General features: G+C 63.3%; 165 protein-coding genes and 1 pseudogene (1 of these 166 only partly in view). 88 read left to right on the top strand and 78 right to left on the bottom strand.

Features of this window, described 5'->3' with window-relative positions; all coding sequences use genetic code 11:
- The 3 genes in view from phnC to CH291_RS04735 are tightly spaced (at most 41 nt apart) and all read right to left on the bottom strand, a layout consistent with a single transcriptional unit that may run on beyond the window.
- A protein-coding gene (phnC, locus tag CH291_RS04725) for a phosphonate ABC transporter ATP-binding protein (RefSeq protein ID WP_179272164.1) crosses the window boundary here: on the bottom strand, positions 1–526 show its 5' portion. The gene continues 281 nt to the left of window position 1, outside the view; 526 of the gene's 807 nt are visible here — the first part of the coding sequence; the start codon lies at positions 524–526; its stop codon lies off the left edge, out of view.
- Positions 526–1,494 carry a phosphate/phosphite/phosphonate ABC transporter substrate-binding protein gene (locus CH291_RS04730; RefSeq protein WP_094638269.1) on the bottom strand — a complete coding sequence of 323 codons (969 nt, stop codon included), beginning with the start codon at positions 1,492–1,494 and terminating at the stop codon, positions 526–528. Before CH291_RS04730 ends, phnC begins: the two co-directional genes overlap by 1 nt.
- Before the next feature lie 41 nt (positions 1,495–1,535).
- Positions 1,536–2,234, bottom strand: a complete 699-nt coding sequence (locus CH291_RS04735; protein WP_179276440.1) for a phosphonatase-like hydrolase — start codon at positions 2,232–2,234, stop codon at positions 1,536–1,538.
- Between the two features lie 108 nt (positions 2,235–2,342).
- Here CH291_RS04735 and CH291_RS04740 point away from each other — a divergent pair, with 108 nt between their 5' ends.
- Together CH291_RS04740 and CH291_RS04745 are read left to right on the top strand one after the other, a co-directional pair.
- On the top strand, positions 2,343–3,056 hold the full coding sequence (locus tag CH291_RS04740; protein ID WP_068056090.1) for a GntR family transcriptional regulator: 714 nt from the start codon (positions 2,343–2,345) through the stop codon (positions 3,054–3,056).
- A gap of 1 nt (position 3,057) precedes the next feature.
- Positions 3,058–4,179, top strand: coding sequence for a TIGR03364 family FAD-dependent oxidoreductase (locus tag CH291_RS04745; RefSeq protein ID WP_094686844.1), 1,122 nt, complete (start codon positions 3,058–3,060; stop codon positions 4,177–4,179).
- A 30-nt stretch (positions 4,180–4,209) separates the two neighbouring features.
- Here the strand turns inward: CH291_RS04745 and CH291_RS04750 are convergent, their stop codons facing one another.
- The 4 genes from CH291_RS04750 to CH291_RS04765 form a co-directional block, all read right to left on the bottom strand.
- Positions 4,210–5,433, bottom strand: coding sequence for a Dyp-type peroxidase (locus CH291_RS04750; RefSeq protein WP_094686845.1), 1,224 nt, complete (start codon positions 5,431–5,433; stop codon positions 4,210–4,212).
- Positions 5,426–5,974: a copper chaperone PCu(A)C gene (locus CH291_RS04755; RefSeq protein WP_094686846.1), complete on the bottom strand. Its 549-nt coding sequence runs from the start codon at positions 5,972–5,974 to the stop codon at positions 5,426–5,428. The genes CH291_RS04750 and CH291_RS04755 overlap by 8 nt, the downstream gene beginning before the upstream one ends.
- A complete protein-coding gene (locus CH291_RS04760) occupies positions 5,971–7,443 on the bottom strand; it encodes a PepSY-associated TM helix domain-containing protein (RefSeq protein WP_094686847.1) in 1,473 nt (490 codons plus the stop codon). The genes CH291_RS04755 and CH291_RS04760 overlap by 4 nt, the downstream gene beginning before the upstream one ends.
- 181 nt (positions 7,444–7,624) lie before the next feature.
- A complete protein-coding gene (locus CH291_RS04765) occupies positions 7,625–8,155 on the bottom strand; it encodes a hypothetical protein (RefSeq protein WP_082898847.1) in 531 nt (176 codons plus the stop codon).
- A gap of 162 nt (positions 8,156–8,317) precedes the next feature.
- Here CH291_RS04765 and CH291_RS04770 point away from each other — a divergent pair, with 162 nt between their 5' ends.
- Together CH291_RS04770 and CH291_RS04775 are read left to right on the top strand one after the other, a co-directional pair.
- Positions 8,318–8,566: a hypothetical protein gene (locus CH291_RS04770; RefSeq protein WP_094686848.1), complete on the top strand. Its 249-nt coding sequence runs from the start codon at positions 8,318–8,320 to the stop codon at positions 8,564–8,566.
- 71 nt (positions 8,567–8,637) lie between these two features.
- Positions 8,638–9,381: a SagB family peptide dehydrogenase gene (locus CH291_RS04775; RefSeq protein ID WP_094686849.1), complete on the top strand. Its 744-nt coding sequence runs from the start codon at positions 8,638–8,640 to the stop codon at positions 9,379–9,381.
- On the opposite strand, the gene CH291_RS04780 is transcribed toward CH291_RS04775, so the two are convergent.
- From CH291_RS04780 to CH291_RS04800, 6 genes are all read right to left on the bottom strand, one after another.
- Positions 9,331–10,641, bottom strand: a complete 1,311-nt coding sequence (locus CH291_RS04780; protein WP_306437674.1) for an MFS transporter — start codon at positions 10,639–10,641, stop codon at positions 9,331–9,333. The two genes, CH291_RS04775 and CH291_RS04780, sit on opposite strands and share 51 nt — an antisense overlap.
- Entirely contained in the window at positions 10,554–11,912 is a 1,359-nt protein-coding gene (locus tag CH291_RS04785; RefSeq protein ID WP_094670481.1) for a YcaO-like family protein, read from the bottom strand. Before CH291_RS04785 ends, CH291_RS04780 begins: the two co-directional genes overlap by 88 nt.
- Positions 11,909–13,240 (bottom strand): CocE/NonD family hydrolase, encoded by a 1,332-nt coding sequence (locus CH291_RS04790; RefSeq protein ID WP_068056070.1) that lies wholly within the window; start codon positions 13,238–13,240, stop codon positions 11,909–11,911. The genes CH291_RS04785 and CH291_RS04790 overlap by 4 nt, the downstream gene beginning before the upstream one ends.
- The gene (locus CH291_RS04795; RefSeq protein WP_141215261.1) at positions 13,237–13,941 is read right to left on the bottom strand and encodes a hypothetical protein; all 705 of its coding nucleotides are present in this window, start codon (positions 13,939–13,941) and stop codon (positions 13,237–13,239) included. Before CH291_RS04795 ends, CH291_RS04790 begins: the two co-directional genes overlap by 4 nt.
- A 24-nt stretch (positions 13,942–13,965) precedes the next feature.
- Positions 13,966–14,079, bottom strand: a complete 114-nt coding sequence (gene amiA / locus CH291_RS27110) for a streptamidine family RiPP (RefSeq protein ID WP_254924168.1) — start codon at positions 14,077–14,079, stop codon at positions 13,966–13,968.
- A 108-nt stretch (positions 14,080–14,187) separates the two neighbouring features.
- A complete protein-coding gene (locus CH291_RS04800) occupies positions 14,188–15,117 on the bottom strand; it encodes an ABC transporter substrate-binding protein (protein WP_176460310.1) in 930 nt (309 codons plus the stop codon).
- Positions 15,118–15,148: 31 nt separating this feature from the next.
- Between CH291_RS04800 and CH291_RS04805 the strand changes: the two genes are divergently transcribed.
- From CH291_RS04805 to CH291_RS04815, 3 genes are read left to right on the top strand one after another with little or no spacing between them, the layout of a single operon-like run.
- The gene (locus tag CH291_RS04805) at positions 15,149–16,138 is read left to right on the top strand and encodes a FecCD family ABC transporter permease (protein WP_179272169.1); all 990 of its coding nucleotides are present in this window, start codon (positions 15,149–15,151) and stop codon (positions 16,136–16,138) included.
- A gap of 26 nt (positions 16,139–16,164) precedes the next feature.
- Positions 16,165–17,112, top strand: coding sequence for a FecCD family ABC transporter permease (locus tag CH291_RS04810; RefSeq protein ID WP_179272170.1), 948 nt, complete (start codon positions 16,165–16,167; stop codon positions 17,110–17,112).
- Positions 17,109–17,900 carry an ABC transporter ATP-binding protein gene (locus CH291_RS04815; protein WP_068056055.1) on the top strand — a complete coding sequence of 264 codons (792 nt, stop codon included), beginning with the start codon at positions 17,109–17,111 and terminating at the stop codon, positions 17,898–17,900. Before CH291_RS04810 ends, CH291_RS04815 begins: the two co-directional genes overlap by 4 nt.
- Positions 17,901–17,909: 9 nt before the next feature.
- Here the strand turns inward: CH291_RS04815 and CH291_RS04820 are convergent, their stop codons facing one another.
- Complete coding sequence (locus CH291_RS04820; RefSeq protein ID WP_068056052.1) at positions 17,910–18,485, bottom strand: TetR/AcrR family transcriptional regulator; 576 nt, start codon at positions 18,483–18,485, stop codon at positions 17,910–17,912.
- Positions 18,486–18,564: 79 nt separating this feature from the next.
- On the opposite strand from CH291_RS04820, the gene CH291_RS04825 reads away from it, so the two are divergent.
- Positions 18,565–19,182, top strand: coding sequence for an NAD(P)H-dependent oxidoreductase (locus CH291_RS04825; protein ID WP_094670485.1), 618 nt, complete (start codon positions 18,565–18,567; stop codon positions 19,180–19,182).
- Positions 19,183–19,298: 116 nt separating this feature from the next.
- On the opposite strand, the gene CH291_RS04830 is transcribed toward CH291_RS04825, so the two are convergent.
- A complete protein-coding gene (locus CH291_RS04830) occupies positions 19,299–19,718 on the bottom strand; it encodes a nitroreductase/quinone reductase family protein (RefSeq protein WP_068056047.1) in 420 nt (139 codons plus the stop codon).
- A 180-nt stretch (positions 19,719–19,898) separates the two neighbouring features.
- Here CH291_RS04830 and CH291_RS04835 point away from each other — a divergent pair, with 180 nt between their 5' ends.
- From CH291_RS04835 to CH291_RS04850, 4 genes are all read left to right on the top strand, one after another.
- Entirely contained in the window at positions 19,899–20,945 is a 1,047-nt protein-coding gene (locus CH291_RS04835) for an ABC transporter substrate-binding protein (RefSeq protein WP_094670486.1), read from the top strand.
- A gap of 65 nt (positions 20,946–21,010) precedes the next feature.
- On the top strand, positions 21,011–22,009 hold the full coding sequence (locus CH291_RS04840; RefSeq protein WP_373455107.1) for a FecCD family ABC transporter permease: 999 nt from the start codon (positions 21,011–21,013) through the stop codon (positions 22,007–22,009).
- A complete protein-coding gene (locus CH291_RS04845; RefSeq protein WP_094669621.1) occupies positions 22,006–22,809 on the top strand; it encodes an ABC transporter ATP-binding protein in 804 nt (267 codons plus the stop codon). The genes CH291_RS04840 and CH291_RS04845 overlap by 4 nt, the downstream gene beginning before the upstream one ends.
- 60 nt (positions 22,810–22,869) lie before the next feature.
- Positions 22,870–24,378 (top strand): protein adenylyltransferase SelO, encoded by a 1,509-nt coding sequence (locus tag CH291_RS04850; RefSeq protein WP_094669622.1) that lies wholly within the window; start codon positions 22,870–22,872, stop codon positions 24,376–24,378.
- Between the two features lie 20 nt (positions 24,379–24,398).
- Here the strand turns inward: CH291_RS04850 and CH291_RS04855 are convergent, their stop codons facing one another.
- From CH291_RS04855 to CH291_RS04885, 7 genes are all read right to left on the bottom strand, one after another.
- A complete protein-coding gene (locus CH291_RS04855; RefSeq protein WP_068056035.1) occupies positions 24,399–24,797 on the bottom strand; it encodes a VOC family protein in 399 nt (132 codons plus the stop codon).
- Between the two features lie 95 nt (positions 24,798–24,892).
- Positions 24,893–26,107 (bottom strand): acyl-CoA dehydrogenase family protein, encoded by a 1,215-nt coding sequence (locus tag CH291_RS04860; RefSeq protein WP_094638213.1) that lies wholly within the window; start codon positions 26,105–26,107, stop codon positions 24,893–24,895.
- 170 nt (positions 26,108–26,277) lie between these two features.
- Positions 26,278–26,907: an isochorismatase family protein gene (locus CH291_RS04865; protein WP_094686850.1), complete on the bottom strand. Its 630-nt coding sequence runs from the start codon at positions 26,905–26,907 to the stop codon at positions 26,278–26,280.
- Complete coding sequence (locus tag CH291_RS04870; protein WP_094669624.1) at positions 26,904–28,793, bottom strand: hydantoinase B/oxoprolinase family protein; 1,890 nt, start codon at positions 28,791–28,793, stop codon at positions 26,904–26,906. Before CH291_RS04870 ends, CH291_RS04865 begins: the two co-directional genes overlap by 4 nt.
- Positions 28,793–30,889: a hydantoinase/oxoprolinase family protein gene (locus tag CH291_RS04875; RefSeq protein ID WP_094686851.1), complete on the bottom strand. Its 2,097-nt coding sequence runs from the start codon at positions 30,887–30,889 to the stop codon at positions 28,793–28,795. Before CH291_RS04875 ends, CH291_RS04870 begins: the two co-directional genes overlap by 1 nt.
- Before the next feature lie 51 nt (positions 30,890–30,940).
- Positions 30,941–32,146, bottom strand: a complete 1,206-nt coding sequence (locus CH291_RS04880; protein WP_094669626.1) for a CaiB/BaiF CoA transferase family protein — start codon at positions 32,144–32,146, stop codon at positions 30,941–30,943.
- The gene (locus CH291_RS04885) at positions 32,143–32,808 is read right to left on the bottom strand and encodes a GntR family transcriptional regulator (RefSeq protein WP_068056015.1); all 666 of its coding nucleotides are present in this window, start codon (positions 32,806–32,808) and stop codon (positions 32,143–32,145) included. The genes CH291_RS04880 and CH291_RS04885 overlap by 4 nt, the downstream gene beginning before the upstream one ends.
- Positions 32,809–32,945: 137 nt before the next feature.
- On the opposite strand from CH291_RS04885, the gene CH291_RS04890 reads away from it, so the two are divergent.
- Entirely contained in the window at positions 32,946–33,842 is an 897-nt protein-coding gene (locus tag CH291_RS04890) for a hydroxymethylglutaryl-CoA lyase (protein ID WP_094669627.1), read from the top strand.
- 108 nt (positions 33,843–33,950) lie between these two features.
- Here the strand turns inward: CH291_RS04890 and CH291_RS04895 are convergent, their stop codons facing one another.
- Positions 33,951–34,811 carry a class I SAM-dependent methyltransferase gene (locus CH291_RS04895; RefSeq protein ID WP_094669628.1) on the bottom strand — a complete coding sequence of 287 codons (861 nt, stop codon included), beginning with the start codon at positions 34,809–34,811 and terminating at the stop codon, positions 33,951–33,953.
- Positions 34,812–34,874: 63 nt separating this feature from the next.
- Between CH291_RS04895 and CH291_RS04900 the strand changes: the two genes are divergently transcribed.
- The 3 genes from CH291_RS04900 to CH291_RS04910 are packed head-to-tail and all read left to right on the top strand — an operon-like array spanning position 34,875 to position 37,967.
- Positions 34,875–35,687: a class I SAM-dependent methyltransferase gene (locus CH291_RS04900; RefSeq protein ID WP_179276442.1), complete on the top strand. Its 813-nt coding sequence runs from the start codon at positions 34,875–34,877 to the stop codon at positions 35,685–35,687.
- Positions 35,678–36,661, top strand: a complete 984-nt coding sequence (locus CH291_RS04905; RefSeq protein WP_094686852.1) for a phytanoyl-CoA dioxygenase family protein — start codon at positions 35,678–35,680, stop codon at positions 36,659–36,661. The genes CH291_RS04900 and CH291_RS04905 overlap by 10 nt, the downstream gene beginning before the upstream one ends.
- A 37-nt stretch (positions 36,662–36,698) precedes the next feature.
- On the top strand, positions 36,699–37,967 hold the full coding sequence (locus CH291_RS04910) for an esterase/lipase family protein (RefSeq protein WP_143545876.1): 1,269 nt from the start codon (positions 36,699–36,701) through the stop codon (positions 37,965–37,967).
- A 9-nt stretch (positions 37,968–37,976) separates the two neighbouring features.
- On the opposite strand, the gene cynS is transcribed toward CH291_RS04910, so the two are convergent.
- Positions 37,977–38,426: a cyanase gene (cynS, locus tag CH291_RS04915; RefSeq protein ID WP_094638222.1), complete on the bottom strand. Its 450-nt coding sequence runs from the start codon at positions 38,424–38,426 to the stop codon at positions 37,977–37,979.
- A 170-nt stretch (positions 38,427–38,596) separates the two neighbouring features.
- Between cynS and CH291_RS04920 the strand changes: the two genes are divergently transcribed.
- The gene (locus CH291_RS04920; RefSeq protein WP_094686854.1) at positions 38,597–39,511 is read left to right on the top strand and encodes an aldo/keto reductase; all 915 of its coding nucleotides are present in this window, start codon (positions 38,597–38,599) and stop codon (positions 39,509–39,511) included.
- 50 nt (positions 39,512–39,561) lie between these two features.
- On the opposite strand, the gene CH291_RS04925 is transcribed toward CH291_RS04920, so the two are convergent.
- On the bottom strand, positions 39,562–40,251 hold the full coding sequence (locus CH291_RS04925) for an SDR family NAD(P)-dependent oxidoreductase (RefSeq protein WP_068055981.1): 690 nt from the start codon (positions 40,249–40,251) through the stop codon (positions 39,562–39,564).
- Between the two features lie 143 nt (positions 40,252–40,394).
- On the opposite strand from CH291_RS04925, the gene CH291_RS04930 reads away from it, so the two are divergent.
- The 9 genes from CH291_RS04930 to CH291_RS04970 all read left to right on the top strand — a co-directional run bounded on the left by CH291_RS04930 (position 40,395) and on the right by CH291_RS04970 (position 51,373).
- Positions 40,395–41,294: a LysR family transcriptional regulator gene (locus CH291_RS04930; protein ID WP_068055978.1), complete on the top strand. Its 900-nt coding sequence runs from the start codon at positions 40,395–40,397 to the stop codon at positions 41,292–41,294.
- A gap of 165 nt (positions 41,295–41,459) precedes the next feature.
- Positions 41,460–42,827 carry an MFS transporter gene (locus CH291_RS04935; RefSeq protein WP_094686855.1) on the top strand — a complete coding sequence of 456 codons (1,368 nt, stop codon included), beginning with the start codon at positions 41,460–41,462 and terminating at the stop codon, positions 42,825–42,827.
- 52 nt (positions 42,828–42,879) lie between these two features.
- Positions 42,880–43,749, top strand: coding sequence for a shikimate dehydrogenase (locus CH291_RS04940; protein ID WP_094686856.1), 870 nt, complete (start codon positions 42,880–42,882; stop codon positions 43,747–43,749).
- Complete coding sequence (locus CH291_RS04945) at positions 43,746–45,719, top strand: oxidoreductase (RefSeq protein ID WP_094686857.1); 1,974 nt, start codon at positions 43,746–43,748, stop codon at positions 45,717–45,719. The genes CH291_RS04940 and CH291_RS04945 overlap by 4 nt, the downstream gene beginning before the upstream one ends.
- Complete coding sequence (locus tag CH291_RS04950; protein WP_094686858.1) at positions 45,716–46,549, top strand: aldo/keto reductase; 834 nt, start codon at positions 45,716–45,718, stop codon at positions 46,547–46,549. Before CH291_RS04945 ends, CH291_RS04950 begins: the two co-directional genes overlap by 4 nt.
- Positions 46,549–47,634 carry a Gfo/Idh/MocA family protein gene (locus CH291_RS04955; protein ID WP_094686859.1) on the top strand — a complete coding sequence of 362 codons (1,086 nt, stop codon included), beginning with the start codon at positions 46,549–46,551 and terminating at the stop codon, positions 47,632–47,634. Before CH291_RS04950 ends, CH291_RS04955 begins: the two co-directional genes overlap by 1 nt.
- Before the next feature lies 1 nt (position 47,635).
- A complete protein-coding gene (locus tag CH291_RS04960) occupies positions 47,636–49,354 on the top strand; it encodes an FAD-dependent oxidoreductase (RefSeq protein ID WP_068055959.1) in 1,719 nt (572 codons plus the stop codon).
- On the top strand, positions 49,351–50,160 hold the full coding sequence (locus CH291_RS04965; RefSeq protein WP_068055956.1) for a sugar phosphate isomerase/epimerase family protein: 810 nt from the start codon (positions 49,351–49,353) through the stop codon (positions 50,158–50,160). The genes CH291_RS04960 and CH291_RS04965 overlap by 4 nt, the downstream gene beginning before the upstream one ends.
- 232 nt (positions 50,161–50,392) lie before the next feature.
- A complete protein-coding gene (locus CH291_RS04970; RefSeq protein WP_094686860.1) occupies positions 50,393–51,373 on the top strand; it encodes a DUF368 domain-containing protein in 981 nt (326 codons plus the stop codon).
- 505 nt (positions 51,374–51,878) lie between these two features.
- Here CH291_RS04970 and CH291_RS26670 read toward each other — a convergent pair.
- Complete coding sequence (locus CH291_RS26670) at positions 51,879–52,040, bottom strand: hypothetical protein (RefSeq protein ID WP_155290900.1); 162 nt, start codon at positions 52,038–52,040, stop codon at positions 51,879–51,881.
- Positions 52,041–52,178: 138 nt separating this feature from the next.
- Here CH291_RS26670 and CH291_RS04975 point away from each other — a divergent pair, with 138 nt between their 5' ends.
- The 3 genes from CH291_RS04975 to CH291_RS26505 all read left to right on the top strand — a co-directional run bounded on the left by CH291_RS04975 (position 52,179) and on the right by CH291_RS26505 (position 58,035).
- A complete protein-coding gene (locus CH291_RS04975; RefSeq protein WP_143545877.1) occupies positions 52,179–53,690 on the top strand; it encodes a DUF4209 domain-containing protein in 1,512 nt (503 codons plus the stop codon).
- Between the two features lie 318 nt (positions 53,691–54,008).
- Entirely contained in the window at positions 54,009–57,563 is a 3,555-nt protein-coding gene (locus tag CH291_RS04980; RefSeq protein ID WP_080735658.1) for a DEAD/DEAH box helicase, read from the top strand.
- A 178-nt stretch (positions 57,564–57,741) separates the two neighbouring features.
- A complete protein-coding gene (locus CH291_RS26505; protein ID WP_143537844.1) occupies positions 57,742–58,035 on the top strand; it encodes a hypothetical protein in 294 nt (97 codons plus the stop codon).
- 421 nt (positions 58,036–58,456) lie between these two features.
- Here the strand turns inward: CH291_RS26505 and CH291_RS04985 are convergent, their stop codons facing one another.
- The 3 genes from CH291_RS04985 to CH291_RS04995 all read right to left on the bottom strand — a co-directional run bounded on the left by CH291_RS04985 (position 58,457) and on the right by CH291_RS04995 (position 59,996).
- Entirely contained in the window at positions 58,457–58,642 is a 186-nt protein-coding gene (locus CH291_RS04985) for a hypothetical protein (protein ID WP_032391834.1), read from the bottom strand.
- Positions 58,643–58,770: 128 nt separating this feature from the next.
- A complete protein-coding gene (locus CH291_RS04990) occupies positions 58,771–59,232 on the bottom strand; it encodes a type IV toxin-antitoxin system AbiEi family antitoxin (protein WP_143537843.1) in 462 nt (153 codons plus the stop codon).
- Positions 59,166–59,996 carry an IclR family transcriptional regulator domain-containing protein gene (locus CH291_RS04995; RefSeq protein ID WP_032391833.1) on the bottom strand — a complete coding sequence of 277 codons (831 nt, stop codon included), beginning with the start codon at positions 59,994–59,996 and terminating at the stop codon, positions 59,166–59,168. The genes CH291_RS04990 and CH291_RS04995 overlap by 67 nt, the downstream gene beginning before the upstream one ends.
- Positions 59,997–60,364: 368 nt before the next feature.
- Here CH291_RS04995 and CH291_RS05000 point away from each other — a divergent pair, with 368 nt between their 5' ends.
- The 11 genes from CH291_RS05000 to CH291_RS05050 all read left to right on the top strand — a co-directional run bounded on the left by CH291_RS05000 (position 60,365) and on the right by CH291_RS05050 (position 71,788).
- Entirely contained in the window at positions 60,365–61,987 is a 1,623-nt protein-coding gene (locus tag CH291_RS05000; protein WP_032391832.1) for a bifunctional 3-(3-hydroxy-phenyl)propionate/3-hydroxycinnamic acid hydroxylase, read from the top strand.
- A gap of 1 nt (position 61,988) precedes the next feature.
- Complete coding sequence (locus tag CH291_RS05005) at positions 61,989–63,119, top strand: alpha/beta hydrolase family protein (protein ID WP_052053432.1); 1,131 nt, start codon at positions 61,989–61,991, stop codon at positions 63,117–63,119.
- Positions 63,116–64,483 carry an amidohydrolase family protein gene (locus tag CH291_RS05010; protein WP_032391831.1) on the top strand — a complete coding sequence of 456 codons (1,368 nt, stop codon included), beginning with the start codon at positions 63,116–63,118 and terminating at the stop codon, positions 64,481–64,483. The genes CH291_RS05005 and CH291_RS05010 overlap by 4 nt, the downstream gene beginning before the upstream one ends.
- A gap of 49 nt (positions 64,484–64,532) precedes the next feature.
- Positions 64,533–65,735, top strand: coding sequence for a CaiB/BaiF CoA transferase family protein (locus CH291_RS05015; protein WP_032391830.1), 1,203 nt, complete (start codon positions 64,533–64,535; stop codon positions 65,733–65,735).
- Positions 65,732–66,568 (top strand): citryl-CoA lyase, encoded by an 837-nt coding sequence (locus tag CH291_RS05020; protein ID WP_032391829.1) that lies wholly within the window; start codon positions 65,732–65,734, stop codon positions 66,566–66,568. The genes CH291_RS05015 and CH291_RS05020 overlap by 4 nt, the downstream gene beginning before the upstream one ends.
- 48 nt (positions 66,569–66,616) lie before the next feature.
- A complete protein-coding gene (locus tag CH291_RS05025; RefSeq protein ID WP_032391828.1) occupies positions 66,617–67,477 on the top strand; it encodes an extradiol ring-cleavage dioxygenase in 861 nt (286 codons plus the stop codon).
- A complete protein-coding gene (locus CH291_RS05030; RefSeq protein ID WP_032391827.1) occupies positions 67,474–67,839 on the top strand; it encodes a hypothetical protein in 366 nt (121 codons plus the stop codon). Before CH291_RS05025 ends, CH291_RS05030 begins: the two co-directional genes overlap by 4 nt.
- Positions 67,840–67,963: 124 nt before the next feature.
- The gene (leuD, locus tag CH291_RS05035; RefSeq protein ID WP_032391826.1) at positions 67,964–68,554 is read left to right on the top strand and encodes a 3-isopropylmalate dehydratase small subunit; all 591 of its coding nucleotides are present in this window, start codon (positions 67,964–67,966) and stop codon (positions 68,552–68,554) included.
- A 19-nt stretch (positions 68,555–68,573) separates the two neighbouring features.
- Positions 68,574–69,767, top strand: coding sequence for a hypothetical protein (locus CH291_RS05040; protein ID WP_143537842.1), 1,194 nt, complete (start codon positions 68,574–68,576; stop codon positions 69,765–69,767).
- A 389-nt stretch (positions 69,768–70,156) separates the two neighbouring features.
- On the top strand, positions 70,157–70,354 hold the full coding sequence (locus CH291_RS05045) for a hypothetical protein (protein WP_032391825.1): 198 nt from the start codon (positions 70,157–70,159) through the stop codon (positions 70,352–70,354).
- Positions 70,355–70,465: 111 nt separating this feature from the next.
- Positions 70,466–71,788, top strand: a complete 1,323-nt coding sequence (locus tag CH291_RS05050; RefSeq protein WP_032391824.1) for a hypothetical protein — start codon at positions 70,466–70,468, stop codon at positions 71,786–71,788.
- A gap of 454 nt (positions 71,789–72,242) precedes the next feature.
- Here the strand turns inward: CH291_RS05050 and CH291_RS05055 are convergent, their stop codons facing one another.
- From CH291_RS05055 to CH291_RS05065, 3 genes are read right to left on the bottom strand one after another with little or no spacing between them, the layout of a single operon-like run.
- Positions 72,243–74,075 carry a hypothetical protein gene (locus CH291_RS05055; protein WP_032391823.1) on the bottom strand — a complete coding sequence of 611 codons (1,833 nt, stop codon included), beginning with the start codon at positions 74,073–74,075 and terminating at the stop codon, positions 72,243–72,245.
- Between the two features lies 1 nt (position 74,076).
- The gene (locus tag CH291_RS05060) at positions 74,077–74,550 is read right to left on the bottom strand and encodes an ABC-three component system middle component 2 (protein WP_032391931.1); all 474 of its coding nucleotides are present in this window, start codon (positions 74,548–74,550) and stop codon (positions 74,077–74,079) included.
- Positions 74,547–75,638 (bottom strand): ABC-three component system protein, encoded by a 1,092-nt coding sequence (locus tag CH291_RS05065; protein ID WP_052053429.1) that lies wholly within the window; start codon positions 75,636–75,638, stop codon positions 74,547–74,549. The genes CH291_RS05060 and CH291_RS05065 overlap by 4 nt, the downstream gene beginning before the upstream one ends.
- A gap of 785 nt (positions 75,639–76,423) precedes the next feature.
- On the opposite strand from CH291_RS05065, the pseudogene CH291_RS05070 reads away from it, so the two are divergent.
- Positions 76,424–77,115 (top strand): annotated as a pseudogene (locus tag CH291_RS05070) (Crp/Fnr family transcriptional regulator).
- Positions 77,116–77,252: 137 nt separating this feature from the next.
- Here the strand turns inward: CH291_RS05070 and CH291_RS05075 are convergent.
- The 5 genes from CH291_RS05075 to CH291_RS05095 all read right to left on the bottom strand — a co-directional run bounded on the left by CH291_RS05075 (position 77,253) and on the right by CH291_RS05095 (position 82,287).
- Positions 77,253–78,203, bottom strand: a complete 951-nt coding sequence (locus CH291_RS05075) for an aldo/keto reductase (protein ID WP_032391822.1) — start codon at positions 78,201–78,203, stop codon at positions 77,253–77,255.
- 17 nt (positions 78,204–78,220) lie between these two features.
- A complete protein-coding gene (locus tag CH291_RS05080; RefSeq protein WP_032391821.1) occupies positions 78,221–78,793 on the bottom strand; it encodes a winged helix-turn-helix transcriptional regulator in 573 nt (190 codons plus the stop codon).
- 3 nt (positions 78,794–78,796) lie between these two features.
- Positions 78,797–79,300: a PaaI family thioesterase gene (locus CH291_RS05085; RefSeq protein WP_032391820.1), complete on the bottom strand. Its 504-nt coding sequence runs from the start codon at positions 79,298–79,300 to the stop codon at positions 78,797–78,799.
- Between the two features lie 468 nt (positions 79,301–79,768).
- Positions 79,769–81,445: a CocE/NonD family hydrolase gene (locus CH291_RS05090; protein WP_032391929.1), complete on the bottom strand. Its 1,677-nt coding sequence runs from the start codon at positions 81,443–81,445 to the stop codon at positions 79,769–79,771.
- A 221-nt stretch (positions 81,446–81,666) separates the two neighbouring features.
- Positions 81,667–82,287 carry a TetR/AcrR family transcriptional regulator gene (locus tag CH291_RS05095; RefSeq protein ID WP_032391819.1) on the bottom strand — a complete coding sequence of 207 codons (621 nt, stop codon included), beginning with the start codon at positions 82,285–82,287 and terminating at the stop codon, positions 81,667–81,669.
- A gap of 122 nt (positions 82,288–82,409) precedes the next feature.
- Here CH291_RS05095 and CH291_RS05100 point away from each other — a divergent pair, with 122 nt between their 5' ends.
- Genes CH291_RS05100 through CH291_RS05110 form a run of 3 tightly spaced genes read left to right on the top strand, consistent with a single transcriptional unit; the run spans position 82,410 to position 85,581 of the window.
- A complete protein-coding gene (locus CH291_RS05100) occupies positions 82,410–84,020 on the top strand; it encodes an AMP-binding protein (RefSeq protein WP_032391818.1) in 1,611 nt (536 codons plus the stop codon).
- Positions 84,017–84,826 (top strand): enoyl-CoA hydratase/isomerase family protein, encoded by an 810-nt coding sequence (locus CH291_RS05105; protein ID WP_230598280.1) that lies wholly within the window; start codon positions 84,017–84,019, stop codon positions 84,824–84,826. The genes CH291_RS05100 and CH291_RS05105 overlap by 4 nt, the downstream gene beginning before the upstream one ends.
- Positions 84,823–85,581, top strand: coding sequence for an SDR family oxidoreductase (locus tag CH291_RS05110; protein WP_032391817.1), 759 nt, complete (start codon positions 84,823–84,825; stop codon positions 85,579–85,581). The genes CH291_RS05105 and CH291_RS05110 overlap by 4 nt, the downstream gene beginning before the upstream one ends.
- A 293-nt stretch (positions 85,582–85,874) precedes the next feature.
- Here the strand turns inward: CH291_RS05110 and CH291_RS05115 are convergent, their stop codons facing one another.
- Entirely contained in the window at positions 85,875–86,306 is a 432-nt protein-coding gene (locus CH291_RS05115; protein WP_230598277.1) for a MerR family DNA-binding transcriptional regulator, read from the bottom strand.
- Here CH291_RS05115 and CH291_RS05120 point away from each other — a divergent pair.
- From CH291_RS05120 to CH291_RS05150, 7 genes are all read left to right on the top strand, one after another.
- Complete coding sequence (locus CH291_RS05120; protein WP_371828543.1) at positions 86,293–87,117, top strand: NADPH-dependent F420 reductase; 825 nt, start codon at positions 86,293–86,295, stop codon at positions 87,115–87,117. The two genes, CH291_RS05115 and CH291_RS05120, sit on opposite strands and share 14 nt — an antisense overlap.
- A gap of 85 nt (positions 87,118–87,202) precedes the next feature.
- Entirely contained in the window at positions 87,203–88,816 is a 1,614-nt protein-coding gene (locus CH291_RS05125) for a DHA2 family efflux MFS transporter permease subunit (protein WP_080735656.1), read from the top strand.
- Complete coding sequence (locus CH291_RS05130; RefSeq protein ID WP_032391815.1) at positions 88,813–90,153, top strand: NtaA/DmoA family FMN-dependent monooxygenase; 1,341 nt, start codon at positions 88,813–88,815, stop codon at positions 90,151–90,153. Before CH291_RS05125 ends, CH291_RS05130 begins: the two co-directional genes overlap by 4 nt.
- Positions 90,116–91,021, top strand: coding sequence for an NADPH-dependent F420 reductase (locus CH291_RS05135; protein ID WP_256979040.1), 906 nt, complete (start codon positions 90,116–90,118; stop codon positions 91,019–91,021). The genes CH291_RS05130 and CH291_RS05135 overlap by 38 nt, the downstream gene beginning before the upstream one ends.
- A 35-nt stretch (positions 91,022–91,056) precedes the next feature.
- Positions 91,057–91,956, top strand: a complete 900-nt coding sequence (locus CH291_RS05140; protein WP_032391813.1) for a TIGR03620 family F420-dependent LLM class oxidoreductase — start codon at positions 91,057–91,059, stop codon at positions 91,954–91,956.
- Positions 91,956–92,816 (top strand): LLM class F420-dependent oxidoreductase, encoded by an 861-nt coding sequence (locus CH291_RS05145; RefSeq protein ID WP_032391812.1) that lies wholly within the window; start codon positions 91,956–91,958, stop codon positions 92,814–92,816. Before CH291_RS05140 ends, CH291_RS05145 begins: the two co-directional genes overlap by 1 nt.
- Positions 92,817–92,842: 26 nt before the next feature.
- Entirely contained in the window at positions 92,843–93,781 is a 939-nt protein-coding gene (locus tag CH291_RS05150) for an NmrA family NAD(P)-binding protein (RefSeq protein ID WP_052053426.1), read from the top strand.
- Positions 93,782–93,932: 151 nt separating this feature from the next.
- Here the strand turns inward: CH291_RS05150 and CH291_RS05155 are convergent, their stop codons facing one another.
- The gene (locus tag CH291_RS05155; RefSeq protein ID WP_032391811.1) at positions 93,933–94,880 is read right to left on the bottom strand and encodes a LysR family transcriptional regulator; all 948 of its coding nucleotides are present in this window, start codon (positions 94,878–94,880) and stop codon (positions 93,933–93,935) included.
- Positions 94,881–94,964: 84 nt separating this feature from the next.
- Between CH291_RS05155 and CH291_RS05160 the strand changes: the two genes are divergently transcribed.
- From CH291_RS05160 to CH291_RS05170, 3 genes are read left to right on the top strand one after another with little or no spacing between them, the layout of a single operon-like run.
- Positions 94,965–96,158 (top strand): thiolase family protein, encoded by a 1,194-nt coding sequence (locus CH291_RS05160; RefSeq protein ID WP_094613506.1) that lies wholly within the window; start codon positions 94,965–94,967, stop codon positions 96,156–96,158.
- Complete coding sequence (locus CH291_RS05165) at positions 96,158–96,814, top strand: 3-oxoacid CoA-transferase subunit A (RefSeq protein ID WP_032391809.1); 657 nt, start codon at positions 96,158–96,160, stop codon at positions 96,812–96,814. The genes CH291_RS05160 and CH291_RS05165 overlap by 1 nt, the downstream gene beginning before the upstream one ends.
- Entirely contained in the window at positions 96,811–97,452 is a 642-nt protein-coding gene (locus tag CH291_RS05170) for a 3-oxoacid CoA-transferase subunit B (protein ID WP_032391808.1), read from the top strand. The genes CH291_RS05165 and CH291_RS05170 overlap by 4 nt, the downstream gene beginning before the upstream one ends.
- A 110-nt stretch (positions 97,453–97,562) precedes the next feature.
- On the opposite strand, the gene CH291_RS05175 is transcribed toward CH291_RS05170, so the two are convergent.
- The 10 genes from CH291_RS05175 to CH291_RS05220 form a co-directional block, all read right to left on the bottom strand.
- Complete coding sequence (locus CH291_RS05175) at positions 97,563–98,357, bottom strand: SDR family NAD(P)-dependent oxidoreductase (protein WP_032391807.1); 795 nt, start codon at positions 98,355–98,357, stop codon at positions 97,563–97,565.
- A 50-nt stretch (positions 98,358–98,407) separates the two neighbouring features.
- Complete coding sequence (locus tag CH291_RS05180) at positions 98,408–99,484, bottom strand: zinc-dependent alcohol dehydrogenase (protein ID WP_052053425.1); 1,077 nt, start codon at positions 99,482–99,484, stop codon at positions 98,408–98,410.
- Complete coding sequence (locus tag CH291_RS05185) at positions 99,481–100,551, bottom strand: maleylacetate reductase (protein ID WP_032391806.1); 1,071 nt, start codon at positions 100,549–100,551, stop codon at positions 99,481–99,483. Before CH291_RS05185 ends, CH291_RS05180 begins: the two co-directional genes overlap by 4 nt.
- A complete protein-coding gene (locus CH291_RS05190) occupies positions 100,551–101,426 on the bottom strand; it encodes a dioxygenase family protein (RefSeq protein ID WP_032391805.1) in 876 nt (291 codons plus the stop codon). Before CH291_RS05190 ends, CH291_RS05185 begins: the two co-directional genes overlap by 1 nt.
- Positions 101,423–101,821, bottom strand: coding sequence for a nuclear transport factor 2 family protein (locus CH291_RS05195; protein WP_032391804.1), 399 nt, complete (start codon positions 101,819–101,821; stop codon positions 101,423–101,425). Before CH291_RS05195 ends, CH291_RS05190 begins: the two co-directional genes overlap by 4 nt.
- 69 nt (positions 101,822–101,890) lie before the next feature.
- Entirely contained in the window at positions 101,891–102,673 is a 783-nt protein-coding gene (locus CH291_RS05200) for an SDR family NAD(P)-dependent oxidoreductase (protein ID WP_032391803.1), read from the bottom strand.
- Between the two features lie 13 nt (positions 102,674–102,686).
- Positions 102,687–103,688, bottom strand: a complete 1,002-nt coding sequence (locus CH291_RS05205) for a sugar ABC transporter substrate-binding protein (RefSeq protein ID WP_052053424.1) — start codon at positions 103,686–103,688, stop codon at positions 102,687–102,689.
- Positions 103,675–104,667: an ABC transporter permease gene (locus CH291_RS05210; protein ID WP_032391802.1), complete on the bottom strand. Its 993-nt coding sequence runs from the start codon at positions 104,665–104,667 to the stop codon at positions 103,675–103,677. Before CH291_RS05210 ends, CH291_RS05205 begins: the two co-directional genes overlap by 14 nt.
- A 5-nt stretch (positions 104,668–104,672) precedes the next feature.
- Positions 104,673–105,683 (bottom strand): ABC transporter permease, encoded by a 1,011-nt coding sequence (locus tag CH291_RS05215; RefSeq protein ID WP_080735653.1) that lies wholly within the window; start codon positions 105,681–105,683, stop codon positions 104,673–104,675.
- Positions 105,680–107,176, bottom strand: a complete 1,497-nt coding sequence (locus CH291_RS05220; protein ID WP_032391921.1) for a sugar ABC transporter ATP-binding protein — start codon at positions 107,174–107,176, stop codon at positions 105,680–105,682. The genes CH291_RS05215 and CH291_RS05220 overlap by 4 nt, the downstream gene beginning before the upstream one ends.
- A gap of 239 nt (positions 107,177–107,415) precedes the next feature.
- On the opposite strand from CH291_RS05220, the gene CH291_RS05225 reads away from it, so the two are divergent.
- Complete coding sequence (locus tag CH291_RS05225) at positions 107,416–108,435, top strand: LacI family DNA-binding transcriptional regulator (RefSeq protein WP_032391801.1); 1,020 nt, start codon at positions 107,416–107,418, stop codon at positions 108,433–108,435.
- A gap of 359 nt (positions 108,436–108,794) precedes the next feature.
- On the opposite strand, the gene CH291_RS05230 is transcribed toward CH291_RS05225, so the two are convergent.
- From CH291_RS05230 to CH291_RS05250, 5 genes are all read right to left on the bottom strand, one after another.
- Positions 108,795–109,520: an SDR family NAD(P)-dependent oxidoreductase gene (locus tag CH291_RS05230; RefSeq protein ID WP_032391920.1), complete on the bottom strand. Its 726-nt coding sequence runs from the start codon at positions 109,518–109,520 to the stop codon at positions 108,795–108,797.
- A 32-nt stretch (positions 109,521–109,552) separates the two neighbouring features.
- Complete coding sequence (locus tag CH291_RS05235) at positions 109,553–110,602, bottom strand: ABC transporter permease (protein WP_218828293.1); 1,050 nt, start codon at positions 110,600–110,602, stop codon at positions 109,553–109,555.
- Positions 110,602–112,161: a sugar ABC transporter ATP-binding protein gene (locus CH291_RS05240; RefSeq protein ID WP_052053421.1), complete on the bottom strand. Its 1,560-nt coding sequence runs from the start codon at positions 112,159–112,161 to the stop codon at positions 110,602–110,604. Before CH291_RS05240 ends, CH291_RS05235 begins: the two co-directional genes overlap by 1 nt.
- The gene (locus CH291_RS05245; protein WP_052053420.1) at positions 112,158–113,207 is read right to left on the bottom strand and encodes a sugar ABC transporter substrate-binding protein; all 1,050 of its coding nucleotides are present in this window, start codon (positions 113,205–113,207) and stop codon (positions 112,158–112,160) included. Before CH291_RS05245 ends, CH291_RS05240 begins: the two co-directional genes overlap by 4 nt.
- Positions 113,208–113,489: 282 nt before the next feature.
- Positions 113,490–114,176, bottom strand: coding sequence for a helix-turn-helix domain-containing protein (locus CH291_RS05250; protein WP_230598271.1), 687 nt, complete (start codon positions 114,174–114,176; stop codon positions 113,490–113,492).
- A 309-nt stretch (positions 114,177–114,485) separates the two neighbouring features.
- Here CH291_RS05250 and CH291_RS05255 point away from each other — a divergent pair, with 309 nt between their 5' ends.
- Both CH291_RS05255 and CH291_RS05260 read left to right on the top strand, forming a co-directional pair.
- Positions 114,486–115,334, top strand: coding sequence for a sugar phosphate isomerase/epimerase family protein (locus tag CH291_RS05255; RefSeq protein ID WP_032391800.1), 849 nt, complete (start codon positions 114,486–114,488; stop codon positions 115,332–115,334).
- A gap of 230 nt (positions 115,335–115,564) precedes the next feature.
- Positions 115,565–115,945, top strand: coding sequence for a nuclear transport factor 2 family protein (locus tag CH291_RS05260; RefSeq protein ID WP_032391799.1), 381 nt, complete (start codon positions 115,565–115,567; stop codon positions 115,943–115,945).
- A gap of 255 nt (positions 115,946–116,200) precedes the next feature.
- Here CH291_RS05260 and CH291_RS05265 read toward each other — a convergent pair whose 3' ends face one another.
- Complete coding sequence (locus tag CH291_RS05265) at positions 116,201–116,386, bottom strand: hypothetical protein (RefSeq protein WP_080735648.1); 186 nt, start codon at positions 116,384–116,386, stop codon at positions 116,201–116,203.
- A gap of 117 nt (positions 116,387–116,503) precedes the next feature.
- On the bottom strand, positions 116,504–117,652 hold the full coding sequence (locus tag CH291_RS05270) for a 2-methylaconitate cis-trans isomerase PrpF family protein (RefSeq protein ID WP_032391798.1): 1,149 nt from the start codon (positions 117,650–117,652) through the stop codon (positions 116,504–116,506).
- 352 nt (positions 117,653–118,004) lie between these two features.
- On the opposite strand from CH291_RS05270, the gene CH291_RS05275 reads away from it, so the two are divergent.
- The 4 genes from CH291_RS05275 (at position 118,005) to CH291_RS05290 (ending at position 121,624) form a co-directional block, all read left to right on the top strand.
- Positions 118,005–119,501, top strand: a complete 1,497-nt coding sequence (locus tag CH291_RS05275) for a GntP family permease (protein WP_032391797.1) — start codon at positions 118,005–118,007, stop codon at positions 119,499–119,501.
- 35 nt (positions 119,502–119,536) lie between these two features.
- Positions 119,537–119,932 (top strand): universal stress protein, encoded by a 396-nt coding sequence (locus tag CH291_RS05280; protein ID WP_032391796.1) that lies wholly within the window; start codon positions 119,537–119,539, stop codon positions 119,930–119,932.
- Between the two features lie 36 nt (positions 119,933–119,968).
- Positions 119,969–120,481, top strand: a complete 513-nt coding sequence (gene rraA / locus CH291_RS05285) for a ribonuclease E activity regulator RraA (protein ID WP_032391795.1) — start codon at positions 119,969–119,971, stop codon at positions 120,479–120,481.
- A gap of 66 nt (positions 120,482–120,547) precedes the next feature.
- The gene (locus CH291_RS05290; protein WP_032391794.1) at positions 120,548–121,624 is read left to right on the top strand and encodes an isocitrate/isopropylmalate dehydrogenase family protein; all 1,077 of its coding nucleotides are present in this window, start codon (positions 120,548–120,550) and stop codon (positions 121,622–121,624) included.
- A gap of 30 nt (positions 121,625–121,654) precedes the next feature.
- On the opposite strand, the gene CH291_RS05295 is transcribed toward CH291_RS05290, so the two are convergent.
- The 4 genes from CH291_RS05295 to CH291_RS05310 all read right to left on the bottom strand — a co-directional run bounded on the left by CH291_RS05295 (position 121,655) and on the right by CH291_RS05310 (position 126,895).
- Positions 121,655–122,533, bottom strand: a complete 879-nt coding sequence (locus tag CH291_RS05295) for a GntR family transcriptional regulator (protein WP_230598268.1) — start codon at positions 122,531–122,533, stop codon at positions 121,655–121,657.
- A 727-nt stretch (positions 122,534–123,260) separates the two neighbouring features.
- Positions 123,261–124,790: a class I adenylate-forming enzyme family protein gene (locus tag CH291_RS05300; RefSeq protein ID WP_032391792.1), complete on the bottom strand. Its 1,530-nt coding sequence runs from the start codon at positions 124,788–124,790 to the stop codon at positions 123,261–123,263.
- A 351-nt stretch (positions 124,791–125,141) separates the two neighbouring features.
- The gene (locus tag CH291_RS05305; protein WP_032391791.1) at positions 125,142–125,726 is read right to left on the bottom strand and encodes a response regulator transcription factor; all 585 of its coding nucleotides are present in this window, start codon (positions 125,724–125,726) and stop codon (positions 125,142–125,144) included.
- Positions 125,723–126,895, bottom strand: a complete 1,173-nt coding sequence (locus tag CH291_RS05310; RefSeq protein WP_094686861.1) for a GAF domain-containing sensor histidine kinase — start codon at positions 126,893–126,895, stop codon at positions 125,723–125,725. The genes CH291_RS05305 and CH291_RS05310 overlap by 4 nt, the downstream gene beginning before the upstream one ends.
- 204 nt (positions 126,896–127,099) lie before the next feature.
- Here CH291_RS05310 and CH291_RS05315 point away from each other — a divergent pair, with 204 nt between their 5' ends.
- Positions 127,100–128,257, top strand: coding sequence for a serine hydrolase domain-containing protein (locus CH291_RS05315; protein ID WP_094613505.1), 1,158 nt, complete (start codon positions 127,100–127,102; stop codon positions 128,255–128,257).
- 168 nt (positions 128,258–128,425) lie between these two features.
- Here CH291_RS05315 and CH291_RS05320 read toward each other — a convergent pair whose 3' ends face one another.
- The 4 genes from CH291_RS05320 to CH291_RS05330 are packed head-to-tail and all read right to left on the bottom strand — an operon-like array spanning position 128,426 to position 130,933.
- Positions 128,426–129,343, bottom strand: coding sequence for an alpha/beta fold hydrolase (locus CH291_RS05320; protein WP_230598265.1), 918 nt, complete (start codon positions 129,341–129,343; stop codon positions 128,426–128,428).
- Positions 129,340–130,023 carry a catechol 1,2-dioxygenase gene (locus tag CH291_RS05325; protein ID WP_230598263.1) on the bottom strand — a complete coding sequence of 228 codons (684 nt, stop codon included), beginning with the start codon at positions 130,021–130,023 and terminating at the stop codon, positions 129,340–129,342. The genes CH291_RS05320 and CH291_RS05325 overlap by 4 nt, the downstream gene beginning before the upstream one ends.
- A gap of 7 nt (positions 130,024–130,030) precedes the next feature.
- Positions 130,031–130,297, bottom strand: a complete 267-nt coding sequence (locus tag CH291_RS27115) for a hypothetical protein (RefSeq protein ID WP_230598261.1) — start codon at positions 130,295–130,297, stop codon at positions 130,031–130,033.
- Between the two features lie 3 nt (positions 130,298–130,300).
- A complete protein-coding gene (locus tag CH291_RS05330) occupies positions 130,301–130,933 on the bottom strand; it encodes a hypothetical protein (protein ID WP_230598260.1) in 633 nt (210 codons plus the stop codon).
- A gap of 169 nt (positions 130,934–131,102) precedes the next feature.
- Here CH291_RS05330 and CH291_RS05335 point away from each other — a divergent pair, with 169 nt between their 5' ends.
- Positions 131,103–131,996 (top strand): MFS transporter, encoded by an 894-nt coding sequence (locus tag CH291_RS05335; RefSeq protein WP_256979051.1) that lies wholly within the window; start codon positions 131,103–131,105, stop codon positions 131,994–131,996.
- A gap of 1 nt (position 131,997) precedes the next feature.
- Entirely contained in the window at positions 131,998–132,816 is an 819-nt protein-coding gene (locus CH291_RS05340) for an alpha/beta fold hydrolase (RefSeq protein WP_032391788.1), read from the top strand.
- Positions 132,817–132,877: 61 nt separating this feature from the next.
- Here CH291_RS05340 and CH291_RS05345 read toward each other — a convergent pair whose 3' ends face one another.
- From CH291_RS05345 to CH291_RS05355, 3 genes are all read right to left on the bottom strand, one after another.
- Positions 132,878–133,849 carry a zinc-dependent alcohol dehydrogenase family protein gene (locus CH291_RS05345; protein ID WP_052053417.1) on the bottom strand — a complete coding sequence of 324 codons (972 nt, stop codon included), beginning with the start codon at positions 133,847–133,849 and terminating at the stop codon, positions 132,878–132,880.
- Positions 133,850–133,923: 74 nt separating this feature from the next.
- Positions 133,924–134,349: a nitroreductase family deazaflavin-dependent oxidoreductase gene (locus CH291_RS05350; protein WP_032391787.1), complete on the bottom strand. Its 426-nt coding sequence runs from the start codon at positions 134,347–134,349 to the stop codon at positions 133,924–133,926.
- 117 nt (positions 134,350–134,466) lie between these two features.
- Entirely contained in the window at positions 134,467–134,868 is a 402-nt protein-coding gene (locus tag CH291_RS05355; protein WP_032391913.1) for a hypothetical protein, read from the bottom strand.
- A gap of 214 nt (positions 134,869–135,082) precedes the next feature.
- Between CH291_RS05355 and CH291_RS05360 the strand changes: the two genes are divergently transcribed.
- Entirely contained in the window at positions 135,083–135,436 is a 354-nt protein-coding gene (locus CH291_RS05360) for a winged helix-turn-helix transcriptional regulator (RefSeq protein WP_032391912.1), read from the top strand.
- A 31-nt stretch (positions 135,437–135,467) separates the two neighbouring features.
- Here CH291_RS05360 and CH291_RS05365 read toward each other — a convergent pair whose 3' ends face one another.
- Positions 135,468–136,718 (bottom strand): PucR family transcriptional regulator, encoded by a 1,251-nt coding sequence (locus CH291_RS05365; protein ID WP_032391786.1) that lies wholly within the window; start codon positions 136,716–136,718, stop codon positions 135,468–135,470.
- A 235-nt stretch (positions 136,719–136,953) separates the two neighbouring features.
- Here CH291_RS05365 and CH291_RS05370 point away from each other — a divergent pair, with 235 nt between their 5' ends.
- The 4 genes from CH291_RS05370 to CH291_RS05385 are packed head-to-tail and all read left to right on the top strand — an operon-like array spanning position 136,954 to position 141,638.
- A complete protein-coding gene (locus CH291_RS05370; protein WP_080735645.1) occupies positions 136,954–137,913 on the top strand; it encodes an alpha/beta hydrolase in 960 nt (319 codons plus the stop codon).
- Positions 137,910–138,806, top strand: coding sequence for an SDR family NAD(P)-dependent oxidoreductase (locus tag CH291_RS05375; protein WP_032391785.1), 897 nt, complete (start codon positions 137,910–137,912; stop codon positions 138,804–138,806). Before CH291_RS05370 ends, CH291_RS05375 begins: the two co-directional genes overlap by 4 nt.
- Positions 138,803–140,035, top strand: coding sequence for an acyl-CoA dehydrogenase family protein (locus tag CH291_RS05380; protein ID WP_032391784.1), 1,233 nt, complete (start codon positions 138,803–138,805; stop codon positions 140,033–140,035). The genes CH291_RS05375 and CH291_RS05380 overlap by 4 nt, the downstream gene beginning before the upstream one ends.
- 40 nt (positions 140,036–140,075) lie before the next feature.
- Complete coding sequence (locus CH291_RS05385) at positions 140,076–141,638, top strand: long-chain-fatty-acid--CoA ligase (protein ID WP_032391783.1); 1,563 nt, start codon at positions 140,076–140,078, stop codon at positions 141,636–141,638.
- Positions 141,639–141,693: 55 nt separating this feature from the next.
- On the opposite strand, the gene CH291_RS05390 is transcribed toward CH291_RS05385, so the two are convergent.
- Positions 141,694–143,109 (bottom strand): phytoene desaturase family protein, encoded by a 1,416-nt coding sequence (locus CH291_RS05390; protein ID WP_032391782.1) that lies wholly within the window; start codon positions 143,107–143,109, stop codon positions 141,694–141,696.
- A complete protein-coding gene (locus CH291_RS05395) occupies positions 143,106–144,962 on the bottom strand; it encodes a DUF3556 domain-containing protein (RefSeq protein ID WP_052053415.1) in 1,857 nt (618 codons plus the stop codon). The genes CH291_RS05390 and CH291_RS05395 overlap by 4 nt, the downstream gene beginning before the upstream one ends.
- An 816-nt stretch (positions 144,963–145,778) precedes the next feature.
- Between CH291_RS05395 and CH291_RS05400 the strand changes: the two genes are divergently transcribed.
- Positions 145,779–147,068: a PucR family transcriptional regulator gene (locus CH291_RS05400; RefSeq protein ID WP_094613502.1), complete on the top strand. Its 1,290-nt coding sequence runs from the start codon at positions 145,779–145,781 to the stop codon at positions 147,066–147,068.
- Positions 147,069–147,114: 46 nt separating this feature from the next.
- Here the strand turns inward: CH291_RS05400 and CH291_RS05405 are convergent, their stop codons facing one another.
- The gene (locus CH291_RS05405; RefSeq protein WP_032391780.1) at positions 147,115–148,572 is read right to left on the bottom strand and encodes a class I adenylate-forming enzyme family protein; all 1,458 of its coding nucleotides are present in this window, start codon (positions 148,570–148,572) and stop codon (positions 147,115–147,117) included.
- A 158-nt stretch (positions 148,573–148,730) separates the two neighbouring features.
- Here CH291_RS05405 and CH291_RS05410 point away from each other — a divergent pair, with 158 nt between their 5' ends.
- The 3 genes from CH291_RS05410 to CH291_RS05415 all read left to right on the top strand — a co-directional run bounded on the left by CH291_RS05410 (position 148,731) and on the right by CH291_RS05415 (position 150,315).
- On the top strand, positions 148,731–149,681 hold the full coding sequence (locus tag CH291_RS05410; protein ID WP_256980736.1) for an enoyl-CoA hydratase/isomerase family protein: 951 nt from the start codon (positions 148,731–148,733) through the stop codon (positions 149,679–149,681).
- 128 nt (positions 149,682–149,809) lie between these two features.
- Positions 149,810–149,953 carry a hypothetical protein gene (locus CH291_RS26675; protein WP_155291239.1) on the top strand — a complete coding sequence of 48 codons (144 nt, stop codon included), beginning with the start codon at positions 149,810–149,812 and terminating at the stop codon, positions 149,951–149,953.
- Between the two features lie 50 nt (positions 149,954–150,003).
- The gene (locus tag CH291_RS05415) at positions 150,004–150,315 is read left to right on the top strand and encodes an IclR family transcriptional regulator C-terminal domain-containing protein (RefSeq protein ID WP_230598255.1); all 312 of its coding nucleotides are present in this window, start codon (positions 150,004–150,006) and stop codon (positions 150,313–150,315) included.
- A 145-nt stretch (positions 150,316–150,460) separates the two neighbouring features.
- Here CH291_RS05415 and CH291_RS05420 read toward each other — a convergent pair whose 3' ends face one another.
- Entirely contained in the window at positions 150,461–152,050 is a 1,590-nt protein-coding gene (locus CH291_RS05420; protein WP_052053413.1) for an MFS transporter, read from the bottom strand.
- An 86-nt stretch (positions 152,051–152,136) separates the two neighbouring features.
- Between CH291_RS05420 and CH291_RS27360 the strand changes: the two genes are divergently transcribed.
- Positions 152,137–152,610: a winged helix-turn-helix transcriptional regulator gene (locus CH291_RS27360; protein WP_080735643.1), complete on the top strand. Its 474-nt coding sequence runs from the start codon at positions 152,137–152,139 to the stop codon at positions 152,608–152,610.
- Positions 152,611–152,790: 180 nt separating this feature from the next.
- Here CH291_RS27360 and CH291_RS05430 read toward each other — a convergent pair whose 3' ends face one another.
- Positions 152,791–153,084, bottom strand: coding sequence for a hypothetical protein (locus tag CH291_RS05430; protein ID WP_094613501.1), 294 nt, complete (start codon positions 153,082–153,084; stop codon positions 152,791–152,793).
- A gap of 305 nt (positions 153,085–153,389) precedes the next feature.
- Between CH291_RS05430 and CH291_RS05435 the strand changes: the two genes are divergently transcribed.
- Both CH291_RS05435 and CH291_RS05440 read left to right on the top strand, forming a co-directional pair.
- The gene (locus CH291_RS05435; RefSeq protein ID WP_256980737.1) at positions 153,390–153,815 is read left to right on the top strand and encodes a PaaI family thioesterase; all 426 of its coding nucleotides are present in this window, start codon (positions 153,390–153,392) and stop codon (positions 153,813–153,815) included.
- Positions 153,816–153,818: 3 nt separating this feature from the next.
- Complete coding sequence (locus CH291_RS05440; protein ID WP_080735642.1) at positions 153,819–154,370, top strand: winged helix-turn-helix transcriptional regulator; 552 nt, start codon at positions 153,819–153,821, stop codon at positions 154,368–154,370.
- A 147-nt stretch (positions 154,371–154,517) separates the two neighbouring features.
- On the opposite strand, the gene CH291_RS05445 is transcribed toward CH291_RS05440, so the two are convergent.
- From CH291_RS05445 to CH291_RS05455, 3 genes are all read right to left on the bottom strand, one after another.
- Positions 154,518–155,324, bottom strand: coding sequence for an SDR family NAD(P)-dependent oxidoreductase (locus CH291_RS05445; protein ID WP_032391777.1), 807 nt, complete (start codon positions 155,322–155,324; stop codon positions 154,518–154,520).
- A 22-nt stretch (positions 155,325–155,346) separates the two neighbouring features.
- Entirely contained in the window at positions 155,347–155,790 is a 444-nt protein-coding gene (locus tag CH291_RS05450) for an RrF2 family transcriptional regulator (protein WP_032391776.1), read from the bottom strand.
- 481 nt (positions 155,791–156,271) lie between these two features.
- Entirely contained in the window at positions 156,272–157,222 is a 951-nt protein-coding gene (locus CH291_RS05455) for an aldo/keto reductase (protein WP_032391775.1), read from the bottom strand.
- 882 nt (positions 157,223–158,104) lie between these two features.
- Here CH291_RS05455 and CH291_RS05460 point away from each other — a divergent pair.
- Together CH291_RS05460 and CH291_RS05465 are read left to right on the top strand one after the other, a co-directional pair.
- Complete coding sequence (locus tag CH291_RS05460; RefSeq protein ID WP_032391774.1) at positions 158,105–159,211, top strand: GGDEF domain-containing protein; 1,107 nt, start codon at positions 158,105–158,107, stop codon at positions 159,209–159,211.
- A 293-nt stretch (positions 159,212–159,504) separates the two neighbouring features.
- Entirely contained in the window at positions 159,505–160,104 is a 600-nt protein-coding gene (locus CH291_RS05465; RefSeq protein ID WP_256979050.1) for a PrsW family intramembrane metalloprotease, read from the top strand.
- Between the two features lie 701 nt (positions 160,105–160,805).
- Here CH291_RS05465 and CH291_RS05470 read toward each other — a convergent pair.
- Positions 160,806–161,048 (bottom strand): hypothetical protein, encoded by a 243-nt coding sequence (locus CH291_RS05470; RefSeq protein ID WP_094613500.1) that lies wholly within the window; start codon positions 161,046–161,048, stop codon positions 160,806–160,808.
- Positions 161,049–161,053: 5 nt separating this feature from the next.
- Positions 161,054–161,299, bottom strand: coding sequence for a hypothetical protein (locus CH291_RS05475; protein ID WP_032391772.1), 246 nt, complete (start codon positions 161,297–161,299; stop codon positions 161,054–161,056).
- Between the two features lie 610 nt (positions 161,300–161,909).
- Between CH291_RS05475 and CH291_RS05480 the strand changes: the two genes are divergently transcribed.
- From CH291_RS05480 to CH291_RS27365, 10 genes are all read left to right on the top strand, one after another.
- A complete protein-coding gene (locus CH291_RS05480) occupies positions 161,910–162,281 on the top strand; it encodes an ArsR/SmtB family transcription factor (protein WP_032391771.1) in 372 nt (123 codons plus the stop codon).
- 39 nt (positions 162,282–162,320) lie between these two features.
- On the top strand, positions 162,321–163,730 hold the full coding sequence (locus tag CH291_RS05485) for an ABC transporter substrate-binding protein (RefSeq protein WP_032391770.1): 1,410 nt from the start codon (positions 162,321–162,323) through the stop codon (positions 163,728–163,730).
- Positions 163,731–164,053: 323 nt separating this feature from the next.
- Positions 164,054–165,607, top strand: a complete 1,554-nt coding sequence (locus CH291_RS05490) for an amidase (RefSeq protein ID WP_032391769.1) — start codon at positions 164,054–164,056, stop codon at positions 165,605–165,607.
- An 85-nt stretch (positions 165,608–165,692) separates the two neighbouring features.
- Positions 165,693–166,400 carry a nitrile hydratase subunit beta gene (gene nthB / locus CH291_RS05495; RefSeq protein ID WP_032391768.1) on the top strand — a complete coding sequence of 236 codons (708 nt, stop codon included), beginning with the start codon at positions 165,693–165,695 and terminating at the stop codon, positions 166,398–166,400.
- Positions 166,397–166,999 (top strand): nitrile hydratase subunit alpha, encoded by a 603-nt coding sequence (gene nthA / locus CH291_RS05500; protein WP_032391767.1) that lies wholly within the window; start codon positions 166,397–166,399, stop codon positions 166,997–166,999. Before nthB ends, nthA begins: the two co-directional genes overlap by 4 nt.
- Positions 166,996–167,424: a nitrile hydratase accessory protein gene (locus tag CH291_RS05505; RefSeq protein WP_032391766.1), complete on the top strand. Its 429-nt coding sequence runs from the start codon at positions 166,996–166,998 to the stop codon at positions 167,422–167,424. The genes nthA and CH291_RS05505 overlap by 4 nt, the downstream gene beginning before the upstream one ends.
- Before the next feature lie 304 nt (positions 167,425–167,728).
- Entirely contained in the window at positions 167,729–167,938 is a 210-nt protein-coding gene (locus CH291_RS05510) for a CbtB domain-containing protein (RefSeq protein WP_373454946.1), read from the top strand.
- The gene (locus tag CH291_RS05515) at positions 167,929–168,723 is read left to right on the top strand and encodes a CbtA family protein (RefSeq protein WP_032391764.1); all 795 of its coding nucleotides are present in this window, start codon (positions 167,929–167,931) and stop codon (positions 168,721–168,723) included. The genes CH291_RS05510 and CH291_RS05515 overlap by 10 nt, the downstream gene beginning before the upstream one ends.
- Positions 168,724–168,755: 32 nt before the next feature.
- Entirely contained in the window at positions 168,756–169,238 is a 483-nt protein-coding gene (locus CH291_RS05520; protein WP_094686862.1) for a group I truncated hemoglobin, read from the top strand.
- Positions 169,239–169,409: 171 nt separating this feature from the next.
- A complete protein-coding gene (locus tag CH291_RS27365) occupies positions 169,410–169,595 on the top strand; it encodes a ferredoxin (RefSeq protein WP_143537853.1) in 186 nt (61 codons plus the stop codon).
- The last annotated feature ends 426 nt before the right edge of the window (positions 169,596–170,021 follow it).

The raw sequence follows: 170,021 nt of genomic DNA on the forward strand, positions 1-170,021 counted from the left end.
TCCGCGGACGCTGCATCAGGGTGCGTGCGATCGCCACCCGTTGCTGTTGCCCGCCCGACAGCGTGTCGGCCCGCCGCTGCGCGAAGTCCGCCAACCCGACTCGGTCGAGACAAGCCCGGGCTTCCTCCCGCATCGCTTTCGGATAGGTGAAGGCTCCGTAGCGCGGGAAGGACAGGCGACCGATGCCGCCCACGAGTACGTTCTCGAGACAGCTCAACCGACCGACGAGATTGAAATGCTGGAAGATGAAACCGACATCGCGGCGCAGTTCGCGCACTCGGCGACGGTTCGCCAGATCGACGCGAGTGTCGAGGGCGGTGACGCTACCGGAGGTGACGGGCTGCAACCCGTTGATGCACCGCAGCAGCGTGGACTTCCCGGAGCCGGAAAGCCCGAGCAGTACCAACATCTCACTGTTGTGCACGTCGAGATTCACGTCCCTGAGCGCGGTGGTGGGTCCGAATGTCTTGGTGACATTGCGAACGCTGACCACGACATCGCCCCGGTCCATCGGTGCGGACATCATCAGCCCTGGCACTTCTCGGAGCCGGTGACCTCGCATACGTGGCGGACGCCGTCGTAATCGCTGTCCTGCGCCGGCACGACGCCCCAGGCGTCCTCGTCGGTGATGCGGCATTCCTCGGCGCAGATGCCGTCCGCGACGAAGGCATCGGAGTTCATGCCCTCGCTGAAGACGTCCTCGAGCTTCGCGATGGCGTCGGCACCGAGATCGTTGTTGGCAGCGAAGAGCGAACCGGCGATCATCTCGGACTTCCACACTGTCTTCAGCTCGCCGGGTGCCAGCTCGCCGTTGTCGATCATCGTTCGGTCGACCATGGTGTCGAACGCGAAACCGGCATCGCAATCACCGGCTTTGACGGCCAAGGCCGAGGCGTCGTGTCCACCCGCGTAGATCGGGGTCATTGCACTCGAGATGTCGGCCTCCGCACCGGAAGCGATGACATCGTCCTCGATGAGTCCCGCTGTCGGATAGAGGAATCCGGAGGTCGAGCTGGGGTCGACGAAACAGACCTTCTTGCCGGCGTAATCGGCGAGCCCGTCGACCGAGGCATTGTCCGAACGGGCGATTCCGTAGGACTGGTAGCCGGGCGGAGTTCCCTCGTCCTGAACGACGGCACCCAGCGGCGTCATGTCTGCCCCGTTGATTCCGGCGACCACGTAGGCGAACGGGCCGAAGAAGGCGAGGTCGACATTGCCCGCGATCAGGCCCTCGACCACACCCGCGTAGTCCGAGGCCTGGATGAACTCGACGGTTGCTCCGGTCTCGTTCTCGAGGCGCTCGATGACCGGGTCGTAGCTGGCCTTCAGGTCGGTCGAGTTCTCGGCGGGAATGGCAGCGAGCGTGATGGTTTCGGGGAATCCTTGCTCGGTGGTGGCTCCATCGGAAGAACTGGAGCAACCGGCTGCAACGAGTGCGGCAGCCGAGAGCACGGCCGCGGCGGTCACAGCGCGACGGTGAGAGGTGGCGATCATGGCGGGGTGTCCGTTCGGTGAGGTTCGGGCGAGGATGGTGTTCACGGCAGAACGATGGGGGGAAGGTCGGCGACGCTGTCGAGTACGTGCGTGGCACCGGCCTCGCGTAGTCGGTCGACGGAGTGAGCTCCGGTGAGCACCCCGACCAGCAGAGATGCGCCGGCCCGGCGACCGGACAGGATGTCGCTCGAAGTGTCGCCGACAACAGCGACCGCAGCGATGTCACTGACCTCGGCGAACAGCGCGGCGGTGAGCACGAGATCCGGATGCGGCCGGCCACGACCGGCCTCACCGGGTGCGAGGAACGCGTCGGGCAGATCCTGCCAACCGAGCGTGTCGATGATGCGCTCCTGTGTCGGTGCCGAGAAACCCGTGGTCAGCACGACGCTGATCCCGGACTCGCGGAGCTTCGTGATGGCCTGCGCCGCACCGGGAACGGGCGCGATACCGTCGTCGATGCGGGCGTCGTAGGCCGACTCGAAGGCGCGGTTGGCGGCCTGGGCACGGTCCTCGGTTCCGAACAGCGCACGGAACACCTCGATCTTGGACTGACCCATCGTGTCCAGGACGTAGCGCCGGGCGTCGTCGCGTTCGGGTCCCTCGGATGCGAGTCCGACGGCGGTGGCCGCGACGTCGAACGCGTCCAACACGAGTCCGTCGTCGGTGACGGTGGTTCCTGCCATGTCGAGGACGACGAGTTCGATGTCGGTACTGGTGTTCGGGGCAGTGGAGTTCGGCATGAGTGAGAGACTGCCGTTTGGTATAGACCATTGCATGGAACTCGAGTGAACGACTCGTGAACGTCACACAACAGTTAGGTCTAGACCAATTGGTGCTATGGTCGGCTCATGGTTGTGGACAGCGAACCCCGCGTGCTCAAGCACCAGATCGTGCGTAGAAGTCTCGACGACATGCTCGACGGCATGACGGCAGGCGACGCATTTCCGTCCGAGCGCGATCTCGCCGATCGATACGACGTCTCACGCGAGACCTTGCGTCAAGCCATTCGAGAACTGTTGGTGGCCGGTCGAATCGAACGCCGCGGACGAGCGACCGTCGTTGCCGAACCCAAGGTGGTATTGCCGTTGGCCATCGGGTCCTACACCGAGGCAGCGCGCGAGAAGGGCATGAGTGCCACCCGAATTCTGGTCGGCTGGGACACGTTCCGAGCTGACGACGCCCTCGCGGATCTACTCGGAATCGAGACCGGTTCGGAGGTGGTCCAACTCGAGCGCGTCTTCACCACCGGGGACGTCCGAGTGGGTCTCGAGACGACTCGCATCCCCGCACACCGTATTCCGGGGCTGCAGGACAGTTTCGATCACCGAACGTCGTTGTATGCCGAATTGCGAACGCGCGGAGTCGTCTTCGGACGAGTGGTCGACACCATCGAAACCGTCCTTCCCGACGCCCGAGAAGCTGCGCTCCTCACCGTCGACACCCGCACACCGATGTTTCTGCTCGGCCGCGTCTCCTACGACACGGACGGGGTTCCCATCGAACACCGACGGTCGCTCTACCGCGGAGACCGGATGACCTTCACCGCCGTCATGGATGCCTGATATGACCAAAAAATACGACGTCGTTGTCGTCGGTGCCGGGATCGTCGGTCTCGCTCACGCCTATCACGCTCACCGACGCGGCCTGACGGTAGCAGTGGTCGATCATGCCGATCGGGTGGCAGGTGCATCGGTGCAGAACTTCGGACACGCCTGCATCACAGCGCAATCCGGTACTGCACTCGACTACGCTCGGGCCGGCCGCAGCCACTGGCTCGACCTCGCCCGTACGGCAGGTTTCTGGGCTGTCGAGTCCGGTACGCACTGCGTTGCCCGGCACGAGGACGAGTACGCAGTGCTCGAGCAGTTCGCCGAACTGCGGGGCAAGGAGCAGGTACGACTACTGGGCCGCACCGAGGTACTGGACCGACTCCCCATTGCCGACACCGACGTGGTGGGCGGCATGTATCTGCCGCTGGACGTCCAAGTGGACCCACGCGCCGCCGCCCCGGCCATCGCACGTTGGCTCGACAGCTCCGGGGTCGACTTCTTCTGGCGCACCGCCGCAACGTCGTTCGCCCCCGGCGTAGTCCACACCTCGCGCGGGGAACTGCGGGCCGGCACCACCTTCGTCACCGTCAACCACGACATCGATCGACTGTTTCCCGAGTACGCCGAACGCGACGCACTGGTGCGATGTCGGTTGCACATGCTGCGCGCCACGCTCCCCCTCGACTCACCGCTACCCACACCGCTGTTCACCGGTTGGTCGCTCCTCAGGTACTCGGGTTTCGAGAACCTGCCCGCCGTTGCCGACGTCGCTGCCCGCCTGCAGGCCGAGTATCCCGGCTACGTCGGGCTCGATCTGCACCAGATGTACACCCCACAACCGGACGGATCGATCCTGCTCGGCGACACTCACGTTCGTGAGATCACCGCGTCGCCGTTCCAGAGCGAGGAAGGATTCCAGGTGCTGCTCACCGAGGCCCGGTCGCTCTTCGGAGTAGACCGCATCGACGTCACCGAGCGATGGCAGGGAATCTACTGTTCGGCACCGGGTTCGGAGTTCCTGCTGGAGGAACCGGTGGACCGCGTGCACATCGCCACCGTTACCACCGGGATAGGCATGACGACCAGCATGGGCCTGGCGCTGGCCAACGTGGACAGAGCTCTGGCACCGGCCTGAGTGCACCTCGTGAAAACCCAGGTGCCACGGTTACCCGAACAGACTCTGCCCCAGGTAGCCGTCGTCGACCACTCCCGGAAGTATCGCGAACACCGCAGAACCGATCGGGGTGGTCCATTCGTTCAACGCATCGAATTCGTCGAGTCGTTGCTGAATCGGCAGGAACTGGGTGAGCACATCGCGCTGATAGCTCGCGAACAGTAAGCCGGTGTTCGACAGCGATCCGGCAGCCGGTGGGTCGTCGTAGTTGTAGGCCCGCCGGAAGATTCGCTCGCCGTCGTGAACATGCCGTGCCCTCGCGATGTGCGAGGACGGTGGGATGACCGGAATTCCGAATCGATCGGTTGCGTCGAAATCGGCCTCGTCGAACTCGGCGGTTCCGGTCAACGGGGCACCGGTGTCGAGGGTTCGCCCCACCGACAGTTCCCGGCCGGGTCGATCCAACTCGTCCCAGGTGTCCATCTCGATCCGGATGCGCCGCAACACCATCGACGTTCCGTGTTTCATCCAGGGCTGATCGCTCCCGTCGTCCCAGACCAGACCGTCGAAGTCGGTACTTCCGGCCTCCGGATTGACGGTGCCGTCGACCTGTCCCATCAGATTTCGCATCGTGGTGCCCGATTCCTCGGTACCACGCGAACGCCGGAATCCGCGCTGTGTCCAGGCGATCGTCACCAACGAGCGCACGTTCTTGGTCAGTACCCGCACAGCGTGCGCAACGGTGACGGGATCGTCCGAGCACACCTGCAGCAACAGATCACCGCCGGTGAATCCCGGTTCCAGGCGGTCGATTCCGAACGCAGGAAGCGGTGCCAGCCACGACGGCCGCCGATCCGGCAGACCGGTCGCATCGAACACACCCGGACCGAGCCCGACGGTCACCGTCAGGCGGGCGGGCTCGAGCGCCAGTTCGGCTTCGGTATCGGCCAGTGCGGGTGCACCGGACGTCAACCGTCCGATGTCCTCCGTCCAGACCTTCAGGATCCCGATCAGCTCGTCACGTCCGACGCGCTCATGCATGTTCAACCCGACGAACATCGAGTGTGCCTGCGGCGGAACAGTATCGACACCGGCTTGATGGACGCCGCGCCACGGCACGGTCTCACTGCCGGTGGCCGTCTGCTCGGCTCGATTGCCGACGATCCCGTAACCGGTCGCGGCTCCCACGCCCGCGACGCCGAGCGCGGCGACGCCTCCACCGAGGAGACGCCGCCGGCTCAGCGAGCGTGGTGACCGGTTCTCGTTGTCAGCCACCGTGTGCCGGCGCGGGGGTCGCCGACCCGTCCATGTCCATGGTGCCGGGCTCGTAATTCTCCTGGGCCCCGGAGAAGTCACGGACCTGCGCGGTGAACGTCGTGCTCGACGCGTCCTCGAACTCGAGGGTGAATTCCGCGTCGGCTCCGGGGGTCAACGGCGACGTGACGTCCATCAGCATCAGGTGATCGTCGCCCGCGGCGAGCACGTGCGTACCGCCCGCCGGGATGACGAAGCCTCCCTCCTTCGGCCGCATCACCATCGCCCCGTCCGCCCCGGTTGCCATCTCGTGCAATTCGATTCGGCTCGACGCCGGAGACGATGCACCGACCACGTGCACATCGGAGTCGCCGGTGTTCTGCAGTTCGGCGAATGCCGCCGTCATACCGGAGTCGGCCGCTTTGACCCATTGCTCGCGTACGACGACGGAATCGGACTCCTTCGCCGCGGCGGCGGGCTGGTTGCTGGAGCATCCGGTGAGTACGAGTCCGGTGACCGACAGTGCGGCCAACAGTGTGGAGGTGCGACGGGTGAGATTCATGCCAGTTCGCTTTCGTGTGGGGAAGTAGTGGAGTTGGAAGCTCTGGTCCGTGCTCGACGGATCGATCCGACGACCACGTCGACGGCGAGGAAGGCCACCAGGCTCAGCCCGAGGAGTGGGACGAACCAGCCGACAGCGACAGCGACGACCACCAATGCGGCGACGGACATCGGTGAGATGCGGCGAATGCCGCCGCGCAGAGGCGGCCGCCCTGCTGTGAGGCCGCTTGCCTTGGTGGGGCGGCGTTTCCACCACATCATGTAGCCCCTGACGATGACCGATGCCAGTGCGACGGCGAGCGCAAGCAGTGCAAGCTGATTGGCGACCCCGAACAACGTGCCCATGTGCAGCTGAATACCCCAGGCCGACAGCTTGGCCGCGAGGGGCCAATCGGAGAAGAACACGGTGTCGATCACTGTGCCGGCGGCACCGTCGATCGAGATGGAGTCGTTCGACATCACCCAGGGCTGACGGGTTTCGGCGACGACGAACGCCGTGTCGGCCGATTGTGGAATGGACGCTTCCACGGCACCGCCTATTCCGTTGGCTCGGGCGATCCCCAGCACCGAGTCGATGCGTTCGACGTTGTCCTCCGTCGTCGATGCGTCGGCCGGCATGTCCATCGAATGACCGCCGTGACCAGAATGATCGGTCGTCGCCGCGTCGGAGGATCCGATGGTCTTGGTGACGGCGGGGGTGGTCCAGCTCAGTGCCGACCGCAGCTCGGTGACGTTCTCCCCGGCGTAGGTGGACCATGTCAATCCGGTGGCGGACAGGAAGATCAGACCGACGGCGATCCAGATACCGGCCACGCCATGCCAGTTCAAGGACCTGTTGCGGCCCTTCGACTTTCGATCGAAGGTCAACAGCCTGGCCTTGTCGCGATTGCGTCGATACCGCTCGAACCACAGGTACAGGCCGCCGAGCGCGATCACCCACAACCACGAGGCGGCGAGTTCACTGTAGAGGCGACCTGGCTCCCCCAGGTGCAGATGGCGATGGAGTTCGGAGATCCAGGTGCGCAACGGTAGGGCGCTGGAGGAGCCGTACACCGCCAGCTCACCCACGGACGTCGCGGTGGCGGGGTCGACGAAAACAGCCAGCCGCTGCGATTCGCCCAAGCTCGGGTCGGTGAACATCACCCGAGTGGTGTCGCCGGCCTCGGCGGCAGGGCGAACGGCGGCGACGGTGAGGTCGGGTCGTTCGGCCTGCGCTACCCGAATCTGCTGGGCGACGGGGACGGCCGGGCCGGTCGTGTCCACGTGGACGTAGTCGCGATACACGAGTTGTTCGATGGTGGGAGCCACAGCGTAGAGGCCGCCGCTGATGGTGGCGATCAGGATGAACGGTGCCACCAGGATGCCTGCGTAGAAGTGCAGACGCATGATCAGCGGCCGCCAGCTTCGGGGGCGATCGGGAGGGGTGGGAGGCGATGGATCGGCAAGGCGTTCCAATTCCGGTGTGGACATGAGGACTCGTTTCGTGAAGGCATGTGTGGGCGCGCGCAGTGGTGCGCGAGAAGGCATCGCTCAGACGATCGGGCGTGCTCGAGGCAGCGCGGATCGCGCGATGTGAGGGCTCGTCGAACAGACAGCGACAGCTCGATACCCGACGCCTACGTACAGGGCGGGTGGGAGTGACGAGCTGCGGTCAGGTCCGAAGCGCAGGCGGTCCGCGGTTTCCGCAGCCCGACAGGTCGAGCAGACGAGGCGTTCCCGGGAGTCGGTAGACCGGAAGTTCTGGGGCGATGCGGGACTCGTCGACGACGAGAGCCGCCAACAGAGGCAGGGCCTCACGTAGCGAGGTCACTGCGCGCCGGATGCCGTGCTCCGCTCCGCGGATGGCCAGAGCGCCGACCAGGATGGCAACCACATGGGCCGCGAACATCTGCTGGGTGAGCATCGAACCGTGATGGTGACCGTCGACGGCGGTGAGCAACAGGTGTCCGACCGACTGCGCGGCAGTCAGGATCATCAGCAGCTGTGCGCGGGGTGCCGCCGGTGTCGGTGCCGCGGCGGTCGCGTAGCCGATCGCAGCGGAGACGACGGCCAACAGCACGATGGCCGCGTCGGATGGAGGCATTCCCCCACCGAACGTGTGCGCTGCGACGGTGACCAGCGCCGACAGTCCGCCCACGGACGCACCGCGCAGGAGCGCGAATCCATCCGTTGGCGCAGACATGGACGGGAGCTTACTACCGACTACACCGAGTAGTAGTCCAGGTACCGGAACGACGCCTCCGAACCCCACAAGCCGGTCCGACGGTCTTTTTCCGGTTGGTTATCCTGATCATCGGTACTCGAACCATCAACGGTCGAGCCGCGAGATCGAGAGTGGACTCACATGGCAGAGAATTCGGACGCGGCCCAGGCTCGGGTGTTCGCCGACATGCTGACCGCCGAGATCGCAGCCGCGTCGAGTCGCGTCGAAGAGTCCGAGCAACTGGCGCGCAAGGCCTTGCGGGTAGGCGATTCCCGCAGCCATGTGTGGCACAGCGACGAAGCGCAGACCCAGAAGCAGGCGCTCTACGAGCTGTATCGCCAGCTCGATGCGTTGCGCAACCGGTTTCCCGCCGTCCACTCCGGCTCGTAGAACGTCCCGTCGATCGAACTACAAAATTTCTTATCGACACTGATTACCATGTTGACTTAGAGTTGGAGTCCATGGCGGAAAATTCGCTCGATTCCACGGTCGCGCGCGTCCAGGACGTGCACCGACTCCTCGTCGATCGCGGCACCGGCGCGAACTTTCCGGCCGTGCCCGCAGCAGACGGAACTTTTGTTCTGCCGTCGCCACCGCCTCTCCCACCGATGCGCCTCGACACAGCACTGCGCGCTCGACGGTCGCACTACCGATTCGCAGATCTGGACGCACTGCAGCTCTCGACTCTCCTCCGGTCCGCAGCGGGGCCCGGCCGGACCTCCGCGCGGACGGACGGCACGACGCACACATACCGGATGAATCCGACTGCCGGCGGTCTCGACTCGATCGACCTGCACCTCGTGGCCCTCCGGGGCCCAGCCGAGATCGACTCGGGGACCTACCTGTTCGATCCACACAGACACGTTCTGAACAGAACCGGTACGGGACCGTCCGTCGATGCGCTCGAATCATGTCTCGTACAGCCACAATTCGCGCGCCGGGCACCGTTCGTCGCCGTACTCGTCGGACGCCTCGACCGAACCCTGATCAAATACACCGAACGCCACTATCGCACCCTCCACATCGACGCCGGCATCGCCGCGCAGAATCTCTACTTGGTTTCGACCGCACTCGGATTGGCCTGCTGCGCCATCTCAGGCTTCTACGACGACGAGATCTCGCACTTGCTGCGTCTGTGCCCACTGTCCGTTCCGCTACTGGCTTTCGCGCTCGGCGGACTCGGCGAGGACTGCAAGCAACGGTAACCGCGGCACCCCGAGCCACAGGGCTGCCGTCCCCGCAAGAGCGAGCGCGCCCGCTCCGAGGACGACGGCCGCGGTCACGCCGAACGTACCGGCGACGGCCCCGCCTGCCGCAGCGCCGAAAGGAGTCCCACCCATCGCGATCATCCGCGCCGTGGTGTTCACCCGGGCCTGCAGGTGGTCGGGCGTGACGGACTGACGAACCACGATGCCGTTGACGACGATCATGGTGTTGGCGGCCTGATAGACGATCAGGAGCAGCAGAGAAACGGCGAGTACTCCCGTGATGGACCACGCCAGCATCGACAGGAAGGCCACCACCACGCCGAGACAGGTGATCATGCCGGTGCCCACCACCCGCTGGATGCGCGCACTGACCAGGCTGATCAGAAATGCCCCGACAGCCGTTGCTGCATAGAGTGATCCGATTCGCGCATCCTCGGCGGCCAGACCGAGCTGACGGACGCCCACGACCACCATCAGTCCCACGACCACACCGTTGGCGACACTCACCCCGACGCCGACCGCAGTCAGGGCACGCACCACACGATGATGCCGAATGAATGCCAACCCCTCGCCGATCGAAGTGCCGAGACCGGAACCGACCGAAAACGGCGCGGCCCGCACGGGTAGCGCGATCGTCGAGGTGACCACTGTCGCGACGAGAAAACACAGAGCATCGATCGCGATGGCACCCGGCGGACCCAGCGTCGTCGCAGTGATGCCACCGAGCAACGGGCCTACGATCCCGATGACCGTGCCGACGCTGACGAGCGTGCCTGTCGCGTCGGCGATCCGATGGCGGCCCACCAAAGCCGGTACGACGCCGAAGGACGCGGCATCGAAGAACACGAAAAGTGTGGAGACGGCGAACGCGACGATCATCAGATGTGCAACCGTCACCGACGCAATCAGGTGAGCCACCGGAATACTGGCCAGAGCGAGAGCACTGCCGAGTTGAGTTGCGAGCAGGACTACGCGACGGTCGTACCTGTCGGCGAGCGCACCTGCGATCAGTCCGAACATCAGGTACGGCAACGACTCCACCGCAAAGGCGACACCGGAGAGCAGCGGCGAGCCGCTCAACTGGTAGACGAGCATCGGCACGGCAACCGTGGACATCGCGTTGCCGATCCACGCGACCGCACGCGCCAGGACGAAACGGCGAAAGCCGGTCACAGACTCGGGGGCGCAGCGAGCAGCAGCGTGTTCGGATCGGTCGGGTCGCAATCGGGTGCGTACCGTCGAGCGATGTCGCGCCACCGAGGTAACCCGAAATAGGGAAATGCGGCTGGGGCGTTGGGAATCAAGCCGGAGGCACAGACCCGGGCCACCCGCAGTGGCGTCGACGCCACGTCCGAGGTGGTGATATCGCAGACGACCACCTCGTGGCCCGCTACCGCGAGTGCGCTCCGCATACCGTCGGCGGTGCCGCGGGGAAGCTCGTCGATCGATACCGTCGCGGCCGGATTCGTGAAGCGAGGAAGATATGCGGCCTGAGTACGGGGATCGAGCCACACCTGGGCTTGTGCACCCAGGTCGCGGATGTGTTCACTGCACTCTCCGGCGGCATCGAGGTAGCTGCGATCGGCGCGGTGGTCCAGGTAGAGACCCGGCGACAGCACCCCGGCGCGCATCGATCCGAACACCCAGCCGTCTGCCTCGAGCAGTCCTCGAGTGAAGACCCAACTGTGGATCGCTTCGAGAACGGCCTTGCGTGCCGTGTCGACCGGGTCCAGCTTCGCCGAGAAGCCGCCTGCGACAATCCCGAGTTCGAGATCGTGAACAACGGCCGCCACCACCGGAACTTCGAAGTACGACGGCAGCTCGAGGAGATGACACCGCAGTCGTGAGTCGCCGAGGTCTGCCGCGAGCCCGGGCACCGATGCCGGATCTATCCCCCGCGCAGGGAGGTTCAGGTGCCACCACAGCGACAGCGAATCTCGCTCCACGAGTTCGAGCAGTCCACGTCCGGCGGCGTCGTCGAGCCCCTGTCCTGTGGCGATGCCGGCGTAGTTCAGATGGTGAAGCCACGGGTCCGTCCGGCGAGATCCACTGCGCCAGTTCAGGTACACGTACGAGGCCGGGATCGCGACACGCGCACCGTCGTCCGACACCCCGTCTACCCAGGCGACTCGAGACTCCTCGGTGAATTGCTCGAAGGGGAAGCCTGCCGAGTTCAGCTGCCACGGCGCGAAGAACTCGAATGTGTCGTTCCCCCAATGGCGGACACCCTCGGCGCGCAGTTCCGCCGGCGTTGCGTAGCGCAGAGTGTTCGGGACGTAGTTTCCGCAGTACCGTTCCACTGCTTCGCCGATCGCGGCGATACGGGCTCCTGCTGGGTCCGCGAAGGTGGTACCGAGCGACACCAGATCGCAGGGCCAGTTTCCGAGCGCACGAGTATCGGCGATCTCCGCCGTGAGCCCGACGTACCGTTCCGGCAGACCGTCCAGCCTCTGGACCGGATGCAACGCACGGATGAGTCCGGTCAACGGGTCGACCAGATCGTCTGCACTGAAACCGACCCCGCTCATACGGGCATCTCCAGCTCGATGCCTCGCACGGTGCGCTGCATCGGCACCGCTCGGATACCGTACAAGTGGTCTTCATCGGTGTGCAGATCGCGGGCATATCGGGGGAAGGCGTGGGCCGAGATCATCAGTGTCAGTTCCTCTCCCTCATGGATGTGTGTGGACAGCGGAGCGAGGTGCACGACGGAGCCGAGGGACATGCCCTCGGTGAGCTGCTCCACCTCGCCGCCGCGTCTTCGGGCGAGCAGCATCGCACCCCAGTGCCGGTCGCAGTCGCCGCCGACGACGCGCACCACGGGAGTTCCGACAAGGGTTCCTGCGCGCCACGGCACCGGACGGGTAAGGCAATCCGAGCGTGTCGTCAGGCTGCGAACATCGGTGTCGGACGTGCAGGAAGGGAAGGGCTGCAACGGATTTGCGACGAAGCTGCCACCAGTCAGCGCGACCGTCACTCGGGCGTTCGGCCAGGTCTGCAGCCGCAGCGGACCACCGGGGTGACCGTACAACTGCGCTCCGGTCCACGGGTGACCGTCGAGCACCGCACCCAGCCACTTGCTCATCCGCTCGGCGCGACCCGACGCCTGCATCGAGTGATCCCACGGTCCGAGGGCGAGTGCCGACGGGCCACCCCACGACGACCAGAGGTCTATGGTGTCCTGGCCGAACCAGTCCGCGGTCCCGCCCTGCGCCAGTAGCGGGCAGCGTTGTGCTGCAGCATGGTTCCTGCGCTCCTCATCCACCCTTTCCGACGCCAGTACGGACTGCCACGACGGTATCCGGGGGCTCGACGAGTCTCCGATGTCGGACACCGGCAGCGTCTCCAGCAGATCCGCCGACGCCGAACTCCCGCGAGAGTGGGCAGCATCGCCGTGCTCGGACCACCAGCCGAGGCGAGACTCCAGGTGGAAGGCCCGATCTCGATTTCGCGCCGTCTCCCCCATACCCAGAGCGGGCACCGCGACCGACACACCCGCCAATCCCTCGCATTCACCTGCGGCAAAGGTAGTTTCGATTGCGCAGTGCGCCCCGTAGGACGTGCCGTAGAGGAACAGGAAAGGCGCCTGCGACCACCACGGTTGTGCGGTGATCCATTCGACGCAGGCCAGGCCGTCTGCCCCTTCGCCGTGATACGGGTGGAACGACCCGGCGGAGCCGTACCGGCCGCGCACGTCCTGTACGACGGTGGTGAATCCTCGATCGGCCCAGCCCGCGGCCTCGGCGAGATGAGCTTCGCTGTTGTAAGGCGTGCGAATCGTCAGCACGCCACGCGGACTTCGCGCCGTCACGACGAAAGTACGGAGTCCCCCGACCGAGTACTCGCGTCGCGTCATCGAGGTGGTTCCGGCACAGGAAGAATCGGGTGCCGAGTCACCCGGAGCGTACGGAGGTCGATCGCCGTCACGCAATGGTCGGCCGTAGGACCGATGACCTCCGCCAGGACCTGAGCAGCCACGAACTCGGCCGCCGCGTCGGACACCGGATGAATCGGCGAGATCAATCGCCGCCCGCCGGCACGAGGACCGTAGCCGTCCTCGATTCGTTGCCTGTTCCGACGGGATGCGGCGCGCCGCATCGACACGTCGGTCAGCCGGACCCCCTCGGGCACCACGAGGTACAGATTGCCTTCACGGAAACAGGCGATCGCCCCTTCGGACCGCAGAGTGTCGACGCCGTCGTCACTCACGGTGATCGATCGAGTCGCGGCATGCCCTGTGGACATACCCACGCGTCCCAGCATCCCCACCAGCGCAGCAGCTACGGAGCCACAGCCGAGCACCGCAACCGTATCGGTGGACGAACTGGAGACGATGTGGCCTGCAGTGAGCAACGCGGACAGCGCCGTCTTCGGTTTCGCAGAGAGCTCCGCTTCGGTACCGGTCAAGGCCCCGGCCAGTTGGTCGAATTCCTCGTGGTCGAGCGCGAGTGCGAAGTGTTCGTCGTCGGCGGTGCGGAGCACGAATCCCGAATCGGATTCGTACAGTTCGGTTCTGGGTGCAAGTTCCATGGCGATGGCCGGCCGGGGTCTGCACATCGTGGTGTGCAGACCCCACCGAGATCAGTCCTCGGCTTCCTCGAAGGGGTTCTCGACCAGGGCGTTGCTGTGGCCCGCGGAGTGTGTCGCCAGGGACACCGGTGACTGGATCGAACGGAACAGCTCGTTGTCGTTCATGGTTCTCCTTCTTCGATGGGCAAATCGGTTGCGGTGCAACCGATCCATGGACTCGACATCGTCGAGGTGTCCGACCCTACGTCAATCGATAATCATTTTCAATAAGGTTCAGGAACTTTCGAGCTCGTTCGTCACCGTGGCGAGCACCAACCGCAACGAAATCGTTCCGCGCCCTGTTGCCCACACCCCGGCGTCCACCTCGATCACCCGATCGTTGCGGGCCGCCGCCACACCCGACCACAACGGATTGCTCGCCAGCCGGTCAGAGAGAGGCTCGCTGTCGGAACCTGATGAAAATGCCTGCGCGAAGACCACATCCGGATCCACCGACGCGATCTGCTCCACCGATACCGTCGCGAAGGCATCGGTTCCCGCCTGCCACGGATAGTCACTGACGTCCGTGAGAAGCGAGCCGACGGGGGTGTCGACGGAATCGACTCCGAGACTGCCCGGTTCGCCGTACATCGACAGCGTCGTGAGGCCTTTCCACTTGCCCGCGGCCGCATCGACCTCGGCGGTGAACGCCTCGGCAGCTGCGTCCGCCTGCTCCTGCCGATCCGTCAAACGGCCTATCGTGCGGAGGAATTCGACCGAATCCCGCCAGGAAGTCGGATTCACCAGGTACATCGGTGCCACTTCCTCGACGGCACCCCGCAACCCGTCCTGCACTCCCCCGAGTCCGATGACGAGGTCCGGTTCCGAGAGCGCGATGTCCTCGACGTTCTCTTCACCGAATCCGCCCGTGATCTTGCGCATGTCCACATCCGGACCGGCATAGCGGGGATCGGCCGCAAGTTCCTCTCGGTAAGCGACGGGGGTCATGCCCACCTCCTTCAACGCGTCGACACACATGAGCGTCAGGCACGCGATTCGCTCGACGGGTGCATCGAGCTCGATCACCGTTCCGCTGTCGTCGGTGACCGTGACCGCAGCTGCTGCGTCGGCGTTGCCCGCATCGGCGGTACCGCATGCCGCGAGCGCGAACACCGAGAGTGCGAGTGCGCCGAACAATCGAGAAAAGCCGGACAACTTGCGCATGGGAACTCCTTTGCAGAATGATGTATCCGCAATGATAATCATTACCGATAGACGTTGGCGTGCTGCGGGTACCTGCGCCTGCGTCGCCGTGATCGTGCTGGCTCTGTGCCTGGGCGAGCCGACTCTCGATCCGGTGCGCGCGCTCGACGCCGTGCTCGACCCGTCGAATCCCCTCCACCCGCACGTCGCGCTCGTTCGACTGCCGCGTGTGCTGTTGGGCCTGGTGAGCGGTGCAGCCCTCGGACTGGCGGGAGCGTTGATGCAGGATGTACTGCGCAACAGGATTGCCGGTCCGGAGATTCTGGGCGTGTCCTCCGGTGCGGCTGTCGCGATGACGGCAGTTGCCGTGTTTGCACTTCCGTTGCCGCTGACAGCACTTCCCTATCTGGCACTGTGCGGCGCAGCTGTCGCCGGCATTGCGGTCATCACCACCGTTGGACCGACCAGCGACCCTCACCGAGTGGTACTGCTCGGTGCTGCGGTCAGCGCTCTCGCGTCGGGACTGGTCATTGCACTGGTCGGCCTGGGCACCGAAGGGAACCTGCCCCTGCTCTTTCGGTACCTGCTCGGCAGTCTCGGCGAGCGAGGTTGGAGCCATCTCGGTGTCGCAGCACCCTGGCTTGCCGTCTTCATCCCACTCGCTCTGCTCATGCGGCATCGGGTCGCTGCCCTTGCACTCGGAGACGATGTGGCTGCGGGACTGGGCATCTCCGTGATACCGACCCGGCTGACCGCACTGGCGTGCGCCGCAGCGCTCACCGCCGCGGTGGCATCGGTGTGCGGTCCGGTTGCCTATGTCGCGTTGCTGTCCCCACATCTGGCTCGATGGGCTCTGCACACGACGAGTTCACGGCGGATATTCCTGCTCACGCCCATCATCGGCGCAGTCCTGCTCGCTACCGCCGATCTGGCGTCGCGAATCTTGCTGTATCCGATCGAGATCCCCGTGGGCATCACGACGACACTGCTCGGCGTTCCCGTATTGCTGATGGCTCTGCACAGACAAGCCGCGACACGATGAAGGCTCGGCACCTCGTAATGATCGGGATGACGTGCATCGCCGGCCTGGTGATACTTCACCTCGTCTCGGGGCGCAGCGAACTCGAAACGGCCGAGGTGATCAGAGTACTGACCGGCACGTCGGAGGTGCGGGCACACGAGATCATCGTCAGGAACTACCGTCTTCCACGAGTGCTCGTCGGATTGGTTGCCGGTGCACTCCTCGCACTGGCAGGCGTGTTGCTGCAAGCAGTCATGCGAAACCCACTGGCCGAACCGTCGACGACAGGTGTGGGATCCGGTGCGGCGCTGGGCGTTGTGGTGTCGTTTCTGGTGTTGCCCGCCTCCGGTGCCGCACCCCTGGCGTCACTGCTCGGTGCCGCATGTGCCGGACTGGCTCTGTACCTGCTGGGCCGACGCTCCCTGGCGGTCGCGGGAATCCTCATCGGCGCTGTCCTGTCCGCGGTGACATCACTGCTGCTCGTCGTCGATGCACAACCGATGGGCGTGGTTCTTCGATGGCTGATCGGCTCTCTCAATGCAAGGACAACGGACGACTGGAATCGATTGTGGCCCTGGGCAATGGTACTGATACCGGCCGGTCTGCTGTGTGCTTCGCGCGCAAATGCGCTCGTGCTGGGCGACGCGACATCCACCGGCCTCGGGATTCGCCCCCACAGGACTCGAATGTTGCTGCTCGCCATCGCGGTACTGGCCACGTCGACGGCGGTCACGGCCGCGGGTGCCGTCGCGTTCGTCGGATTGATCGCCCCCCACGCCGCACGGGCCGCCCTCGGCGGCGACCACAGGGGACTGATTCCGGTCAGCGTGATCGGTGGTGCCGTGCTGCTGTCCGCCGCAGACCTTCTCGCCTTCAGTGCCTCGATCGACATACCAGGCAACGGACCAGACGTATCGGGACTCCCGGTCGGGGCTGTGACGGCACTCGTCGGCGCTCCCTATCTCATCTGGCTGATCCGAAAGGATGCTCGATGACGGAATACGTCACCACACCGATTCTCGAGACCGTCGACCTCGGTCTCGGGTATCGCAATCGGACGGTATCCGAACACCTCGACATCGCCATCGAGAAGAGAACGGTCACCGCGCTGGTCGGCCCCAACGGATCCGGCAAGTCGACGTTGCTGATGGCTTTGGCCAGGGTGTTGGTCCCTCGCCACGGACAGGTGCGGCTGGACGGCATCCCTGTGCGTGACCGATCGTCGATCGAGACAGCCAGAAGACTTGCGATCCTGCCTCAGACCGCTGTCGCACCGCCCGGGCTACGCGTCCGCGAGCTGGTCGAGCAGGGTCGATATCCGCGGCTCGGTGCGATGTCGATGCTCAGACGGCACGACGACGAGGCCATGCACACGGCGATGCGCTCGACCGGAATCCTCCACCTCGCCGACCGCACTGTCGAATCGCTCTCCGGCGGTGAGCGTCAACGTACCTGGATCGCAATGGCTTTGGCCCAGGAAACCGAAGTGCTGCTACTGGACGAACCCACCACGTATCTCGACGTGCGTCATCAGATCGACGTGATGGAACTGGTCGTCGATCTGGTCGAGAATCGAGGGAAGACCGTGGTGATGGTGCTGCACGATCTCAATCAGGCGGCGCGGTACTGCGACCGGATCGTGGCCATGCGTGATGGTGCGATCGTCGCCGACGGGCATCCCAGCGACATCGTGACACCGACGCTGCTGGACGAGGTATTCGAGATCCGCGCCCGAGTAGTGACAGATCCGGTTGTCGGTAGACCGATGTTCATCGCCGAGTGAGCTGCGGGGTCAGTGTTTCCCCACGACGGCGATGATCAGCTCGGCCAGTTCACCTGTGGCTTCCTCGGGTGCGATTGCGCCCGATACCGCCGCGTGCGACAGCGCTTCCGCTGCACCGAAGATCGCGGTGATCGACGATGCCGAGATCCCGCCGGAGCCGCTGAACGGCTCGAGAATCGACCGGCATCGATCGGAATACGCCCGTTCGGCCGATCGCTTGACCTGTTCGAGTTCGGGCGAGCCCTCCAATGCCGCCAGTACACCCGTCAGCTCACGCCCCTGCGCCAACGCGCAGCCCACGTACGAGTTGGCGATTGCGTGTGCGCGGCCGTTCAACGAGGTGGGCGCGGCGTGGAGGGATTCCTCGAGCATGACCGTTTGCCGGTCGTCGAATTCCGTGAACAGGGCGGCCAGGAGTTCCGCACGCGAGGCGAAGTGGCTGTACACCACGGGTTTTGCGACGCCGGCGTGTTCAGCGAGTCGGCCGAGCGTCAGAGCGTCGGCTCCTTCCGCCCGCACGAGAGCCCAGGAGACATCCACCAACTGGTCGTATCGGTCGGAGCGAGACAGTCGCGTCCGGGCCATCGGGCACCTCCTTGCGCTATATACGAATAGTAACCTACTCTTGGTACATAGCCGCTTCTCCTCACCGAAGGAATCAGCCATGACCACACTTGTCGTAGTCTCCCATTCCGACCCCGACTCCCTGACCCACCACGTCGCTCGATCCGTATCGGACGCGATCCGCACCGCGGGCGACACCGTCGAGACGGCCGATCTGGCGGCCGAGAACTTCGATCCTCGATTCGAGGACGCAGACCTGAAGCTGTTCCGCGGCAACGGAACCACACCGGAGGACGTACGTGTCGAACAAGAACGAATCGATCGCGCCGATCACCTGGTTCTGGTCTTCCCGATGTACTGGTGGTCGATGCCCGCGCTACTGAAAGGGTGGATCGATCGCGTCTTCGTCAGCGGATGGGCGTACGAATACAGCCCTGGAGTCGGGTTCGACAAGAAGCTGGACCGACTCACCGTCCACCTGGTTGCCCTTGCCGGCGACGATGCCGACAGCTTCGAGCGCCACGGCGTCGATGCCGCTTTCCGTACGCAGATCGAGCGAGGCATCATCGAATACTGCGGTGCAACAGTGGGATCGACGAACTTCCTGTACGAAACCGATACCAGGAGTCGCGAGGAACTCGATGCAGAGGTCGCCGATCTCGCTTCTGCCATAGCCGGCCGGGTGGCCGACCGACAGAAGGCCCTCGCCTCCGGCTGATCAGATCTCGACGAGCTCGGAGCGCCGCGTCCCCTGGCGACGGATCCATTGCCATTTCAGGTCCATTGTCGTTCAGGCGCAACGCTTGTCGAAGTCGGAAAACTCGCCCCGGGAGATCAGGTGGGAGTGAGGCGGAAGATCGGGAATCGACGGCCCTCGGCGGTCTCGACGTATTTCGCGAATCCGGAGGAGGCGTCGAGGAACTTCTGCCAACTGTCGGCCCATTCGGCGTCGGGGACTTCCGAGGCCTCCACTGCGACGGTCCGTACTCCCCCATCGTGGGGAACCTCGATGTCGACGCGAGGATGTGCGCGCAGATTGTGAACCCAGGCGGGGTCTTTGGGTGAACCTGCGGCCGAGCCGACGATCAACCAGCTGCCTTCCTGGGAAATCGCCATCAGCGGATTCAGCCGGATCTCGCCACTCTTGGCACCGATCGAGTGCACGACGACAAGGGAATCGCCGAACCCAGCCGTGGACACGTGTCCACCGTTACTGCGGAACTCCTCGATGATCATCTCGTTGAAGTCGGCCATACCACCGATTATGTCGCGGACAGCGTCGGCGCGGACCGGTTTCTCACCGACGGCTCAGCGGCGACGATTTCCATCACCGCCAACCAAAGGTTAGCCTGTGCTCATGCGCGCCTCGGGCGCGCTGCGCCGTCGGGTGATCCCCGGCGGCTCGTTGCTGTCGGAACCCGAAGGACATCCCACGTGCTCAACGTTCGTCGCCGCGCAGGCACCCTCGCCGCCGCTGCTGCCCTGGTCGGATCGCTCGTCGCGTGCGGAGCCTCCGAGGAGGTTCCCGAAGCGGTCTCGGACACCACCGCAGGTGGGACCACCTACCCTCTGACGATCGACAACTGCGGAGAGTCGGTGACCTTCGACTCGGCACCTCAGCGGGTGGTGTCGCTGGATCAGAACTCCACCGAAATTCTCCTCTCGCTCGGCGTGCAGGACCGAATGGTCGGCACCGCGTCCTGGACCGATCCGGTCCGCGAGAACCTCGCCGACGCGAACGCCTCGGTTCCCCGACTGGCCGACAACGCCCCCACCTACGAGGTCGTGGTCGATACCGAACCCGATCTCGTCACCGCATCGTTCGGACGCCACTTCGAGCAAGGCGGCGTCGCTCAGCGGTCCCGCTTCTCCGAAACCGGTGCGGCCACGTATCTTTCACCCACCGACTGCGACGCCGGTCGCAGTGTCAACGGGGGCAACACCCGAACGACTCCGCTCACGATGGAGTCGCTGTACCAGGAGATCACCGAACTCGCGGCGATCTTCGACGTCAACGAGCGCGGTGCCGAGTTCGTCGACGAACTGAAGACCCGCATGGCCGACGCCACCGCGACCACTGCCGAATCGGATGTCTCCGTGGCATTCTGGTTCGCGGACACCAAGAGTCCGTACATCGCAGGCGGACGGGGATCGGCCGATCTACTCGCCAGAACGGTCGGTATGACGAACGTCTTCGCCGACACCGACGACGACTGGCCTGCCGTCGGCTGGGAGACCATGGTGGATCGGGATCCGACCGTCCTGGTACTGGGAGACCTGGCGCGCAACCGTTTTCCCGGTGACCTGCTCGCCGACAAGATCGCATTCCTCGAGTCCGACCCCGTCACGAGCACGATGGCCGCCGTCCGAGACAAGCGCTACATCTCCTTGCACGGTGCGGAGATGAACCCGTCGATCCGGGCCGTCGACGGTGTCGAGAAGGTGTCGGCCGGACTGCGAGACCTGGGACTGTCGTCCTGACCGCGACCATCACCCGTCGGCGCTCCGCCCAGCGATCGCAGACCTCCCGCAGCCTGTGGCGTTGGGTGTTCGCCCTGCTGGGCGGGGTCGTGCTGTGCGTGGTGTCGGTTCTCGTCGCCATCACCCTCGGGCCGGCGAACATCTCGCTGGTCAACGTGCGCGACGTGGTGCTCAACCATCTCGGCATCACCGACATCCCGGTGAAGGTATCGAAGAACGCGATCATCTGGGAGGAGCGACTCCCCCGTGCGCTCGTCGCTGCAGCAAGTGGCGTCGGACTCGGCATCTGCGGCGTCATCATGCAGTCGCTTCTGCGTAATCCCCTGGCGGACCCGTTCGTGCTCGGTGTCTCCTCGGGTGCCTCGACGGGTGCCGTCGTGGTCGGTGTCCTCGGTGTCGGCGGGGCCGCGCTCGGGCTGTCCGGTGGTGCGTTCATCGGTGCACTCGTCGCGTTCGGCCTGGTGTTGTTTCTCGCCCGAATGTCCGGCAGCGGAAACGATCGCGTGATTCTCGCCGGTGTTGCAACCACTCAATTGTTCTCGGCCCTGACGTCTTTCGTGATCTTCGCGTTCGCCGACTCGGACGAGACGCGCGGCGTGATGTTCTGGCTGCTCGGTTCGTTCGAGGGTGTGCGATGGAACGACGTCGTGCTGTGTGTGACCGTGGCCGGCATCGGCGCGGTGGTGTGTTGTTACTACGCGTACGTCCTCGACGCGTTCGCGTTCGGCAACTCGGTGGCGTCCTCGCTCGGCTTCGACGTCAAGAAGGTCCGATTGGCTCTGCTCGTCGGCACCGCCCTGATCACCGCGACATTGGTCAGCGTCGCCGGTGCGATCGGTTTCGTCGGCCTCATTCTTCCGCACGCCGCGCGACTGTTGGTAGGGCCCAACCACAGCCGCCTCGTGCCCACCACTGCCGTCATCGGCGCGATCTTCATGGTGTGGGTCGACGCCGTCTCCCGGGTCGCGTTTGCGCCGACCCCACTTCCGGTCGGCGTCGGAACGGCGTTGGTCGGCGTTCCGGCCTTCATCGCGATCATGGCTCGAAGGAGGGGAATTCGATGACACTGCACGCATCGAACGTGTCCTGGAAGCGCGGTGGCGTCCTGGTGGTCGACGGCGTGACCCTGCATCCGGGGCCCGGTCGCATGGTGGGACTGTTGGGCCCCAACGGTTCCGGTAAGTCCTCACTGCTCCACCTGATGGCCGGGGCCGCATCACCCACCGCTGGTGTCGTCGAACTCGACGGTGCGGAGCTCGGTTCGCTCAAGCGCAGACACATCGCCCGCGCGGTCGCGGTCGTCGGACAGCACGCGCACACGGACGTCGACGTGACGGTCGGAGACGTCGTGCGTCTGGGACGCATCCCGCATCGCGGGGCTTTCGGTGGAAGCGACCTGGACGACGACGCCGTGGACGATGCACTCGCGCAGACCGGACTCACCGACAAAGCGGATCGATTGTGGCGCACGCTCTCCGGTGGTGAGCAGCAGCGGGCGCACATCGCTCGCGCACTCGCCCAACAGCCCCGCGAGATGTTGCTGGACGAACCCACCAACCATCTCGATATCCATCACCAGCTCGAGCTGTTGGCCCTCGTTGCGCGCCTGCCGATCACCAGCGTCGTCGCGCTCCACGACCTGAACCTGGCGGCGATGTTCTGCGACGAGGTCCTGGTTCTCAAGGACGGCAGGGTCGTCGCAGGCGGCACACCCGCGGAGGTGCTGACCGAGGAACTGATCGCCGAGGTCTACGAGGTGCGAGCGCGAGTGTCCGGAGACGGCGACGGGCGCGTACACATCCGCTTCGATGCGGGCACCGTGCACGAGTTGTTCGAGGACAACCGCCGGGTACTCGGCACCTGAAAGGTTCGCGATGCTGTGCCCTCAGGGTTGGGTACGGAGATTCGTGGTAATCCTTCTGTCATGACCGACTCCTCGCCGCAACCGACGGTACCGACCACGGGCCTGCCCGCATTCGGGTTCGAGACGACCTTCGCCGACGAGGTTCCTGGACTGACAGTGCCGTGGCAGGGCACCCACGCGCCGGTTCCTCGGGTGCTGATTCTCGACGATGACCTCGCTCGGTCTCTCGCGCTCGACCCGACGTCGCTGCGCACGGCCGAGGCAGCCGGTGTGCTGTCCGGGTCGATTCCTCCGGCCGAATCCGCCACTGTGGCAATGGCGTACGCGGGTCATCAGTTCGGCAATTTCGTTCCCCTGCTGGGGGACGGCCGAGCACTGCTGCTCGGCGAGCTGCGCGATGATCGGGGCCATCGAGTCGATCTGCATCTCAAGGGGTCCGGCGCTACCCCGTTCTCGCGTGGGGGCGACGGGAGAGCGGTAGTGGGCGCCATGCTGCGCGAGTACCTCATCAGCGCAGCGATGCACGCGCTGCACATTCCCACCACACGTTCGCTCGCCGTCGTCACCACCGGTGAACAGGTGGTGCGAGAAGGAGGTCCGCAGCCCGGGGCAGTGCTTGCCAGGGTCGCGTCGAGCCATCTGCGGGTGGGCACCTTCGAGTTCGCGGCTCGGCGCGAGGGGCTCACGCAGCCCCTCGCCGACTACGCGATAGCCCGCCACTATCCGGAACTGCTCGAGCTGCCGGTCGAGGAGCGCTGTCTCGCCTTCTTCGAGGCTGTCGTCGAAGCCCAGGCATCGCTTGTCGCGCAGTGGATGTCGGTCGGATTCGTGCACGGTGTAATGAACACCGACAACACGACGATCTCCGGGGAGACCATCGACTACGGACCGTGCGCATTTCTCGACTCCTACGATCCGGCTACGGTGTTCAGCTCCATCGACCACGGCGGACGCTATGCCTACGGCAATCAACCCGCAGTGCTCGGGTGGAATCTGGCCAGGTTCGGCGAAACACTACTGCCCCTGGTCGATTCGACGCCCGATACCGCCATCACGGCTCTCACCGCGGTGCTGGACACGTTCGGGGAACGCTACCGCCGGCACTACTCTGCCGCGATGGCCCTCAAGCTCGGCCTGGCAGACGATGGCGCGGACGCGGCGCTCGTCGACGAACTGCATCGGTTGCTCACCGACCACCGCGCCGACTGGACCCTGACCTTCCGTGCCCTCGCCGAAAACCTGCGCGGAGACTCGTCGCCCTTCGACTCCCTCGTTCCACCGGACGCGTCCGCGGAGTGGCTCGAGCGTTGGCGGACAGCGGTTTCGGCGCGGGGACAGGACTATTCATCGATCGCCGACGGGATGGATCGCGTCAACCCCGCCTACATTCCCCGCAACCATCTGGTCGACGCCGCACTCAGGTCCGCGACCGAGGGCGATCTCGCGCCTGTCCAGCGTCTGCTCGACGTCGTCACGACACCGTTCGACCGCCGCGACGAACGGTCCGAGTACGCCCTGCCCGCGCCTGCGAACTTCAGCGCCGGATTTCGGACCTTCTGCGGGACCTGAAGATGTGACGGGCAGCGCGGTCAGGCAGGCGCAGCGAAGAATTCGAGGGCAATGTTGTCGGGATCACGGAACGAGATTCCGGAACCGTAGTGTGCGTGTTCGATACCGCTGTGCGCGATGCCGAGTCGGTCGAGCGTCGATACCCAAGACGCCAGGTCGTCCTGTGTGCAGCCGAACGCGATGTGGTCCACGCCCGTTCTCTTCTCGTCGAAGGCACCGGAGACCTGAGCGTCGCCGTGGGTGTGCAATCCGAACAGCATTCCGCCGTCGAGCGCGAACACGGTGTGGTGATAGTTGCCGGATTCTTCGTCCTCGTCGAGTACGGGGGACGCATCGAACAGTCGTGAGTACCACTCGGTGCTGGCGGCAAGATCGGATACGGTCACGGCCACGTGGGAGAGGCCGGGGAAGTGCGACATGCGCTGGTCCTTTCGTCGTCCCCGTCCACGTTAGGCACCGACGTCTGTGTGCCACCCGAGATCAGCGCAATACTGCCCGTTCGGCGGGGTTGTGTTCACGACGTCCGCTTCTGTTCGGCTCTGATCAGGCCGCCGCCGACGATCAGTCGTTGAATCTCGCTGGTCCCCTCGTACAACCGAAGCAGCCGGACATCACGGTAGATGCGCTCCACCGGCACCTCACGCATGTACCCGGCACCACCGTGAATCTGAACAGCCAGATCGGCGACCTGGCCGACCATCTCGGTGCAGAACAGCTTCACCGCAGACGGCGCGATACGGCGATCGGTCTCCTGCACCCACGCCCGCGCCGCCTCACGCACCATCGCCCGGCCCGCCATGACACCGACCTGTTGATCGGCGATCATCGCCTGCACCAACTGGAAGTTGCCGATCGGCTCCCCGCCCTGAGTGGACGACGCGGCATGAGCCACCGACTCGTCCAAGGCACGCTGCGCCTGACCGACGGCCAACGCCGCGATATGCACCCGCCCCCGCGCCAACGACGTCATAGCCGCCTTGTACCCGATATCGATCTTGGGTCGTTCCGCAGGCTCCACTCCGGCGTCGCCGTTGCCGCCCACCAACGCATCGGCCTCGACGCGCACGTCGGTGAAGTTCACGTCGGCAGTGCCCGAGCCCTGCTGCCCCATCTTCGCGTCCTTGACGCCCACCTCGATGCCGGCCGTGTCGGAAGGGACCAGAAATACTGCAATACCGTTGCCACTCTGCGGTTTCGGGTCCAATTTGGCGAAGACGACGAACATGTTCGCGATCGGCGCATTGGTGATGTAGCGCTTGCTGCCGTTGATCACCCAACCCGAGCCCTCGACCGTCGCCGTCGTCTTCAACCCCGCTGGATTCGACCCGGCCCCGTCCTCGGTCAGCGCGAAGGACGCAACGACGTCGCCGGTTGCCATGCCCGGCAACCACGTCGCCTTCTGCTCCTCGGTACCGAACCCCACGAGCACCTGCCCGGCGATCCCGTTGTTGGTGCCGAACATCGATCGCAACGACAGCGAGGTGTAACCGAGCTCCATGGCCACCTCGACGTCCTGAATCAAATTCAGGCCCACACCGCCCCACTCCTGCGGAATCGCGTAGCCGAACAGACCCATCTCCGCGGCCTGCTGTCGCAGATCGTCCGGAATCGAATCGTTGTTCATGATCTCCAGTTCACGAGGAACCACACGTGAGCGCACGAACTGCGAGATCTGCTTCAACACGTCCGCGAAGACGTCGTCCGGTACATCGGGATTCAGCGTGTCCATGGAACCACTATCCCCCCATGGGTGGATCGATTCGTCCGAACCGACGGGATTTTCCTGGCAGGACGGAACCGTCCCACCACATCGGCTCTCCCGTTTCGGATCTCAGCCTCCGATCGGCGTCGAGTATTCGAATCCGAGGAGCTGATCTTCATCTGTGGCTCGAACAGCCGTCACCCAGAAGACGACCCGAACTGGCCGATTGCCTGCGCGAGATCGATGACGTCCGCATATTTGGCCTGCAGGTCGAGCAGGTTCGACTCGTGCATGCCCGGCTCCCGATCACCACACGCATCTGCCACCACCAGAGGACGGAAACCGTGCTGCAGTGCGTCGGTCGCGCTTGCACGGATGCAGCCGCTGGTGGTCAACCCACAGATGTACAGCGTGTCCATGCCGCGGGCGGTGAGAGTGGCCGCCAGAGAGGTACCGAAGAACGCACTTGCATACTGCTTGGTCACCACGGTCTCCCCGGCGATCGGACGGGGGTCGACGGGAAATTCGCCCAGTTCCGAGCCCTCCTCGAAGACCGTCAGAGCCGGAATCTTCGTCGTGAAGAGCCCGCCGTCGGTTCCGCCGGGCTGATAGCTGACCCGGGTGAACACAACCGGAACACCGGCTGATCGTGCGACCGAAACCAGCTGTGCCGCAGCCTCTACTGCCGCTTCCACCGGGGCACGCAGGGGCGAGCCGTCCACCAGGTAGGCCGCGACGATGTCGACCACCAGAACCGCCGGGTTACGGCCGGGGCCCAGCTCACCGGCAAATCCCGACTCCCGGTACGACCCGAGCGTGTCGCTCACGCGCGCACTGCCTTACGGACGTTCACCGGCGGACGCGGGGCGGGCAATCCGGTTTCGGCCTCGCACCGCTCGAGGATCTTCTCGATCGACGGCCCCTTGTCGAACACTGCGATCTCCCCGCGCGCGGCAGACATCTCACTGCGCGCGGCCTCGGAGGCGGACGAATCGACGACACCGTCGGCATCGCAGACGATTCCGTAGCCGATGCGGGCACCCTCGGTACTGACCAGACCCCGCCGAACTTCGAGACCGACCAGTTCGGGATCCCGCTTCAGCGGGTCGCCCCAACCGCCGCCGCCCCACGTGACGAAGTGCAGCACGTCGCCTCGTCCCACCGGTACCTCGTGGATCTTGCTGGCCAACACCTCGACCTCACCCGATGCTCGGACGATCCACTTCTTCCCTCTCGCACCGGGTTTACCGCCGTTGACACCCCACGGATACGTGAGCCACCGGTCGTCGTGAATGGCGATGGTGCCCGGCTCCTCGAAGTAGTACGCCACGTCGACGCCGTTGCCGCCGCGATGAAGCCCGGCCCCGCCGGTGTCGGTGACGGTCTCCCACCGCTCGACACGCAGCGGATAGTAGGACTCGAGGTACTCGCAGGGGATGTTGACGAACGACGGCCACAGCGAGTGACCGTCCGGCCCGTCTCCCATCGGACGACCGGGGATACCTCCGAATCCGATCGAGTACAGCTGGAACCACTCCCCGTCCCGCGCGCCCCCGTCGTAGTGACCGGAGTACATGAAGTGCGGCGACGACGAGAAGCCTGCGGCGTTGAGAATCTCGGGGTTGTTCTTACCCAGCAGCCCACCGAAAAGGTCGAAGACACGGCCGATTCCGTGGTTGCGGCCGTTGAGTGCAGCCGGATAGCGCGGCTTCCAGAACGAGTCCTCTGGAATGGTCACGTCGATCAACGGATAGAAGCCGTCGTTCCACAGAATCTGCGGGTCGGCCACGGTGATGACGTAGATGCCGAAGAACATGCGTACGAGATTCTCGTTGATGAAGTAGTTGATCGGCCCGACGGCCTGCGGTGCCGCCTTGCTGAAGTCGAGGTGGATCTTCTCCCCGTGCCGGGTCAGCTCGATGGTCAGTTCGTAAGGGCCGTAACCACATCCGTCATCGCAGATGAAGTCGCTGAACTCGATGGTCTCGCCGTCGACGAACAGCATCGCGAGCAGCACCTTCATGGCCTGATAGTTCCTGTCGAGCAACGCGTCGAGCGCCGACAGATACACGTCGACGCCGAACCGGTCGCAGAGTTCGACGATGCGCCGCGACGCGGTGGTGCACGCTGCGACCAGTCCGTTCAGGTCTGCTCGGTTCCAGTCCGGCTTGCGCACCTGGTTGAGAATGATGTCCAGGGCGGTCTCGTTCAATTCGCCTGCGCTGTAGAGCTTGAAGGGCGGGATGACGACGCCCTCCTCGAAGATGGTGTGTGCATCGGTCGGCATGGACGACGGCGTCTTACCCCCGACGTCGGCCATGTGCCCGAACATCGACGACCAACCGACGACCCGTCCGCTGTGGAAGATGGGCAACACGATCAGCCAGTCGTTGGCGTGACTGATGGCAGCACCACACGCGTAAGGATCGGAGGTGAGCAGGATGTCGCCCTCGCCGACGGTGCCGGAGAAGTTGTCGAGGAAGTCGGGAACGGACAGGCCGAACTGCCCGACCACCATTTTGCCGCTCGGATCGGCGATGAGGGGAAATTCGTCGTGCTGTTCGCGGATACCCGGCGACAGTGCCGTCCTGAAGAGGACCTCGTCCATCTCGGCACGGGCGTTTCGCAGGGCGTTCTCGATGATGTCGAGCGTGATCGGGTCGACGGGAACCGTGGTGAACGGGGTCTTCGAGGTCTCGATGATGGTGGCCATCAGCTCTCCTGCAGTCGAGTGGTGCGATGGGTGTCGTCGGTGCCGACGGGGTTGATGAGAAGGCATGCACTGCGGTGGACCGTGGCCGTGTGTCCGGACAGCACCAGCGTGGTGGAGTCCATCTCCGTGATCACTGCCGGACCCGTCACGACGTTGCCTGCCAACAGTTTCGAGCGGTCGTAGATGCCTGCCTTTGCGTACTGCCCGTCCATCCAGACGTCGTTCGTGGTGATCAGCGCCGCGGATGGATCGTCGCCACCGTCCTCCAACGGCTGGAACGCCACCTCGGGGCGTGGACCACTGACCGTGACTCGGAGGTTGATGACCTCGCGTTCGTTCTTGAGCAGGAACGAGAACAGTCGCTGGTGTTCGGCGTCGAAGGCAGAGCCGAGAGTCGACAACAGCTCCCCCGAATCGAGGGCGGACGCGTCGAGGTCGACGGGAATCTCGAAACCCTGACCCTGATAGCGCAGGTCCACCTGATAGGTAGCGGTCTGCTGGTCTGCTGGCACGCCCTCGGACGAGAGCCTTTCCGACGCCGCATCGGCCAATTCGGCAAGAGCTGTGCGCAACTCGGCGTCGTCGATGTCGGAGAAGGCACGAACCATGGTGCGCGCAGCCTCGTCCCGAAGACACGTCGTGGCGTCGCCGTACGCGCAGAGGACCCCGGGCGACGGCGGGACGATCACCGGCCACGACCCGGTCAGTCGACCCAGCGCGTTGGCGTGCAGCGGCCCGGCACCGCCGAACGAGACGAGTGCGAAATCGCGAGGGTCGTAGCCCTGCTGCACACTGACCAATCGCAGTGCGCCGAACATGTTCTCGTTGACGATGTCGACAATTCCGGATGCGGCTTCCTCCGGACCGGCCAAGCCGATGGCCTCGGCGATCGTCGCCACCGCGGTGCGACTCGCGTCGGCGTCGAGATCTACCTCCCCGCCCGCCAAGGAGGCCGGGAGGTAACCGAGAACGACGTTCGCGTCGGTCACCGTCGGGTCGGTTCCGCCTTTTCCGTAGGCGGCAGGCCCGGGGTCGGCCCCGGCCGATTGCGGCCCGACCCTCAATGCTCGCGTCAACTCGGGCACGTGCGCGATGGAACCGCCACCGGCACCGACCGTTCGCACGTCCACGCTCGTCGCGCGGACGGCGAGGTCGCCGACCTTGGTCTCACGGCCGATACGTGGTTGCCCACCGAGCACGAGGGCGACGTCTGTGGACGTCCCGCCCATGTCGAAGGTGAGAAAGTCGGAGAAACCGGCTTGCTCGGCGAACCACACGGCCCCGGTAACCCCACCCGCCGGACCCGACAACAGCAACGACACCGGCGCCTCCGATGCCTTCGCCGACTGCACCAGTCCGCCGTCACTTCGTAGGATCGACAGCGGAGCCTTGATCCCCCTGTCCTGCAACGAGTTGTCGAGATTGCGTACGTAACGCGACACCTCGGGCTGAACGTAGCTGTTGGCCACGGTGGTCAGGGTCCGCTCGTACTCCCGCATCTCGGGCAGGACCTGACTGGAGATGGAGATCGGAATGCCCGGGAGCTCGTCGGCAGCCCACTCGGCGATCTTCTTCTCGTGTGCGTCGTTCGCATAGGAGTTGATGAGCGAGATCGTCAGCGCTTCGATACCGGCACCGGCGAGGCGACGCAACTGACCCCGCGCCTGGTTCTCGTCGAGCGCCGTCACCTCGGAGCCGTCCGCCGCCAGACGACCCACGACCTCGACGGTGTTCTCCAGCGCTGCAAGCGGTTCGGGCTTCGGCCAGATGATCCATCCCGCCAACCCTCCCGGTACGTACGATCTGGCGATCTGCAGGACCTGCCTGAACCCGTCCGTGGTGACGAGTCCGACGCGCGCTCCCCGGCCCTGCAGGATGGCGTTGGTCGCCACCGTGGTGCCGTGGAGCACCTGATCGATCTCCGACGGTTCGATGCCGGCCTTCGAGCACACTTTGTCGATGCCGTTCAACACCCCGACGGACTGATCGGCCGGCGTCGACGGAGTCTTGGCTCTGTAGGTGGTACCGGTCGTTTCTTCGAGAAGCAGAACGTCGGTGAAAGTTCCGCCGACGTCGACTCCGAGTCGATAGCGCATGATGATCTCCGGTGGTGTGCGGTGCGGTGAGTGAGGACGATGCGGTCGAGCTCAGATGATGCCGCGGTCGACGAGCGCAGCCCGTTCGGCCTCGGTGAGACCGAGGAGCGATCCATAGATGTCCGAGTTGTGTTCTCCCAGTTCAGGTCCTGCATGCCGGACGGCTCCGGGGCTGTCGCTGAGCTTTGGCACGACGCCCGCCATCGGGATTTCGCCGAAATCGGGATGGGCCAGGCGCACGATGGCGTCGCGGGCCGCGAAATGCGGATCGTCGAACATATCGCGAGCGGTGTAGATGCGGCCGGCGGGAACACCGGCCTCGTGGAGGATGTCGAGAACCTCGTCGGTTCCCAGATCTGCGGTCCATGCCGAGATGACGTCGTCCAGTTCGTCCATGTTCACCCCGCGTGACGCGTGGTCGACGTACCGGGGATCGGATACGAGATCGGCCCGCCCCATTGCGGTGACCAAACGGGCGTACACCGAATCCTGGTTCGCGGCAACCAGAATCATCTCGCCACCCCTCGTGGGGTAGACGTTGCTCGGCGCGATGTTCGGCAGCACCGATCCGGTGCGTTCGCGCTGGTAGCCGCCGATCTCGTATTCCGGGAGCAATGATTCCATCATCGCGAGCACGGCCTCGTAGATCGCCGAATCCACCAGTTGCCCACGCCCCGTTCGCTCCCTGTGGTGCACGGCCGTGAGGACGCCGATCGTCGCGAACACCGCGGCCAGGGAGTCGCCGAGCGAGATTCCGGCCCGAGAGGGTGGCAGATCCGGATTACCCGTCACGTATCTGATTCCGCCCATCGCCTCACCGATCGAGCCGAACCCGGCGCGGGGAGAGTAGGGCCCGTCCTGGCCGTAGCCGGTGACTCTGGCCATGATCAGGCGTGGGTCCAGTGTGCGCAGATCCTCGTACCCTAGCCCCCATCGCTCGAGAGTGCCGGGGCGAAAGTTCTCGACGACGATGTCCGACTTACCGATGATGTTGCGCGCCAACGCTTGTCCTTCTTCGGTGCGGAGGTTGCATGTCACCGACTTCTTGTTCCGCGCCACCACCGGCCACCACAGCGACTTGCCGTGGGGTTTTTCCCGACCCCATTGCCGCATCGGGTCACCCTTGCCCGGCGGCTCCAGCTTGATCACCTCGGCTCCGAAATCTGCGAGGAGTTGTCCGCAGAACGGTCCTGCCAACAACTGACCCATCTCGACTACTCGTAGGTCTGACAACGGCCCTGTTGCGGCCTCGCTCATTCGGACTCCTTGGCTTCGTCGGGCGTGAGAGATTGCAGTAGAACGTGTTTCGCTGCGCGGACGTGCGCCCGCATGACCGAGTCGGCCCAGATCTCGTCTCCGCTTCTCAACGCGGCCACCAGATCTCGATGGTGTGCGTGGCTGCGGGAGAGATCGGCAGGCGAGTAGCGGTGAAAGGTGCGCATCACGAGGGGGAGTTGGATGACCGCGCTCAACATCGTCAGCAGGCGCGTGCTGGCGGCGGCGGTACGCACGATGGCATGGAACTCGTCGTTCAACTGCGCCATCAGGTCGAGCCTCTGGCCGGCGTCTCCGGCCGCCGACGATTCCATGAGATCGCAGAGTTCGCTCAGCCGGTCGAGGTCTTTCTCCTCGATACGACGAGCAGCGCGAGCGGCAGCCATGGCCTCCAGCGTCATACGCAGGTCGTAGATCTCCTCGAGATCGTCTGCAGTCCAGGTGTACACACGGGCTCCGCGATGCGGAACCACCTCGACGAGCCCTTCCATCTCCAGCTGCCGCAGGGCCTCACGAACGGGCGTCCGACTGGTCTCGGTCAGCTCGGCGATATCGACCTCACCCAGCCTGGCACCGGGCGCGTACGTGCCCGCAATGATCCCCTCCCGGAGGTGGGAATACACACGATCCACGGCTCTGGCCACTGAAGGCCTCCGATCGAAGATGGGCTGGTTGTTCACAACTTAGGACCATCCCCACCTCCTGTCCACGAGAATCGCAAATTTTCTCCGAAAGAAACACAGGTGTTGCATACAACGAGAGCGGGGAGAAGGATCGTGGGATGACGTCTGTGCAACTTGTCGAGGTGGGCCCGCGTGATGGATTGCAGAACGAGAAGACTGCATTGTCGGTGGATCAGAAGATCGAGTTGATCGCCCGAAGCGTTGCAGCGGGAGCGAGGCGAATCGAAGCGGTCAGCTTCGTGAACCCTCGCCGGGTGCCACAGATGGCCGGGGCCGAGGAGGTGATGGCCGGGATCGAACGACGCGACGACGTCTCCTACATCGGCCTCGTGTTGAATCGCCGCGGACTCGACAGAGCGATCGACGCACGCGTGGACGAGGTCAACGTGGTGGTCGTCGCATCCGAGGAGTTCAGCCGGCGAAATCAGAATTGCTCTGTCGCAGAAGCAGTGTCGACTGCGCGCGATGTCATTCGAGACGCCGGATCCGCGGGCTTGGCCACCACCGTCACCATCGCGGCGGCGTTCGGTTGTCCGTTCAGCGGAGAAGTCGATCCTCGTTACGTGGGCGAGATTCTCGCGCAGTTCTCCGACGACCGACCGTCGGAAATCGCCTTGGCGGACACCATCGGCGTCGGCGTGCCGGCACAGGTCCGCGTCTTGGCCGATATTGCGAGTGAACGAGCACCGGGAATCCCACAGCGCTGGCACTTCCACAACACGCGGAACACGGGCTACGCCAATGCGTTGACTGCTCTCGAGACGGGTGCGCGAGCGCTGGATGCCAGTATCGGCGGCTTCGGGGGTTGCCCGTTCGCCCCCGCGGCAACGGGCAACATAGCGTCCGAGGACCTGATCTATGCACTCGATCGATCCGGAGTCGAAACCTGTGTGCACCAACAGGTTCTGGTCGATGCCGCGGCGTGGCTCGGGAGTGCACTGGGCAAAGAGGTGCCGGCCCTACTCGGACGGGCCGGAGGCTTCCCCGGCGAGTGACGCTGCCTGTCGTCGACACCCCGAGCATCGGCTCCCCAGTTCCGGATATGTGCCTCCGATCGGCGTCGGATATCCGGGTCCGGGGAGCTGATCCGCGGCGACGATCTCTCAACGACGGGTCGCGGCGAACACGTCGACCGGGTGCGGCACCCGAGGCCTGCCATCGGCACCCGGCACCGAGACCGCGTCGAGGTAGGCCCGCACGGGCCCGCGCAGCTCCGGGGTCAGCCGGGCCTGCACCGCGAAGTCCAGCACCTCGTCGATCGCGGTGGAGAGGTCGACCATCGCGTCCAGCGTGACCGAGTCGTCGAGAGCAATCCCGTTGTCCACGAACGCTTTGTCGACGTCGGCACTGAACCACTGCCGGTGGCCCTCGAGCGGAGGGGCGAGCACACCGACCAGAGCGTTGAGCGCGGCCGACGGTGCAACGGCCACCCACAGTTCGCCGCCGGGCCGCAGCAGGTCGAGCGCGCCGCGCAGGGTTGCCCCCACGTCGGCGACGTAGTACATCGAGTGCACGAACATCACGACGTCGAAAGTCTCGTCCACCGGGACGTCGTCGAACGACGCGACGTACGCGTCGGCGTCGAGCTCGTCGGCCGTCAGGGCGGCCATCTTGGCGGCGAACAACGTCGCGCTCCCGGGCCAGGGGTCGATGCCGACGTATCGCACCGGTCGGCCGGGCACCTGCTGCATCAGCCCCGCGGCGAGGCGGACGTCCAGCGAACCGTCACCGCAGCCCACCGACAGCACCGAGATCGGTCCATCCCCCACCCTGGCCAGCCGCCCGGACAGGTGCTCGGCGATGAGGCCGCGCTGGTCGGAGAGGAACTCGAAGGCGGCATGCCCGCGAGCGTAGGAGCCGGGGTCGAGACCGGCGAGGGCCGCCGCGCCACGCCGCGCCGCCCGCAACCCGTCGAGGAGCACGGCCGCGGTGTCGGTCGACGAAGTCGGAGCTATGTTGGACATTGGACCGAGTCAACCACGACGCCCCATCCGGTGCATCGAGGTCGGCTTCCTAGGAGGAATCGCGTGAGCAGCGGAGACACAGCCGATCGCAGTCTCGAGCACTGGAGCGAGGCCGGACGCAGGGGCATGGAAGCGTTCTACGCCCTGGCCACCGAGGACTATCACCAGCTCGCATTGGCAGCCAATTGGCCCGCCCTGCTCGCCGAGCACGCGCACGAGGGCTGGTCGCTCCTCGACGTGGCCTGCGGCAGCGGCAAGTTCCCCACCGCACTGCGCCGCTACACCGATCTGTCGGCGGTGCCCGAGCTGGCCTACGACCTGCTCGACCCGTCTGCGTTCTCGGTGGCCGAGGCGCGTGGTGCGCTCGGTGCTCCGTTCGTGCCTCGGGAGGACTTGGTGATGACCCTGCAGGACCTACCCGCCGATCGGACCGGGTACGACATTGTGTGGGCCACCCACGCGCTGTACGCCCTCCCGCCGGCCGAGTTGGACAGCGCGGCCGAACGGTTCGTGGCTGCGCTGGCCCCCGGCGGCCTCGGCCTGGTCGCGCAAGCCACGGCGTCCTCCCACTACCTTGCGTTCTACGACGCCTTCCGCGCCGGCGTGCGCGAAGCAACGCCGTACACGACGGCCGAGCAGGTGCGCGAAGCACTGATTCGAGCCGGCGCGGACGTGCGCGACCAGCGCGTCACGTACACCACCGGAACATCGGATCGCGCTGTCGCCGAAGGCTTTCTGCAGCGCTGCGCCTTCGACGACTCCGTGTCGCTCGACGAGCTGGAGGCGGCACCGGTGCTGGGCGACTACCTCGCCTCCTGCCGCGACAAGTCCGGTTCCTACACCTTCTCCCAAGAGGCGGCGCTGCTGTGGCTGTGAACCCGTCGACCAACGAACGCCTCCCCGAGCAGAACCGCGACGGCGGCATCGATCAGGACTGGGCCGGCAACGATCAGGACTGGTGGGACTGGTACGTCACGCTGGCCGCCAACGACACCGCACCCGCCGAATTGGTCGCCGGGCCGGGCCTACCCGACGTCGACGCGGCCACGGACGAGCAAGTCGAGCGTGAGCTTGCCGAGCCGTACGACCTCTTCCCTGCAGCGGTCGAAGCCTTCACTCGCGATGCCTTCGTACGGCTGCCCGCGGTGCTGTCGCCTGCCGTCGTTCGACGCCTCGCTGAACGCCTCGAGGAGCTACTGCGCGCCGAGCACGGCGAGAACGTTTCCGGCCGATTCACCGCGCTCGAGCAGATGTGGTTGCACGACGACCTGATGCGCGCGGTGGCGCTGTCGCCCCGGATCGGAGGGCTGGCGGCGGCGCTGTTGGGTGAACCGGCCGTGCGGCTCTACCACGACAACGCGCTGTCCAAGGAGCCCGGCTGCGGCCGCACACCGTGGCACCACGACGCGGAGCATTTCCCGCTGCAGACCACGCAGGCGGTCACCGCGTGGATGCCGATGTCGGCGATCCCCGGCCGCATGGGTCCGCTGTCGTTCGCTCGTGGCCGAGAGGTACTGAACGAGGTCGCGGACCTGGAGTTCGACAAGGTCGGCACGTCGTACGACGAGGCCGTCGCTCATCGCTTCGTCGACCGCGGCGTTGCGGTGGAGTCCGAGCCGTTCGCGGTCGGCGACGTGTCCTTCCATTCCGCGCTGTGCTTCCACACTGCGGGGCCGAACCGGACGACCCAGCCGCGCCGCGCTTTGGCCACCACCTACTTCGCCGACGGGGCTCGGGTTGTGGACTCGCCCACGCTGATCAGCGGCACCTGGCGCGAATTCTTACCCGGCGTGGAACCCGGTGGCCTCGCGGCCTCGGAACTGAACCCGGTGGTCGGTCGCCGAGACTGATCCGACAGGTTCAGTGGACATACGTACACTGGAAACGGTGGGGACGAAAACTCAGCGCACACAGGAGTTGGGCGAACTCGGCGAGCTCGCCCTTCGAGAACTGGCGTCGGCCGCAAGTGGTGTTCGCGCAGTTCACTCCGCAATCGCGCGACGAACCTTCGCTGCCGTACGGCTCGGCGTCGGTCCCGCCGTTCTACCGACACAGCTGATGCACGACGCGATCGCCGCGGGCACCTACTCGAGCATCGTGGCCGCGTGCCGCGGCGCAGCCAAGGCTGTCGGTGCCTTGACCGACGGCGACGAAGCGACGGAGGACGACCATCGCCCGTCGCCGTCGCACACTGTCCTCGGGGCCCAGACCATCGCTGTGCTGCACGGCCTGATCGGCGACGACATGGAGCAGACCGCCCGGGTCCTCGCCTATCCGATGTCGATACGCGTCGACGGACGCCCGGTGCTCCCGAAGTACCGCGCTCTGGCTGCGGCGTTCCCCGACGCTGGAGCGCACCTGGTGCTGTTCCTGCACGGGCTCGTCGAGACCGAGTCCGCGTGGCGGCTCGGTGGGCGGCCCACGTACGGGGAGCGGCTGGATTCCGAAGCCGACACCACCTCGATCTTCTTGCGTTACAACACCGGACGTCGCATCGCCGCGAACGGTGCCGAACTGTCGGACCTACTGGAAAAGCTCGTGACGGCATGGCCTGTCAGGGTGCACCGAATCACGTTGGTCGGCCATTCCATGGGAGGCCTGGTCTCGCGCAGCGCAGCTCATCATGCTGCCGAGACCGGCCGCCGGTGGGTGGACCTGTTGACGGACGTATTCACCCTGGGGACACCGCATCTGGGTGCGCCACTCGCACACGGCGTACATCTCGCCGTCGCGGCTCTGGCCCTCGCGCCCGAGACCCGGCCGTTCGCGAACCTCCTGGCGCGTCGCAGCGCCGGAATCCGCGACCTGGTCCACGGATCGATCACCGAGGCAGAGGGACATCCCAGCTACGCCGACGGATTCGACGTCGGAGCAGCCGCGGACATCTCGGTTCCGGAGGGGGTTCGGCATCATCACGCCTCCGCGGTCGTCACCGGAAACCCTCGACACCCGGTAGGGATCTTCGTCGGCGACGGCCTCGTCCGTACCGACAGCGCCGGCGGCCGGAACAAATTGCGCGACATAGGACTTCGTCCGGATGACGGTCTGGCGATCAACAGCGCGCATCACTTCACGTTGCTCAACGACGAGCGGGTGTACGGCTGGATGCGACGCGCATTGGCCGGCCCGTCTTCCGAATCGGCCACCTGGCTGTAGATTTTCGGCCTATTCGGTCCATCGATAGTCGAGGAACTTCCCGTCGAACGTCACCACGACGCGATCTCCGTCCTCGTGTGGGCGTCGCTCGATGTTCATCGTGAAGTTGATGGCACTCATGATGCCGTCGCCGAATTCCTCGGCGATCAGTTCCTTGAGCGCGGGTCCGTACACTTCCAACGCCTCGTGGAATCGGTAGACCGTGGGGTCCGAGGAGATGTCGAGTGATCCGCGATAAGGAGCGAGGGTCAGCTCGAACAACGAGCCCTCGGGCATCCCGAGCTTCTCGGCGAGCACATCGGCATGAGCAACGCTCAGAGGATGCTGTCCGTAGAGTGCCGACACCGTCCAGGCCACCGGCATGTCGATGGCTTCTGCCAAAGCGGCCCAACTCAATCCGGCACGCACACGTGCCAGTCGAATCTCACCGATCAACGGTTTACCTGCAAAGTCGGTCAACAGCTCTCTCCTTCGTAGTCGTTCTACAAGCGCACACCCGATTGGGCCTGGACTTCCAGTCTCAGCGGCATACAGCCGTCTCGCAACATCTGGCATCGACCACGTGGGCCCTGTCCGATCACGGATATGGTGGCTGTTTCCGGCACGGACACAACGAAAGTACTGACGACATGACGCAACTCGGCCTCGGCCTTGCCGCACTCGGACGTCCCGAGTACCTGACGATCGGGCACTCGAAAGCTGTGGACGGCCGATTCGATCCGGCAGCCCTGGAACAACTGTGCCACTCGGTACTCGACGCCGCGTGGGAGAGCGGAGTTCGACACTTCGACGCCGCTCGGTCCTACGGCTTGGCCGAGCGGTTCCTCGGCAGCTGGTTGTCTCGGTATCCGAATCGGCGCGAGCACCTTACGATCGGCTCGAAATGGGGCTACGCCTACGTCGCCGATTTCCAGCGGGGTGCCGAGGTGCACGAAGTGAAAGAGCACTCGGTTGCCCGCTTGGCCGAGCAGTGGCCGCAGACTCTGCGCGACCTCGGCGGTGCACCGGACCACTACCTGATCCACAGCGTCACCCCGGACAGTCCAGCCCTGAGCGACACTGCCCTGCTCGACGACCTACGTGCCATAGCCGAGGGTGGTACCCGAATCGGCATCAGCACCAGCGGACCACATCAAGCCGACGTGGTGGCTGCTGCACTGGAGATCGAGGTGTTCAGCTCGGTGCAGTCGACGTGGAACCCCCTCGAGCCGTCGGTCGGCCCGGCCCTGGCACGCGCACACGAAGCCGGCTGGTTCGTCGTCGTCAAAGAGGCGATGGCCAACGGCCGACTGGTGGCAGAAGATTCCCCACTCGCCAGGGTCGCGGATTCCGCCGGGGTCGGCCGTGACGCAGTCGCACTGGCGATTGCACTCGCGCAACCGTGGGCCGATGTCGTGCTCTCCGGCGCGGCAACTGTGACTCAACTCGAGCAGAACATCGCCGCGCTGTTGATCGACCGCGAACTGATCACAGCGAGCGATCTGAAACTTGCGGAAGACTCGGAAGGTTACTGGGACAACCGATCACGAATGCCATGGACATGACAGCTATGTAGAGCCTCCTCGCGGGATCGAACAATTGACCGCTCACAACCTCAGTAGGACGCGCGTCCACCGCTGATGTCATAGACCGCACCGGTGGAGAAGCTGAGTTCGTTAGACGCCAACCACGCAACGAGTTCGGCTATCTCCGTCGGAAGGCCCATTCGAGCCATGGGCGTCAGACTTTGCGATCGCGCGAGAATCGCTGGGTCGGTACCCGCGTTCATCGGACTCGATACTGCGGCAGGCGCAACCACGTTGGCGAGTACGCCGGTGGTGGCTATCTCCTTACCCAAAGATTTCGTCAGTGCGATCACAGCAGCCTTCGACGCGGAGTAAGCGCTTTGGAGCGGGTTCCCGTCTTTGGCTGCGATGCTGGCGAGGTTGATGATCCGTCCCCAACCGTTGTCCACCATGGCAGGAACGAACGCCTTGCACATCAAGAAGGTGCCATCGACGTTGATGCGGAACGTTCGTTGCCACTGATCCAGTTCCACATCGACGAGAGGAGCCGACGGCCCGACCACACCGGCGCTGTTGATCAGGATGTCCACCCGTCCGACCTTGCTTCGTAGCGCGTCCACGGCATATGCGTCGGATACATCGACCAGTTCGTCGCCACCGAGAATATCGGCGGTGATCACCCGAACCCCCGAGTCCGTCAATCGTTTCGCGCAGGCTGCCCCGATTCCGCTGGCACCGCCCGTGATCAGCGCAGTCGCATCGGCAGGGTAGGTAGTCATGGCGTGAGCTCCTTCGATCGAGTGGCAACACCACATTCTCTATGTAAATTCGACACATAAAATGTGATTCACTGTATTCTCAACGGACTATATGACCTGAAGCACAGTGGTCGACTTTCAGCCCTGACGACCGGAGAAGTTTCATGGAAATTCGCTGGCTCGAATCATTCGTTGCCGTTGCCGAAGAACTTCACTTCGGCCGTGCCGCACAACGACTACGGATGGCTCAATCTCCATTGAGTCAGACAATCCGCAAACTCGAAAAGGATCTCGGAACGAGCCTGTTCGACCGAAGCACACGAAGCGTGGAGCTGACTGCTGCTGGACACGCGTTTCTCCCGCACGCACACCGAGTCCTCGAGGGTATCGAAACCGCTCGGCACGCGACGCGCGCATCCGAGGGAGGCGTGTACGGAAGAATCAGGATCGGGTTCACCGGCGTTCTCAACCATCGCGCACTGCCGCCGCTCACCCGAACGCTTCGCCAGCGCCATCCAGATATCGAACTGACGCTCGTCGGGCGGATCATGACCCGTGACGCGGTGAACCAGATCGAAAGTGGAGCTCTCGACCTGGCCTTCGTCGGCCTGCCCGTGACGTCACCGTCCGTCACCACTCGACTCATCCGACGTGAACCGTTCGGCGCGGTACTGCCATCCGATCACCGGCTGGCCGGTGAGTCGAAAATCGATCTACGCGACCTGTCCGACGACGGATTCGTCACCACACCGATCTCCGCTGGATCTTCACTGCAGGAAATTGCCATGCGTGCCTGCCTGGACGCCGGCTTCAGGCCACAGATCGTTCAGGAGATCACCGACCCGTACATGATCTTGATGCTCGTCGCCGCGGGAGTAGGCGTCGCTCTGATGTCGGACGGTATTGCGGAAATTCTTCCACCGGGCACCGTGTTCGTCCCGCTCACCGGTGAGCCGGTCTACATGCCACACGCAATTGCGTGGTCCAGCGCGCCACCGAGCCCCGCCATGGCGGTCGCCCTACGTATCGCGGAGGAAATCTTGCCTACCCCATTTCAAGACTGATTCAGTCTTTATCTCAGATCTTTTTAGTGTTGGACGCGGCATAGTCGAGCGTGACACGCTCGTTTGCAGTAGCGAGTTGTGAACCACGTCATATCGACAGGCTTCCCAGCGAGCCCCGACCATCACCGTCGCCGCCACGTGCAGCGTGAGAGACAAGGAACTGTCATGGCAAGCAAATCCACTTCTGCCACCGCCCATCCGAACAGGAATGCGCGGCGTGCGGCGGCCTCAGGTTTTCTCGGAAGCGCCCTTGAGTACTACGACTTCTTCATCTACGGCTCCGCTGCCGCGCTCGTCTTCCCCGCCATCTTCTTCACCGGCGGAGGACCGACCGCCACCCTGCTGTCGATCGGCACCCTCGGCGTCGCCTACATCGCACGACCCCTCGGAGCAGTTCTGTGGGGCCACCTCGGTGATCGCTACGGCCGAAAGAACGCGTTGCTGGGCTGTCTGCTCATGATGGGCATCGCTACGGTCCTCGTCGGCTGCCTCCCTACATACGACACCATCGGAATCGCAGCACCGATCATCCTCGTCATTCTGCGACTGCTGCAGGGCCTGTCCGCCGGCGGCGAGTCACCCGGATCCTCTGCATTGACGCTCGAACACGCACCATCCCACCGTCGCGCATTCTTCACCTCGTTCACGATGAGCGGCATCATGTTCGGCATCGTCATCTCGAGCCTGGTGTTCATCCCCGTCGCAGCGCTACCCGACGAAGACCTCTACTCCTGGGGATGGCGTATACCGTTCCTGCTCAGCATCATCGTCACAGCCGTCGCGATCTGGCTGCGTCGCAGCCTCGACGAGCCCGAGGTTTTCGAGGAACTCAAGGAGCAGGACGAGACCGCAGGCGTCCCCGTCGTCGAGATGTTCCGATCCCACTGGCGCACGGTCATCCGCATCAGCCTCAGCGCCAGCTTCGCGATGATCAACACGATCGTCAATGTCTTCGCTCTCGCCTACGCGGTGAACGTCGTCGGTTTCGAGCGCACCACGATGCTGCTCGCCATCGCGTCCGCAAATTTTGTCGCCGTCCTCACCCAGCCGCTCTACGGCATCCTTGCCGACCGCATCGGACGCAAACCGGTCTTCGTCGTCGGCGTCCTCGGCGTAGGTGCCATGGTGTTCGCGTTCTTCCATGCCATCGGCACCGGCAGCGTACCAATGGTTTTCGCTGCGGGCATCGTTCTGATCGGCGTCTTCTACGCCATGCCCAACGGCATCTACCCGGCATACTTTCCCGAGCAGTTTCCCGCCAAGGTTCGCTACACCGGTATGGCGGTGAGTCTCATGCTCGGCCTTCTCGCCGCCGGCTTCACCCCCGCCATCGCTCAGTCGATCACCTCCGGCGACACCAGCAACTGGGGACCGGTCGCCTGGATGTGCATGGGCTTCGCCGCTCTGGCTGCTGTCGCGGTTCTGACCGGACCCGAAACCTTCCGCACTCCCACCGAGGAGCTCGGCGAGAAAGCCACTAAGCAGGCGCAGGCAGGAAAGCCTGCCAAGCTGCTCGCGGACAACTCCGCCTGACCCGGAATTCCTCTCGCGCAGTTTCGGATTCGACACAATCGAAGGGCTCACCGTGTCCACGAACACGCACCATCACATCGGACTGATCGGCAGCGCGATTTCGACATCGCTCTCGCCCGACCTGCACAACCGCGAGGCCTCCCGTCTCGGCCTCGATGACTACAGCTACGAACTGATCGAACTCGACATGCAGGCGGATCCGGGCCGCCCTCTGCACGAGGCGATCTCGGCCGGCTACACCGGATTCAACGTCACCCACCCGTTCAAGCAAACGATCATCGATTCGTTGGACGAGTTGTCCGACGATGCCCGGATGCTCGGTGCCGTCAACACCATCGCCGTGCGTGACGGCAAATCCATCGGATTCAACACGGACCACACAGGATTCATGTCCGCGCTGCGTACCGGACTCCCGGGAGCCGAGCTGGGCCGCGTGGCACTGATCGGAGCAGGCGGGGCCGGCTCTGCCGTCGCATTCGCTCTTGCGGCCGCAGGAGTGACGGACCTCCGTATCTGCGATGTCGACCGCAACCGTTCGCAGGAGCTGTGCGACCGTCTCTCGCAGTCCGTAACGACGGCGACGGCAACGCCGTTCACACCCGACGCGATCGAATCGGTTCTCGCCACATCGCACGGCGTTGTCAACGCCTCTCCGATCGGCATGACCGGCCATCCAGGCACCCCGTTCACGACGGCGGCTTTGCGCGCGTCCATCTGGGTGGCGGACATCGTCTACCGACCGATGCAGACCGAGCTCATCTCCGCAGCACGCGCTGCTCGATCCCCGGTCCTCGACGGCGGACGGATGCTCGTCGCCCAGGCCGCAGACACGTTCACCCTCCTGACCGGGGCGATCCCCGATCGAGACAGAATGCGTCGACATCTCACCGAACTCGTTGTTGCGCAATCGATCGCAGCATGAGAGGAACAACCGTGGGTACACTCCCCTCGTTCGCCCAGCCGCTTCGAATCGGCACACTCACCCTCCGAAACAGATTCGTCTCCGCGCCGATGGAGCGCAATTATTGCGAGATCGACGGCACCATGACCGATCGATACATCGCCTACCTCGAACGCCGAGCCGCAGGCGGAGCGGCCCTGATCTTCACCGAAGCCAGCTACGTCCGCGCCGACGGTAAAGGACGCATCCGACAGATGGGCGTCGACGTCGACGACCGGATCCCCGGGATCAGAAAGATGACCGATGCGCTCCATGCCCATGGAGCACTGGTCGGCGTCGAACTCAACCACGGCGGCCGCACTGCCCAAGGAAGTGTCAGCGGATTCACCCCCGTCGCCCCGTCACCCGTTCCCTGCGCGGTCGTCGGCGGCGAGATGCCCGAACAGCTCGACGAGGACGATATCGAGCACATCATCGAATGCTTCGGTGACGCTGCCCGTCGATGCCGGCAAGCAGGGGTCGACGTCATCTCCCTGCACGGCGGACACGGCTACTTGATTCACCAATTCCTCTCCCCTGCTTACAATCTCCGCGACGACAAATGGGCCGAGCCCACATTGTTCGTCAACCGCGTCATCGACGCCGTTCGCGCAGCAGCTCCGGACGTGGCTCTCGGAATTCGGTTCTCTGCCTTCGAGGGAATCGACAACGGCCTCGACGCAGAGACCACGCGCGCCAGAATCGACGCCATCGACACCGACCGCCTGGACTTCCTCGACGTCTCGGCAGGAAACTACGAGGCCGGCCAATGGATCATCCAGCCCGGCGAATGGAAGCGTGGACTTCTCGCTCCGTACGCGGAGCAGTACACCCGTGACTTCGACATCCCCGTCGGTGTTGCAGGACGAATCAGTAGTCCCGAGGCCGCCGATGCGGTGATCTCCTCTGGCCAAGCGGATTTCGTGAGTATGGCACGCACCCTGCACGCCGATCCCGATTTCCCGAACCGCGTCCTTGCCGGCGAGCGGTATCGCCCGTGCATAGCGTGCAATTACTGCATCGATTCCCTTGCTGCGGGACCGATCCCATGTTCGGTCAACCCATGGGTCGGCCGGGAAATGGAACAACCGAGCCTGCGTGTATCCGACGCGTTCACTGCGGCGGTCGTCGGCGGTGGCCCCGCAGGCATGGCGGTGGCGCGTGAACTCGCTCTCGCCGGCCATCACGTCGATCTGTACGACGAAAGGACGACGCTCGGAGGCGACTTCGCACTCGCATCGGGCCTGCACGAGTACCCGGAGTACCGGCAGATCGTCCAGTGGTATTTCGACGAACTGGCCGATCTGGACGTCACCACCCACCTCGGCGAGACCGTCGAGGGGCTGATGCTGGCGGAGGGAAACTTCGATACGATCGTCCTCGCCACCGGAGGGCGCGGACCCACGATAGACCTTCCGGGTTCACACACCCGCCGAGTGCGCGACGTCCGTGAGTTCCTACTCGCAGCGGAACCACCGCCGCCCTCGATCACGATCTTCGGTGCCGACCGCGAAGCTGCAGCCGTCGCCGATGAGCTGTTGCAACACGGAACGCGTGTCGTCATGGTGGGACCACAGCAGCAGATCGCCCATGACGTCGGGCGGCGCGGCAAGATCGTGCTCCTTCCGCGCCTCGCATCGGCTGCCGGTCTGACCACGTACCTGTCGTCGATCATCACCGCCGTCGACCATGACCGAGTCGAGATCCGCACCGACGGACACGCCCGCTGGGTCGACGCACCCGGCGAGTTGCTCATCTCCCACGGCATCGAGCCCCGTGCGGATCTGCTGGACATCGCGAGATCTCTCGAGCCGCGTTTCGGAGTTCACACAGTCGGTGATGCAAGCGGCGACGGTGGTTCTATCCACGCTGCACTCGTCACTGCCGCCGACGTGGCTGCCCGCATCACCGTCGACGCGGCTGCAGTCTCGAAGGAACAGGTCGGCGCATGACGCTGCCCCGCTCCCGGCCCACCACCGATATCCGCGAGGCCATCCCCGCCATCGGGCTTGGCACGTGGCCACTGACCGGTGGACCCGCCACCGATGCCGTCCTGACCGCGATCGAATCCGGATACCGGTCCATCGACACCGCAGCGGTGTACGAGAACGAGGAGGCAGTGGGAAAAGCATTGTCCGAGTCCATGGTTCACCGAGCCGAGCTGTTCGTCTGCACCAAACTCCGCGGTACCGACCACGTCTCCGGTGATGTCCGCGATGCGATCGAACGCAGTATCGACCGACTCGGCCTGGACTACCTGGATCTGTTCCTGATTCATTGGCCACTTCCCAAGCACGACAAGTACGTAGCGGCCTTCGAAGCACTGCTCGACTGCCGTGACGCCGGGCTCGTGCGATACGTGGGAGTATCCAACTTCACCGAGCAACACCTTCGGCGGACAACTGCCGCGACCGGAGAAGCACCGGCCGTCAACCAAATTCAGATGGATCCGACACTGGCACGCCGCCCGATCCGTCGGGTACACGACGAACTCGGCGTCGTGACCCAGTCGTGGAGCCCCTTGGGTCGCGGAGAGGTCGTCGCCTCCGATGTCGTTGCCGCCATCGCAACGCGCCTCGGGTGCACGCCTGCACAGGTCGCGCTGGCCTGGCACCTGCACAACGGGGTGGTTCCGATCGTGAGATCCGCGAACCCGGCCAGACAAGCAGAGAACCTGGCAGCACGCGGGATACAGCTCGCCGACGACGATATCGCCGCACTCGCTCATCTGGACCGGGGCGAATCGGCCGCACGAAATCCAGAGAAAGAGGAGCACTACTGATGGCACTGCGTATCGGCATCGTCGGTTGCGGACGGATCGCGCGTAATCACGCCCGAGCCCTGCAGCTGGTCGACAGCGTCGAGGTGGTCGGATGCTGCGACACCGATCTCGATCGCGCTCGAAAGTTTGCCGTCGACAACGGCATTGCTTTCGGAGTGCGCAGTGTCGAGGAGTTGATCGCACACGGGCTCGATGCGGTGACCGTCTGCACCCCGCATCCTGTACACGAGCAGGTCGTCCTCACCGCAGCCGCTGCGGGTCTACATGTGTTGTGCGAGAAGCCGATAGCAGTGGACCTGGCCGCGGCCGACCGAATGATCGACGCGACCGACCGCGCGGGGGTCACCTTCGGCGTACTTTTCCAGCGACGATTCTGGCCAGCTTCCCAGCGAATCAGAGCTGCCATCGACGACGGACGACTCGGAGTTCCGATGCTCGGGGAAGCCTCGGTCGTTCTGCATCGGCCCTCGGCGTACTACTCGACGGACGCATGGCGCGGGCGTTGGGACACCGACGGAGGAGGCGTACTCATGACCCAAGCGATCCACCAGATCGACATGCTGCAATGGTTCATGGGCGAGGCCGCTTCCGTCGCCGGTTTCACCCGCACCCACACTCACGGTGACCATATGGAGACCGAAGACTCCGCCTCCGCAGTCATCTCCTTCGCTTCCGGCGGGACGGCGACTGTCACTGCCACCACCGGTGCCAACCTCAACCTCGGCAACCGGGTGACCGTCGTCGGCAGTACCGGCGCCATAGCCAGCGTTCTCGAATTTCCGGAGGGCAGCGAAGGCGTGAACGAGCTGTGGACCGTTCCCGGTGAGGTATCGCTCGGCACCGTGTTCTCCGCGGATACCGAGGCAAACCTCGATGTCGACGAGGTCAACGCTGGACTCGCCGACTTTCACACTCTTCAGGTTCAGGACTTTGCCGAGGCGATCCTCACCGGGCGTCGCCCAGCAGTGACCGGACGCGACGCCCGAGCCTCACTGGCGATAGTGGCCGGAATCTACGAGTCCTCGCGGACCGGCCGCGTCGTCGACCTCACTCCTACAACGACACTCGTCTCGGAAGGATCTTGACATGACACCCACCGACAATATCTACGACGTCGTCGTCATCGGGTCCGGTGCGGGTGGACTGTCGACCGCAATCGCGGCCGCTCGAGGTGGTGCCTCGGTCCTCGTCGTCGAGAAGGCCGATGTCTGCGGAGGTGCCACCGCATGGTCCGGCGGATGGATGTGGACACCGCGCACCATGTTCGCCCACGCCGCCGGGCTCCATGAAGACCGCGAAACCCCCCGCACCTACCTCGAACACAGGCTCGGCGAGAACTTCGACGCCGCCAAAGTCGACGCCCTACTCGACGGTGCACCGGAAATGGTCGAATTCTTCGAGAAGAACACCGCGCTGCAGTTCGTCCCCGGTACACACGTCGCCGACATCCACGGCGACACCCCCGGAGCCGGCACCGGCAATCGTTCCGTGGCTCCCAAACCGGTCGACCTCCGCACGCTCGGACTCGACGTCGCGGTCCTCCTGCGGAGGCAACTCTACGAAACCTCTTTCCTCGGAATGGGAATCATGGCCGGTCCCGATCTACAGGGATTCCTGCACGGCACCAGATCGGTGTCGGCGTTTGCGCATTGCGCCCGACGCGTCACCCGACACATGTTCGATCTAGCGACGAAACGCCGAGGACAGCATCTCGTCAACGGAACTGCACTGGTCGGTCGCTTGCTCCGGTCCGCGCTCGACTCCGATGTCGATATCAGAGTTCGCACTGCAGCGACAGCTCTGATCACCGACGAGAGCGGACGCGTCGTGGGTGTTCGTCTCACCGGACCTGACGGTGCATACAGCGTGCACGCACGCAGCGGTGTCGTCCTGGCGACCGGCGGATTCACTCATGACCTCGATCGTTGTCGAGAGTTGTTCCCGCGCAGCCCGTCCGCCACCGAGCATCGCACCTTGACTCCGGGAACGACGACGGGAGACGGAATCTCGCTCGGCGAATCGGCCGGTGGACGACTGGATACGTCACTCGCCTCGCCCGTTGCCTACTGCCCGGTTTCGATCATCAAGTACCGCAACGGAAAAGAAGGCGTATTTCCACACATCCTCGACCGCGGTAAGCCGGGGGTGATCGGCGTCCTCGCAGACGGACGACGATTCGTCAACGAGGCGCTGGGTTACCACGATTACACGCTGGCGATGATGGACACGGTTCCCGACAGCGAGGAAATCTGTTCGTGGTTGATCGCAGACCGACAGTACATTCGCTACCTACCCCTCGGAATGGCCAAACCTTTCCCGATCCCCACCTGGCCGTATCTGCGGTCCGGCTACTTGCAGCGCGGGAAGACCGTGCGAGAGCTCGCCGAGAAGATCGGAGTGGACCCCGACGGTCTCGACAAGACCGTTGCCGCGTTCAACGAAGGTGCTCGCGACGGCGTCGATCCCGAATTCGGAAGGGGAACAACTGCATTCAATCGAGCATCCGGAGATGCATCGAATCCATGGCCAAATCCGTCGCTGGCCCCTCTCGAGAAGGGACCGTTCTACGCAGTGAAGGTCATACCGGGCAGCTTCGGCACGTTCTCCGGCCTGGTCACCGATGCGTTGTCACGGGTCCTCGATGCCCGCGACGAGCCGATTCCCGGCCTCTCGGCAGTGGGCGTCGATCAAGCCAGTGTGATGGGCGGGCACTACCCCTCCGGAGGAATCAACCTCGGACCCGCGATGACATTCGGCTACCTCACCGGCCGCCGCCTCGCCACACAGACAGGAACACCGTCATGACGCCACCTCTGGGTCTCGCCGCGCTCACCGTGCTCGACACTGCACCGCTCGAACAAGTGACGCTGGCCGAAAAGCACGGCTTCGACACCATCGGTATCCGACTGCTACCTGCCTCCCCTGGAACCACGGCCTACCCGCTGCACGAGAACTCAGCGGATCTCGACGAACTGGTCAGGCGCCTGACGGACTCCGCGGTCACGGTCTTCGACCTCGAAATCGTCCGGCTTGGAGAGGATTTCCGGGTTTCCGACTACGAGAAGTTCGTCGCTGCCGGTGCCCGCCTCGGAGCACACGCAGTGTTGGTCGGCGGTGATGACCACGACCGATCACGGCTCACCGACTCCTACGCACAGTTCGCGGCGCTGTGCGCCGACTACTCGATGGTGGCCAGCCTCGAATTCATGCCCTGGACAGCGGTACCCGATGCCCGCGCCGCACTCGAGGTCGTCTCGCAGGCAGACGGTCCCGGCCGAAGCATCCTCGTCGACGCCCTTCACGTGGACCGTTCGGCGACGACGCTGGCCGATCTGGCCGAGATCCCCCGGGACTGGCTGCACTATGCCCAACTCTGCGATGGACGTGTCCCGGCGCCCACAGAAACGGCCGAACTCATTCGCCACGCCCGCGAGGAGAGACTCGTCCCGGGCACCGGCGGCATCGACCTCGATGGAATCTGGGCGACGCTACCTGGCGACCTCCCCGTCAGCATCGAGCTACCCAACGAGCCACTGCGCCAGAAGCTCGGAACCGACGACTGGCTCGATTCCCTGGTGTCGGCTGCACAGGAGTTGCTCGCTCGCAGATGAGGCTCGTTGAAGGCGGATCAGCTCCCCCGTTTCGGAAACCCGACTCCGATCGGCGTCGGGTTTACAGAAGCGAGGAGCTGATCTGCTGCAGGGTGCCGCGAGCGCAACAACAGGATCGGAGAGGGGAGCCTCCTCACGGGATCGATCCGTTGACCGCTCGCTTGCAGTGGGTCGTACCCGCGCTTGTCGAGCCGGTGTCGCGTGGCGTCGAAGCGTTTGGGACGATTCGGACATGACGACGAACCGGCAGACGCCCTCCGGCCATGGTGACAAGGAGCAGGATCGACCCGGACTCGATGAAGTTGTCAGGGGGCGGCCGCCGGCGACGGAATTGGCGGCCAACGTCGTGCGCGGCGGTCTGATCGGTCTGGCGGAAACGGTTCCCGGGGTCTCGGGCGGCACGGTCGCCCTGGTCACCGGCATCTACACCAGGGCAATCGCGTCGGCGAAGCATCTGACGGACATCCCCAAGGCCGTGGTGACACGGTCCGACGTGCGCGCCGAGGTCCGTCAGGTCGATTGGTGGCTGCTCGTCACGGTCGGCGTCGGCATGCTGTTGATGGTGTTCTCGGTGGCGGGGATCATGGCGGCTTTCGTCACGGATCAGCCCGTCTACTCCAAGGCGCTGTTCATGGGCATGATCGCGATGTCGGTGGCGATCCCGTTCATGGAGGTCAATCGTGGCGCTTTCCCCACCACCCGGTCCCGACTGTCTGCCGTGGTTCTGTTCGTCGTTCTTGCTGTCGGGGTTGTCGTTCTCACGTCGTTACCCGGGGTCGAGTCGTCGAATCCGTCGTTGATTCTGGTGTTCTTCGCCGCGACCATCGCAATATGTGCGCTCGTGCTGCCAGGCGTTTCGGGGTCGTTCTTTCTGCTTGTCATCGGCCTGTATGCGCCGACGCTCACGGCCGTCGACGAGCGGAACCTGACATACCTGGCTGTGTTCGCCCTGGGCGCTCTGGTGGGGTTGGTCAGCTTCGTTCGGGTGCTCGAGTGGTTGCTGGCGAACTACCACGATCTGGCGATGGTCGCCGCTGCCGGCCTGCTGTTGGGGTCGTTGCGTGCACTGTGGCCGTGGCAGGGCGAGAACAGAGAGCTGCTGGCCGTCGGCAACGAATGGCCCGCTGCATTGGGATTGTTCGCCGTCGGAGTCGCGGTCGTCGCTGTGGTCGCCATCGCTCAGCGGCGACTGGCAGCCACGCGTATGTCCTGACCGTAACGGCAGGCGTAGCCGACCATCCACGCACCTCGTCGGAATCCGCACCGCCTGCAGGTGCCGTGAATTCCCACGAGGGGCGTATGTGTTCGCAAACCCTCCACACAGACTCAAAACTCCGACCCCAGCAGCGGGATCGGAGCAGTGGAGCCTCCTAACGGGATTGAACCGTTGACCGCTCGCTTACAAGTATGTTGCGAGACAACCAGATACGTCCGCATGGAACCATCACAGATACTCTGACCTGCGTCAATCGTCCAACCAGCACCACCCGAATCCACCGTCGTAAGTCCCGACATGTGACACGCTCGTGACACCGAAGAGCAAGGCATCAGCGACCGCACCCCGCACGCAACTACCGATGGCGATTCGTCAGCACGGCATTGCGTCGAAGATTTTGTCGGGCCCCGCCTGCACACTGTCTGTCATGGTCACAGATCCCCACCCGCCCGATCCTGGCGAGGATCGAAAAGTTAACCAGCTGAATGCTGAATCAGAGGAGTCATCCAAACCCGACGACGAGAAGCTTCATCAAGCGGCGGACGCCCTCGATAGCGTGGCGGAACACGATTCTGAGTACCGCCGATACGCCGCTGCTCGTGATGTCTTCGTCGACCACCGTATGGTCGACGATGAGAGCGATGACACCGACAGCGGCAACCACCTCACCTTGGAGCACCGCGCTGCATGGTGGTCGCTGCGGTACCAACTTGATTTCGATAGGTCGTCGGGAAGCGAACGCGTTCGATTGCTCCCCGAGTTCCGCGGACCCGACAGCACCAACCCACCCGACACCAGGTCAGTGGACTCAACCATCGTTGCCACGTGGAGAGGTCTCGCAGGACTCGTCCAGCACGCCCCGACCCGAGCACGACTTCACCACTTGCTCTTCCAGGTCGGCAGCGGGGACAGACTCAACCACGCGCGTGCCGCAATCGCCGCCTACATCGACGCGTCCGCACTAGAAGCGCGCAACTACGACGCCGTTGCGGATTGCCGGGCTGCTATCCGGCTCAGTCGGGCTATCAACGACGACACAACATTGAGTACGTCCATCGACCAGCTCTGCGTCCTCGTCGAGCGGCTCCTCGGACAGGACGATCCACCGTTCGGGTCCGTGGTCGGCGCGCTGATCACGCTCACTGGAGAAGGCAGTCCGGGAACCACTACGCGCTTGTTGGCCACAGCCGAGAAGAAGTGGCCCGACCCGACTCAACGAGACCGCATCCTCAACCTCGCCCTCGAATCCGCCACGTCACCTTCGGAGCGCGCCGAAATCTGGCGACGCCGAGTCCACACCTTCCTCGACCGGGCGGACAGCGAAACCAACAACATCATGAAAGCCACCCGCCTCCACCAGGCGGTCGAACTGGCAGAGCGCTCAAATGACCCAGCGCTTCGCAACGAAGCCACCGTCCGCCTCCAACAGGTCCGAGAGCTCGACCTGGAAATGATGCACCTCACCGCATCGTCGCGTCAGTTCCAGGAAGAGTGGGACTCGTGCGTCGACGCAGTTCTCGGCACCGACACATCGACGAGACCGACCGCCGAAGCCGGAGATGCGCCCGACGAACCCTCAGCAAACTGGTCGGAGGCGCTGTCGGCGTTCGCATCGTTCACCACAGTCACTGGACCCATCGCCACCACCGAGCGCCGCGTCCGAGAGCAATACGCCCTCGCTCCTCTGACCGCCCTATTCTCGACTCAACTGCAGACTCCAGAGGGTTTGCCACTCTGGGCCCCAACGACCGACGCGGAACGTCTCGACATGGACATGGTGAAGTGGGAAACCCAGCTCCTCGGTCATTGGGCACCAATCTTCGCCGCCGCGCTCCATGAGATCGTCCACCGCTTCGGCACGCCGCCGGCCGAGAACCTGCACCATGTGCTCAACATTGGTCCCGCGATGACCAGCGACACCTCGACTCGGTTGTGCCGCGCACTGTTTCGCTTCTGGTCGGGCGACCCGGAAGCGGCCGCGTACACCACAACCCCAGTGATCGAGTCAATGCTCCGCACTGCAGTACTTGCCGCCGACCAAGGCATATATCGACTGCAACAGGGACAGTCGCCAGGCCAATACGTCGGCCTGGGAGTCATGTTGAACCTTTTCTGCACCGAGTACGACGTCCCCGAAGACGATCGTCGGATGTTCAACGCCATATGCAATCACCCAGCCGGCTGGAATACCCGAAACCTTCTCGCACACGGCTACGTGAAAAACGTCGACTCCGGTGTCGCCGCGGTACTCATCCACATCGCCCTGCGAATCGTGGTCCTGGCCGCGAATAAAACGCAACCGACACATGAATGACGACTCCGGTCGCGATCGATCACGATCCGTGCGTGCATGCGTGCATGCGTGCGGAGACGATGCCGCGGAGCGCGGCTTAGTCGTAAAATACTACTTCGGCATTGGCTTTCATGGCGCGGGCGCTCGTACTTGCGGCCGTCCACTGTTCGCTGCGATTCCTGCGACACACCTACAAAGCTGTCACGCCCACCGGACTTGCTCACGTGCGCCAAAGTGGGTTCGTATAGGCGCAGGTGCGCGCCTGATCGCGAGCTCTAGCTTCGGGTCAAACCCGTGAAGGAAACGAGCCTGTCGGCAAGGACGGTTAACGTCTCCAGGATGGGCACATTCGCCACCCTGTACGGCAACCTCTCCAAGGACAACCACATCCGGGGCAGGCAGTTCGAACGCATCTGCAAGTGGTACCTCGAGAACGACGCGTACTACCGACAAACCGTTCGCAATGTCTGGCTCTGGGACGACTGGGAGCACAGATGGGGCAGCGACTCCGGTATCGACCTCGTGGTCGAAGACAACGAAGGAAAACTCTGGGCGGTACAGGCGAAGGCATATGCCTCAGATCGCGCCGTCACAAAGAACGACGTCGACAAGTTCCTGTCCGAGTCGTCCAGGAGGCGGTTCCACTATCGCCTCCTCATCGCAACCACTGACCGGATACACCACGTCGCGCGGAGAACTATCGAGCCCCAGGAGAAACCGGTTGGCTTGATCGGCCTTGCCGACCTCCAAACTGCCGACATCGACTGGGCGGAGTCCCCGGACCTCCTACATCCCATCCCATCACCGCAGCCGGCCCTACCGCGCGATCACCAGACCGAAGCGGTCGACAACGTCGTGGACGGCTTCCAGAACGCCGATCGTGGTCAGCTCGTCATGGCGTGCGGTACAGGAAAGACACTCACGTCTCTGTTCATCAAGCAAGAACTTCACGCGCAGCGAACATTGGTTCTGTTGCCGTCCTTGTCCCTGCTGAAGCAGACGATGGCGGTATGGAGGACGAACGCGACCGAACCGTTCGAGGCGCTACCAGTCTGCTCCGATGAAACCGTCACCCAGGACGACGCAGCCTTGACGTCCACCAGCGAACTGTGCCTCCCAGTCCAGAACGACCCCGCCGAGATCGCCGAGTTCCTTCAACGCAGTGGACCACGTGTGGTGTTTTCGACGTATCAGTCCTCGCCGCAGATCGCGAAAGCATTCACCCTCGGACAAGTCCCGCATTTCGACCTGGCCATCGCGGACGAGAGTCACCGTGTCGCGGGCGACGAATCGACCGTATTCGCAACGATTCTCGACTCGAACGCCATCGCAGCCCGCCGGCGGCTGTTCATGACGGCGACACCGCGCTACTACACCGGACGGGTGCTGACGGCGGCGCGTGGCTCGGAGATGGAAGTCGCGTCGATGGACGACGCCACGAAATTCGGGGAGGTGTTCCACCGTCTGAGTTACGGAGAAGCCATTCGACGCGGACTACTCACTGATTACCAAGTCACTGTCGTCGGGGTCGACAACTCGACATTTCGTGAGTGGGCGACCAACGGCGTTCTGGTCCGGCGAGAGGAACAGAGCACCGACGCGCGAACCCTGGCCAGCCAGATCGGACTTGCGAAAGCGATGCGAAAATACGACCTTCGCCGCGTGATCAGCTTCCACTCCCGTGTGCTCCGCGCCAGGCGATTTGCCGCCGAAATGCCCGAGATCCTCGAATGGATGCCTGAAGAGCAGCGGCCGCCGGGAGCATTGTGGACCGGGTTCGCTTCCGGTGAAATGTCTTCCGGTGAGCGACACGTCCGCCTTCAACGTCTTCGTCACCTCGATGACGACGAGCGCGGCTTGCTGACGAACGCGCGGTGTCTCGGCGAGGGTGTCGACGTCCCCACCCTCGACGGCATCGCCTTTATCGACCCGAGGGGCTCGGAGGTAGACATCGTTCAGGCCGTCGGGCGGGCAATTCGGCTGGCCGAGAACAAAACCGTCGGAACCATTGTCATTCCCGTATTCATCGACACCGCCGCAGATCCCGAAACCGCGCTCAAAGATTCATCGTTCAAGTCTGTCTGGCGTGTCGTTATTGCTCTGCGCTCTCACGACGAACAGATGGCGCAGCAGATCGACGAAATGCGCCGTGAACTCGGCCGCACAGGTGGGCGCGCACGCATTCCGGACAAGATCCACCTGGACGTGGCGCACACCGTCGGGAAGGCATTCGTCGACGCGTTCGATGTTCGTTTGATCGAGAAGACTAGTGCCCCCTGGCATTTCTGGTACGGGATGCTGGAGCAATACGCCGCAGACAAGGGCACCTCAAGAGTGGCCGTCGACTACGTCGTCGACGGATACGCACTCGGGCAATGGGCAAGCGTCCAAAGGATCGCGCTGACCAACAAGACCCTCAGCGATGACAGGCGGTCCGCGCTGGATCGACTTCCCGGGTGGGCATGGGACGTACTGGCAGATCAATGGAGTACGTGGATCCAACTCATGGAGCAGTTCGTAGCCGAACATGGTCACGCCGACGTTCCATTTCCCTACGCGGTCGGCGACTCGAACCTCCGGAGCTGGGTCGCGACTCAGCGTGGTCTGCACAAGCGTGGTCGGTTGTCAGAGGAAAGGACACGGGAACTCGAAGCGCTCGCTGGTTGGGTGTGGGATACCCGCGAGGACACCTGGGCGCGGAACTACCAAGCACTGAAGGCGTTTGCCGCACGAATGGGCCGCGCTCAGCCGTCGCCGCGGCTGGTGGAGGACGGTGTCAGACTGGGGCAGTGGGTGGCCGCGCAGCGCACCAACCGCGACGACTTATCGTCGGAGCGGGTCCGACTCCTCGAGGCACTGCCGGGATGGTCGTGGGCACCACAGGCCGAGAAGTGGGACCGCGGCTACAAATTTCTTACGGCCTTCGTCGCGCGAGAAGGCCATGCTCGCGTTCCTAACACGCACGTGGAGAACGGCTTTCGGCTCGGTAAGTGGGTCACCGTCCAACGAGGCAATCAGAGAAATCTGTCTGCGAGCGATCTAGATCGCCTACAATCGCTGCCCGGTTGGGTGTGGGATTCGCGAGCCGCGATGTGGCAGCAGAAGCTCGAACTGCTCAGGCAGTATCAACGGCGGGAGGGCCATGCGCTAGTACCGCAGGGATTCAAGGAAGACGGCGTGCAACTCGGCGGTTGGGTTCTAGCACAAAGGAATAACCGCGCCAGCATTGTTCAGGAACGTCGGGAGCACCTGGAAGCGGTTCCAGGATGGTCGTGGGACCCGTACACGGATGCTTGGGATCGTGCGTACGCCGCGCTGGTCTCTTACGCGGAACAGCACGGACACACGCGGGTCTCGCGCGGCCACATTGCCGACGGGGTCAATCTGGGCGGTTGGGTCGGAGAGCAACGGGGCAATTGGGCCAAGATGACCGAGGACCGACGCCAGCGCTTGGAGGCCGTTCCTGGCTGGAGCTGGAACACCCTCGACGACTCATGGACGCAACACCTCGAGCTGCTGCGGTCTTACGCACGAAGGGAAGGCCATACGAGCGTTCCTGTCGACTTCGTCGAGGACGGTCTGAAGATCGGTCAATGGGCCAGGCTCCGTCGACGCGAACACACAAGACTCGACTCTGACAGACAAGCTCAGTTGGAAGCCATACCCGGTTGGTTCTGGGGCACAAAAAGCGATCACATCTGGAACCAAAAATTCGAGATGCTCGAGCAATACGTAGCGCGTGAAGGTCACATCAAGCCCCCGGATGACCACGTGGAAAAGGGCGTCAAACTAGGCGCGTGGGTCCGGGAGCAGTGGCGTGGGCGGGAGAACATCAAAGCCGAGCGATCAGCCAAACTGGAGACGTTGCCGGGCTGGAGCTGGGAGACCGGTTAGAACCGCCGGAGTTTGCGGACCGGGCTCCCCTATTCAGTCCCAATGGCGACAGCACGAACTTAGCGGGCGGCCTACATCGAAACAGGTCAGTTCCAAGTCGCGCTGTCGATGCAGCCGGATGCCTGCGACAGACCCGCCACACCGGCAACCAGGGTTTCGCGACCTATACAGTGCTGGTGTGACCATCACTGCGATCGCGCCTTTCATCGTCGCTCCTGCAACGGCTTGCCTAACCTTGATCGCAGGATGGTTTGTGACGGCCCGAATCACAGATAGGTGGGACAGAATCAAGAAGCTACGCGAGTTTGATTTACAAGCCGTTAACGAGTTTCACCGTTTGTACGGTGATTTCTTCTCGACGTGGAAGTCATGGGACTCGTTGCATTCAGGGTCGCTAAGAGGCCAGAAGAACAACGATCTTGTTTGGCAATGCCAAAACCGCGCCGCGCAGATTGATGGAAACATCGAGTAATTACTGGTGAAGGTGTCCGCCGAGCGGTCTCTGACCGCCGATGAGGTCAGCGCCTTAGCTGCGACACGGCAGGCGTTTCAGCAGCTCAGGAAAGCCATAGAAAATGACCGACCATTAAATTGGTGGGCGGCAGATCTTGCCGAATACTCGGCATTTAAGAGCCTTGCAACAATCACATCTTGCATCTTGTCCGCAACTCCTCGGGGTGTCGAGTCTCCAAAATCCGTCGACGCAGCGCGAACACTGCGAACGCTGACAGACAACGACCTCGAAGAGACTTGGGTCGAAGTTGCTGTACGGGTCGCAGAGCTTGAAGAGTTCAGAACCGTTTACCGCGCGTTACACTGAAACCACAAGATCACCAAAGGGCCCTAGAGACTTTCCTCGCCGACTAGAAGTGATATTCGAGTCCTGCACCCATTCAACTCATCATCGTCATCATCATCGCTGACAGGATGATAGGGAAGCAGTTGCCGATGAATACAACCTGATCCGCGAAGTGCGCACCCAGATAGTCAAGCAGGTGAGAGATGAGATGACCCCGGTCGACCTGTGCACGCGTGACACCGAATTGCGTTGCCACCGAGGCTAGCTCGTCGAGATTCACTACTTTTGCCCCAACCGAGCCTGCAGCCGCAATACAGTCGTTGTCATCTTCTGAGCCCCAGCGATCTCCGCCAAAACGCCTCGGTCGCACTTCCGATTCAACTGCTCCACAGCGGGCCGCGCCTCACCCTAGGCGTCACCGAGCCCCGGACACATCGCCAGATCAAACACCGTCTGCTTCGCAGTAGTCACCAGCACCGCACCCAACTCGGTATCGATGCGCTCCGCATCCAGACGTGCCATGTCGCGAACGACGAACCGAATCACCGCCTCACGATCCGCCAACCGAATCGGATCGTGGCGCGTCGGGACAGCCACCACAGCAGTCGCTAACGCCCGCGGAATCGCCCCGTGCAACCGGGCCGCACTGACACCCATCACGACGGCATCATCGCGACCATAGGCAGAGACCGCGATACCAGCCGCCGCAGCTCCAAGCCAGGCATCCATCCGGGCCGGACATCGAGGCTGGCGTCGACAGACTTCGCCGAAGTTCGCTGAATCCGCAAGGAGGCCATGCAACCTCAGGGACGCGATTGTGGGTCGATCGACGTGCCGCGGGGCGCGGGTTCGATCGGGCGGTTCTGCCATGCGCTCCAGTCGGCTGATGTCTGGGCGGCAGCAGACAGAAGCTTCGGTAGGTAGGTCTCCTCGAGAGTGCCGACGCTGGTTTCTGCGGCGTGGACGGTGATGTTCATGGCTGCGCGTGCGACTCCACGGCCGTCGTGTACCGGTACCGCGATCGAGCGGACGCCCGGTGCCAGATCCTGATCGGCCAGCGCCCAACCGCGCTGCGCTGTTTCGTCGAGTATCTCGTCGATCTGCTCGGTCGTGAACACTTTCGCAGCGAGCCCTGAGCGGGTTGGCTCGGACAGGCGCTCGTGTACCGAACCCCGGTCCATCGCCGAGAGAAGGGCCCGCCCTTGGGAGGTCACCATCGCGGGAAATCGGGTTCCGATGTCGACTCGAAGCGAGATGAGCTTGGGCACCGCCACGCGGGCGACATACACGATGTCGGAGCCGTCGAGCTGAGCCATCGAAGACGATTCGCCGGTGAAGGCCACCAATTCTTCGAGGTGGGGTCTGGCCATGTCCCAGAGGTTGAGGGCACCGATGTACGCCATTCCGAGTTCGAGCACCCGCGGGGTCAGGGTGTAGCCGGCGTGGCCGGATCTGACGTAGCCGAGCTCCTCGAGCGTGAGCAGTATCCGCCGGGCTGTCGGCCGTGCCAGCTCGGCACCAGCGGCGACCTCGGTCAACGACATCACCGGCTTATCGGCCGAGAAGATCCGGAGCACGTGCAGCCCTCGGGCCAGCGCTTCGATGAAGTCCGGTCCCTGTCCGCGTTCAGCCACTGAACTGCCTCTTCTCTCATGTCGTTGGTGCAGCACCTTCAGTTGTAGCCGGTCGCCGATGAAGTTCGTCGCGCGGATGCCGATACGGCTGTGCGCTGCACAACGCTCCTACACGCGTATGACGCTTGACACATCGAATCTTGGAAGGCATTCTTGAACCTACACGAACGGACCACTGTCCGCTAGACGGACGATAAAGGCTTGAGCTGCTGAAACAAAGCGCAAGGGTCCGATCGAGTAGCTCACCGGGTTGTCCGGCCGCGAACAGCCTGCGGCCGCGCCGACGGTCGAGGCCAGACCGGAACACCGCACAGATGCACCCCGCCCCACCGGCGGCAGACAGAAGTACTCGAAAGGACCCACCAGCGATGAAGAACTACGACGTTGTAGTCATCGGTTTCGGACCCGTCGGGCAGATGCTCAGTGCCCAGCTCGGGCAGGCAGGGCATTCCGTTGCCGCGTTCGAGGCCTACGAGACCCTGTACGGCCTCTCCCGCGCCGGCCACATGGACGACGAGATCGTCCGCACGCTGCAGAAGATCGGCATCGACGAAGAATTCAAGTCCGACGCGGTGCCGTGGGACATGTACGACATGCGCACCAAGGCTTTCGACGGCGAGCTGCTGCTGCGCATGGACTGGTCGCAGGTCGGCCCCCACGGTCACCGTGGCCATTGGATCTTCTACCAGAACTACCTCGAGCTCGCGATGCACCGGGCAGTCACCGAAACCGGCAACGTCGACATCACCATGGGCACCAAGGCCGTGGGCTTCGAGCAGGACGACGACGGGGTGACCATCACCCTCGAGCACCGCAAGAGCGGCGAGCAGACTCAGGTGCGGGCGAAGTACCTCATCGCCGCGGACGGCGCTAACAGCTCCATCCGCGAGCGCCTAGGGATCAAGACCTGGGTCGGCAACTGCGACTACAACCAGCTCGTCGTCGACTGCCGCGAGAAGCACAAGCTCAACTTCGAGTTCGACAACGGTCAGTTCGCCGACCCTGAGCGGCCGGGATGTCTGTTCCAGCTCGGTGCTCACCACCACCGGTGGGAGTGGACACTGTTGCCCGGCGAGAAGCCGGAGGACTTCACCGAAGAGCGGGTATGGGAGCTGTTGAAGCCCTGGGTGGGCCCCGACGATGTCGAGATCCTGCGCCGTCCGGTCTACAACTTCCGGGAAGTGGTCGCCGAGCATTGGCAGGATGGTCGAGTGTTCCTCGCCGGAGACTCCGCCCATGTGTTGTGGCCTTTCGCCGGTGAGGGAATGTGCAACGGCATCCGCGATGCATCCTCGCTCGCGTGGAGGCTGAACCTGGTGCTGCGTGATCAGGCATCGCCGCAGATCCTCGACAGCTACACCGCCGACCGCAAGCCCATTTTCGTCGCGTGGATGAATCTCTCCCGCGAAATCGGACTGCCGTGCGTGATCACCGACCCCGAGATCGCGGCCATGCGAGATCAGGGCCTCAAAGCTGCGATGGCCGACCCGTCGCTGATTCCTCCGATGCCCGAGATCCCCGGCCCGACGTCGTTCGTGCGTCCGAACGATCCCACCGCCAGCACGGTCGGCGTGCAGGGCATGGTCGAGGTCGACGGCACGAAGGGCCTGTTCGACAATCTCGTCGGAACCGGCTGGGTTCTGCTGACCACCGACGCCGACGCTCTGACGTCACTGTCCGAGCAGCAACGTGACCTCATCGACCGCATCGGCATCATCACCGCCCATGTCGGGGCACCCGGATCTGGCGCGAAGATCGTCGACGTCGATGGCACCTACCTGCAGTGGCTGAGCGGCCTCGGTGCCACCACGGTGCTGATCCGACCGGACTTCTGGCTCTTCGGATCCGCCGAACAGGCCTCCCAGACAGGAGCACTGCTCGACTCGCTCGCCGACGGTCTCGCCGGCCGCTTCCCCACCCCCGCCCGGGTCCCCCAGCCCGACGAAGCGCAGCCCGATCGCGCCGTCGACGCGGCCACGGCAGGTGTCTGACGTGGCAGAGACCACCGACACCACACCGCCGTGGGCAGCGGAAGTCGCTGCCCGCAAGCGGGCGATGCCGTTGCAGCGACTGATCGGCAACGGCCTGGACTACGCCGACGTCACCGAGCTCTACGCACTCGCCGACTCCGGTATCCCGTGGGCCGATGCCGGCGCACAACTGGGCGAGCGCATCGCAGCCTCGGCGGCCGCATCGAAGTCCGAGGGACATCTGGTCACCGCTCGCAGTGACTACCTCCGAGCCAGTGCCTGCTACCGAGTCGGGCAGGTGCCCCTGCCCGACTCCGATCCGCACAAGAAACCGATGTATCGCAAACTCATCGAATACTACGGCGCAGCAGGCGAACTGGCCGATCCGCCGGTCGAACACGTCGAGGTCCCCTACCGCGGTGCACGGTTGTGCGGATGGCTGCTGCGGCCCGCCGGTATCGACACTCCCCCGGTGGTGATCGTCATGGGCGGGTTCGACGGATGGCGCGAGGAATACCACGTGGGCGCAACGTATCTGCTCGCCCGCGGGATCGCGGTGTTCCTCGTCGACGGACCAGGCCAGGGCGAGAGTCGGATCCTGCAGGGCCTGTATCTCGATGCCGATGTCCCCGAAGCGTTTTCGGCCCTGATCGATCATCTGCAGACCGATGACCGTCTCAGCGACAGAATCGGGATCTGGGGCAACAGCATGGGCGGCTACCTCGCAGCGCTCGTCGCGGCCAGCGACTCCCGCATCGCGGCCTGCGCGGTCAACGGCGGCACCGTCCGCCCGGCGGAAATCCTCGATCGCTACAAGCGTTTCGTGACCAAAGTGCAAGCGCTGCTGGGGATCGACGACCCCGACAAGGCCGTCGAGACGATGAACGCCTTCGTGCTCACCGACGAGACCCTCTCGGGCTTGACCTGCCCTCTGCACGTCATGCACGGCACACCCGATCAGATCTTCCTGATCGAGAACGCCCGGGCTCTCCACGACGGCGCAGCATCGTCGGACAAGACGTTCAGCGAGTTCCCCGACGGGGATCACTGCATCTACAACCACTCCCACGACAAGCACACCCGGCTCGGCGACTGGTTCGCCGACCGCCTCGGTGTCACCGACCGACTCAGTGCAGAAGGAGATCACCGATGACCACCCCCACCAGTTCAGCAATCCCCGAGGGCCGCATCCTCATTCGCGGCGCGCATCTGCTCACCCAGGACGATGCTCTCGGCGACTTCGTCGGTGACGTTCTCATCGACGGCGGCAAGATCGTCGAGGTCGGCACCGATCTCGACGCCGCCGGGGCCACCGTCATCGACGGCACCGATCGGGCCGTACTGCCCGGCTTCGTCGACACCCACCGTCACACCTGGCAAGGGGCGATCCGCCAGGTCGGCACCGGATGGGACTTCCCGAAGTACCGCCAGCATATTCAGCTCACCTGGGGCCCGGAATTCACGCCCGACGATGTCTACATCGGCAACCTCACCGGCGCACTCGGTGCGCTCGACGCCGGCATCACCACCCTGCGCGACGAGTCGCACATCCAGAACAGCACCCAGCACACCGATGCCGCCATCGCCGCACTGCGCGATTCCGGTATCCGCGGCGTCTTCGCGTTCGGTTGGCCCTCGATCGATTCCAACAAGTGGATGCTGCGCGGTGAAGCCACCCACCCCGAGGACATCCGCCGCGTCCGCTCCGACGTTCTCGCCGACGACGACGCCCTGGTCACCCTGCAGGCCATGCTCCGCGGACCGGAACTGTCCACTCTCGATGTGACCAGCAAAGACCTCGCGATGGCACGTGAGCTCGGAATCCGATCCTCGATGCACGTCGGGAACGGCCCGTGGGGTCCGGAATTCCGGGGCATCGGCTCGCTCGGCGACGCCGGCCTGCTCGCCGAGGACCTGCTGTTCATCCACTGCTGCACCAGCGACGACGACGAACTGAAGATGCTCGCCGACTCCGGCGCACACGCCTCGGTCTCCGCCGCGGTCGAGGCAGTCCTGCCCGGCCTCGGTGCCCCCGCCACCGGACGCCTGCTCGCTGCCGGTATCCGCCCCAGCCTGAGCATCGACACCGAAGCATCCGTCGCCGGAGACATGTTCAACGTCATGCGCGCGGCGTTGACGGCACAGAACGTCGGAATCAGCATCGACCCCGACACCTACGGCACACTCCCGGCGTTCACCCCGGCCGACCTGCTCGCCATGGCCACCATCGAAGGCGCACGTGCGTCGGGACTCGATCACAAGAGCGGATCGATCACCCCCGGCAAGGACGCCGACCTGATCGTGATCCGCCTCGACGACGCGAACCTGTTGCCCGCCAACGATATCGCCGCCAGCATCGTCGGAGCCGGACATCCCGGAAACATCGACACCGTCTTCGTCGCCGGCGAGGTCCGCAAATACGGCGGCAGGCTCGTCGGCTGCGACATCGCCGACATCCGTGCTCGCGCCGAAGCCTCCCGCGATCGGCTGTTCTCCTTCGACCTCGTCGAAGGCTGACCGGTGCACCCCGCACCCACTGACACTCTGCTGGAAAGGATCTGACCTCGTGGCTCCCACAGGCACCTCCCCCGCCCGACCCCTGAACGGCATCGTCGTCGCGGACCTCTCCCGCGTCCTCGCCGGGCCCTACGCGACGATGCTGCTCGCCGACATGGGTGCCGAGGTGATCAAGGTCGAAAGCCCCGGCGGCGACGACACCCGCTCGTGGATTCCGCCCGTGCGCGAGGACGGCGTCTCGACGTACTACGCCGCGATCAACCGCAACAAGAAGTCGATCGTCCTCGACTTCAAGAACGACGACGACCTCACCGTCGCCCACGCATTGACCGGTCGCGCCGACGTCGTGGTGGAGAACTTCAAGCCCGGTGGCCTGCGCCGATTCGGCCTGGACTACGACACGGTGAAAGAGCGCAACGAGGCGATCGTCTACTGCTCGATCAGCGGCTTCGGGTCCGCGGAGGGTGCATCGCTGCCCGGCTACGACCTGATCGTGCAAGCGATGTCGGGCCTGATGAGCCTGACCGGCGACCCGGACGGCCCGGCCTACCGCGCCGGCATCAGCGTCTTCGACGTCATGGCCGGACTGCACTCGACCATCGGCATCCTCGCCGCGTTGGCGCACCGGTCCGCGACCGGGGAAGGCCAGCACATCGAAACCTCGTTGCTGGCATCGGCGATGAGCGGGCTGGTCAACCAGACCTCCGCGTACGTCGCCGGCGGGGTCACTCCGCACCGGATGGGTAACGCGCACCCCAGCCTGTTCCCGTACGAACCGCTCCCCACCGCCGACAACGACCTGATCATCACCGCCGGCAACGACGCCCAGTTCCGCAAACTGGTCGGCGTGCTCGGCGTTCCCGAGCTCGCCGACGATCCCCGTTTCGCCAAGAACGAGGACCGCACCGAACGCCGGGAAGAGTTGCGGCCATTGCTGGTCGAACGCCTGCGTACCGAGTCGGCGACCCATTGGTTCGACAAGCTCAACGAGGTCGGTGTCCCGAACGGCCCGATCAACACCATCGCCCAAGGGGTGCAGTACGCCGAGAAACTCGGCCTCGAACCGGTCGTCCAGGTCGGGCCACCCGGAGCAACCGTCCCCGGGGTGCGCAACCCCATCACCTTCAGCGGCTTCGCCCCCCGCTACGACCTCGCACCGCCGACACTCGGTCAGGACAGCGACGAGGTCCGCGCCTGGCTCTCCGCGGCCACCACCACCGCGCCGCCGACCACTGGACAGGGACAACGATGAGCAACGCCGACTACACACCGCGCACGGACTTCCCGACCTCTCTGGGCACATCGTCGGCCACCGAGATCAAGCTCCTCGGCCAGGACCTGGCCGGCGACCTCATGGGCAAGGTCGGCTTCGGAGAACTCGCCTTCTGGATGGTCGCCATGCGCCGACCCACCCCCGGCGAGGTCCGCGTCTTCGAGTCCGTCCTGGTTGCACTGACCGATCACGGGTTCACCCCGACCGCCATCGCCGCCCGCGTGACCTATCTCAGCGCCCCCGACTCATTGCAGGGAGCGCTCGCGGCCGGGCTGCTCGGCGGAGGATCGCGATTCCTCGGCGTCACCGAAGACTGCGGACAGTTCCTGGCCGATGCACTGGCAGCGCACGCCGCCGGCGGTGGAACTCTGCCGGACAGCGACGAGGGTTGGGATCAGATGGCTCTCGATGCCATTGCCCGGCAACGTAAATCAGGAAAGCACGTCCCCGGCCTGGGGCACCCCAACCACAAGGGCGGCGATCCACGCACGCCGGTGCTGATTTCCATCGCCACCGAAGAGGGCCTGCGCGGACCGCACCTGCAGTTGTTCGAGGCCATCGGCCGGATGTCCGAGCGCGGCGTCGGACGACACCTGCCGCTCAACGGAGCCGGTGTGTGCGGGGCCGCGCTGGCGGACCTGGGCCTGCCGACCGAGATGCTGCGCGGTTTCGCGCTGCTCGCCCGATGCGCCGGCCTGATCGGACAACTCACCGAGGAACGACGCAACCCCATCGCCAACGACATCTACATGAACGTCGACCGCGGTGCGTACTACGTCGATCCCGCCGACACCGATTCCTCCGCAACGTAAAAGCTTCACTACAGCCCATCCGCTACCTTCACCGAGGAGACTCTTTTCATGGCGACACTGGCGGCAGTGCTCGGCACTACCCATCACCCGTTCTATTACAAAGCCACCACCGGCCCGGTGGAGGAACAGCCCCCGTTCGCGGCGGAGTGGAAGCGAAAGGTCGAGGCCTACCGCGAGACACTGACCGCGGCGAAGCCGGACATCCTGGTGATGGTCGGAGCCGACCACTTCCACCAGTTCTTCCTCGACAACTACCCGACCTTCCTCATCGGGAAAGCGCCGCGCTACGACGCCACCTTCTACAACGAAGAACGCGAATTCGGCATCCCCAAATATGTTCTGGAGGGCCACGAAGAGCTCTCCGGTTTCCTGCTCCAAGGGCTGATGGACCGCGGGTTCGACTTCTCGTTCAGCAACGAACTCAAGATCGATCACTCGATCATCTGCCCGATCATCACCACTCGCCCCGAGGCCGACCTACCGGTGGTGCCGATCTACACCAACATCTTCGCCCCGCCGCTCCCGTCGCCGAAACGGTTCTGGGATCTCGGCCGCGCGATCCGCGAGGTCATCGACGAGTACCCCTCCGATCAGCGGATCGCGGCCATCGGCAGTGGGCATCTGTCCCTCGAACTCGGCGGACCACGTCAATTCGGTGAACACGGACCCGATCCCGAATTCGACGCCAACGCCATCCGCTGGCTCTCCGAAGGCAACATCGAGGCCATCCTCGACAACGTCACCCTCGAGACCCTCGCAGGTCACGGAAACGCCACCCACGGTTTCATGGACCTGATCTTGATGATGGGCATCGCCGGACCCGAAAAGGCCGCGTACGTAGACAATTTCGATCTCTATCACACGATGGAGGCCTACTTCACCTGGTACCCGAACGGAGATCCGGCATGAGCAAGTACTACGTCGACAAGTTCCTGTTCACCGTCGACCGCGACCCCGACTACCTCGACGCCTACGCCAAGGACCCGAAAGAGTTCGTCGGCCGCTGGGAGGAGGAAATCGGGCCCAAGCTCTCCGACAGTGAACGCACCACCGTCTATGCGCTCACCGACGAAGAGCGCGAGGCTCTGATCAACCACGACTACGTGGCACTGTTCGAGATGGGCGCACACTTCTTCCTCAACCTCACGCTGTTCATCGCGATCTACGACGAAACCTGGGCACTCGAGAAGGGCCCACTGTCCTTCCAACGCGAATTCGGCGCTCAGCTCCAGCACTGGCTCGGCAAGCCGTATCCCTCGGTCGCGACCTGAGTGCAGATCTTCTACTGGCCGACCGACCGGCCGAGTAGAACAGCCGGGCCCGGGGTGACCGTACGCGCGTGCCACCCCGGTCCCGGCAACCCAACTCCGCGCAGCACCGGAGGTGCACCAACCCATGCAGGCCTTCACCACCGTCACCGGAATCGCTGCGCCCCTGCGGCGTAGCGGAGTCGACACCGACCAGATCTGCCCCTCGGAATACATGAGGCGCGTCACTCGCACCGGCTACGACGACGCACTGTTCGCCAGCTGGCGGGCCGACCCGGACTTCATTCTGAACCGTCCGCCGTTCGACACCGGACAGATTTTGGTGACCGGACCCGATTTCGGGATCGGATCCTCCCGCGAACACGCAGTATGGGCGTTGTGGGACTTCGGCTTTCGCGTCGCCGTATCATCGCGGTTCGCCGACATCTTCCGATCCAACGCCGGCGAAGCCGGCCTGCTCGCCGCCGAGGTCGCCCAACCCGACGTCGAACTGCTGTGGAAACACATCGACTCGCACCCCGGTGAGAACATGACCGTCGACCTGCACACCTGCACCATCACCGCCGGTACCCTGACCGTGCCGTTCGGCATCGATCCCACCACCCGCAGAAAGCTTCTCGACGGGCTCGACGACATCGCCTCGACGCTCCAGTACGACGCCGACATCGCCGACTTCGAGCGTCGCCGACCTTCCAGAATGCCCCGAACCACCGCATGAACATCGAGCTGGGGCCGTGGTGACCGGCGCACCCGACGTGGCCGGGTCGGGGTGGCTGCGCAACCTGGTGCCCATCGACCCGCAGACCCCCGCGCCGGCCAGTACCGCGGCCACCATCGCCGATGCCGCAGAACGCATCGGCAGCGGTCCGGTCGCGTGGGCCTGCGAGGTGGGTTCGGCGATGGCGACCACCATCGTCGAGGAGATCCCCGAGATCGGCGGCGGTACCGAACAACTCGACACACTGCGGATGGGGACCGAATCGTCAGCCATCCGCGCTCTGTTGCGGATCGCCGAGCTCGACGATGCCATGCCGGCCATCACCGACGAAGCGCTGCGCGGGGACCGTGAATTCGTCCGCCGCGGAGTCGCCCTCGACCGAGTGCTGCGCGGTGTCCGCCTCGGTCATGCAGCCCTCTCGCGCGCCTTCATGGCCGCCTGCACCCGCTACGTCGACGCTGAGCAGCGCGTGCCGCAGATGCAACGCATCTCCGAGCTGCTCTTCGACTACATCGACGAATTCTCTGGGGCCATGGCCACCGAGTACGTCGCCGAACGCGACCGATGGATGGCCAGCGCCGCGGCCACCCGCGCCGAAGCGGTGCGCGCGATCCTCGCCGGCGAACTCGACGACGCAGCCGCCGCCACCGCGGCACTGGATTACGACGTCAGCGTCGAGCACATCGCGCTGACCCTGTGGTTCGAGCCGGCGCGCCGCCGCGCCGACACGACCGACCTGCACGCTGCCGCCCACGACGCGCTCACTGCAGCCGGCGCCACGCAGCGGCTCGTGCTTCCCGTCGGTGCCGCCAACGTCTGGGCCTGGGGCGGGCGCCGCCGCTTTCCGATCACCCTCCCCCTCGTCGACCATCGACCCTCCACCCGAGACATTCGCGTAGCAGTCGGTGCCCGTGGAACCGGGTTGGCAGGCTTCCAGCGCTCTCACCACGACGCGGCCATGGCCGAACGCTCGGCCCGCATGGCGCAGCGCCCGACGCCGCTCACCTTTTACACCGAAGTAGCCGTACCGGCCATGCTGACCCAAAACATAGACGCAGCAAGCGCTTTCGTTGTCCGGGAAACATCAACGTCCCCGCACTGGGGCGGGGATTCAGCGAAATGGCGGAGGTCGGCGACTCTCCGCTGTCTGACACATAGTGCACCACCGCATCAATGGGCTCCTGCGACTCCATTGCAACGGCCAATGTTTTGAGTGACTAACGAACCCACACTAAGTTCGAGCCGCGAGGCACCCTCCGGGTAGCCCGCATCGCCACACGATGGAGCCGCAGACTGGCGAGAGGGGCGTACCGAGGTCCGATCTGCCAGGGCCTCCCTCCCTGACACTCTTGGCAGAGCCAGACCGGCCCCCGGAGTGTCGTCGGCACCCTCGGCAAACACTCGTTTAACATCCCTGGTAGCCTGAATCATCTTTTCTACGGTGGCAAGGAGCTGGCGAGTGGAAGGTCTCAAAGGTCGAGCACGTAGCATCGCTTGCAACGGACGCCCCAGCTCAGAGCGCCGACACAGCCAAACTGACGCCACGCGAAGAGAACGAGAGCGGTCCCGACCCATGCCCACAAGCGAATCGACAGCACACGCATGAGCAAGCTTGCTCGAGCCAAGACCGGCAAATTGAAGTTCATTGCCGGCGGCAAGCACAGCGACGCCCAGAAGCGGCTCATTGAGCGTGTGGCTAAGGACGGGTCGAAGGGCTCCATTGTCATCAAGACCGGCGGAGGGGGCGTGGTCTCCGAGAAAATGTCTAGACACCTCAAGCCAGCCCACACCACTCAGTAGTCGTGTATGCAGCTGCCTGAAGGCTCCCAAAACTGGGCAGATTTAGCCAGACTTGGCCGGTACTTTCTAGACCTGGTCGAGGATCCGTCTTGGGTTCAGAGACGAGTAACGGTGATCGATTTCGTGGATCTGCAGCGAGCCCGCAGATCCGTCTCGATGACTATTTCAGGTCCGGAGCTTCTCCGCCGGGCACGCAAGCACCAAATCTCGATCGCAAACGGAATTTTCATCCCCCTGGAACTGATGCCAAAAGGACTCTTGGTCGACTTCAGTATCCGAGATGGGAACGGAGCCGCGATTCCGCTCGTAACGAGCTCGCGCGACTCTGTTGCTGCACAGGCACTCATTCTTGCATGCGCGGAGAAGAGCGGTATTGATCCGATGGAGTTCTCCAGTACTGCTATTGACAAAGTGTATAACATTGCACATTCGTTCCCCACCGACGACATCGTGCAAGCAGTCAGTAGTGGAATTAATAATGATAGCCTGAAGAAGCTCTGGGGAATCCAGACAGGACAGTCGAGCAGTGCCCTCCAGGTCGAGACGTGGGACCGAGCGTTCGGTGATCCAAAATTCCGACAGTTTATGGCGACCTTTACCTTACAATTCATGCCTATCGTCTTTGTTACTTCCGGTTCACTAGATACGGATTTTATACTAAAAACAAGTATCACTGACAGCGAGCCCGTACTGGGGCAGAGATCGATCAAGGAAAGACTTGCCATTGATGGTGTATTGATTCAATACACCGCAACTAATAGCGGACTAGCCCAGCGAGAACATATTCGACTGAATGCCCCTGAGGGCACATTTGCGACCGAACCAATTGTCACACAAGGGCTATCGGGTACAGAGGAAGCGTCGGGCACTCTTCGCCCGTCGAACTCCATACATCAGATGACCACTCGCTCTGCCGCGACACTGTACCTCAATTCTGAATCCTCTGACGTTTATAATCTTTACCTAGAGCTAAGGCCGACCACGCGCTCATTTCTAATACCATCTTTCATCTCCGTCGCTTCAGCCATGCTCATCCTCACTCTCGGAGTAATCCTGCATGCATCGGACGGCCGACTCAACAATATTGCTACCGCTACATCGGGTTCAACTGTGGCGTTGCTTCTAATTATACCTTCTTTGGTCTCAGCTTATTTCGCGCAGCCAGGGGAACATGAGGTGCGCGCCAGCTTGCTGGCCGTTCCTAGATTCGTCGTCGGCATGTCCGCCTTCTTCACCACGATGGCAACAGTGCCGATTTTCGTCAATATGAGCGGTCGTGTAATCGCCCTTACATGGCTTACAGCCTCGATTGTATGCGTCTTGACTCTGATCTATTTGATTGTCGTCAGACACAATATCAATAAAGCTATTCGAGAGGTCGACCTCATTTCTGGCCTTACCGTAGAGTCGCAGACTTTTGAGCTCGAAGACTGACCCCTGCAATCCAGACACCTTATCGCGTTACCTACCAAAAGTCGCACATTAGGGGACTATGTTGAATGCGGGCGAAATAGGGTGGCACTCACCGATGCCCACCGGAACCCATCAAGCAGATTCGACTGGCGTCCCTCGCCGACCTCATAGAGCAATGCGATCTAATGGCGTGGCCAAACAGAAGTGGTGGCGTCTGAGCACCGTTGACACACCGCGGCACTACTGAGCCATGATCGAAAGATCGCTTGCCGACGACTGTCGCGAACTCCCCCTCACTCCCTGTTTTTAATCAAGCGAGCAGCCATAAACTCAACACAACAATGGACGCGGGAACGAAGCGCGGAGACTCACATCGATCTCAAACAAAGCCTTTGAGTAGCTTCGAATCCGACAAAGAATCCGCACACGCCAGAAATAGTAAATGCTGAAATGTGGCCCAGACCTAAAAACCTGTCTAGGGCACTGGGAAGAATCCATACCGTCCAGTTTCGGAGGCAGTAAACACTATGTCCATTGTCTGATCGTCAAGCGCTTCAGGTGGATCCGTATTCTCCATGACGATGACCTGTCCCGTGGAATTATGCTGCAGGTCTCGATAAAATGCGGCTACGACGTCACGCGGCGGCTCTCCTACATCTACCTGGGGCTGATCTGGAGGTCGGTAGGTTACGAGCGGACTGTCGAGTACAACAAATCCCGGATGCGCGATTACTCGATCGGAACAATACTGCGCAAGCGCAAGAGTGAAGGCACCATGCAAAATTGCGCGAACTCCCTTGCCGTGGGCTGATCGCATCTGATCACCAGCAATAATGTCCTGCACGGATGCGTCGTAACGAACCTCGGTGGGTTTTGGGTAGCCCCATGACTTGAGACGATCTACCAATTCGCGCGAAAATTCGCGCTGAGCCCGCAGGCTGACTGATGTTGACACAGCGGCTGTTTCCGCAGTCGATTCATCGAGGACAACGAGCTTCATCTTTTCGAGAGATTCAATTTGATCATACAATCCCAACGAGCGCTCGACGTCGCTTCGCTTACGGATGTACTCGTTCAGCGCCGAATTATCAACGGCCAAGGTGCGCTCGTCATCTGCTAACCGAGACCTCAATCTCGATTGCTCCGCTGACGACAGGCGAGCAAGTTCCTTAAGTTCTTTTCGACGTACTACGAGGTCGTCGATGGTCGATTGCAGATCATCTGACAACGCGCGGGTACGACGTGACTGTTCATCGATCGCTGAACCAAAATTTGTTGCTTCCCCGTTACAATCAGTGTTGTAGTGTTGGTCCTCGGCCTCCGCGCCACAAAATACACAGGTTCCGACCGCGAAATAGCCCAGCAAGTTTCCCGCCTCCCGCACAGTATCTAGACGCGCGAGGTCCGACAAATACTTTCGGTGCAATAAGAAAAATCGATTCTGCAGCGCGAATGTGTCGCCCCACTCGACTTCAAGCTTAGAAAACTGATCCTGTTGTGATCGGAGTTCACTATTAACCGTCGCGCGTCTCTCAAGTAGACCGCCGATGGATGCGCTCTGCTGCTCAATTGTCGAGTTCAACCGGGCGAGCTGGTCCCGCAATATTGTGGCCTCCGGCGCGTCGGCTAGCGCCGCTTCTAGGTTCGCCAGCATGCGGTCTATCACCTCAATTTTTGCTGCACTCACCTTCGCTACGTCAGATTTCGACTCGACTTCCACCAGATCAGAATCGTCAGAATCCTGTAAGAACATCTTGAGAACCGATACCTCCTTGGTCCTCGTGACGTAGTTTCCCGTCAAAGCCGGCGGTGTGTCAGCCTGCATCTGTGTCTCATCGACCACACATAAGTTGACCACGTTCCGAAAGCTCAGACTGTCAGTCGCATTGCGTAGATTTTTTCGAACCCGGCGCCCATCAAGTCCTATGCACGCAAGGAAGAATCGCGAGATGTTGGTCTCGGACGCGACATTATGCTTTGGAGTCAAAGTCTCATCTGGCGGGGCGAGCGGGCCACTTCGGATGTCTGACCTGTAGAGGCCGAAGTTTCCACCGTCCACCGATCGAGTCAGAGTCACAAGACGCTCATCAGGCATTTGAACGCCAAGCAACACCGTAGAATAATTTTGCCGCTCTGGTATTTCCTTTAACGCGTTAGCACCCATCATAAAATCCAAGGCATCAACTATGAAGGACTTCCCTGTATCGGAAGGCCCACGGACCAACGTCACCGCAGGCCCGAACACCACCCGTGCGGGCTCCACCGTTGCGCCGATGAAGGTCAGATGGGTGAGTCTGATCTGCGACATCTCAGCGCAGCCTTTCCTGGTCGATAACTTGAGCAAATTCCTGTGACCAATGCTTTGTCACTGAACTCATCGCCGCACGCAGGGTGGGCTCGTCTAAAGACCCGAAGTTACCCACAACCCATGATGCCCGCACTCTCAACTGCAACGCATACTCCGTCTGCAGCAATTTTGTGAATCCGTCTGCTGCCTCGCTGGCCCAGAATTCGATGCCTCGCTCGCTTACACCGCCGTGTATCAAGTGAGCACGAATCATCACCTCGAGGCCAGTTTCGATCAGGTGGCGTTTTACGCCCAGCTCGCCTGCGCGTACAGGTACCGGCGGGTGCAGACTTTCCGGTCCCCCAAAGTCTGCGCTATGGAGCAAACTGTGGTCCAGCAATAACAACTGATCCATATCCAGATGCTCGGGAAACGCCTCTGTCAAGACCATCAGGACGCGCAAACCGACCTCAACCGGACTGTTGAGTGGCTTCACGACCTTGCCCCCCGCGCCCACTCCAAGCGAGAGTCATTCGCAAGCTGGTGGCATATGCCCTTGCGATCCTCCGGTCGGGCCACAGACACCAGGGCATGCGCGCTGAGGTCGAGCAACGTTGCTTGGTTTAGTGCCGCTGTCAGTCGGAACATTGCAGAACTATGCTCAGCGTCCACAATCTCAATAACTCCGGCATGCACATCGCCCTGCAATGATTCAAACGTTCCATCCGGTACGGAATCGCGCACGTCCATGCGTAGCGCCTCCGCAGAATAGAAGCTAAGACGTTGGCGCTTGAAATGGTCACCGAACTTCGGATGCTCAGCAAGTAGATTTCCGTCGCTGAGGTCGTCTGCGCACGCTTCAGCATAGACGTTACGTAACTCAACTACATAGTTGGTCTCGTGCAAGCCGAGCTTGCTCGGGGGCTGGGCAACCTCAGATCGAGTTAGCACCGGTCCACCAAACCGCCCATGATGGTATTTCGTTCTTGAATGTGTCTCCAAGGCATCAAGCAGCTCTATCGACCTAAACATGGAGAAGTCTGTCTCCGCCGAGAGGAGTCGGATGCGGAGCAGCACATCGGCGTCTATTTCCTTTGTCAAAGTTCCCGCTGCGTCCAATGCCGCAATGAATTGTGCGCGTAGCTTAGTTGGTTTGCTAAGTAGTCGGTTAAGTGTCCCGCCACAACCTTTCGGCGCGAGGAACTGATAGCTATCCGGCATGACATAGTCCTGCGCGTCGACGTGGAGAAACACTTTGAGCATTTCCGGGTAAGCGTCAGCAGGCCTCAGCTCTCGAGCGTAATGCTTACCCTGGAAGCAATCCCATGCCCCCTCAAGACCAAACTCTGTCTTGAAAGCTGCCACGTCGATCCCTTGATCTCCGGTGCCACCAAGCCGTTTAATCTGAACATAGCTATCTTCCAGGCCACGCGCCCACTCGGCAATAAAGTCCTCCCAGTCACCGCTTGAGTAAAAATAGATCCGTTGTGCAGGTGGAACCGGAGGACCTCCGTGTGTCGACGCCTTGCCGACAGCGGGCCTGGGAAGGTGAGAGAGATCGACGCCGGCCATACCAGTCGTCATACATGCCTCCTCCTAAATCTGCCTAGCGTTGGTTCGACACTCTATTCATGGTCTGACCAAGCTACGAGCGCAACGCTGCAGAACATCGCCGAAATTCCACCACGGCCTGACTATAGTGGTCGGACTTCACAACAGGCAGCCCGCACAAGTCGGACAATCACGTCGTGGCAGAGGCCTACAGGTCCGCGTCGCCGTCAACTTCGACAAGTTGAAGTGCCGTCTCATCTGAATCCGCACTAGGGGAACTTGCAAACGACCGGTCCCAAAGTCGCCGAGATCTAGCCGCGCTCCGCCAACCGATCCTGCAACCGCACCAACGTCGTTCGCATCTTTAGAGCCCCGGCGATCTCGGCCAACACCTCTGGATCGCACCGCCGATACAACTGCTCCGCCGCCGGCTATACCTCACCCTCGGCATCACCGAGCCCCGGGCGCTTCACCAGATCTCACACCGTTTGCTCGGTCGTAGTCACCAACACCGCGCCCAACTCGGTATCGATACGCGTGCCGACAGATTAATCCGAATGAATGAACGAGGCCCGGTGTCCAGGACATGGCCGGTGCTTGGCAAGAGAGTGATGACTATGCGAAGCGAAGCAGTCGGCCTGAGGCGAAACACAAACCACGGGTGGTTAGATTGTCGGGGGGACGGAAAACATAGATCCAACTCAGTCCGCGTCGTTGCGATGGTTAACATCCGCCTAGACGTGGCCGGAGACGCGACTGCGTGACCGCGTGTTCTACAGACGTTGGGGTTGAAGCAAACCAGTCACCCGACTTGGCTCCTGAGGGTCGCCCCTGCCTGTGGGTCGCCCCTTCTACGGGCAGGCATATTTAAAGGTATCGAGCCTTCAGCAGTTGCAGCGTTGACCGGGCAATTTGCGCCTGTCGATTTCCCTCGCGGGCACGTGGTGTTCACCGAAGGCGATCCGGGCGACCGGCTCTACATCATCGTCTCCGGCAAGATCAAGCTCGGCCGCCGATCCCCGGACGGCCGCGAGAACCTGCTGGCCATCATGGGCCCTTCGGACATGTTCGGTGAGCTGACGATTTTCGATCCGGGCCCCCGTACCTCCACCGCCATCACGGTCACCGCGGTCTATGCCGCAAGCATGGACCGCGACGCTCTCGAGTCGTGGATGAATCGGCGGCCTGACATCGCTTACCAGCTGCTACGCGTACTGGCTCGACGCCTGCGCCGCACCAACAACAACCTCGCCGACCTCATCTCCACCGACGTCCTCGGCCGAGTCGTTAAGACGCTGCTTGAGCTCGCACAACGCTTCGGCATCCCGAGGCCGGCGCGGTACGCGTCACGCACGACCTGACACAAGAAAAGATCGCCCAACTAGTGGGTGCCTCACGCGAAACCGTGAACAAAGCGCTCGCCGACTTCACGCACCGTGGCTGGCTGCGCGTCGAAGGCAAAAGCGTGCTCATCTCCGACCCGCACCGGCTCACTGGAAGGGCGCGCTGAACAACGGCCGGCCACAACCTGGACTCACTGGCCCAGAAGTGGAAACCCTGATCTACGCGGGGTCAATGTCTACTATCACGGGCCACACCGCCCAGATCGAGTCCGTCCAGCCACATCCACTGCCTGAGAATTCGTCCTCATTCAGGGATTTGGTTCAGGGCAAGGTCGACTTCCGGTGTCCAGACGAATTGATTGGCAGCCCATGCCGCGGACCACTGCTCGTCGCGGCTGACGGAAATGATCGGGGCGGCGATCTGGGGTTGGTGCATGACCCATGCCAACGCGAGTGAGGCCGGTTCGAGTCCGTACTGGGCAGCCACGTCATCGAACGCGCGCAGACGAAACTGTGCGCGGGGGTCGTCGAGAAGGTGCGCGGTGCCCGACGCGATACTCGCACGGTCACCGTGACCGGGACGCTCACCGTTGCTGTACCGGCCGGCGAGAAGCCCGTTCGCCAACGGTGAGTACGGCGTGTAGAGCAGGCCTTCGGCCTCCACGATAGGGAGCAGTTCGGGATCGTCGCGTCGGGTGAGCCAGGAGTATTCGTTCTGCACCAGAGCCGGCCGAACGAGGCTTAATTTGTCCGCGGTGTGCAAAACCTCGGTCAGATCGGTAGCGGTGACGTTGGAGACGCCGTAGGCGCGAATCGTGCCGTCCTCCACGGCCCGGCTGAATACCGGCAACGAGTCCTTCCACGGTGTATCCGGATCGACACGGTGGGAGAGAAACAGGTCGACGCGGCCGAGCGTATCGATACTGCGCTGCAAGCGTCCCACGACGTGCTCGGGTGACAGGTTTGGGCCGGTGGCAGTGTTACCGGCCTTCGTTTGGATCAGTACATCCGCGTCCGGGTGCGCACGCACCCACTCACCGACAATTCGTTCGCTTGCGCCCTGGGCGTAGATGTCCGCGGTGTCGAACACCGTGATGCCGACCTCGACCGCGTGATCCATGATCGTGGTCGCGCGCGCAGCGTCCAGGCCGACACCGGGAGCAACAGTTCCGGCAATGCCGCCGAAGTTGCCCGTTCCCAACAACGCTGGGCGCAGTTGCCGTCGGAGCATGGATGTGAGGTCGGTCGTGGTCATGACTCGGTCTCTTTCTGTCAGGACGTCGGCGGTGTCATCGGTCTCGATTCGAGCCTGTCGGCGGGTTCGAGTGCAACGGCCACGTCGCGGCTGCGGGACCGACGTTGCGCACGCTGAGTGGTGTCGAGTCGTTTCCGCAAGAACTCGGACGCTTTCGGCCCGGATACGAACTGCGCCTTGCTCTCTGCCAGAGTGCGACCAGTTCGACGGTCCACGAATACCGGGTCGATGGTCTCCCCCGCCTCGTCCACCAATACGACCGCACGATCATCGTCGTCGACGTGCTTGTTGCCCCAGGCATAGAGCGCGATGATCACCGGGGTGAGTTCTCGGCCACGGGCAGTCGGTACGTACTCGAAGCGAGGCGGACGGTCGCTGTATTGCCGACGTTCCAGCAATCCAGCGTCGACCAACGATTTGAGCCTGCGCGTCAACATGTTCGGCGCGATACCGAGATTGCGCTCGAACTCGTCGAAACGACTGAACCCATCGAGCGCATCACGCAGGATCAGCAGAGTCCACCATTCACCGACCTGTTCGAGCGCGCCGGCGATAGGGCAACCCATGCTGTCGAAACTGCTGCTCGGCATGTGTCACCCAGGGGGTATGACCAGCAGGGAACTCGTCCCGGTGGCTACGACATTACCGTCCTTGTCGACTATGGAACCTTCTGCGAAGATGACTCGGGATCCTCGTTTGACGACGGTTCCAGTGGCGATCAACGGCCCACTCGAATCGAGTATGCCTCTGAGATAGCTGACGTTCAGGTCGATCGATGTGTACCCGGTTCCGGCAGGCAGCGTGGTGTGCGCCGCGCAGGCAATCACTGTATCGAGCAGAGTGCACGCGAGACCGCCGTGCACAGTGCCGATGGGGTTGTAGTGCGCCTCGGACGGAGTGCACTCGAACACCACGGTGCCGTCCTCGACCTCAACGGGATCGAACTGCATCAGAACCGCGATCGGTGGCGGTGGCAACTCACCCGCCGCCAGAGCCCTCATCACCTCGAGCCCGCTCATCTGCGATGCCTCTCGCAGAACCGATTTCGGAGGCGTCCAGGTGAAAGTCTGCGAGCGTTGTTCTATTTCGGTTGTCATGTCCGTCCTTCAGAAGTGGCAACACGCCAGTGCGTAACTATCAAAACGATAGTCAGTATGCGCTGCATTGAGCAGATTGCATAGTGGCATTCAGCCGATGGCTGCTGCCGTCCTGCCCATTCTTGGATCCAGATCTGCACGAGCCGTTTCGCTCATGACGAAAAGCCATTCCCCGGTCCAGTGGCGATCCCGACAGACTCCGCCGTGCCGACACGGCGGTTGCGTGCAACGGTGAGAGTCCGCTGCTGCAGACCCGCAGGATCGGATGCACCACCCGGCAAGAGCGGCGGCATCCGTACAGACCCGCACGTCGAAGCCGACACGCAAACGGACTCCGCCACCGAGTTTCGGTTTTTCAAATCCCCTTGCGTACAAGCCTTCACGGCGCGTCGCGATCGACTCGTCGAGTTCCCAAATGTCCGCGACGGGTGCATGAGCGTGCAGCGATCCCCGTCGGTGGCTTTGCGGTCAGGCTGGAATGACGGGCAAGATGAGGCGTGAAGGACGTGTGGTGTCGTGGTGGACGATTTGGTGGGCGACTCGAGTCGTTGTACCGGTGGTGGGGTCCTCGCCGGTGTTGAGGTTCCGGTCCCAGCGGGGAAAGTTGCTCGAGGTGACCTGGACGCGGAGTCGGTGTCCGGTTCGAATGACAATGCTTGTAGACCAGAGGTCTATTTCGTGTTCGTTGACCCGGCCGTTTTCGGTAGTGACGCGGGTGATGCCGTCGACGATGTTGAGTGAGCGCCCGTCTTCGTCGACGTCGCAGAGACGCACCACCCAGTCGGTCGACGGGCCGTCGGTGGACGCAAAGATCGAAGCCGCGACTCGTCCGGTGATTTCGAGATCTTCGGTGAGTGGTTCGGAGGTGTAGACGAGGACGTCGTCACGTGCCTCGACCTTCGCTTGATCGAAGGCACCCGCAGGGTAGGAGCCAGCCATGACAAGCGGACCGCCGGTGGTGGTCACCGGGTCTGCGGGATCGTAGGTGTAGGTCGACGCGGACTCGAGAACGGTGGGTGCCGACACCGACAACCCTCCATCGGGGTGAAGATAGAACGCGGTGGCACGGGCTCTGTCCAGGGGCCATGTTTCCTCGTGGCGCCATTCGTTGATTCCCATGACAAAAATATCGACACCGGATTCGTGTGCGACATCTGCGGGCTTGTCGGCGAGGAAATGGTCGAACCAGTCGAGCTCGATCCCGGTCATAGTTCCGTCGGGGCTGGGTGGGAGGGACCCGAGGCCGTAGTAGACGTCGCCGAGATGTCCTGGGACGGTACTCAAGTGGCTGGTATGTGCCCACGGGCCGACGATCAACCTACTGGTCAGACCCTGCTGTCTGGCGTCGACGAAGTTGTCCAGAGACCCTTGCTGGAAGACATCGAACCATCCGGAAACGTTCAACGACGGCACAGTCACGTCCCCGTGGCGCCCGGCGACGCGTGCTTCGTCGATGCTGGCTTCATCACGGAGACCGCGTTGGGTTCCGATGTCCGGCAGGCCCGTTCGCGCGAGGGCAGGAGAAGCGCCGGAGGGAAGTTCCCAGTAGGTCTCGTCGGCGAGGTGGTCCAGGTCATAGATTGTGGTGCCGACCTTGGCAAGAAGATCGTCGACGCTTGTGCTGGACTTGGGATAGTGCGAAAGAGACTGCGCCAGCGACCAGTACAGGTTGAGTCCAATTTCGAGTGCGCCACCTCGATAGAAGATGCCGTCAGTGGGTTCGCTCCATGTCAACTGCGGTGCAATCACGGCGAGATGCGGCGGATTGGCGACGGCAGCGGCCCACTGTGTGTTGCCTGTGTAGCTGGCGCCGAACATTCCCACCCGGCCGTTGCTGCCGGGGATCGTCGCGGCCCATTCGACGGTGTCGTATCCATCTGTACGCTCGAACGCCCAGGGAAGCCACTCCCCGTCCGACTTGTAACGGCCCCGAGTGTCTTGGTGGATGACGATATAGCCGCGTTGTACCGCTTTGAGCGTATCGAGCAAACTCGAAACCAGTAACGGCATCTGCTTGTCGTACGGGGTGCGCTGGAGCAGCACGGGCCATGGCCCGTCGCCGGCGGGGCGGTAGATGTCGGCCCGCAAGACGACACCGTCTCGCATGGGGACAGACACGTCGAATTCTATTGTCGCTGGGCTCATTCGATCCTCTTTCGCAGTCTCGACCATTGCAGTCAACGGTGGCGGACACCACCCAGTGGGTTCGATCCGAAAAACGTACTGTCCGGACCGTTCTGTCGTCGCACCGCGTCGCGAAACTCTATCGGGTACTCAGACGATATGAAACGTACCCTCTCGAGGGGTCGCGTGGACCTTTTCGACTGTAAGAATTCTGGACCCGTTCTCGACGCGAACTTCTGCCGTCAGCGTAGGAGTCCATTGAGGAGCAGATGGCCGAGTTCAGCGAAGGCGTCGGCGGCGGACAGGCCGGTTCGATCGAGGAGAACCCCCGACTGCACACCCTCGATGGCCAAAGCAACCAACTGAGAGGCGAAGACGCCGTCGCGCGCGGAGAACACGCCGTCGGCAATACCGCCGTCGATCAGCTCACGCACCCGCTCCGCGGCTTTCTCGGTGTTGCGCCGATAGATCTCTGCCGTCGGCTCGAAACCGATCATGTCGGCGTAGAACGCGCGCGAGTTGCGGCGCATCGCATCCGCCACGCCCCCGAGGTACGTCGTAATCTGTTCCCTCGGATCATCCTGCGCCGCCACGGCGATCTCGATGGCCTCGGCCGAGGATCCGAAGAACTTTTTCGTGGCCAGAACCACGAGCTGCTCTTTGGTGGTCGCCACGCTGTACAGGGTCGCCTTCGAGCAGTGCAACCGCTCGGTGAGCTCCGCCATCGTGACCGACATGAACCCCTCGGACAGGAAAATGTCCTCGATCTGCTGCACGAGAAGTTCGCGCCGCGCAACGTCCACTCTCCGACGTCGCGGCGTGCGAGCCGTCGCGGCACTGCGCGAAGCAGGGGTGGCAGGCATGACCGAAGTGTCCCACAGGCCTTCGCCTCGGGCATCAGCCGAATCGTGTCGTTGTCAATTCGCTATCCGTCGGGTACTTTGCTGGGTACGCGCAGATAGCCATTAGTACCCAGGAGGTTGTCATGCCACTCGACGTCGATCTGCGCATCAGCGAGATCCTCGATACCTATGCCGATCCCGCTGCAGACATCGCACATCTTCTCTGCGACAGGCATTCCCAGGACCGCACCGCGCTGACGATCGTGACGGAAGAGCACGGGAACGTGATGTATTCGTACGGTGATCTGACCGCATCGTCGATGCGCGTGGCGTCCTACCTCCGTGAGCAGGGCATCGGCCCCGGCGATCGTGTCGCGACCGTGATGGGTAAGAGCATCGACCTGGTCAGCGTGATCCTGGGGATCTGGCGGGTCGGCGCGGTGTACGTGCCACTGTTCACCGCATTCGCCGAAGCTGCTGTCGGGTCCAGGATCTCGGAAGCATCCGCGGCACTGGTCTTCACCGACCGAGATCAACGACACAAAGTCCCCGAAGGTCCCTGGACCGCAGTCGTTCTCGACGACGGTCCCGACGGAATCCGCGCGCATCTCGATCTACTGCCCAGTTCACCCGTCTTCTCGACCCCGGTCGGGGGCGACGCCCCGTTGGTGCATATGTTCACCTCCGGCACTACCGGAACCCCCAAGGGCGTCGTCCATCCCGTGCGCTACGCAGCCGGCTGGGTCAGCTATCTCGAGTTCGGGCTCGGTGCGGACACCGACAGCTCCTTCTGGTGCGGTGCCGACCCGGGCTGGGCCTACGGTCTCTACACCGCGGTCGTCGCACCACTCGCAGCAGGCATCCCAACGGTTCTTCTGCAGGGCGGCTTCTCTCCCGCGTCCACGTGGTCGACCCTTGCCGATCTGAAGATCACCGACTTCGCCGCCGCCCCGACCGTATACCGCGGCCTGCGTGCTTCCGGGGTCACACCACCGGATGGTCTCGCCCTGCAGCGGTTGTCCAGTGCCGGTGAACCGCTCACGCCCGAAGTCAACGAATGGGCCTCCTCGACCCTCGGGTTGCGGGTACACGACCACTACGGTCAGACCGAGTTGGGTATGCCCATCGGCTACCCCCACCACCCTCAGCTGCAACGCGAGATCACCGACGGCACAATGGGACCCGCCCTACCCGGATGGACCGTGACCGTACTCGAGGCCGACACCGACGAACCCGCAACCCCGGGCACCATGGGCAGGCTCGCCGTCGTCGTCCCCGACAGTGCGTTCATGACCTTCACCGGTTACGCCGGTGCCACGGCACCGAGTGACCGATTCTGTTGCGGCGGAATCTATTTCACCACCGGCGACACCGCCGGCATCGACTCCAACGGTATCGTTCGTTTTTCGTCCCGAGACGACGACGTCATCATCATGGCCGGCTACCGCATCGGACCTTTCGACGTCGAATCGACCCTGCTGCGTCACCCGAACGTCACCGAATGCGCGGTCATCGCCGCGCCAGACGAAGTCCGAGGTGAAGTCGTCGAGGCCTACATCGTCCTTGCCGAGGGAGTTTCGGGCACCGACGCTGTCATCGCCGAATTCCAGACCTGGGTGAAGACGCACTACGCCGCACACGCCTACCCCCGCCGCGTCCACCTCGTAGATCGTCTCCCCAAGACGCCCAGCGGCAAAATTCAACGTGCAGAACTTCGGCGTCAGCGGCGGGCTCTCGATACGGATGCATCGTGATTACCGATGCGCCGGTCGTTCTCGTGACGCAGAACGGGCCCGTGCGCACGCTGACGATGAACCGACCGCACCGACGAAATGCGTTGGACAACACTCTCGTCGACGCACTCGAGATCGCATTGACTGGCGCCGAAAACGACGAAGAAACTCGCTGTGTCCTTCTGGCGGGTAGCGGACGAAGCTTTTGCGCAGGTGCCGACCTGCAGTACTTCCTCGCTCTCCAGGACGAACTCGGTAGTCCCATTTCGTTTCTCCGCCGTGTCTCGGCAATGATCACCCGATTCGAGACGAGCCCGCTCCCGATCGTCGCGGCAGTACACGGTCATGCCGTGGCAGGAGGTCTGGAATTGGCACTGGGATGTGATGTCGTCGTCGCAGCAGAAGACGCGCTCATCGGCGACGGACACATTCGCAACAACCTCGTACCGGCAGGCGGGTCGAGTGTGCGGCTACCCCGCAAGGTCGGCGACGCGATGGCTCGGTGGCTTTCCCTCACCGGTGAGCTGGTCACACCCGACCGCCTCGCGCAGGCCGGGTGGATTCACACCATTGCCAACCCCACTGACCTTGCGACGGCAGCTCTTACGGTGGCCGAGCAACTCGCTGTGGTCAGCGGCCCAGCTCAATCACGATTGAAGACACTGCTGTTCGAGCTCACCACCATGAACGCCACCGATGGCCTGGAAGCAGAACTCACAGCCTTCGACGGCCACTGGGAATCGAACGACGTGCCGTCCAGCCTCCGCGCATTCCTCAACGACAAAGCTACATCCGCATCCACACTCGAGAACAAAGGCCGCACATGAACCGATACAACGACCAGGTCGTGCTCGTCACCGGCGGAGCTCAGGGCCTCGGTGCCGCTATGGCCACCCGCTTCGCTGCCGAAGGCGCAACCGTTGCCATCGGTGACGTCAACATCGATGCGGCCACTACGCTGGCAGAGTCCATCCAGAGGCAGTACGGCACCGTCTGCACCGCCCGGCGAGTCGACGTCACCGACTCCGCCAGCGTGAACGAATGGGTGAATATCGTAGCGGGAGAGCAGGAGCGGATCGACGTACTCGTCAACAACGCAGGCATCATCCGCGACAACAAGATCGACGACATCGACGATGTCGACTGGCACACCGTCCTCAATGCATCGTTGACCGGTTCGTTCTACTGCACCCGAGCAGTGTTGCCACACATGCGCTCTCGCCAATACGGGCGCATCGTCTCCTTCTCGTCGATGAGCTGGCGCGGCAACTACGGACAAGCCAACTACGTCGCCGCCAAGGCCGGCATCGTCGGACTCACCCGCACCATCGCACTCGAAACCGCCCGGCACGGAATCACCGCCAACGCCATCGCACCCGGCCTGATCGAAACACCGATGCTCGCATCGATGAATGCCCCCGCACGCGACAAGCTCATCTCCAAAGTGCCCCAACGCAAGACAGGAAACCCCGAGGACATCGCCGAAGCCGCCGCCTACCTCTGCTCCCCCGCTGCCGGCTACGTCAGCGGCATCGTCCTCGACGTCGACGGCGGACTCGGCATCGGATCCTCCATCCGCTGAGCCCTGTCGCAGACGTTCGGTACGATGTAGCGACACTTGGGTTCGATCTCCGCGGTATGGATAGACCCGCCAACGACGAGCGAGGGCTTGTTGACGATCGTAAATCGCACTGATGGCATGCGGCGAAAACTATCTGTAGGAGAGAACAGGACCGTCGCCAATCGTCGACTCCACCGGCCGCGAAGTCCGAGTGAAAACTACCGACCCCGACGACACCGTCATCTCCGTAAGTGTGCGGGTCCGCACAGCATCGACCCGACTAGGTGCCCTCGGTGAAGTCACGGCGTCATCCGTCAGGATGCCTGCTCAGTCGACCGTTGCCCGTCCCGTGCCGTCGACAGGATCTGAGGCGCAGCCCGCGCCATCGCGTCGAGGTAACTGGTGATGGAGTCGCGGTTATGAGTAAGAAAGTCGATCTTGTCGTTCATCCGGTCACGCTCGTCGACCAGTAACGCATACAGCGCGGGGTCGGCGTTTTCCACCACGAGCTCTTGCGGCTTACCGAGGCACGGCAAGATGTTGGCCACGATCCGTGTAGGGATCCCGGTATCGACCAGACCACGGATCTTCTTGACCCGGTCGATCAGGTAGTCGTCGTACACCCGGTACCCGTTGTCGAGACGGCGTGGGCTGATGAGACCCTGCTCCTCGTAGTAACGGAGCATCCGCGCCGCGACCCCGGTCTTTTCCGCCAATTCACCGATCCGCACAGTGACTCCCCTCACACGATTTGACCTTCACACTAATGGCAAGGTTGATGATAGAGGAAACCGGAGGCACCAGGAGGACTTCATGAAGATCGGCATCATCGGAGCGGGCTCGATCGGCTCGACCATCGCCCGGCGGCTCGCCCGCCGGGGACACGAGGTAGCCATCGCGAATTCGCGCGGCCCCGAGACGATCTCGGCTGCGGCTCTGACTACCGGGGCGCGCGCCGTGACCGCCGCCGAGGCCGTGCGAGATGTCGAGGTGCTCATCGTGTCGGTGCCGATGAACCGCAACGCCGATATCGCCGCCTTCGTGAGGACGGCGCCTGAAGATGCTGTGGTTATCGACACGTCCAACTACTACCCCATGCGGGACGGCGCAATGCCCGCCTTCGACGACGGACAAGTCGAAAGCGTATGGCTCTCCCAGCTTTTCGGTCGTCCGGTGGCGAAAGTGTGGAACGCGATCACCTCGCAGTCCTTCGACAACAAGGCCACCGAGGCCGGCGACCCGAACCGTGTGGCCATCCCAGTCGCCGCGGACTCAGGCACCCATCGAGCGCTGGCGATGTCGCTCGTCGAGGAAACCGGTTTCGACGCTGTCGATGCCGGAGTCCTCGCAGACTCCTGGCGTCAGCAGCCAGGAGCCCCCGTCTACTGCACGGATCGCACGAAGTTGGCCATGCCCCGCTGGCTCGCCGCAGCCGAGAAGGCTCGCGTCCCGCAGCGCCGCGACCTCGTGATGAGAAGCATCGGCGAATACATCGACGAAGGCGGCACCATCGACGGGAAATTCCTCGTCGCCATCAACCGCGCCTGCTACAGCTGACACCCCCACTCTTTACTAACTTATCGACGCAGTCCGCTCCGTCCGACGCACCGTCGGCGACGGACCCGTTTCCTCACCTCGAGAAATGACGAGCACGCTTATGGACACCCCTCCCGCACCGAACGTCACAGCTGCGACATCGACGAACCACCCCGCAGACCGGCTCCCACCTGGCGTTGCCCTCGTCATCGGCGTCCTGATGGCGTCGACGTTCATCGTCTTCCTCAACGAAATGCTCCTCGGCGTCGCCCTGCCCACGCTGATCGAAGACTTCGGGGTCACCCCGGGCACGGGGCAGTGGGTCACCACCGGCTTCCTGCTCACCATGGCCGTGCTGATTCCAGCCAGTAGTTTCGTGATGCGGCGATTCCACCTACGGACGATTTTCCTGGTCGCGTTGTCGCTGTTCATCGTCGGAACGACGCTCGCCGCGATCGCTCCGACGTTCGGCGTCCTGGTGGCAGGCCGAATCGTTCAAGCATCCGGCACCGCCGTCTTCCTGCCACTATTGATGACCACCACGATGCGCCTGGTCCCCGTCGGTCGGCGCGGCAGAATGATGGCGCTCACCACCGCCGTCCCCGCCGTGGCACCCGCGCTCGGGCCGGCGCTGGCCGGTTTCGTTCTCTCAGTTTTGACCTGGCGCTGGCTGTTCATCCTGATGCTGCCGATCGCGATCGTTGCACTGGCCCTGGGCGCATGGAAGCTACGTAACATCACCACCCCGGAGCCGGTGACCCTGGACCCATGGTCGCTCGCACTGTCCGCCGTCGGATTCGGTGGCCTCGTCTACGGACTGTCCCTGCTCGGCGAAGCCTCCGGCGGACACGCCCCGATTTCGCCGTACCTACCGATCGCCGTGGGGCTGGTCGGCGTCACGGCGTTCGTCATACGGCAAATCCCACTGCAGAAACGCGACAGCGCGTTCCTGGACATGCGGATTTTCCTCCGCAAGTCGTTCACCATCTCGCTGCTGTTGATGGTCTTCGTCGCAGGCAACGGGATCGGCCTACTCATCGTGCTCCCGCTGATACTGACCACCGTCACCGGCCTGGGTACCCTGCAACTCGGCCTTTTCCTGATCCCGGGTGGGGTAGCGATCCCGATCATGGCTTTCCTGAGCGGAAGGATGTACGACCGCGTCGGAGCGCGCCCGCTGGTGATCCCGGCCGCGATCGCCTGGTTGGGCGCACTGTGGTTCCTCAGCCAGGTCGACGAGAGCACGAGCGTGATGTCGTTGGTATTTGCGTGGCTGGTGTTCACCAGTACCCAGGCCGCGATGTGGGCGCCGCTCACCACCAGTGCGATGGGGGCGCTTTCGACCGAGCTCTTCCCGCACGGCTCGGCGGCGTTCGCCACCGTCCAACAACTCGCCGGTGCCGCCTTCGGGGCAATCTTCGTCTCGGCGTACACCATTGGGTCCGGTGCACAGAATGCCGGTGTGCTCAGTACCGACCAAGCCGAGTCCGCCGGACACACCGCCGTCATGGCCGCGTGGTGGCTGGGTCTGGTCGTGTTGGTGGGCGCGTTCTTCATCCGAAAGACGCCCAGTTCGACCACCGAGGACACGGACACCGGTGACGCAACCGCCGACGAGACGGTCCCCGTCGCATCGACGTGTGCCACCCCGGCCGACATCGACACAGCCGACGGCTCGTCACCCACCGACACTGCAGTCTGCGAGGCAGCAACACGATGACCGCGAACAAGAAACTGATCCTCGGGATGGGGATGATCGACGGCTACGGCGGCCTGCACGGCGCGTGGCGCGCTCCGCACGTGGACCCGGCGATCTACACCGACGTCGACGCCACCGTCCGTCATGCGAGGGCCGCCGAGCGCGGCAAGTTCGCGTTCCTGTTCACCCCCGACTTCCCCGCCGTCCGCGGCGACGTCGAGCAAAACCCGATCAGCAACCTCATGGACCCGCTGATCGAACTGACCGCCGTCGCCCGCGGGACGACGAACATCGGCTTCGTCGCGACCGGATCGACGACGTTTCAGGAACCGTTCAACACCGCACGTCAGTTCAAGGCCCTGGACGTGCTCAGCCACGGACGTGCTGGTTGGAACGCGGTGACCACCAGTAGTCCTATCGTCGCCGCGAACTACGGACGGCAGATCGCCGACCGCGGCGAGCGTTATCAGCGAGCACACGAGGTAATTCAGATCGTCCAGGGACTGTGGGGCAGCTGGCAGAAAGACGCATGGATCAAAGACCAGGCAGCGAACCGCTTCATCGACCCGGCCAAACTGCAGCCCATCAACATGCAGGGCCAGTACGTCGCCTCCCGTGGCCCCCTGGGGATTCCACCATCGGAACAGGGCCAGCCTGTCGTCTTCACCTCCGGTGGACCCAGCCCGCACCTTCTCTCGATCGCAGGCCGCTACGCCAGCGGTTTCATCGCCGAGGTGTGGACCATCGAGGAGGCCCGCGCGCAACGAGAGCTCGTTCGGAACGCGGCACGCGACGCCGGCCGCGACCCCGACGAGGTCAAGTACATCCCTGGCATCATGACCACCGTCGCGCCGACCGTGCGCGAGGGCCTCGACCGTCGTCTGAAGTATTCGGGCGACGTCATCGACGCCCGCCTGCCACACCTCGGCCCGATGCTCGGGATCGAGATCCATCCGGATCGTTTCGACGAGCCACTCACACCGCAGCAGCTGGCCTCCGCACACGCGTCACCGAGGGACCCACGCTCGGCCAATGCTCTTGCTGTGGCGCGACAGGGGTGGTCCCCGCGCGACGTCATCGCTCATGGCGTCATCGACTTTCACCCCACCGTCGTGGGTCCGGGCAAGCTTCACGCGGACCACCTGCAGGAATGGTTCGAGGCGGGAGCTGCCGACGGCTTCTGGATGACACCCGACATCTACGAGGACGGCATCGACGACTTTGTCGACGAAGTGGTACCGATCCTCCAGGAACGCGGTATCTATCCCACCGACTACGCGGGCTCCACCCTGCGCGAGAACCTCTGCGTCCCAGAGCAATATGGGCTCGACCCGCGCATCACTGGAGCCGAGGACTGATCGATTCGCCGGCCGGGAATGCACTCACGGTCGGCAACGGCCGCGTTCACCAGCGGCGCACGCTCGGCGGTCGTGTAGACCCGGCCCTCGACCGACTGACAACACAATCGAAGGAGAAAAAATGAAGATCGGCATCGTTGGCGCCGGCAACATCGGCAAGACGTTGAGTCGCACATTGAGCGCAGCAGGTCACGAGGTGAAAATCGCCAACTCCCGTGGTCCGGAGACGATTCCATCCGAAGCGGTGGCCACCGGTGCCCGCGCGGTTCACGCCGTCGACGCGGTTCGTGATGTCGAAGTCGTCATCTTGTCGATGCCTTTTCACCGCATGCCGGCCTTCGCGGCGGCGCTCGCCGAGGCACCGGCCGACGCTGTCGTGATCGACACCTCGAACTACTACCCGCTGCGCGATCAGCGGATCGACGCGATCGAGGCCGGCGAAGTCGAGAGTGTGTGGGTGACCGAGCAAATCGGACGACCGATCGTCAAAGCATGGAATGCCATCGGGTCCGCATCGTTCGCCGACAAGGGTGCACCGAAGGGAACTCCCGGCCGTATCGCCATCCCCGTCGCCGCCGACGATGCCGACGCACGCGCACTGGGAATGATGTTGGTCGATCAGACCGGGTTCGACGGTGTCGACGCCGGCCCGCTGTCGCAGTCGTGGCGGCAACAACCAGGCGCACCGTGCTACTGCACAGACCTCACCAGCGAGGAAATGCACGATGCACTCGCCGCAGCCGAGAAAGAACGGTTGCCGAAGCGCCGCGACCTCTCCGCCGCCGTCATCGCCGAACGCGTCGGCGACGCGTCGACGAGTCCTGATTCGGAGTTCGGCGTCCGAATCACGCGGGCGATCTTCATGTGAGCGCGCCCCACTTTCACGAACGGAGAAACCCGACAGTGACGACCAAACCAGGAACCACGACGTTTCCCTCGAAGATCGGTGTGTGGTGGAACAGCGAACCCTGGCCGATCGCCGACGCACAGAACATGGTGCGCGAGATCGAGGCGCTCGGATACGGGTCGCTGTTCATGCCCGAGGGCAGCGGTAAGGACGTGATGGTCCAATCCGCCGCGTTCCTCGGTGCTACCGAATCCCTGGTGGTCGGCACCGGCATCGCGAACGTGCACGTCCGGATTCCGACGGCAGCGGAAAGTGGTGCTCGGACACTGACCGCGCTGTATCCGGGTCGGTTCGTCCTCGGTTTGGGTGTCAGTCACGCCCCGTTCGTCGAGGGGTCGCTCGGCGGCGAGTACCGCAAGCCGCTGTCGATGATGCGCACGTACCTCGAGCGCATGAATTCGGTACCGTCCGGGCTCGAGCCAGGCGCACGGCCGACCCGCCTTCTCGCGGCCTTGGGCCCGAAAATGATCGAACTCTCCGGCGAGCTCGCCGACGGCGCACACCCGTATCTGGTGCTTCCCGAACAGACCCGACACACCCGCACCATCCTCGGCGACGACGCGTGGATCGTCACCGAACAAGCGATCGCCATCGGAGGCGGTGACGCGGACCAACTGCGCCGCGCCCGCAGCCACATACTTCCCTACTCCGGGCTGGACAACTACCGAAAATCCTGGCTACGCCAAGGTTTCGAGGACACTGATCTGGCCGACGGCGGATCCGAACGGCTGCTCCGCGCGCTCGTCGGGATGGGATCGGCAGAGGACGCCGCCGCGTCGGTCACCGCACATCTCGACGCCGGCGCAGACCACGTCGTCGTACAGGTCGCCGTAGACTCGCCGGCAGACGACCCGCTGCCCGATTTACGTGCTCTCGCAACGGCTTTGGACCTGTGATGCGTGTCGGAGTGGTTTTTCCGCAGACCGAGCTCGGCGGAGATCCTGGCGCGATACGCGCCTACGGTCAGCGCGTCGAAGAACTGGGATACCGCCACATCGTGGCCTACGACCACGTCGTCGGTGCCGACCCCGCGGTCCATACCGGCTGGAACCGCGCCTACGACGTGCACACGACGTTCAGTGAACCACTGGTCTTGTTCGGCTACCTCGCAGCGCTGACGCGGAGAGTCGAACTGGTGACCGGGGTGATCATCCTGCCGCAACGTCAAACCGTCCTGGTGGCCAAACAAGCAGCCGAGGTCGATCTGCTCAGCGGCGGCCGGCTGCGGCTCGGCGTCGGCGTCGGCTGGAACGCCATCGAATTCGAGGCACTCGGGGAGAACTTCACCAACCGAGGTGCACGAACGGACGAGCAGATCGCCGTGCTGCGCACATTGTGGTGCGAGCAGAGCGTGAGCTTCGACGGCACGTATCACCGCATCACCGGGGCCGGCATCGCTCCCCTGCCCGTGCAACGACCGATTCCGATCTGGATCGGCGCGGCATCGGCACCGGGATTTCGGCGGGCAGGCCGTACCGCCGACGGTTGGTTCCCGTTGGTGGAGCCGGGGCCCGAACTCGACGACGCGAAAGCCGTTGTAGCCGAGGCTGCCGTAGGTGCAGGTCGTGACCCTGCGTCGATCGGAATGGAGGGACGCATCATCTATACCGGCGACATCGACGCTGTGGCACGCGCACTTTCGGCATGGAAAGAGGCCGGCGCGAGCCATGTCTCGATCAGCACCATGGATGCCGGCCTCGCCACCGTCGACGAGCACCTCGACGTCCTGGCGTCCATCGCCGAGCTGTCGGCCTGACACTCGTCAAAATCCACCTCACAGACATGAAAGAAGATACCGTGGGAAATACTGCTGCAGAACATGACTCGACCAAACCCGTCGTGCTCGTCATCGGGACGACCGGCCAGGTCGGCAAGCTCATGGTCGAGGAGTTCGACCGCGACCCGGGCAACGTCCAAGTTCGTTATGCCGCACGCAAATCCGAGCAAGTCGACGAGCTGCGCGCGGCCGGACGCGACGCGGTTCGCCTGGATCTGGACGACCCGAGCACCTTCGCTCACGCACTGCACGGGGTGGACCGGGTGTATCTTCTCACCGGCTACACCGTAGCGATGTTGACCCAGAGCAAGACGCTCGTCGACGCCGCAGTCAAAGCAGGCGTCAGCCACATCGCGCACCAGGGCATATTCGCCAACTGGGATGTCACCGATTCACACTTCGCGTGGCACCAGCTGATCGAACGCTACATCGAGGAAAGCGGTCTGCAGTGGACTCATCTGCACCCCAACGTGTTCATGGAGGGACTCACGTCGATGACCCCGGTGAAGAACGGCTCGATCTCGGTCTACTGGGGCGATCGTAGAGTCGGCTGGATCGCCGCACGTGACATCGCCGCCGTCGCGGCAACCGTACTGAGGCAAGGTCCCACCCGCCATGGCGGAAAGAACTACTGGCTCTCCACCGAGGTAGCGTCGGGCCCCGAGGTCGCGACAATCCTCTCGGAGGTGCTCGGTACCGAGATCCGATGCGAGATTCGTGGCCCACAGGATTACGCAGCCGCCATTGCTCAGGGCTCGAAAAACGTCGAGAAGTGGTACGCCGAAGCGGGAGTGGACTTCACACAACAAGTCATCGACGGACGAATGGGATACATCGGAACCGTCCGGGACGACGTTGAATTCGTCACCGGCCGCCCCTCGATCTCACTGCGGGAGTGGGCGACCGAAAACCAGGACCGGCTCACAGCTGGCCCCACCGCGTAGTGTTCGAGTCCGGACGAACGGCGGCAATCCGGACTCCCGTCCCTCGTTGTCGTTGTCTTGGTACCGCGCCAGTTCAGCGATGCGGACGCCGAGCGCCGCGTCTTGCTATGTCGAGTCGCCGGACGACTGTAGTTGACCAGGACCGACTGGATCACGTGAGCACCTGATCTTCTGGAGGTTCGGTGCGCACGACGGATCGTACGAGTGCGGCCACTGCTGAAACTGCCGGGGCCATGTCGTTCTTTCGTCGCGCAAGCGACAGCTCCACGGTTTCTGTCGTTGCGAGTGGCTTGTAAACAACTCCGTCGAGGCCGAGATGGCGTACAGGTTCTGGTGCCAGTGCGACACCCAAACCGGCGGCAACAGACACGACGAGGGTCGCGGTTTCGCTGACTTCGATTGTGTGCGGGGTGAATCCGGCACTTGCGCATGCATCGATTACTCGGCGGTGCATCGTCGAGCGGGCCTTCGACGGGTGGGTCACGAAAGGTTCGGCCGCGAGATCGGAAAGGTCCACCACGTTTCTTTCGGCCATGGGAGATGAGACGGGAAGTACTGCCATGAGCCGCTCCGTCCTCAGTCGCTCGAACACCAGTTCCTGGTCTTCGTCGCTCCCGGGCGATCTATCCCCGAGATGGTGATCGGACACGCGGGGTCTGACGAGTACCAGGTCGTACACGCCTGCGCTGAGGCCGTCGAGGAGTTGCGGTGTCAACAGCTCGCCGCGTAGCTCGAGATCGATGTCGGGCAGTTGTTCACGCACGCGGTGCGCAAGCAAGGGTAGGACGTCGTATGTCGCGGTACCGACGAATCCGACCGATACCCGACCTGTGTATCCGCTTGCGAACGCACGCATGTCAGCCTTCGCGTGCTTGAGCGAGTCGATGATCCGTCGCGCATGCTCGGCGAAGCGAGTTCCCGCTTCGGTGATGACAACTCGCCGTGTCGACCGATCGAACAGGCGAACTCCCAACTCGGCTTCGAGCTGAATGATGTGCTGCGAGAGAGCTGGCTGAGCGATGTGACTGCGCTTGGCAGCCCTGCCGTAATGCTGTTCGTCGGCGAGCGTGAGGAACAGCTGCAGAACTCGTGGATCCATACAGGCCATGTTATAAAGATTTTCACTCAATCAAGAGATATTAGGTCTTGGACATAATCAGTCCTGCGGTCCTACCGTGAGCGGGTGACCAAGTCCTCGTTTGTCTATTCCGCCATCCGAACCCCGTTCGGACGTTTCGGGGGTTCGCTGTCTGCGCACCGCCCCGACGATCTCGCAGCCTCGGTGCTCCGCGCGGTCGTCGCGAATGCTCCTGCCCTGACTCCGGATTCGATCGACGACGTCGTGTGGGGGTGCGCCAACCAAGCCGGTGAAGACAACCGGAATGTCGGCCGCATGGCAGTCCTCCTGGCCGGGCTACCGACGAGCGTTCCGGCCACGACCGTCAACCGCTTGTGCGGTTCCTCGCTCGACGCCGTGATCATCGGTTCGCGAGCCATCGATGCAGGGGATGCCGACGTGATCGTCGCCGGCGGCGTCGAATCGATGACTCGTGCGCCGTGGGTACTTCCCAAACCGACACGCGCGTTTCCCGCCGGCAATACGACCGCGGTCTCGACCACGTTGGGATGGCGCCTGGTGAACGAGCTCATGCCCGCGGAATGGACGGTCTCTCTGGGCGAGTGCAACGAACAGCTCGCCGACCGGTTCGGCATCTCGCGGGAGCGGCAGGACGAGTTCGCTGCACGGTCGCATCAGCTCGCTCACCAGGCATGGGAATCAGGTTTCTACGATGACATCGTGTTGCCGGTCGACGGACTCACCCGCGATGAGAGCATCCGTGCAAATTCGACCGTCGACACCCTCTCGGCACTCAAGCCTTCGTTTCGTTCGGAGGGGACGATCACCGCGGGTAACGCCTCACCTCTCAATGACGGTGCCTCCGCGCTACTGATGGGCTCCGAGCACGTCGATTTGGGAATCGACCCGCTGGTGCGTATTGCCGGACGGGCGGCGCATGCCGGCGACCCACCCGAGTTCGGGTTCGCGCCGGTACTCGCGGCCGGCCGGGCCCTCGCCCGCGCAGGAATCACCTGGTCCGATGTGGGAGCGGTCGAACTGAACGAAGCATTTGCGGTGCAGTCGATCGCGTGCGTCGACGCCTGGCTCACAGAAGGCCTTGCAGACCGCGAACTGGTCAATTCCAAGGGTGGAGCAATCGCCATCGGCCATCCACTCGGAGCCTCCGGTGCGCGCCTCATCGGCACTCTTGCGCACCGACTGATCGAGTCCCGCGAACGGTGGGGCGTCGCCGCAATCTGCATCGGTGTCGGACAAGCACTCGCTGTCGTCGTCGAGAACGTCCGCGAGGTGCATTGATGGTCGACATCTGCGCGTCCACGGCCGAAGCCGTCCGCAACATCACCGACGGCAGCACCGTCTTGATCGGCGGGTTCGGAATGGCAGGTATGCCGGTCCAACTCATCGACTCCTTGATAGACCAGGGCGCGGGCGACCTGACGGTGGTCTCGAACAACGCAGGCAACGGCGATACCGGGCTCGCAGCTCTCCTCGCTGCCCGGCGCGTCCGGAAGGTGATCTGTTCGTTTCCGCGGCAATCCGATTCATGGGTGTTCGACGGGCTCTACCGCGCCGGCGACATACAGCTCGAGGTGGTCCCTCAGGGAACGTTGGCCGAGCGGTTACGCGCAGCAGGTGCCGGGATCGGTGCGTTCTACTGCCCCACCGCCGTAGGCACCCCACTGGCCGAGGGCAAAGAGCAGCGCGAGATCGATGGCCGCACATACATTCTCGAATACCCACTGTCGGCAGATGTCGCCCTCATCGGTGCGTATCGATCCGACGAAATGGGAAACTTGCTGTACCGCAAGACCGCGCGCAATTTCGGTCCGGTCATGGCCACAGCTGCTCGCACCACCATCGCCCAGGTAAGCGAGATCGTTCCTACAGGCACATTGGACCCGGAAAGTGTTGTCACGCCCAGCATCTACATCGACAAGGTGGTCGCAGTATGACCGGTCCACTGACCAAAACTCAGATGGCCGCACTCGTGGCATCGGATATAGCACCGGGATCGTTCGTCAATCTCGGGATCGGGTTGCCCACGACTGTCGCGGACCATCTGTCGACCGAATCTGGCATCATCCTGCACACCGAGAACGGGATGCTGAACATGGGGCCGGCGGCCACCGGGGACGAGATCGACCCCGACCTCACCAATGCCGGCAAGGCACCCGTGACCGAACTTCCAGGCGCGGCCTACTTCCATCACGCCGATTCGTTCGCCATGATGCGCGGAGGCCATCTCGACGTGTGTGTGCTCGGAGCATTCCAAGTCTCCGCAACCGGTGACCTCGCCAACTGGCATACCGGTGCACCTGATGCGATTCCGGCTGTGGGCGGGGCGATGGATCTTGCGATCGGTGCCAAAGAGGTGTTCGTCATGATGACGTTGTTCGCAAAGGACGGAAGCCCCAAGCTCGTACCACGGTGCACCTATCCGCTCACCGGCGTCGGATGTGTCTCACGTATCTACACCGACCTCGCAGTGTTCGACATCAGTACCTCCGGGATCACCGTCCGGGACACCTTCGGCATCACACGGGCAGAACTTTCCGAACGCCTCGAGGTGCCGGTACTCACCTCCCATTGACGCGACACCCGATCTCCTGGCAGGGGCGGTCACCCACACCCCCGCCAGGCAGATCACCCGCGTTCTCACGACCCGTGGCTTTGCGCTCGATCCATATATGCGGAACGGGCTCAGACGATGCTTCCGATCGAGCCACCGTCGACGCCGTACACACTCGAGGTGACGTAGGACGCGAGATCCGAGGCGAGGAAGACGACCACATTGGCCACCTCGTGGGGTTCTCCGATCCGGCCCAGCGGGAGGTTTCGGGCTTGCATCTCCGCGGTAATGGATTCCTCGCGGGGCACTGCGTGAATCGCGGCGAAAGTATCTGCAAGTCCGCCGGGCATCGACCACATGGGTGACATGGTCGCGCCGGCGGCGACCGCGTTGACGCGAATGTAGGGTCCTTCGGATTTGGCCAGCGATGTGGTGAAAGACAGGATGGCGGCTTTGGACGCCGCGTAGTCCGGCCCACCCACGATCGGCTGCCGACCGAGGTCGGAGGCATTGTTCACAATGACACCGGCCCGCTGGGCGCGCATGCGCGGAAGCAGATGGGTGGCAGCGCGGACCTGACTGAGAAAGTTCAGTTCGAGGGTGCGCGACCAATCACCGTCGGTGAGGGTATCGAACAGTCCCAAGCTTCCAGCTCCGACATTGTTGAACAGAACATCGACGTGGCCGTCGTACGGAGCCAGCGCCTCGTCGAGTCCGGTGGTGACGCCGTCGAGCGTGATCAGGTCGGCCACGGCAATGCTTGCCTCGGTCGGAAGCTCTGCAGCAAGCTGTGTCAATCCGTTTTCGTCGCGGTCGACGAGGGCAAGTTTTGCGCCCTCGGCAGCGAACGCGCGAGCGCTGGCTGCGCCGATGCCCGATGCGGCTCCGGTGATGACGACGACCTTGTCGCGAAGGTTGGTGTCCATCGTGGTCTGCTTTCTTCGGTGTGGGTCTGCTCGGGTGGTTCGGTACGAGGTCAGGCAGTGACGGGTGGTGCGCTCAGGCCATCGAAGGTATCGGGGGCCAGCATCACCTTGACGTTCGTTGCGGTGTCCTGCGCGGCGTCGAGCGCTTCCACGCCGCGCGAAAGTGGGTAGATTGCGGACACGATCGAGGAGAGGTCGAGTCCGCTGTTGTGCACGTAGCGGATGGCAGACGGCCAGATGGCCGCGGGAGCACCGACGGAGGTGCGGACGAGAAGGTTGCGCTCCTGAATGAGGCCGAGTCGGGCCGGAACCGATGTGGCCGGAGAGATCCCCATCAGAATCACTCGCCCACCGTCGCCCGCTCCCTCGAGCGAATTCGCCTGCGCATAAGGGTTTCCGGATGCTTCGATGACGAGGTCTGCGTGCGGGCGCCCGTCGATGGTTTCGGCCAGATCGGGCACCGAACCGTCACGAGGGTCGAGTGCTCCGGCGGCGCCGAGCTCGAGCGCACGCTCGCGCCGCACGGGGCTCGGGTCGAACACGATAACCTGCGCACCGGCGTGATGGCACTGTAGGAGAGCGTTGAGTCCGATTGCCCCGAGGCCGTGGATGTGCACGGTGTCTGCTGCGCTGACACCGCTGGCGGTAGTCGCCAACGCTTGCCGGACGCAGGCGAACGGTTCGATGACTGCCGCGGTGAGCAGGCTGGTGTTCTCGGGGACGTGGAAGCACAGATCCGCTGGGACGGTGAAGGTTTCGGATGCTGCCCCGTCGTGGGTGACACCGAACCAGTCGTTTCCGCCGAGGTGCCCGTGTCCGAGCACTCGATCACCGGGGCGGAACGCGGTGACTTCGCGGCCCACCGATTCGACGGTGCCGGACCATTCGTGGCCGAGCGAGTGGGGGTAATTGATGCGGAAGTTAGCCGGCATGCGCCCGTGCAGGATTTCGGAGTCGGTTCCGCAGATCCCGACGAACGCAAGGCGTACGACAAGGTCGGTGGGTCCGGCCGGGGTCGGAGGGCGGTGGTGGACGAAGGGGGTTACCGAACCGTCGATGTGATCGACACTCAGCGTCAACGAGGTTGCGCTCGAAGCCGGTTCGGCGACGGATGTGGGTGTGGTCATCGAAGTACCTCGATCGGTTCGGTGCCGGCCCACGCGGCCGACAGCAGGGCGACGAGGTCGGACTCGGTGACCTCGCGGGGATTGCTGTACGGAGTGTTCAGTGCTTGTTCGATGACGTCTTTCAGTCCGGACTCGGGCATGCCGATCTCGGCAAGAGACGATGGGACGCCCAGGGTTCGGGCTGTGCGGGACACGGCGAGTGCAGGGTCGGAGGACCCGGTTGCTCGTTGAAGTGCCATGAGCGCAGCCGGTGCCGCGGTGAGATTGAATGCCATGACGTAGGGCAGAACGATGGCGTGTGTGTCGGCGTGCGGGAGGTCGAACGTTCCGCCGAGGATGTGGCAGAGCTTGTGATGCAGCCCCATCGTGGTGGCACCGAGAGCAGCTCCGCACAACCACGCGGCGTACAGCGCGTCGGAGCGTGCCTCGATGTCCGCCGGGTCGGCTGCGATCGCGGGCAACGCGGTCAGCATCTTCTGCACGCCCTCTTCGGCCATCAGGGAGATGATCGGTGAGGCGTCGGGTGCATACAGTGCTTCGACGGAGTGCGCTAGTGCGTTGAGTCCGCTGGTGATCGAGACGTTCACCGGGAGTCCGACGGTGAGGTCGGGGTCGTAGACCACGGTACGGGGCAATACGCGTCGGTCGCGGCCGGTGCGTTTGACACCGCCGTCGGTGATACCCCAGATCGGTGTCATCTCCGAGCCCGCATAGGTCGTGGGAACCGCGATGATCGGCAGATCCGTCTTCAGTGCGATTGCCTTGCCGAGGCCGGTGGTCGAGCCCCCGCCGGGACAGATCACGGCGTCGGCACCGGCCCGCGAGATGTAGGCGACAGCTTCGTCGGCAATGGCTGCTGGCACATGCATCGCTGCGTGCGGGTACACCCCGGCACCTGCGTCACCGAGAAGCTTGTTGACCTGCTCCCCCAAGTCTTCCTGCTGTGGGGTGGTGATGACCACTGCTTTCGATACACCGAGGGCGTCGAGCTCATCGGAAAGGTGCTGCAGTGAACCGACACCGAAGCGAACCCGCATCGGCAGTGCGTCGTAGATGAATGGCTCCATCAGAGCTGATCACCGCTTTCCTTATGCAAAATGATGTCGATCTCGGCTTCGACAAAGTCCTCCGTGACTCCGCACGGGTTGTCGCTGCCCGCGGGGCGGGGCACGAAGTCCCGCACCAAGGAGTCCTTGACCGCGAAGACGGCGTCCGAATCGAGGTACTGGCTGTTGTTGACGAAGATGTGGGTGGTCAGTTCGCGGTACCCGGGGGCGGTGACGATGAAGTGAATATGGGCCGGACGGTAGGCATGCCGGCTGGTAGCGGCGAGGAGCTCACCCACGGGTCCGTCCGTAGGTATCGGGTAATGCGAGGGAACGACCGAGGTGAAGCGAAAGCGTCCGTCGTCGTCGGCGGTGAACAGTCCTCGCCCGTTGCCACGCAGCTGTACGCCGGGTTGCTGCACGTCGTAGAAGCCGTGTGCGTCCGCCTGCCACACATCGACGACGGCTCCGGGGACCGGGTGGCCGTGCGCATCGAGGATCGCACCGTGTACGACGCAGGACTGCCCGTCGCTCTGCGGTGAAATGTTCTCTCCCAGAGCGCGCGCGGGAGAGTCGATCATGTGGAACGGGCCCAACACGGTCGAGTCGGTGGCGTCCGGTGTTTCGACGTCGTTGAGTGTCTCGACGAGCATGGACACTCCGAGAACATCGGAAAGCAGGATGAATTCCTGCCGGACGTCGTCGCACTTCTGCCCGGTGCGGGTGAGGAAGTCGATGGCCTTCTCCCACTCGTCGTAGGACAGATCGACGTCGTTGACGAAGGCGTGCAGGTGGTGAGTTAATCGTTCGAGGATGTGTTTGAGCCGTGGATCGGCGGTTCCGCCGAAACTGTCGTGGACCAAGCCGGTGAGGGCATCGGTTGTCTTGTCCGTCATGAGTTCACTCCGGTCGCTGCCAGCGGGGTGGGTTGGTAGGCCAGTAGTACCCAGCGTCCGTCTTGCCGGACCCATACCGCGATGCACGAATTGTCGATCGTCTTCTCGCGTCCACCGACCGTCAGTTTCGCCCGCATCCGCCCGATCACCACGGCGGTGTCGCCGGTGATGACCACGTCGGAGATCGGATGATCGATCGTGTGGTAATTGAGTGCTCCGCTGGAAAGTTTGGTGAGGTATTCCTCGAGGGTGTCCCTGCGTCCATCGGAATGGGCGTAGGTCAGGGCGGGGTGAGCCGCTCGCCGGATCGCGTCCGTGTCGGCGGCGATGGCCGCGACGTAGCGGGCGTTCTCGCATGCCACGAGTTCGTCCCGGTCATCGAGTGTGGTGGTCATGTCGTACTCCTGTCGAGACGCTGGATGTGATGTCGACCTGGGCAACGAGCCCCAGCGGGTCGACGGCGATCAGGCCGAAGACCCCTCGGCACCTGTCCGGTAGTCGAAGCCGCTCGTGAGTCCACCGTCGGCAGTGACGGTGGTTCCCAGCAGCGCGGAGGAGGCAGGGCTGAGCAGGAACAGGGCGGCGCGGGCGACTTCGTCGACACCGGTGATGCGTCCACGCGGCTGACGCGCTTCGCGGGTGGCGAGGAATTTGTCCGGGTTTTCGGCCGAGGCGAGGTGACGCTCGAACAACCCTGCCCGCATGGGTCCGGGTGCCAGGATGTTGAACTGCACGTTCGATCGGGCGTAGTCCAGCGCGACGGTGCGAATAGCTGCACTCAGCGCCGCTTTACTGGATGCGTACGCGCCGAGCTGTTGTTCACCGAAGTCGGCGTCGATGCTGCTCACCGCCACCACAGATGCCTGAGGTGCCTCGATCATCGCGGGCAGTAAGGCGCGCAAGGCGAGAACGTTGCCCAGCACGTTGACTTCCCAGCTGCTGCGCCAGGTGTCGAGGTCTTCGTCCACGATGGTGCCGACCTTGAGGATCGCGGCGGAGCCGACGTATCCGAGACTGCCGGTGGTATCGACGGCGGCCCGTACCTCGTCCCAGGTCTGCGGTGCGCTGACGCTGCCCTGCACGTGCTGGTAGTTCTCGTGCTGTGGTGCATCGGCGGCTGCTGCGACATCGACTCCGATGACGTGGACATCGTTGTCGAGCAGCTGACGACCGATTTCGTGGCCGAGGCCACTGCCGGTTCCGCTGACGACGACGGTGGAGGGTAGGTCGATGGTCCAAGTGCTCATGTGAGGTGTGGTCTCACTTTCCGACTGCTTGCTTGCAGTCATCGATGTTGTTTGCGTCGATCGGGCGCGGGACGAGGTACTGCACGTTCTCGACCGGCTGCTCGGCGAGGATGTTCTCGGTTGCGCGGGCGGCGAGGTCGGCATCCTCGAAGGGGCTTTGCAGGACGCTGGCGTACTGGCGTCCCTCGGTGATGTTGGTGTACCCCTCGATGGAGCAGTTGTGTCCCACCATGACCAGGGAAGCAGGGTCGATTCCCTGTCGTTCGGCGGCGACGAGTGCGCCGGCCATCATGTTGTCCGCTTCGGAGTACATGCCCTTGATGTCGTCGCCGCGAGTCTGGGTGAACAGCGTGGCCGAGGCCGAGGTGGCGAGGGTCTGGTCCCAGTTGCCGGGCTGACTTCCGACCACCTTGATGCCGGGGGCGAGTTGTGCGATCTCGTCCTCGAATCCTTTGAGTCGGTCGATGGTGGGCGGCGCTCCGGGCGGACCGACCAGCGCGACGATGTTGCCGGTGTCTCCGTATCCCTTCGCCTCGAATCCGGCGACCATCGCTCGTGCTGCGGCTTGGCCGTTGGCGATGTCGTTGGGACCGGTGTACGCGGTCCAGAGGCTGGTGTCGTCGGTTTGCGGGTAGGAGTTGGTCACCACGACGGGGATTTCCGCCTGCTTGATCCGCACGAGCGAGGGAATGATGGCGCGTGAATCTGCAGGCCACACGATAATGGCGTCCGGTTGAGTGCTGATCGCCTGAGTGACCTGCTGCGCCTGGTCAGCGGCGTTGAACTCGTTGACCACCACGCGTAGATCGATACCCGCCTCGGCCATTGCCGCTTTCAAGGTATCGGTGTGCTTTGCGCAGTAGTCGCAGGTCTGCGAAACCGTGAGTAGGACAACCTGTTTGCGGCCACCGTTCGCGGTTCCGGACGTGCCCACAGCGCATCCGCTCAGCAGCGCGAGTGCCATGAGCACGCTCAACGCAGTCAGGATCCGTCGTTTGATTTCAGACGTGAGCATGGTCGACCTTTTCGATCTTGGTGGACACTCGTTCGAGTGCTCGACCGACGAGCCGGTCGAGAGGGACATCGAGCAGCAGGATTGCCAGAAGAATGACTCCGGAGACCAATTGCACTGCGGCAGTGGGGGCCCCGTGGTAACTCATCGCGTTGCTCAGGACCGCCAGTAGCAGTGCCCCGGCGATCACCCCACTGAGGCGCCCCTTCCCTCCGGTGAGTGCGATACCGCCGATAATTGCTGCGGTGACTGCCTGTAGCAGGAAGTTGAGATTGTTCCCGGGTTGCCCGGCGGCAAGGGACAGTCCTTGCAGGGATCCGGCTACGCCGGCGAACACGGCACTGATGACGAAGACGCTGACCAGAGCGCGCCCGGTGGGCATGCCGGAGAACCGGGCGCGGTCGATGTCGCTGCCGACCGCGCGGGTGGTCACTCCGAACCAGGTTCGGTTGATCAGCAGTACGGCGAGGCCGATGAGCACGAACGCCACGATGCTGCGGGGCGAGAGAACGGCAGCGATCGGGTCATCGAGCCATAAGCCGAATTGATAGTTCGGCATGGTCACCACGTCACCACCGGTGACCCAATATCCGATTCCGGTGACGGTCACGAGCGAGCCGACGGTCACCGCGAGCGAAGGAACCGCGAAACGCCATGTCAGGTAGCCGTTCACGACGCCGACAGCTGCAGACACCACAATTGCCGCGATGATTCCCACGGCGATGCCGTGAGTTTGACCGAGTTTCACGGTGATCAGTCCGGCCAGCGGCATGACACCGGCGATCGACAGATCGAATTCACCAGCGATCATGACGATGGCCAGACCACACGCCACGAGAGCCAGCGTGGAGAAGCTCGAGACGAGCGCAAACATGTTGCCGCTGTTGGTGTATCCGGGTGTGAGCGCGATCGCCACGAGCAGCGCAACGGCTGCAGCGCCCAATGCGATCCACGTTCTGATGTTCCAATAGACAGAGACCATGAGAGTTACCGCTTTCCGGCAGCGGACTTCGAGGTGGCTCCGGTCACGACGACCGCGACGAGCACCAGGAGGCCCTGGAAAATGAGTTGGTCTTCATAGGACAAGCCCATGAGCACGAGCATGTTGGCGAGCAGTCCCACCAGCAGTGCGCCGACCGCGGCATTGAGGGGGTTTCCGCGTCCGCCTTTGACGCTGATGCCGCCCACGACGACTGCGATGATCGCGTCGAAACCGTACGAGGCTCCGAGTGTGAGGTTTCCTTGCCCTGATTCCGAGGCGAGGAGAGCGCCGGCGAGTGCGGCAAAAGCACCGGAGATGACGAACGCTGCGAGCACCCGGGGCCAGGCGCGTAGACCGGCCACCGCGGATGCCTTTTCGTTGAGACCGATGAGGGTGATGGCGCGCCCGATGCTCGTGTAGTTGTGCAATCCGGCAGATATACCTGCCACGACCAGGAACACGATGACCTCGAGCGGGATGGCACCGAACACCATCGTGGAAAAGACGGACGAGTCACCGTCGCCGATGACGTTGAGCCCGCCGGTGATCAGCTGGGCGATGCCGAGAATGATCGCGGACGCGGCAATGGTCGTCACGATGGGGTTCGTTCCCGCGATTCCTACCAAGATGCCCTGCGCGATGCCGGTCAACGCGCCGAACCCGACGGCAAGTCCGAGTGCAATCCAGGGGCCGAGGTGCAGCGATCCGGCGAAGATGATGGCCGAGGTGGCAACGACGGCGCTGAGCGAGAGCGAGAACAGTCGTCCGACGATGGTGATCATGGACATGCCGACTGCCGCAATGCCCACCAAAGAGATCGAAAGCATCAGTGCGCGAATGTTGTTCGCCGTAGCAAAGCCGGAGACGAAGATGCACGCGAAGACGAACAGCACGGCTGTGACGGCAATGATCACGCCTGGGCCGGTCGGTATCGGAAGCCGGTTCCGGCGGGTGGGATCGGTGGATGGCGCTGTGGATGCGGCATCCTGAGAGGGTTCGAGTCGCGATGATGTCATGAGGTTGCTCCGTGCAGGATTTCGGACAGCAGCTGAGCGTCGTCGACAGTGCTGGTGGGTCGGTCGGCGACGATGCCGCCGCGGAACATGGTGATGACGCGGTCGCCGAGTTCTCTGAGTTCGACGATGTCGCTGGAGTAGACGATGACGGCGACGTTCTGGTGGGCCAGTGCGCGGATGACTTTGTAGATTTCCGCGCGTGCACCGACGTCGACGCCGCGGGTGGGTTCGTTGAGGACGAGAACCTTCGGTGAGGTGGCGAGAGCACGGGCGATGGCTATTTTTTGTTGGTTTCCCCCGCTGAGCGAGCCCACGGGTACTCCTACTCTGGTGGGGTCGAAAGCAACCATCGACGCATACTTCTCCGCCAGTTGCTTTTCGCGTCGACCGCTGAGGAATGTGCGGATCGAGACTCGTCCGAGGGCACCGGAGCTGATGTTGCCTGCGACCGAGTAGTCGAGGAAGACACCCTCGATCGTGCGGTCCGCTGAAACGTAGGCGATACCGTCCGCTTGTGACGCCGGCCGAGAGCCGAGACGGACTGGCTTACCGTCGATACGCACCTCACCCGATGAGGGGTGCGTGAGTCCGGCGAGCGCGCGGATGACCTGATCGGCGCCTGATCCGATCTGGCCGAACACCGTGAGCACCTCGCCGGGCTGGACTGCGAACGAGACGTCGGTGAACTGGTGCGGAGCGGTGAGGTTGGAAACGGTGATCAGGCGGCGCTCCGCGAGTGGCGGTAGGCCTTCGATCGGTTGCGCGGCGGCGGCGGTGTGTTCGTGTCCGAGCATCATCGTCACCACTTGGTTCATCTCGAACTCGGTGGTCACGTCCGAGGCGACGACCCTGCCGGATCGCATGATGGTGATGCGATCTGCGAGCGTGAACACTTCGCCGAGCCGGTGGGTGATGTAGACGATGCCATGCCCCTTGGCCACGAGATTGCGCACGACTGCGTGGACGCGTTCGATCTCGTTGTCGGACAACGTCGCCGTCGGCTCATCGAGGATCAACACTTTCGCATCGGCGTAGACGCCGCGGGCGATCTCGAGAAGTTGGCGTTGAGCGAGCGGCAGTGACTCGACCGGCATGTCCAGGTCCAGACCGCCGAGTCCAGCTTCGTCGAGTGCGGAGCGTATGCCGGCTTCGAGCGCGCCGTGGCGAAGAAAGATGCTTCGTCCGTCGTAGCCTCCCATCTCCATGTTTTCGCGTACCGAGAGCTCGGGGACGACGGACAGTTCCTGGAAGACCATTGCCACATCGAGGTCGCCGCTTCGGCTGCCGATGAGCTCGCCCTCGTCGGCGGTGTACACCCCCGCGATGATCTTCATCAGGGTGCTCTTGCCGGCACCGTTCTCGCCGAGCAGGGCGTGCACTTCGCCGCCGTGGAAATCGATCGAGACGTCGTCGAGGGCTCGTGTGCCGCCGAAGGTCTTGCTGATCCCGACCACGCGCATCAAAGCGGTGCTGCCCGCCGAAGTGAGAGCCACGTCAACCTCCTGTGTAGGTGTGCGCTGAATCACGGATGCAAGCGCTCGCATAACTATGACGATGCAAGCGCTTGCTGTCAACCACCTCTAGCCATACCGCCTCTGAAATGCTGAGATATGCAGCGTTCGTCCACCGAGGATTGAGCAGATCAGCCAATATCGTGCATGCGCTTGCATCGTGGCCGTACGATGTGAGCGTTCGGCCACGACGTGTGGTCGCGGTACATGGGAGGCCTTGCATGCGCGCTCGACTCGAGGACGTAGCTCGGCAGGCCAATGTCCATCCGGCGACAGCCTCGCGGGCGCTGAACGAACGCACACGCCACCGGGTGAGTCCCGATACCCTCAATCGAGTACTCGCCGTGGCACGCGAGCTCAACTATCTACCCAACAGTATGGCTCGTAGCCTCGCCAGTGCGCGGTCGTTCACGATCGGGGTGATCGTCGGCGATCTGGCGGTGCCCTTGTTCGCGGACCTCCTCCGGGGTATCGACGACGTGGCGACGGCCGCCGGGTACTCGACTCTCATCGTCGACACCGCCAACGACCGCGGTCGTGAGCTCACCCATCTTCGAAACCTGGGGGCGCAACGCGTCGACGGGCTGGTCGTCACCACGAACATGCTGGGCGATCCCGATGGATCAGCACGATTCACCGCGATAGCGCCGACGATCAATCTGCTGCGCGCATCGGAACAGGCCACCGAACCGGAGGTGGTCAGCAACGACGAATCCGGGATGCGCCAGATCGTCGATCACCTGGTGTCGTTGGGCCACAGTCGCATTGCGCACGTAGCTGGGCCGCCCACGATCAGTACCGCGGTGGCGAGGCTGCGTGGCTACCGCTTAGCCATGCTCGAGCACGGTCTCGTTCCCGACGACGATCTGATCGTCACTGTCGACCAGATCGGCCCCACCCAGGGCCGAACCGCCTGTGGCTGGCTCGTAGAGAACACCGATTGCACCGCAATCACCGGTTTCAACGATCTGGTCACCTTCGGTGTACTCAAGGAACTTCGCGCTCGAAAGATCGGGTGCCCCGACGACATCAGTGTCGCGGGATACAGCGATATCCCAGCAGCCGATCTTGTACATCCGGCTCTGACGACGGTGTCGGTCGACCACTACGAGATGGGCGCCGAAGCGGCACGGTTGTTGCTACGGACGCTCGATGATTCCGGCGATCACCACGCGGCGTCGGTGCGCTTCCCCGTGCACCTCGTAGTGCGTGAATCCACGGGGCCTGTGTCCGCCCGTTGACCGGTCGGCGGCATCGGATCGACTGCACTGCCCAGAACAGGGCCGTGAAGTGAGTTGCCTTTCAGCGTCCTCATGTGGCAGTCCGCAGGGTTCGCTGCGCCGCCGGGAGGGCCACAGTCAATCTGTGCGCTCGAGTACAGCGCGATATCGGTCAGAGCGTCCCTGACAGCGCAACACGTGTCCACGCGGGTGCGGTACTCGAATGCGCTGTGCAGCAATGAGATCGAACGCAGGTCGAGCGGACGGTATCTGCCGCGCTGACGCCGGTCACCGGTCGCCGGTGGTGTTGTGACGGTGACGGTATCGCTGCCGATACCGTCACCGTCCTGTGTGCGGTCAGACGAGTGGGATGTGCCGGTTCACGGGGTGGTGAATCCGCCGTCTACCGGTAGCTGTGCGCCGGTGATGAACGATGCGGCGTCACTGGCGAGGAAGGTGATGGCGGCAGCGACTTCTTCCGGCCGCCCGGCCCGGGCGAGCGGAGTCACCGCGATGAGACCATCGCTGATGGATTGATCCTGCGCGTCCGTCATCGGGGTGACGATGAGTCCCGGGTGGACGGAGTTGACGCGAATGTTCTCCGGCGCGTAGGTGACCGCAGCGTTCTTGGACATCGTGGTGACGGCCCCTTTCGATGCCTGGTACGCCGAGACACCGGCCGCTCCGACCAGGCCCCAGATGGACGACACGTTGACGATCGATCCACCGCCACGAGCGCGCATCAGAGGGATGACAGTGCGCATTCCGTAGAAGACACCGGTTTGGTTGACCCCGACGATCGAGTGCCAGGTCTCGACGTCGATGTCGGTGATCGTGTCGTACGAACCGACGAGGCCGGCGTTGTTCACCAAAATGTCGGCCCCGCCTTCTGCCTCGAGGACTTCGGCGGCAAGCCGAGACCACTGATCGAGGTCGGCGACATCGAGAGACCGCTGGTGTACCGACTTTCCGACGGTGGCAGGTTCGGTGAACGCGCGGTCGCACGAGTACACAGTCGCACCGGCATCGGAGAGCATTTGCGCAGTGGCATAACCGATTCCGCTGGCGGATCCGGTTACTATGGCGACTTTTCCGTTCAGTGTCATCTCGTTCTCCTCCTGTGGTGGTGTGGATGCGGTCATGCGGGCGGTTGATTGCCTGTGAGCCGGGAGATCAACAGCGCGACGAGGATGATTCCGCCGGTGGTGGCGTCGATCCAGTATCCGGGAACAGCGGACAGGATCAGCACGTTCTGAATGAGAACGAGCAGCAACACACCGCCGCATGCACCGGCCATGGTGCCCTTGCCGCCGTTGAGTGACACCCCGCCGAGCACGGCCGCTGCGAACGCGCTGAAGATCAGGTTCTGGCCGAGGGATGCGGGTATCGAGGCGATACGCCCGACCTGCAGCAGCCCGGCGAGAGCGGCGAGCATTCCCGCCACGACGAACACTCCGAGAACGATGCGTTCGACCCGGACGCCGGCAACACGCGCGGCCTGCTGATTTCCGCCCACGGCGTAGAGCATCCGACCGGCTTTGTGCCGGGTCAGGAACAGGGTCAGCACGGCGAAGACGGCAATTGCGACCACGAACGAGGTGGGCACGCCGGCGAAGCTCGATTGGCCCATGACCGTCATCTCCGGCGGCAGCGACGAGAGCGTTTCGCCCTTCGTCAGACCGAGGCTGACTCCGCGCAGCAAGATCAACGTGGCCAGGGTGGCGATGAATGCGTTGAATTTGAGATAGACGACCAGAAATCCGTTGAACAACCCGATGAATGCACCGACGACGAAGATCGCAATGATCGCCAGGATCGGCGACCCGAGTATGTCGAGGCCCCCGTTGGTGGTGGACAGAAACAGGTAGGCCCCGACCATCGGGGCGAGACCGAACGTAGATTCCAGGGACAGATCGAATTTGCCGGTGATCAGGACCAGCGTCAGGCCCATCACCAGAACGGCGAGCTCGCTCGCCTGCTGGAGGACACCGAAGATGTTGTCGTACGACAGGAACGAGCTGTTGAGCAGCCCTCCCGCGATGATGACGACGACAAGGACCGGCAAGATCGCCAGTTCGGGTTTGCGCAGGAACGACACCGCGCCGCCGAACGTGGATCTGCCGGAATGCGTCGATTTCTCGGGCATCGATGCGCCCGCGCCTGCTGCATTCGTTGTTGAGGTACTCATCAGAGTGCACCTGCCGACATGGTGGAGCCTTCCATTGCTGCGACCAGCTGGTCGTCGGGAATGTTGGAGTCTTCGAGGGCTTTTCGGCCGCGTACCCAGACCTGGACGCGATCGCAGAATGCCAGTTCCTCGGGTTCGTCGCTGACGACGATGACGGCGAGTCCGCGGGCACGATACTGCTCGACGATGTCCATGATGGTGCCCTTGGAGGCGATATCGACACCGGCTGTCGGGTGCATGAGCACCAGAACCTTGGGTTGTGGTCCGAGTGCGGCACCGAGCAGCACCTTCTGTTGGTTACCGCCGCTGAGCTGGCCGACCGGTTGTGCCACCGACGAGCAGGCAATCCCGAGCTCGTCGCGGGCGGTGTCAGCAGCGCGGTGTCTGCGGCGCGTGCTCAGCATGCCCCGGGTGCTGAGCATCGGAAGCGTGGTGAAGGTGATGTTGTCTTCGATCGACATCTCCCCCACCAGTCCGGTCTTGATGCGATCTTCGGGTACGAGAGTGACACCGGTGCGAACCGCTGTGTGCGAGTCCCACTTTCGGACGGCGTGGCCGTCGAGTGTGATGCTGCCCTTCCATTTCGGTAGATGCCCGGAAATGGCGTGCGCGATCTGTCGGCTACCGGACCCGGCGTGGCCGGCAAGACCGACTACCTCCCCTGCGTGCAAGGTGAGCGAGAAGGTGTCATGGAGACCGCTGATCTCGAGATCGGCGACTTCGAGTACCACCGGCGAGGTGGTATTCGGGGCGCGACTCGCGCCGGTGTGTGTGGCGACCTTGCGCGCGGAATCGTTGCCGACCATAGCGGTGACCATGTCGTCGGTGCTCAGTTCTTTTGCGCTGCCGTGCAATACGTCGTGTCCGTTGCGGAGGACGGTAACCGAATCACACACCTGAGGGACTTCGTCGAGGTGATGGGAAATGAACATGAAGGTCACGCCGCGGTCGCGGAGTTGATTGACCCTGGACATGAGGGAGTCGATTTCACCGGCCACGAGTTGCGCGGTGGGCTCGTCGAGGATGACGAATCGTGATCCCTGGGCGAGCGCGCGCACGATCTCGATCATCTGCGCCTCGCCGACACCGAGTTCGGCTACTCGTTGGTGCGGCGAGAGTGGAATTTCCCACTCGTCGAGCTGCTGTTGGGCGTTGCGGTTGACGGTCTTCCAGTTGACCCACCGCCGGTCGTTGTAGGTGTTGAGGTAGATGTTCTCTGCCACACTGAGTTCGGGGACCAGGGTGCGGTGCTGGTAGACGCAGGAGACTCGGCTCAGCCATGCCTTGCGGTCTGTCAGTGCGGGTGCCGGTTCACCGGAGAATTCCAGCGTTCCCGAATCCAAGGCGTGCAGGCCCGTGAGGGTGGCGACAAGCGTGGACTTGCCGGCTCCGTTTCGTCCCACCAGTCCGTGCGATTCACCTTGGCGGATGGTGATCGAGAGGTCATCGAGTGCGGTAGTCGCTCCGAATCTTTTCACCGCGTTGCGCACGACCACCAGGGGTTCACCGGCGGTCTCGTGTGCCGGCGGAATGGTCGCAGGGTTGCGCGGGGTGGTCACTGGTTGCCCCACAGGGACGGATCGTCGGCGTTCTCACGCGTGACGACGGGCGCAGGGAGCAGATCGACCAAGAACCCGTCTTGCTCTACTACTTCACTGCCATGCTCGGTCGGACCCGCCGCAAGCGACACTCCTTCGTGGCCCTGGCCTAGGTAGTCGACGCTGATCTTGCTGTACTCGGGGACCGGCTGGACGATCGCGGCGTCGAGGGTGCCGGCTCGAACGGCGTCCATTGCGGACTTGCCACCGTCGACCGAGACCAGGGTGACATGGCCTGGTGCACCGACGGGAACGGATCGCCCGCGACCGTTGAGCGCGGCAGCGACGGGGTCGAGGTAGAGGGTGTCCGAGGCGAGGTACACCCCGGCCAGGTCTGCGTTTTCGCTCAGGACGGTCTGCATGACCGACCCTGCGCGTGGTCCGCTCCAGTTCGCAGGCTGTTCGATGACGTCGATGTCGGGGAACTTCTCGGCAATTGTGTCGGTGAATCCGGCGGATCGATCACGTCCGTTGGACGTAGCGATGTCTCCGGTGATGTTGAGTACTTTGCCGCCGCCGGGAAGTCGTTGCCCCATCTGCTCGGCGGCGCTGACTCCCATGGCGTAGTTGTCGGCTTTGACGACGGCGTATGCGGTACCGGCGGACGGTTTGTCGTCGACGACTACCACGGGAACGTTGCGGCTTGCGGCGTAGTCGAGCGCGGGCTTGATCGCGTCGCGGTCCACGACACCAGCCATGATGCTGTTCGCGCCCGCTGTGATCAGGTTCCGGATATCGGTGACCTGCTGGCCGCTGCTGCGGTTGGCGTTGGTGGTCTGCACGACTTCGCCGCCTGCTGCCTCCGCGGCCGAGGTGGCCTCGTCGATGAGAATGGAGAAGAAGGGTGTGTCCAGGGCCGGCACGGAGATGCCTACTTTGAGCGGGCCACTGTTGTCGATGGCTCCACTGTTCGGGCCGGTTCCGCAGCCGGCGAGAGTGCCGATACCCAAGGCGGTGACGGCAAGGGCCGATGCGGTGCGGAACGTGCGCTGCGAAATGAGACGCATGGAAGGGTTCTCCTGATCTGGGGCCGACGCACGGACGTCGGGGACGTGCACCTGGCGAGGTTGCGGGTATCCGCAAGTGAGGCGCTCTTCACACCGCCGAGCCCAGATATTTCACCGTGGCTGAACAGTGTGAGTCAGATCATGCAGCGTTTACAGTGTGGTTGTCAACACTCCACGCGAGACGTGTTCGCGAGCGGCGCTAGTCGCGCTCTACGCCGGATCGACCACGGCGCGGCTGGGTTCCCGCACTGGCGAGGGAGTGCTCCTGCGCAGAACGAGTGCTTAGGACTGGGACGCGGACCGGCTCGCTGCGGAGGCATGAGTGAAGCTGCTCATGACCTCGGTAAGGGTCTTCTCCACATCGAGCTCGGCATGGGGATCGAAAATCAACCAGATGCCGGTCGTGCGTTCGGTTGTCGGGTTGGAGAACAGGTGAGGCCGGGTGGAGTCGAAGCAGAACGAATCGCCTGCATGCAACTCGTGCTCGTCGAAGTCGAGCTTGAGCCGGAGCGTCCCTTCGAGAATGCAGGCGAATTCTTGACCTTGATGACGCATCGAGCGGCCCTCGGCCGAACTCGACGCCCCGCCCTCGTAGGTGACGAACAGCGTCTGTAGCCCCGCATGCCCGCCGGTGGACAGCTTTTCCCACCGGACACCGTTCTCCATGTCGAGAACCGGGTTGTCGGATTTGCGTTGAATACCTGCTCGGGCGTCGCGGGCACGCGCCTCTGCGCGGCGTCCAGCCGCAGCGGCGGGTGACTCCGAATCGTCGCCGGTCACCAGTTCATCGAGCGAAAGGCCGAGGGCCGCCGCGAGGCCGAACAACGTCTTCACCGACGGCTGCGTCTTACCGTTTTCCACTTGTGAGAGCAGGCTGGTGGAGATACCGACACGCCCCGCGACCTCGCGCAACGGGAGCTTGCGCTCCCGGCGTGCTCGCTTGAGTGCACTTCCGATCTCGTCCGTCACAATCAGCCCTTTCCTCGCCGCTTCGGCTGCAACGACCGCCTGCCGAACGCCGCGCACCATGATCTCCGGCCGAGGACACAAAGACCAGCGCGACCGTCGGAGATTTCCGTCTGCGCTGCTTTATCGACCAACAACTTGACATCGTCAGTAAATCACACCGATGATGTGGGTCACAGATTTCAGTATGAGTAAACTATTGGGCGTGGCGGCGATAACCGCCCACGACAATGACCACCACCGCACTGCGGCACACGATCGCCCGAGGACCACGCAGGCGGCTGGGCAACACCGACATTCAGGAGACATCTCATGAGCACCATCGAACTACTGGCAGGAACCTGGACGACCGCGGGAGCCGCAGACGCCGGGGCCGATGACGATCGCAGCCCACACACCTTTCGGGAGCGCGTCGAGGTAGCAGCGGCCGCAGGGTTCGCCGGTGTGGGGTTGGGATACCTCGATCTACTCGACGCCGAGCAGCAGTACGGCTTCCCGACGATGAAGAAGATTCTCGACGACAACGGAATCCGACACTTCGAGCTCGAGATGCTCCTCAACTGGTTCGTCACCGACGAACGCCGTGCGGTATCGGACCAGTGGCGCGCGAACATGCTGCGAGCGGCCGAGGCGGTCGGTGTCCGCCACATCAAGGTCGGAGGCGATTTCGACGGCGGTGCCTTCGATGCCGACCACATGGCAACCGAATACACGGCGTTGGCGAACGACGCCCAGAATGTGGGCACCACAGTGGTGTTCGAACCGATGCCCTTCGTCAACGTCAGCACACCGGCGCAGGCGCTCGAGTTCGTTTCCAAAGCCGATCACCCCGCGGGAAAGATCCTGATCGACATCTGGCACGTTGCCCGCGCAGGAGTCGACTTCGCCTCCCTGGCCGACATCCCTGCCCGCTACATCGGCGATGTCGAACTCGACGATGCCCCCCTGTCGTTCGAAGGTGACATCATCGCGGACACGTTCCACGGCCGCAGGCTCCCAGGGGAAGGTGAACTCGACGTTCAGGGATTCGTCGACGCGATCCGCAGCACCGGATACGACGGAATCTGGGGCGTGGAGATCCTGTCCGCCGAGTACCGCAAACTGCCTATCACCGAAGCGATTCCAGCGGCCTACCGCACGACCATGCAGTTTCTGGCCTGAACGATCCGAACCTGCTGAGACGTCGCGCCTTCGGGCGCACGCAGTCACGTCAGGCTCTTCGCTTCGGTGGGAGCCGGCACTCAGGAATGGCCGCAGAGCTGACCTCGGGCCACGTTCGAGGTCATCTTTCTGGACCGAACGCGGCTCGCTACGCGTTCGGTCCAGCACCGGTGCAAGTCGCACGAGCACAAACAACCTGACAACCAACCTCATGTCCCGGAGTCCACTTCATGATCAAGACCACTGACGCAGTCATTCGGGAACTCGAAGACACCAGGTACAACGCCATTCTCGAACAGAACTACGACAAGTTCGCAGAGCTGTGCCACCCCGACTTGGCCTACACCCATTCCAACGGTGTCACCGACACCCTCGACTCCTACCTCGACAAAGTTCGCGGCGGCTTCTATGTCTACCACCGCATCGACCATCCGATAGACTTCATCCGAATCGTAAGTGACACAACGGCTCTCGTCATCGGAGAAATGAACGCCGACATCACCGCCGGCGGCGCAGACAAGACGTTGCGAAACCGGTGCCTCGCCGTGTGGAAACTGACCAAGACCGGATGGAAACTGCTGGCGTACCAACCCACTCCCCTACCGGAATGACCGGACGCGGCCCGGCGATCGTGTTGCTTTGCTGAAAATCCACGAATCGTCAAAACCGGATCGTCCCCGACCACGGAAGGCCGTGGCGGCTCGAACTGGACTTGCGATTCCGAGCGACCTGCGAGCAATGTGGCGACGCAAGTTCGATCCAAGCTGCCGCGACGCTTACCCGCAGCGATCGATCAGGTCAACAACGGTAGTTGCCGCACCGTCAAGAGGAGTTGACGTGAGGCCAGTCCTCTAATCGGCATTACGTCAAGCCACGTGGCGGTCGTCGGCAGTGCTGTCCACCGGTGCGGTCTGCAGCCACGGTCCCCAGGATCCGTCCTCGCGCTGCCGCCGAACCTGTGCAGGCGCACCGTTGAGCTGCTCGAAGGTCGACGCCACTGTCCAAGGATCCTGGCGTCGTTGCAGATCGAGACAGTGCCGCAGCGATGGCACGATGCGGTCTTTACGCAACGTTGTAGCGATTCGGGCGGTCGGCCCTCAGTCGGTGAAGTACACCTTGGCAGTTCTGGCGTCCTCTTCAACCCTTCTATAGTGCGCCGGGTGAAAATATCAAAGGTGGAGGGAAAGTGGATTCTGCGTTGCCACCGAGCCTTGCATCAATCTTCGACACGTGCGGTAGAGCGTTGCGCTTCGTGCCTGAAGCACACCGCCATCGTCGACGGCGACGTCAGCCGCGACGTCGAACACACCCGACGGGCTCCCCACACGCAGCTGCTCGCGTCGCGGCTCGGCGATCCGAGCGACCAGCGTGTCTGGGATCTGCTGTGCCACAGCAGTACACAGAGCACCGGTAACCGTGACTGCTCGGTGGACCTGTTCGACGGAGATCATGCGGATCGAGATGTCGTAGGTCGACGAGTCGACCGGCATTCCACTGAGGGTCACATAGTCCCGCGGGCCCGCGATGATGGCGATCTTCGGGTTGGACAGCGGGGCATCCTCGGGCCGATCGCACAGCCCCATCGCCACCGCTGCCTGCCGACGTAGCTCGTCGAGCACAGCGAGCGCAGCACTGGTCGCCTCGAGCTCGGCGACGCTCTCGTGCCCGGACAGTCCCACCGAGTCCGCTCGAACGAAAACGACCGGGTTCGTCGCGTCCACCAGGGACACCTCGATAGGGCCGGCTGACGTGGTCAGGTGGTCGGTCGCAGCGCCGGTAGGCAACAGGCGGCCTGTACGCGCGCCTCCCGGGTCGAGGAATTCGAGTTTCACGGGGGCACCGGTTCCGGAGACGCCAGGGATGGCGAGGGGACCGTCGGTGCGCGCCATACCGTCGAGGACGTCGAAATGGGCGACGATGACCTTGCTGGTGTTGGTGTTGTAGATCCGCACGCTCACCGGACCGTCCGCGGCTGCGACCATCTTCTGATCGACGGCATAGGGCCCTACCGCGGAGGCGAGGTTGCCGCAGTTCGCGGCGTAGTCGACGATCGGCTTGTCCACCGAGATCTGAGCAAAGGTGTACTCGACGTCGATTCCCGGTCTCGTCGACGGCGCCACCGTGACCGCCTTGGACAGCGATGACAGACCGCCGCCCATTCCGTCCAGTTGGCGGCCGTACACATCCGGTGAACCGAGGGCGGACAGAAACAGCGCGTCGCGGTCACTCGGATCCGCGGGTAGGTCGGCCTCGTCGAAGAACAGACCCTTACTGGTTCCGCCTCGCACGAACGCCGCGGGCGTCCATTTCTGCACCATCGACAACCTCCGGATCGGTCTGGGCACGTCCGCCTCAGTCACCTGCTAAACAACTGATAGCGGGAACCCTGATGTGGATTAATAGAACATCAATGTACCACCGACGGTTAGAGATGACCGTGAATGCTTGATCAAAGCGCGGCGCGTGCAGCCCTGCAACCCGATCTAATCAACGAAGTCCTGCGATCAACTTGTGGTATTTGGTTCAAGGTGTTGACAAAAGACCATGTGGCGTTCGATAGTGGGCTGGCTCACCCGCCAGCATCGTCCCGGATGCCCCGCTGAGCGCGTACCCCCCCCATTCCGTCCACGATCGCCCGGGTGCCACGGCACCCGCCGGTAAGGAACCTCCATGGAGCTCGAATTCGCGCAACTCAGCGCGGGACCCCTGCTAGTCATCGCCGTCGCGGCCGTCGCCGCGCTCCTGGTGCTCATTCTCGCGTTCAAGCTGCACGCGCTGATCGCCTTGGTCATCGTCAGCATCGGAACGGCATTCGCTACTCGGATCCCCCCGTCCGAGATCATGGACGTCATCCTCGGCGGCTTCGGCGAGACTCTCGGCGAGATCGCCCTCCTGATCGCCTTCGGGGTCATGTTCGCGCGGCTCCTCGAGACCAGCGGCGGCTCACTCGCCCTGTCCAACTTCCTCATCGACAAGCTCGGTGAGAAACGGGCCCCGCTGGCGCTCGGACTGGCGTCGCTACTCTTCGGATTTCCCATCTTCTTCGACGCCGCGTTCATGGTGATGTTGCCGCTCTATCTCGCGGTCGCACGACGCCTCGGCGGAAACATGCTGCTCTACGTACTCCCCCCGGCCGCAGCCCTGTCGACCATGCACGTCTTCATGCCCCCGCATCCGGGTGTCGTCACCGCCGGTGTACTCCTCGGGGCCGACGTCGGCCTCGTCATGCTCCTCGGACTCCTCGTCGCTATTCCCACGTGGTTCCTCTCTGGCTACCTCTACGGGTCATGGATCGGCAAGCGCATCGATCTGCCCATTCCGGAGGCACTCATGGGCGGCCCGCAGGTCGACCCGCGACCCGATACGACCACCACCGCCGGGCACGACAGTAGCGACGGTAGCGGCGGGCCCGCACCCACGGACGGCGGAGGACGTACCAGCGTGGCGACCGCGCCCCGCCGCACCCTCGTGACACAAGATGCCCCGAGCGTCGGCACCATGTTCGCACTGCTTTTCCTGCCCCTGATTCTGATCTTCCTCAACACCCTGACCACCACACTCGCCAAGACCGGCAGCATCGACGCCGAGGCGGCTTGGGTCCCCATCCTGCAGCTGATCGGTTCCATCCCCGTCGCCCTGATGATCACAGTCCTCGCTGCCATGTGGGCGCTGGGAATTCGCCGCGGGCAGACCAGGAACGTCATCGAGGACATGCTCGACAATTCCCTCAAGCCGATCGCGCCCGTTCTGTTGGTCACCGGTGCCGGCGGCATGTTCAGCGCCGTACTCATCGTCAGCGGTATCGGCGACGCACTCGCCGACACCCTCGAATCCACCGGCCTCCCCCTCGTCGCCGCCATCTTCCTCATCACCGCGATCATGCGAGTTGCCCTGGGCGGCACGACCATCGCCATCACGACCGCGGCGGGACTGCTGGGCGCTTCGATCGTCGACTCCGGCCTCTCCCCGGTTCAGACCGCGGCCGCAGTTCTGGTCATGGCCGGCGGATCCGCAGTGCTCCCACACGTCAACGACGCGAGCTTCTGGCTCGTCGGACGACTGCTTGGGATGAACGTCATCGAGACCCTCAAGACCTGGACCGTCCTCAAGACCCTCCTCGGCACGATCGGCGCACTCTTCGCCTCGGGAATCTTCTACCTCGCCTGACACCCCGACCGGTAGAACCACGAAAGGAACCACACATGAGCGTCGCCGTCATCTACGAACACACAGACGAAGGAGAGGTCGCCCTCCAAGCCGCCGCCGGCACCGTCGACCCGAGCGAGAATCTGCAGATCCTGACCACCTGGTCCGGCTCCTCGGCAGCCGGAGCGCACCAGGCCGAACACGACGCAGTGCACGCCAGTGTCTCGGCCGCACTGCCGAACAACACTTCGTGGCACCTCGACCTGGTCGACCCCACCGAGGATCCGACCGGTGCCCTGATTACACGGATCGCCGAGCTGGCCCCGCGGCTACTGGTCCTCGGCACCCGCCACCGCTCCGCCCTGGGCAAGATGATCCTGGGCCGCCCCCAACAACGGTTGCTCCTCGAAGTCGACCAGCCCGTTCTCGTCGTCAAACCGGGCCGTAACTGAACCGCACAGTATTCTCACCACGAACAGGGGCACACCATGATCGACCAGCAGCAATTCCTCGACGGCACCGTCGGCACAGCCGACCTCGCCGACATCCTCGGAGACACCGTTCGCTCCTGTGATTTGTCGATGACCGACTACGGAGGACACGAACGATTCGCCGGCGCAGCAGCGACCGTGCGCTGCCGTGACGACAACATCGTCGTCACCGACGCCTTGAAGACACCGGGTCACGGGCGAGTCCTGATCGTCGACGGCGCAGGCTCGACCCACAGCGCACTCATCGGAGACATCTACGGAGCGCTGGCCGCCGAGAACGGATGGGCCGGAATCATCGTCAACGGCGCCGTCCGAGATCGAACACCGTTGTCACGGATACCGATCGGCGTCAAAGCAGTCGGCACCAACCCGCGCAAAAGCCGTAAGACGGGCGAGGGTGAGACCGACATCCCCGTCGCGTTCGGCGGCGTCGTATTCCATCCCGGCGACCAGGTCTTCAGCGACGAGGACGGAATTGTCGTCGTCAGCGCACCGAGCGTCGACACCTGAGCAGGTGTATTCGAGTCCGGCGACATCGTCACCGCCACAGCGTCACCGACCCCACGAAAGAAACACATGAGCACCTCGATCCTCGTCCTGCCCGGAGACGGCATCGGTCCCGAGGTCACACCGGCGACCATCGCCGTACTCGAGGCGGCCGACCGTGAATTCGGCCTCGACCTTCGATTCGAGACCCACGAGATCGGCCTGTCCTCCCTCGCGGCCGCGGGAACGACCCTGACCCCGCAGACGATGGCCCGTATCCCGGAGGTCGACGGCGTCATCCTCGGCCCGGTCTCGCACTACGACTACCCCTCTCGCGACGAAGGCGGGATCAATCCGTCGGCCGAGCTGCGCACCGTCTTCGAGCTGTTCGCCAACATCCGGCCGTGCCGCTCCCGCGAAGGCCTGACCATCCTCCGAGAGCCCATGGACTTGGTGATCGTGCGGGAGAACACCGAAGGCTTCTATTCCGACCGCAACATGTTTGCCGGCACAGGCGAATTCATGCCCGACGCAAATCTGGCGTTGTCCGTTCGCAAGGTCACCGCGGCCGCGTGCGAGCGCATCGCCCGCGCTGCGTTCGAGCTAGCGGCAACCCGACGCAAGAAGGTCACCGCGGTGCACAAGGCGAACGTCCTCAAGCTGTCGGACACCCTGTTCCTGCGCGAAGTGCGCCAGGTCGCCGCCGACTATCCGAACGTGGAACTCGAAGAACTGATCGTCGATGCCACGGCAGCGCTGCTGATCCGTCAGCCCTCACGATTCGACGTCATCGTCACCACCAACATGTTCGGCGACATCCTCAGCGACGAAGCTTCCGAGCTCACCGGGAGCCTCGGCTTGGGCGGGGCCATCAACGCCGGTACCGACATCTGCGTGGCTCAGGCCCAGCACGGGTCGGCCCCCGACATAGCCGGCCAGGACATCGCCAACCCCACCTCGCTCATCCTCTCGGCCGCGATGCTCCTGGACTGGATCGGTCAGCGAAAAAACGACCCCGCTCTCATCGAAGCGGGTCAGATGATCTCTCGTGCAGTCGATCTCGTTCTCGACAACCCGGACTCCCGCACCCGCGACATCGGTGGGCCGCTCGGTACCGTCGCTTTCAGCAAAGCAGTTGTCGACACGATATCCGCCGCCGTACGGTGACCGCAGACCGCTCCTGCCCGACCGGGCAGGTCAGCTGCTCCGAGTCTTCTCCACGCTCACGGTCGCTAGATGGCGGTAGAGCAACGTGCTCGCCCTGGCGTTGTCCCCGTCGAGCAGGAGATTGGCGATCTGTACGTGCTCACGACACCGAACGACGCCCTTCTCCCGCTGCAGTGTCTGGCGGTACTCGATGAGTCGACGTGTGCGGTCGATGCGCTTGAGCGCGTCGATGTAGTACGCGTTCCGACTGCAGCCGATGATGACTTCGTGGTGATGGGAGTTGAGATCGAACAGTTCTGCGTTCGATATTTCCCAGATCCGGCCGTCGACGAGTTGTTGCTGAGCCGCTGTCGAGGCTTCCAATGCGGGCCTGTCGAGCACGAAAGTGGGTTCGAGAATCGCTGCGGGTTCGATGACCAGGCGAAAGTGATAACTGTCCTGATACATCTTCATCGAGGTCAGCATCGGCTGAAATTCCCAGCCGTATCCGGGCAGCCTGTCGATCCACCCCTCACTGGCCATGCGGCGGAGAAGCTCGGCCAATTCCGCCCGCGTGAGGTGATAGCGACGAGCGAGTTCCTTCTCAGTGATGCGGTCGGGCAGGTCACCTTCCAGGCGATGTCGCGCGACCCGCAGGTAGGTCTCCTCCCCCGCCGACTTAGCGTCGGTCGGCGTAGCCGGAAGGTGGTCGGCGGACTTCAGGACCACGTACCCGCCGCGGTCGGTCGTCTCGACGATGCCGTCGCGCGCGAGCAATGCCAACGCACCGCGGATCGGTGAACGGGACACCCTGAGCTGTTCCGCCAACTTCCGCTCAGCGAGCCGCGTGCCGGGCTCATAGGCACTGGTCCGGATGTGCTCGATGACCTGAGCCGCGATCTGACCGACCAACGGTGTGGGTGCGCTCACCTGCTCGTTCCTTCTATTCATGGCGAAGGTTCAGCACCGACCTCGGCAAATCTCGTACCCTCCGCCGGTATCATGCACGTACGAAAAACCATAGCGCACTAGAGCTCGCATTCGGTGTTCTGCGCCTCGCTTTTCTCAGCAGATTTCGAGCTCCGATTGCCTTGTCCAGTTCATTCGGGTACGTCGCTGCACCCCACGGTTAGCCGCTGCGCACGCATATGCTGTGCCGAACAACCCACTCCTCGGGCTCCCGACGTGCATGCCTGGGTGTGGGGGCAAATTCAGGAAGGCGATCCAGCACCGGATTATTGAATTCGGCTCCATGACCGAAGGTACGGCCCCATGTGTGGGACTGGACCTTCGTGTCGTGAGGGGCGCGCAAGGCTGGAAACCGACTAGGTGGAGCTGCCCGCAGTGGGTACTTACACTCCGGAGACTCCTGCGAACCACTGTCGAACTTGTTCGCTACGTAGAATAGGGCGTCTGAGGCCTTGACGCGAGCGCCGTTGTTTACGCCTGCCGCGACACCAAGTGACATTGGACAGCACCTCGACCCCAGCATCGACCGCGGTGGTCGGTGGAAAGTTGGTCGATTCCGCCAAAACGCGCCGTACAGGCCGCTCGACGACGACACCGCGCGAGATATGCAGCCAGCCAGGTCCGCGCGTTCGCGTGCAAGACCTCGTAGTTCACTCGTCGGCCCGCCGCTACCGACCGGTCGTTGCTCTCACGGCGACGCGTGCTCATGGAGACGTCTGCGCATGATCTTGCCGGACGATGTGGTGGGGAGTGAGTCCACGAAACGCACCAGGCGCGGTCGCTTGTATGCCGCGAGACGTTCCGCGGCGAACGTGATCAGCTCCTCGCCGGTCACCTGCGAACGGGCGGTTCGAACGACGTACGCGCAAGCAAGCTCGCCCTTCACCTCGTCCGGTACAGAGCCGACGGCGACGAGCGCGACGTCCGGGTGCGCTGCCATGACTCGCTCGATCTCGGCCGGATAGATGTTGTAGCCGCCGGTGATGATCATGTCCTTGCGGCGATCGACGACGAAGTAGTGTCCGGTGTCGTCCTTGGTTGCGATGTCTCCGGTGTGCAGCCAGCCGTCCGCTTCGAGGACCTCGTCGGTCGCAGTCTGGTTTCCGTAGTATCCGATCATCACGATCGGGCCCCGCACCATCAGCTCGCCGGGCTCACCCAATGCCGCTTCGACGGACGGGTCGGTCAGATCAACCACCTTGAGTTCGGTGCCGGGAATCGAGACGCCGATGGAACCCGGGGACGCCGGTGCGTGCACGGTATGTGTGGCACCGAGCCCGGCGATTTCGGTCATACCCCATAGTTCGAGCAGCGGCGCTCCCGCACGCGTCTGCCACCGTTCGATGGTGGACGTGGCCATGGTCTGACCGCCGACCGTGCACCGTGTCAGCGAGGAGATGTCGCGATCGGCCATGGTGTCCTCGGCAAGCATCATCGAATACATCGCCGGGACACCCTCGAACATGGTGGCGCGGTGGTGCTCGATGAGCTCGAGCGCGCGGGTCGCGTCGAACCGTTGCATGAGGACGACGGTGCCGCCGGCGATGAACGTGCCGTTCACCACGACGTTGCCGTAGACGTGGGGCGTCGGGAGAGCGGTCACGACGACATCACTGTCGGTCCTCCCGTGCATGGTGGCGGTCAGAGCACAATTCAGCAGGACGGCGCGGTGGCTCTGCACAGCCCCTTTGGGATGGCCGGTCGTTCCCGAGGTGTATCCCACCGAGCCCGGGCCCGCAGCGTCGATGTCCACCTCGGGTGCGGAGCCGACGAACGACGTCATATCGGTGAAATCGGTGGAGCCTGCGATGTTCCCGTCGAAGCAGATGACGTCGCGCAGTCGTGGCATCGTGTTCGCCACGTCGACCACACGTCCGGCGTGATCGGAACTGGTGAAAACGGCGACGGCTTCGCAGTCGTCGAGAACGAAGGCCAACTCGTCGTACGTCAGCATCACGTTGATCGGATTGACGACCGCGCCCGCTTTGAGAATGCCGTGATAGGCAACGACCCACTCCCAGCGATTCTGTGAGAACAGTGATACGAGCTGCCCGGGTTCAACACCTCTGTCGACCAACGCCGCCGCAACGCGGTCACTGAGGTCGTTCAGCCCGGTGTAGCTCAACGATCGGGTGTCGGTGATCAACGCGCACTTCGTACCGTACTGAGCTGCGGCGGTAGGGAGAATCGATGCTGGGCTGTACGAGGATTGCGACATGAGGGCACTGTACGAAGGACCATATGACGTAGGGCACCCCCGAACGGTGGGTGTGCAATGCCCTTCAAAGGCCCGACACGTCACATACCCCGGCGCCATTGCCTTTTATTCGTCCCGCATGGCGGACAAGACAGATGGCCATCGGGCCTGTACCAGTGCTCCGGGAGAAGAGCGTCACTCCAGCCCGGCTGCTCCCGTTCGAAGTCCACTGCCTGTCGCCGCTCACCGGCTCACGACCGGACAGTCCCGCGCTCGCCGGGCTCGTGCAGATCGGTGCCTTCTCTAACGCGATGCACTGTAGTGCGGACCGGTAATGATGTGTCTGGTGTCACCTGCACTCGGAGGGTGCGCTCAGAGCAATCCCTGTCGGTACGCCACAGCTATGGCCTCAGCGCGATTACGAACCCCGAGGCGTTGCATCGCCTCCTGCCAGTAGGTCTTGACCGTTGTCGGCTGAACGCCGAGTTCGTCGGCGATCTCCTGGTTGGTCAATCCAACCGCCACCAGAGTCAGCACATCGAGCTGACGTGCGGTGAAGATGCTGGCCTCGATGCCCTCGTTCGGAATGGCTACGCCGGCCGCCACCTCACGAATGAGTTCCCGGAGTCGGCCGGGTGCGGTGTCCTTGGCCAGGGTCGCCACTGCTCCCGCAGTCCGTGCGCCGCGCACGTGGGGGTGAGAGGGATCTGCGGTGAACAGCGCGATCCGCGACGACGGTCCCGACTGTAGGAGCGCTTTGACGGCGCGGACCGCATCTGTACCCGGCAACCGCACATCCAGAAGGATGACCTCGGGCCGTATCCGCGCCACCGCCGACACTGCGTCGGGAAGCGCACCCGAGGCACCCGCGAAGGTCAGATCGGGCTCGCCGTCGAGGATCAGTTGAACTCCATGCCCGACGATCGGGTGGTCGTCGACCACGTAGACGCTCGTCACAACGGAATCCGTGCTCGTACAGTGAATCCGGCGCCGTCGTCCTCGGTGATGTCGGTCAACGACCCACCCAGCCTGATGATCCTCTCTTCCGCCCCACCGAGTCCGACTCCCGGAATCACCGAGGCCGGGGCGGGGCCGTCATTGAACACCACAGCGGCGACCTGGTCCGGCAGACCGGAGAGCGTGACGGTCACCCGTCTGGCCTGTGAGTGTCGTTCGACGTTCGACAGCGCGACCCCTATGAATCTCGTCATTGCCTGAATCACAGAGGCATTCATCGGTGGAAGACTGCCGACCAACACCGCTTGGGCATTGATCTCGCTCCTTCGTTCGAAGTCCTCGACGATCCCCTCGACCTCCGCGTACAGGTCGGACGTGGCGCTCGAATGCCAGTCGGCGACGAGCGTTCGTACCAGCGAACCGATCTGACCGAGTTCGCCGGCCAGCGCACCGATCTCCTCCGCGAACTCCCGCTCGGCGACGCGGCGCTGCAATCGCTCGGTACGCGAGGCCAGCGAGAACAGGAGTGCCCCCACACCGTCGTGCAGATCCTCGCTCAAACGGCGTCGTTCGGCGAGTGCTGCTGCCGCGGCATTGGCCCGTGCTGCCCGAGCGATCTCCAACGCGGCACCTGCCCGATTCGCGAGATCCGCGATACGCGCGATCATCTCTCCACCGAACTCGCCGGCATCACGTCGCCCGACCGTCAAAACTCCCGGATGTTCAATGAGATCGCCGAGGGGCGCGGCGATCAGCCTGCGGAGCCGCTCGTCCTCGATGATGGAGTCGAACTCATGAGTGATCGACTCTGCGCCGACATAGTCCTGCACCCACTGCATCCGCGCCCGCTCGAACACCTTTCCCGTGATCCCCTGGCCGGCACCGACATGCAGTTGGGGCAACGACTCTGTGCGCTGTCCCAGAACCCGTTCGATGACCAGACCACCGTCGGACTCGGGCAGCGCGACCCAGGCGACAGCTGAACAGCCGCCTGCGTCGCCTACCGCTTCCTGCAGGGTGACGGTCAACGACGATTCGGGGTCGAACACGCTTCTCACATCGAGCAGCATGCCCAACAAGGGGTCCGTCGATCGCTCCTGATGTGGCAGCCGCATCGCTCTACCGGGCGGCGCAAACGCCGGCTCCGATCCGGCTGAATCCCAGTTCATCGTGTAACCCACCTCCAGCGTTCAACGAATGCCCGTGTCCGCCCAATCCACGTCTAAGAGTGTGACGCGGTCGGACGTCGCGGCACCTCTTTTCAGAGGTGATGACCGTCTTCCCTTTCTGATTGAGTGTGACAGCCAGCACATCAACGTGCCGGTCAGTGACTGCTTTACCAACTCAACCCGAATCGACGACAGGATGGACACATGAAGGAAGTACTCGACGAGATATTGTTCCGAGCGGTCCACACCGGCGCTGCACCGAACATCAGCGCCGTCGTCGCCGACCGCGAAGGAATCATCTACTCAGGCGGTGCCGGCCGACGAACCCCCGTGACGGAAGATATCGTCGATGTGGACACTACATACCGGCTGGCATCGATGACCAAGATGGTCACTACTGTCGCCGCGCTCCAACTGGTCGAACGCGGCGAGATAGGGCTCGACGACCCCGCCGGCGCATACGTCCCGGGAATCGACCAGCTTCAGGTCCTCGACGCCATGACCTCGGACGGACCCCGCTTCCGCACTCCGTCGACGCAACCGACCATTCGTCACCTGTTAACTCACACATCGGGATTGACCTACTGGTTCTGGAGCCCCGAGGTGTTCGCCTGGGAACAGGCGACCGGAACACCCAATGTTCTAGCAGGGAACGCCGCCGCGTTTACGGCGCCGTTGGTTGCCGATCCCGGAACGCGTTTCGAGTACGGAATGAATACCGACTACCTCGGAAAGATCATCGAGGTCGTCTCCGGGAACTCTCTACCCCGCCAGGTACACGATCACGTGACTGGTCCACTCGAGATGACACATACCACCTTCAGCCCCAGTGTCGAACAACGTGAATCCTTGGTGCCCGTTTACGCGCTGACAGACAAGGGCTGGAGCGTGACCGACATCGACTGGCCGCAAGAGCCCGACTGGTGGGCCGGCGGCCATGCATTATATTCCACGCCGCGTGACTACATCAGATTCCAGCAGATGCTTCTGCGTCGGGGTGAGTTGGACGGAGTTCGGATTCTGAGCGAAAAAACGGTGAGGGAAGCCTTCACTCCGCAGATCGGAAAGCTCGACATGCCCGCCACCATCCCGGCTGCCGATCCAGCCTCGAGTTCCGACTATCATTCCGGGGCGCACCAAACCTGGGGTTGGGGCTTACAACTGAATCGGGAACAACGGCCGGGGCTGCGCGCCCCGCTGTCCGGCTCATGGGCTGGCCTGGCCAACACACACTTCTGGGTCGACCCGACGAACGGGATCGCCGCGTCCATCTATTCGCAATTCCTGCCGTTCGTAACCCCCGGATTCATGGCTGTCTACGAGGAATTCGAACGAGCTGTCTATGCCACGCACTCAGCGTGAAACGCGTCCGAGGCCGGCGCGGCCACGATCGCCGTTCGGCGACGCGGTTGAGTAGCCACGATCGGGCCAAAATGCCGTGAGTCGTTGCCGGGACCGACTGTCCGTGGCCATGAAAAGTACCCGCTGGTGGCCAGGTCGAAGTCCACACCCCGTGTTCGTCGCGAAAGATCAGGACCTTGTCGGTGTCGTCGGCCGGATGTGCGAGTCGGTAGTGGGATGATCAGGAGTGTCAGGCCACCGTTGCCGACGCCTTGGCGACGAAGTCGAGACTGAGTGGGTTGTACCGCTCGTACTGCTCGTGCTGAGGCCAGTGCCCGCATTCGTCGAACAGTTCGAGACGTGCGCCCGGGATGTCCGCGGCCATTTTGCGTGCCTCGGGAACGTCGCCGAACGGGTTCTCTTGCCCCCCCACACCACGAGGGTCGGGGCGACGATCTTCGCGAGGCGGTCGGGCCTGAGCAGATTGCGCTGGCGGGTCTCCATGCTCTGCAGCGTCAAGAGATTGCCGATGTTCGCGATGAAATCCGGCTGATGGTAGATGCGGTGGCGCACGTCGATCAGCTCGTCCGTCGCGTCGGCCGGGTCGTGCATCACCAGATGCATGCGAGAGCGCGTCAGCTCGATGTCGTCGGTCTGGACTGCGCGCATGGTCGACGACTTGATCCGATCCATGACCACGGAATTGGCAACCGTGCCGCCCGCCGCCAGAAGTTGCAGCGACAGAACGCGTTCCGGCTGATCGGATGCGAGGTACGCCGCCACCCATCCACCCAGGGATTCACCGACCAGGTGTGCGCGGGACAGTCCGACTGCATCCATGTACGCCGCGAGATGCTCTACGTATCGCGGGATCTCGTATGGATAGTCGGGTTTACCGGTGTATCCGTGACCGTGCATGTCGATCGCGTGGCACTCGGCGTGGACCGCGATGTTGCGGGCGAACGCTTCGAGGTGGCCGCTCGTTCCGTGCAGGAAGATCACGGCCTCGTCGCCCGACCCCGCCTGAAGCGACCGCGTCGGGACGCCCGCTGCGTCGACCGTCTTCATGCAGAAATCCAGGCCTGCCAATTCGGTCCAGATGGTCATGAGATCTCCTGTTTCTGTGTTGTGGGGTCGAGAATCGTGATTCCCATGCCCGTGAGCCATTCCGGGATCGCCTCGTACGCCACCCGTTCACCCGCGACGTCACGCAGGAGGGTGGACATCATCAGCCACGTGCGCAGTTCCTGCGCCCCGTTCCCTGCTTCCTTTTCGACGTAGTCCGTCGAGTAGTCGGCCATTTCGTCCGCGTTGCCCTTCTCGAACAAGCGCAGCACGTAATCATCGAACGACGGTGTGATCGACGACTGAGCGGCACGAATGATCTCGCGACGCCGAATGTCGTACTGCGACCAGTTGTCTCGACCGTCCAGCCGCGCTTGCACCATGAAGTCTTCGTCGTCGCCGTGCGGCTCCCGCCAGTCCGGCCAGGGAAGCCGGTGCGAAAGACCACCCGATTCGATGACGACCACCCGCTTACTGGACGACTCCCGTTCCAGAGACTCTCGAAGAGCCGCGGCGAACTCGCGGCACCGTGCAAAGGTCGGCAGCGGTGGCGCGAAGACGTTCACCACGATTGGAACTATGGGCACGTAGATTCCGTCGAGCAGGTTTTGGATCGCTTGCGACTGACCGTGATCGATCTGCAGGCGCGCAGAGAACGCTGGGTCGAACGCTCCGCCCTCGACCATGTCGTTCGCCAGATGCCGCGCGAGGTCGACGTCCACTAGTTGATCACCCTTGGGGGGTTCCTGACTCGCCGCTGGCGATGCATTCCCCCACTCCGATGGTGAAGGCGGGGATCAAATCGTGCCAGAAGCCGCGGAAGTGATTGGAGCCGAGCAGGATCACTACGTCGGGTGCAACGGCCGCGATGCGGTCGCGGGTGGTACGCAGTCCGTCACGGAAGCGCTCTGCCTCGGCCTTGTGCCTCGTTTCTTCCCAGTGGGTGTTCATCAACGTGCTGTGTGACGCGGCCACGCCGAGTACTACGGTTGCCATGGGTCAAAGTCCTACTTCCTGGAGCGAGCTGGTGACGGTGTCGATCGCGACTTCGACCAGGTAGTGCGTCAACTTCACGGCCTCGTCGAGGTCCACGGTGTTCATGCCCATGGCGAAGTCGACTTCGAACGGCGCGTTCGCCACTTTCGGCATGCCGACCCGTACGGTCGGAATCCCGCGGCTACGCAGGATGTTCGCGTCGGTTGCTCCGCTCTGGTCGTACGTCGGTTCGTGGGCGCGACCCTCGACGTCCGCCCAAGCACGAATCGCGCTGCGGCACAACCACATATCTTCGTCGGACGACTCCCCCGCGATCGACAGAACCGGTTCGATGTCGATACGCACGTCGCCGAGGTCGGCCGAGATCTCCCGCACTGCGGCGGTCAGTTCGCGTTTGGCCTGCGTCGGGGTGGTGCGTGGACTGAGTCTCAAGTCGACGGTCATCGTGACCTGCTCCGGGGTGAACGATGCGGTCCGCTCCCATCCCCCACGGATATTGGCCACCATTCCTTTGGGGGCCACAAGTCCTGAGGTGTTGGACGCGCTGTATTTCGGGAACCAGGCTTCGAGCCGGGAAGCCACGGCACCGGCGGCCGCGATCGGATTGGAGTAGGGCAGTCGGTGGCGAGAACCCACTTAGGTATGGTGCCGTGGACGGTGATCGCGAACCACGCGAGACCTACTTCTTCCCACGACACGGTCCACCCCGGCTTGGCGATCAACGCGAAATCCGCCCACACGCCCTGTTCGAGGAGGAACGAGCACAAGGCACCCTGCCCGGTGTTGAGCCGAAACACTCGCGGCGCTGCGCATGCTGCAGGGTTTCGGGGCCGCGGGAGGTGTAGTGCTCGCGATGGCTGTCGTACGAGACCTGTTTGACGGTAACGCGGCCGCCGTGATGATGTCCAGGTTGATGCTCGTCATGGGAGTTGCTCCGATCCTGGCGCCCACGATCGGCGGGTTCGTGCTCACGGTGTCGACGTGGCGGTCGATCTTCCTGGTGTTGGCAGTGCTCGGTGCCGTGGTCGTTTTGCTGGGTCTGTTCGCGATGCCAGAGACCTTGCCCGTCGGTGCCCGTACCTGGCCCCGCCCTACTGTGATCGCCACCAACTACGGACGGTTGTGCACCAACCCGCACTTCGTCCGCATGGTCCTTGTATCTGGAGCCGGCCGGGTGCTGATGTTCTCGTACATCGCCGCATCCCCGTTCGTGCTTCAGGGCCAATTCGGACTCAGCCCGCAACAATTCGGATTGTCGTTCGCCGGCGGTGCCGCCGTCCTGATCGCGTCCTCCCAGCTCAAGGTCGTCCTGCTGAGTCGGTGGGGCCCACGAACGCTCCTCCGCGCCACGCTGTCCACAGGCGCTGTCGTGGGGGCCGTGTTCGTCGTTCTCGCCGCGACCGGAACAGGCGGCCTGTGGGGTTTCGCGGTGCCGGTGATGGCTCTGCTTGCCGTGATGGGTTCGGTGATGCCCAACGCACCTGCCGTGGCACTGACCGACCAACGTGAAGTGGCGGGGACCGCATCGGCACTGATCGGCGGGTTCCAATTCACCTGCGCCGCAGCGGCGGCACCGGTGGTAGGACTGCTGGGAAACGACGCGCTCGCTGTCGCGTCGATGATGGGTGGGGCTGCCGCGGTGGCAGCACTCCTGGTATTCGCCGATCGTCGGCGCCGGCTCCCGAACAGAAACGAGTGACATGTCCTCTCCACGAAGTTCGTACGTCGACTGTGCACTCGGGCAGATGCACGTCACCCAGATGGGTGAGGGGCCGCCGCTCGTTCTGTTGCACCAAGCCCCGAGGTCGTGGGACGAGTTCCGCGAGTTCATCCCCTTGGTCGCGGCCGAGCACCGAGTGGTCGCGATGGACATGGTCGGATTCGGCGCGAGCGTCAAAGTGCCGGGCCCACAATCGATCGAGCTCTACGCTCGCGGTGTGCACGAAGTGCTGGCTGCGCTCGGGATCTCCGATGTCGACGTACTCGGCCATCACACGGGCGCGCTGGTTGCCCTCGAGGTGGCTGCGGCCTCGGGTGCGAATGAGTCCGACGCGCACATCGGTCACCTCGTTCTGTCGTCTTGCCCGTTCACCGGACCGGAACGTCGAGCACGTCCCGCCGACAAGGACGGAGTCGACTGCGCAGATCGTCGCGATGACGGCTCACATCTGATGACGCTGTGGAACAAGCGGTTTCCCTACTACCCGAGCCCACGGGGCCCACTGCTGGACCGATTCCTCCGAGACGCACTCACGTTCGGCATCGATCCAGCGGAGGGCCACCGCGCATGCGACCGTTACCGCATCGAGGACCGCATCGGATTGATTACGTCGCCCACACTCCTCACCGGCGCATCGGACGACCCCTTCGCCATGCCCAACCTGCCTCCGCTGCGCAAACACCTCACCGGCGCAGCCAGCGTTCGGGTCCACGTCGTCGACGGGGGTACCGTGGCGCTGTTCGAGGACAAAGCGGCAGAGATTGCCGGCCCGGTGAAAGAATTTCTGAGGGACGCCTGACCGCCCGTGCACCTCACGTCATCCCGGGACGTCGCCGAACCGTCCTGACGTGGCTCCCCCTCTACCGGCCGAGGTCCAAGAGAACCCTGGCGCCGGACGCTGCGTGCTCGATCGCGGAAGTGAGTTCGCGTAGTGGGTACACCGCGGCGATGGGCTGGACTACTTTGGAGGAGTCAAGAATTGGCAGAATCGTTTGTGCCACCACCAGAGGTGTCTCCGTGAGATAGCGTGAAGTTCCCTGGTAGAACCCCCTGATCGTCAGGTCCTTGCTCAGAACGTCGAATGTGTCCACGGCGACGGGATCTCCGGTCACGTTGCCGTAGGTCACCAGCACACCGCCCGGTGCCAGCAGCTTGGCGAGGAGTCGGCTCGATTCGCCACCGAGAAGGTCCAGGGCGAGAACAGTGTTGAGACCTGCCACGCGTTCGTGCGCCGCCTGTGCGCCGTCGTTGATGTCGATGACTACGTCGCACCCGAGCGCTTCGACTGCGGCGATGTCGTCGGCTCGGCGGACGATGCCGATCGTTCGAACGTCTCGCTTGCCCGCAAGGGTTATCAACCAGCGTGCGAGTCCCGAGGTGGCCGCGTTGAACACGACGGCGTCGCCGGGTTGCAACTGGGCGTAGTCGCGGAGCAGGAACTCCGCGGTGGCGGCATTGACGGTCAGCATCGCTGCTTGCTGGGGGTCGACCTCGGGCGGAACGACGACCAGGCTGGTGGCCGGCAGTGCGATTTGTTGGCGCCAGGTTCCTGATGTGAGAGGAAGCAGTACCCGTTGACCAACGGCGACCGAGGTCACATTCGCTCCGATGGCGGCCACGACTCCGGTGCCTTCGTTCCCCACCTGCGCCGGAAAGTGCGCGATCAGGCCCGGTACGCGAGCAAACATCAGGTCGTTGAAGTTGATGGGCGCGTAGTCGACGTCGACCAGAACCTCGTCGGCGGCTATGTCGGCGCTGTCGATGTCCGGTACCTCGTGCAGTCGATAGACCGACGAAGGGTTGCCGACGCCGGTGAGTTGGACTGTCTTCATTGGTGAACCTCATTCTGGTGGTGGTGAGCAAGGGACCGTTGTTACGCTGAGATAATGGGGGGCGATGAAATCTGTCAATCGACGTAGTCGATGCGTACCGATATCGGTGTCGTCTCCAAGGCTTGCGCGACTTTGAATCCAACGGAGCCGAACGTTCGTGCCCTGGCGACCACGTCGTCGTCGGGCCTCAGTGTGGCGACTCCGGTACGCCAATGCCTACCCTGTCGCACACGAACTTTCGGGTTGTCGACGATGTTGATGCCCCATCCGGAGCGAGTTCCGTGTTGACTGATCACCCATGCGCCGGTGCTGTCGAATTGAGCGTTCACCGGCACCCGGCGCATCTTGCCGCTCTTGCGTCCGATGGTCTCCAACTCGGTAGTCATGGCAGTGCGAACACCTATTTTACTCAGTCCCAACACAATTGGGTTCAGATATCGGCCGACAGCGCGCTCTCTGCGAAACTTGCGAAGCTTCCGATCGTCCTCTGCATTCGACATTTTCGACCTCTCTCGACCTTGTGAATTGATTCGAACAACGACAACCGCGGGTGACTCGACCAGCCGATCAGTCGTCCAGCCATCCGGCCACACAAAACACAAGCAGCACAACAGTTCTCAGCGTGCCGTCCGCCCCAACCGGAGCGCCAATGCTCCGGCCGCCACGGCCGACAACGCCACCCCCGGTGCCATCACCGTCGTCGAACCGGCGATTTCCTTCCGACGAGCGGCCGCGATCCAGGCCACAGCGTCGACGGCATCCATGACGATGTTGAGGCGGATGAAATCTTCCGGGGACCGGAAGCGGTCGAGTCTCGTCAGCCCGAGCGCGAGGGCTGCGTTACGGATTCCGAACATCTGTTGATAGGCAACGGCCACAGTGCCCTTCGATTCCATACCGAAGAATCGGGCCACGAGCGTAGGCGCGGCAAGGTGACTGGTGGCAACCATGATGCGACCGACGATCAACATCCGCAGGGGGACGGACGATGCGAACGTTTCGGAACTATCCTTGGGCACAGTGCCCTCCTTCTTCGAGTGCACCGGACGATCGTGTAGCCGACCGGTACTGGGATTGGGGTGGCCGCGCGTGGCGCCTGATCGGTGGCGTGAGCCCCCGTGTGCGATGACGCTAGTTCACTAGTGTTATTATAGCAACTACCATTTTGGTAGTGCCGAGCTCGTCGTGTCGACTCGCCGGTTCGGACTAAACGGAAGTGAGGTGCAGAACGCGATGGACGATGAGCACGTCGAGGTAGACCCGTACTGTCCCTACTTCGCTGCAGGAATGCGAATGCTGGATCAACGCTGGGCGGGCACCGTGCTTCGAACGCTGATTGCGGGACCCCAACGGTTCAACGACATCGCCGCCGCGATTCCCGGCATCACCGACAGCACGTTGTCCAAGCGCCTCAAAGGACTGGAGTCCGGTGGCCTCGTCGCTCGGGTGGTGCATCCGACGACACCGGTCCGAATCGAATACCGGCTCACCGACATGGGGACTGCGTTGGGCAAAGTTCTCTTGCAGTTGAACGGTTGGGCACTCGAATGGGTGAAACTGCCCGCGGTCGAACAGGAATCGAACTAGCGCCTGGAGGTAGGGCCGCGGCGCACTCGCGTCATCGGTTCGTCGTCGAGAACACGGCCGTCCCGAACCAACGACACGCGAGCAGCGCCAGGGCCAGATCCAGGTGTCCGTCATCGATCGGGCGCGCCAGTAGCCGCTCGATGGTGCGCAGGCGGTAGAGGATCGTGTTTTTGTGGCAGTTGAGCATCCGTGAGGTCGCGGTGGCGCTCCTGTTGGTCGAGCAATACACGTCGAGGGTGCGACGCAGCTCGCGTTCGCGCTCTCCGTCGATTGCTAGCGGGCCCAGCGTCTCGGCGATCCAGCGACGCGCACGAGCGAGGTCCGAACACAGGAACACCAAGCTCGCCACGTCCTGATACGGGACAACTGTCGAGACGTCGGCAACCGATCCAACAGCGTGAGCATCGACTGCTTGCCGATGAGAAGCAATGAATCCGTCGAGGCCGACGCCGTCTCCACCTATGGCGACACGTAGTTGCGGCAATTCAGCAGAGAGCGATTTTTCGACCGCCTGTACGTCGAGGTGGCCGATCCGAGGCGCCGGGAGCCAGGCCCAGATCGTGGCGGGTCCTCGCGGAATGACCAACGGTCGAGACGTGCACCCGGCGAGGTCCGCAAGAACGCCCACCACGTCGCGGGCGCGTACGAAGTCGTCGACGGTGTTCTCCGGCCCGTCGACCCATACGATCACCGCGCAATGGTGCCGGGTCAACCGGTAGCCCAGGAGGGCCTCGGCGGCAGACAGGTCGACAGTCGTCCCGTCGAGTACCGCCATCACCCGGTCGAGACGAACGAACTCTTCCTGCCGGCGGTAGCGCTCACGCTCGGTCTCGTACTCCACTGCGATCCGTTGACACATTCGGTCGGTGTAGGTGTGAGCGAGGGTGCTCATCGCCACCATTTCCGTCACGACGACGTCGACGTCGTCCGTGAGGTCAGCCAAGAGCTCCACGCAGATTTGAACCCAACGAGACTCCGTGAGGTGATACCCGCGGAGTATCTCGTGTAGGGGGACGCCCAGTCTCGCGAGACGGTGAACGATCGACAACGCACCGACAGGTGGCTCCGCCAGGTCGAGATCTGCGGGATTCGTCACCAGATGCAGGACCACCTCGAGATTGGCTCGATTCGACACGCGCAGCCAATCACGGTCGATGTGGTCTTGCTCGACCACCGGGATGGTGTGACTCAGCAGCTCGGTCAACTCGTCTGCTATCGCCGAAAGTCGTGCGGACAGTTTCTCGACCAGACCGATGCGGATAGTCGACGCCGTCGTTGCCATTACCGAGAGTCTGGCCCGTACGTCATGTAAGCGCAACCTCCTGCCGATGTGCGCAGCATTTGGACGTTCAGTACAAACGCGGGACGGGTTTCTATCTCCTGGGCCTGATGCGCGCGCCACGTTGTGCACGTCCAATTGGTGAACACCAGTTTCTCTCGGTCGTGTCGACCAGAGCCCGATATGGATCACCGGTACGAGACACCAACCACATCCCGTACCGAAGAAAGGCACCAACATGAATACACCCGACCGCTCCGACGTCCGATTCGACTCGGGCGAGGAGCAGTGCGGCGCCTGGTTGTACATGCCCGACACAGCGGCAGATGATGGGCCGGTGCCGATCGTCGTCCTGGCGCACGGGATCGCCGGCGTCAAGGAGCTTCGGCTGTACGCCTTCGCCGAACGCTTCCGCGACGCAGGCTATGCGTGTCTGGTTTTCGACTATCGGCACTTCGGCGCAAGCAGCGGCCAACCGCGTGAGCTGATCGACATCGACCGCCAACTCGAGGACTGGCGCAACGCCGTCACCTACGCCCGATCGCTTCCCGACATCGACCCGAACAGGGTCGTGGTCTGGGGAACCTCGTTCGGCGGCGGCAACGTCATGATCACTGCGGCGGACGATCCCCGCATCGTTGCTGCCATCACACAATGCCCCTTCACCGACGGCCCGTCATCGGTCCTTCGGATCTCCCCCAGAACATCGTTCGCACTCATGGTGAAGGCGCTACGCGATCGTGCCAGCGTGAGGTCGGGTCGAAGCCCAGTACGCATACCCGCCACAGGTCGACCCGGAACTGCAGCGATGATGACAGCCCCGGATTCGTTGGCCGGCTTCCACGCTCTTCTCCTCGCCTCGAACATGCCCGACATGCCGCAGGACGTGCCTGCTCGCCTCATGCTGAGGATCCCTTTTCACATACCCGGACGACGCGCACGAGACATCAAGTGTCCGATCATGTTCGGGCTCTGCGAACACGACACGATCGCGCCGGTGCGAGCAGCCATCAGACACGCTCGGAACGCCCCTCGCGGCGAGATCCGACTCTACGACGCGGGCCATTTCGACATCTACATCGGAGACCTGTTCGAGGAAGTCGTCTCGGACCAAATCGAGTTCCTCCAACGCCACGTACCCACGAACCAGGGCAGCTCGAACATTTCCCTCAATCATTCGGAAGGAACCAATCGATGAAAAAGTACGACGTCGCTGGACGCACGGTCGTCATTACCGGTGCCGCAGGAGGGCTCGGACAGATGCTCGCCGACGCGCTCCGTGCACGCCACGCCAATGTTGCACTGCTCGACCTCGACGCCGACGCCGTCACCGCTCAGGCGGAACGTCTCGGCGGAACGCGAGTCGCCCGCGGCTGGCGAGTCGATGTCCGAGACCTCGGCAGCCTCGAAACCGCCATGCGTGAGGTCGAGGAACACTTCGGGCGCATCGATGTCGTCATCGCCGGAGCCGGAATCGGCAATGTCGCCGGCCCACTGACGGCCACCGACCCCACAGCATTCGAACGCGTCGTGGACATCAACCTCCTCGGAGTGTGGCGCACGTTCCGCGCGGCCGCGCCCTACGTCCAGGAGCGCCGCGGACACCTGATGGCCGTAGCCTCGATGGCAAGCTTCGTCCACGCTCCGTTACACGGCAGCTACACCTCCAGTAAGGCCGGCGTGTGGGCACTGTGCGACTCGCTCCGGCTCGAATTCCGCCACCTCGGAGTCACCGTCGGCAGCGTCCACCCGTCCTTCTTCAAAACCCCGCTGGTCGACGAAGCGCTCGCGCAGAAGGACGCTGTGCGCCTGTTCGACAACTTCGAGGGAGCCTTCCAACTCATCCCACCCGAAAACGTGGTCAAAGACATCCTTCTGGGAATCGAGCGACGCTCGGCGCAGGTTGTCACCCCCCGCACCATGCGCTCGGCAGCGCTGGCACCAGGCTTGATCCGTCTGCTCGTCGACCGCTTCGGTTTCTCCGACACCACCATCGCCGGAGCCATCGAATTGAGTCTGCAGAGAATCGAAGAGAGTCCGCTGAGAACAGCAGCACTCCAGCCCCACAACGAGTACTCGAAGTCGCGATGACAACCACCCATCACCCCGTCCGACAGGCCGACCGGCTATACCACGACCTGCTTTCCCCTGCCGAGACTCGGGAGGTCCGCGAGCGGGTGCGCAAGATCGCCACTGATTCGGTCGCGCCGGCGGCACGCAGGATCGCCAACGGCGACGAGCGATCGGACGGTTTCCCGCGTGACGTCTTCGACGACCTCGCCTCGGCAGGACTGTTCCGGCTGCCGTTCGCCGCCGAGGTGGGTGGCGAGGACCTCGCGCATCCGGTCACCGCGACCGCAGTGGCGATCGAGGAGTTGGCCTATTACTCGAGCAGCATCGCGGCAGTCTTCGATGTGCACTGCATCCTCGCCGGCAGTGCGCTGACCCACGGCACCGCTGAGCAGCAACACAGGTGGCTGCGGCCGCTGGCCGAGGGCACGCTCATCGGCGCTTTCGCGACCACAGAGCCCGAAGCGTCGTCGGACCTCAGCCCCCAGGCGCTGAAGACGTCCGCCGTACAGCACGGGGACACTTGGGTACTCAACGGCCACAAGCGCTGGATCTCCAACTCACCGGTCGCCGGCTTCATCGTCACGCTCGCTCGAACCGGGGATCGGATGTCGATGTTCATCGTCGACACCACCCTGCCTGGCGTTCGTGTCGGCGAGGCCGACCTGAAGATGGGAAATCGCGGACAGCTCACTGCTGACGTCGGGTTCGACGACGTCGAGCTTCCCGTGGTGGCGCTGCTCGGGGGCGAGCCGGGGCATGGTCTGCGGCAGGCACTTGCGACCCTGACGCTGGGTCGGATCGGCATCGCGGCTGCCGGCGTCGGTATGGCGCAGGCCGCCTTCGACCACACCGTCGCCCACTTGTCGAGCCGAGAAGCCTTCGGCCGCAAGCTCGCTGCGAATCAGCATTGGCAATTCCTGATGGCAGACCGAGCCACGGAGATCGAGAACGCGCGCACGCTGTACCTCAAAGCCGCCCTACGACGCGACTCCGGCGAGGTGTTCCCGGAACCCGAGGCGTCGATGGCCAAGATCTACGGCACCCGACTCGCCGTGGACATCGCTCGCGATGCCGTCCAGGCGTTCGGTGGCCTCGGATTCGCCCGCGAGGTCAGCGCGGACGCCACACCCGGTCCCGTCGAGGCGATCTACCGCGACAGCAAGATCGGCGAGATCTACGAGGGTGCCAACGAAATCCTGAAATGGGTCATCGCTCGCAACATATTCGGCAAGGAGATCACCGGATGAGCTACACCCGGGGACGACCACTCAGGCACCAGGAGAGACCATGACCCACCTCGCCACACTTCTCGAATCGACCGCGGCGTCCCGTCCGGACAGCACAGCAGTGGTCTCCCAGAACACACGAATGTCCTACTCTCAGCTCGACGACGCAGCGAACCGAGTCGCCAACCTGCTCGTGTCACGTGGTATTCGGCCCGGTGACAACGTAGCCCTCTCGTCACCGAACGTTCCGCACTTCACGATCGTCTACTTCGGGATCCTCAAGGCCGGGGCCACCGTCGTGCCTCTGAACATCCTGCTCAAACCGCGCGAGATCGCATACCACCTGGTCGATTCGCAGGCGAAGGCGTACTTCGCAGTCGAGGGGACGGCGGCGCTCCCTATCGGCACCGCCGCGCGTGAAGGATTCGACGCCGCCGCGACATGCACCGATTTCTTCCTCATCACCACGGACCCGGGGTCGACGCGTTCCGACGCGGGAACAACGCTGTACGCACCGGCTGTCGCAGAGCAGCCACGGACGTTCACAACAGTCCATCGAAGCGACGACGACACCGCCGTCATCCTGTACACCTCGGGAACCACCGGTCGACCCAAGGGCGCGCAACTGACTCACCGGAACATGGTGTCGAACGCTCTCACGATGGCCGATCTGCTCGATACCGGAGCGGGAACGCCCGACGTTGCGCTCTGCGCCCTTCCCCTGTTCCACTCCTTCGGTCAAACGATCATGCAGAACGCCGGCCTCGCCCGGGGAAACACTCTGGTCATGTTGCCGCGATTCGATGCGCGAGCAGCCATCGATCTGATGATCGAGGAACGCGTCACGACGTTCGGCGGCGTACCCACGATGTACTGGGGCCTTCTGCAAGAAATTGCCAACGACAACGAGGCCACCGCCCTTGCGGCACACCTGCATACCGCAATCGCCGGCGGTTCGGCCATGGCCGGCGAGCTGCACCGGGAATTTCGGGAACGGTTCTCGGTCACGGTCCTGGAGGGCTACGGGCTCTCCGAGACGTCTCCGGCCGCCAGCTTCTCGCGCCCTGGCGCCGACCCTCGAATAGGCTCGGTCGGCCGGCCGATCCCCGGAGTCGCGATGAAACTGATCGGCGACGACTGGTCCGACGTACCGGACGACCCGGACGCGATCGGCGAGATCGCGATCAGAGGCCCCAATGTCATGAAGGGCTACTTCAACCGCCCCGAGGCCTCGCTCGTTGTCATGAATGATCGATGGTTCCGCACCGGGGACCTCGCGAAGAAGGACGCCGACGGCTTTTACTACATCGTGGACCGGTCGAAAGACATGATCATTCGCGGCGGCTTCAACGTCTACCCCCGCGAGCTCGAGGAGGTCTTGATGGAGCACCCCGCTGTCTCGATGGTCGCCGTGATCGGCGTCCCGCACGAATCCCACGGGGAAGAAATCACGGCCTTCGTACTCAAGAACAAGAATCATGACGACGTCACCGAGGCCGAGCTCGTGGCTTGGGGCAGAAATGAATTCGCCGCCTACAAGTATCCGCGCTCCGTCACCTTCGTCGACGCGTTCCCGACGACATCGACCGGCAAGATCCTCAAGCGCGAGTTGAGATCGGCGTGACCAAGAAGGTGCTCCCCCACTCCGAGTTCCCTGGGCGATTTCGGCTCACGGGTGTTCACGCTCGCAGACGCTGAAGTGCTCGCTTAGCGGCGTTGTACCCGCACATTCCGTGAGCGCCGGCGCCGGGTGGCGTGGCGGCCGAGCAGAGCGAGACCCCTTCGATGCCCGTGGAGTAGGGGTTCAGCGTGGCGCGGGGACGGAACACCAGCTGCAGAGGGTCGTTGGCCCCGGTCACGACGTCGCCTCCGATGTAGTTGGCGTTGTGGGCCTCCATCGCCGCCACGTCACGGACGCGGCGGTCGAGGATCCGGTCCTTGAAACCGGGGGCGAAGCGTTCGATCTGGTTTTCGATCAGCGAGGTCGCGTCACCCGTCCAGCCGGAAGGCACGTGCGCGTAGGCGTAGAACGGGTTGACCCCATCGTGGGAACGTGAGGGGTCGGCTACATACTGCTGACCGGCGAGGACGAAGGGCCGTTCGGGCATCTGGCCTCGGTTGACCTGCCGCTCGGTCGCCGCGATCTCGCTCAGAGCCCCTCCTACGTGGACAGTGCCGCAGCGGCGTGCAGGCTCGTACGTCCAGGGCACCTCACCTGCGATCGCGAACTCGACCTTGAAAGAGCCGGGCCCGTGCCGGAACCGTCGCAGTGCCCTCGCGACGTGGCGTGGCATGCGATCACCCGCGATGCGGGCCGCGGCACTCGGAGCGACGTCCAACATCACCAGATCGGGTGACCCCAGCTCGTCGAGCGTTTCGACCTCGATACCAGTCTCGACTTTGCCCCCGAGGCTTTCGAGCAGTGAGATCATGGCCCGGCTGATGGTGCCGGATCCACCCTCGGCCACGGGCCACCCGTAACGATGAGCTGCCGCGCCGAGAGCGACGCCTACGGCTGACGAGACGGGGGAGCTGAAGGGCCGAAAGGCATGCGCGGCGACGCCGGCGAAAAGGGCGCGGGCCTCCTCGGTGGACCACACACGGGCCAGCACGTTTGCCGGCAGCCCGGCGTACGCACCGAAGCGCGCGAGCTTCAGGGGGTGGGCCGGCACGTGCAAGATCGGCTGGAGGAAGTCGACGGTGATGTCGTCGAACCGGTCAGTGAGTGCGCCGAACACCGAGATCCACCGCTTGCCGTCGACACCGAGTGCCGCGGACGTCTCGTCGACGGACTGCCACGCCGCAGCGCCCCGCCCGCCGTCGAGGGGGTGGGCGTACTGAATTTCCGGCCACAGCCACGTCAGTCCGTGTGACTGGAGGTCGAACCCACGGGAGAACGGGGTGTCGACGGCCAGCGGGTGGAACCCGGAGCATTCGTCGTGTATCAACCCGGGCAGCGTCAGTTCGCTGCTGCGGGTACCACCTCCAGGGGTGTCGGCGGCCTCGAGCACGCGGACCGACACCCCCTCGGCGGCGAGGGTGAGAGCGGCAGCGAGACCGTTGGGCCCACTGCCGACAACGACCGCACTGGTCACGCGTCGACCGCGTCGGTCGAATTGACGATGTCGGGATCGGCGACGCCGGTGGCGGCTGGGTTCGCCGATGCGACTTTGGGATGGCTGATTCGCTCGTAGCCGTGCAGATGCCAGTGCACCTCCGTCGCGATGGGCCCGTTGGGTAACCAGGGCTGCTCGACGATGGCGTCCCTCACGGCATAGCTGCCCCGCTCGACGATGCCGATGGCCGCGTCCACCACGAGGTACTGCTGACGACCTCCGAAGATCGGCTCGGACTCGATCCAGACCACTACGAACTCACCGGGAGCGAAATTGCAGCGCTTCTGGATCGCCTCGATCAACTGCGGGCTGTGCAGGTGGCCATCGCCGAAGTTGAAGGCCACTACCGCATTACAGCTGAACTCGGCCTCACGCAGCGTGTAGTGGTTGATGTCGTCGCCCAACGTTTTGATCATGACCGAGTTGAGACCGCGACCCTGGCTGTGCAGTGATCGCCAGCCGAGGATCTGGTGCAGCACGACCTCGGACACTTCGGGGCCGTAAGTTGCCGAAAGCTGGTCATAGGTCATCGGTGCCGACTTGACGATGTGCTCGTTCAATTTGGCTTCGGCGCCGGGTGCCATTGCCCAGAAGCCCGTCGCCCAGTTGCCGGCGTACTGACGCATGGACGGGAGGAACGAGACGAGGTCGGGGCGTAAGTTGCCGAGCACTGGAAAGAAGAGCAACCCGACGAGCGTCAGCGCCAGCAGGCCCCCATGCATGTCGCTCACCGCAAATCCGCCGCCCGCCGGGAAGCCGGCGAACAGGAACACGGTCAGGTACATGAACAGCACGTTCCATTCCAGCGGCGTGGCCAGCGGGAACGTCGAGGTGATGACCAGGTGGAACAGCAGCATGACTCCGATGGCGATGACGGTGGACGTCATGTTCGTCGAGAACAACAGCACGAACGGCGTTACGATCTCCACGAGCGTTCCGCCGACGTGGGCCACTGAGGTGCCCAGGCGGGACGGGCGCAGGTCGTCGGGGAAGTTGCGGTAGTTCATCCGCTTGACTCTGATCGAAGTCAGCCAGGGGGTATTGCTCATCATCGGTGGAATTACCATCGAGACGTGGTGGCCGAGCTTCGACACACCCGCTCCGACCCAAACCGAGACGATCAGGATCTTCGCCGCGACGATCATGTCGACGAACGGAAAGAAGCCGAAGAAGACGAGTGCCGGCAGGTACTGCTCACCGCGTGCGCCCACGAAGATGACCTTGTCGCGGAGCCCGTTCAGCACGAGCAGCACCCCGACGGCGATCGCGAGGCCCGGAGCGACAAGCCCATGATTGTCGGCACCGACCACTGAATCCAGCGAAGAGCTGGACACGCCCGGCAGCACCAGAGCCACGGCCAGCACCGCGATGTAGACCATGTACAGCAGCGTGTCGAACACGGTGCGCTCGTCGCCGGAGGTGAAAGGCACCTTGCCCGGCCATGGTGCGAGGCGGATGGTCCGCGGCTTCGCCCAATAGCGAAACCCTCCTGTCTTGGGCTCGAAGTGACCGGACAACGGCCCCCAGGAACCGCCGTACCCGATGGATTCCAGCAGCAGGATCCACAGTATTGCCTTCTGATAGAAGATCGGTTCGTTCCACCACTGCCCGACGTCGAGGGGGCTGATCCCGGAAGTCAGCGAGTTCAGGACGATTCCGCCGATCATGAACGGGAAGAACAGCCGTGCGATGTAGGTCAACGCGGTGATCTTGGGGGTGCCGAAACCATAGTCGACCCAGTGTCGGGAGAGGATTTTGATGCGCTCCTGGTACGGCGTGGCGAGGAACGTGGCCGGGTCGACCGGAGGAAAGTCCCCTGTCTTGAGTCCCATCGTGTTCTCCTTACTTCTTCGTGTGAGGTGTCCGGTCCGTCTCGCGCGCAGGCGTATTCGACCGAAGCGTCGGTTACGTGACTGGGGTGGTGCGGCCGACTCCGCTGGGGTTAGCAGCTTGTTCCCCATGACCAGCCAACTGCGGGCAGGCGCTTCAGAAACAGGTGGTGAGCTGGAGTCATGACAGGTACGCCGGGGCGAACTCGTGCCTGCGGTCCCGAGGAGTGGCGTGGAGCACACCGGGAGGTGTGAATCAGGACACTACGGGGGTGCGCAGTCGTCATCTACGGGGATGAAGTACGAAGATCGCACGCTCATTTGTGCACGCTGCACAAGCCATGAACTGCCTACGACAGGGAATGGACGCGACGCGTCGGACGGCGTCGGCGGCGGCGGAATTGCACATAGTTCGGCTGGATCCGCCGTCGCAACAAACTGACCTAAGCTAGCCTTTCGCTAGTTGCTATAATTTCGTGAGTAGCGCGGTAGCATCGTCTTCGAGAGCGGACACGTCGTTCCGCGTGACTGCACCCAGCCCGATCAGCGACTGGCACCTCAAGGAGTTATTTTGTCCGACAACAGCTCCGACGTATTCCAGTCATCTGTTGCGCTCGGGTTCGTTCGGGATTTTCGTCACCGTCCGTATCGTCGTCGCAACCACACACTTCATTGCACCGACGCGGGTGGCGCGATCCTTCGGAACACACACCGCCGCCCACCCGGTAGTCGGCTTCGAACCGGTTGTCGGCTTCTGCCTGAGCCCACGGCCTTTGTGGATATCTCGGTGCCGCATCCTCACCTGACGGGGGTGACGCGATGAGGACACTGACGTCGAAGACGTCGCAAGACAAGGAAGAGTTGAAGCGGCGCGTCTCGTACGTGGGGCAGCGACTCAACGACCGCCAGCCGGAGATTGCGCGCGCGATGGCCGAGCTACTGTCGACGATCGATTACCTCGACGGTGACCCGCGGCTCATCGCGCTACTCGAAGCAAGCACCGAAGGCAATATCGAGACCATCTTTCATGTACTCATCAACGACATCGCCATAGCGAATCTGAAACCCGCGACCGCGGCCGTCGAATATGCCGAGCGACTCGCACAGCGCGGCGTTCCAGCCAACTCGCTGGTCAGGGCCTACCACATGGGGCAGGACGACCTGATGGCCTCGTGCTTCGAAGAAGTGCATTTGCTCGACTGCGATGCAGAGATGAAACTTCAAGTCCTCCACCATATCTCCAGTGTCATCTACGAGTTCGTCGACTGGATCTGCCTTTATCTGCTCGGCATCTACGAGGCCGAGCAGCAGCGGTGGAACACGACGTCGGGCCACGTACACACGGCGATGCTGCACTCGATCCTGGCGCGCAAGCAGACGTCGTTCGCCAGCTTCGAGACCGAGACCGGGTACCGGCTCGATCAGTATCACGTAGCCCTCATCATCTGGAGCGAGAGCAGCAACCCCGAGACCGACTTGCTCCGTGAGATCGAGCACGCTGCGCGCCGCTTGGCCTCGTCGGTCAAGGCGTTCTCGGCTCCCGTGTTCTCCGCCGTCGACCGAAGTACGGCGTGGGTATGGATCCCGCGAGGTTCGAGCAGAGAGACGCTCGACCACGAGGACGTGACAGCCGCCCTGGCGAAGGTGCCTGGTGCTCGGGCGAGCATCGGGATCGTCGGTCACGGCGTGACGGGCTTCCGGCGCAGTCACGAGCAAGCAGAGGCCGCGCGACTCGTCGCAATGGCCGGCGGGACCGATATGGCGCGTGTCGTGGCGTACTCCGACCGGAGCCTCGCAGTCGTCTCGATGCTGACGCACGACATGGAAGGGCTTCGCGCATGGGTGCAGGAGAGCCTTGGACAACTTGCGGTAGACAGCGAGAGCAACGCACGATTACGTGAAACAACGCTCACGTTCTTCTCGATGGGCAGCCACCACTCGGCCGCGTCCGACGCCATGACCATCCACCGGAATACTCTCAAGTACCGGCTCGAGCGCGCCGAGGCGACACGGGGAAGGCCGCTGACCAGTGGCCGGCTCGATCTGGAGCTGGCTCTCCAGGTCTGCCGGTACCTCGGGTCTTCCGTACTTCTACCGCCCACTCGATGACTCCACGGGCCACGTGATCACCTTGCTTCCCTGTTGGAGCGGTGGTCTACGCCAGCTTCACCATTCGGCGGAGCCCGGGTTTGTCTGTCTTGCCGACTGCGTTCTTCGGCAGCGACTCGACGATGGAGATCTCGGTGGGGATCTTGACGCGCGTCAGCCGTTCGGCGCAGTGCGCGAGTAGAAGGTCGACCGTGAGGTCACTGTTCGGGTAGAGCACGACCTGCGCGACAGGGACTTCGCCGAGTACGGGGTCCGGGACACCGACAACAGCTGCCTCGAGTACCTCGGCGAGCTCGGTCAGCGCCTGCTCGATCTCCTTGGGGTAGATGTTTTCGCCGCCTCGGATGATCATGTCCTTCACGCGGTCGACGATCCTCAAGTAGCCGTCGCCATCGAGAGCGCCGATGTCGCCCGTGTGGAGCCAGCCGTTTCGGACGGTTTCGGCGGTGGCGCTTGGGTTTCCGAGGTAACCCTGCATGACTGCCGGACCTTGAATGAGCACCTCGCCCGGGCTGTCGGTTGCCACGTCCATACCGTGGGGACCCACAACGCGAATGGTCTGACCAGGCAACGCCGGTCCGACTGTGCCGAGCTTGCGCACGCCCTGCAGCGGATTGCACGTCGACGCGCACGTCCCTTCTGTGAGTCCATAGCCCTCGAGCACCTCGAAGCCGTAGCGCGAGTGAACGGCGGCAAGCAGCTCTCGCGAGATCGGCGCCGCGCCACACACCACGAATCGCAGTGATGAGACATCAGGTTCTTTATCGGCGGGCAATGCTGCGAGGAGCGCGAAGATGGTGGGCACGCCGGAAAAGTACGTCGGGCGCACGCGTTCGACGTCGCCGAAGAACCGTGTCTTGGAGAACGTGCCGACGATCGTCATGCGCCCGCCGACGCGCAAGGGGGCGAGCGTGCTGACCATCAGAGCGTTCACATGAAACAAGGGGAGAACGAGCAAACAGTGATCCGACGCGGTCAGCTCGAAGTGTGCGGCAAAGGTCGAACTCATGAACTCGGCATTCGCGTGACTCAACACCACTCCGCGTGGTCTACCCGTCGAACCCGAGGTGTAGACGATCAAGGCAGGTGTGTCCGGGTTCAGTGTGACCGGCGGTTCGACCGCCTCGCTCATCTGGTCGAGCGCATCGACCGACAAACCGGTCACCCCCTCGACCGGCGACACACCGTCGACCGTGACCACGAGGCGAGCGCCCGAGTCAGCCAGCTGGTGCGCCGCCTCGACCGCCGTGAGCGCTGGGTTGATCGGGGTAACGGCAGCACCGAGCCGCCACGCTGCACCGATCACCAGTACGAGTTCGAGTCGATTGGGAAGCATGACGGCAACGACGTCGTCCCTGGTGACATCAGATGCGGCCAGCTGCGCCGCGATCGATCCGCAGCGCCGTGCTACCTCGGAGAAGGTCAGCTCCTGGCGTTCATCGGCGATCGCGACCGAATCCGAGTACTGCTCTGCCAGCACCCACGGCAAATAACCGAACTCCATTTCGAGACTGCTCCTCGCATATAATTACTCGGGGACCCAAGGCCACGGCGTGGACACGACACTAAGCGCGACGACCGGGCTGATGAATGTCCATCCGAACCGAAATCGTCCAGCCTTTCAGTGCATTGTGCACAAGTCGCAGTTCGAACGACCAAGCTGTGAATTTCGCTGCGCCGTGGTTTATCTGGTGCCCTGCAAAAGATGAAGAGCATCGCGGGTCATCGAGCATCGAGAGTGCTAGCGTCTCGGCAATGAAAACGAGTCGAATTGTGGCTGCGGACATTTCACAAGCAGTCGTCCAGGACGTTCTGATCGACGTGACGGACGGTGTCGGCACCATCACGCTGGATCGCCCCGATCGACGGAACGCACTGTCGGACGCGATGATCAATGGATTCGCCACAGCGCTCGAAGAATTGGAGGCGTCCCCCAAAGTGGGTGCAATTGTCATCACCGGGGCCGGCAGCGCATTCTGCTCCGGCGGAGATGTTCAGGACTTTCACGAACACGGTGGCGAAGGAGGCGGTTCCCTCGAGGTCGACCAACGCGCCGTCGAGGAACAACGTCGCGACCAGGAAGCAACAATTGGCAGCATCTACAGGTGCCGCAAGCCAGTCGTGGCGTCCATCCCCGGCGCAGTCGCGGGGGCCGGCATCGGCTTCGCGCTCGCCGCGGACCTTCGGATCGCCACCTCTCGGACGGTGTTCGCGACTGCTTTCGCGGCCGTCGGGCTGGCTGGTGACTACGGCGTTGCATGGCTGCTCGACCGGCTGGTCGGACCCGCAAAGGCGCGCGAGCTCATGTTTCTCAACCCCCGGATACGAGGCGAGGAATGCCTGGCCATCGGCTTGGTCAACTGGCTGGTCCCCGATGACGAACTCGTATCGCGTACACGCGAGGTCGCCGAGCGGCTGGCGATGAGCTCATCGCATGCGCTCGAAGGGATGAAGCAGAACTTGCTTCGGGCGCCGAAGGACGACCTCTCGACCTCCATGTACAACGAAATACCTCTGCACAAAGCGACCGGCTTGACCGAGAACCATGTAGCGGCCATCAGTGCCTTCGTCGCCAAGCAGAATCCAACCTTTTCTACCGGGTGGCACGATTAAATGACGTAAAGATTGACGGCACAGTCGATTCGAGACCGGAGGACGATCCGATATCAGGTCCCGGCTTCGTACCTATGTTGCTTGCCGGGCCAAAACGCCGGCAGTCCGGCACGGATACGCTGCGCCCCGTGGTCACCTCGTCCAGTGGCGTGCGGGGTCCCGGTGAGGGCGGTGGGGTCGGCGTCGGTGACCGCCCGCTGAAGATTGGACGCGCCATGTATCACCCCGGTCAGGACACGGCGAAGTGGGTGCGTACGAAAGCAATGGGATAGGTGTCGGAATACGTCCAGTCCGCGATCGCGGCAACTATATGCTGCTGGTCTTGCAGGAAGAAGCCCTTTCCCGTCCACTGCGTCGGTACACGCCGAGGTCGATCACCGATCCGAAAGTCCTGGCCCGCGAACTGGACTCGATTCGTCGCACCGGAATCGCGATCGAGCGAGAGGAGGCCGCGATGGGTGGTTGCTGCGTTGCCTCGCCCGTGCTGCTGGCCGGTGAACCCATCGCGGCACTGTCGGTGTCGGTGCCCAAGGACCGTTTCGCACCCGAGTTGCTCGCCCCTGCTGTCCGCACCGCGGCGTTGGCATTGGGACGGGTCTTGGCACGCAGTTCTACCGGGCAATCCGAGGGATGAGTCGCGCCGCGGAGCGGTCGGGGACTCCCCCACGTCCGCCCAAGGGGTCGGCGTCGAAGCCCGCACGATGCAGATGCCTATCCAGTCGAACCTCTTTCACGGGTGTCAGACCGCCGAATGTTGTGCGGCAGCAACATATCTCGGACTACTCTTGCCGTGCCGTCGGTACGGTGGAGACGTCGGCGGCCGCGCCTGTCGGTGCCGTGGGCCTGTCGACTCCCGTGTGTGGACGGTTCCTCACGAACAGAACGGTCGCCACCGCACCCGCCGCGAAGAGTGCGGCGATGACGGTCAGACCGGTGTGCACTCCTGCGGTGTACGCGGAACCGAGTGCATCGACCACGTCGCCGTCGAAGCTGCCGGAGATCGGACGTCCCTCTCGCATTGCAGTTGCGACCGACACCCTCGTGTCTTCGGGCACACCGCGAGCTTCGAGTTCGGACGGAAGACGGTGGATGACCGTGGTGGTGAGGACGGCACCCAGCGTCGAAGTTCCGAGAACCGAACCCAGCTGACGAGCAGCATTGACGGCACCCGACGCCATTCCGGTCCGGGCCGGGTCGACACTCACCATCGCAGCGGCAGTGCTCGGCGCTGCGACCAGCCCGACCCCTGCACCGAAGAGCGCGAACCAGAACCACACCATCCCGAATCCTGTCGAAGAATTCTGCGTCAGCAGGCCCACGGCCGCGATTGCACCCAGCAACAACCCACTCGCCAGTGGCAGAACGAAACCCGTCCGCCGAACGATCCTCCCGGCAACTGCGGCCACCACGACATACGCGACGAAGACAACCACCAGCCGCCAGCCCGTAGCGAGAGCATCGAGAGACTGCGCACGTTCGTAGAAGAACACCTGCAACACGGCCAGACCGGTGAACCCGAACAGGGCTATCGCGGCAATCACACTGATCGTGGCGAACGAGGGGGAGGTGAACAACCGCACGTCGAGCATCGGCGAGTCGACACGCAACTCGACGATGACGAACACGACGACGGCAACTGCTGCGATCACCCACGCTGCGACGACGCGACCATCGAGGTATCCCGATCCGCCACCCTCGATCAGGCCGTACACCACGGCCGCGATCGCGGTCGTACCCAGAACGAGGCCGCCGGGGTCGAGCCGGGCGCCCGGCTGGAGCGATTCCGGAACGCCGCCGAACGTGAGCCCGAAAGCAATGGCGCTCAGCATGATCGCGGGAACAAAGGCGTAACCCCACTCCACATGATCGAGCAGCACACCTGCAGAGATCGGACCCACCGCGAGACCGATTCCCGACGACGCCGCCCACAACGTGATCATCTCGGTGCGCCGATGTGGGTCGGGAAATGCCGCAGCCACCAGCGCAAGGCCGTTGGGAAGAATCAACGCTCCCCCTGCGCCGGCGACGAGCTGCCCGACGACGAGTATCGGCAAGGAATTCGCGAACACGACGAGCGCTGCGCCCGAGGCGAGCACGAGCGTTCCGACCCGGAACATACGTCGGCGTCCGAAGAGACTCCCGAGCGTGCCGGACGAGAGCACCAATGCGGCAACGGCGAGGGTATACGCGCTGGGCACCCACACCAAGGCGGCCGGTGATACCTGCAGAGCGGCCTGAACAGCGCCGAGCGAGGACACGGATGCCGTGATCTGCAGAAACGTGACCATCGCCCCGACACACGTCGCCAAGACGGTGAAGGTGCGCCCACGTGTGAGCCCCCCCGATGGGTGCGCCGTGCGATCCGTCATGGATATCCTGACTGTTCGAGTGAGTAGTCAGCTGACCGTAGCCGCTGGCTTGCGCAACGGCAAGCCAGCTTTGCTATCGTGGTCGAATGACTGGTGCTCTTTGGGATCGCGGGAGTTGGACACTCGACAATTGCTCCGTCGTCAATGCCCTCGACGTCATCGGCAATCGCATTTCGCTGCTTCTGATTCGCGAGGCCTTGCTCGGTACGAGCCGGTTCGACGACTTCGCCGCTCGCATCGGCATTTCCGAGTCCGCGGCCGCAAAACGTCTGACGGAGCTCACTACCGCAGGGGTACTCGAACGCCGGCCCTACCGCGACCCGAAGCAACGCGAGCGGCACGAATACCTACTGACACAGAAGGGTTCAGAACTTCGAGTAATTGTGACCGCCTTGCGAGATTGGGGTGATACGTGGGCGTCCGGGGAATCGGGCCCACCCTTTCACGTCATACATCGCGATTGCGGATCCACCGTCCACGCTGAAGTGCGTTGTACACGAGGACATTCGGTATCACGCAGCGAGGCGGACTTGATAGCGGGTCCTGAGCTAGACAGCTGACCCGTATCGGGTCAACAGTGTCGACGACCGGCGCACGACGGAGACCGGGCGACCCGTGGGGCACCGCGTTCAGGCGGTCACGAGCAGACAATTCGTCCACTCTCCTGATTGCGGCAGCAACTCACTTAAGATCCCCTGTGCGAAACGCGGCGACGCCACCCGACCCATCACCGGGTCGCGCTACGGTTCCAGGACGAGTAGGGCCGCAAGCTTCATGGCGAGCGGAGCACGATCCGAACCCCCGGCGAGGTAGCTGATGTACCTCGAAGCGGCAGCATCCGGCGCGAGCAGAACGACCGGAGCCACATGAAGATCGACCAGCCGGTGCAGGCCGTCGAGTGAACCCTGGGGGTCTGCACTGTTCAGGAGCAAGAGTCGGTGGACGGCCCGCACAACGACGCCTGACTCTCGCATGCCGGCGGGCAGCTCGGCGCGCACCAGGTCGGCGATTTCGGCATTGGTCAGTTTGCGCATGTGCACACTCAGCTCATCGAAGGTGGAACGCACGCACCGGGCCGGCGCTGCAATGAGGTGCAGTCCAGATCGAACGCACTCGGTTACTTGCATCATGATAGTCACTCGCACTAAAGTCGTAGCCACGCGCCTCCGACCCGATTTCAGGCTCGTCGCAGCGCGCTCAGCGTCAACCGATCGTTCACCCGAATCTGTTCGGTCCGAACAACCATGGGAGTGGCATGCACAGCGACACCGACGAGCTTCACCGGTCCGAGACCTTCACGTGGGCCGACCCGAGCCTTGTTCTCCACCGGGCTTCGGGCATGAGCGGCCTCGAGGTAATGCAGGCGCTGATGCGTGGCGAACTGCCGCCCCCGCCGATCGCCGCCCTGATGAAATTCACGCCGATCGAGGTCGAGGTCGGCAGGGTCGTGTTCGAATGCACACCCACCCAAGCGCACTACAACCCGATCGGCACCGTCCACGGCGGACTCGCCTGCACCCTGCTCGACACGGTCCTGGGCTGCGCTGGCCAGACGACTCTGCCCGCCGGTACCGGCTACACCTCGATCGACATCAACGTCAGCTACCTCCGCAACATCCACGACACCAGCGGTCCCTTGACGGCGACGGGCCGAGTTACCAAGACGGGGTCACGGGTAATCTTCACCGAAGGGTCCATCGTCGACAAACAGGGCAAATCGGTAGCCACAGCCACCAGCTCGCTCCTCGTCATTCCACCGCGATAACCGATGCAGCGCAGCAGCTTCGACAACATGGGATGCCCTATCGCCAACGCCCTGGAGCAGGTCGGAGAATGGTGGACGCTGTTGATTCTCCGCGATGCACTCGACGGTTTCTCCCGCTTCGACGAGTTCGAACGCAACCTCGGAATCGCACCGAACATGCTGACACGCCGCCTGACGTCATTGGTCGAGACAGGTCTGCTCGAACGCCGCCCGTACAACGCACGGCCACGCCGCTACGAGTATGTACCGACGCAGCGGGGGCGTGAGATCACCCCTGTCATCGTGGCTCTTTACGCCTGGGGGAACAAGCACGTCGCCCCCGAACATCGAGGTGTCGCCCTGGTCGACGACTCCGGTGAAGAAATCGATCCCGTGTTCGTCGACCGTCGGACAGGTCGCAGTCTGGGCGAGAGTCGAGCACGTTTCGTATCCGGCCCAGCAGCCTCGGACGCACTCGTCCGTCGTCTCGACCCCGACCTGCGGGCCGAGCGCCGACGGCGCTCGCAAGACCTCGATCCTGACCCCGCTACGGACGACGCCCGGCCCACCGCCTAACACTCAATTCCGCGCATCGCCTGCTAGTCGACTGCCATCCCGGAGGCACTTCTCCCGCTCTGTTAGGAAGGTCCTGCAGGTGAGGACGTTCGACAGTCAGTCCACCCCCCCCCAACACACCAGGCGCGAGGTGCCCGGGTCGGAAGCTCAGCGTGGGTGGTATTGCGTCATGAGCTTCCCGAACTTCCGAAGACCGATCACGTCGGCAGCAGACGGAGACACAGCATTGACAGCCGACATCATCCTGAGCATCAGCCCACCCATCACATGCTGTTGGCGTCGCTTCCGGATGGTGGTGAGGATCTCGCCGGCGACCGTCTCGGGCTCGACGAGGTCGACACCCATCTCATGCCACATGTCGAAGTAGGCGGACTCCGACTCGGTGTTCGCGGGTGCTGGCCCGAAGAACGACAACGCCACGCCGGTCCCGTCAAGCTCACGATTGGAGGCCTGAACGTAGCCCGCCAGCGCGCCCCGGCTCGCCGCGTAGGCGCTCATGAACGGAAGCCCCACCCTGCCGTCCATAGCGCCACCGACGTGCACGATCACACTGCCGCCGGCTTGCTCGAGCAGTCCCGGCAGGAAGGCCTGGGTCACAAAGATCGGCCCCTTCACGTTGACCTCGAGCATCGAATCGACATCGGTCTGTGTGTACTCCCCTATGGCCTTGCGCGGCGAGATGCCAGCAAGGTTAACCACCGCATCGATCCGGCCGAGGTGCTCGAATGCCGCCGCCGCCAGCTCCTTCAGGCTCGCCGGATCGGCCACGTCCGCACGCACATAGATCGCCGACCCGTCGCTTCGGCCGGTCAGCGCGGCAGCATCACTCTCGCGTCGCGCCGCAAGCACCAACCGGTAGCCCTCGTTTGCAAGCAGCTTGGCCAGCGGGTGACCGAATCCTCCCGTAACGCCAATGAGGACTGCGGTGGGAGTTTTGTCCGGTGAGTTCGTCATGAATTAGATACTACATCGGTATCTAATTCTGGTCAAAAGGTGCCTCGACCTTTGCCTTGATCCTGGAGACGACGTTCGCCAACGTTGTCCCGCGCAGCTGCTTCTCGACCGCTACCTGGATGTCAGTGAGTACGTCAGCCATCACTTCCTGGATGTTGGAGCTGATGACGCAATCCGCATTGACGGGATAGGTGTGTACAGCCGAGGCGCTCGGAGGGTCCACCGCAGAGAAGATATCGAAGAGGGAGATGCTTTCTGCACTTCGCGCCAAGGCGTACCCGCCCGACTTGCCGACGGCGGAGTCGACAAGATTCGCCTTCGAAAGCTTGACGAGGATTTTCTTGACGAAGATGGGGTTCGCATTGACGCTACCTGCGAGATGCTCCGACGTGAAATATCCCTCGTAGTGGGCAAGTGCCGCCAATACGTGGACGGCGATCGAAAACTGAGTGCTGGGAGCGGGCATACAAAGATGCTAGAACAGTAGCCGTTTGGGCCGGTGAGCAGACCGCACGTCGAACCACCCGAGTCCTCGCAGGCGTGTCGAAGCTGAAACTCGAGGAGTCGAAAGACCGACAACGTGTCAACGGCCGAGATGGAATCGCCGTTGGTAGCCAGGAGAAAGCCCACCTATAGGGGTGTTTCAGGGCGGGTCCTTTCGAGGCTGTGCGTCTTTCAATGCGGTGGGACTGAATGTCGGTGACGACGATGGCAGCCAGCCGTGCACGTGGACCCCCAGGCCATCGACAGCCCCCGCCCAAGAAGAACCGGATCATGTTTTCGGCACGGCTGCTGCAATGGTGCAGTCTAGCTAACAGTTCTGCCGAACCGACCGACACAATCCAAGCAGCGATGGCGAGCAACTCCCCTTATTCATGAGCTGCAACGGTGCGAAACCCGCCGTTGCCGCCACGTCGATGAATATTGACGATCCTGCCGTCCGGGTTTCATTCGGGGATTTGGTTTAGCGCCTCGTCGAGTTCTGGGGTCCAGGCGAACTGGACGGCAGCCCACGCTGCAGACCACTGCTCGTCGCGGCTGACGGAGACGATCGGGGCAGCGACCTGAGGCCGGTTGAGGACCCATGCCAACGCAAGTGAGGCCGGTTCGAGTCCGTACTGGGCGGCCACGTCATCGAACGCGCGCAGACGAAACTGTGCGCGGGGGTCGTCGAGAAGGTGCGCGGTGCCCGACGCGATACTCGCACGGTCACCGTGGCCGGGACGCTCACCGTTGCTGTACCGGCCGGCGAGAAGCCCGTTCGCCAACGGTGAGTACGGCGTGTAGAGCAGGCCTTCGGCCTCCACGATAGGGAGCAGTTCGGGATCGTCGCGTCGGGTGAGCCAGGAGTATTCGTTCTGCACCAGAGCCGGCCGAACGAGGCTTAATTTGTCCGCGGTGTGCAAAACCTCGGTCAGATCGGTAGCGGTGACGTTGGAGACGCCGTAGGCGCGAATCGTGCCGTCCTCCACGGCCCGGCCGAACACTGGCAATGAGTCCTCCCACGGTGTGTTCGGATCGACACGGTGGGACAGAAACAGATCGACTCGGCCGAGCGTATCGATACTGCGCTTCAACTGTCCGGCGATGTGCTCGGGTGACAGGTTCGGGCCGGTGGCAGTGTTCCCGGCCTTGCTTTGGATCAGCACATCCGCGTCCGGGTGCGCGCGCACCCACTGACCGACAATTCGTTCGCTCGCGCCTTGGGCATAGATGTCCGCCGTGTCGAACACCGTGATCCCGACCTCGATCGCGTGATCCATGATCATGGTCGCGCGCGCGGCATCCAGGCCGACACCGGGACCAACAGTTCCGGCGATACCGCCGAAGTTCCCCGTGCCCAACAACGCTGGGCGCAAGCGCCGTTGAAGCATGGAAGCGAGTTCGGAGGTGGTCATGGCTGTACCTCTTTCTGTCCGAACGTCAGCGGTCTCATCAATCTTGGTTCCAGCTGGTCGACGAGTTCGAGCGCTGTTGTCCCGCTGAGGCTGACTTGTTCGAGCGCGCCGGCGATAGGACAAACCATACTGTCGAAACTGCTGCTCGGTATGTATCACCTCGGAGGTATGACGAGCAAAGAACTCGTTTCGGTTGCTACGACGTACCGTCCTTGTCGACTATGGAACCTTCCGCGAAGATGACTAGTGATCCTCGTTTGACAACAATTCCAGAAGCGTCCAACGGCCCACCCGAATCGAGAAGGCTGTTGAGCTGACTAAAGTTCGGATCGATCGGTGTGTAACCCGTTCCGGCAGGCAACATGGTGTGCACCGTGCAAGCGATCAGGATCAAGTGCACCCGAGACCGCCGTGCACAGTGCCGATGGGGTTGTAATGCGCCTCTGACGGAGAAAACCCGAACATCACCTTGCCGTCTTCGACCCCTATGTCGTAATACAAACTCAGCGAAGGTTGAGTTACTTCTGTCGCACTGCAGTGCGGTGTACCCGTCAAGACCATGGCGTACGTCCTCGCATGCCAAAGCTGTTCGGTTCTGCGCTGCGGGTTCGACCAGAGCGAACTCGATGTGACTTCGGGTAGCACAGGTGCACTCGTCTCCGGCGGCGACGCGGGTGGTGAAATTCTCGCCGATGTCGGGGAACTTCGCTTGACTCCCACAACTAAGGCACCGCCCACGGGAGTCATGCGCTTCGCCGTTCGATTGAATCCGAAACCGCCAGCTCGCCCAGGATTGGTTGATAGCACCTTCGAAAGGTCTATTTTCTGTTAGCCTCCGAACCGTACAGGTCGCGGGGGCCGCTTTCTTCCACAGGGGTTCTCATGATCGCCGAATTCGCTCGCTTCAGGGCATCACCCCGCTCGGGCGGTAAGGCTTCGTGCCGGTTCATCGGTCGGCCGGGTCTCGACGAACTCGCCGTCGAACGTGCCAAATTCACGCAATATTTGGCGGGTGTCGCGACGCTTACCATCGGAATCATCGGCTTCGTCAGCGCACCGTCGGAGGAGTACACCGGAATCGGCGTTCCCGTGGTGGTCCTGATCAGCCTCACAACACTGCCGATTGCTGTGCATTGGTTCGTGGGTGCCTGGCCCAGCCCGAAAACGCTCGTCGCGTTCGTCGTCTATTCCGACGTGACGATCACGGTCTGCCTGCTGTTGAAACAGGACCTGTTGACTGCTATCGGTGGGACGGTTCTGTTCGCAGTTGTCACCACGTTTGCTGTCATTGCTGTTTCGCCGCTGGCTTGCTCGACTCACATGGCATATTCGGTCGTCGTTCTGGGCATCATCGCGTGTAGGGCTGCATTGAGCGAAGCGGCCAGCTGGTGGGTGGTTGTGGCCCACACGCTGACCATGCTGTTGATGTTCTCCGCGCCGTTGGTTCTCATCCTGTACGTCGGCGAACTTCGGTCCCGGGCGCGCGATTCGTTGGTGGACCCTTTGACCGGTCTGAGGAACCGCCGAGGCCTTTTCGCTGCGGTCGAAGCGATAGTCGTCACCGCATCGACGAACCGGCCGATGGCGATGAGTGCAGTGGTCATCGACGTGGATGGTATGAAGGGCGTGAACGATTCTTACGGACACCAGACCGGCGACGAGGTGTTACGGGATCTGACCCAACAGCTCCGCGCATCGACTGCGAAGGACTGGGTGGTCGCCCGCCTCGGCGGCGACGAGTTCGCGTGTGTGACGGTCGGCGAACTGGCTACCATCGATCTTCTCGTCAGCCAGCTGATGACCGCTCTTTCCAGTGCACGAATGATCTCGGGCGTGTCGGTGAGTGTTGGTTCGGCGGTGACCGAAGTCTTCGACGGCAGCTCTGAACAAGCGATTCTGCAGTTGCTCAACACTGCCGACGCCGAGATGTACCGTGCGAAGCACGCCAGGAAAGAACGGTCCGCTCGCTGTGATTCGGCGGACGGCTGACCATCAGACGGTGATTGACTGTCGAGCCGGAAATGCCTGCCGAAGCACACCGGATTCACCGATGATGCACGACACCTTCGGCATCACACGGGCAAACTTTCCGAACGCCTGAGGTACCGGTGCTTACCTACGCATCGAACGCGACGTTCGGAATCCCTCGCAGGGACGGTGATCTACAGCACTGACAAGCAGATCATCCGCGCTCAACCGCCCGAGGCTTTCCGTTCTGTCCGTATCCGGAACACGCTAGTCGGTGCGTTTCTCGGACTCGGATTCGCGGTCTTCGAGGTTTCCTGTACGCGGCCAACTCCACTGCCCGGGCGTTCGGTACCGATCCGGTCGGTCAGGCAGTGCAGATGTCGTTCACCCGCATCGCGGTCAGCTTCGTCTCCCCTCCGCTCTTCAGTGCCCTCGTCTGCACGGGTGTCATCTACATCATCGGCACCGCGGCCCAGCCACGCCGGATCGGGCGCGGCCTGGCGTTCGTGTTGTTGGGCATGATTCTGCACTTCACCTGGGACGACGCCACCGGCCTCGGTATGGGTGGCATCCTGACGTTCCCCGTCATGATCGGCTCCATCGTGCTCGGGTTCACAATGCTGACGATCGCGTTTCGACGAGCAGCGCCGCGTGAATACGAGTTCGTCCGCGACATCCTCGCCCCCGAGGTCGAAGCGGGGACCGTGACCGACGCCGAGGTGGACGGCATTCTGGAGAACAAGGCGCGTAAGGCGTTCGTCAAGTCCGCGCCCCATCACACGTCCCGTCGAGCACGCAAGCATCTTCGGCGCGCGATCTCGACCTCGCCCACGATCCGCGGGAAAGCAGCCGACACCGAGGCCGTGCGTCACTCTCGCTCGGAGGTCGAGCGTCTGCGCGTCAAGGCCGGCTGACCGACAACCGAACGAAACCGAAACCGTCCGAACGTGTTTGGGGAGTATCGGTTTTTCGTCTCCCGGAGAGAAGCAGCTTTGTCGCCAGCAGTGCGGTCGAGACATCAGGTGATGCGTTGCAGGATCTACTCGAAGAGCCAAAAACTCGTCAGTGCAATAAAGCTGATCATCGGTATCTTCACAACCTGTCGGCGACGCCGTCATGAACGTACGTTCCGAGCACATCCGGTTTCGAAAATCGAATTTTGTCGATTCTCTGGATGCATCGAGTCTGCGTCCGAGCGCACCGACCGGTGGCACACTCGTCCACCGATCTTCCCTCGCACCGGCAAATTCGGACTGTCCTCGACGACGAGGACCTCGGTAGCTCGAACCGGATTGCGGACTTGCGGGGACTGTATAGATGATCGTGTTGGGTCGAGACCGGGTCAAGCGGCAGCGACGCGTGCCGACAGCGGCCGACCAAGTCGAGAACGACAGTTTCCGCAGCGTCAAGATGTCTTGACGCTGGTGCTATTGCCACGTTTCGCTCCTCGCCGAACGCGGCCCCCTCAGTGTCTGGGTGATCTCCGCGTTCGAGCTGGCCAAGCCGCACGGCCCCGCGATCGCGCCGACACGGTGATCGACACTCCACGCTGGGCAGCAAGCCGACTTTCCCGATCCGGTGCGGACGAGTGCAGGTGACCTACCGAGCAGGTGACCTACCGATGAGGGCGCTGTGTCATGCCGGTCGCGTGCACGGAGTAGTCGATAAAGCGGCTGCGGAGTGCAGCATCTATCAGCCCGGCGCGGTCCGGATTGGTCAATCGCCTGAACAGTCGACGCTTGTATTCGTCCATGTCCACACCGAATTTGACGAATACCTCTTCGAACGGTGCTCCGCCGAACGGCTCCCACATCGCGGCGAAATCCACCAGGGCATCCCCCGACTTCTTTGTGGCCATTGCTGTCACCGCGCCGCGGCAGTGTCGCTGTCGTCGAGGTCGCTATCGTCGACGAACACCAGAACGCCCGTATCGAGGGCGATCGCCCATCGATGTGGTTGCGCCCAGTCCCGACCCAGTCGATCGCCGGGAATCAGCGAGTCCGCGAAGTCCTCCACAATCGTTCCACTGACCACGCCGTCGTCGCGTCGAACTTGGACCTTCTCACCAACGGTGCGCCCGGATTTTGTGTTACGTCGAGTGTCGGTCATGACGGTATTGAAACAGATCGCTCACCCACGCGAGGTGCGGACAGGAACTGCAAGGAAATTCGTTGCTAAGAAACAGATCCGCTGCGTGACACCGAACGTTCCGACGTGACGGGCAGACCGCTGAGGGGCTCCCGCCGGGTCCTTCGGCGGCTGATCGTGCCGCACGTTCCGACAGCACGAGCAGCCGCGCCGTCGAGTGGAAAGCGCGATCGCGACGCCCAGCAGTGTTGATCAGCTCCGGCGAGGAGTGGAAAGACCCGACCGAGAGAAACCGGGGACTTGAATGGAAGGAACCAGGTCGAGTCTCGCCAGGCACCCGTGCCGCCACGGTGCTCTGATCATCGGAACGGCAGCGCGAGGGGGTTGATGACAGGAATCGATCGTGATGTTTCTCGGAACCGCGTCGATCCCGGTCGGTGTCGCGCGGGTCGTTCCGAGTCTTCGCGCGAACCCCGACGGAGACAGCGGCAAGATCCAACGGTTTCTGCTGCGCCGATGAAGCCGATGAATATGACACGTCGACGAAAGTATTTCGATAAGCGCCAGCATGAGATATGTTGATGTCGGTTGACCTATCAGGTCGAATCCACATCGAGATGAGGACAGTGCGATGGGTGTCGGTGAGCAGCAAAGCCGGGAGCTGGTGTTCGCGGCTCTCGCCGACCAAGTCCGTCGCGAGATCCTCGACACCCTGGCTTCGAACGGCGAGTGCAGTGCAGGGTTCATCAGTGACCGCATACCATCTGTGGGCCGCACGACGGTATCTGCGCATCTGAAGGCGCTGAAGATGTCGGGAGTGATCATCGAGCGACGAGCGGGCCGCAATCGGTTCTTCTCGGTCGACCCTGCAGGCCCGGCCAACGACGCTCTACAGTTTCTTCGTGATGTCCTCGAACGGTCTCTGGTGGCGCAGACATCGAGTGATCCGCCCGTTGCGGGCAACGTCGACAATGGTGCGCTTCGACCCCGTCGTCGGGCGTGAGACGAGTCCGTTCGCAGTCGGCATGACGGCGGTGCCCTGATGGCCGGATTGTCGGTCACTGCCCAATTGCATCTGTCTCAACGACCGGCGGCGGTGTTTCAGAGCTTTCTCGATGGCGACCTTCTCGACCTCGAGTGCACACGGCTGGTGGTGGGGGCCGCGGTATCTGTGTCGCTGCCGGTCGGCGGTGAGGGCACTGCAGGTATGCCGATCACGCTGCTCGGGCACGTTGCTGCTGTACGCGAGGGCCGATCGGTCGCCATTGTCCATCATCAACCGTGGCGGGGCCGATTGACGTTGCGGTTTCTCGCCGATGGGGCCGGAACACGCGTGGTTCTGGAATCCAGCTTGGACCAGGACGGAGTTTCATGGCTGGCGCACAAGCGCGGTTACGGCCCACCCGAACCGCTGAGGCCGGATAGACACCGCATAGGGCTGCTGGTCAGCAAGTCCGGTTCGGCAGCAGTGTTCGCACAGGCCACCGAAACACTGGCCCAGTTGGCTGTCGACGAGATCAATGCGGACGGCGGGATTCGTGGCCTTCCTATGGAGCTGTTGATCGGCGACGATGCCTCCGACTCGCTGACCGGGTCTGCCGCGACCCGGAGACTGCTGCACAGCGGATGCCGAATCATCTTTGCTTGTGTCACCTCCGCCACCTTCAACGCCGCGGCCTCCGCCCTGCAGGACACCGACGTGTTATTGGTTCACACTGTGCTCAACGAAGGCGGTCGGCCGAGCGCCTCGATCGTACGGCTCGGTGAACGGCCGTTGGCGCAGACACGGGCCGGAATGCCGGCGTTGATGGCCGAGACCGACGCCCGCACATGGTTCTTCGTCGGCCACCGATATTCGTGGTCCTACGGCGCCCATTGGGCGGCGCGCCGCGTCGCGGCCGAGAACAACGCGTCAGTGCTCGGTGACAACTACCTGCCCCTCGGGACCACGGACTTCTCGTCCACCATCGCCGCCATAGACGAGTCCGGAGCCGAGTTGATTCTCTCGACCCTGGTCGGGCACGACGAGGTCGTGTTCGAGCAGCAGTGTTTCGATGCGGGATTACGTTCGAGGACACGCACATTGGCGTTGGTGCTCGACGAAGCCACCCAGCAACTGATCGGCACCTCCGCTGCCGACGGAGTCTGGGCTGCATTCGCGTACTTCCAGGGCACGACCGACACATATCGGGACCTCGAGGGCCGGTACAACGCCTTACAGGTAGGTCCGATGCCGCCGATGAGCTCTCTGTCCGAAACCACGTACGAGGCGATCGTCGCATACGGCCGAATCCTTGCTACTGCGGGCGCCGAACTCGACAGAGAAACTCTGCGGCAACGCCTAGATTCGCCGACGGCGGTGGCGCGTGGGAGTCGTCAAGGCTTTCCGAACGAGTGCAGACGAGGCATCGTGCTCGCGGAATCGCACCACGGAGTCTTCCGGCCACTCTGAACTCGCCTCCCGTCACAGTCAGGTCTATGTGTCGCTACCCATTGACACGATTTCGTCGGCCATCTAGAGTTAATTGTGACGACGAACACATCGGTTCGAAGTCGAGCCTCGAACCGACTCACGTTGCACTGCATGAATTTTGAGTGACAGGCGTTCCGAAATCTGTGCGCAACACAGACTTAACACATGGATATGTCGCCACTCATTGACGCGTTTAATCTTGTGATCTACCGTCAATGTCATCGGTTCGAGGCGTCTGCACTACCGGTTCGGCAGTCGGTCGTTCTCGGCACAATCCATTGCTCGACGAGTGAGGTGTAGGCATGTCAGTTTCACGCCCAGATACGGATGCGATCGGCGCGGCCGCCGAACATTTCGGCCTCGAATTCGACTCGGCAGACCGTGAGGAGTTCGCAAGCCTGGTCGACGGCGCACTCGGCTCGTACGACATCGTCGACGAACTCTACGAGACGATCGCGCCCACTGCCCCAGACCGCGAGCACCGCGTCCTGTCCCCTACCGACAATACGCTCGGAGCCTGGTACGTCACCACGTCGATCACCGAAACCACTCCCGTCGATGATCGTCTGACCGCCAAAACGGTGGCCATCAAAGACAACGTCGCGGTCGCAGGGGTCCCGATGATGAACGGCTCCCGAACCCTGGAAGGGTTCATCCCCTCCCGCGACGCCACCGTCGTCACCCGATTGCTCGAATCCGGCGCAGAAATCGCAGGAAAATCGGTGTGCGAGGATCTGTGCTTCTCCGGTTCGAGTTTCACCCCCGCATCCGGGCCGGTACGCAACCCATGGGACCCCACCCGCGAAGCCGGCGGATCATCCGGTGGCAGCGGCGCATTGGTCGCCAACGGTGACGTCGATATCGCCATCGGCGGCGATCAAGGTGGCTCTATCCGTATCCCGGCAGCTTTCTGCGGAGTGGTCGGGCACAAGCCCACGTTCGGACTCGTCCCGTACACCGGTGCGTTCCCGATCGAACGCACCATCGACCACCTCGGACCGATCACGCGCACCGTCGCCGACGCCGCACTGATGCTCTCGGTCATCGCCGGTTACGACGGAAACGACCCCCGCCAGCCGCGCAATGTGACTGCAGGTGACTACACCGCCGGTCTCGATTCCGGAGTCGAAGGACTGCGCGTCGGTGTCGTCACCGAAGGCTTCGGACACGACAATTCCCAACCCGCAGTGGACGACACCGTCCGCGCCGCCGTACGACGGTTCACCGGCCTCGGCGCGATCGTCGACGAGGTCAGCATCCCCTGGCACCGGCACGCATTCCACGTGTGGAACGTCATCGCCACCGACGGCGGCGCTTATCAAATGCTCGACGGTAACGGCTACGGACTCAACGCCGACGGACTCTACGACCCGGAACAGATGGCCTACTTCGCCTCTCGGCGTCTCGAGTACGCGGATGCATTGTCCGAAACCGTGAAACTCGTTGCACTGTGCGGATATCACGGCGTCAACACGCTCGGTGCCGTCAGCTATGCCAAAGCTCGCAATCTCGTATCCGTAGCTCGAGCCGCCTACGACGCCGCACTCGAAACGTACGACGTACTGGTGATGCCGACCCTCCCGTACACCGCCAACGATCTACCCGGTCCCGACATCGACCGCGCCACTTACCTGACCAAAGCGCTCGGCATGGTTGCCAACGCCGCACCGCTCGATGTCACCGGCCACCCGGCGCTGACGGTCCCAGCCGGTCTCGTCGATGGCCTCCCGGTCGGAATGATGATCATCGGCAGACACTTCGAAGATGCCACCGTACTGCGTGCAGGCCACAGTTTCGAGAAGTTGATCGGCGGATTCCCCACGCCTTCTGGCACCACGAACCTGGCCTCCATCTAGAACCGCGCCCTAAGCGCCGCGCGGTACGAGTCCATCGCGATCCACCCCCCACCCGACGGAGACGTCACGGCAGGAGAAGTAAAAAATGAACGGAGTTTTCGACTTGGCCGGCACAGACGGACTGGGCCCGGTAGTCGTCCCGGAGAACGAACCGATCTTCCGCGCCGAATGGGAGAAAGCCGCGTTCGCAATGTTCTCGATGTGCTTTCGCGGCGGATTTTTCGGGGTCGATCAATTCCGCTTCGGCATGGAGTTGATCGATCCCGCGGTCTACTTGAAATCGCCGTACTACGAGCACTGGATCCACACAGTCGAGTATCACGGCGAGCGCACCGGGCAACTCGATCTCGACGAACTCGATCGTCGCACCGAGTACTTTCTCGCCAACCCCGATGCGCCGATGCCCGAGCACCACGACGATCCCGAACTGTTGGCGTTCATCAACGCCGTCGTGCCGGCCGGTGCACCCGCGAAGCGCGAGAGCAACAAGATCGCCCGTTTCCAGGTCGGTGACACGGTCAAAGTACGACGTGACTCCCCGCGCGGACACACTCGACGAGCTCGCTACATCCGCGGAGCGACCGGTGAAATCGTTCTTACACACGGGACATTCATCTACCCCGACACCGCAGGCAACAATCTCGGTGAGTGCCCCGAGCATGTTTACACCGTCCGTTTCGAGGCCGACGAGCTCTGGGGTGCCGAGACCGCCGAGCGCAACCAATCCGTGTATTTCGACGTCTGGGACCCATACATCGAACTCGTCACACCCCGAGGAGTGCAGTCAGCATGAGTGAGAAAATCCGCAGCCAGGAAGAGATTGCTGCGCGCGTCAAAGCGCTGGAATCGATGCTCATCGACAAAGGCATCATGACCACCCAAGCCATCGACCGTCTGGTCGAGATCTATGAGAACGAAGTCGGACCCCAACTCGGGGCGAAGGTTGTCGCCAAAGCGTGGTCGGACCCCGAGTTCAAGGCTCGACTGCTCGCCGACGCGACCGAAGCGTGCGGCGAGCTCGGCATCGGCGGCCTTCAGGGCGAGGACATGGTCGTCGTCGAAGACACCGCCAACATTCACAACGTCATCGTCTGCACCCTGTGTTCGTGCTACCCCTGGCCGGTGCTCGGGCTACCACCGAACTGGTACAAAGATCCCCAGTACCGAGCGGCCATCTGCCGCGAACCACGCAAAGTACTGGCCGAGAGCTTCGGCTACACCGTCTCCGACGACGTCGAGATTCGGGTGTGGGACTCGAGCAGCGAGATGCGGTACTGGGTCTTGCCCCGACGCCCCGCAGGAACCGATGGATGGAGCGAAGACCAGCTTGCCGAGCTGGTCAGCCGTGACTCCATGATCGGTGTCGGCCCCACTGCTCGGACGCAGCCATGACAACCTCGATTCGCCCCGACACCACAGAGCTCGGTGACGCACGCCGGCGAGTGGAGAAGCTCGTCTGCAGTCTGCCTGGCGCACCGGACGGGGACATCGCGTTCGCGTCACCGTGGGAGATCCGCGCATTCGCTATCGCCGTAGCTGCCTATGACGCCCGCCAGTTCGAGTGGTCCGAATTCCAGCTCTCATTGATCGATTCCATCACGTACTGGGAAGAGAACGAGGGTGAACTCGAGCGAGGGTCGTGGTCGTACTACGAGCACTGGCTCAATGCGCTCGAAACCCGCCTGTCGGGTAGCGGGCTACTCAGCGACGCCGACCTCGACGAACGCACAAAGACGGTACTTGCCACTCCACCCGACCGCGACCACCACACAGCGCACCTCGAGCCGATCAGTATCGATCCGGCCCGCACCCTCTGACAGGAGGGCCGACGGCGGGTGGCACTGCCGACCGCGACCCAGCGGCCTGCTCTTCGTCGGCGGCTGTCGGAATCCACCTGGCCGCGCGGGTGGAGGTGACCGTCCTCCTTGGCAGTAGCAGAAACCAGCCGATTCTGCGCATCAGATATGCCCTACAGCCGAGCCCGGCACCCGCCGGCGGTCCTCGAGAAGTGCGCACTCGTCGGGCCGCGGCGATCACCTGCGAACGAAGAGGGTTCGGCTGCGACCGACCGGAGATCGTCGCAATTCTGCCAAAAGCATTGATCAGTAACATCATTGGAAAGTGAGTACGGAAATGACCACGATCAGCGTTACACCCGACGCAGAACTACAAAAAGTCGCGGCATCGATACTGATGATCGCTGCGGTTCTGCTAGCAATGCTCACTCTGTATCTCGTCGGCTTCGACCAAGGCGCGATCTCTCGAAGCGGCATGCTGCTCCACGAAGTGATGCACGACGGGCGTCACCTACTGGGTCTCCCATGCCATTGAACACGGCCTCTTCAACCACGCACTCGACGTTGACGGGGTCACTGAAACAGCTGTTGGTCCGAGGCATTCTCGCCGGCTTCGTCGCCGGCATTCTCGCCGGCGGCGTCGCGTACATTACCGGCGAACACCACATCGATGCGGCGATCGCTATCGAAGAATCCCACGCAACCACGGCCGATGATCACAACGACACCGGCGCTCCCGCAGGCCACCACCACAACGACACCCCACTGGTCCCCCGAGACGGCCAGCGCGCAGGATTGTTCCTCGCCACCGCCCTGTCGGGTGCCGCGCTGGGCGCGATCTACGCATGTGTACTCACTGCAGTGCGAACCCGTTCCGGCTTGTCCGCCGCCGCTCTGATTGCCGCTGTCGGTACTGCGGGGTGGTTCTCCGTCGCTGCCGTTCCCTTCTTCGAATATCCTGCCAATCCACCCGCTGTAGGAGACCCGGACACCATCGATCAACGGACCATCCTGTGGTTCGCGATGGTGCTGTTGGGACTCCTTGCTATCGCCGCCTTCGTGTTCGTCCGCCACGTCGTTGCCACCCGAATCGCCTCGCAGGTACTACCCACCGTGGCAGCCGCAGTGGCCCTCATCGTCGTCATTGTCACCGGCTACGCACTGGCACCTGCCATCGACGAGGTCCCATCCGACTTCCCCGCCTCACTGTTGTGGCAATTCCGAATATCCTCGTTGGCAACACAATTGACACTGTGGTCCGCATTGATGGCGGTATTCGCTCTGCTGACCGAACGAGCCTCGCGACGAGCAATTTCCTAAGTCAGTCCAATCTATTTCCAGGAGAGAACACAATGAGTGAACAAGACAGTCTTTACTACCGCTTGGGCGGTCTCGAATCGGTCAAATTCCTGGCACGCATCCTGGTCACACGCGCGATGCTGAATCCTACGATCGGCCACATCTGGAACCACAAGACCGAAGCCGAGGTGCAGGAGGAGATCAGCGGCTTCGTCGAATTCCTGGGTATGCACTGGGGTGGGCCACACACCTACCACGGACCCGACATGGCGACCTCACACCGCGGAATGGGAATTACCGAGGAGTATTGGGACGCGCTATTTGCCGATATTGTCACCCCCGCCTACGAGGAGTTCGGAATTCCTCGGAGAGAGGCGGAAGAGGTCGATGCGTTCCTGCGCTCGTTCAAGTCCGTGATTGTCAGCAGCCCAACGTTCAAGGAGGTGCTGACAGCAAATCCCGACATGGACGTCATGGAAGGCATGAAAAGTGTGGGCGTCATCTGGCCCGCGCGAGCCTCCGCTCAGTCTCAGTGACACTCGCATGCAGCGATCTGAGCCCATCAGGCTCGAACGCGTCACTTTGCGGCATCGAACTGGATGCGCCACTCGGTGTCGAAGCAGTTCCCGTTTTCACGCCGATGAGCCGCAAGGTGCGAGGTCTTCCGCACCGGTCGGAGAGGAGCTTTCACTATGCCTGACAGCTCGATGCACGTCACTGTGTCGAGGACGTGCATAGGTGCCGGCCTGTGCATCGCGGTCGCGCCGGAACACTTCGAGTTTCGACGCGGCCGCGCCCAGAAAACGGACCGCCCCCTCGACAACGAGGCTGCCCGTAGCTCGATACTGGCAGCCCTGGAAGCCTGTCCAGCGGCAGCTATCACAGCAGTGTAGATGTGAACGCCCCTGCCGACAGAACGTGGCTCGCCCACTGTCCCGGCCCGTTCTTGGTCGCTACTGTCGATTCACTGCCCACGGCGTCGATCGTTGCCATCAGATCAACCAGCACTGCCGTGGCCGGCGATTCGTCGGCGATGGAGCAATACCTCCACTGGCACGAGCTGATCAACGAACTGAACCAAACCCTGCCTCTGATCACCGAATGGGAACGGCCGTCGAGTCGGCCGCTTCTCACAACTGACGTTGGCCGCGCGGTTGACGAGTGCGATTCACCGCACAGTGCACGAAATCGCGCACCGTCGAGGTACCGGCACTAAGTCACCAGCTTTCCGTTCACTTTCCGAACAAATCTGTCGGTTCTAATCCAGTCAGCGGGTCGTTGCCGGACGATGAGCACTGCCCCCCCCCGCCCCAACCACC

It is taken from the genome of Rhodococcus sp. 14-1411-2a, from assembly GCF_002259485.1.
GTDB lineage: Bacteria > Actinomycetota > Actinomycetes > Mycobacteriales > Mycobacteriaceae > Rhodococcoides.

Excerpts from the sequence above, each read along its gene's own strand:
- CH291_RS04730 (WP_094638269.1), bottom strand. The coding sequence starts at position 1,494 with ATGATCGCCACCTCTCACCGTCGCGCTGTGACCGCCGCGGCCGTGCTC.
- CH291_RS04735 (WP_179276440.1), bottom strand. The coding sequence starts at position 2,234 with ATGCCGAACTCCACTGCCCCGAACACCAGTACCGACATCGAACTCGTC.
- CH291_RS04740 (WP_068056090.1), top strand. The coding sequence starts at position 2,343 with ATGGTTGTGGACAGCGAACCCCGCGTGCTCAAGCACCAGATCGTGCGT.
- CH291_RS04745 (WP_094686844.1), top strand. The coding sequence starts at position 3,058 with ATGACCAAAAAATACGACGTCGTTGTCGTCGGTGCCGGGATCGTCGGT.
- CH291_RS04755 (WP_094686846.1), bottom strand. The coding sequence starts at position 5,974 with ATGAATCTCACCCGTCGCACCTCCACACTGTTGGCCGCACTGTCGGTC.
- CH291_RS04760 (WP_094686847.1), bottom strand. The coding sequence starts at position 7,443 with ATGTCCACACCGGAATTGGAACGCCTTGCCGATCCATCGCCTCCCACC.
- CH291_RS04765 (WP_082898847.1), bottom strand. The coding sequence starts at position 8,155 with ATGTCTGCGCCAACGGATGGATTCGCGCTCCTGCGCGGTGCGTCCGTG.
- CH291_RS04770 (WP_094686848.1), top strand. The coding sequence starts at position 8,318 with ATGGCAGAGAATTCGGACGCGGCCCAGGCTCGGGTGTTCGCCGACATG.
- CH291_RS04775 (WP_094686849.1), top strand. The coding sequence starts at position 8,638 with ATGGCGGAAAATTCGCTCGATTCCACGGTCGCGCGCGTCCAGGACGTG.
- CH291_RS04785 (WP_094670481.1), bottom strand. The coding sequence starts at position 11,912 with ATGAGCGGGGTCGGTTTCAGTGCAGACGATCTGGTCGACCCGTTGACC.
- CH291_RS04790 (WP_068056070.1), bottom strand. The coding sequence starts at position 13,240 with ATGACGCGACGCGAGTACTCGGTCGGGGGACTCCGTACTTTCGTCGTG.
- CH291_RS04795 (WP_141215261.1), bottom strand. The coding sequence starts at position 13,941 with ATGTGCAGACCCCGGCCGGCCATCGCCATGGAACTTGCACCCAGAACC.
- amiA (WP_254924168.1), bottom strand. The coding sequence starts at position 14,079 with ATGAACGACAACGAGCTGTTCCGTTCGATCCAGTCACCGGTGTCCCTG.
- CH291_RS04800 (WP_176460310.1), bottom strand. The coding sequence starts at position 15,117 with ATGCGCAAGTTGTCCGGCTTTTCTCGATTGTTCGGCGCACTCGCACTC.
- CH291_RS04805 (WP_179272169.1), top strand. The coding sequence starts at position 15,149 with ATGATAATCATTACCGATAGACGTTGGCGTGCTGCGGGTACCTGCGCC.
- CH291_RS04810 (WP_179272170.1), top strand. The coding sequence starts at position 16,165 with ATGACGTGCATCGCCGGCCTGGTGATACTTCACCTCGTCTCGGGGCGC.
- CH291_RS04815 (WP_068056055.1), top strand. The coding sequence starts at position 17,109 with ATGACGGAATACGTCACCACACCGATTCTCGAGACCGTCGACCTCGGT.
- CH291_RS04820 (WP_068056052.1), bottom strand. The coding sequence starts at position 18,485 with ATGGCCCGGACGCGACTGTCTCGCTCCGACCGATACGACCAGTTGGTG.
- CH291_RS04825 (WP_094670485.1), top strand. The coding sequence starts at position 18,565 with ATGACCACACTTGTCGTAGTCTCCCATTCCGACCCCGACTCCCTGACC.
- CH291_RS04830 (WP_068056047.1), bottom strand. The coding sequence starts at position 19,718 with ATGGCCGACTTCAACGAGATGATCATCGAGGAGTTCCGCAGTAACGGT.
- CH291_RS04845 (WP_094669621.1), top strand. The coding sequence starts at position 22,006 with ATGACACTGCACGCATCGAACGTGTCCTGGAAGCGCGGTGGCGTCCTG.
- CH291_RS04850 (WP_094669622.1), top strand. The coding sequence starts at position 22,870 with ATGACCGACTCCTCGCCGCAACCGACGGTACCGACCACGGGCCTGCCC.
- CH291_RS04855 (WP_068056035.1), bottom strand. The coding sequence starts at position 24,797 with ATGTCGCACTTCCCCGGCCTCTCCCACGTGGCCGTGACCGTATCCGAT.
- CH291_RS04860 (WP_094638213.1), bottom strand. The coding sequence starts at position 26,107 with ATGGACACGCTGAATCCCGATGTACCGGACGACGTCTTCGCGGACGTG.
- CH291_RS04870 (WP_094669624.1), bottom strand. The coding sequence starts at position 28,793 with ATGGCCACCATCATCGAGACCTCGAAGACCCCGTTCACCACGGTTCCC.
- CH291_RS04875 (WP_094686851.1), bottom strand. The coding sequence starts at position 30,889 with ATGCGCTATCGACTCGGAGTCGACGTCGGCGGAACTTTCACCGACGTT.
- CH291_RS04880 (WP_094669626.1), bottom strand. The coding sequence starts at position 32,146 with ATGAGCGAGGCCGCAACAGGGCCGTTGTCAGACCTACGAGTAGTCGAG.
- CH291_RS04890 (WP_094669627.1), top strand. The coding sequence starts at position 32,946 with ATGACGTCTGTGCAACTTGTCGAGGTGGGCCCGCGTGATGGATTGCAG.
- CH291_RS04895 (WP_094669628.1), bottom strand. The coding sequence starts at position 34,811 with ATGTCCAACATAGCTCCGACTTCGTCGACCGACACCGCGGCCGTGCTC.
- CH291_RS04920 (WP_094686854.1), top strand. The coding sequence starts at position 38,597 with ATGACGCAACTCGGCCTCGGCCTTGCCGCACTCGGACGTCCCGAGTAC.
- CH291_RS04925 (WP_068055981.1), bottom strand. The coding sequence starts at position 40,251 with ATGACTACCTACCCTGCCGATGCGACTGCGCTGATCACGGGCGGTGCC.
- CH291_RS04930 (WP_068055978.1), top strand. The coding sequence starts at position 40,395 with ATGGAAATTCGCTGGCTCGAATCATTCGTTGCCGTTGCCGAAGAACTT.
- CH291_RS04935 (WP_094686855.1), top strand. The coding sequence starts at position 41,460 with ATGGCAAGCAAATCCACTTCTGCCACCGCCCATCCGAACAGGAATGCG.
- CH291_RS04945 (WP_094686857.1), top strand. The coding sequence starts at position 43,746 with ATGAGAGGAACAACCGTGGGTACACTCCCCTCGTTCGCCCAGCCGCTT.
- CH291_RS04950 (WP_094686858.1), top strand. The coding sequence starts at position 45,716 with ATGACGCTGCCCCGCTCCCGGCCCACCACCGATATCCGCGAGGCCATC.
- CH291_RS04955 (WP_094686859.1), top strand. The coding sequence starts at position 46,549 with ATGGCACTGCGTATCGGCATCGTCGGTTGCGGACGGATCGCGCGTAAT.
- CH291_RS04960 (WP_068055959.1), top strand. The coding sequence starts at position 47,636 with ATGACACCCACCGACAATATCTACGACGTCGTCGTCATCGGGTCCGGT.
- CH291_RS04965 (WP_068055956.1), top strand. The coding sequence starts at position 49,351 with ATGACGCCACCTCTGGGTCTCGCCGCGCTCACCGTGCTCGACACTGCA.
- CH291_RS04970 (WP_094686860.1), top strand. The coding sequence starts at position 50,393 with ATGACGACGAACCGGCAGACGCCCTCCGGCCATGGTGACAAGGAGCAG.
- CH291_RS04980 (WP_080735658.1), top strand. The coding sequence starts at position 54,009 with ATGGGCACATTCGCCACCCTGTACGGCAACCTCTCCAAGGACAACCAC.
- CH291_RS04990 (WP_143537843.1), bottom strand. The coding sequence starts at position 59,232 with ATGGCAGAACCGCCCGATCGAACCCGCGCCCCGCGGCACGTCGATCGA.
- CH291_RS05000 (WP_032391832.1), top strand. The coding sequence starts at position 60,365 with ATGAAGAACTACGACGTTGTAGTCATCGGTTTCGGACCCGTCGGGCAG.
- CH291_RS05010 (WP_032391831.1), top strand. The coding sequence starts at position 63,116 with ATGACCACCCCCACCAGTTCAGCAATCCCCGAGGGCCGCATCCTCATT.
- CH291_RS05020 (WP_032391829.1), top strand. The coding sequence starts at position 65,732 with ATGAGCAACGCCGACTACACACCGCGCACGGACTTCCCGACCTCTCTG.
- CH291_RS05025 (WP_032391828.1), top strand. The coding sequence starts at position 66,617 with ATGGCGACACTGGCGGCAGTGCTCGGCACTACCCATCACCCGTTCTAT.
- CH291_RS05030 (WP_032391827.1), top strand. The coding sequence starts at position 67,474 with ATGAGCAAGTACTACGTCGACAAGTTCCTGTTCACCGTCGACCGCGAC.
- leuD (WP_032391826.1), top strand. The coding sequence starts at position 67,964 with ATGCAGGCCTTCACCACCGTCACCGGAATCGCTGCGCCCCTGCGGCGT.
- CH291_RS05045 (WP_032391825.1), top strand. The coding sequence starts at position 70,157 with ATGAGCAAGCTTGCTCGAGCCAAGACCGGCAAATTGAAGTTCATTGCC.
- CH291_RS05055 (WP_032391823.1), bottom strand. The coding sequence starts at position 74,075 with ATGTCGCAGATCAGACTCACCCATCTGACCTTCATCGGCGCAACGGTG.
- CH291_RS05065 (WP_052053429.1), bottom strand. The coding sequence starts at position 75,638 with ATGACGACTGGTATGGCCGGCGTCGATCTCTCTCACCTTCCCAGGCCC.
- CH291_RS05075 (WP_032391822.1), bottom strand. The coding sequence starts at position 78,203 with ATGACCACGACCGACCTCACATCCATGCTCCGACGGCAACTGCGCCCA.
- CH291_RS05080 (WP_032391821.1), bottom strand. The coding sequence starts at position 78,793 with ATGCCGAGCAGCAGTTTCGACAGCATGGGTTGCCCTATCGCCGGCGCG.
- CH291_RS05085 (WP_032391820.1), bottom strand. The coding sequence starts at position 79,300 with ATGACAACCGAAATAGAACAACGCTCGCAGACTTTCACCTGGACGCCT.
- CH291_RS05090 (WP_032391929.1), bottom strand. The coding sequence starts at position 81,445 with ATGAGCCCAGCGACAATAGAATTCGACGTGTCTGTCCCCATGCGAGAC.
- CH291_RS05095 (WP_032391819.1), bottom strand. The coding sequence starts at position 82,287 with ATGCCTGCCACCCCTGCTTCGCGCAGTGCCGCGACGGCTCGCACGCCG.
- CH291_RS05100 (WP_032391818.1), top strand. The coding sequence starts at position 82,410 with ATGCCACTCGACGTCGATCTGCGCATCAGCGAGATCCTCGATACCTAT.
- CH291_RS05110 (WP_032391817.1), top strand. The coding sequence starts at position 84,823 with ATGAACCGATACAACGACCAGGTCGTGCTCGTCACCGGCGGAGCTCAG.
- CH291_RS05125 (WP_080735656.1), top strand. The coding sequence starts at position 87,203 with ATGACGAGCACGCTTATGGACACCCCTCCCGCACCGAACGTCACAGCT.
- CH291_RS05130 (WP_032391815.1), top strand. The coding sequence starts at position 88,813 with ATGACCGCGAACAAGAAACTGATCCTCGGGATGGGGATGATCGACGGC.
- CH291_RS05135 (WP_256979040.1), top strand. The coding sequence starts at position 90,116 with ATGGGCTCGACCCGCGCATCACTGGAGCCGAGGACTGATCGATTCGCC.
- CH291_RS05145 (WP_032391812.1), top strand. The coding sequence starts at position 91,956 with ATGCGTGTCGGAGTGGTTTTTCCGCAGACCGAGCTCGGCGGAGATCCT.
- CH291_RS05150 (WP_052053426.1), top strand. The coding sequence starts at position 92,843 with ATGAAAGAAGATACCGTGGGAAATACTGCTGCAGAACATGACTCGACC.
- CH291_RS05155 (WP_032391811.1), bottom strand. The coding sequence starts at position 94,880 with ATGGATCCACGAGTTCTGCAGCTGTTCCTCACGCTCGCCGACGAACAG.
- CH291_RS05165 (WP_032391809.1), top strand. The coding sequence starts at position 96,158 with ATGGTCGACATCTGCGCGTCCACGGCCGAAGCCGTCCGCAACATCACC.
- CH291_RS05170 (WP_032391808.1), top strand. The coding sequence starts at position 96,811 with ATGACCGGTCCACTGACCAAAACTCAGATGGCCGCACTCGTGGCATCG.
- CH291_RS05175 (WP_032391807.1), bottom strand. The coding sequence starts at position 98,357 with ATGGACACCAACCTTCGCGACAAGGTCGTCGTCATCACCGGAGCCGCA.
- CH291_RS05180 (WP_052053425.1), bottom strand. The coding sequence starts at position 99,484 with ATGACCACACCCACATCCGTCGCCGAACCGGCTTCGAGCGCAACCTCG.
- CH291_RS05185 (WP_032391806.1), bottom strand. The coding sequence starts at position 100,551 with ATGGAGCCATTCATCTACGACGCACTGCCGATGCGGGTTCGCTTCGGT.
- CH291_RS05190 (WP_032391805.1), bottom strand. The coding sequence starts at position 101,426 with ATGACGGACAAGACAACCGATGCCCTCACCGGCTTGGTCCACGACAGT.
- CH291_RS05195 (WP_032391804.1), bottom strand. The coding sequence starts at position 101,821 with ATGACCACCACACTCGATGACCGGGACGAACTCGTGGCATGCGAGAAC.
- CH291_RS05200 (WP_032391803.1), bottom strand. The coding sequence starts at position 102,673 with ATGAGCACTTGGACCATCGACCTACCCTCCACCGTCGTCGTCAGCGGA.
- CH291_RS05205 (WP_052053424.1), bottom strand. The coding sequence starts at position 103,688 with ATGCTCACGTCTGAAATCAAACGACGGATCCTGACTGCGTTGAGCGTG.
- CH291_RS05210 (WP_032391802.1), bottom strand. The coding sequence starts at position 104,667 with ATGGTCTCTGTCTATTGGAACATCAGAACGTGGATCGCATTGGGCGCT.
- CH291_RS05215 (WP_080735653.1), bottom strand. The coding sequence starts at position 105,683 with ATGACATCATCGCGACTCGAACCCTCTCAGGATGCCGCATCCACAGCG.
- CH291_RS05225 (WP_032391801.1), top strand. The coding sequence starts at position 107,416 with ATGCGCGCTCGACTCGAGGACGTAGCTCGGCAGGCCAATGTCCATCCG.
- CH291_RS05230 (WP_032391920.1), bottom strand. The coding sequence starts at position 109,520 with ATGACACTGAACGGAAAAGTCGCCATAGTAACCGGATCCGCCAGCGGA.
- CH291_RS05235 (WP_218828293.1), bottom strand. The coding sequence starts at position 110,602 with ATGAGTACCTCAACAACGAATGCAGCAGGCGCGGGCGCATCGATGCCC.
- CH291_RS05245 (WP_052053420.1), bottom strand. The coding sequence starts at position 113,207 with ATGCGTCTCATTTCGCAGCGCACGTTCCGCACCGCATCGGCCCTTGCC.
- CH291_RS05255 (WP_032391800.1), top strand. The coding sequence starts at position 114,486 with ATGAGCACCATCGAACTACTGGCAGGAACCTGGACGACCGCGGGAGCC.
- CH291_RS05260 (WP_032391799.1), top strand. The coding sequence starts at position 115,565 with ATGATCAAGACCACTGACGCAGTCATTCGGGAACTCGAAGACACCAGG.
- CH291_RS05270 (WP_032391798.1), bottom strand. The coding sequence starts at position 117,652 with ATGGTGCAGAAATGGACGCCCGCGGCGTTCGTGCGAGGCGGAACCAGT.
- CH291_RS05275 (WP_032391797.1), top strand. The coding sequence starts at position 118,005 with ATGGAGCTCGAATTCGCGCAACTCAGCGCGGGACCCCTGCTAGTCATC.
- CH291_RS05280 (WP_032391796.1), top strand. The coding sequence starts at position 119,537 with ATGAGCGTCGCCGTCATCTACGAACACACAGACGAAGGAGAGGTCGCC.
- rraA (WP_032391795.1), top strand. The coding sequence starts at position 119,969 with ATGATCGACCAGCAGCAATTCCTCGACGGCACCGTCGGCACAGCCGAC.
- CH291_RS05290 (WP_032391794.1), top strand. The coding sequence starts at position 120,548 with ATGAGCACCTCGATCCTCGTCCTGCCCGGAGACGGCATCGGTCCCGAG.
- CH291_RS05300 (WP_032391792.1), bottom strand. The coding sequence starts at position 124,790 with ATGTCGCAATCCTCGTACAGCCCAGCATCGATTCTCCCTACCGCCGCA.
- CH291_RS05310 (WP_094686861.1), bottom strand. The coding sequence starts at position 126,895 with ATGAACTGGGATTCAGCCGGATCGGAGCCGGCGTTTGCGCCGCCCGGT.
- CH291_RS05315 (WP_094613505.1), top strand. The coding sequence starts at position 127,100 with ATGAAGGAAGTACTCGACGAGATATTGTTCCGAGCGGTCCACACCGGC.
- CH291_RS05320 (WP_230598265.1), bottom strand. The coding sequence starts at position 129,343 with ATGACCATCTGGACCGAATTGGCAGGCCTGGATTTCTGCATGAAGACG.
- CH291_RS27115 (WP_230598261.1), bottom strand. The coding sequence starts at position 130,297 with ATGGCAACCGTAGTACTCGGCGTGGCCGCGTCACACAGCACGTTGATG.
- CH291_RS05340 (WP_032391788.1), top strand. The coding sequence starts at position 131,998 with ATGTCCTCTCCACGAAGTTCGTACGTCGACTGTGCACTCGGGCAGATG.
- CH291_RS05345 (WP_052053417.1), bottom strand. The coding sequence starts at position 133,849 with ATGAAGACAGTCCAACTCACCGGCGTCGGCAACCCTTCGTCGGTCTAT.
- CH291_RS05350 (WP_032391787.1), bottom strand. The coding sequence starts at position 134,349 with ATGTCGAATGCAGAGGACGATCGGAAGCTTCGCAAGTTTCGCAGAGAG.
- CH291_RS05360 (WP_032391912.1), top strand. The coding sequence starts at position 135,083 with ATGGACGATGAGCACGTCGAGGTAGACCCGTACTGTCCCTACTTCGCT.
- CH291_RS05365 (WP_032391786.1), bottom strand. The coding sequence starts at position 136,718 with ATGGCAACGACGGCGTCGACTATCCGCATCGGTCTGGTCGAGAAACTG.
- CH291_RS05370 (WP_080735645.1), top strand. The coding sequence starts at position 136,954 with ATGAATACACCCGACCGCTCCGACGTCCGATTCGACTCGGGCGAGGAG.
- CH291_RS05375 (WP_032391785.1), top strand. The coding sequence starts at position 137,910 with ATGAAAAAGTACGACGTCGCTGGACGCACGGTCGTCATTACCGGTGCC.
- CH291_RS05380 (WP_032391784.1), top strand. The coding sequence starts at position 138,803 with ATGACAACCACCCATCACCCCGTCCGACAGGCCGACCGGCTATACCAC.
- CH291_RS05385 (WP_032391783.1), top strand. The coding sequence starts at position 140,076 with ATGACCCACCTCGCCACACTTCTCGAATCGACCGCGGCGTCCCGTCCG.
- CH291_RS05395 (WP_052053415.1), bottom strand. The coding sequence starts at position 144,962 with ATGGGACTCAAGACAGGGGACTTTCCTCCGGTCGACCCGGCCACGTTC.
- CH291_RS05400 (WP_094613502.1), top strand. The coding sequence starts at position 145,779 with ATGAGGACACTGACGTCGAAGACGTCGCAAGACAAGGAAGAGTTGAAG.
- CH291_RS05405 (WP_032391780.1), bottom strand. The coding sequence starts at position 148,572 with ATGGAGTTCGGTTATTTGCCGTGGGTGCTGGCAGAGCAGTACTCGGAT.
- CH291_RS05420 (WP_052053413.1), bottom strand. The coding sequence starts at position 152,050 with ATGACGGATCGCACGGCGCACCCATCGGGGGGGCTCACACGTGGGCGC.
- CH291_RS27360 (WP_080735643.1), top strand. The coding sequence starts at position 152,137 with ATGACTGGTGCTCTTTGGGATCGCGGGAGTTGGACACTCGACAATTGC.
- CH291_RS05430 (WP_094613501.1), bottom strand. The coding sequence starts at position 153,084 with ATGCGCAAACTGACCAATGCCGAAATCGCCGACCTGGTGCGCGCCGAG.
- CH291_RS05435 (WP_256980737.1), top strand. The coding sequence starts at position 153,390 with ATGAGCGGCCTCGAGGTAATGCAGGCGCTGATGCGTGGCGAACTGCCG.
- CH291_RS05440 (WP_080735642.1), top strand. The coding sequence starts at position 153,819 with ATGCAGCGCAGCAGCTTCGACAACATGGGATGCCCTATCGCCAACGCC.
- CH291_RS05445 (WP_032391777.1), bottom strand. The coding sequence starts at position 155,324 with ATGACGAACTCACCGGACAAAACTCCCACCGCAGTCCTCATTGGCGTT.
- CH291_RS05450 (WP_032391776.1), bottom strand. The coding sequence starts at position 155,790 with ATGCCCGCTCCCAGCACTCAGTTTTCGATCGCCGTCCACGTATTGGCG.
- CH291_RS05455 (WP_032391775.1), bottom strand. The coding sequence starts at position 157,222 with ATGACCACCTCCGAACTCGCTTCCATGCTTCAACGGCGCTTGCGCCCA.
- CH291_RS05460 (WP_032391774.1), top strand. The coding sequence starts at position 158,105 with ATGATCGCCGAATTCGCTCGCTTCAGGGCATCACCCCGCTCGGGCGGT.
- CH291_RS05470 (WP_094613500.1), bottom strand. The coding sequence starts at position 161,048 with ATGGCCACAAAGAAGTCGGGGGATGCCCTGGTGGATTTCGCCGCGATG.
- CH291_RS05475 (WP_032391772.1), bottom strand. The coding sequence starts at position 161,299 with ATGACCGACACTCGACGTAACACAAAATCCGGGCGCACCGTTGGTGAG.
- CH291_RS05480 (WP_032391771.1), top strand. The coding sequence starts at position 161,910 with ATGGGTGTCGGTGAGCAGCAAAGCCGGGAGCTGGTGTTCGCGGCTCTC.
- CH291_RS05485 (WP_032391770.1), top strand. The coding sequence starts at position 162,321 with ATGGCCGGATTGTCGGTCACTGCCCAATTGCATCTGTCTCAACGACCG.
- CH291_RS05490 (WP_032391769.1), top strand. The coding sequence starts at position 164,054 with ATGTCAGTTTCACGCCCAGATACGGATGCGATCGGCGCGGCCGCCGAA.
- nthB (WP_032391768.1), top strand. The coding sequence starts at position 165,693 with ATGAACGGAGTTTTCGACTTGGCCGGCACAGACGGACTGGGCCCGGTA.
- nthA (WP_032391767.1), top strand. The coding sequence starts at position 166,397 with ATGAGTGAGAAAATCCGCAGCCAGGAAGAGATTGCTGCGCGCGTCAAA.
- CH291_RS05505 (WP_032391766.1), top strand. The coding sequence starts at position 166,996 with ATGACAACCTCGATTCGCCCCGACACCACAGAGCTCGGTGACGCACGC.
- CH291_RS05515 (WP_032391764.1), top strand. The coding sequence starts at position 167,929 with ATGCCATTGAACACGGCCTCTTCAACCACGCACTCGACGTTGACGGGG.
- CH291_RS05520 (WP_094686862.1), top strand. The coding sequence starts at position 168,756 with ATGAGTGAACAAGACAGTCTTTACTACCGCTTGGGCGGTCTCGAATCG.
- CH291_RS27365 (WP_143537853.1), top strand. The coding sequence starts at position 169,410 with ATGCACGTCACTGTGTCGAGGACGTGCATAGGTGCCGGCCTGTGCATC.